Source organism: Siminovitchia sp. FSL H7-0308 (genome assembly GCF_037980985.1).
GTDB lineage: Bacteria > Bacillota > Bacilli > Bacillales > Bacillaceae_C > Siminovitchia > Siminovitchia thermophila.
The window spans coordinates 1,441,787-1,672,472 of sequence record NZ_CP150282.1; the positions used below are offsets into that span (position 1 = coordinate 1,441,787).

Annotated in this window: 236 protein-coding genes, 1 pseudogene and 2 riboswitches (2 of these 239 cut by a window edge); of the genes and pseudogenes, 199 read left to right on the plus strand and 38 right to left on the minus strand. The window is 42.8% G+C overall.

The window, feature by feature from the left end; genetic code table 11:
• The 18 genes from mnmA to MHB50_RS06820 form a co-directional block, all read left to right on the plus strand.
• On the plus strand, positions 1-11 hold the final stretch of the coding sequence (gene mnmA, locus MHB50_RS06735) for a tRNA 2-thiouridine(34) synthase MnmA (protein WP_077110558.1). It extends 1,105 nt beyond the left edge of the window; 11 of the gene's 1,116 nt are visible here — the last part of the coding sequence; its start codon lies beyond the left edge, outside the window; its stop codon occupies positions 9-11.
• A gap of 74 nt (positions 12-85) precedes the next feature.
• Positions 86-748: a tetratricopeptide repeat protein gene (locus MHB50_RS06740; RefSeq protein WP_077110560.1), complete on the plus strand. Its 663-nt coding sequence runs from the start codon at positions 86-88 to the stop codon at positions 746-748.
• A 29-nt stretch (positions 749-777) separates the two neighbouring features.
• The gene (locus MHB50_RS06745; RefSeq protein WP_077110562.1) at positions 778-3,174 is read left to right on the plus strand and encodes an ATP-dependent RecD-like DNA helicase; all 2,397 of its coding nucleotides are present in this window, start codon (positions 778-780) and stop codon (positions 3,172-3,174) included.
• Positions 3,175-3,213: 39 nt separating this feature from the next.
• The gene (locus MHB50_RS06750; RefSeq protein ID WP_077110564.1) at positions 3,214-3,744 is read left to right on the plus strand and encodes a PRC-barrel domain-containing protein; all 531 of its coding nucleotides are present in this window, start codon (positions 3,214-3,216) and stop codon (positions 3,742-3,744) included.
• The gene (locus MHB50_RS06755) at positions 3,704-3,892 is read left to right on the plus strand and encodes a hypothetical protein (RefSeq protein ID WP_077110566.1); all 189 of its coding nucleotides are present in this window, start codon (positions 3,704-3,706) and stop codon (positions 3,890-3,892) included. The genes MHB50_RS06750 and MHB50_RS06755 overlap by 41 nt, the downstream gene beginning before the upstream one ends.
• Positions 3,893-4,348: 456 nt before the next feature.
• Complete coding sequence (locus MHB50_RS06760) at positions 4,349-5,419, plus strand: AI-2E family transporter (protein WP_077110568.1); 1,071 nt, start codon at positions 4,349-4,351, stop codon at positions 5,417-5,419.
• Positions 5,420-5,747: 328 nt separating this feature from the next.
• Positions 5,748-8,375: an alanine--tRNA ligase gene (alaS, locus tag MHB50_RS06765; protein ID WP_077110570.1), complete on the plus strand. Its 2,628-nt coding sequence runs from the start codon at positions 5,748-5,750 to the stop codon at positions 8,373-8,375.
• 71 nt (positions 8,376-8,446) lie between these two features.
• Positions 8,447-8,716, plus strand: a complete 270-nt coding sequence (locus MHB50_RS06770) for an IreB family regulatory phosphoprotein (protein ID WP_077110572.1) — start codon at positions 8,447-8,449, stop codon at positions 8,714-8,716.
• Entirely contained in the window at positions 8,717-9,142 is a 426-nt protein-coding gene (gene ruvX, locus MHB50_RS06775) for a Holliday junction resolvase RuvX (RefSeq protein ID WP_077110573.1), read from the plus strand.
• A 5-nt stretch (positions 9,143-9,147) separates the two neighbouring features.
• On the plus strand, positions 9,148-9,432 hold the full coding sequence (locus MHB50_RS06780; protein ID WP_077110575.1) for a DUF1292 domain-containing protein: 285 nt from the start codon (positions 9,148-9,150) through the stop codon (positions 9,430-9,432).
• A 922-nt stretch (positions 9,433-10,354) separates the two neighbouring features.
• Complete coding sequence (mltG, locus tag MHB50_RS06785; RefSeq protein WP_340085304.1) at positions 10,355-11,461, plus strand: endolytic transglycosylase MltG; 1,107 nt, start codon at positions 10,355-10,357, stop codon at positions 11,459-11,461.
• A 12-nt stretch (positions 11,462-11,473) separates the two neighbouring features.
• Positions 11,474-12,109, plus strand: a complete 636-nt coding sequence (locus MHB50_RS06790; protein ID WP_340085055.1) for an O-methyltransferase — start codon at positions 11,474-11,476, stop codon at positions 12,107-12,109.
• A 181-nt stretch (positions 12,110-12,290) separates the two neighbouring features.
• Positions 12,291-12,767, plus strand: a complete 477-nt coding sequence (gene greA / locus MHB50_RS06795; RefSeq protein ID WP_077110579.1) for a transcription elongation factor GreA — start codon at positions 12,291-12,293, stop codon at positions 12,765-12,767.
• A 174-nt stretch (positions 12,768-12,941) separates the two neighbouring features.
• On the plus strand, positions 12,942-14,705 hold the full coding sequence (locus MHB50_RS06800; protein WP_340085056.1) for a penicillin-binding transpeptidase domain-containing protein: 1,764 nt from the start codon (positions 12,942-12,944) through the stop codon (positions 14,703-14,705).
• A gap of 62 nt (positions 14,706-14,767) precedes the next feature.
• Positions 14,768-15,403, plus strand: coding sequence for a YrrS family protein (locus MHB50_RS06805; RefSeq protein WP_077110583.1), 636 nt, complete (start codon positions 14,768-14,770; stop codon positions 15,401-15,403).
• 22 nt (positions 15,404-15,425) lie between these two features.
• Positions 15,426-16,118 (plus strand): 5'-methylthioadenosine/S-adenosylhomocysteine nucleosidase, encoded by a 693-nt coding sequence (mtnN, locus tag MHB50_RS06810; RefSeq protein ID WP_077110585.1) that lies wholly within the window; start codon positions 15,426-15,428, stop codon positions 16,116-16,118.
• Between the two features lie 768 nt (positions 16,119-16,886).
• Complete coding sequence (sigK, locus tag MHB50_RS06815; RefSeq protein WP_205179871.1) at positions 16,887-17,621, plus strand: RNA polymerase sporulation sigma factor SigK; 735 nt, start codon at positions 16,887-16,889, stop codon at positions 17,619-17,621.
• A 21-nt stretch (positions 17,622-17,642) separates the two neighbouring features.
• Positions 17,643-17,801: a hypothetical protein gene (locus MHB50_RS06820; RefSeq protein ID WP_171973849.1), complete on the plus strand. Its 159-nt coding sequence runs from the start codon at positions 17,643-17,645 to the stop codon at positions 17,799-17,801.
• Positions 17,802-17,847: 46 nt separating this feature from the next.
• Here the strand turns inward: MHB50_RS06820 and pssA are convergent, their stop codons facing one another.
• Positions 17,848-18,387 (minus strand): CDP-diacylglycerol--serine O-phosphatidyltransferase, encoded by a 540-nt coding sequence (pssA, locus tag MHB50_RS06825; RefSeq protein ID WP_077110589.1) that lies wholly within the window; start codon positions 18,385-18,387, stop codon positions 17,848-17,850.
• Positions 18,388-18,485: 98 nt separating this feature from the next.
• On the opposite strand from pssA, the gene MHB50_RS06830 reads away from it, so the two are divergent.
• Complete coding sequence (locus tag MHB50_RS06830; RefSeq protein ID WP_077110591.1) at positions 18,486-19,280, plus strand: phosphatidylserine decarboxylase; 795 nt, start codon at positions 18,486-18,488, stop codon at positions 19,278-19,280.
• A 36-nt stretch (positions 19,281-19,316) separates the two neighbouring features.
• Here MHB50_RS06830 and MHB50_RS06835 read toward each other — a convergent pair whose 3' ends face one another.
• Positions 19,317-19,457 carry a sporulation histidine kinase inhibitor Sda gene (locus MHB50_RS06835; RefSeq protein ID WP_077110593.1) on the minus strand — a complete coding sequence of 47 codons (141 nt, stop codon included), beginning with the start codon at positions 19,455-19,457 and terminating at the stop codon, positions 19,317-19,319.
• A gap of 335 nt (positions 19,458-19,792) precedes the next feature.
• Between MHB50_RS06835 and MHB50_RS06840 the strand changes: the two genes are divergently transcribed.
• The 8 genes from MHB50_RS06840 (at position 19,793) to MHB50_RS06875 (ending at position 24,975) form a co-directional block, all read left to right on the plus strand.
• The gene (locus tag MHB50_RS06840) at positions 19,793-20,314 is read left to right on the plus strand and encodes a YqeG family HAD IIIA-type phosphatase (RefSeq protein ID WP_077110595.1); all 522 of its coding nucleotides are present in this window, start codon (positions 19,793-19,795) and stop codon (positions 20,312-20,314) included.
• On the plus strand, positions 20,296-21,417 hold the full coding sequence (yqeH, locus tag MHB50_RS06845) for a ribosome biogenesis GTPase YqeH (protein ID WP_340085057.1): 1,122 nt from the start codon (positions 20,296-20,298) through the stop codon (positions 21,415-21,417). The genes MHB50_RS06840 and yqeH overlap by 19 nt, the downstream gene beginning before the upstream one ends.
• 23 nt (positions 21,418-21,440) lie before the next feature.
• Positions 21,441-22,274: a shikimate dehydrogenase gene (gene aroE, locus MHB50_RS06850; protein WP_340085305.1), complete on the plus strand. Its 834-nt coding sequence runs from the start codon at positions 21,441-21,443 to the stop codon at positions 22,272-22,274.
• A 1-nt stretch (position 22,275) separates the two neighbouring features.
• Entirely contained in the window at positions 22,276-22,569 is a 294-nt protein-coding gene (gene yhbY / locus MHB50_RS06855) for a ribosome assembly RNA-binding protein YhbY (protein WP_077110598.1), read from the plus strand.
• 18 nt (positions 22,570-22,587) lie between these two features.
• Entirely contained in the window at positions 22,588-23,160 is a 573-nt protein-coding gene (locus MHB50_RS06860) for a nicotinate-nucleotide adenylyltransferase (protein WP_077110600.1), read from the plus strand.
• Positions 23,150-23,704, plus strand: coding sequence for a bis(5'-nucleosyl)-tetraphosphatase (symmetrical) YqeK (gene yqeK, locus MHB50_RS06865; protein WP_339162802.1), 555 nt, complete (start codon positions 23,150-23,152; stop codon positions 23,702-23,704). Before MHB50_RS06860 ends, yqeK begins: the two co-directional genes overlap by 11 nt.
• Positions 23,705-23,875: 171 nt before the next feature.
• Positions 23,876-24,232 (plus strand): ribosome silencing factor, encoded by a 357-nt coding sequence (rsfS, locus tag MHB50_RS06870; RefSeq protein ID WP_077110604.1) that lies wholly within the window; start codon positions 23,876-23,878, stop codon positions 24,230-24,232.
• Positions 24,229-24,975, plus strand: coding sequence for a class I SAM-dependent methyltransferase (locus tag MHB50_RS06875; protein ID WP_340085058.1), 747 nt, complete (start codon positions 24,229-24,231; stop codon positions 24,973-24,975). Before rsfS ends, MHB50_RS06875 begins: the two co-directional genes overlap by 4 nt.
• Before the next feature lie 115 nt (positions 24,976-25,090).
• Here the strand turns inward: MHB50_RS06875 and comER are convergent, their stop codons facing one another.
• Positions 25,091-25,912: a late competence protein ComER gene (comER, locus tag MHB50_RS06880; protein ID WP_340085059.1), complete on the minus strand. Its 822-nt coding sequence runs from the start codon at positions 25,910-25,912 to the stop codon at positions 25,091-25,093.
• A gap of 85 nt (positions 25,913-25,997) precedes the next feature.
• On the opposite strand from comER, the gene MHB50_RS06885 reads away from it, so the two are divergent.
• From MHB50_RS06885 to MHB50_RS06895, 3 genes are all read left to right on the plus strand, one after another.
• Complete coding sequence (locus MHB50_RS06885; protein ID WP_340085060.1) at positions 25,998-26,633, plus strand: helix-hairpin-helix domain-containing protein; 636 nt, start codon at positions 25,998-26,000, stop codon at positions 26,631-26,633.
• Positions 26,634-26,705: 72 nt separating this feature from the next.
• Positions 26,706-27,176: a ComE operon protein 2 gene (locus MHB50_RS06890; RefSeq protein ID WP_077110611.1), complete on the plus strand. Its 471-nt coding sequence runs from the start codon at positions 26,706-26,708 to the stop codon at positions 27,174-27,176.
• 38 nt (positions 27,177-27,214) lie between these two features.
• On the plus strand, positions 27,215-29,545 hold the full coding sequence (locus MHB50_RS06895) for a DNA internalization-related competence protein ComEC/Rec2 (RefSeq protein WP_340085061.1): 2,331 nt from the start codon (positions 27,215-27,217) through the stop codon (positions 29,543-29,545).
• A gap of 595 nt (positions 29,546-30,140) precedes the next feature.
• Here MHB50_RS06895 and MHB50_RS06900 read toward each other — a convergent pair.
• Positions 30,141-30,281, minus strand: coding sequence for a YqzM family protein (locus tag MHB50_RS06900; RefSeq protein ID WP_077110616.1), 141 nt, complete (start codon positions 30,279-30,281; stop codon positions 30,141-30,143).
• A gap of 289 nt (positions 30,282-30,570) precedes the next feature.
• Between MHB50_RS06900 and holA the strand changes: the two genes are divergently transcribed.
• A complete protein-coding gene (gene holA, locus MHB50_RS06905; protein ID WP_340085062.1) occupies positions 30,571-31,590 on the plus strand; it encodes a DNA polymerase III subunit delta in 1,020 nt (339 codons plus the stop codon).
• A 45-nt stretch (positions 31,591-31,635) separates the two neighbouring features.
• Here holA and rpsT read toward each other — a convergent pair whose 3' ends face one another.
• Entirely contained in the window at positions 31,636-31,899 is a 264-nt protein-coding gene (rpsT, locus tag MHB50_RS06910) for a 30S ribosomal protein S20 (protein WP_077110620.1), read from the minus strand.
• Between the two features lie 186 nt (positions 31,900-32,085).
• On the opposite strand from rpsT, the gene gpr reads away from it, so the two are divergent.
• The 15 genes from gpr (at position 32,086) to deoC (ending at position 50,590) form a co-directional block, all read left to right on the plus strand.
• Complete coding sequence (gene gpr / locus MHB50_RS06915) at positions 32,086-33,213, plus strand: GPR endopeptidase (RefSeq protein WP_077110622.1); 1,128 nt, start codon at positions 32,086-32,088, stop codon at positions 33,211-33,213.
• Positions 33,214-33,301: 88 nt separating this feature from the next.
• Complete coding sequence (locus MHB50_RS06920; RefSeq protein ID WP_077110624.1) at positions 33,302-33,634, plus strand: YqxA family protein; 333 nt, start codon at positions 33,302-33,304, stop codon at positions 33,632-33,634.
• A gap of 126 nt (positions 33,635-33,760) precedes the next feature.
• Complete coding sequence (lepA, locus tag MHB50_RS06925; RefSeq protein ID WP_339165626.1) at positions 33,761-35,593, plus strand: translation elongation factor 4; 1,833 nt, start codon at positions 33,761-33,763, stop codon at positions 35,591-35,593.
• A gap of 311 nt (positions 35,594-35,904) precedes the next feature.
• Positions 35,905-37,035, plus strand: coding sequence for a radical SAM family heme chaperone HemW (gene hemW, locus MHB50_RS06930; RefSeq protein ID WP_340085063.1), 1,131 nt, complete (start codon positions 35,905-35,907; stop codon positions 37,033-37,035).
• A gap of 111 nt (positions 37,036-37,146) precedes the next feature.
• Positions 37,147-38,175: a heat-inducible transcriptional repressor HrcA gene (gene hrcA / locus MHB50_RS06935; protein ID WP_077110629.1), complete on the plus strand. Its 1,029-nt coding sequence runs from the start codon at positions 37,147-37,149 to the stop codon at positions 38,173-38,175.
• A gap of 96 nt (positions 38,176-38,271) precedes the next feature.
• Entirely contained in the window at positions 38,272-38,853 is a 582-nt protein-coding gene (gene grpE / locus MHB50_RS06940; RefSeq protein WP_077110631.1) for a nucleotide exchange factor GrpE, read from the plus strand.
• A 43-nt stretch (positions 38,854-38,896) separates the two neighbouring features.
• Positions 38,897-40,738, plus strand: coding sequence for a molecular chaperone DnaK (gene dnaK, locus MHB50_RS06945; protein ID WP_077110632.1), 1,842 nt, complete (start codon positions 38,897-38,899; stop codon positions 40,736-40,738).
• 144 nt (positions 40,739-40,882) lie between these two features.
• The gene (gene dnaJ / locus MHB50_RS06950) at positions 40,883-41,989 is read left to right on the plus strand and encodes a molecular chaperone DnaJ (protein WP_077110634.1); all 1,107 of its coding nucleotides are present in this window, start codon (positions 40,883-40,885) and stop codon (positions 41,987-41,989) included.
• 2 nt (positions 41,990-41,991) lie between these two features.
• A complete protein-coding gene (gene prmA / locus MHB50_RS06955) occupies positions 41,992-42,933 on the plus strand; it encodes a 50S ribosomal protein L11 methyltransferase (RefSeq protein WP_077110636.1) in 942 nt (313 codons plus the stop codon).
• Positions 42,934-42,945: 12 nt separating this feature from the next.
• Positions 42,946-43,698 carry a 16S rRNA (uracil(1498)-N(3))-methyltransferase gene (locus MHB50_RS06960; protein ID WP_339162823.1) on the plus strand — a complete coding sequence of 251 codons (753 nt, stop codon included), beginning with the start codon at positions 42,946-42,948 and terminating at the stop codon, positions 43,696-43,698.
• Between the two features lie 4 nt (positions 43,699-43,702).
• The gene (mtaB, locus tag MHB50_RS06965) at positions 43,703-45,052 is read left to right on the plus strand and encodes a tRNA (N(6)-L-threonylcarbamoyladenosine(37)-C(2))-methylthiotransferase MtaB (RefSeq protein ID WP_077110639.1); all 1,350 of its coding nucleotides are present in this window, start codon (positions 43,703-43,705) and stop codon (positions 45,050-45,052) included.
• Between the two features lie 926 nt (positions 45,053-45,978).
• On the plus strand, positions 45,979-47,076 hold the full coding sequence (locus tag MHB50_RS06970; protein WP_340085064.1) for an endospore germination permease: 1,098 nt from the start codon (positions 45,979-45,981) through the stop codon (positions 47,074-47,076).
• Complete coding sequence (locus MHB50_RS06975) at positions 47,073-48,566, plus strand: spore germination protein (protein ID WP_340085065.1); 1,494 nt, start codon at positions 47,073-47,075, stop codon at positions 48,564-48,566. Before MHB50_RS06970 ends, MHB50_RS06975 begins: the two co-directional genes overlap by 4 nt.
• A gap of 2 nt (positions 48,567-48,568) precedes the next feature.
• On the plus strand, positions 48,569-49,744 hold the full coding sequence (locus MHB50_RS06980) for a Ger(x)C family spore germination protein (RefSeq protein ID WP_340085066.1): 1,176 nt from the start codon (positions 48,569-48,571) through the stop codon (positions 49,742-49,744).
• 174 nt (positions 49,745-49,918) lie between these two features.
• Positions 49,919-50,590, plus strand: a complete 672-nt coding sequence (deoC, locus tag MHB50_RS06985; protein ID WP_340085067.1) for a deoxyribose-phosphate aldolase — start codon at positions 49,919-49,921, stop codon at positions 50,588-50,590.
• 2 nt (positions 50,591-50,592) lie between these two features.
• Here deoC and MHB50_RS06990 read toward each other — a convergent pair whose 3' ends face one another.
• The gene (locus MHB50_RS06990; protein ID WP_340085068.1) at positions 50,593-51,513 is read right to left on the minus strand and encodes a Na/Pi symporter; all 921 of its coding nucleotides are present in this window, start codon (positions 51,511-51,513) and stop codon (positions 50,593-50,595) included.
• A gap of 181 nt (positions 51,514-51,694) precedes the next feature.
• Between MHB50_RS06990 and rpsU the strand changes: the two genes are divergently transcribed.
• The 26 genes from rpsU to MHB50_RS07120 all read left to right on the plus strand — a co-directional run bounded on the left by rpsU (position 51,695) and on the right by MHB50_RS07120 (position 77,434).
• A complete protein-coding gene (gene rpsU / locus MHB50_RS06995; RefSeq protein WP_057983047.1) occupies positions 51,695-51,868 on the plus strand; it encodes a 30S ribosomal protein S21 in 174 nt (57 codons plus the stop codon).
• Between the two features lie 12 nt (positions 51,869-51,880).
• Entirely contained in the window at positions 51,881-52,333 is a 453-nt protein-coding gene (locus MHB50_RS07000) for a GatB/YqeY domain-containing protein (protein ID WP_340085069.1), read from the plus strand.
• An 848-nt stretch (positions 52,334-53,181) separates the two neighbouring features.
• Positions 53,182-54,486, plus strand: a complete 1,305-nt coding sequence (locus MHB50_RS07005) for a nodulation protein NfeD (RefSeq protein WP_339162844.1) — start codon at positions 53,182-53,184, stop codon at positions 54,484-54,486.
• 29 nt (positions 54,487-54,515) lie between these two features.
• Positions 54,516-55,508 (plus strand): flotillin-like protein FloA, encoded by a 993-nt coding sequence (gene floA, locus MHB50_RS07010; RefSeq protein WP_077110652.1) that lies wholly within the window; start codon positions 54,516-54,518, stop codon positions 55,506-55,508.
• Between the two features lie 33 nt (positions 55,509-55,541).
• Entirely contained in the window at positions 55,542-56,060 is a 519-nt protein-coding gene (locus MHB50_RS07015; protein ID WP_077110654.1) for a hypothetical protein, read from the plus strand.
• A 111-nt stretch (positions 56,061-56,171) separates the two neighbouring features.
• Positions 56,172-56,456 carry a sporulation protein YqfC gene (gene yqfC / locus MHB50_RS07020; RefSeq protein WP_077110656.1) on the plus strand — a complete coding sequence of 95 codons (285 nt, stop codon included), beginning with the start codon at positions 56,172-56,174 and terminating at the stop codon, positions 56,454-56,456.
• A 16-nt stretch (positions 56,457-56,472) separates the two neighbouring features.
• Entirely contained in the window at positions 56,473-57,660 is a 1,188-nt protein-coding gene (gene yqfD, locus MHB50_RS07025; RefSeq protein WP_340085070.1) for a sporulation protein YqfD, read from the plus strand.
• Between the two features lie 3 nt (positions 57,661-57,663).
• Positions 57,664-58,638: a PhoH family protein gene (locus MHB50_RS07030; RefSeq protein WP_077110660.1), complete on the plus strand. Its 975-nt coding sequence runs from the start codon at positions 57,664-57,666 to the stop codon at positions 58,636-58,638.
• A gap of 115 nt (positions 58,639-58,753) precedes the next feature.
• Complete coding sequence (locus tag MHB50_RS07035) at positions 58,754-60,922, plus strand: HD family phosphohydrolase (protein ID WP_077110662.1); 2,169 nt, start codon at positions 58,754-58,756, stop codon at positions 60,920-60,922.
• Positions 60,906-61,382 (plus strand): rRNA maturation RNase YbeY, encoded by a 477-nt coding sequence (gene ybeY, locus MHB50_RS07040; RefSeq protein ID WP_340085071.1) that lies wholly within the window; start codon positions 60,906-60,908, stop codon positions 61,380-61,382. The genes MHB50_RS07035 and ybeY overlap by 17 nt, the downstream gene beginning before the upstream one ends.
• On the plus strand, positions 61,366-61,746 hold the full coding sequence (locus MHB50_RS07045; RefSeq protein WP_077110666.1) for a diacylglycerol kinase family protein: 381 nt from the start codon (positions 61,366-61,368) through the stop codon (positions 61,744-61,746). The genes ybeY and MHB50_RS07045 overlap by 17 nt, the downstream gene beginning before the upstream one ends.
• A gap of 719 nt (positions 61,747-62,465) precedes the next feature.
• Positions 62,466-62,876, plus strand: a complete 411-nt coding sequence (locus tag MHB50_RS07050) for a cytidine deaminase (RefSeq protein WP_077110667.1) — start codon at positions 62,466-62,468, stop codon at positions 62,874-62,876.
• On the plus strand, positions 62,857-63,780 hold the full coding sequence (era, locus tag MHB50_RS07055) for a GTPase Era (RefSeq protein WP_213089084.1): 924 nt from the start codon (positions 62,857-62,859) through the stop codon (positions 63,778-63,780). Before MHB50_RS07050 ends, era begins: the two co-directional genes overlap by 20 nt.
• Before the next feature lie 105 nt (positions 63,781-63,885).
• Positions 63,886-64,026 carry a YqzL family protein gene (locus MHB50_RS07060; protein ID WP_077110669.1) on the plus strand — a complete coding sequence of 47 codons (141 nt, stop codon included), beginning with the start codon at positions 63,886-63,888 and terminating at the stop codon, positions 64,024-64,026.
• Positions 64,027-64,144: 118 nt separating this feature from the next.
• The gene (gene recO / locus MHB50_RS07065; protein WP_077110671.1) at positions 64,145-64,897 is read left to right on the plus strand and encodes a DNA repair protein RecO; all 753 of its coding nucleotides are present in this window, start codon (positions 64,145-64,147) and stop codon (positions 64,895-64,897) included.
• A gap of 373 nt (positions 64,898-65,270) precedes the next feature.
• Complete coding sequence (glyQ, locus tag MHB50_RS07070; RefSeq protein WP_077110673.1) at positions 65,271-66,164, plus strand: glycine--tRNA ligase subunit alpha; 894 nt, start codon at positions 65,271-65,273, stop codon at positions 66,162-66,164.
• Positions 66,157-68,223, plus strand: coding sequence for a glycine--tRNA ligase subunit beta (gene glyS / locus MHB50_RS07075; protein WP_077110675.1), 2,067 nt, complete (start codon positions 66,157-66,159; stop codon positions 68,221-68,223). Before glyQ ends, glyS begins: the two co-directional genes overlap by 8 nt.
• 109 nt (positions 68,224-68,332) lie before the next feature.
• Positions 68,333-68,980 carry a helix-turn-helix transcriptional regulator gene (locus MHB50_RS07080; RefSeq protein ID WP_077110677.1) on the plus strand — a complete coding sequence of 216 codons (648 nt, stop codon included), beginning with the start codon at positions 68,333-68,335 and terminating at the stop codon, positions 68,978-68,980.
• A gap of 17 nt (positions 68,981-68,997) precedes the next feature.
• Positions 68,998-69,804 (plus strand): pyruvate, water dikinase regulatory protein, encoded by an 807-nt coding sequence (locus tag MHB50_RS07085; RefSeq protein WP_077110727.1) that lies wholly within the window; start codon positions 68,998-69,000, stop codon positions 69,802-69,804.
• A gap of 247 nt (positions 69,805-70,051) precedes the next feature.
• Positions 70,052-70,489, plus strand: coding sequence for a DUF188 domain-containing protein (locus tag MHB50_RS07090; RefSeq protein WP_253191862.1), 438 nt, complete (start codon positions 70,052-70,054; stop codon positions 70,487-70,489).
• Between the two features lie 54 nt (positions 70,490-70,543).
• Positions 70,544-72,355: a DNA primase gene (dnaG, locus tag MHB50_RS07095; protein ID WP_077110729.1), complete on the plus strand. Its 1,812-nt coding sequence runs from the start codon at positions 70,544-70,546 to the stop codon at positions 72,353-72,355.
• 32 nt (positions 72,356-72,387) lie between these two features.
• Positions 72,388-73,515, plus strand: a complete 1,128-nt coding sequence (gene rpoD, locus MHB50_RS07100) for an RNA polymerase sigma factor RpoD (RefSeq protein WP_077110681.1) — start codon at positions 72,388-72,390, stop codon at positions 73,513-73,515.
• 280 nt (positions 73,516-73,795) lie between these two features.
• Positions 73,796-74,938 carry an acyl-CoA dehydrogenase gene (locus MHB50_RS07105; RefSeq protein ID WP_077110683.1) on the plus strand — a complete coding sequence of 381 codons (1,143 nt, stop codon included), beginning with the start codon at positions 73,796-73,798 and terminating at the stop codon, positions 74,936-74,938.
• A gap of 137 nt (positions 74,939-75,075) precedes the next feature.
• Positions 75,076-75,432, plus strand: a complete 357-nt coding sequence (gene cccA / locus MHB50_RS07110) for a cytochrome c550 (protein WP_077110685.1) — start codon at positions 75,076-75,078, stop codon at positions 75,430-75,432.
• Positions 75,433-75,614: 182 nt separating this feature from the next.
• Entirely contained in the window at positions 75,615-76,319 is a 705-nt protein-coding gene (locus MHB50_RS07115) for a tRNA (adenine(22)-N(1))-methyltransferase TrmK (RefSeq protein WP_340085072.1), read from the plus strand.
• Positions 76,316-77,434: a Nif3-like dinuclear metal center hexameric protein gene (locus MHB50_RS07120; protein ID WP_339162864.1), complete on the plus strand. Its 1,119-nt coding sequence runs from the start codon at positions 76,316-76,318 to the stop codon at positions 77,432-77,434. The genes MHB50_RS07115 and MHB50_RS07120 overlap by 4 nt, the downstream gene beginning before the upstream one ends.
• Before the next feature lie 80 nt (positions 77,435-77,514).
• Here MHB50_RS07120 and MHB50_RS07125 read toward each other — a convergent pair whose 3' ends face one another.
• Positions 77,515-78,471, minus strand: coding sequence for a 4-hydroxy-3-methylbut-2-enyl diphosphate reductase (locus MHB50_RS07125; protein ID WP_077110690.1), 957 nt, complete (start codon positions 78,469-78,471; stop codon positions 77,515-77,517).
• Positions 78,472-78,595: 124 nt separating this feature from the next.
• Positions 78,596-79,159, minus strand: coding sequence for a VrrA/YqfQ family protein (gene vrrA, locus MHB50_RS07130; RefSeq protein ID WP_077110692.1), 564 nt, complete (start codon positions 79,157-79,159; stop codon positions 78,596-78,598).
• A 167-nt stretch (positions 79,160-79,326) separates the two neighbouring features.
• Here vrrA and MHB50_RS07135 point away from each other — a divergent pair, with 167 nt between their 5' ends.
• On the plus strand, positions 79,327-80,643 hold the full coding sequence (locus tag MHB50_RS07135; protein ID WP_077110694.1) for a DEAD/DEAH box helicase: 1,317 nt from the start codon (positions 79,327-79,329) through the stop codon (positions 80,641-80,643).
• A gap of 28 nt (positions 80,644-80,671) precedes the next feature.
• Positions 80,672-81,577 (plus strand): deoxyribonuclease IV, encoded by a 906-nt coding sequence (locus tag MHB50_RS07140; RefSeq protein WP_077110695.1) that lies wholly within the window; start codon positions 80,672-80,674, stop codon positions 81,575-81,577.
• A gap of 43 nt (positions 81,578-81,620) precedes the next feature.
• Here the strand turns inward: MHB50_RS07140 and MHB50_RS07145 are convergent, their stop codons facing one another.
• The gene (locus tag MHB50_RS07145) at positions 81,621-81,878 is read right to left on the minus strand and encodes a DUF2624 domain-containing protein (RefSeq protein ID WP_077110697.1); all 258 of its coding nucleotides are present in this window, start codon (positions 81,876-81,878) and stop codon (positions 81,621-81,623) included.
• 151 nt (positions 81,879-82,029) lie between these two features.
• On the opposite strand from MHB50_RS07145, the gene MHB50_RS07150 reads away from it, so the two are divergent.
• Genes MHB50_RS07150 through MHB50_RS07160 form a run of 3 tightly spaced genes read left to right on the plus strand, consistent with a single transcriptional unit; the run spans position 82,030 to position 84,078 of the window.
• Complete coding sequence (locus MHB50_RS07150) at positions 82,030-82,761, plus strand: metal ABC transporter ATP-binding protein (protein ID WP_077110731.1); 732 nt, start codon at positions 82,030-82,032, stop codon at positions 82,759-82,761.
• Between the two features lie 29 nt (positions 82,762-82,790).
• Complete coding sequence (locus tag MHB50_RS07155; RefSeq protein ID WP_077110699.1) at positions 82,791-83,642, plus strand: metal ABC transporter permease; 852 nt, start codon at positions 82,791-82,793, stop codon at positions 83,640-83,642.
• Between the two features lie 10 nt (positions 83,643-83,652).
• Entirely contained in the window at positions 83,653-84,078 is a 426-nt protein-coding gene (locus tag MHB50_RS07160) for a Fur family transcriptional regulator (protein ID WP_077110701.1), read from the plus strand.
• Here the strand turns inward: MHB50_RS07160 and MHB50_RS07165 are convergent.
• Positions 84,075-84,668, minus strand: a complete 594-nt coding sequence (locus MHB50_RS07165) for a hypothetical protein (protein WP_077110703.1) — start codon at positions 84,666-84,668, stop codon at positions 84,075-84,077. The genes MHB50_RS07160 and MHB50_RS07165 overlap by 4 nt on opposite strands.
• Before the next feature lie 152 nt (positions 84,669-84,820).
• Between MHB50_RS07165 and MHB50_RS07170 the strand changes: the two genes are divergently transcribed.
• Entirely contained in the window at positions 84,821-85,162 is a 342-nt protein-coding gene (locus MHB50_RS07170) for a hypothetical protein (RefSeq protein WP_077110704.1), read from the plus strand.
• A 436-nt stretch (positions 85,163-85,598) separates the two neighbouring features.
• On the opposite strand, the gene ispG is transcribed toward MHB50_RS07170, so the two are convergent.
• The 3 genes from ispG to MHB50_RS07185 form a co-directional block, all read right to left on the minus strand.
• Positions 85,599-86,711: a flavodoxin-dependent (E)-4-hydroxy-3-methylbut-2-enyl-diphosphate synthase gene (gene ispG / locus MHB50_RS07175; protein WP_171973803.1), complete on the minus strand. Its 1,113-nt coding sequence runs from the start codon at positions 86,709-86,711 to the stop codon at positions 85,599-85,601.
• Positions 86,712-86,809: 98 nt separating this feature from the next.
• Complete coding sequence (locus MHB50_RS07180) at positions 86,810-87,136, minus strand: LysM domain-containing protein (protein WP_205180371.1); 327 nt, start codon at positions 87,134-87,136, stop codon at positions 86,810-86,812.
• A 140-nt stretch (positions 87,137-87,276) separates the two neighbouring features.
• Entirely contained in the window at positions 87,277-87,792 is a 516-nt protein-coding gene (locus MHB50_RS07185; protein ID WP_077109965.1) for a DUF1189 family protein, read from the minus strand.
• Positions 87,793-87,952: 160 nt separating this feature from the next.
• On the opposite strand from MHB50_RS07185, the gene MHB50_RS07190 reads away from it, so the two are divergent.
• The 4 genes from MHB50_RS07190 to MHB50_RS07205 all read left to right on the plus strand — a co-directional run bounded on the left by MHB50_RS07190 (position 87,953) and on the right by MHB50_RS07205 (position 92,763).
• Entirely contained in the window at positions 87,953-88,435 is a 483-nt protein-coding gene (locus tag MHB50_RS07190; RefSeq protein ID WP_077109975.1) for a DUF456 domain-containing protein, read from the plus strand.
• A 262-nt stretch (positions 88,436-88,697) separates the two neighbouring features.
• Positions 88,698-89,306, plus strand: coding sequence for a superoxide dismutase SodA (gene sodA, locus MHB50_RS07195; RefSeq protein ID WP_077109966.1), 609 nt, complete (start codon positions 88,698-88,700; stop codon positions 89,304-89,306).
• A gap of 103 nt (positions 89,307-89,409) precedes the next feature.
• The gene (locus MHB50_RS07200) at positions 89,410-90,630 is read left to right on the plus strand and encodes an MFS transporter (protein WP_339162877.1); all 1,221 of its coding nucleotides are present in this window, start codon (positions 89,410-89,412) and stop codon (positions 90,628-90,630) included.
• Positions 90,631-90,684: 54 nt separating this feature from the next.
• Positions 90,685-92,763: a penicillin-binding protein 2 gene (locus MHB50_RS07205; protein ID WP_340085074.1), complete on the plus strand. Its 2,079-nt coding sequence runs from the start codon at positions 90,685-90,687 to the stop codon at positions 92,761-92,763.
• Between the two features lie 47 nt (positions 92,764-92,810).
• Here the strand turns inward: MHB50_RS07205 and MHB50_RS07210 are convergent, their stop codons facing one another.
• Both MHB50_RS07210 and MHB50_RS07215 read right to left on the minus strand, forming a co-directional pair.
• Positions 92,811-93,266, minus strand: coding sequence for an endolytic transglycosylase MltG (locus MHB50_RS07210; RefSeq protein ID WP_077109969.1), 456 nt, complete (start codon positions 93,264-93,266; stop codon positions 92,811-92,813).
• Entirely contained in the window at positions 93,259-93,648 is a 390-nt protein-coding gene (locus MHB50_RS07215; RefSeq protein ID WP_077109970.1) for a helix-turn-helix domain-containing protein, read from the minus strand. Before MHB50_RS07215 ends, MHB50_RS07210 begins: the two co-directional genes overlap by 8 nt.
• A gap of 182 nt (positions 93,649-93,830) precedes the next feature.
• On the opposite strand from MHB50_RS07215, the gene rpmG reads away from it, so the two are divergent.
• The 6 genes from rpmG (at position 93,831) to MHB50_RS07245 (ending at position 98,928) form a co-directional block, all read left to right on the plus strand.
• Positions 93,831-93,980, plus strand: a complete 150-nt coding sequence (rpmG, locus tag MHB50_RS07220) for a 50S ribosomal protein L33 (protein ID WP_077109971.1) — start codon at positions 93,831-93,833, stop codon at positions 93,978-93,980.
• A 69-nt stretch (positions 93,981-94,049) separates the two neighbouring features.
• Positions 94,050-94,610, plus strand: coding sequence for a 5-formyltetrahydrofolate cyclo-ligase (locus MHB50_RS07225; protein WP_077109972.1), 561 nt, complete (start codon positions 94,050-94,052; stop codon positions 94,608-94,610).
• A gap of 59 nt (positions 94,611-94,669) precedes the next feature.
• Complete coding sequence (locus MHB50_RS07230; RefSeq protein WP_340085075.1) at positions 94,670-94,849, plus strand: hypothetical protein; 180 nt, start codon at positions 94,670-94,672, stop codon at positions 94,847-94,849.
• Between the two features lie 152 nt (positions 94,850-95,001).
• On the plus strand, positions 95,002-96,513 hold the full coding sequence (locus MHB50_RS07235) for a rhomboid family intramembrane serine protease (RefSeq protein ID WP_077111930.1): 1,512 nt from the start codon (positions 95,002-95,004) through the stop codon (positions 96,511-96,513).
• 9 nt (positions 96,514-96,522) lie between these two features.
• Positions 96,523-96,723 carry a YqgQ family protein gene (locus tag MHB50_RS07240; RefSeq protein WP_077111929.1) on the plus strand — a complete coding sequence of 67 codons (201 nt, stop codon included), beginning with the start codon at positions 96,523-96,525 and terminating at the stop codon, positions 96,721-96,723.
• A gap of 306 nt (positions 96,724-97,029) precedes the next feature.
• Complete coding sequence (locus MHB50_RS07245; RefSeq protein WP_077111928.1) at positions 97,030-98,928, plus strand: LTA synthase family protein; 1,899 nt, start codon at positions 97,030-97,032, stop codon at positions 98,926-98,928.
• A 1,125-nt stretch (positions 98,929-100,053) separates the two neighbouring features.
• Here the strand turns inward: MHB50_RS07245 and MHB50_RS07250 are convergent.
• Entirely contained in the window at positions 100,054-100,221 is a 168-nt protein-coding gene (locus tag MHB50_RS07250) for a DUF2759 domain-containing protein (protein WP_077111393.1), read from the minus strand.
• A 229-nt stretch (positions 100,222-100,450) separates the two neighbouring features.
• Here MHB50_RS07250 and MHB50_RS07255 point away from each other — a divergent pair, with 229 nt between their 5' ends.
• Positions 100,451-101,077 (plus strand): MBL fold metallo-hydrolase, encoded by a 627-nt coding sequence (locus MHB50_RS07255; RefSeq protein ID WP_077111391.1) that lies wholly within the window; start codon positions 100,451-100,453, stop codon positions 101,075-101,077.
• Between the two features lie 46 nt (positions 101,078-101,123).
• Here MHB50_RS07255 and MHB50_RS07260 read toward each other — a convergent pair whose 3' ends face one another.
• Positions 101,124-101,369 carry a DUF2626 domain-containing protein gene (locus MHB50_RS07260; protein WP_077111389.1) on the minus strand — a complete coding sequence of 82 codons (246 nt, stop codon included), beginning with the start codon at positions 101,367-101,369 and terminating at the stop codon, positions 101,124-101,126.
• A gap of 457 nt (positions 101,370-101,826) precedes the next feature.
• Between MHB50_RS07260 and comGA the strand changes: the two genes are divergently transcribed.
• The 8 genes from comGA (at position 101,827) to MHB50_RS07300 (ending at position 105,950) form a co-directional block, all read left to right on the plus strand.
• Entirely contained in the window at positions 101,827-102,939 is a 1,113-nt protein-coding gene (gene comGA / locus MHB50_RS07265) for a competence type IV pilus ATPase ComGA (RefSeq protein ID WP_077111387.1), read from the plus strand.
• Complete coding sequence (gene comGB, locus MHB50_RS07270; protein WP_139345616.1) at positions 102,839-103,909, plus strand: competence type IV pilus assembly protein ComGB; 1,071 nt, start codon at positions 102,839-102,841, stop codon at positions 103,907-103,909. The genes comGA and comGB overlap by 101 nt, the downstream gene beginning before the upstream one ends.
• A gap of 15 nt (positions 103,910-103,924) precedes the next feature.
• Positions 103,925-104,245: a competence type IV pilus major pilin ComGC gene (gene comGC / locus MHB50_RS07275; protein WP_340085076.1), complete on the plus strand. Its 321-nt coding sequence runs from the start codon at positions 103,925-103,927 to the stop codon at positions 104,243-104,245.
• Positions 104,246-104,297: 52 nt separating this feature from the next.
• On the plus strand, positions 104,298-104,690 hold the full coding sequence (comGD, locus tag MHB50_RS07280; RefSeq protein WP_236016962.1) for a competence type IV pilus minor pilin ComGD: 393 nt from the start codon (positions 104,298-104,300) through the stop codon (positions 104,688-104,690).
• On the plus strand, positions 104,677-104,985 hold the full coding sequence (locus MHB50_RS07285) for a type II secretion system GspH family protein (protein WP_205178673.1): 309 nt from the start codon (positions 104,677-104,679) through the stop codon (positions 104,983-104,985). The genes comGD and MHB50_RS07285 overlap by 14 nt, the downstream gene beginning before the upstream one ends.
• Entirely contained in the window at positions 104,954-105,409 is a 456-nt protein-coding gene (gene comGF, locus MHB50_RS07290; protein ID WP_077111379.1) for a competence type IV pilus minor pilin ComGF, read from the plus strand. The genes MHB50_RS07285 and comGF overlap by 32 nt, the downstream gene beginning before the upstream one ends.
• The gene (locus MHB50_RS07295; protein WP_340085077.1) at positions 105,409-105,594 is read left to right on the plus strand and encodes a hypothetical protein; all 186 of its coding nucleotides are present in this window, start codon (positions 105,409-105,411) and stop codon (positions 105,592-105,594) included. Before comGF ends, MHB50_RS07295 begins: the two co-directional genes overlap by 1 nt.
• 170 nt (positions 105,595-105,764) lie before the next feature.
• On the plus strand, positions 105,765-105,950 hold the full coding sequence (locus tag MHB50_RS07300; RefSeq protein WP_077111377.1) for a YqzE family protein: 186 nt from the start codon (positions 105,765-105,767) through the stop codon (positions 105,948-105,950).
• Between the two features lie 4 nt (positions 105,951-105,954).
• On the opposite strand, the gene MHB50_RS07305 is transcribed toward MHB50_RS07300, so the two are convergent.
• Complete coding sequence (locus MHB50_RS07305) at positions 105,955-106,746, minus strand: YqhG family protein (RefSeq protein ID WP_205178669.1); 792 nt, start codon at positions 106,744-106,746, stop codon at positions 105,955-105,957.
• Positions 106,715-108,415, minus strand: coding sequence for an SNF2-related protein (locus MHB50_RS07310; RefSeq protein ID WP_340085078.1), 1,701 nt, complete (start codon positions 108,413-108,415; stop codon positions 106,715-106,717). Before MHB50_RS07310 ends, MHB50_RS07305 begins: the two co-directional genes overlap by 32 nt.
• Before the next feature lie 133 nt (positions 108,416-108,548).
• Positions 108,549-108,643, plus strand: a riboswitch (glycine riboswitch).
• A gap of 166 nt (positions 108,644-108,809) precedes the next feature.
• Between MHB50_RS07310 and gcvT the strand changes: the two genes are divergently transcribed.
• The 3 genes from gcvT to gcvPB are packed head-to-tail and all read left to right on the plus strand — an operon-like array spanning position 108,810 to position 112,735.
• The gene (gene gcvT / locus MHB50_RS07315; RefSeq protein WP_340085079.1) at positions 108,810-109,916 is read left to right on the plus strand and encodes a glycine cleavage system aminomethyltransferase GcvT; all 1,107 of its coding nucleotides are present in this window, start codon (positions 108,810-108,812) and stop codon (positions 109,914-109,916) included.
• Between the two features lie 19 nt (positions 109,917-109,935).
• Positions 109,936-111,282 (plus strand): aminomethyl-transferring glycine dehydrogenase subunit GcvPA, encoded by a 1,347-nt coding sequence (gene gcvPA / locus MHB50_RS07320; RefSeq protein WP_340085308.1) that lies wholly within the window; start codon positions 109,936-109,938, stop codon positions 111,280-111,282.
• Complete coding sequence (gene gcvPB / locus MHB50_RS07325) at positions 111,275-112,735, plus strand: aminomethyl-transferring glycine dehydrogenase subunit GcvPB (protein WP_340085080.1); 1,461 nt, start codon at positions 111,275-111,277, stop codon at positions 112,733-112,735. The genes gcvPA and gcvPB overlap by 8 nt, the downstream gene beginning before the upstream one ends.
• Before the next feature lie 912 nt (positions 112,736-113,647).
• On the opposite strand, the gene nhaC is transcribed toward gcvPB, so the two are convergent.
• A complete protein-coding gene (gene nhaC, locus MHB50_RS07330) occupies positions 113,648-115,087 on the minus strand; it encodes a Na+/H+ antiporter NhaC (RefSeq protein WP_205178663.1) in 1,440 nt (479 codons plus the stop codon).
• A gap of 980 nt (positions 115,088-116,067) precedes the next feature.
• Complete coding sequence (locus MHB50_RS07335; protein ID WP_077111368.1) at positions 116,068-116,457, minus strand: rhodanese-like domain-containing protein; 390 nt, start codon at positions 116,455-116,457, stop codon at positions 116,068-116,070.
• Between the two features lie 358 nt (positions 116,458-116,815).
• On the opposite strand from MHB50_RS07335, the gene MHB50_RS07340 reads away from it, so the two are divergent.
• Both MHB50_RS07340 and MHB50_RS07345 read left to right on the plus strand, forming a co-directional pair.
• Entirely contained in the window at positions 116,816-119,371 is a 2,556-nt protein-coding gene (locus tag MHB50_RS07340; RefSeq protein ID WP_340085081.1) for a vitamin B12-dependent ribonucleotide reductase, read from the plus strand.
• 248 nt (positions 119,372-119,619) lie between these two features.
• Positions 119,620-120,504, plus strand: coding sequence for a patatin-like phospholipase family protein (locus MHB50_RS07345; protein ID WP_339162906.1), 885 nt, complete (start codon positions 119,620-119,622; stop codon positions 120,502-120,504).
• A gap of 21 nt (positions 120,505-120,525) precedes the next feature.
• Here MHB50_RS07345 and MHB50_RS07350 read toward each other — a convergent pair whose 3' ends face one another.
• A complete protein-coding gene (locus MHB50_RS07350) occupies positions 120,526-120,879 on the minus strand; it encodes an SA1362 family protein (RefSeq protein ID WP_083717470.1) in 354 nt (117 codons plus the stop codon).
• A gap of 569 nt (positions 120,880-121,448) precedes the next feature.
• Here MHB50_RS07350 and MHB50_RS07355 point away from each other — a divergent pair.
• From MHB50_RS07355 to aroD, 4 genes are all read left to right on the plus strand, one after another.
• The gene (locus MHB50_RS07355) at positions 121,449-121,931 is read left to right on the plus strand and encodes a YqhR family membrane protein (RefSeq protein ID WP_077111363.1); all 483 of its coding nucleotides are present in this window, start codon (positions 121,449-121,451) and stop codon (positions 121,929-121,931) included.
• 106 nt (positions 121,932-122,037) lie between these two features.
• A complete protein-coding gene (locus MHB50_RS07360) occupies positions 122,038-123,099 on the plus strand; it encodes a Xaa-Pro peptidase family protein (RefSeq protein ID WP_077111361.1) in 1,062 nt (353 codons plus the stop codon).
• Between the two features lie 21 nt (positions 123,100-123,120).
• Complete coding sequence (gene efp / locus MHB50_RS07365) at positions 123,121-123,678, plus strand: elongation factor P (protein WP_077111360.1); 558 nt, start codon at positions 123,121-123,123, stop codon at positions 123,676-123,678.
• A 1,407-nt stretch (positions 123,679-125,085) separates the two neighbouring features.
• Complete coding sequence (aroD, locus tag MHB50_RS07370) at positions 125,086-125,838, plus strand: type I 3-dehydroquinate dehydratase (RefSeq protein WP_340085082.1); 753 nt, start codon at positions 125,086-125,088, stop codon at positions 125,836-125,838.
• A gap of 389 nt (positions 125,839-126,227) precedes the next feature.
• Here the strand turns inward: aroD and MHB50_RS07375 are convergent, their stop codons facing one another.
• The gene (locus MHB50_RS07375) at positions 126,228-126,776 is read right to left on the minus strand and encodes a shikimate kinase (protein ID WP_077111357.1); all 549 of its coding nucleotides are present in this window, start codon (positions 126,774-126,776) and stop codon (positions 126,228-126,230) included.
• Positions 126,777-127,053: 277 nt separating this feature from the next.
• Between MHB50_RS07375 and spoIIIAA the strand changes: the two genes are divergently transcribed.
• The 24 genes from spoIIIAA (at position 127,054) to MHB50_RS07495 (ending at position 148,786) form a co-directional block, all read left to right on the plus strand.
• Complete coding sequence (gene spoIIIAA / locus MHB50_RS07380) at positions 127,054-127,968, plus strand: stage III sporulation protein AA (RefSeq protein WP_077111356.1); 915 nt, start codon at positions 127,054-127,056, stop codon at positions 127,966-127,968.
• Positions 127,961-128,476, plus strand: coding sequence for a stage III sporulation protein SpoIIIAB (gene spoIIIAB, locus MHB50_RS07385; protein ID WP_340085083.1), 516 nt, complete (start codon positions 127,961-127,963; stop codon positions 128,474-128,476). Before spoIIIAA ends, spoIIIAB begins: the two co-directional genes overlap by 8 nt.
• A 15-nt stretch (positions 128,477-128,491) precedes the next feature.
• On the plus strand, positions 128,492-128,695 hold the full coding sequence (spoIIIAC, locus tag MHB50_RS07390) for a stage III sporulation protein AC (RefSeq protein WP_057983258.1): 204 nt from the start codon (positions 128,492-128,494) through the stop codon (positions 128,693-128,695).
• A gap of 21 nt (positions 128,696-128,716) precedes the next feature.
• The gene (spoIIIAD, locus tag MHB50_RS07395) at positions 128,717-129,103 is read left to right on the plus strand and encodes a stage III sporulation protein AD (RefSeq protein ID WP_340085084.1); all 387 of its coding nucleotides are present in this window, start codon (positions 128,717-128,719) and stop codon (positions 129,101-129,103) included.
• Positions 129,104-129,130: 27 nt separating this feature from the next.
• Positions 129,131-130,318 carry a stage III sporulation protein AE gene (gene spoIIIAE, locus MHB50_RS07400; protein WP_077111353.1) on the plus strand — a complete coding sequence of 396 codons (1,188 nt, stop codon included), beginning with the start codon at positions 129,131-129,133 and terminating at the stop codon, positions 130,316-130,318.
• Positions 130,319-130,331: 13 nt separating this feature from the next.
• Positions 130,332-130,940: a stage III sporulation protein AF gene (gene spoIIIAF, locus MHB50_RS07405; RefSeq protein ID WP_077111352.1), complete on the plus strand. Its 609-nt coding sequence runs from the start codon at positions 130,332-130,334 to the stop codon at positions 130,938-130,940.
• 3 nt (positions 130,941-130,943) lie between these two features.
• Positions 130,944-131,600 (plus strand): stage III sporulation protein AG, encoded by a 657-nt coding sequence (spoIIIAG, locus tag MHB50_RS07410; RefSeq protein WP_077111351.1) that lies wholly within the window; start codon positions 130,944-130,946, stop codon positions 131,598-131,600.
• Entirely contained in the window at positions 131,601-132,128 is a 528-nt protein-coding gene (locus MHB50_RS07415) for a SpoIIIAH-like family protein (RefSeq protein WP_339162924.1), read from the plus strand.
• 163 nt (positions 132,129-132,291) lie between these two features.
• Complete coding sequence (gene accB, locus MHB50_RS07420; protein ID WP_077111349.1) at positions 132,292-132,810, plus strand: acetyl-CoA carboxylase biotin carboxyl carrier protein; 519 nt, start codon at positions 132,292-132,294, stop codon at positions 132,808-132,810.
• Between the two features lie 12 nt (positions 132,811-132,822).
• Complete coding sequence (gene accC / locus MHB50_RS07425; RefSeq protein WP_340085085.1) at positions 132,823-134,178, plus strand: acetyl-CoA carboxylase biotin carboxylase subunit; 1,356 nt, start codon at positions 132,823-132,825, stop codon at positions 134,176-134,178.
• Positions 134,179-134,193: 15 nt separating this feature from the next.
• Entirely contained in the window at positions 134,194-134,610 is a 417-nt protein-coding gene (locus tag MHB50_RS07430; protein WP_077111346.1) for an Asp23/Gls24 family envelope stress response protein, read from the plus strand.
• Between the two features lie 827 nt (positions 134,611-135,437).
• Positions 135,438-135,842, plus strand: a complete 405-nt coding sequence (gene nusB, locus MHB50_RS07435; protein ID WP_339162927.1) for a transcription antitermination factor NusB — start codon at positions 135,438-135,440, stop codon at positions 135,840-135,842.
• Positions 135,839-136,693, plus strand: a complete 855-nt coding sequence (folD, locus tag MHB50_RS07440) for a bifunctional methylenetetrahydrofolate dehydrogenase/methenyltetrahydrofolate cyclohydrolase FolD (protein WP_340085086.1) — start codon at positions 135,839-135,841, stop codon at positions 136,691-136,693. Before nusB ends, folD begins: the two co-directional genes overlap by 4 nt.
• Positions 136,694-136,791: 98 nt before the next feature.
• Entirely contained in the window at positions 136,792-138,144 is a 1,353-nt protein-coding gene (gene xseA, locus MHB50_RS07445; RefSeq protein WP_340085087.1) for an exodeoxyribonuclease VII large subunit, read from the plus strand.
• Entirely contained in the window at positions 138,141-138,371 is a 231-nt protein-coding gene (gene xseB / locus MHB50_RS07450; RefSeq protein WP_077111341.1) for an exodeoxyribonuclease VII small subunit, read from the plus strand. Before xseA ends, xseB begins: the two co-directional genes overlap by 4 nt.
• Positions 138,368-139,252: a polyprenyl synthetase family protein gene (locus tag MHB50_RS07455; RefSeq protein ID WP_340085088.1), complete on the plus strand. Its 885-nt coding sequence runs from the start codon at positions 138,368-138,370 to the stop codon at positions 139,250-139,252. Before xseB ends, MHB50_RS07455 begins: the two co-directional genes overlap by 4 nt.
• Before the next feature lie 676 nt (positions 139,253-139,928).
• Positions 139,929-140,534, plus strand: a complete 606-nt coding sequence (locus tag MHB50_RS07460; protein WP_340085089.1) for a hypothetical protein — start codon at positions 139,929-139,931, stop codon at positions 140,532-140,534.
• Positions 140,535-140,549: 15 nt separating this feature from the next.
• The gene (dxs, locus tag MHB50_RS07465; protein WP_340085090.1) at positions 140,550-142,442 is read left to right on the plus strand and encodes a 1-deoxy-D-xylulose-5-phosphate synthase; all 1,893 of its coding nucleotides are present in this window, start codon (positions 140,550-140,552) and stop codon (positions 142,440-142,442) included.
• A gap of 3 nt (positions 142,443-142,445) precedes the next feature.
• A complete protein-coding gene (locus MHB50_RS07470; protein ID WP_340085091.1) occupies positions 142,446-143,273 on the plus strand; it encodes a TlyA family RNA methyltransferase in 828 nt (275 codons plus the stop codon).
• A gap of 108 nt (positions 143,274-143,381) precedes the next feature.
• A complete protein-coding gene (argR, locus tag MHB50_RS07475) occupies positions 143,382-143,831 on the plus strand; it encodes a transcriptional regulator ArgR (RefSeq protein ID WP_077111335.1) in 450 nt (149 codons plus the stop codon).
• Between the two features lie 13 nt (positions 143,832-143,844).
• The gene (recN, locus tag MHB50_RS07480) at positions 143,845-145,518 is read left to right on the plus strand and encodes a DNA repair protein RecN (protein ID WP_077111334.1); all 1,674 of its coding nucleotides are present in this window, start codon (positions 143,845-143,847) and stop codon (positions 145,516-145,518) included.
• Between the two features lie 121 nt (positions 145,519-145,639).
• The gene (spoIVB, locus tag MHB50_RS07485) at positions 145,640-146,932 is read left to right on the plus strand and encodes a SpoIVB peptidase (RefSeq protein ID WP_077111394.1); all 1,293 of its coding nucleotides are present in this window, start codon (positions 145,640-145,642) and stop codon (positions 146,930-146,932) included.
• A gap of 269 nt (positions 146,933-147,201) precedes the next feature.
• Entirely contained in the window at positions 147,202-147,990 is a 789-nt protein-coding gene (gene spo0A, locus MHB50_RS07490) for a sporulation transcription factor Spo0A (protein WP_077111333.1), read from the plus strand.
• 64 nt (positions 147,991-148,054) lie between these two features.
• Positions 148,055-148,786 (plus strand): glycerophosphodiester phosphodiesterase, encoded by a 732-nt coding sequence (locus tag MHB50_RS07495; RefSeq protein ID WP_077111331.1) that lies wholly within the window; start codon positions 148,055-148,057, stop codon positions 148,784-148,786.
• Positions 148,787-148,840: 54 nt separating this feature from the next.
• Here MHB50_RS07495 and MHB50_RS07500 read toward each other — a convergent pair whose 3' ends face one another.
• The gene (locus tag MHB50_RS07500) at positions 148,841-149,077 is read right to left on the minus strand and encodes a DUF2627 domain-containing protein (RefSeq protein WP_077111330.1); all 237 of its coding nucleotides are present in this window, start codon (positions 149,075-149,077) and stop codon (positions 148,841-148,843) included.
• A 172-nt stretch (positions 149,078-149,249) separates the two neighbouring features.
• On the opposite strand from MHB50_RS07500, the gene MHB50_RS07505 reads away from it, so the two are divergent.
• The 15 genes from MHB50_RS07505 (at position 149,250) to MHB50_RS07575 (ending at position 167,523) form a co-directional block, all read left to right on the plus strand.
• Entirely contained in the window at positions 149,250-150,347 is a 1,098-nt protein-coding gene (locus tag MHB50_RS07505) for a Glu/Leu/Phe/Val dehydrogenase (protein WP_340085092.1), read from the plus strand.
• Positions 150,348-150,410: 63 nt separating this feature from the next.
• Complete coding sequence (gene lpdA, locus MHB50_RS07510; protein ID WP_077111328.1) at positions 150,411-151,835, plus strand: dihydrolipoyl dehydrogenase; 1,425 nt, start codon at positions 150,411-150,413, stop codon at positions 151,833-151,835.
• A 21-nt stretch (positions 151,836-151,856) separates the two neighbouring features.
• Positions 151,857-152,870, plus strand: a complete 1,014-nt coding sequence (locus tag MHB50_RS07515; RefSeq protein WP_077111326.1) for a thiamine pyrophosphate-dependent dehydrogenase E1 component subunit alpha — start codon at positions 151,857-151,859, stop codon at positions 152,868-152,870.
• Positions 152,867-153,850: an alpha-ketoacid dehydrogenase subunit beta gene (locus MHB50_RS07520; protein WP_077111324.1), complete on the plus strand. Its 984-nt coding sequence runs from the start codon at positions 152,867-152,869 to the stop codon at positions 153,848-153,850. Before MHB50_RS07515 ends, MHB50_RS07520 begins: the two co-directional genes overlap by 4 nt.
• A gap of 204 nt (positions 153,851-154,054) precedes the next feature.
• Positions 154,055-155,308, plus strand: coding sequence for a dihydrolipoamide acetyltransferase family protein (locus tag MHB50_RS07525; RefSeq protein ID WP_077111322.1), 1,254 nt, complete (start codon positions 154,055-154,057; stop codon positions 155,306-155,308).
• Between the two features lie 799 nt (positions 155,309-156,107).
• Positions 156,108-156,497: a MerR family transcriptional regulator gene (locus MHB50_RS07530; protein ID WP_340085093.1), complete on the plus strand. Its 390-nt coding sequence runs from the start codon at positions 156,108-156,110 to the stop codon at positions 156,495-156,497.
• Complete coding sequence (locus MHB50_RS07535) at positions 156,494-158,011, plus strand: long-chain-fatty-acid--CoA ligase (RefSeq protein WP_340085094.1); 1,518 nt, start codon at positions 156,494-156,496, stop codon at positions 158,009-158,011. The genes MHB50_RS07530 and MHB50_RS07535 overlap by 4 nt, the downstream gene beginning before the upstream one ends.
• A 27-nt stretch (positions 158,012-158,038) precedes the next feature.
• A complete protein-coding gene (locus tag MHB50_RS07540; RefSeq protein ID WP_340085095.1) occupies positions 158,039-159,709 on the plus strand; it encodes an acyl-CoA dehydrogenase family protein in 1,671 nt (556 codons plus the stop codon).
• Between the two features lie 276 nt (positions 159,710-159,985).
• Complete coding sequence (locus MHB50_RS07545; protein WP_340085096.1) at positions 159,986-160,141, plus strand: helix-turn-helix transcriptional regulator; 156 nt, start codon at positions 159,986-159,988, stop codon at positions 160,139-160,141.
• Positions 160,142-160,169: 28 nt separating this feature from the next.
• Positions 160,170-160,559 (plus strand): hypothetical protein, encoded by a 390-nt coding sequence (locus MHB50_RS07550; RefSeq protein ID WP_077111316.1) that lies wholly within the window; start codon positions 160,170-160,172, stop codon positions 160,557-160,559.
• A gap of 294 nt (positions 160,560-160,853) precedes the next feature.
• On the plus strand, positions 160,854-162,707 hold the full coding sequence (locus MHB50_RS07555; RefSeq protein WP_340085097.1) for a methylmalonyl-CoA mutase family protein: 1,854 nt from the start codon (positions 160,854-160,856) through the stop codon (positions 162,705-162,707).
• Entirely contained in the window at positions 162,700-164,871 is a 2,172-nt protein-coding gene (scpA, locus tag MHB50_RS07560; protein WP_340085098.1) for a methylmalonyl-CoA mutase, read from the plus strand. The genes MHB50_RS07555 and scpA overlap by 8 nt, the downstream gene beginning before the upstream one ends.
• Positions 164,843-165,886, plus strand: coding sequence for a methylmalonyl Co-A mutase-associated GTPase MeaB (gene meaB, locus MHB50_RS07565; RefSeq protein WP_340085099.1), 1,044 nt, complete (start codon positions 164,843-164,845; stop codon positions 165,884-165,886). Before scpA ends, meaB begins: the two co-directional genes overlap by 29 nt.
• 207 nt (positions 165,887-166,093) lie before the next feature.
• On the plus strand, positions 166,094-166,531 hold the full coding sequence (locus tag MHB50_RS07570; RefSeq protein ID WP_340085100.1) for a BrxA/BrxB family bacilliredoxin: 438 nt from the start codon (positions 166,094-166,096) through the stop codon (positions 166,529-166,531).
• Between the two features lie 506 nt (positions 166,532-167,037).
• On the plus strand, positions 167,038-167,523 hold the full coding sequence (locus MHB50_RS07575) for a L,D-transpeptidase (protein WP_339165633.1): 486 nt from the start codon (positions 167,038-167,040) through the stop codon (positions 167,521-167,523).
• A 37-nt stretch (positions 167,524-167,560) separates the two neighbouring features.
• Here the strand turns inward: MHB50_RS07575 and prli42 are convergent, their stop codons facing one another.
• The gene (gene prli42, locus MHB50_RS07580) at positions 167,561-167,656 is read right to left on the minus strand and encodes a stressosome-associated protein Prli42 (RefSeq protein WP_171973878.1); all 96 of its coding nucleotides are present in this window, start codon (positions 167,654-167,656) and stop codon (positions 167,561-167,563) included.
• A 119-nt stretch (positions 167,657-167,775) separates the two neighbouring features.
• On the opposite strand from prli42, the gene mce reads away from it, so the two are divergent.
• From mce to MHB50_RS07600, 4 genes are read left to right on the plus strand one after another with little or no spacing between them, the layout of a single operon-like run.
• Entirely contained in the window at positions 167,776-168,189 is a 414-nt protein-coding gene (gene mce / locus MHB50_RS07585) for a methylmalonyl-CoA epimerase (RefSeq protein WP_339162952.1), read from the plus strand.
• Complete coding sequence (locus MHB50_RS07590) at positions 168,190-169,740, plus strand: acyl-CoA carboxylase subunit beta (protein WP_340085101.1); 1,551 nt, start codon at positions 168,190-168,192, stop codon at positions 169,738-169,740.
• Positions 169,741-169,768: 28 nt separating this feature from the next.
• A complete protein-coding gene (locus tag MHB50_RS07595) occupies positions 169,769-170,899 on the plus strand; it encodes a M20/M25/M40 family metallo-hydrolase (protein WP_340085102.1) in 1,131 nt (376 codons plus the stop codon).
• A gap of 12 nt (positions 170,900-170,911) precedes the next feature.
• Complete coding sequence (locus MHB50_RS07600) at positions 170,912-172,114, plus strand: DNA polymerase IV (protein ID WP_340085103.1); 1,203 nt, start codon at positions 170,912-170,914, stop codon at positions 172,112-172,114.
• Here the strand turns inward: MHB50_RS07600 and MHB50_RS07605 are convergent.
• Positions 172,109-172,564: a YueI family protein gene (locus MHB50_RS07605; protein ID WP_339162960.1), complete on the minus strand. Its 456-nt coding sequence runs from the start codon at positions 172,562-172,564 to the stop codon at positions 172,109-172,111. The two genes, MHB50_RS07600 and MHB50_RS07605, sit on opposite strands and share 6 nt — an antisense overlap.
• Positions 172,565-172,676: 112 nt before the next feature.
• Between MHB50_RS07605 and rnz the strand changes: the two genes are divergently transcribed.
• Positions 172,677-173,612, plus strand: a complete 936-nt coding sequence (gene rnz / locus MHB50_RS07610) for a ribonuclease Z (RefSeq protein ID WP_340085104.1) — start codon at positions 172,677-172,679, stop codon at positions 173,610-173,612.
• Positions 173,613-173,617: 5 nt separating this feature from the next.
• Here rnz and namA read toward each other — a convergent pair whose 3' ends face one another.
• On the minus strand, positions 173,618-174,634 hold the full coding sequence (namA, locus tag MHB50_RS07615) for an NADPH dehydrogenase NamA (RefSeq protein ID WP_340085105.1): 1,017 nt from the start codon (positions 174,632-174,634) through the stop codon (positions 173,618-173,620).
• Between the two features lie 66 nt (positions 174,635-174,700).
• Positions 174,701-175,528: a pyrroline-5-carboxylate reductase gene (proC, locus tag MHB50_RS07620; protein WP_340085106.1), complete on the minus strand. Its 828-nt coding sequence runs from the start codon at positions 175,526-175,528 to the stop codon at positions 174,701-174,703.
• 412 nt (positions 175,529-175,940) lie between these two features.
• On the opposite strand from proC, the gene MHB50_RS07625 reads away from it, so the two are divergent.
• The 12 genes from MHB50_RS07625 to fba all read left to right on the plus strand — a co-directional run bounded on the left by MHB50_RS07625 (position 175,941) and on the right by fba (position 188,831).
• A complete protein-coding gene (locus tag MHB50_RS07625; RefSeq protein WP_340085108.1) occupies positions 175,941-176,900 on the plus strand; it encodes an MBL fold metallo-hydrolase in 960 nt (319 codons plus the stop codon).
• A 21-nt stretch (positions 176,901-176,921) separates the two neighbouring features.
• The gene (locus tag MHB50_RS07630) at positions 176,922-177,719 is read left to right on the plus strand and encodes an SDR family oxidoreductase (protein ID WP_340085109.1); all 798 of its coding nucleotides are present in this window, start codon (positions 176,922-176,924) and stop codon (positions 177,717-177,719) included.
• Positions 177,720-178,302: 583 nt separating this feature from the next.
• Positions 178,303-179,304: a LacI family DNA-binding transcriptional regulator gene (locus tag MHB50_RS07635; protein ID WP_205178633.1), complete on the plus strand. Its 1,002-nt coding sequence runs from the start codon at positions 178,303-178,305 to the stop codon at positions 179,302-179,304.
• Between the two features lie 64 nt (positions 179,305-179,368).
• Positions 179,369-180,574 (plus strand): diphosphate--fructose-6-phosphate 1-phosphotransferase, encoded by a 1,206-nt coding sequence (locus MHB50_RS07640; RefSeq protein ID WP_205178631.1) that lies wholly within the window; start codon positions 179,369-179,371, stop codon positions 180,572-180,574.
• 115 nt (positions 180,575-180,689) lie between these two features.
• Entirely contained in the window at positions 180,690-181,721 is a 1,032-nt protein-coding gene (locus tag MHB50_RS07645; RefSeq protein ID WP_077113234.1) for an alcohol dehydrogenase catalytic domain-containing protein, read from the plus strand.
• Positions 181,722-181,751: 30 nt separating this feature from the next.
• Complete coding sequence (locus MHB50_RS07650; RefSeq protein ID WP_077113235.1) at positions 181,752-182,846, plus strand: NAD(P)-dependent alcohol dehydrogenase; 1,095 nt, start codon at positions 181,752-181,754, stop codon at positions 182,844-182,846.
• A 22-nt stretch (positions 182,847-182,868) separates the two neighbouring features.
• The gene (locus MHB50_RS07655) at positions 182,869-183,873 is read left to right on the plus strand and encodes a TRAP transporter substrate-binding protein (RefSeq protein WP_339162979.1); all 1,005 of its coding nucleotides are present in this window, start codon (positions 182,869-182,871) and stop codon (positions 183,871-183,873) included.
• Positions 183,874-183,937: 64 nt separating this feature from the next.
• Positions 183,938-184,426 (plus strand): TRAP transporter small permease, encoded by a 489-nt coding sequence (locus MHB50_RS07660; protein WP_077113237.1) that lies wholly within the window; start codon positions 183,938-183,940, stop codon positions 184,424-184,426.
• Between the two features lie 3 nt (positions 184,427-184,429).
• Positions 184,430-185,707, plus strand: a complete 1,278-nt coding sequence (locus tag MHB50_RS07665) for a TRAP transporter large permease (protein WP_077113238.1) — start codon at positions 184,430-184,432, stop codon at positions 185,705-185,707.
• A 136-nt stretch (positions 185,708-185,843) separates the two neighbouring features.
• The gene (locus tag MHB50_RS07670; RefSeq protein WP_077113239.1) at positions 185,844-186,680 is read left to right on the plus strand and encodes a transketolase; all 837 of its coding nucleotides are present in this window, start codon (positions 185,844-185,846) and stop codon (positions 186,678-186,680) included.
• A 2-nt stretch (positions 186,681-186,682) separates the two neighbouring features.
• Positions 186,683-187,642, plus strand: coding sequence for a transketolase family protein (locus MHB50_RS07675; RefSeq protein WP_339162983.1), 960 nt, complete (start codon positions 186,683-186,685; stop codon positions 187,640-187,642).
• A 319-nt stretch (positions 187,643-187,961) separates the two neighbouring features.
• Positions 187,962-188,831: a class II fructose-1,6-bisphosphate aldolase gene (gene fba, locus MHB50_RS07680; protein WP_340085110.1), complete on the plus strand. Its 870-nt coding sequence runs from the start codon at positions 187,962-187,964 to the stop codon at positions 188,829-188,831.
• A gap of 451 nt (positions 188,832-189,282) precedes the next feature.
• On the opposite strand, the gene MHB50_RS07685 is transcribed toward fba, so the two are convergent.
• A complete protein-coding gene (locus MHB50_RS07685) occupies positions 189,283-190,638 on the minus strand; it encodes an aldehyde dehydrogenase (protein WP_077113242.1) in 1,356 nt (451 codons plus the stop codon).
• 347 nt (positions 190,639-190,985) lie between these two features.
• On the opposite strand from MHB50_RS07685, the gene MHB50_RS07690 reads away from it, so the two are divergent.
• From MHB50_RS07690 to MHB50_RS07710, 5 genes are all read left to right on the plus strand, one after another.
• Positions 190,986-192,248, plus strand: coding sequence for a UV damage repair protein UvrX (locus MHB50_RS07690; protein WP_077113244.1), 1,263 nt, complete (start codon positions 190,986-190,988; stop codon positions 192,246-192,248).
• A gap of 28 nt (positions 192,249-192,276) precedes the next feature.
• Complete coding sequence (locus tag MHB50_RS07695) at positions 192,277-192,609, plus strand: YolD-like family protein (protein WP_339162990.1); 333 nt, start codon at positions 192,277-192,279, stop codon at positions 192,607-192,609.
• Positions 192,610-192,664: 55 nt separating this feature from the next.
• Entirely contained in the window at positions 192,665-193,183 is a 519-nt protein-coding gene (locus MHB50_RS07700; RefSeq protein ID WP_077113245.1) for an RNA polymerase sigma factor, read from the plus strand.
• Positions 193,164-194,105: a hypothetical protein gene (locus MHB50_RS07705; RefSeq protein WP_339162991.1), complete on the plus strand. Its 942-nt coding sequence runs from the start codon at positions 193,164-193,166 to the stop codon at positions 194,103-194,105. Before MHB50_RS07700 ends, MHB50_RS07705 begins: the two co-directional genes overlap by 20 nt.
• A gap of 345 nt (positions 194,106-194,450) precedes the next feature.
• Complete coding sequence (locus MHB50_RS07710) at positions 194,451-194,771, plus strand: iron-sulfur cluster biosynthesis family protein (RefSeq protein WP_339162993.1); 321 nt, start codon at positions 194,451-194,453, stop codon at positions 194,769-194,771.
• Positions 194,772-194,773: 2 nt separating this feature from the next.
• Here MHB50_RS07710 and MHB50_RS07715 read toward each other — a convergent pair whose 3' ends face one another.
• The 3 genes from MHB50_RS07715 to MHB50_RS07725 form a co-directional block, all read right to left on the minus strand.
• Positions 194,774-195,676 (minus strand): hydroxymethylglutaryl-CoA lyase, encoded by a 903-nt coding sequence (locus MHB50_RS07715; protein ID WP_340085111.1) that lies wholly within the window; start codon positions 195,674-195,676, stop codon positions 194,774-194,776.
• Between the two features lie 61 nt (positions 195,677-195,737).
• Positions 195,738-196,916, minus strand: a complete 1,179-nt coding sequence (locus MHB50_RS07720) for a toxic anion resistance protein (protein ID WP_077113248.1) — start codon at positions 196,914-196,916, stop codon at positions 195,738-195,740.
• On the minus strand, positions 196,909-197,565 hold the full coding sequence (locus MHB50_RS07725) for a 5-bromo-4-chloroindolyl phosphate hydrolysis family protein (RefSeq protein ID WP_083717668.1): 657 nt from the start codon (positions 197,563-197,565) through the stop codon (positions 196,909-196,911). The genes MHB50_RS07720 and MHB50_RS07725 overlap by 8 nt, the downstream gene beginning before the upstream one ends.
• Before the next feature lie 216 nt (positions 197,566-197,781).
• Between MHB50_RS07725 and MHB50_RS07730 the strand changes: the two genes are divergently transcribed.
• Genes MHB50_RS07730 through MHB50_RS07740 form a run of 3 tightly spaced genes read left to right on the plus strand, consistent with a single transcriptional unit; the run spans position 197,782 to position 200,372 of the window.
• Positions 197,782-198,978 carry an acetyl-CoA C-acetyltransferase gene (locus MHB50_RS07730; RefSeq protein ID WP_339162999.1) on the plus strand — a complete coding sequence of 399 codons (1,197 nt, stop codon included), beginning with the start codon at positions 197,782-197,784 and terminating at the stop codon, positions 198,976-198,978.
• A 22-nt stretch (positions 198,979-199,000) separates the two neighbouring features.
• Positions 199,001-199,690: a CoA transferase subunit A gene (locus tag MHB50_RS07735; protein ID WP_077113508.1), complete on the plus strand. Its 690-nt coding sequence runs from the start codon at positions 199,001-199,003 to the stop codon at positions 199,688-199,690.
• Positions 199,691-199,709: 19 nt separating this feature from the next.
• The gene (locus MHB50_RS07740) at positions 199,710-200,372 is read left to right on the plus strand and encodes a CoA transferase subunit B (RefSeq protein WP_340085112.1); all 663 of its coding nucleotides are present in this window, start codon (positions 199,710-199,712) and stop codon (positions 200,370-200,372) included.
• A gap of 83 nt (positions 200,373-200,455) precedes the next feature.
• Here MHB50_RS07740 and MHB50_RS07745 read toward each other — a convergent pair whose 3' ends face one another.
• The 4 genes and pseudogenes from MHB50_RS07745 to mciZ all read right to left on the minus strand — a co-directional run bounded on the left by MHB50_RS07745 (position 200,456) and on the right by mciZ (position 202,500).
• Complete coding sequence (locus MHB50_RS07745) at positions 200,456-200,623, minus strand: anti-repressor SinI family protein (protein WP_083717669.1); 168 nt, start codon at positions 200,621-200,623, stop codon at positions 200,456-200,458.
• Positions 200,624-200,926: 303 nt separating this feature from the next.
• Positions 200,927-201,380, minus strand: a pseudogene (locus MHB50_RS07750) (GNAT family N-acetyltransferase).
• A gap of 8 nt (positions 201,381-201,388) precedes the next feature.
• Positions 201,389-202,315: an aldo/keto reductase gene (locus tag MHB50_RS07755; protein ID WP_077113253.1), complete on the minus strand. Its 927-nt coding sequence runs from the start codon at positions 202,313-202,315 to the stop codon at positions 201,389-201,391.
• A 50-nt stretch (positions 202,316-202,365) separates the two neighbouring features.
• Positions 202,366-202,500 carry a Z-ring formation inhibitor MciZ gene (gene mciZ, locus MHB50_RS07760; protein ID WP_077113254.1) on the minus strand — a complete coding sequence of 45 codons (135 nt, stop codon included), beginning with the start codon at positions 202,498-202,500 and terminating at the stop codon, positions 202,366-202,368.
• A 72-nt stretch (positions 202,501-202,572) separates the two neighbouring features.
• Between mciZ and MHB50_RS07765 the strand changes: the two genes are divergently transcribed.
• From MHB50_RS07765 to MHB50_RS07840, 16 genes are all read left to right on the plus strand, one after another.
• Complete coding sequence (locus MHB50_RS07765) at positions 202,573-203,121, plus strand: NUDIX hydrolase (protein ID WP_077113255.1); 549 nt, start codon at positions 202,573-202,575, stop codon at positions 203,119-203,121.
• Positions 203,121-204,281, plus strand: coding sequence for an endonuclease Q family protein (locus MHB50_RS07770; protein WP_340085309.1), 1,161 nt, complete (start codon positions 203,121-203,123; stop codon positions 204,279-204,281). The genes MHB50_RS07765 and MHB50_RS07770 overlap by 1 nt, the downstream gene beginning before the upstream one ends.
• A 101-nt stretch (positions 204,282-204,382) precedes the next feature.
• Entirely contained in the window at positions 204,383-205,030 is a 648-nt protein-coding gene (gene spoIIM / locus MHB50_RS07775; protein WP_077113256.1) for a stage II sporulation protein M, read from the plus strand.
• Between the two features lie 102 nt (positions 205,031-205,132).
• Complete coding sequence (locus MHB50_RS07780; RefSeq protein ID WP_077113257.1) at positions 205,133-205,612, plus strand: Fur family transcriptional regulator; 480 nt, start codon at positions 205,133-205,135, stop codon at positions 205,610-205,612.
• Positions 205,613-205,760: 148 nt separating this feature from the next.
• A complete protein-coding gene (locus MHB50_RS07785; RefSeq protein ID WP_339163008.1) occupies positions 205,761-205,988 on the plus strand; it encodes a YqzK family protein in 228 nt (75 codons plus the stop codon).
• Between the two features lie 5 nt (positions 205,989-205,993).
• Positions 205,994-206,884: a site-specific tyrosine recombinase XerD gene (xerD, locus tag MHB50_RS07790; protein ID WP_077113259.1), complete on the plus strand. Its 891-nt coding sequence runs from the start codon at positions 205,994-205,996 to the stop codon at positions 206,882-206,884.
• A gap of 95 nt (positions 206,885-206,979) precedes the next feature.
• The gene (gene deoB / locus MHB50_RS07795; RefSeq protein ID WP_340085113.1) at positions 206,980-208,167 is read left to right on the plus strand and encodes a phosphopentomutase; all 1,188 of its coding nucleotides are present in this window, start codon (positions 206,980-206,982) and stop codon (positions 208,165-208,167) included.
• Positions 208,168-208,646: 479 nt separating this feature from the next.
• Positions 208,647-209,813 (plus strand): D-alanyl-D-alanine carboxypeptidase family protein, encoded by a 1,167-nt coding sequence (locus MHB50_RS07800; protein WP_077113261.1) that lies wholly within the window; start codon positions 208,647-208,649, stop codon positions 209,811-209,813.
• Positions 209,814-209,922: 109 nt separating this feature from the next.
• The gene (gene spoIIAA / locus MHB50_RS07805) at positions 209,923-210,273 is read left to right on the plus strand and encodes an anti-sigma F factor antagonist (protein ID WP_077113262.1); all 351 of its coding nucleotides are present in this window, start codon (positions 209,923-209,925) and stop codon (positions 210,271-210,273) included.
• A 2-nt stretch (positions 210,274-210,275) separates the two neighbouring features.
• Positions 210,276-210,716, plus strand: a complete 441-nt coding sequence (gene spoIIAB / locus MHB50_RS07810; protein ID WP_077113263.1) for an anti-sigma F factor — start codon at positions 210,276-210,278, stop codon at positions 210,714-210,716.
• A gap of 12 nt (positions 210,717-210,728) precedes the next feature.
• Positions 210,729-211,490, plus strand: a complete 762-nt coding sequence (sigF, locus tag MHB50_RS07815) for an RNA polymerase sporulation sigma factor SigF (protein WP_077113264.1) — start codon at positions 210,729-210,731, stop codon at positions 211,488-211,490.
• 97 nt (positions 211,491-211,587) lie between these two features.
• Positions 211,588-212,208, plus strand: coding sequence for a stage V sporulation protein AA (locus MHB50_RS07820; protein WP_340085114.1), 621 nt, complete (start codon positions 211,588-211,590; stop codon positions 212,206-212,208).
• On the plus strand, positions 212,168-212,623 hold the full coding sequence (locus MHB50_RS07825; RefSeq protein WP_077113266.1) for a stage V sporulation protein AB: 456 nt from the start codon (positions 212,168-212,170) through the stop codon (positions 212,621-212,623). The genes MHB50_RS07820 and MHB50_RS07825 overlap by 41 nt, the downstream gene beginning before the upstream one ends.
• Positions 212,624-212,648: 25 nt before the next feature.
• A complete protein-coding gene (locus MHB50_RS07830; RefSeq protein ID WP_077113267.1) occupies positions 212,649-214,145 on the plus strand; it encodes a spore germination protein in 1,497 nt (498 codons plus the stop codon).
• Positions 214,146-214,278: 133 nt separating this feature from the next.
• Positions 214,279-215,598: a diaminopimelate decarboxylase gene (gene lysA, locus MHB50_RS07835; protein WP_340085115.1), complete on the plus strand. Its 1,320-nt coding sequence runs from the start codon at positions 214,279-214,281 to the stop codon at positions 215,596-215,598.
• 255 nt (positions 215,599-215,853) lie between these two features.
• Positions 215,854-216,219: a GNAT family N-acetyltransferase gene (locus MHB50_RS07840; protein ID WP_340085310.1), complete on the plus strand. Its 366-nt coding sequence runs from the start codon at positions 215,854-215,856 to the stop codon at positions 216,217-216,219.
• Between the two features lie 518 nt (positions 216,220-216,737).
• Here the strand turns inward: MHB50_RS07840 and MHB50_RS07845 are convergent.
• Positions 216,738-217,235, minus strand: a complete 498-nt coding sequence (locus MHB50_RS07845) for a DUF309 domain-containing protein (RefSeq protein WP_340085116.1) — start codon at positions 217,233-217,235, stop codon at positions 216,738-216,740.
• A gap of 433 nt (positions 217,236-217,668) precedes the next feature.
• On the opposite strand from MHB50_RS07845, the gene MHB50_RS07850 reads away from it, so the two are divergent.
• The 12 genes from MHB50_RS07850 to MHB50_RS07905 all read left to right on the plus strand — a co-directional run bounded on the left by MHB50_RS07850 (position 217,669) and on the right by MHB50_RS07905 (position 229,614).
• Positions 217,669-218,427 (plus strand): segregation/condensation protein A, encoded by a 759-nt coding sequence (locus tag MHB50_RS07850; RefSeq protein ID WP_077113511.1) that lies wholly within the window; start codon positions 217,669-217,671, stop codon positions 218,425-218,427.
• Complete coding sequence (gene scpB / locus MHB50_RS07855; RefSeq protein ID WP_339163019.1) at positions 218,414-218,998, plus strand: SMC-Scp complex subunit ScpB; 585 nt, start codon at positions 218,414-218,416, stop codon at positions 218,996-218,998. Before MHB50_RS07850 ends, scpB begins: the two co-directional genes overlap by 14 nt.
• 462 nt (positions 218,999-219,460) lie before the next feature.
• Positions 219,461-220,606: a D-alanyl-D-alanine carboxypeptidase family protein gene (locus MHB50_RS07860; protein WP_139345701.1), complete on the plus strand. Its 1,146-nt coding sequence runs from the start codon at positions 219,461-219,463 to the stop codon at positions 220,604-220,606.
• Positions 220,599-221,192: a nucleoside recognition domain-containing protein gene (locus MHB50_RS07865; RefSeq protein WP_077113272.1), complete on the plus strand. Its 594-nt coding sequence runs from the start codon at positions 220,599-220,601 to the stop codon at positions 221,190-221,192. The genes MHB50_RS07860 and MHB50_RS07865 overlap by 8 nt, the downstream gene beginning before the upstream one ends.
• A 2-nt stretch (positions 221,193-221,194) precedes the next feature.
• Entirely contained in the window at positions 221,195-221,728 is a 534-nt protein-coding gene (locus tag MHB50_RS07870) for a spore maturation protein (protein WP_077113273.1), read from the plus strand.
• A gap of 90 nt (positions 221,729-221,818) precedes the next feature.
• Positions 221,819-222,547 carry a pseudouridine synthase gene (locus MHB50_RS07875; RefSeq protein WP_077113274.1) on the plus strand — a complete coding sequence of 243 codons (729 nt, stop codon included), beginning with the start codon at positions 221,819-221,821 and terminating at the stop codon, positions 222,545-222,547.
• Positions 222,548-222,654: 107 nt separating this feature from the next.
• Positions 222,655-223,182: a thiol-disulfide oxidoreductase ResA gene (resA, locus tag MHB50_RS07880; protein WP_339163022.1), complete on the plus strand. Its 528-nt coding sequence runs from the start codon at positions 222,655-222,657 to the stop codon at positions 223,180-223,182.
• Between the two features lie 15 nt (positions 223,183-223,197).
• Complete coding sequence (locus MHB50_RS07885; RefSeq protein ID WP_077113276.1) at positions 223,198-224,871, plus strand: cytochrome c biogenesis protein ResB; 1,674 nt, start codon at positions 223,198-223,200, stop codon at positions 224,869-224,871.
• Complete coding sequence (ccsB, locus tag MHB50_RS07890) at positions 224,852-226,033, plus strand: c-type cytochrome biogenesis protein CcsB (protein WP_339165637.1); 1,182 nt, start codon at positions 224,852-224,854, stop codon at positions 226,031-226,033. The genes MHB50_RS07885 and ccsB overlap by 20 nt, the downstream gene beginning before the upstream one ends.
• 98 nt (positions 226,034-226,131) lie before the next feature.
• The gene (locus MHB50_RS07895) at positions 226,132-226,848 is read left to right on the plus strand and encodes a response regulator transcription factor (RefSeq protein WP_077113277.1); all 717 of its coding nucleotides are present in this window, start codon (positions 226,132-226,134) and stop codon (positions 226,846-226,848) included.
• Positions 226,845-228,620 carry an ATP-binding protein gene (locus tag MHB50_RS07900; protein ID WP_339163026.1) on the plus strand — a complete coding sequence of 592 codons (1,776 nt, stop codon included), beginning with the start codon at positions 226,845-226,847 and terminating at the stop codon, positions 228,618-228,620. Before MHB50_RS07895 ends, MHB50_RS07900 begins: the two co-directional genes overlap by 4 nt.
• A 124-nt stretch (positions 228,621-228,744) precedes the next feature.
• A riboswitch (FMN riboswitch) is annotated at positions 228,745-228,882 on the plus strand.
• A 150-nt stretch (positions 228,883-229,032) separates the two neighbouring features.
• Positions 229,033-229,614 carry an ECF transporter S component gene (locus MHB50_RS07905; RefSeq protein WP_328799766.1) on the plus strand — a complete coding sequence of 194 codons (582 nt, stop codon included), beginning with the start codon at positions 229,033-229,035 and terminating at the stop codon, positions 229,612-229,614.
• A gap of 125 nt (positions 229,615-229,739) precedes the next feature.
• On the opposite strand, the gene MHB50_RS07910 is transcribed toward MHB50_RS07905, so the two are convergent.
• Entirely contained in the window at positions 229,740-229,988 is a 249-nt protein-coding gene (locus MHB50_RS07910) for a ferredoxin (protein WP_077113280.1), read from the minus strand.
• 255 nt (positions 229,989-230,243) lie between these two features.
• Here MHB50_RS07910 and MHB50_RS07915 point away from each other — a divergent pair, with 255 nt between their 5' ends.
• Positions 230,244-230,686, plus strand: the 5' portion of a protein-coding gene (locus tag MHB50_RS07915; RefSeq protein WP_077113281.1) for a type II CAAX endopeptidase family protein. Its footprint extends 172 nt past the window's final position; only the first 443 of its 615 coding nucleotides appear in the window; it begins with the start codon at positions 230,244-230,246; its stop codon lies off the right edge, out of view.

The window sequence follows — 230,686 nt, forward strand, 5'->3', positions numbered from 1 at the left end:
ATGTGGGCTGATTGAAAAACCCCTGTCAGCAAAGTGACAGGGGTACATCACTTTATGAAGATTGTAAACGCTTGGAGTGTGACCTATGGATAAAAATATAAAGGGCATTGAGTACTTACAGGAAGGGAAGCTTGAAAAAGCGGTTCAAATGTTTACAGAAGCTATAGAGGAAAATCCCAAGAATGCTGTGGCTTACGTTAATTTTGCCAACGTTCTTCTATCGTTGAACGAGTTTGCGCGGGCAGAACAATTTTTAAAACGGGCTGTTGAACTCGATGAACAAGCATTTGCGGTGTATTACTGTTTTGGGAATTTATATTTTAAGCAGGAGAAATACCGGGAAGCTGCGAATATGTTTCAAAAAGCCATCTCTCTTGGACAAGAGTCCAACGATGTGCACTATATGCTCGGAATGTGCTTTGTGAATATGGGGAGAAGCGAGCTTTCACTTCCTTACTTGCAAAGAAGTGTGGAGTTGGACAGGAAAGATCCAGAGGCAATTTTTCAATATGGACTTGCTTTGGCCCGAGCGGGCGTACTGGAAGAAGCAATTAACCAGTTAAAAACTGTAATAGAACTTGATCCGAATCATGCCGATGCTTTTTATAATCTGGGTGTGGCCTATGCAGGACATTTGAATGATGCGGACAAGGCGATGGAATGTTTTGAACAGGCACTTTCCATTCAGCCGGATCACCTTCTTGCCGCGAACGCCAAAAAAGTCGTTCAGCAAGCCTTGGAACAATAAGAGTACCCTTGAACGAAAGGGAGATCGCCATGAACCAACAGAATTCTCTCGATTTAAGGACGGATGAAGAACATTTTATAAAGGGGCGCCATTTAGTCACTATTTTCCATAATGAGGCGAACTTTTATTCCGTTATCAGAATTCGGGTGGAAGAAACAAACGTCGCATATGAAGAAAAAGAAGCCGTTGTGACGGGTTATTTCCCTAAAATTCATGAACAGGAGACATATCTTTTTTACGGTAACCTAAAAGAACACCCTAAATTTGGTCTTCAGTTTCATGCAAAGCATTTTAAAAAGGAAATTCCGCAAACAAAGCAAGGACTTGTTGCCTATCTTTCAAGCGACCTTTTTAAAGGGATCGGTAAAAAAACGGCCGAACGTATCGTTGAAACACTTGGCGAAAACGCAATTAGCCGCATTTTGGCAGAACCGTCCGTACTGGAAACCATCCCGAGATTGGCTTCTGATACGGCTAAAGATTTGTACGACGCTCTCCTGGAACATCAAGAATTGGAACAAATTATGATCGGGCTCAATCAACATGGTTTTGGACCACAGTTGTCCATGAAAATTTACCAAGCATATAAAGAAAATGCACTGGACATTATTGAGACAAATCCGTATCAATTGATTGCAGATGTGGAGGGGATCGGGTTTGGCCGGGCGGATGAACTCGGGATGCAAATAGGCATTGATGGAGTCCACCCCGACCGGATTAAGGCCGCGTGTCTTTATGCGTTAGAGCAAGATTGTCTGCAAAACGGCCATGTTTATTTAGAGGCGGAAGAGCTTCTGATAAAGGTTAAGAAGCTATTGGAAGACAGCCAACCCGTGGAAATTCCATATGACATGATTAGCCAGTGCTTCATACAGCTTGAAGAAGAAGGGAAAATCATTGGTGAAGAAAAGCGGGTATATATTCCTTCCCTTTATTTTTCCGAAAGAGGGATCATAACAAATATCGAACGCTTGCTTGAGCAAAATCAGTATGCGGAACAATTTCCGGAGTCGGAATTTTTAATGGCGTTGGGCAAGTTGGAGGACAGACTGGGCATCCAGTATGCGCCATCTCAAAAAGAGGCTATTCAAACGGCGCTGACAAGTCCGCTTATGATATTAACCGGGGGACCTGGTACGGGAAAAACAACGGTCATAAAAGGGATTGTGGAATTATATGCCGAGCTTCATGGGTGTTCGCTTGATATACACGCTTATAAAGACCAACCCTTTCCGTTCGTATTAGCCGCCCCGACAGGACGAGCCGCCAAAAGAATGGCAGAATCAACCGGGCTTCCTGCCGTAACAATTCACCGTCTTCTCGGTATGACTGGGCAGGAAAATATGGATGCTGACGGGGATCGGGAAATAGAAGGAAAAATCGTCATCATTGATGAAATGTCCATGGTCGACACGTGGCTTGCCCATCAACTTTTTAAAGCACTTCCGGAAGATATTCAAGTCATCCTTGTGGGAGATGAGGATCAGCTTCCGTCCGTCGGGCCGGGACAAGTTCTTACGGACTTATTGAAGTCTAACATCATTCCGACAGTGGAGCTTACTGACATTTATCGGCAAGCCGACGGCTCCTCGATTATTGAACTGGCCCATACGATCAAAAAGGGAAACATTCCGGAGAAGATCACTGAACCGCAGGCAGACCGTTCTTTTATCAAATGCCAAGGAACTCAAATTAGTGAGGTTGTCGAAAAAGTTGTTCGGAGCGCAGTCAGAAAAGGTTATGCGGCCAAAGATATTCAAGTGCTCGCACCAATGTACCGCGGACCTGCTGGGATTGACCATTTGAACAAAATTTTGCAAAATGTCCTTAATCCGAAAGGAAGCGGCAATAAACGAAAAGAAGTCACATTTGGGGATGTTTCATACCGGATTGGCGACAAGGTGCTTCAACTTGTTAATCAACCGGAGAAAAATGTGTTTAACGGAGATATCGGGGAAATTATTTCGATTTTATACGCAAGAGAAAACGTAGAGAAGCAGGATATGATGATCGTTTCTTTTGAAGGAACAGAAGTCACGTATTATCGCCAGGACTTTAACCAAATCACCCATGCTTTTTGCTGTTCCATCCATAAATCGCAAGGAAGCGAATTTCCCATTGTCATCCTTCCTGTCGTCAAAAGTTATTATCGCATGTTGCGAAGGAATTTATTATATACAGCGATTACCCGAAGCAAAGAATTTCTGATTTTGTGCGGAGAGGAAGAAGCTTTTCGCATGGGCATTTCGAGGGTGGATGATCAGAAGAGACAAACGACTTTGTATGAAAAATTGGCGGCTTCCGCCAGCTTGCCGGTGGATAAAGATAAAACAATAGAACAAGCGGATTTGTCTTTTGAAGAGAAGCTTTTTATGGTTGATCCCATGATCGGCATGGAAAATGTTACGCCTTATGATTTTCTTTAATCGGCAGACAATATAAATGTTCGGAAAGGCGGGTTTACTTTGCGAACATTTTCTTTGTTAAAAGGAAAGCCGGTGTTTGACAATGGCGGGGAGCTGATTGGGGAAGTTTGCGACATTTGTATCGGAGAAGACGGATTGGTAACAGATCTTTTGCTGCTTGGCAAAGGTTTGATCGGAAAAAAGTACCGGCTTCCCATCCAATCTGTTACGTCGTTTGGCAATGACGGGGTCATGATCGACAGTAAAAACAGCCTGGTGAAATATTATGAGCTCCATGATGAATATACGATGCACCATAATCAGCCATTAGCCAAAAAAAATACCTTATCCCAGCAAGGTGACAAACTTGGTCTTCTGGATGATGTATATTTTATGGAAGAAGTGGGCACAATCGTTGGATACGAACTGACAGATGGCTTTTTTTCGGATATTACAGAGGGAAAGCGTGTCATTCGCACGTCACACCCTCCAAAAATCGGAAAGGACGCCATGATCGTGTCGGTAAAAAATCGACGAGGTGGAAAAGCCCATGATGAAATGTCCAAACTGCCAGAGCAAGGACCTGGGTAAAATTGGTGTGAACCAGTATTATTGCTGGAACTGTTTCATCGAGCTGTCCATTGGAAAGCAAATGATATATACTCACCAGGTGGAAGAAGACGGATCTTTAAGTTCTTTAGATGATTTGTTCGATGAACAGCAACGAAAGTTGATTTAGAGGCTGCCGAAAACGGCAGCCTTCTTTTCGTTACATAACTTATGGTGTTGTGAATGGGATCAGTGGCCAGGAGGTCGGAAAAGGGATATGGTATTGCCAAATCAGCTTGCCTACTAGCTAGGAGGGCTAAGTTGAGAGGGATTTTTAACACAAATAATTTTTTGCTATTTCGTATTTGTTTATGTCCCAGTCCCTGTTTCATCCACATGAAGAAAAACGGTGTAATGATTCTAGTGTGGACGGGCCACCAGCTTGAAGCATATTCTAAAGATAAAGTTGCTCCTTGACCATGCCGCAATGCTTTAAAAGAATGAAGGTGCCTGGGACGGCTCCTCGCAATAATCTTGTTCTTTTTTAAGTTTGTCCGCTCCGGCTTTCCTTATCCTTCCTCCTTTTTTCGACATGATGGTTAGAATTGGCCAAAGTCGAAAAACTATTATTAGGGAGGGACATTCGTTGAGGGAACCAAGAACTCGCTTATTATACCAATTCGGCATCATCTTGATCATCTTTGTTCTGCTTTATTTTTTCCTGCTCATCAAACCGCTGTGGAAGCCTTTGCTGACCGTGTTGTGTATTGGGATGCTCCCTTTTGTGGCCGGGGGATTTATTGCTTATTTGCTTTATCCGATAGTCGGGAAACTGGAGCTCCTTGGAATGAACCGGGCTGTGGCCATTAGCTTCATCTATATTTTATTTTTTGGGGGGATCGGCTATGGCCTTTATTTGGGAATTCCGGTATTAATAGGACAGATGCGACACTTTTCCGAACATGTGCCCGAGCTTGTGGATTACTATAAAAGCTTAATCAGAGAGTTGGATGCTTCAACCTCGCGTTGGCCTGACGGGATGAAAAGTGAATTAATGGAGCGGGTGGACAGCTTTGAAGTTTGGATTGGCCAATTTATGGAGAAGGCCATTTCCTCGGTTGTGGGCCTCGTCAACTACGTGATCGTTTTGGCTGTGATTCCTTTTATTTCGTTTTATTTTCTGAAAGATTTGGAACTTGTCAAAAAAGCGGCATGGTATATGACTCCTAAGAAGTGGCGGAATAATGCCCAGGTATTTTTGTCGGCGGTAAATGTGTCACTTGGAGGATATATACGCGGACAATTGCTTGTCTGTTTTATCCTTGGGATCATTTCCAGTCTCCTGTTTTGGTTGATAGGCCTTGATTATCCCATTATGCTCGGTTTAATCATTGCTTTTACAAACATTATTCCCTATTTTGGAGCAGTGATCGGAGCGGTGCCCGTCTTGGCCATTGCACTCATGTCATCAATCAAACAAGCGGCGTTTGCCTTGGGAATCGTCATGTTGCTGCAATTCTTGGAGGGGAATGTTTTATCGCCGTATATTGTTGGTAAATCAATCAATATTCATCCACTTTTTATTATTGCCGCGCTCATTATCGGCGGTGAAGCGGGCGGGCTATGGGGTATGCTTCTTGCTGTGCCGTTGTTGGCCGTGTTAAAAGTGGCGATCATTCATACCCGCGATTATCTTATCCATTCAAGATCAACTTAGAATTGACAAATCGATCTTCCATTCTCTATAATTTCTGTAACAATCAAAATGAAAAATCAATGAGGGATCCATTCTTGTTGCTGACCATCTGAGCAGGTTGAAATCTGCGTAAGAGAGGAATTTCCGAGGCTGAAAGAAATTCCAGATGAAGGGCGACAATGAGCCAATCCCGAGAGCAGCTAATCACTGCCGTAAACCGCGTTAAGGTACCAAGAGATGTCAAACAAGTGAATTGGTTTGATAATCAGGGTGGTACCGTGACGAAGCTTCGCCCCTGTATGGGGAGAAGTTTTTTTATTTTTTATGAAAATAATTTGGAGGTATTAACATGAAAACGTTGACCGGGTCGCAAATAAGACAAATGTTCCTTGATTTTTTCCAAGAGAAAGGACATAAAGTGGAGCCTAGCGCTTCACTTATCCCCCACGATGATCCTTCTTTACTGTGGATTAATAGTGGGGTAGCCACATTGAAAAAATATTTTGATGGCAGGGAAATCCCCGAAAATCCGCGAATTGTCAATGCCCAAAAGTCCATTCGAACGAATGATATTGAAAATGTCGGAAAAACAGCCAGACACCACACCTTTTTTGAAATGCTGGGCAACTTCTCGATTGGCGATTACTTTAAAAAAGAAGCGATCGAATGGGCCTGGGAATTTTTAACGAGTGAAAAATGGATCGGTTTTGAAGATGAAAAATTGTCAGTGACCATTCACCCGGAAGATGATGAGGCTTTTGAGATTTGGAACAAACATGTCGGACTTCCAAAGGAAAGGATCATTCGCTTGAAAGAAAACTTCTGGGATATTGGAGAAGGACCAAGCGGTCCGAACTCTGAGATTTTTTATGACCGTGGACCAGAATATGGAGATGATCCAAATGATCCTGAATTATATCCAGGAGGGGAGAATGAGCGCTATCTGGAGATTTGGAATTTGGTTTTTTCCCAATTCAACCACAACCCTGATGGCACCTATACACCGCTTCCGAAAAAAAATATTGATACGGGGATGGGCTTGGAGCGCATCGTGTCCGTTGTTCAAAATGTGCCGACCAACTTTGATACAGACTTATTTATCCCAATTATTCGGGAAACCGAAAAGCTATCCGGACAGGCGTATGGGAAGGAAAAAGATAAGGACACCGCTTTTAAAGTCATTTCGGACCATGTCAGAACAGTTGTTTTTGCTGTTTCCGATGGCGCGCTTCCTTCAAATGAGGGAAGGGGATATGTGTTGAGAAGGCTGCTCCGAAGGGCAGTCCGATACGGAAAGGAAATCAATATTGATAAGCCTTTTATGTACAAGCTCGTACCCATTGTCGGCGACATCATGAAAGATTATTATCCGGATGTGTTACAAAATACGGAGTTCATTCAACGCGTCATCCAGAACGAGGAGGAACGTTTCCACGAAACGTTAAACGAAGGATTGGAGATATTTTCCTCACTCATTCAAAGAGCAAAAGCGGAAGGAAAAGACACGATACCGGGAGAAGAAGTGTTTAGATTATATGACACTTACGGATTTCCAGTGGAACTAACGGAAGAGTATGCAGAAGAAGAGAAAATGAAGGTGGACCATGAAGGGTTTGAAAAGGCAATGGCTGAGCAAAGGGAAAGGGCCCGTTCAGCCCGGCAGGAAGCAGAATCCATGCAGGTTCAATCAGGAGTTCTTGGTGAACTGAAGGTAGCAAGCGAGTTTGTCGGCTACGATACGCTTCAAGTGAAAACGAACGTTGAAGCAATTGTAAAAGAAGGCGAACTTGTAGAGGAAGCTCGTGCGGGGGAAACTGTACAATTTATTTTAACAAAAACACCATTTTATGCGGAAAGCGGCGGACAAATTGCCGATGAAGGAATAGTCGTCGGAGAAGGCCTGAAAGTAAAAGTATCGGAGGTCAAAAAAGCGCCAAACGGACAACATCTTCATACCGGTGTCATAGAAGAAGGAACGCTTCAAAAAGGCTTGGAAGTGCTGGCTGTCATTGATGAGCAGATGAGACGGCAAGTGATTAAAAATCATACCGCCACCCATCTGTTGCATAAGGCATTGAAAGATGTCCTAGGCAAACATGTCAATCAGGCGGGATCTTATGTGGGACCTGACCGCCTACGCTTTGACTTCTCGCATTTTGGAGCCGTTACGGAAGAGGAACTTGAAAAAGTTGAAACGCTCGTGAATGAAAACATTTGGACAAATGACCCTGTTCATATTTCATATAAAAGTCTGGAAGAAGCGAAGAAGATGGGAGCAATGGCTCTTTTTGGAGAAAAATACGGAGATACGGTCCGGGTTGTGCAGGCGGGAGAAAGCCTGGAATTATGCGGTGGCTGTCACGTATCGAATACAGCCGAAATCGGGCTCTTTAAAATCGTTGTTGAAAGCGGCATTGGCGCAGGCATCAGGAGAATAGAAGCCGTTACAGGTGAACATGCCTACCGTTACATGAACGGGCAGATACAAAAGCTTCGGATGATTGCCGACATGCTGAAAACGAAGCCGGGCAATGCTGTCGAAAGAACCCAAATCCTGTTAAATGACCTTAAGGAGCTTCAGCGGGAAAATGAATCTCTTACAGATAAATTGGCCCATTTGGAAGCGGGAAGCTTGTTGGACAAGGCAGTCGAAGTGAATGGCATACAAGTGATCGCCAGCAAAGTTCAAGGCGCCGATATGAACGCGTTAAGAAGTATGGCAGACGATTTGAAACAACAGCTTGGTTCAGGTATTGTTGTACTCGGATCTGCACAAAATGATAAAGTAAATATCGTTGCCGCCGTTACAAAAGATTTGACAAAAAAATATCATGCGGGGAAACTTGTCAAAGAAGTCGCTTCACGTTGCGGCGGTGGAGGCGGCGGCCGTCCCGATATGGCTCAAGCTGGAGGCAAAAACCCCGGTCAATTGGATGAGGCCTTATCTTTTGTCACGGATTGGATAAAATCCATTTGATTCCAAGTCGAAATCATGTACAATGAAGACAGGTCATTTCATGAACGGCCGCATGAGAGAGGTGTTGTAAAATGGGCTCTTTTGACGAAACGATGAGGTTTAATTTTCAAGAGGATCCAATGGACCATGATGTCAAAGGTGTTTTGCTCCATGTGTACGGGGCGCTTCAGGAGAAAGGTTACAATCCAATTAACCAAATCGTCGGATACTTGCTTTCCGGGGATCCGGCCTATATCCCCAGGCATCAGGATGCTCGGAATATTATGAGAAAATTGGAACGTGACGAGATCATTGAAGAGCTGGTCAAGTCGTATTTAACACAACATCGTGAGGGAAAATAAATGCGAGTGATGGGCCTCGATGTTGGCTCCAAGACAGTTGGCGTGGCCATTAGTGACGAAATGGGATGGACTGCCCAGGGAGTTGAAACAATATCGATCAATGAAGAAAAAAACATGTTTGGATTTAAGCGGATTGGTGAAATTATTAAAGAATACGGTGTTGAGAAAATCATCGTGGGCCTGCCAAAAAATATGAATAACACAATTGGTCCTCGTGGTGAGGCAACCAAAGCCTATGCTGATCTTCTCGCCGAAAAATTTCAACTGCCTGTAATCCTTTGGGATGAGCGCCTGAGTACGATGGCCGCCGAAAGAGTTTTGCTTGAAGCGGACGTAAGCAGAAAGAAGAGGAAAAAAGTGATTGATAAAATGGCCGCAACCATGATCCTGCAAAATTTCTTGGACAGCCAACAAATAATGAGGTGAAAAAAATGGAAAATGATGAAAAATATTTTACTGTCGTAGATGAACAAGGAAATGAAGAATTGCATGAAATTCTATTTACATTTGACTCTGATGAATTTAACAAGTCATATGTGCTGTATTTTCCGGTAGATACTGAAGAGAACGAAACCGAGGAAATTGAAATTCATGCTTCCGCTTTTGTTCCCAATGAAGAAGGCGAAGAAGGAAGCCTGCAGCCCATTGAAACAGAAGAAGAATGGGATATGATCGAAGAAATGCTAAACACTTTTCTTGCTGAAGAGGAAGAGTGAGTGTTATCTATAACAAACCGATCCCGTTAACGGGATCGGTTTTATTCATTTTTATCATATAATGAGGCAATTAGGATGTGACGAAATCCAGCTTCGAAAGACAGTATACCCATATGTAGGTGAATCATCTGACCAGTAGGGCTTTAACAGTAAATGATCGTACAAAGAAAAGGTGCAAGCTTTTTCGAGAATGTCGCGGGTTGAGTCTGCCTCCGGAGAGTACGTCCCTATGGTGAATCATCTGACCAGTAGGGCTTTAACAGTAAATGATTGCACAAAGAAAAGGTGCAAGCTGTTCGAGAATGTCGCAGGTTGAGTCTGCCTCCGGAGAGTACGTCCCTATGGTGAATCATCTGACCAGTAGGGCTTTAACAGTAAATGATTGCACAAAGAAAAGGTGCAAGCTGTTCGAGAATGTCGCGGGTTGAGTCTGCCTCCGGAGAGTACGTCCCTATAGTGAATCGCCTGTCCAATGGGACCCCACAGTAAATGATCGGACAAAGGAGAGGCGCAAATTTTTTCAAGAACGTCGCTGTAAACCTGCATGGCAACCAGGAGATACTGTTCAATTGCTTTAGCACAATAAAAGAGTCCACATCGCAGGCAGGGAATAGGTAAAGCTATTAATGATTTTTTGCCCATCGGCTTAACTCACTATCAGGAACGCTCCGAGAAGTGCATGTAAAGATTGTGCTCACGATATGTGATGAGAGTCAAGCTGCTTTGCTGGATGTCTGAAAGCCGCCTTCGCCATTTGTTCATGTTTTGCCGGCTTGGCATTTTTTATCCAACTAGATGCTAAGAGTGAAAAATAACAAAGTTATTGTATAATAGAAAACGTATAAAAACAGAATACCGGGAGGGGATTCCCGTCGTGAGAAAAGAAGGAACCAAGCTCGATAAAGAAAAAAAGGCGGAATTGATGAGAGAAAATCTGCTAGAAAGAAAAAGTGAGGCGATTATTATTAGAAAAATAGTGGCTATTATCGCTCTTATTACCGTTATTTTGATGACAGTAACCATTCTGGGAGGCATCATTTATATAAAATCAGCCTTAAAACCGGTTGATCCGGAAAACAATAAAACGGTCAAAATTGAGGTTCCCATAGGATCGTCAACATCCACAATTGGACAGACGCTCAAGGAAAAAGGCATTATAAAAAATGCCACCGTCTTTAAATATTATGTCAAATTGAATAATGTTGCCGGTTTTCAAGCGGGTGTTTACGACATGGCGCCATCTATGACACTGAGTGAGATAGCTCAAACACTGCAAACAGGGACATTGGCCCGGGAGGCCATTTTTAAAATAGCTGTCCCGGAAGGGTACCAACTGGAGCAAATTGCCGAATCGATCGAAAAGCATACCGACTACACAAAGAAAGAGATCATGGAGAAACTGGATGATCAAGAAACGATTAAACAGTTACAGGAAAAGTATCCGGATCTTCTGACTGACAGTCTGTTGAATAAAAATATAAAACATCCGCTGGAAGGATATTTGTTTCCTGCGACCTATTCTTATTATGAAGAAAACCCGCCATTGGAATCTATCATTGATCCGATGATCCAAAAAACATACGAAGTAGTAACCAAATATGATGAACAAATGAAAGAAAAAAAGATGGACGTTCACAAATTGCTTACCCTGGCTTCTTTAATTGAAAAAGAGGCAACAGAAAAAGCCGATCGCCACCTTATTTCCAGCGTATTTTATAATCGCATTCAAAAGGATATGCCTCTGCAAACCGACCCGACTGTTTTATATGCATTGGGCGAGCATAAAGAAAGAACGATGTACAAAGATTTGGAGGTCGATTCTCCGTATAATACATACAAGGTGAAAGGCCTCCCACCCGGTCCGATCGCCAATGCGGGAGAAGCTTCCATTAAAGCGGCATTGAACCCCGCCGAAAGCCAATATCTTTATTTCTTGGCGGAATATGGCACAGGGGAAGTTCATTATTCCAAGACATTGGAGGAGCACAATAAGCTGAAGGCGAAGTATATTACGGAAAAAAGAAATTAAGGGGGTTTTTCCATGAATGAAGTCGTCCATCAATATGTGGAATCTTTTCTTCCGCCCAGAAATGAGCTTTTACGGAAAATGGAACGCATTGCAGAAAAAAACAATGTTCCGATCATGGAATTAATGTCTCTTCATGTGATGCTTCAATTTATGAGGATTCAAAATCCGGAACGAATTTTGGAAATAGGAACGGCCATCGGTTATTCCGCTTTAAGAATGGCTTACGCCCTGCCTGATACAAGTATTGTCACAATTGAACTCGATGAGCAGCGGGCAGAGGAAGCTCTAGCAAATATTCGTCTTGCTGGCATGGAAAATAGAATCACGTTGCTCAAGGGAAATGCGTTGGATTTGGTTGATGAGGTGGCGTCATATGCCCCTTTTGACGCCATTTTTATTGATGCGGCGAAGGGCCAATATATGAATTTTTTTAACATGTATAGCACGTTGCTGACGAATGACGGTTGTGTGTATTCAGACAACGTTTTATTCAAAGGACTCGTTGCAAATGACCATGTTGAAAATAAGCGACTAGAAGGAATCGTAAAAAAATTAAAGGAATATAATCAGTCGATAATGGATAAAACAGACTTTATAACGACCATTATTCCGATTGGCGACGGGGTTGCAGTCAGTAAAAAAATTTGAATCCAGGAAACAGGATGATATTTCCTTGAACAAAAATCATTTTTATATTACGATAGCATAGATAATATAATATAAATTGGCAGGAAACGAAGGCGCGCCATTCATTTGGCGCGCTGTCATGTATTAAAAGGACAATTTCCCGGTTATAAAAGGGAAATGAGAAGAATAAGGAGTGAGGGATATGGCAACGGAAAAAGTATTTCCAATGACAAAGGACGGAAAAGAGAAACTTGAAAAAGAACTTGAATATTTAAAATCTGTGAGACGAAAAGAAGTCGTTGAACGGATTAAGGTCGCCAGAAGTTTCGGGGATCTATCCGAAAACTCGGAGTATGATTCGGCAAAAGAAGAGCAAGCGTTTGTCGAGGGGCGGATTACCACGTTGGAGAACATGATCCGCAACGCGAAAATTATTGAAGATGATGAGTTGAATTCAGATCAAGTAACGCTTGGAAAAACGGTAACGTTTATTGAACTTCCCGATGGTGATGAAGAGACGTATACCATTGTGGGCAGCGCGGAAGCGGATCCATTTGAAGGGAAAATTTCCAATGACTCTCCGATTGCCAAGAGCTTAATCGGGCAAAAGGTCAATGATGAAGTAACCGTTCAAACACCGGGTGGTGAAATGCGGGTTCGAATCATCTCGATCAAATAATGGAATGCACGGCAGCTAAAAAAATGGCGGCCGTGTTTTTTTTCATTGAAATGCTTGGTGAACTTCTGGTCGGCAATCGCACCTTGTGTCTAAAGGGTTGGTACCTGCAAAGTTTTCAGATTCAACGGTTATCACATGGATTCCGCGGCAACAATGGGGATGAGGTGCTGTACCATGAAAAAGCGGATTCTAGTCATTGTGATGGCCATACTTTTTATGTTTGCGGTTTTACTGGGAAGGCTTATGCAAATACAATTATTTCAAACGGAACATTTTTCAAAGCATCGTGTTAACCTGATCAGGGAAAGCGTAAAACAGAGGACGTTGGAGCTTGTGCTTGATGATGGACGGGGGCAATTCTTGGATTCGGAAGGAAGCCCGCTCTCGTTTGAAAAGAAAACCGTTCTCGTACTATTCCCTTTCATTAAAACACTTGATTGGAAAAGCGGGGAATTGGCCCGAATTTTAAATATTCCCCAAGCAGAACTTCAAAAGCAGGTGGAATATGCCGAGGAGCCGTTTGTGGCCGGATTGGAACAGCCGTACATTCTGACGGGAAAGCAAACAGAAAAAATTGAGCATTTGGATGTGCCGGGTGTTTTTGCCGTAGAAAAAAAATTCCCTGCTGAAAAACCGCTGGCTGCCCAGTTGATTGGCATTTACGGTGAAAATGAGGAAATGTTCCAAGAACGTTACCCTAAAAAAGATAGATCGAATGTAAAGCTTGGTTTGACCGGCTTACAGAAACAGTTTGATGAATTTTTACTTCCCGAGCGTGAATCAAAACTTGTCTATCATGTGGACGGGATTGGCCACCCATTATTCGGTATTCAAGTAAAATATACGGGAGACGGAAACCCTTTTTACCCTTTGCAAGTGAAAACAACGATTCGTCGCCCTTATCAGGAAAAGATAGAAGACTTGCTTGATTTGCACCATATTAAAAAAGGCGGAGCCATTTTGCTCGATGTCCAGACGAATGAAGTTTTAGCGGCGGCTTCGCGGCCACATATTGATCGTAAAACCCCTTTTTCTGATGAAGGCTCGGTGAACTGGATGTTTAAGCAGCTTATCCCTGGATCAGTATTTAAAACAGTCGTAGCGGCCGCTGCGATAGAAGAGGGGCTTGTTAACAAGGAAGAACTATATAATTGCAATGCGGGACTCAGAGGGGAAGCCGCAAGCAGACAACTGGGCAACTTGAATTTTGAGGACAGTTTTGCTCAAAGCTGCAATATTACATTTGCGGAACTGGCATGGAAATTGGTTAAAGAAGATCCCGAAAAATTAGAGGAGTATGCCGAAAAAATGGGTGCCATTGGTTCTGTTTCTTGGGAAGACCAACTTTTTCAGATGGAACATTTTCGGCAATTTGACCATGACAATGGAAGAGTTTTCGCAAATGAGGAGAGTAGACGTGATCGCAATTATGTTTTTCAAACTGGAATTGGCCAGCAGGAGGTTCGCTTAACACCCGTTTCGGTGGCAAACATGATGGCGACAATCGCCCGTGGAGGTCAAAAAATGGCCGTTAAGACTGCTTCCGAAATCCAATACGGAAATGGAACGGTGATGGCCACATTTGCTGAAAAAAAATTAAAAGGTAGAGAACTGTCCCCTTATACTGCCATGCAATTACAACAGCTTTTAAGAAAGGTTGTAACAGCAAAAAGCGGAACGGGGAATGTATTCCAAACTCTTGCTTATGAGGTGGCGGGTAAAAGCGGAACCGCTGAAACTGCCAGGGAGAAAGATGGCGAGCAGTTGCATCACAAATGGTTTGCGGGCTATTTTCCATTTAATAACCCGAAATATGCCCTTGTGGTTGTCAATTTGGATGTCCCTTCAGATGAAGGGGGGATCAATATGCTATTTGGTGATATCGTTTCGATGGTTTACGAGGAGAATAAAGCTCACTCTAATCTTTCAACCCAATAAAAATAATTCACGTATAACTCCGGTCATGATATGATATTGTCAACGAGAAACGGAGGGATACCATGCCGGTTGACTTTAATCAACGTTCACGCTCTGAACTCAGGGCGAAGAGAAGAAAGACAAACATCATTTTAAATACGCTTATCGCGATCGTAATAATTCTTATTCTAATTGTGGGCGGGAGAATTTTTTTCGGCGGGGACAACCCGAATGAACCGGATGTTGCTTCTAATCCGCCAGACTCGAAAAATACAGCTAAGCAAAAGAACAGTGATAAAAAAAATGAACCTGCAGAAGAAAATGAAGCGACAGAAGAAGAACCCGAGGAAGATCCTGAAGAGGAATCCGAAGAAATAATTGAAAAAGAAAGTGATGAACCAAACGTAGAAAAGGTCATCGTTGACCCGAGTTGGGAACCGGTCGGGACAGAACAGGCCAATGGCCATCAGCCATCGTTTAACAAAGGTACAGTGGATTGGAACGAGAAGTTGAATGCAGTTTCCTACGCTGTTAACATTCCGCAAGACAACATGATTCTTTGGTGGATTGAAGGTGGAGCTGACAGGCAAAATCAGGCTATCGCCACAGTGTCAGCCAAGGGCAGTGCGGATACATACAGGGTCTTGATTGAGTGGGTTGATGGTGAAGGCTGGAAGCCGACTGAAGTAAAAAAATTAATACAAAACGATAAGAAATAAGGACAGACGGGAGTATATTTCCATGAAAATAGGAATCATCGGGGCAATGGAAGAGGAAGTTGCCTTATTGCGAAAAAAAGTGGACAATGCAAAAACGGATGTGATCGGCGGTTTCGAATTTACGGAAGGCCTGCTGGCGGGAAAAGAGGCCGTCTTGTTAAAGTCGGGAATTGGAAAAGTAAATGCAGCCATGTCAGCTGCCATTTTATTAGAAAAATATAAGCCTGATGCAGTCATTAATACAGGGTCTGCTGGAGGATACAATCCGAACTTAAACATCGGAGACCTGGTCATATCAAACGAAGTGCGCCACCATGATGTGGATGCTACCGCCTTCGGTTATGAGTATGGACAGGTGCCGCGAATGCCTGCTGCTTTTAAAGCTGATCCGGCTTTAATGGAAGCGGCCCTAAAAGCATCAAAAAAAATAACGGGAATAACTACGGAACAAGGGCTGGTCGCAACCGGAGACTCGTTCATGAGCGACCCGGAAAAGGTAGAATTTGTCCGGGGGAAATTCCCAAATCTGCAGGCGGTTGAAATGGAAGGCGCCGCCATAGCACAAGCGGCTTTCCTATTTAACACGCCGTTTGTAATCATCCGGTCACTGTCTGACATCGCTGGAAAAAAATCTGAAATATCTTTTGATCAATTCATTGAAAGAGCATCGGCCAATTCCGCTGCACTCGTCATTGAAATGATCAAGCTTTTGTAAAAAGGAAATGGGGTTTGATCCAAAGGGGTCGCCCCGTTTTTTATTTTCTCTTTCGGGAGAAACCAAATAAGTATAGCGGCCAAAATGGAAGGTTATTCAGATAACTCATGATACTTGCCGATTCGATAAATATTATCCAAGTTGGTGTTGGTGCCGAACCCGGGAAGAAAACCCGGTGAATGGCTCAATAAGCTTGGTATATGATGCCTTAATCTCGAAGGACTTTTTGAAGAAAAGATCATCAACATTTGAAATGCGGTGGTGAACATGGGAGAGAATCCGGTGTGGTGGTTGGCTCGATAAGCTTGATATATGATGCTTCATCCTCGAAAAGAGACCGTAGAACCGATCATCAACATTTGGAATACGATGGTGAACATGGAGAGAATCCGGTGTGGTGGTTGGCTCGATAAGCTTGATATATGATGCTTCATCCTCGAAAAGAGACCGTAGAACCGATCATCAATATTTGGAATACGATCGTGAACATGGGGAGAGAAGCCTTTAAATGCTGCAATCTCGAATGGCCCCATAGAAAGCCACCAAAGGGAGTTCATGATGCCTCAGAACCAGTTTAGCTTGCCAAATATCCCCAAAGGGTTGACGATTGCCCATCCCATCAAATCGTATTGTAATGAGTCAAATTTTTTGCATCTAATGTTGTAAATGGATTGAACCTTGCCTTCAATCCTATTTTGCAAAGACAAGCAAGTGTCCCCATTTTTACACATATACTTCATGTAAGGCTTAAAAAATGGGGGTGAGGAATTGTCGGGAATCTTGACGGCAATCGGTCTGTTATGGAAAGAACTTATCTTTTTAGTGTCGTACGTAAAAAATAATGCATTTCCTCAGCCGCTTTCTCCTGAAGAAGAAAAAAAATATTTAAAAAAAATGGCAGAAGGAGATGAAGAAGCGCGAAACATACTAATAGAGCATAATCTGCGGCTTGTCGCCCATATCGTCAAAAAATTTGAAAATACAGGGGAAGACTCTGAGGACTTGATCTCAATCGGTACAATTGGCTTAATCAAGGCAATTGAAAGCTATTCCACCGGTAAAGGAACAAAATTGGCAACCTATGCAGCGCGCTGTATTGAGAATGAGATTCTAATGCATCTACGGGCGTTGAAAAAAACAAGAAAAGATGTATCGCTCCATGACCCCATTGGCCAAGACAAAGAGGGAAATGAAATTTCCTTAATGGATGTGTTAAAGTCTGACGCTGAAGACATTTTTGAAACGATACAGTTAAATATGGAGCTTGAAAAGGTAAAAGCATATATCGATGTTTTGGATGACAGGGAGAGAGAAGTTATTATTGGGCGCTTTGGTTTAAATCTGGAGAAGGAGCGGACGCAAAGGGAGATAGCAAAAGAACTGGGGATATCCAGGAGTTATGTATCTCGGATAGAAAAAAGAGCATTGATGAAAATGTTTCACGAATTTTACCGGGCAGAAAAAGATAAAATGAATCGGAGTAAAAAGAAAGATGATTCATAAGTAATGACGAGAGAAAGGGTGATGATGATTACAAATCATCCCAATAACGATCATTGCAGCGAATATCAGTTGGAAGTGGAACGGATGATTTATGAAGGGGGAGGCGTATTTGAGGATTTGCATATAAGGACAGCTCCCTCGTCTAAAGGCGGGAAGCCGCCGGAGCAAAAAAACGGATAACGCATGCTAAAAAGCCAGTTGCGCCTTATTATGCGCAGCTGGCTTTTTAGATTTTTTTCCAAGTAAATGTACTGACCATAAGCAGAGATAGTAAAAGAGTGATAAACAAGAATGCCGAAGGCGGCAAGTAGGGAGCGGCTAAAAAGCTTAATGTCAACAGGCAGCCCGCAGCAGTAATGGGCAACCCCGTAAAGTAGCCGTTGTTCTCGGTTAAGTTAAATCTTGCAAGGCGGAATGCGCCGCATCCAATGTAAAGTACCGTAAAAAATACACCCGGAAAACCAAACAAATGTAAAATTCCTTGGTATAATAACAAGGCGGGAGCAACACCAAACGAAATAATATCACTCATTGAATCGAGTTGTTTTCCCAGCTCCGATTCAATTTGCAGCTTTCTGGCAGCCATTCCATCAAAACGGTCGGCTAAAGCGGCGATAAAGATGAATACAAGGCTTAAGTGGAGTTGGCCGTTTATGCCGGCGATAATGGCAAATCCCCCAAGTCCTAAGTTAACCAGGGAAAGTAAGTTGGCAGTTTGGGATTTTAACTTCTTTATGGTATGATCGAGGACTTCAAATAAAAACAAGTTGATTCCTCCTTTTTTCATAAGCCTTTTTATTATATCATTATATGATTTCTAGAACGGAAAGTTAAGGAGAATTTTTTTGTCTGGAGGTATTTTTGTTGCGTGCGCGACTTTATCGGTTTTTTATTGAGTTGTCAAACGGGCCGTTGACTTCTAATGCACTTAAAAAGTTTTCATGTTCCCGGTTAAGCCGGCCATTCATAAAATCATATGCGAGGGTTTACCGGATTAATCATGAAGAAATAGCAGGAGATATTGGCCAATACCCGAATTTGCATGCTTTTTTCACAAGGAAGCTTAAAGAGACTGTACGTCCAATTGACGAGAGGCGTGACATCGTAACAAGTCCCGTTGATGGTGTGTTGGAGGAAGTCGGACTTATTCATCCAACGAAGGAGATGGTGGTAAAGGATAAAACATATTCCGTTGCCGAAATACTTGGGAGCCAAGAGAAAGCAGAAAAGTTTACTGGCGGCACTTTCATGATCATTTACTTGAGTCCTTCCCACTATCACCGCATACACAGTCCGGTGAATGGCAAAGTGGAGTCCGTTTATTCGAGAGGAAGCAAATCTTATCCGGTAAACCGGCTTGGGTTAAAATACGGCAAGTCGGCATTATCGAAAAATTATCGGGTCATTACAGAAATGACGACGGAAGGTGGGACGGTCGCCATAATAAAAGTAGGCGCCATGTTTATCAATTCAGTGGTGGTTACAAATAACAACAAAATTTGGCAAAAGGGGGAGGAAGTAGCTTATTTTTCGTTTGGATCGACGGTTATCTTGCTGTTTGAAAAAAACCGCTTTACATTGAGTGATGACATCAAACCGGCATCCGAGCTGAAAATGGGGGCTCCGATTGGACAAATTTATTCGGCTCATAATAATTAAGCACCTGAAAACAGGTGCTTAAACCTTTGAAGGGTTTCAACATGATATTTTTATTTGCGAAGCCAAGGAGCGCCGCTTGATTTCTGTTTCCATCAGCGTAATAAAATCACGATTTAAGTTTAACTTTTTTGCTTTAAAATACGTTTCGATCAATAGTTCATCTGACAACTTTTTCACCACTCCACCTCCCAGAGGAATTCAAGTTCTAAAGTTGTTATTTATGGAATACGCTGGTAAATTGTATGTTATATTCACTTTAACAAATAAAAGACGCTGGAACAAGCGTTCCTTTATCCACAATCAGTGGTGGATAAGTTGTTGTTAATTTGTTTATAAAAGATCGTAACCTTGTCAAAGATGCTTTCATTCTGTTTATAAAGTTACCCACAGTTTGAAGGTTGTATCTATTTGTCGAAAAGTTTCATTACTATTTTTCCGTTTGTTAAATTTTGAAAGATACACAAAGATTATATATGATGAACATATGAAAAGATGTAACGAGGTGCACGGATTTGTTAAAACTATTTTTACCAAACGAATATTTAAAAAGTATATTTCATTTACAGCCAGAAAAGCTGAAAGAGCAAGGTATAAAAGGAATTATTACGGATCTTGATAATACGCTTGTTGAATGGGACCGCCCAAACGCAACAGCGAGGCTTGTGGACTGGCTGGAAGAGATGAAAAGGCATAACATGAAAATAACAATTGTCTCGAATAATAATCAGGATCGTGTGAGGGCTTTTTCGGAGCCGCTCGATATACCGTTTATACATAGAGCAAGAAAGCCATTGGGCTCGGGATTTAGAAAGGCTGCAAGAGAAATGGGGTTATCCAAAGAAGAAACAGTCATCGTGGGAGACCAGCTATTGACGGATGTATTCGGAGGAAACCGCGCGGGTTTTTATACGATTTTGGTCGTTCCGGTAGCCCAGTCTGATGGATTTTTTACCCGCTTCAACAGAATGATTGAAAGAAAAATCATGGCGAATCTTAAGCGAAAAGGGCTGATTCAATGGGAGGAAGAAATGTGAATCATAGCAGTGAATTACATTGCATAGGCTGCGGAGCAGCCATCCAGACGGCGGAACCCGGAAAATTGGGCTATACGCCCCGTTCCGCATTGGAAAAGGAAGAAATCATCTGTCAAAGATGTTTCAGGTTAAGGCATTATAACGAGGTCCAAGATGTTTCACTAAATGATGATGATTTTCTCCAAATATTGCACGAACTAGGCAGAACAGACAGTTTAATTGTAAACATTATAGACATTTTTGATGTAAATGGAAGCTGGCTGCCGGGGCTGCAGAGATTTGTCGGAAATAACCCGGTCATCCTTATCGGAAACAAAGTTGATTTGCTGCCGAAATCAACAAATAAAGGGAAGCTGGCATCATGGTTGAAAAAAGAGGCGAAGGAAATGGGGCTGAATCCGATTGATGTTCTGCTTGTCAGTTCGGAAAAAGGATATCAAGTCAGGGAAGCAATAGAACGAATAGAGCAATTGCGGAATGGGAAAGACGTATACGTTGTCGGATGTACCAATGTAGGAAAATCGACTTTTATTAACCGCATTATTCAAGAAACGGCAGGACAAGAAAACGTGATTACTACCTCGCCAATTCCTGGTACTACCTTGGACATGATCAAGATTCCACTGGACGACGGCAAGCATCTCGTCGATACACCGGGTATCATAAATGACCATCAAATGGCCCACTTTATCAGTAAAGAAGATTTAAAGACCATTACGCCCAAAAAAGAAATTAAGGCGCGTGTTTATCAATTAAATGAACAACAGACCCTTTTCTTTGGGGGACTTGCCCGCCTTGATTATTTGAAGGGCGGACGACGGCCAATTGTCTGTTATTTGGCGAACAGCATAGACATTCACCGCACAAAACTTGAAAAAGCGGATCATTTGCATAAGGTTCATGCTGGGGGAATGTTGCAGCCGCCGGGAAAGGAAACATTAGATAACTTTCCTGAGCTTATTCGTCATGAATATAAAATCAAAGAAGAAAAAATGGATATCGTGTTTTCGGGCCTTGGCTGGGTCACTGTCAACGAAGGAGCGTTTGTCGCCGCATACGCTCCAAAAGGCGTTGGCGTCATGCTTCGAAAAGCGCTCATTTAAGTCGGGAGAGGAAGGAATGGATGTTGAAGAAATTATATGGGATTATCGGAGATCCGGTTCATCAATCATTATCGCCGCAAATGCATAATCAGGAATTTGAGAAATTGCGGATCCATGCTTATTATCATCCTTTTCGGATTGCCAAAGAAGATTTGGCGGTGGCCATCAAGGGAATGAAAGTAATGGGTGTTCAAGGATTCAATGTAACAGTTCCCCATAAGTTGGCGGTCATGCCGTTGCTTGATGAAATAGACCCGCTCGCGCAAAAAATCGGGGCTGTTAATACGGTTGTGCGAAAAGGCGAGAAATTTGTCGGGTATAACACGGACGGCATGGGCTTTGTCAGAGCGTTGCAAATGGATTGGAAAGAAGATTTGGCTGGAGAATCGGCACTTGTGATCGGGGCCGGGGGAGCGGCACAGGCTATTTACTTTTCGCTGCTTTCGGTCGGTGTCAAGCATATTGATATATGCAACAGGACGGTTGAAAAAGCGGAAGCAATGATTGATTCGAGCTCAAGTGATACAAGATCCCGCGCGCTGACCTTGGCAGAAGCAGAAGAGGAAATGGGGAACTACTCTTTCGTTATTCAGACGACCTCGATCGGGATGGCTTCAACCGAAGGTAAAAGCCCTGTTTCGCTTGACAGGTTAAATGCGGGTGCATTTGTTTCCGACATTATTTATAACCCGGGCCAAACGGAATTTTTAAAACAGGCAGCCCTAAAAGGGGCAAAGACGCAAAATGGGGTTGGGATGCTCGTCCATCAAGGAGTGCTCGCTTTTGAAAAATGGACAGGCATCACACCGGATGTCCAGCGGATGACCGAAGTTGTAACGGCACATATAGGAGGATAATATGTTAACAGGAAAACAAAAGAGGTTTTTACGATCAAAGGCACACCACCTTCAGCCTATTTTCCAGGTTGGAAAAGGTGGCGTCAATGAGAATATGGTCAAACAAATAAGTGAAGCATTGGAAGCCCGCGAATTGCTTAAAGTCAGCGTTTTGCAAAATTGTGAAGAAAACAAAGAAACGGTGGCGGCAGCTATTGTCAAGGGAACCGATGCCACGCTTGTTCAAGTGATTGGAAATGTCATCATTTTATATAAAGAATCGAAAGAACATAAAACGATAGAACTACCGGTTTAATTGGCAAAGGTGGACAGTATGAGCAGAAAAGTAGGGATCTTGGGAGGAACATTTGATCCGCCGCATTTAGGGCATTTAATTATCGCCAATGAAGCGCTTGATCAACTCGGGCTCGATGAAATAAAATTTATGCCAAATCAAGAACCTCCCCACAAAAAAAGAAATACGGGAACGAGTGCGACGGATCGCCTGAAGATGGTGGAACTTGCTATTGCGGATCACCAAAAGTTTTCATTGGAAAAGATCGAATTGGAACGCCGCGGGCGTTCATATACGTACGATACGATTAAAGAATTAAAGGAAAGAACTCCTGACGCTGACTTTTATTTTATTATCGGTGCCGACATGGTGGAGTATTTGCCAAACTGGTATAAAATTGATGAACTCGTCAAACTTGTTCGATTCGTCGGTACGAACCGCCCGCGTTTTCAGTTAGAAACACCGTACCCCATTCAAATTGTTGAAGTACCCAAAGTGGATATATCGTCCACTCTTATTCGCAATCGGGTAAAGGCGGGGAAATCTGTAAAATATTTATTGCCAGACAGTGTAATCCGATATATAGAGGAGAATCGGTTGTATGGATCGTGAAGAAGCATTACAAATCGTGAAGCAAAGAATATCAGGGCCGAGATTTGATCACACGGTACGGGTTCTGAAAACCGCATTGGACTTGGCGGTACAATACGGAGCGGATGAGAAAAAGACGGAAATCGCCGCTATTTTTCATGACTATGCGAAGCTCCAACCGATCAGTGAGTTAAAAAAAGTCATTCTGGAAAAAAAGCTTGATTCCCGATTGTTGGATTACCATTCGGAGTTGTGGCATGGTCCGGTGGCTGCATCCATCGTTCAAGAAGAGATGGGGATCCATGATAAAGATGTGATCAACGCCATCCGCTATCATACAACTGGACGAGCCGGCATGTCACTATTGGAAAAAATCATCTATTTGGCAGATTATATTGAGCCTGGACGCCAGTTTCCCGGATTGGATGAAGTCAGGGCCCTTGCTAAAACGGATTTGGATTTGGCATTAACAAAAGCAATTGGAAACACAATGAAATTTTTGATCGACCAATCGGCTCAAATCTTTCCTGATACATTAGAGGCATATAATGACATGGTAAAATAAAGTGAAACTTCATTCAGTAGGCGTTTTCTTCCAACTCCTACTGGATGTTAGTTGAACCAATCGGGCATTTAGGTGCCGTTTTCTCCCATTTAGACCTTTTGTATCAACTTAGGTCTTGAAGTAGGAGTATTACGGCACCTTACATGCGGGATAAAAGGAGGAATTCCCATTTTGAATGCAAAATCAATATTGAAAGCAACATTTAGAGCGGCGGAGAACAAGAAAGCGGAAGATATTGTTGTTTTGAATATGCAAGGTGTTTCGTTGATTGCCGATTATTTTCTTATTTGTCATGGCAGCTCGGAAAAACAGGTTCAAGCCATCGCCAAGGAAGTAGTCCACTCTGTCGAAGAATTGGGGTTGGACGTCAAAAAAGTAGAGGGTTTGGATGAAGCCCGCTGGGTCCTTATTGATATGGGGGATGTGGTAGCCCACATTTTCCATAGAGAGGAAAGAAGTTATTATAACTTGGAGCGCCTTTGGGGTGATGCGCCAATGGAAAACCTTCAAAGGGAAATCGCCCCGTGAGTTATGAACAATTCTCTTATATTTATGACCGCTTAATGACTGATGCTCCATATGACAAATGGGTTGAATATGTCCTCGACGAAAAAAGCCGGTTTCATGTTTCGGGAAACCGGCTGCTCGATGTGGCCTGCGGTACAGGGGAGTTATCCATCAGGCTGGTTAGGGAAGGATTTCAAGTAACGGGCGTTGATCTGTCCGACAGCATGTTGGTTGTGACTGCCTCCAAGGTAGCTGATAAAGGGATTCACTTGCCGTTGTTTCAGCAGGATATGAGCCAGTTGGAAGGATTGCCCACTTATGATTTCATCACGATTTTTTGTGATTCTTTAAACTACTTGGCTTCCGAAGATCAAGTGAAAGAGACGTTCAGGCGCATGTATAGTCATTTGGGGGATGGCGGGCTTTTGCTGTTCGATGTCCACTCTCCCTTCCAAATGCTTCACGGGTTTGCAAACAGGACATTTACATTAAATGAGGAGGATATTGCCTATATATGGCAATCTTATCCCGGAACGGCCCGCTATTCTGTTGAACATGAGCTTACTTTTTTTGTTTTGGATGATATGACGGGGCAATTCAACCGGATCGATGAATGGCATTATCAGCGGACATATCTAGTGAAACAGTACACTACATGGCTAAAAGAGGCCGGTTTTGATGTTCTTCGGGTAACAGCCGACTTTTCCGAGGACCCCCCGATAAAAACGTCTAAGCGGATCTTTTTTACATGCAGAAAAAAATAAGCATTGCCGATTGTTAAGCGGTCGGCATGCTTATCATGCGCTAAGGTCATTGGCAACAAGTGAATCGTTGACAAGAAAGGATTGCAAGAATCTTAAAAAGAATGTAACATATGCTTTAAGAGTAAAACGCTTTCTCGATGGAATCCGCTTCATCCGCGAATTTTTTATGGGTTGCCTGAAACAACTTTTCGAACATATCCCCTGTTTCCCGCTTTAATACATCGATTCCTTCCCCGGTAATTCCGCCTTTTACACACACTTTTTCTTGCAGGGCCGGTAAAGAATAATATCCTTTTTTCAACAATTCGCCAAAGCCAATCAGCATACTTTCAGAAAGGATGGTCGCTGTTTTTTCATCAATACTTGTTTCTTTGACGGCTGCGTCAATCAGTCTTCTTGTTAAATAACAATAAAAAGCGGGCCCGCAGCTGACAATATCGGAAGCAACCCGAACAATACTTTCGTCGATTTCCACCGGAACAGACACCTTCGAAAACATTTCTTTCAAAAAGGATTTCCACCGATCTTCACAACTCTCTCCAAAAGTGACGAGCGAAACACCTGATAATGCCCGGTTTGTAATGCTTGGTATAATTCTGGCACAGGAGGATGCAACGCAGTTTTCCAGCCACTTCACCTCAATGGGGCTCGTGATCGAGACGAGACATTTTTCCTTGGTAAACAGCGCTTGCTGCTCTTTGACCATTTTGACGATATCAAATGGTTTTACACAAATAAAGATTAATTCTGATTCGTTTATGACATCATCAGGCTTTTGGGCCACGGTAATTTCTTCATAACGCTTTTGCAGGTCGTAAGCTTTTCCTAAAGTCCTATTTGTTACAGTTAATTCAGAAGGGGAAACCGCTCCGCCATTGATTAGAGCTTCTGTGAGAATGGTTCCCATATTGCCGGTTCCTATCATTCCAACCTTCATGCTGTTCCCTCCTTCACATTTACTATTCCTGACAATATATGCCCATACGTAAAAAAATATACTGGAAAGAAAGGCGGTAGATAAGATGGTTTTTTTTGAAAAATATAAATTCATTTTCATGGCAGCGGCGGCGATAGTCATCGGATTGTTTTTGTTTCTCAGCAAGCCTTGGGAGGAGCCGGTGGTGCAAAATGATATATCTTTTACTGCAGAAGCTGAACCTCCAGTTCAAGATGCTGCCCCTTCCGTTTCCGAGGAGCGAAAGGAGCCGATGTATGTAGATGTGAAAGGAGCCGTAAAAACGCCTGGATTGTATCGGGTGAAAGAAGGCGACCGTATTTTAGATGTCATCAGTCTGGCTGGAGGCTTAGCTGAAAAAGCGGATGAAAAACAACTCAATTTGGCACAAAAAGTACATGACGAAATGGTTCTTTATGTTCCAGAAATGGGAGAAGAGACTGAGGTTCATATGGTCAACTCCGATCAGCAGGGTGGCGGAAGCCAGGGAATTAGCGGACAAGAGGGGGATAAAATCAATATCAATAAAGCCGATGCCTCTCAGTTGGAAACATTGCCGGGTATAGGCCCTGCCAAGGCAAAAGCCATCATTGATTATCGGGAACAACAGGGCGGTTTTAAACAAGAGGAAGATTTAAAAAATGTTTCGGGGATCGGGGGAAAAACGTATGAAAAACTACAAGATTCCATCACGGTTCGTTGACTTGTCCAGTGGTGTGCAGATAAACTTAAGTAAAACATTGAATGAAAGATATGTGGGGAAAGGGAGAAAAAGATGGAAAGAATTTCTTGGAAACAATACTTTATGGCCCAAAGCCATTTGCTGTCTTATCGGAGCACTTGTACCAGGCTTACTGTAGGGGCCACGATAGTTCGTGATAATCGTATCATTGCCGGTGGTTACAATGGTTCAATTGCCGGTGGTGTCCACTGTATAGATGAGGGTTGTTACGTAATCGATGGGCATTGTGTACGGACAATTCATGCAGAAATGAATGCTATTATTCAATGTGCCAAGTTTGGGGTTGCTACTACAGATGCCGAAATATATGTGACACATTTTCCGTGTCTTCAGTGTACAAAAGCCATTATCCAGGCAGGCATCAAGTCAGTCTATTACGCTGAAAATTATCGGAACCACCCTTACGCGGTGGAACTTTTGGAGCATGCCGGTGTCCATGTTGAGCACGTACCCCTTGATAAAAAGATTTTTTTGGCATTTGCCAATGATGAAAGGGAGAGCTGAATAGCTTCTCCCCAATATATATAAGGAATGGGGAATATATGGCAGGTCAATGGATATTTCTCGCACTGTCAGCGCTGGCTGGCATCTTACATTCTTTGGAAAACCATTTTCTTGTTTGGTTATTTAGCATATTGCTCTTCGCCCGAGTTGTTTATACTCGAAAGCAGCGGATTCTGATTTCGGCCGCTGGATGCTTTCTCGCATTTTTTCTCGTAACTGAAAAAGCAAAACTTCTTCGCGTGACACATTTTCCTTCTCCGGGTTCTGCCCGCCTTTCTGTTACCTTCAAAGAAACTCCGCAAATAGATGGTGATCGGCTGAAGGCCATCGTGACAACATCCGAACAGGAAAAACTTATGCTTGTCTACCAAATGAAAAGTAAACAGGAGAAGCAACAAATACAGCTTCATATACAAGCCGGCAACATTTGTCACTTAGAAGGCATTCTTAGTCGCCCTCAACCAAAACGAAACATGCATGCTTTTCATTATGAACAATATTTAAAAAGGAAACAGATTTATTGGCTGTTCGAGCCGGATCACTTTTCACCGGCTGTCTGTCAAAAGCCTTCTTTTTCGGTATTACACTTCCTGAAAAATGCGAGAAGTGACACAATCAAGAGAATGAACGGCATGTTCCCGGAACGGGTGGCCGCTTACGGAGAAGCCCTTATATTTGGAGACAGGGACTCCATTTCGGAAGAGGCCAATGAGGGGTACCGAAGGCTAGGGGTCGTTCATTTGCTTGCCATCTCAGGCCTCCATGTGGGTTTGATTGTTGGGGCTTCCGTTTTTTTGCTTCTTCGTGCCGGCTGTACATGGGAAACAGTATATCGGGTAATGCTCGTTTGGCTTCCACTATATGGCTTTGTAAGTGGGGGAAATCCGCCGGTTGTGAGAGCGGTGCTTATGGCGTTATTGATTTTTTCTGCCAAAAGGTGGCGGCTGCCGTTGTCAACACTTGATGCTCTTTCCATCAGCTTTTTACTTTTTTTATTCGTTGACCCTTATGCGGTTTACCATATCGGGTTTCAACTCTCGTACGCCGTTAGCTTCGGAATTATTTTATCGGTTCCTCTTTTTCGGCATCTTCATTCTTTTTGGCAAATGATCCACATTTCAATGGTTTCGCTTCTCAGTTCACTTCCAATTCTTTCTTTCCATTTTCATGAATTTTCTATCATCAGTTTGTTTGCCAATCTTCTGTTTATCCCTTTTTATACGCTTTTTCTTCTTCCCGTCATTTTTGTATTGTTTTGTCTCAGTTTTGTTCTTCCGCCTTTCTCCGGGTATCTTGCCATTTTTTTGGACAAGGTATTGGCGGCATCAGAAAATGTTGCTATTTGGACAGGTTCTTTTCCGTTTGCGACTGTTGTGACAGGGAAGCCTTCTTTGGTCAGTATTATTTTCATGACTGTCGGTGTTTTCATCTACTTCCTGCTGGCCGAAAGAAAAAACCACCCTGTTTTGTCTGTTTTTCCTCTTGTATTAGTTCTTGTTATTCATTGTTTTGCCATCCGTTTTTCTCCATATGGCGAGGTTGTTTTTATTGATGTGGGTCAAGGGGATAGTATTTTGATTAAGCTGCCGTACAATCGGGGTACATACTTGATTGATTCTGGCGGCCAGCTCTTTTTTCCAAAGGAAGAATGGCAGGAAAGGAACAGGACATTTCAGGTAGGAACTGATATTTTGCTTCCGGTGTTAAGAAGTCATGGGATTAAACGAATCGATAAGCTGATTTTAACCCATAGCGATGTCGATCATATCGGTGCTACAAGGGAATTAATGGAGAAAATCTCAATTGGGAAAGTGTACATTACGCCAAATTCGTGGGAAAAACCGCTCATGTTGGAGACAGTTCGGCTGGCAAAGGAGAAAAAAATTACCGTAAGGGAAGTGAAGGCAGGATATGGCTGGAAAAATAAGTCAGGCACCTTTCAAATGATTTATCCGTTTGATGATCAATATGAAGGGAATAATGATTCACTCGTTTTATATGGAAAATTTGGCGGGATGACATGGTTGTTTATGGGGGACGTAGAAAAAGAAGGAGAGGAGGAATTGATAGCCGTTTATTCTAGGCTCCGAGCTGATGTCATTAAAGTCAGTCATCATGGAAGCAAAACATCGACCATTCCGTCTTTTGTGGAACAAATTAAACCGAAATACGCAGTTATTTCCGCCGGCCAAAACAATCGGTATGGCCATCCACATCCGGAAGTGTTGGAAACTCTTGAGAACAATGGCGTCCGGATATTTCGTACAGACCTTCAAGGTGCCGTCCATTTTACGTTTGGGCGCTCCAAAAAAGGAACCTTTCAGACCATTTTACAATATGATATTTCAGATGATGTCCGTCATAATTAGCAGCCTACAAAAGGGAAAACTTTAAGCAGGCCGCTGATTGTTAGTTGACATAATCGTTGTGTCCTTCAATACTACGCTTCATCTCGATTCTTAAAGCAGAAACCTACTGTCAGTTAAAGCGCGATAATGAAAGCAAAACTTCAAGCGCTTCAAGCAACGTTGTGTACTTGGGCCGCTAAAGTGGAACAAAAGCTAATATCGCAAGGATCTTGTTGGCGAGATCAGGCAGTGAAGTCCGTAAAGCTCGCGCTTTTTCGGCGTGTGTCATGTTTATGCATAGCTCGCGCTTTTTCGGCGTGTCATGTTTGATGCATGCTGTTCGATCTTTCCTGGTCCTGTCGCTTCGCTTGTCCTTGTACACCCTGTATGTCGCGGCGTTTTTGTGAACTTTGACTGAAATTTTGCGCCGAACTGAACAAGACCTCATCGAATAACATTGATGCAGAGCATATTTTGTTGTTATCGCAGGAAATTTGCCAGTCGTTGGAGGCTTTGTTGGACAAAGCAGTTTGCTTCGAGAGAATATATTTATATCATTTTCACCTTGTAAAAATAAAGAAGAAGCTTGCATGTGCAAACTTCTTCTTTATTCTCGCTATTTTCCGAGCACTTCAATAACTGTTCCAATCACAAAAATCGCTGTAAAGAATACAAATGACACTATAAAGCCAACTCCGGAATCTACGGCATCATTTCTTTTTGATTGAACATTTTGTTCAAATTCAAATTCTTTCACAACTACCCCTCCTGTTTCCACTTTAGTATAGTTGAATGCGCAAAAAAAATCCACTGTTCCATTACCACTCTTGACAAGACTTGACACATATACTTTGTTCACTTGCGGTCACACTATGTAATGAAGCGTTTTTCCGCTTATGAATACGTGTCCTAGGTCGTATTCATAAGCGTTCATATAGATTGGGGGACACTTGGCCTGCGGGCAAAGGAGTCCCCATTGCACTTGTCAAAATCCTCCTCTTTCCTTACGATGTAATTAAAAGATCAGGTAGAGAGAAGGATTGTCTATGGCTTTTTTGAAAAGCATCGAGGAAAAGAAATTTTCACCGCTTTACTTATTATATGGAACTGAACCGTTTTTAATCAATGAGGCGAGAGAGAAATTATTGGCGAATGTGTTAACGAAAGAGGAAGCGGAGTTTAATTTTTCAAGTTACGATCTGGAAGAAACTAGTGTCGATCTAGCGATTGATGATGCCGAAACTTTGCCTTTTATGGGTGAAAAAAAGTTGATCATTTTACATAATCCTGTTTTTTTAACGTCTTTAAAAACAAAAGAGAAAGTAACCCATGACTTAAAAAGATTGGAAGCATATGTGGAAAACCCCGCCCCTTTTACTGTGCTAGTCTTCACAGGCGAGTATGAAAAGCTGGATGAACGAAAAAAGCTGGTTAAGCTGTTGAAAAAAAACGCGGACGTCTTGGATGCGAAACCCCTTAATGAAAACAGCTTGAGAAAATGGGTGGAAAATAGAGCTACTTCCCTTCAAGTGTCCATGGAAGATCAGGCAATCGACATGTTGCTTGAGTTGGCAGGCAATGATTTAATGATTTTGAACGAAGAAATTGTGAAGCTGGCGCTTTATGCCGCGGACTCCAAACACATTACCGTGGAAGCGGTAGAGAAGCTGATTTCTCGGTCATTGGAGCAAAATATTTTTACGCTTGTTGATAAGGTTGTGAAACGGCATATTGGAGAAGCTTTACAAATATTTTATGATTTGGTTAAACAAAATGAAGAGCCGATTAAAATACTTGCCGTACTTTCAGGACAGTTTCGACTCATTTACCAAGTAAAAGAATTAACGGCAAGAGGTTATGGTCAAAAGCAAATTGCCGGAATGTTGAAGGTGCATCCTTATCGGGTCAAATTGGCGGCAGGACAGGCTCAATCTTTTTCTTCCGAGGAACTAATCCGGATTATGGAAATGCTCGCAGAGAGTGATTTGAAAATGAAATCAACAGGAATGGATAAAAAAGTCATCATTGAACTATTCCTGATGCAGCTCGTTCAGCCTAGTTCATGAAACAACATCAAAAAAACGACCGTTTCGGGTCGTTTTTTATGTTGGTTACGCACCAAGATTGTTTAATTTTTTGGCTAAGCGTGCTTTTTGGCGGTTGGCCGCATTTCTATGGATAAGTCCTTTTGTTACAGCTTTATCCAATTGCTTGATAGCATTTTTAAAAAGATCTTGTGCATTTTCCTCATTTTGCTCAGCAGCCACTTCAAACTTTTTCACAGCTGTGCGCATAGCTGATTTGAAAGCTGAATTTTGGGCATATTTATTTTCATTAATTTTCACGCGTTTAATGGCGGATTTAATGTTTGGCATTCTATTCACCTCCTGACACCATTGGCTACTCGATATACCTGTTCGTTATCTTATAGAACAAGAGTATTTTATCAAAGAGACTTTTATATTGCAATACAAATTGTCATCCCATCGTACCATGAATGAATTTCCGCCGGAAAGGAGAAAATGTGTTAGTAAGACATGGCATAAGGAGGCACAACAAATTTGAAAGATGAACAGTTGGATTTAAGCGCTTATTCAGTCAGGACGGACTTGGCAAAAGAGGCGTATGAAATGGCGATCGACCTCCATGCAAGAAAGAAAAAAGCCGACAGTGGCAAACAGGAGCTCGAGGGTGTCATTACTGAAGAAAGGGAGATTGATGAGGTCCACATTTCCCAAGTGACGATTACAGAGGAAGCCCAGGAGAAAATCGGGAAAAAAGCCGGGCATTATTTGACGATTGAGGTTCAAGGAATCCGCAGTCAGGATGCCACGCTTCAGCAAAAAGTGCAGAAGATTTTCGCCGCAGAGTTTAGCCGCTTTTTAAGGAATTTACATATTCCCAAAACGGCGAGCTGTTTAGTTGTCGGCCTCGGAAATTGGAATGTGACGCCTGACGCACTCGGTCCTATCGTTTGTGAGCGTCTAATTGTAACAAGACATTTATTTGAATTACAGCCTGAACATGTTGATGAAGGGTACCGGCCTGTCAGTGCGCTTGCTCCCGGGGTGATGGGGCTTACCGGCATTGAAACGAGTGATATTATTTTCGGCGTTGCTGAACAATCTAAGCCGGATTTTATTATCGCGATTGATTCTCTTGCTTCCCGGTCAATTGAAAGAGTCAATAGTACGATTCAAATTTCGGACACGGGTATACACCCCGGCTCCGGGATCGGCAATAAGCGGAAAGAATTGAGCAAAGAAACCCTCGGAGTCCCCGTGATTTCCATTGGAGTGCCCACTGTAGTCGATGCGGTAACGATTACGAGTGATACGATTGATTTTATTCTCAAACATTTCGGAAGGGAGATGGATGAATCGGGAAGACCTTCTCGTTCATTGTCCCCTGCGGGCCTATCATTTGGCGAAAAAAGAAAGCTGACGAATGAAGATTTGCCTGAAGAAGCGGGGCGAAAAACGTTTCTGGGGATTGTTGGCATGCTCGATGAAAATGAAAAGAGACGACTCATTCATGAGGTATTGGCTCCGCTCGGACATAATTTAATGGTGACGCCAAAAGAAGTGGATGTATTTATTGAAGACATGGGAAACTTGATCGCTTCTGGTTTAAATGCAGCCCTTCATACGAATGTTGACCAAGAGGATGTCGGTTTTAAAACTAGATAAAAGATAAAAGCAAGCTGTTTGTGTTTGTTCTAGCAACTCTATTGATACATATATATGAATAGAGAAGTGTCATGAAAGAGGTAATGATATGGGCAAGTTTTTCCTGAAGTGCGTTATTTCAGTGTTTCTGTTATTCATCGGTGTCTTGATCGGCATGGAAAAAGCAAATGAAGGAATGCGCTCGATGAAAGGATATGAAGACACCTCGCTTCCGTCGCCCGTTCACTTGAAAAAAGGAGATGACGGGAATATGGAAGCCGCTTTGCTTGGCAATGAGGTTCATTCTATGGAAACATTGGAAGACAAAAAGAAGAAGCTGGAGGAAATGGAATCCTTCAATTTTTTTTCTTCCTTGGGGAGAGCACTTGGCAACACTGTGACCAATGTGACCCAAAAATTGGTTGATCTGTTTGTCAGTTGAACGTATATCCATCTTCCATTTGGCGGATTGCCGGATAAAGCGCATATGCGCTTTTTTTGTTTATTGAATAATGGACTGATATAATTTATTCTAGTTTACATGCGCCGATTAACAGGAGTGAAGAACATAATGAATCAAAAAGAGAGAATAAAGAGACGGGAAAGGATACGAAATTTCTCGATTATTGCCCATATTGACCATGGAAAGTCTACTTTGGCAGACCGCATATTGGAGAAAACAGAAGCCCTTTCGTCGCGTGAGATGAAAAACCAGCTTCTTGATTCTATGGATTTAGAGCGTGAGCGGGGTATTACGATAAAGCTAAATGCTGTTCAATTGACTTACAAAGCGAAAGATGGAGAAGAGTATATTTTTCATCTAATCGACACGCCCGGACACGTCGATTTTACGTATGAAGTATCACGGAGTCTCGCGGCATGCGAAGGAGCCCTGCTTGTTGTGGATGCTGCACAGGGGATTGAAGCGCAAACATTGGCAAACGTCTATCTGGCGCTTGACAATGACCTGGAAATTCTTCCGGTTATTAATAAAATTGATTTGCCAGCAGCAGACCCGGAGAGAGTTAGACAGGAAATAGAAGATGTGATCGGTTTGGACGCATCCGAGGCTGTTCTTGCTTCGGCAAAAGCAGGAATCGGTATTGATGAAATTTTGGAACAAGTTGTTGAAAAGGTCCCGGCGCCAACAGGTGACCCGGAGGCCCCATTAAAAGCACTGATTTTTGACTCGCTTTATGATGCATACCGGGGTGTCATTGCCTATATCAGAATTGTGGAAGGTACGGTTAAAGCCGGTGACCGCATTAAGATGATGGCGAACGGGAAAGAGTTTGAAGTAGTTGAAGTAGGTGTTCATGCACCGAAACCAATGGTGGTAGACGAATTGACGGTAGGGGATGTCGGGTTTATTACGGCCTCTATTAAAAATGTCGGAGATACAAGAGTAGGGGACACGATTACAAGCGCCGCCAACCCCGCTCCGGAGCCTCTCCCCGGCTATCGGAAAATGAACCCGATGGTTTTTTGCGGTCTGTATCCGATTGATTCAGCGAAGTTCAATGATTTGAGAGAAGCTTTGGAGAAGCTCGAATTAAATGACTCATCATTGGAATATGAGGCAGAAACTTCGCAGGCGCTTGGCTTTGGATTTCGCTGTGGATTTCTGGGGCTTTTACACATGGAAATCATCCAGGAACGGATCGAAAGGGAATTTAAAATTGATTTGATTACGACCGCACCAAGTGTCGTTTATAAGGTGTATTTAAATGACGGCACCGAAATAAATGTTGATAACCCTGCCAATATGCCCGACGCTCAACAAATTGAGCGGGTGGAAGAGCCATATGTGAGGGCGTCTATGATGGTGCCGAACGATTATGTTGGGGCAGTCATGGAACTTTCGCAGGAAAAGCGCGGCAATTTCATTGACATGCAATACTTGGATGATATCCGGGTTAACGTCGTTTATGAAATTCCTCTTGCGGAGATTGTCTATGATTTCTTTGATATATTAAAATCCAGTACGAAAGGTTACGCGTCTTTTGATTATGAGCCTGTAGGCTATAAAGAATCCAAACTTGTCAAAATGGATATATTATTAAACAGTGAAAAAGTGGATGCGTTAAGCTTTATTGTACACCGGGATTTTGCATATGACCGTGGCAAATCGATCGTAGAAAAGCTGAAAGATATTATTCCCCGCCAGCAATTCGAAGTGCCGGTCCAGGCGGCCATTGGCAACAAAATCATTGCCAGATCAACAATCAAGGCGATACGCAAGAATGTTTTGGCCAAATGTTACGGAGGCGACGTCTCCCGTAAACGTAAATTGTTGGAGAAGCAAAAAGAAGGAAAAAAGCGGATGAAACAAGTGGGGTCCGTAGAGGTGCCTCAAGAAGCATTTATGGCTGTATTAAAAATGGATGATCCGGGAAAATAGAGCCAATTGTTTCCCGAGGCAGCTTTCCAGCCAAGCGGATTTGTCTTTGAAAATCATGTAACATTTTTGAAAAAGCTGCATCTTGCTTGGCGACGATGCAAATGCGACTGCCCCGGTTTAATACTTTCACAGGCTTGCGACCTTCAGATGCTAGGCGCAGCATTTTGGCAAAACAGCGATATAAGCTAAGAGTGAGTGAATGAGAGCATCCGGGAAATCAAATGCTGTATTTTTGAAGGAGGCGGAACTGGTTCCGTCTCTTTCCCTTTCCACTTCGGAGGAACTATTTAAAAAACAAGGTTGTGACCAAATTGAAGGCCGCTTATATCCATATACCATTTTGTGAGCATATTTGCCATTATTGTGATTTCAATAAATTTTATCTTCATACCCAGCCTGTAGATGAGTATTTGGACATGCTTGAAAAAGAGTTCTCAATCTATAGCGAACTGTATCCGTATGCCAGCTTGGAAACCGTATTTGTTGGCGGCGGAACCCCGACATCATTGAATGAACGGCAACTCGAGACACTTTGCAAAGCTATCAAGAGACATCTTCCATATAAAGAAGGAGAATTTACGTTTGAAGCAAATCCGGGGGATTTGTCTGAAGAGAAACTGAAAATCCTGAAAAGTTATGGGGTAAACCGATTAAGCATCGGTGTCCAATCTTTTAATGACGAGCTTTTAGAAAAGATCGGCCGCTCTCATCGTGCAGCAGATGTATACCGCTCCGTCGACCTTGCCCGTAAGGAAGGTTTTACAAATATAAGCATTGACTTAATTTATGCTTTGCCCGGGCAGACGGAAGAAGACTTTTTGATAACAATTCGGGAGGCGCTTGCGCTTGAACTTCCTCATTATTCCGGCTACTCCTTAATCGTGGAGCCAAAGACGGTGTTTTACAATTTATTGAGAAAGGGAAAGCTGAAACTGCCAGGTGAAGAATTAGAAGCTCGGATGTATGAGGACCTGATGGATAGCATGGAAAAAAACGGACTTTGTCAATATGAAATAAGCAATTTTTCCAAGCCGGGTTTTGAAAGCAAACATAACCTCGTTTATTGGAATAATGAGCCCTATTTTGGTTTTGGGGCTGGTGCGCACAGTTATGTGAATGCGAAAAGATATGCCAACTACGGTCCGTTAAAAAAATATATGGAACCGTTGGCTGCTGGAACATTGCCCATTTTCACGGAACATGAAGTGACGCCTAGGGAAGCAATGGAAGAAGAAATGTTTCTTGGGCTTCGGAAAAAGGACGGGGTAAATATGATCTGTTTTCAGGACAAATTTTCAGCTCATCCAAAAGAGGTTTTTGGCAGGGAAATTGCAAGGTTGATCTCCAAACAGTTGTTAACCGAAAAAGGTGATCGGCTCCAATTGACAAAGCAAGGGCTTTTTCTAGGAAATGAAGTGTTTCAGTCATTTTTGACCGGATGATCGTTTTGCTTCGTAATGAGTCAAATATCGTTGACATCAACACGCCATTTTGATACTTTTATATTAGATTTAGCACTCAAATAACGAGAGTGCTAACAGAGGTGATAAGTGATGCTGACTGATCGTCAACTTCGTATTTTACAAGTCATTATTGATGATTTTATCAGATCTGCTCAGCCAGTCGGCTCCAGAAGCCTGTCCAAAAAACAAGGAATCAATTTGAGCTCGGCAACAATTCGCAACGAAATGGCCGATTTGGAAGAGCTTGGCTTTCTTGAGAAAACTCATACGTCTTCCGGGAGGATTCCATCAGAAAAAGGATACAGATATTATGTCGACCATTTATTGGTTCCGCAAATATTGCTCAATCACGAAATAAAGATGATTCATTCCATTTTTGCGGAAAAAATTTATGAGCTGGAGGATGTTGTTCAAAAGTCAGCCAGCACTTTATCGGAATTGACCAACTACACGGCCATTCTTCTTGGGCCTGCAGTTAAAGAACATAAGCTGAAGCAATTGCAAATCGTGCCGCTTGCCAAAGATAAGGCAGTGGCCATCATCATAACCGATACCGGCCACGTGGAAAACCGCATGTTTACTTTGCCTGAACATTATGCGCCCGGTAATATCGAGAAGCTTGTCAATATTTTAAATGAGAAATTGGCGGGAGTGCCGATTGCTGAATTAAAAGAAAAAATCCAACATGAAGTGGCAGAAATCCTTCGAAAGAATGTACATCAGTATGATTTTATTTTAAGATCCATTTTGGAATCGATCGATATTCCGGCAAATGAAAAGATCTTTTTTGGCGGAAAAACAAATATGCTCAACCAGCCCGAGTTCCATAATATTCATAAAGTGAAATCTCTATTAAACTTAATAGAGCAGGAAGAAGGGTTTTATGAACTGTTTAGGCATATCCCGAACGGCATCCATGTCAAGATTGGCAAAGAAAATGAAATTACCGAGATGGAAGACTGCAGTTTGATCACGGCCACTTACTCGATTGCGAAAGAGCCGGTTGGAACAATTGCCATTTTAGGCCCGACAAGGATGGAGTATTCTCGCGTCATCAGCTTGCTTGACTACTTGAGTAAGGATATGAGTGATGCCTTGACAAAACTGTTTATGGAATGATAACAGTAAATGGTATGGTTCAAGGAAATCGGCAGATTTCTGCTGATTTCCACTTTTCCGTGTCAATTTTTTATGAAATTTTAAGGAGGTGAAGACATGCAAGAAGAACAGAAAGAACAATTGCAGTCAGAAGAAGAAATGAATGAAAGCGGCGTGGAAGCCGTAGAGGAACATGCGGAATCGAACGAAGAGCATGCAAAGGGCCCGGAGGGTGATTCCGAGGACCAGGCAAAGAAAATAGAAGAGCTTGAAGCAAAGCTACAAGAATACGAAAACCGCTATTTACGCCTTCTCGCCGATTTTGATAACTTCCGCCGGCGCGTTAAACTCGACAAGGAAGCGGATGAAAAATATAGAGCCCAGCATTTAATTACAAACTTGCTTCCGGCGTTAGACAACTTTGAGCGTGCCATGCAGATTGAGCCGGATAATGAGCAGACAAGAGCGCTGCTCGATGGGGTAAACATGGTATACAAGAGCATCATTGAGGCTTTGAAAAGTGAAGGGGCAGAACAAATCGAAGCTGTCGGCAAAGAGTTTGACCCCAATCTCCATCAAGCTGTTATGCAAACGGAAGACGATGAAGCAGGCGAAAACATCGTGGTTGAGGAATTTCAGAAGGGGTACATGTTAAAAGACCGCGTCATTCGCCCAGCGATGGTAAAAGTTAGCAAATAGTGTTGTTTAGCTCGTACATATTGTGAAGGAGGTTATTCGGAAAATGAGTAAAATTATCGGAATCGACTTGGGAACAACAAACTCGTGTGTATCCGTACTAGAAGGAGGAGAACCGAAAGTAATTCCCAATCCGGAAGGGAATCGGACGACACCTTCGGTGATCGCTTTTAAAAATGGTGAGATCCAAGTTGGTGAAGTGGCTAAAAGACAGGCGATTACAAATCCTAATACAGTCATTTCCATCAAGCGCCATATGGGAAGTGATCACAAAGAGGATATCGAAGGGAAAAGTTACACTCCTCAAGAACTGTCGGCGATCATTTTGCAACATTTAAAGTCTTATGCCGAAGATTATCTTGGAGAGAAAGTTGAAAAAGCGGTTATTACCGTACCAGCCTATTTTAACGACTCTCAGCGCCAGGCTACGAAAGATGCCGGAACGATCGCGGGTCTTCAAGTCGAAAGGATCATCAACGAACCAACCGCTGCCGCGCTTGCATATGGTTTGGAAAAGCTTGATGAAGATCAAACGATCCTCGTTTATGACCTTGGGGGAGGTACTTTCGACGTCTCCATTCTTGAGCTTGGCGATGGCGTCTTTGAAGTGTTGGCAACAGCCGGAGATAACAAATTGGGCGGAGACGACTTTGACCAGGTAATCATCGACTACCTTGTTGATGAATTTAAAAAAGAGCATGGGATTGACTTATCACAGGATAAGATGGCCCTCCAACGCTTGAAAGATGCAGCTGAAAAAGCGAAGAAAGATTTATCCGGTGTGACGCAAACGCAAATTTCCCTGCCTTTCATCACTGCGGGAGAAGCGGGACCATTGCACATGGAAATTTCCTTAACACGCGCGAAATTTGAAGAGCTGTCTTCTGAGCTCGTTGAAAGAACGATGGGTCCTACACGCCAGGCCATTAAAGACTCGGGAAAATCGGCTGCAGAAATTGATAAAGTCATTCTAGTAGGGGGATCTACCCGAATTCCGGCGGTTCAAGAAGCAATTCGAAAAGAGACAGGAAAAGATCCGCATAAAGGTGTAAACCCCGATGAAGTCGTAGCGATGGGTGCGGCGATCCAAGGCGGAGTATTGGCAGGCGATGTCAAAGATGTTGTCCTTCTTGATGTAACCCCGCTATCGCTTGGGATTGAAACAATGGGTGGTGTATTTACAAAACTAATTGAACGCAACACAACCATTCCGACATCCAAATCCCAAGTCTTTTCAACTGCTGCGGATAATCAGACTGCCGTGGATATACATGTACTCCAAGGTGAACGTCCTATGGCAGCGGATAATAAAACGTTGGGTCGTTTCCAGTTGACGGATATTCCTCCGGCACCTCGGGGCATCCCGCAAATAGAAGTCAAGTTTGACATTGATAAAAACGGCATCGTGAATGTAAGTGCCAAAGACCTCGGTACTGGAAAAGAGCAAAACATAACCATTAAATCTTCCTCCGGTTTATCTGAAGAGGAAGTTGAACGCATGATTAAAGAAGCCGAGGAAAATGCGGAAAAAGATAAACAGCGGAAAGAAGAAGTTGAACTGAGAAATGAAGCGGATCAACTCATTTTCACGACCGAAAAAACTTTGAAAGACCTCGAAGGCAAAGTGGATGAAGCGGAAGTGAAAAAAGCCGAAGAAGCAAAAGATGCCTTAAAAGCGGCGATTGAAAAAAATGACATGGAAGAAGTAAGGCAAAAGAAAGACGCTCTACAGGAGATCGTGCAAAACTTGTCCATGAAACTATATGAAGAAGCCGCAAAGCAAGCCGAGGCACAACAAGGGGCCGAGGGGCAAGATGCCGCCGGCGGGGACGACAATGTAGTCGATGCCGAGTTTGAAGAAGTGGACGACGACAAGTCTAAAAAATAACATGTTTGCAGATAGGAAAAGTCAAAGCCACGTTACAGGCTTTGACTTTTCTTCATGTGAGGATAAAAAGTTATTCTCCTTTTAATCAGTCCATCAATTATGGTAAAATGAAAGTTATGTGAAAAGATTCGGGAGTGTGGAGACATGAGTAAGCGTGATTACTATGAAGTGCTTGGTGTATCGGAAAACGCTACAAAAGATGAGATTAAAAAGGCTTATCGCCGTTTGTCCAAAAAATATCATCCTGATATTAATAAAGAGCCTGGCGCAGATGAAAAGTTTAAAGAAATCACCGAAGCATATGAAGTATTAAGCGACGATCAAAAACGAGCCCAGTACGACCAGTTCGGTCACGAAGGGCCGCAAGGTTTTGGAGGCGGCGATTTTGGCGGCTTCGGGGGATTTGAAGATATATTCAGCACCTTTTTTGGCGGTGGACGCAGAGATCCAAACGCACCGCGGCAAGGTGCTGATTTGCAGTATAATATGACATTGACATTTGAAGAAGCTGTTTTCGGGAAAGAAACGATCATTGAAATACCGCGTGAAGAATCATGCGATACATGTGGGGGCTCCGGAGCCAAACCCGGAACTTCATCCGACACATGCCATCATTGTCACGGAACAGGCCAGTTAAATATTGAACAAAATACGCCATTTGGAAGAATTGTGAACCGGCGTGTCTGTCAATACTGTCATGGAACGGGCAAGATTATCAAAGAAAAGTGCCGGACTTGCCATGGCGAAGGGAAAGTAAAGAAAAGGAAGAAAATCAGTGTCAAAATCCCCAAAGGCGTGGACGACGGTCAACAAATGCGTGTAGCAGGCCAAGGGGAGCCCGGAATCAATGGTGGTCCACCGGGAGACTTATTCGTTGTTTTCCGAGTAAGCCCGCATGAGTTTTTCGAAAGAGACGGTGATGACATCTATTGTGAGATGCCAATCACGTTTGTCCAGGCTGCCCTGGGGGATGAAATTGAAGTGCCGACACTTTACGGAAAGGTCAAGTTAAAAATACCTGCCGGCACCCAAACCGGAACGCGTTTCCGCCTTCGTGACAGAGGTGTACAAAACGTGCGCGGTTACGGCAGAGGAGACCAGCATGTTCTCGTTAAAATTGTAACGCCTACAAAGCTTTCCGATCAGCAAAAAGACTTGCTTCGCCAATTTGCCGAAATGAGCGGAGAGTCGCTTGATGAGCAGCATGAAGGCTTTTTCGATAAAATGAAGCGCGCTTTTAAAGGGGATTAACCATGAAATGGTCAGAAATCAGTGTTTATACGACAAATGAAGCGATTGAGCCCATCAGTCATATCATGCATGAAGCTGGCGCTGCAGGCATTGCAATAGAAGATAGGGAAGACCTGGATAAGAAGCGGGAAGATCAGTTTGGAGAAATATATGAATTGAATCCGGCGGATTTTCCCGATGAAGGTGTCATTATAAAAGCATATCTGCCTGTCAATGCCCAACATGCAGAAACAGTAAGTACCATTCAACAACAAATATCAAAACTTCCTCAATACCAAATTAATATTGGAAAAAATCTTGTCAAGGTTGCGGAAGTGAAGGAAGAAGACTGGGCTACAGCGTGGAAAAAATATTATCATCCTGTCAAAGTATCAGAGCGTGTGACAATTGTTCCTTCATGGGAAGAGTATGAAACTGGCAACAGTGACGAATTAATCATTAAATTGGACCCAGGAATGGCATTTGGGACCGGGACTCATCCCACCACTGCCATGTGTATTCGGGCTCTTGAAAAAACAGTCAAACCGGAAGACTTTGTCATTGATGTAGGGACCGGTTCAGGTGTATTAAGTATTGCGGCATCATTACTGGGGGCCGAACAAGTCACGGCCCTTGATCTAGATGAAGTGGCAGTGGAAGCTGCCCGGCAGAACATCGCTTTAAATGGTGTAGAAGACATCGTTTCAGCAAGACAAAACAATCTTCTTGAAGGCATTGAAAAAAGCGCTGATGTGATCGTGGCCAACATACTGGCTGAAGTGATCGTCCGCTTTTCCAAGGCGGCAGCTGAAGTTTGCAAACGCAATGGCTACTTTATTGTTTCCGGCATCATCCTGCAGAAGAAAGATTCAGTCGCTGATGCGCTGCATGAAGCAGGATTTCAAATAGAAGAAACAATGATCACGGAAGATTGGGTAGCGATGATTGCCAGAAGAGTGAATTAGAGGGTGTAAAACATGCAACGTTATTTTCTTGATGGTCAATATCAAGGCCAGGAAACCGTTCTTTTATCAGGAGACAATTATCATCATATCGTCAATGTCATGAGAATGAAGCCGGGAAATGATATTTGGGTTGTATTCAACGGTGGAGAGGCTGCAAAGGCAACGATTGCATCCCTGGAAGATCATACTGTGAAAGCGCGGATTATTGGATGGGAAGACAGGGCTACAGAACTCCCGGTTCATGTGACAATAGCGAGCGGCCTGCCCAAAGGGGATAAATGGGAATGGGTGATCCAAAAAGGAACCGAGCTGGGCACTTCACAGTTTGTCCCTTTCAATGCAGACCGCTCCGTAGTAAAATGGGATGAGAAAAAATCAGCCAGAAAACTGGAACGATGGAAAAAAATTGCAAAGGAAGCTGCGGAACAAAGCCACCGGCAAGCGGTTCCGGAAATGCACTCTCCATTGTCTATTGAACAACTCTTGGTTTTCAGCGAAGATTTTCATCATAAAATCGTAGCTTATGAAGAAACAGCAAAACAGGGTGACCGAAGCCAATTTGCCAGGAAGCTTTCCGGAGTGAACAAAGGTGAAAAAATCATCATTGTTTTCGGTCCGGAAGGTGGTTTGACCGAGCGGGAAGCAGAGCTGCTTACGGATAACGGCTTTGTATGCTGCGGATTGGGCCCCAGGATATTAAGAACGGAAACGGCGCCGCTATATGCCATGGCAGCCATTTCTTATCATTTTGAATTAATGGAGTGATAATATGTCTCTCGTAGCTTTTCATACATTGGGTTGTAAAGTAAACCATTACGAAACGGAAGCCATTTGGCAGCTGTTTAAACAGAATGGATATGAGCGCGTGGATTTTGAATCGACGGCTGATGTCTATGTCATCAATACATGTACGGTAACCAACACTGGTGATAAAAAAAGCAGGCAAGTGATCCGTCGCGCAATCCGGAAAAATCCGGAAGCTGTTATTTGTGTGACGGGGTGCTATGCGCAAACCTCTCCTGCTGAGATCATGGCCATTCCTGGTGTGGATATCGTTGTAGGAACGCAAGATCGTGTTAAAATGCTTGATTACATTGAGCAATATAAACAGGAACGCCAGCCAATCAATGGAGTTAAAAACATCATGAAGAACCGTGTGTATGAAGAGTTGGATGTCCCTGCTTTTACAGATCGTACACGTGCTTCCCTTAAAATCCAGGAAGGATGCAATAATTTTTGTACATTTTGCATTATTCCCTGGGCACGCGGTTTAATGCGCTCAAGAGATCCTCAAGAAGTCGTTCGCCAGGCACAACAGCTCGTTGATGCAGGCTATAAGGAAATTGTTCTTACAGGCATTCATACAGGCGGGTATGGAGAAGACATGAAAGACTATAATTTGGCCGCTTTGCTTCGTGATTTGGAGGCTAACGTAACTGGATTAAAAAGGCTGAGGATTTCTTCGATTGAGGCCAGCCAACTGACCGATGAAGTAATAGATGTGATCGACAAGTCCAACATTGTTGTCCGGCATTTGCATATTCCACTGCAGTCAGGTTCAAACACTGTATTAAAAAGAATGCGCAGAAAATATACGATGGAATTTTTTGCAGAGCGCCTTGAGCTCTTGAAAAAAGCTCTTCCAGATTTAGCCGTTACATCTGATGTGATAGTGGGCTTCCCTGGTGAAACGGAAGAGGAGTTTATGGAGACCTATGAGTTTATTAAGAAGCATCAATTCTCGGAGCTCCATGTATTCCCATATTCGATGAGAACCGGGACACCTGCGGCGAGAATGAAAGACCAAATCGCTGAATCCGTTAAAAATGAACGTGTACACCGGCTCATTGCCCTTTCCGATCAATTGGCAAAAGAATATGCTTCCCGCTTTGAAAATGAAGTGCTGGAAGTGATCCCGGAAGAGCCGTTTAAAGAAAACCCGGAAAGCGGCTTATATGAAGGATATACTGACAATTACTTGAAAGTAGTATTTCCTGCAAACGAAGAAATGGTCGGGAAACTCGTAAAAGTGAAAATTACAAAGGCGGGTTATCCATACTGTGAAGGAAAATTTGTACGTGTCCTTCACAGTGATTCGTCCGCTTCCATGGTTGGGTGAATGGTTGACTGCAGTGAGGACTGCAGTCTTTTTTTGTAAAGAAAGTTCCTCTCACTTGAAGTCGCAGGGGAATTTTTTATGTTAATGACGTTATTTGAACATTTTATGCGAATATTCGTATGAAGCAAACGGCGTGTCCAGTTTTAACGCCTAGCAACTAGGGTATTTCGCTCTCTTCTCCTTGAAAAAGCCCCGTTTTTTCTGAGTGGTTGTTTTTTCGCTGAGGAGATTTCGGATTACTGTGGCAAGTCAACAAAGTCTGCATCTGCGCCCTCTCGCAAACCCAAAGAATCCTTGTTCATCTGATCACAAAACAGCTTGAAAGTTTATTCAGATACAGACTAGCGCATCTCTTGCGCGCCCTCTCGTGAACCAAAGAATCCTTGTTCACCTCATCACAAAACTGCTTGAAAGTTTATTCAGATACAGACTAGCGCATCTCTTGCGCTCTCGCGAACCCAGAGAATCCTTGTTCATCTGATCACAAAACAGCTTGAAGTTTATTCAGATACAGACTAGCGCATCTCTTGCGCTATTTAGCCCGGCGCAAGCTGCGCGAAGTTTGTTTTAGAAGCAATCATGAGTGTTTGGAAGCAAGCTGTTCGGCTCGTAAGGGAAAGCTGAGTATTTCATGATGCTGTTTGCGATGTGAAGAAAGTAAATCTTAGTGTGACTGCTATAACTATCCCGCCTCGCCAATCGTCTTCTCACTAACGATTGCGCGCCAGGTGCTTTTTGTATGTCTGGGTTTATGAAAAATCCTCTGTATTTCCACTTACCATATTCCTAACGTTTAGAATGATTACTCATAATTTTTACCCCTAAAGGGAAATATGTGTCATATATTACTCTGTTCCAACTTGATAGTGATTTTAAAATCGGAATGTCATTTTTTCAGACGCTTCCATATGAAAGAGGAATCCTTGATGAAACAAAAAGACACTATCACAAATTTGCAATTCATTTTTCTTTGCATGACGGCCATTGGATTGCACAATCATGTCATCATGATTACGCCACTCATTCAGACAGCTGGAAGGGACTCTTGGATATCGGCGGTTGTTGCGGCCGCACTTACAATTATTTGGGGGTTCCTTCTTTTTTATATTATTAAGACTACGAATCAGGAGCATTTGTATACATGGTTAAAGAAGCGGATTGGTAAACCTTTTGCTGCTGCTCTCGGCGGAATTATATATCTTTATTTTATCTTTTTGGGGATGATCACCCTAAGGGAGACGATAACGTGGACAAAAATTACGTATTTACAAAATACCCCTTCATGGTCACTGACCATTTTAATTATAACCCTTTGCGTTCTGGCTGCCTGTACAAGTCTTAGAACCATTTCTATTGCGAATATCTTTATATTGGCGTTCGTTGTTGTTTTTGGATTCTTCGTCGCTTTCGCAAATATAAAAGTGAAAGATTACTCTCTCCTAAAGCCGTTGCTGGAACATGGGTTTGAACCGGTTGTAAAAGGCATGGTGTACCCGGGCTCCGGGTTTGCCGAAATCATCTTGCTCATTTTTTTGCAACATAAATTTGCCGAACAAGCCCGTTACCGAAATATTGTTTTGTTAGTGATCGTGCTTTTTTTTCTCACGGTTGGCCCGCTTATTGGCGGCATTATCGAATTTGGCCCCAAAGAAGCAGCGAATCAACGGTTTACGGCCTTCGAAGAATGGGGGCTCGTTTCGATTGGAAGATATGTGGAACATCTCGACTTTTTGTCCATTTATCAATGGTTGTCAGGCGCATTCATTCGTATAACACTCATGTTTGTGACAGCGATTGAAATTTTTCGGTTTAAAACCAAGAAATTGAAAGTCATTGTTTTGTTAGTCATTGCGGGGCTTACGACTATAGTATCTCTGATACCGGTCAGGGATGATTTGCATTATCAATTATTAAAAAGTGTATTCATGCCTTTATCGCTTTATTTTTATTTAACGATATCCATCATTATTTCACTCATTATTTTTTTCGTTAAAAGAAAGGAAAAAAGGAGGAAATCGTTTTGAAATGGAGGAAAAAGTACGATTTAAAGAATAAAAAATCAATCACTCAAAACACGTTTGAAGTAAACGAGGAAGAATTGCGACAGCTATTTGAAAAGTGCTCTGATATTCATTTTCAAAAAGTTTATGTTCATAACACGGAAGGATTGCTGTTGTTTTGTATTGGAATGATTGATTCTCCATACTTGAATGATCATGTGCTCCCTGCTTTCGAACAATTTTTCCAAAAAAATAATATCCCTTTGTTGTCACGTGATCGGGATATATTAGATAAGCTTCAATTACAGGACGCTACTATCATTTATACGAAAGAAGAGGTCATTAAGAAGATATTTTCCGGCTATGGGATTTTTTTCTTTGAGGACGAGGGCTTGCTTCTTGCTGTCAATATGGAGAGGAAGCCTCAGAGGGAGCCCGAAGAGTCAGGGATGGAAATTGCCATCAAAGGGTCCCGGGATAACTTTGTGGAGGATATCGCGATCAATATGGCCCTGATTCGCAAACGTCTGCCGACAAACTCTTTGCGTTCCGAAGAAATGACGGTTGGACGAAGGTCCAAGACAGCCATAAAAGTTCTTTATATAGATGATATAGTGGACCGTGAAATTTTGGATCAAATCATAAACAGCATTCAAAAAATAGATATTGATGCCATTTACAGCGGTCATCAATTCATGCAGCTTGTCGATAAGAAGTTATACTTGTTCCCTACACATGATTACAGTCCCCGGGCTGATTGGATTGTCAAAGCGCTCTTGAGCGGCCGCATCATCTTATTGATTGATAACATCCCTTATGCAGTGATCGTCCCCATTAATTTTATGTTATTGCTCAAGGGTGCGGAAGACTCCGAATATCCTTCCCTTTATGTTAGTTTTGGGCGGATTATCCGCTTGTTTGCGATCGGAATTGCGTCCTTTTTGCCTGGTTTTTGGGTGGCCATTACTTCATTCCATCAAAGTCAACTGCCCATTGCGATGCTCGCGACCGTCATTGAATCCAGGAAAGGGATCCCGTTGGCAGGGGCGGTAGAAGCCCTTATTATGCTTTTGCTTTTTGAGCTTTTTCGTGAAGCGGGGCTGCGGCTGCCAGTACAGGTGGGGCAAACATTAAGTGTTGTCGGCGGCTTGATTATTGGTGATGCGGCGATCAGAGCCGGATTAACGAGCCCGTCAATGCTGGTCGTCATCGCGGCTTCAAGTGTGGCAATCTTTACTTTGATTAATCAATCATTAGTGGGAATTGTGGGTCTCATTCGATTTTTTGTGTTGATCATCTCATCTTTTTTTGGGTTTTTTGGCTTTTTTCTATCGGTATTTTCCGTTACGTTATATTTGGCCAACATTCGAGTGTTTGGAGTACCCTATTTACAATTGGCAACAAGAATCAGTCTTGCCAATACGATAAAATCTTTTTTTCAGCTTCCTCCCACACTTGAAAGAAAGCGACCGAACATGTTTCATTCACGAGACACAACCAGAAGGGAGAAGTGAGTGTGGCAACCAAATACAAGCTTTGTTTTTTTTCTGCTCTGATGATCTTCGTTTTGGCGCTCGCGGGGTGCGGTGATTCCAATTCGCCGGAACAACTCGCCTATGCACATGGGCTTGGCTTAGATTACGAAGATGGAAAAGTCAAAGTCCATTTGCAGCTCCTAAACTTGGGGGCATTGGCAAAGACTGAGGGTGGCGGCGGAGATGTCAGTAGCCAGAGCACTTCGGAGTTGGCAACAGCATCAGGCAAAATTCTTGATGAAGCTATTTTCAATCTATATCGTTCTGCGCAACATGAAATTTTTTGGGGGAATTTGTCCCATATCGTCTTAACGGAACGATTTTTAAGTGAGTATGGATTGGGACCTGTTATTGATATGTGGAGCCGATTTCCGGAGGCCAGATACCAAATTAAATTTTACAGTACAAATGATAAGGTGGAGGAAATTTTGCTTACCGATCCCGTGATGGATGTGTCAAAATCGTTAAGCTTATTGGCTACCCCGGAAAGTGCTTCTAAGCAAAATACCCTTGTGTCGTTTGTGAATTTAAGGAAAATATTGATTGAATTGAAAGAGCCTAATTACTTGGCAAGAATTCCCTCCATATTCGTTGTTGGAGAGACCTGGAAAACACCTGAAAAAAAACGTCCTTTTGTAGCGTTAAACGGATTGACTTTATATGATAGAAAAAAAAGGTTCCTTGGCACTGTAGAAGGAAAGCATATTGAAGGATATCGTTGGACTATCGAGAAGTTTGATCGGGCCCCGGTTATTTTGGATACGGATGGTGAGGCGATAGGATCTATCGTCGTTCAAAAAAAGAAAGTAAAAATTACTCCCAAACTGAAATCGGACCATGTGAAATTTCATATGAAAATAAAAGCAGAAGGTCATATTGCCGAGATAGACAAAAAAGTAGCCATCCAGACAATTGAACGAAGAGCAGCCAAGAAGATCAAACAACAAGTGTTGCAAACCTATCGAGAAGCCCTTAAAGTCCATCCCGATGCTGATGTTTACCGCCTTTCTGAAACATTGTACAGAAATGATGTAAAAGCTTGGAAAAAACTCTCCAAAAAAGGAAAATTGGACTTACAGCAAGATTCGCTCCAAGTGGATGTAGAAGTCACTATTATGGACTCGTGGCGGGACCATATGTCCAGGTTCCTTGAATAATTCTTTGCAGTCTATTTTAACACGTGGATTGAAATAACAAGATGATCAAACGCTATGCATGGACCAATGGAGCGGACTCTGATATTACCTGACATGATCCAAAAGAAATAAAGCCTTTTATTGTTTCATCCATGATGGTAAACTCAGGAGGAACAAAAAGAGGAGGGGGATTATGTGGCTTTAAACATTGCGCCATTCATTGACCATACGTTATTAAAAGCTGATGCAACAAAAAAACAAATCAAAATATTGTGCGATGAGGCAAAAACATACCAGTTCGCCTCCGTATGTATTCATCCAACATGGGTGGCCTATGCCAGATCACTTTTACAAGGTACGGATATCAAGGTGTGCACTGTAATCGGCTTTCCAATAGGGGCCAATACACCGGAAACAAAGGCGTTTGAAACGAAAAATGCCATTGAAAACGGGGCCAGCGAGGTGGATATGGTAATGAATATCGGCGCCCTGAAAAGCGGGAACCACACTCTCGTTGAGCGCGACATTCAAGCGGTTACCGTTGCAGCAAAAAGCAAAGCGCTTGTCAAAGTCATTATCGAAACCTGTCTACTGACTAAAGAAGAAATAGAAATCGCCAGTAAAATGGTTAAAAGGGCAGGAGCAGATTTCGTAAAAACATCGACTGGTTTTTCGACAGGAGGAGCGACTGCCGAAGATGTGGCTTTGATTCGTAAAGTGGTCGGGGATGGACTCGGTATTAAAGCTTCAGGGGGAATCCGCAGCCTGGAAGATGCAAAAAAAATGATCGAAGCCGGTGCTACAAGACTTGGCGCGAGTTCAGGCGTACAAATTATTCAGGGGGCAATCGGAAAAAGCAGCTATTAAGTCTAACGCTGATGTATTTTAATGATCAATTGGCCAAATTGAGTGGAAAACGGCAATACAACGAGAGAGCAAACAACATTAAACAAGACACTGGCGTGTGCAAGTTGTGTCATGGGATCATGGCTCAAAAAGCGGCTCCACTCGGCTAATGTATCTATAAATGGGATGAACAGCAAACCTCCCAACACATTAAGCCATAAATGGGCATATGCTGTGAGTCTTGCTTCCCGGCCTGCTCCAATTCCGGCAAGCAGCGCTGTGGAACAGGTGCCAATATTGGAACCAATCATGATTAAAATCCCCGCTTCCAAGGAAATTGTATTTGTGCTAAGAAAACTCATGGCAATACCTGTCACAACCGTGCTGGATTGGATAATGGCTGTTAATATCATTCCACCGATTAAAGCAAAAGGGACACTTAACTCAATTTTCCGAATAATCCCTTGCGCTGCTTTCAGGTCGGAAAGGGGACCAGACAACCAGCCGAAACCTTCCATGGAAGCAAAAATAATGCCGATGCCCAATAAAATAAATCCGATACTTCTTTTTTTAGTACTTTTAAACAATTGACATAAACAGCCGCTCACTAAAAAAGGGATGATCAAACTCGTAACATCGAAGGACAACATTTCCAATGTCACAGTTGTCCCGATATTTGTCCCAAGAATAATTCCAATTGTTTGCGGAAAGGATAGTATTCGTGCGGAGACAAGTCCCACCGCAATAACTGTAACCGCGGAGCTGCTCTGGAGGACAACAGTCATGGCGATCCCGGCAAGCATGCTTCTAAGCGGTGTTGCTGTTACTTGTCTGAGCCAACGTTCCATCGCACTGCCGGACAAATGAAACAGCCCGATTCGCATCCACGTCATCCCCAGTAAAAAGCATCCTGCAAGTAATAAAAATAAACAGATGTACAGCATGTCCTCCCCCCTTATGAATCATATGGGATGGTTTCTGCGGACATGCACAAAAAATTGTTACCGCCTGTTTCGTACGGTAAATGGATTGACCTGAATTTCTCATTATAATATAATAACTTAGTACATGGTTTTTTCCATGCATGAACATGTAATTGCTATGTTCGGAGGGAGGGAAAGAGAGATGTCAAAAACAGTTGTTCGTAAAAACGAATCGCTCGAAGATGCTCTTCGCCGCTTTAAGCGAACAGTTTCCAAAACTGGAACTCTTCAGGAATACAGAAAGCGCGAGTTTTATGAAAAACCAAGTGTCCGGCGGAAGAAGAAGTCTGAAGCCGCAAGAAAGCGCAAATTTTAAGAGGGTGAATTCATGAATCTTCTGGCACGTTTGGATGAAGATATGAAACAGGCGATGAAAAGCAAGGAAAAAGAAAAGCTTTCTGTCATTCGAATGCTCAAAGCAGCGCTGCAAAATGAAGCGATCAAGCTTGGAAAAGGGCAATTGTCTGAAGACGAAGAATTGACAGTTCTTTCTCGCGAATTGAAACAACGCAAAGATTCCCTCCATGAGTTCGAAAAGGCGGGGCGTGAAGACCTTGCCGAAAAATTACGAAATGAAATTAATTATGTCAATGTATATATGCCTGAACAATTGACTGATGATGAATTGAGCGATATAATTCGAGAAACGATTCAACAAACAGGTGCTTCTTCTAAAGCTGATATGGGTAAAGTCATGGGAGCCATCATGCCCAAAGTAAAGGGAAAGGCGGACGGCGCCCTAATAAGCAAGCTTGTCCAAGAGCACCTTTCAAAATCATGACAAATCCGGGAAGCGCACGCTTTCCGGTTTTTCTATGCAGGGGTAAGAAATGATGATTTTTGTATGAAAATTCACACGATGTCAACTGAAGTTTTACTGCCCAGCAAATATCAGTCTCCTCTCCTCGAAAAAACTGTGTAGTTAGTTGTATTTTGAAAATTAAAGCATGAGGATACTCTACAAAATTTGCTCCTGCGCAATATATTCGAAGAGTTTTGTTCAGCTCGTCGTAAAGCTGTTTGAAGATTGAAGCAACATGATACTTTGAAGTAAATTGCTTGGATTTTTCGTTGCCGTGTTTCGCTTTATTCCGCTTTTCCCGGCAGTAAATTTCCCCTGTAAGAAGCGCAGCTATTAGGGGGACATTGCTTCCGGTAAAAGCCGGATTAGCTTGGGGCGACTGGACAAGTAAAACTTCGGCAGTGATACATCATGTTTTTCAAAAGGTGTTGATCACAAAGGCGTCGCAAAATGTACACGATGTACGACTGTAAGCAAAGCGACAAGACAAGGGCTTTGAAAGCATCGTCATCACACTCATACGCAGAAAAAGCGCTAGCTTCAAGGATATAGTTGCCTGAGGCTTGCCAATAGGAAGCTTTCAAGCTGCCATTTGCCAGTAAAAGCCATTGGTTTTCACTAATCATCAGATCAGCGTCGAAAATCCTCCGCACTTGAAATTTCCTTTATGTCATGTGCACCAGTTTATAGACGCTGAACGAGCGCTTGCGCTTTTTTGTGAATAGCGTTTTAATAAGGATTTTTTTCGATATAATAATGGCAAGAATGAAACTTTTTGAAAAGGCCTCCCGTAATACAAATAGGAGCTTTCGGAAGGGGGTGATATCATGAAAAGGATCATTGCCGCTGTTTTCCTTTTTGTTGCCGGTTTTTGCATGTTGCTGCCGGTAGGGGCATCTGCCAAAGAAAACAATGTGTATGTCATTCCGATTCAAAACGATGTGGAAAAAGGATTATATGCATTCTTGGATCGGGCGATCAGTGAGGCGGAAGAAAATAATGCCGATATGATTGTTTTTGATATGAATACGCCAGGAGGAGCGGTAGATGCCGCACGGGATATCGGAAACCGGATCGCAGAAATAAAAAACATCAAAACCGTCACCTTTGTTAATTCGTGGGCCATTTCCGCAGGATCTTATATTGCGCTTCATACAGAAGAAATTTATATGACGCCCAATGCTGTAATGGGAGCGGCAGCCGTTATTGACCAGTCGGGAAATACCGCCGGGGAAAAGGCTGAAAGTATGTGGCTTGCGGCTATGGAAGGAGCGGCAAAGAAGAGCGGACGTGACCCGAAAATTGCGAAGGCGATGGCAAGCGGAAAAGTCGATTTACCCGAGCTGAAAGAAAAAGGCAAGTTGTTGACTCTGGAAGCGGATCAGGCTGTGAAAGTGGGCTATTCAGAAGGAACCGTCAAGGATATCGATGAACTTTTGGCGAAAACCAACATGTCGAACGCAAAGGTTCATACGGTTGAAACCACTTTCGCGGAATCGCTTGCACGAATCATCACGAATCCGATTGTCGTCCCGATATTATTAACCATCGCCAGTTTGGGACTTGTTCTGGAATTGTATTCACCAGGTTTTGGAATTCCTGGTTTCATGGGGTTGTCTTCTTTACTCCTGTTCTTTTACGGCCATTATGTTGCCGGCCTTGCAGGGTATGAATCTTTGCTTCTTTTCATATTGGGACTCATTTTTATTGCAGCGGAATTTTTTGTTGCAGGCGGCATTTTAGGGATTCTTGGCACTGTTGCTGTTATAGGAAGCATGCTGCTTGCGGGAGAAAATGTGATTCATATGGCTGTTTCAATTGTTACTGCTCTGATTATGGCTATTCTTTTCATGATTATACTTGTAAAGGTGTTTGGAAAGCGGATGAACATTTTTAAAAGATTCATTTTAACTGATTCAACGAGCACTGAAAAGGGATACGTGTCAAACGTAAACCGGTTAGAGTTAGTTGGTAAAAAAGGTGTCACGATTACGCCGCTTCGGCCATCTGGAACCGTCCTGATTGATGATGAACGGATAGATGTCGTTGCAGAGGGAAATTTCATTGAAAACAATACCGGTGTTAAAGTGGTGAAAGTGGAAGGCTCCCGCATTGTCGTGCGCCCCGTGTAAAACATAAATAAAGAGGAGGCAATATATTGATGTTAGGTCCTGATACAATTTTCTTACTTGTGATGATCGTTTTAGGCATTATTGCACTAGCCATACTATTTACATTTGTACCGGTGGGGCTCTGGATTTCAGCCCTTGCAGCCGGGGTCAAAATTGGGATTTTTACACTGATTGGTATGAGGCTGAGAAGGGTCATTCCCGGAAGAGTTGTCAATCCGCTGATCAAAGCTCATAAAGCGGGACTTCCGGTTGCGACTAATCAATTGGAGAGCCACTACTTGGCAGGTGGTAATGTAGACAGGGTTGTCAATGCTCTGATTGCTGCGCAGCGCGCCAACATTGAACTTACATTTGAGCGTGCCGCAGCTATTGACCTTGCAGGCCGCGACGTATTAGAAGCGGTCCAAATGAGTGTAAATCCAAAAGTAATTGAAACACCGTTTATTGCTGGTGTGGCAATGGATGGAATTGAAGTAAAAGCAAAAGCAAGAATAACAGTGCGCGCTAATATTGACCGCCTCGTCGGGGGAGCAGGTGAAGAAACGGTTATCGCTCGTGTCGGGGAAGGTGTCGTTTCGACGATTGGTTCCAGTGATAACCATAAGAAAGTCCTGGAAAATCCTGATATGATCTCTCGTACCGTACTGGCAAAAGGACTTGATGCCGGAACCGCATTTGAAATTCTTTCGATTGACATTGCGGATGTTGATATTGGGAAAAACATTGGAGCTCAGCTTCAAACAGATCAGGCGGAAGCCGACAAGAAAATTGCCCAGGCAAAAGCGGAAGAAAGAAGGGCCATGGCTGTTGCAAGCGAGCAGGAGATGAAAGCCAGAGTAGAGGAAATGAGGGCAAAGGTGGTCGAAGCGGAAGCGGAAGTACCACTTGCTATGGCGGAAGCCCTGAAATCTGGAAATTTGGGTGTCATGGATTACATGTCTCTTCGCAACATTGACGCAGATACGGATATGCGTGATTCTATCGGAAAAATGTCGAAACCAGATGATGACAAACAGAAATAAGATGGGCAGCTCTTTTGAAAGGGGGGCACTCCTTTGGAACAATTTTTGCCAATCATTATCATAGCCATTATAAGCTTTTTGCTGAACAGTAAAAAGAAAAATCAGCCGCAAAGACAAAAAGCTGACCAACATCAGCCAATCCGTCCAGTCCAACAAAAGCCTGCCCGTCCAAACACTGATCTTGAAGAACGAAGCAATTCAAACGAAAGAATGGACGAAGAAAACAAACCTTTTCAAGTCGATATGCCCCGCAGCCTTCGAGAAGCTGCCGATATATTATTGACACAGATCGAAACCAATCCTGCTATTGAAGAGGAGAAAGCGCGGGCAGAAGGAGAATTGGAAAAGCTGAAAAAGCAAGCAGAGACCTACGAACAGAAAATTCGCGCTGCACAAAAACGGGCTGCTGATCATGCCGATACCTTCATACCTAAAAAAGCAAAACCAAGTGAACAAAGACCATTGTTTGGACATCAAAATGATATTGTCCGGGGGATGATCATGCACGAGATACTTGGTCCTCCAAAAGCATTGAAACGGCGAGTCCGTTAGCAGGACGTGAATCAATGGCGAGAAAAGGCAGGTTTTTCCGCCTAAATGTTGAAACGAGTGATGAAACCTCCCTTCATTTCATACATATGAGATGAAGGGGGGTTCTTTTTTATGCCCAAAAAAATGACAGATCGGCTCCGCAAATGGATGACTAATAAAATGGAACTTCCGCCTGATGTATTGATGGATCTCCCGCGTGTGACGATTATCGGACAAATTCATATATATATCGAAAATCACAAAGGTCTTCTCGCTTTTTCCGATCGTGAACTCCGTCTTCTGCTGAAACAAGGCCAGCTGTTGATTAAAGGAAAATCATTCGTGATAAAAACGATTCTTCCGGAAGAAATTTTGTTGGAAGGGCGCATTGAAGAAGTATTGTACCTGAAACAGTAAGTAAGGAGGGGCCCAGATGAAGAACCGGTGGGTTACGTTCGTAACAGGCAGGGTGCTCGTAAAAATAGAAGGAACAGGTTTGGAGCGCCTTATCAATATTTGCGCGCGCAAAAAAGTGTCATTATGGTCTATGCGGAAAATGAAAACAGGGGCGATATTTTTTTATATCTCACTTCTTGATTTACATAATTTCAGGCATATCGTCCGCGACTTTGACTGTACCGTTTCTTTTATTCGCGGAGAGGGAATACCGTTTCTTTGGAAGCGGCTGCTAAAAAACAGCGGCTTTCTTATTGGTGTATTTCTGTTCCTTGTCATTTTGACTGTATTATCCAATATCACATGGGGCATTCAAATCAACGGGGCAAACCCGGAAACGGAACATAATATTCGCAAAGAACTGAACAAGCTCGGCATAAAAGTCGGCACATTTCATTTTTTCAATCAAGATCTTGAAAAGCTTCAACAACAATTGACGGAGCGTGTGAATAATATTACATGGATTGGCGTGGAGTTAAAAGGGACAACCTTCCATTTTCAAGTTGTTGAAAAAAATAAACCGAAAAAGGCAAAGCCGCTGGGTCCTCAGCATCTTGTTGCCAAAAAGAAAGCGGTAATCGCCGAAATGTTTGTTGAAAAAGGCAAGCCGATTGTTAAGGTCAATCAATTTGTGAAAAAAGGCCAAATGCTTGTATCCGGAATGATCGGCGGAGAAGAAGGAGAGCAGCTTGTTCCGGCCAAAGGGGAGGTTTGGGGCAAAACATGGTATCAGTCCGAGGTTGAATACCCGCTGACAACCCCTTTTGAGGTGTTTACCGGGAAGGAAAAGCGGATACACGGTATCAAGATTGGTTCGGTCGCTTTTCCTGTTTGGGGCTTCGGGAAAGAGGAATTTAAAAGCTTTGAAACGGAAAAAACTGAACACCCGATCAGGTTTTTAGGGTGGGAACTTCCCATAGCGTATATCGATGAAACCATTCGAGAAAGCGAAAGCTTCAAGCGGGAACTGACAAAAGAAGAAGCGGTTCAGGCAGGTAAGGATTTGGCAAAAGATGATTTGCGGAAACATCTTCCTGAAGATGCAAGAATAGATAAGGAAATTGTTTTGCATGAGACTGTGGAGAATGGTAAAGTTAAGCTAATAGTATATTTCCAAGTAATTGAAAACATAGCAAAAGAAAAACCGATTACCCAAGGAGATTAGTATATGTCAGAGGAATTATTCCAGAAGAAAATTCAGCTTGATAATGATGATGAAGTTTTTATTCTTTTTGGAAGTGGAGACAACAATTTAAAAATACTGGAAGATGAATTTCAAATAAAAATCGTGACACGCGGGGAAACGATCAACATTTCCGGTGAGGAAGAAGCCGTCACCCAAGCTCAAGAGACAATCAGACAGCTTTTGGATGTGACGCGCAGCGGCATTCATATTGGCCCGCGGGATGTTGCCTATGCCGCAAAAATGTCTAAACAAGGCAAGGTTGACTATTTTTCTGAACTATTTCATGAAGAAATTGGCCGAAATGCCAAAAGTAAATCCATTCGGGCAAAAACCCTTGGACAACGGCATTACATAGATGCCATCAAAAAAAATGACCTCGTATTTGGCATCGGTCCCGCCGGGACGGGGAAAACTTATTTGGCTGTTGTCATGGCTGTAAATGCATTAAGGAGCGGAAAGGTCAACAAAATTATATTAACGCGTCCTGCGGTGGAGGCTGGAGAAAGTCTCGGTTTTTTGCCCGGAGATTTAAAAGAAAAAGTGGATCCGTATTTACGCCCGCTCTACGATGCCCTTCATGATGTGCTGGGTGCCGAACATACACAGCGTTTGGTTGAAAGGGATACGATCGAAGTGGCCCCGCTCGCCTATATGCGCGGGCGGACACTTGATGATGCGTTTGTCATTTTGGATGAGGCCCAAAACACAACCCACGCTCAAATGAAAATGTTTTTGACTAGGCTTGGCTTTGGTTCGAAAATGGTCATTACGGGCGACTCTACACAAGTGGATCTCCCTCAGGGGGCCAAATCCGGATTAATTGCGGCCGAAGTCATCTTGCGTGGTGTGAAGGGAATTACTTTTATTCATCTTGATCACAGCGATGTTGTCAGACATCCGCTTGTTGGCCGCATTATCACTGCCTATGCTCAAAATGAGACACCCCCGGGACGTTGATCATTCCGGGGTTTTTTTATTTCACAAAAATATTTCGTGTTTTTATTGTCTAAAACTGCTATCATTTGGAATATGAGCATCTGCTATAAAATGAAAAAAGTCTGTGGAGGATTTTATGGATTTTCAAAAATTAATTGGCAAAGTACGGACAATCCTTAGCTATAAGCTTTTCACGGCACTTATTTACATCGTCTTGAGTATGCTGATGTTCGCTGTGCTCTATACAAATGTTAAGCCTGAAACATATGACGTTGAGTTGTTCTCTGTAGCTGAAAAGACAATCCGCTCGCCAAAAACGATAGAGGATGAAGTGAAAACAGAGGAAGAACGTCAAAAAGCGGCAGATGAAGTTGAAAAAGTCTATGTTCATAAACAAGAAATTGCCCAAAATCGAATTTTACTCGTAAATTCCATCTTCGATTTTGTAAAAGAAGTGAATCAGGAAACAAAAGATTTGGAAAAAGAAAATCAGAAACAAGAAGGGAAAGCGCCGGACAAACTCGCCTTGTTGAAAGAAAAGCTTTCCACCGATGAAACGGAAAATGTGACTGAGACGATTTCCGATCAAACACTCATTCGTCTCCTCGATGCAAAAGAGGACGAATTGGATAAGGCGCGAAATTTGTTGGTCAGTCACATTGAAGCGATTATGAGTGATAAAATTCGGGAGGAACAAGTAACGGCCGCACAAGGGACGCTGGCCGGGCGCATCTCCTCGGCGGGACTGTCGCAAGAGATTGAACAGGCCGCTATAGAACTGGGTGAGTATGCGATTGTTCCCAACGAACTGTATGATGAGGATCTGACAGAAGAGAGAAAGCGGCAAGCGATGGAAGAAGTGGAGCCTTTTAAAATATTACAAGGCCAAATCATCGTGCAAGAAGGCCATTTGATTGACAGGGAGATATACCGCCATTTGGAACTGCTTGGTCTTTTGAAAAGTACGCCTACTGTTCTGCCTTTTGTTGGCCTTGCGATTTTTGTCTTTCTTTCTGTCGGGGCCTTTTATGTTTCCTTCGCGAAGTTAAACTTGGCTGACCTTCAAAAGCAAAATCTTTTGCTGTTGACCAGCATTATTTTTGTTGCATCCCTTCTCATTATGAAAATCGTCAGTCTGATGGAAGAGGTAGACCGCTTCGAAATCGGGTATATTTTTCCGGCGGCGATGGCACCTCTTTTGATCAGGATTTTGGTGAATGAGCGGTTCGCATTGTTTATGACGGTTATTTTGGCCGCCTGCGGCAGCATCGTATTTCGGGATGACATATCGGGAACGATAGATATGGAGATCGCCATCTACTTTTTATTCAGCGGTCTCGCGGCTAATTTATTTTTGTCGGATAAAAGTGAGAGGTTCAATGTTTTACGGGCAGGAGTACTCGTTTCGTCCATAAACATTTTGATCATTTCTTTTCTCCAATTTATTGGCGGCGGCCAGTTTGCCAAAATGGAATTCTTTTTCCATATTGTATACGGAGTCGCTTCGGGAATTCTTTCCTCTGTTTTAGCCATTGGTGTCCTGCCGTTTTTGGAAGCGGGATTTGGCATTTTATCAACGATTAAATTGATTGAGCTATCGAATCCGAATCATCCGTTGCTGAAAAAAATTCTTACGGAAGCTCCGGGCACATATCATCATAGTGTCATGGTTGCCAACTTGGCGGAATCTGCGTGTGAAGCAATCGGTGCAAACGGATTGCTTGCCAGAGTTGGCGCCTATTATCATGATGTCGGCAAAACAAGAAGGCCGCATTTCTTTATTGAAAACCAAATGAATATGGAAAACCCTCACGACAGGCTGCCCCCGTCAAGAAGCAAAGACATCATCATCGCTCATGTAACGGATGGAGTGGCAGAGTTAAAAAAACATAAAATGCCGCGGGAAATTGTCGACATAGCGGGGCAGCATCATGGAACGACTTTGTTAAAGTTTTTCTATTATAAGGAAAAAAAGCTGAATGAAGACGTCTCAGAATCAGATTTTCGGTACCCTGGGCCAAAACCAAGGTCAATGGAGGCGGCGGTGATCAGTATTGCCGATAGCGTGGAAGCTGCAGTGCGATCCATGAAAAATCCGACACAAGAGGAAATTAAAAAGCTTGTCCATCAGATTGCGCAAGACCGACTGCTTGACGGGCAATTAAGTGAGTGCGACTTAACATTAAAGCAACTTGAAATCATCAAAGAAACGTTTTGCAAAACATTAAGCGGTATTTTTCATTCGCGAATCGAGTATCCTGGCAATAAAGATCAGAAGGTGATGTTAGATGGGGCTAGAAATTGATTTTATAGAAGAGACAAATGAAGTTCAAACAAGCCAATTGGAGTTGGTAGAACGTCTGCTGAAGCATGCAGCTTCTTTGGAAATGAGTGAAAAGGATGATGGTGAAGTGTCCGTCATCTTCGTGTCCAACGAAGCAATACGGGAGCTGAACCATTCATACCGCGGCAAAAATGAACCTACGGATGTCCTGTCCTTTCCAATGGAGGAGCTGGGGGAAGGAGAGATGGAGATCGCATATGCCCACGGAACTCCAAGGATGCTCGGTGATATTGTGATATCCATTGACAAGGCCCGTGAACAGGCGCAGGAATATGGGCATTCACTCGAAAGGGAGCTGGGATTTTTGGCTGTCCATGGATTTTTACATTTGCTCGGATACGATCACATGACACCTGAAGAGGAACAAAAGATGTTTCAAAAACAAGAGGAAATACTGAAGAGCTATGGCCTCGAAAGATAAGGGAGTATTTTCACTGCACCGGCTTGCCCAAGCGTTTAAATGTGCTTTCCAGGGCATTGCACACGTCTATTTGCATGAGAAAAACTTCCGTTTTCACACCGCGGCAGCCATTGTAGTAACTGGCTGCGGCTTTATTTTTCAAATTAGTAAAGTCGAATGGATGTTTGTTCTATTTTGTATATTTGGGATGTTTGTCTTGGAAATGATCAATTCGGCGCTAGAACGGACGGTGGATTTGATTACGGACGAATACAGGAAGCTTGCCAAACAAGCAAAAGATCTGGCTGCGGGCGCGGTGCTTATGTTTGCGATTCTGACTGTACTGATCGGGCTCATCATTTTCTTGCCCAAAATATTCGATTGAAGAGGCTAGGACACAAGCAAAACCGAACAATTCATTTATAATTGTGCGGTCTATTTGTGTTAACAATATTCCTATCATCGCTACGTCAACCTATTTCGCTTTCCTGCGGGATCTTCAGCTTTTTCGGAAAGCAAAGGTCGCTTTCCGCAGGTCTCTTCAGCTCGAGCTATTCCCGCAGGAGTCTACATATGCTGACGACGCTAAAAGCTTGCGTATGATACACTGGGACCATTTATCCCGCATGTAAGGTGCCGTAAGGCTCCCACTTCAAAATCTTGAGTGAATACAAAAGGTCCAAGTGTGAGAAAACGGCACCTAAATGCCCGATTGGTTCAACTAACATTCCTTGGGAAAGGCATACCAAGAAATGAAGTTTCACTTTATCCCGCATGTAAGGTGCCGTAAAACTCCCCCTTCAAGACTTGAGTTGACACAAAAGGCCTAAGTGTGAGAAAACGGCACCTAAATGCCCGACTGGTAGAAACGCCTACTAGAATGAAGTGTCACTGTATTGTTCGTTTTTAATTAGCTGATTTAGTTGTATCTTAGCCTCTTTATATTTTCGGTCTCATTTGAAACATCGTTTGCAATACGATAAAATAATGACACAATTTCCCTTAACGGAAATTGATGAAATTATCTAAAAGCATTTGTGGTAAAAGATAACTTTTTTTATGAAAATGTAGTAAAATAAGGATGAGGATGTAAGGGAGATTTAGATGGATATTAACCAATTGATTCAAGAGGCGGAAAGAGCAAAGAAAAAAGCGTATGCACCCTATTCCAAATTCACCGTGGGTGCGGCCCTATTGACGAAAGATGGTACCGTCTATCACGGCTGCAATATTGAAAATGCTGCTTATAGCGTGACGGTCTGTGCGGAGAGAGTTGCAATATTTAAAGCGCTTTCAGAGGGGGTGAATGAGTTTTCCGCTCTTGCTGTGACGGCTAATACGGACCGCCCGATAGCCCCGTGCGGCGCATGCCGGCAAGTGATTACGGAACATTGCCATAAAGGGATGAAAGTCATCATGGCAAACAGCAAGCGGGAAACCCATGAGTGTACAGTAGGACAATTGCTGCCGTTTGCATTTTCTCGAGAGGATTTGAATGAACAACATGATGAATGAAAACACAACGTTTAAATCTGGTTTTGTTTCGATTATTGGAAGACCAAATGTTGGAAAATCAACTTTTTTAAACAAAGTGATTGGCCAAAAAATCGCCATCATGAGCGATAAACCACAAACGACAAGAAACAAAGTGCAGGGTGTGCTGACAACCGATCATACCCAGGTTATTTTTATCGATACGCCCGGTATTCATAAGCCGAAACATAAATTGGGCGACTTTATGATCAAAGTGGCCATGAATACATTTAATGAAGTGGATCTCATTTTGTTTATGATTAATGCAGAAGAAGGATATGGACGAGGGGACGAATATATCATTGAACAATTGAAAAATGTTCGGACACCCATTTTTCTCGTCATCAATAAAATCGATCAAATACATCCTGATCAACTGCTGACAATCATCGAACAATATAAAGATATGCTTCCATTTCAAGAAATTATTCCGATTTCAGCATTGGAAGGAAACAATGTGGAGAAGTTGCTCCAGCTCATAAACGATTATTTGCCGGAAGGGCCGCAATATTACCCTGCTGATCAAGTGACGGATCACCCGGAAAGGTTTATTGTATCTGAGCTGATTCGGGAAAAAGTGCTGCATTTAACGAGGGAAGAAGTTCCACACTCCATTGCTGTTGTTCTTGATCAGATGAAAACGGAGAAAAATAAAGACATCATTCATATTATGGCTACGATCATTGTGGAACGCAATTCACAAAAGGGAATCGTTATTGGAAAACAAGGAAAGATGCTGAAAGAGATTGGACAGCGTGCACGGATGGATATTGAAAACCTGCTTGGTTCAAAAGTATTTTTGGAATTATGGGTTAAGATCCAAAAAGACTGGAGAAATAAAGCTTCACACTTGAAAGATTTTGGATTTACAGACGACAATTATTAACATGATTGTAAAGGTCGTTTGTTATTTAACAAAATTTACGTGGAATCTTCCTGGTCTGCCTGGACAAACATATTCATATAACCACTTAAGAAAGGCGGGATTCAAATGTATGAGTTTACTTGGAAAGTTTTTAAGAAGACGGGAAGCATTGACACATACCTGCTTCTAAAGGAACTTGAGAAAGAGGAACATATGAATGCTCTGCCGATGGATGAACCAGACGAGGTGGATTATCCTGTATCTTAAATGAGCCATTACATCAGCATTAAATAATGTTTTTGAGTACAAAGCGCCTTGATTTCGTTTCCTTCTTCTTTTCTTTAGACCCGCTGTGCAGTATGATACCTGTAAAGGGGTTAAAAGCATGCTGCAAAAAATAGAAGGAATTGTGATTAGATCCACAGATTATGGAGAATCTCATAAGGTCGTCGCTATTTACAGCAGGGAAGCGGGGAAAATTTCCGGGATGGCGAGAGGTGCCAAAAAGCCAAATAGTCGCCTCTCGGCGATTTCCCAGATCTTTACATATGGTCATTTTTTACTGCAGGCTGGCCGGGGATTAGGTACTTTGCAGCAAGGAGAAATTATTACCACTTTTAGAGGGATAAAAGAAGACTTATTCAAAACGGCTTATACTACCTATATAGTAGAAATGGTGGATAAAAGCACACAAGACAAACAGCCCAACCCATATTTGTTTGAACTTCTTCTCCAGACGTTGCAATATATTGATGAAGGCTTGGATCCCGACATTTTGACATGCATATTTGAAATGAAGATGCTGTCTGTTCTCGGCTTGTATCCGGAGATGGAGAAATGTGCCGTATGCGGATCTACGGAAGGCACATTCTCATTTTCCATAAAGGAAAACGGATTGATTTGCCACCGCTGTATGGAGCATGATCCGCACCGTCTGCCATTATCACAGCAATCCATCAAGCTTCTCAGGCTCTTTTATTATTTTGATTTAAATCGTCTGGGATCTATTTCAGTCAAACCCGAAACTAAAAAAGAGCTTAAAATGGCCATTGATCTATATTATGAGGAGTATTCCGGTCTTTATTTAAAATCGAAAAAATTCCTGGACCAGCTTGATTCATTGCGTGGTAAGCTGTAATGATAGTTGACAACGAACTTGTTTTGATTTATTTTATGATTAGTAAAACATGAACTGCGAAGAAGGAAAGTAGTATTCAACCCAATTCCATAAAAGCGAACCCGGGATGGTGGGAGCCGGGAATGGAACGTTGAAGAAGGCAGTCCCGAGCAGGAACGAACGAAAGTGGCCGGCTTTTCGGCAAATAGGGTGGAACCGCGGGCGAACGCTCGTCCCTATGCTTAGATTGTAAGCATGGGACGGGCGTTTTTATTTTACGCTGGAAACGACGCCATGGAAGTTATTTGTCTTGAATCCGTTCAATCCGCTGAGGGTCTCCACTTGACCTAAAGGTTGACGCTGCCAATAGTTCTTTATGGAAAGGATGATATTCGTGAATATACAAGAAATGATTGTAACACTGCAAGAGCATTGGTCAGATTACGGCTGTATTTTAATGCAGGCTTATGATGTTGAAAAGGGCGCGGGAACGATGAGCCCATACACCTTTTTGCGCTCCATCGGCCCCGAGCCGTGGAATGTGGCATATGTAGAGCCATCAAGGCGCCCGGCTGATGGCCGTTACGGGGAAAATCCAAATCGGCTGTACCAGCACCATCAGTTTCAAGTGATCATGAAGCCATCACCTGAAAACATACAAGAAATGTATTTGGACTCTCTTAAAAAGCTGGGGATTAATCCGTTGGAGCATGATATCCGATTTGTGGAAGACAATTGGGAAAATCCTTCTTTGGGCTGCGCTGGGCTTGGCTGGGAAGTGTGGCTGGATGGGATGGAAATTACCCAATTTACGTATTTTCAACAAGTCGGCGGTTTGGAATGCAAGCCGGTCTCAGTGGAATTAACTTATGGCATCGAAAGGCTCGCGTCCTATATTCAAGAAAAAGACAACGTGTTTGAATTGGAATGGACGGAAGGATTTACAGTTCGCGACATCTTTTATCAGCCGGAATATGAACATTCCAAATATACGTTTGAAACTTCGGATCAAGAAATGCTGTTTACGCTTTTTAATATGTATGAGAAAGAAGCGAAGCGGCAAATGGAAGCCGGTCTCGTTCACCCGGCATACGATTATATTTTAAAATGCTCTCATGTCTTTAACTTGCTTGATGCCAAAGGAGCTATTTCTGTTACAGAAAGAACGGCGTATATAGCAAAAATGAGGAACATGGCACGCCATGTTGCAAAAACTTTTTATGAAGAAAGAGAAAAACTTGGCTTCCCGATTTTACAAACTGTGAAGGAGGAATGTGGGCATGAGTAAGAGAGATATACTACTTGAGATCGGAATGGAAGAAATGCCCGCAAGGTTTATTCGAGAAGCAATCCGCCAACTAGAAGAAAAAGTGATCAACTGGCTTGATGAACATCATATTAGCCACGGCGGAGCGCAATCCTTCTCCACACCTCGCAGGCTGGCAGTGATCATCCGGGAAGCAGCGGAAAAGCAAGATGACAGTGAAGAAGAGATGAAGGGGCCCGCCAAAAAAATTGCCTTGGATAAAGATGGGAACTGGTCCAAAGCTGCCATCGGCTTTAGCCGTTCCAACGGGATGACGACGGACGACATTTATTTTAAAGAAATAAAAGGAACGGAATATGCCCACGTGAAGCGATTTATTCAGGGAAAGAAAACGATAGATCTGCTTCCCGAGCTTGAACATATCGTTACGGGTCTGCACTTTCCAAACAACATGCGCTGGGCGAATCATTCCATTAAATATGTCAGGCCGATCCGCTGGCTTGTAGCCATGTTCGGAAAAGAAGCTGTTTCTTTTTCCGTAGCCGGAGTACAGACCGATGTGGTGACAAGGGGTCACCGTTTTCTTGGAAGCCAGGCAACTATTTCGACACCGGCTGATTATGAAAAAAGTTTGCTGGATCAGTATGTGATCGCAGATGACGAAAAAAGAAAGCAAATGATTCTCGAACAAATAAAACAATTGGAAGTTGAACGAAACTGGGTTGTTCCAACAGATGAAGATCTTCTTGAAGAGGTCACCAATCTTGTGGAATATCCGACTGTCTTTTTCGGCAGTTTTGAAGAGAGTTTTTTAAGCCTCCCTGAAGAGGTGCTCATCACTTCCATGAAATCGCATCAGCGGTATTTTCCGGTAAGGGATCGATCTGGTCAATTGCTCCCGTATTTCGTTTCCGTTCGTAACGGTGATTCCCGCTATATCGAAACAGTCATGAAAGGGAACGAAAAAGTGTTGCGCGCAAGACTCGCCGATGCCGAATTTTTCTTTGAAGAAGATAAAAAATTGGATATTGACGTTGCTCTTAACAAACTTGAGAACATTATTTACCATGAAAAAATCGGCACATTAGCCGGGAAGGTCAAACGAATCCGGAAGATCACGAAGGAAATTTGCCAAGATCTTCATCTCTCAAAAGAGGAACAGGAACTGGCGGACCGGGCTGCTTCCATATGCAAGTTTGATCTTATCACAAATATGGTCGATGAATTTCCGGAACTTCAAGGTATTATGGGGGAAAAATACGCTCTGCAAAAAGGTGAATCCGTTCAAGTGGCACAGGCCATCCGGGAACATTATATGCCGCGCCATGCCCATGATCGCATTCCCGAATTGACAATCGGCGGTGTTGTCGGCCTTGCTGATAAACTGGATACGATCGTCGCTTCATTTGCAATTGGTTTAATACCGACTGGCTCGCAAGACCCGTACGCTTTACGCAGAAGCGCTGCCGGGATCATCCATATTTTACTTGATAAAAACTGGAATCTCTCTATAACAAACCTGCTGAAACAAACCATCGCCATTATACAAGAAGATGCCATTGGCCAGAGCGAAGGGTTGCTTAAAAATCTGTTGGAGTTTTTCCAATTGCGCATGAAGTTTATGTTGCAGGAGCGCGGTATCCGTCATGATATCATCGACGCGGTACTCGGTGGAGAGATGAACGGAGCGCCAGATATTGTAGACAGGGCCAAAACGTTGAATGAACAAAAAGATAAACCTGATTTTAAAGAAACGATTGAATCATTGGCCCGCGTATTAAATATTGCTCGTAAAGCAGAACCGGCTGGCGAGATAGACCCTTCCTTATTTAAGAATGGGGAAGAACAAATTCTATATGACAAATATGAAGAATTGCGGGAAATATTCCAATCCCGACCGGATGCAAGGGCGCGATTTTCGGCTTTAAAGCAATTGCAACCCGCAATCACCGCATATTTTGATCATACGATGGTTATGGCGGAAGACTCTGCCATCAGAAATAATCGGCTGTCGCAAATGAAAAAGCTCGCTGACTTGATTGGCTCGTTTGCCCAAATAAATGAAATTCATGTGAAATAAATGGAAAAGGGGTCACTAAACCCCTTTTTCCTTTATAGAAGTGATTTTCTTTAAACACGATATAGTATATACTAAATAATAATCAGTATGTCATATTTCATGTCCATGGGTGGTGAGCAAAATCGAACTGAGCAAAAGGCAGGAACGCATATTGGAAATCGTCAAGGAAAACGGTCCGATTACAGGAGAACATATAGCGGATAAGCTGAATTTAACTCGGGCAACATTAAGGCCCGATTTAGCTATTTTGACAATGGCAGGATATTTGGACGCACGGCCGCGCGTCGGTTATTTTTATACGGGAAAAACGGGAATCCAGCTCCTGGCGGACAAATTGAAAAAGCTTGTTGTCAAGGATTACCAGTCCATGCCTGTCGTCGTACATGAAAACGTTTCAGTTTATGATGCCATCGTTACTATTTTCTTGGAAGATGTCGGCACATTATTTGTTACAGATGATAACCACCATTTAGCCGGAGTTCTCTCACGGAAAGACCTGTTAAGAGCGAGTCTTGGAAAGCAAGAGTTATCCACTTTGCCAGTGAACATTATCATGACACGGATGCCAAATATTACGATGTGCAAAAAAGAAGATTTACTTATTGACGTCGCAAAAAAATTAATCGATGTTCAAATAGACGCTGTTCCCGTAGTAAAAGAAACAGATTCAGGTTATGAAGTAATCGGGAGGCTGACAAAAACAAATATTACAAAAGCATTTGTAGCGCTTGGCGATCAGGGGGAAAAGCTTACATGACGAAAGAAGGTGACAGGATGACGGAACCAATTATTTATGTAGTATCGGATTCAGTGGGTGAAACGGCGGAGCTTGTCACAAAGGCGGCTATCAGCCAGTTTTCAGGCTCAAATGCCATCATTAAGCGGTTTCCGTATGTGGAAGTCAAAGAGAATATTGATGAAGTCATATCACTTGCAAAAATGAGCCGAAGCATCATTATTTATACACTGGTGAAACCGGAAATCAGAAAGTACTTGCATAAAAAGGCGGAACAGTCAGGAATTCATGCGGTTGATGTGCTTGGTCCGCTCATCGATATTTTTGAAACGATATTTGACAAAACGCCTTCATATGAGCCGGGGCTTGTTCGTAAGTTGGACGCAGACTATTTTAAAAGAATTGAGGCAATTGAATTTGCGGTGAAATATGATGACGGCCGCGATCCAAGAGGTCTGCTCAAGGCGGACATCGTGCTGGTAGGCGTTTCACGCACTTCCAAAACGCCTCTATCCCAATACCTTGCTCATAAGAGATTCAAAGTGGCGAACGTGCCTGTTGTGCCGGAGGTGGACCCGCCTGAAGAATTGTTCAAGATCGATTCCAGCAAGTGCATCGGCTTAAAAATCAGCGCTGAAAAGCTTTATGAAATTAGAAGGGAAAGACTGATCACACTAGGCTTGGATGATAATGCGATTTATGCCAACATAGAAAGAATCCGCAGAGAAATCGAGTATTTTGAACTGATCTCCGGCAAAATCGGCTGTCACATTATTGATGTAACAAATAAAGCCGTTGAAGAAACGGCCAATATCATTATAAATTATATACAGAATAAAAAATGAAATGAGCGCAACTCGAGTGCTCATTTTTTTTGGGAGATTCCCAAGGCTTTTATCTGGTCAAAGCAGCAATATTACGCTATAATAAAAAATTGTGTTTAATCAAATAAAAAAGGTTTAGATCCAGGAATGAAAGAATAGACTATTTATTGTGAATCAAATTCAAGTCATAATCATTCATGGAAAATAAAAAAATAAGAAGGAATCTGCGGAGGGATGCAGAATAAATAGTTATGCGGATAAAAAAAGAGTGATTTTTGTCGATGCCGATGCCTGCCCTGTTAAAAAAGAGATTTCTTCCATTGCTGCGGAAAAGAACGAAAAAGTGTTATTCGTTGCTTCGTATAACCATAAACCTGGCATTATCGCGGAGAATGAACAATGGACTTTTGCAGATCCTGTTGCAGAGGCAAGTGATATGTATATTCTGAACAATATTAAAACAAAGGATATCCTCAAGGATATCGGGTTGGCAAGCCTGGCTCTCCAAAAAGGGGTACTTGTCCTTTCTGCAAACGGCAAGATATACCGCGAGGATCAAATGGATACCGCCCTTCAATTTCGATACTGGGCCCGGAAGGAGCGTGAACGGGGAAATTTCGGAAAAGGGCCAAAAGCCTTTGGGAATGCAGATCGACATCACTTTTTAAGCTCCTTTCGTGAGATTTTGTCGAATTATGATGAATAAGGTTGAATTGTGGCCGATGGTTGTTAAAAATAAAGAGAGATGGAGATGTTTACCGTGGCTGCAAGAATTCCTGAGGAAAAAATCATTGAATTAAGGCAGTCTGTTGATATTGTCGAGATCATAAGCGATTATGTCCAGCTAAAAAAACATGGCCGAAACTATTTTGGACTATGTCCTTTCCATCAAGAAAACACACCATCTTTTTCTGTCACCGCCGAGAAGCAGATTTTTCATTGTTTTGGATGTGGCACTGGCGGAAATGTTTTTAATTTCATCATGGAGGCAGAGGGTGTATCGTTCCAGGAAGCGGCGGCCAGGATCGCTGAAAAAGGCAATATTCCGCTTGATATCAAGCCGCATGAATCAATAGCCCTCCAACATGTCCCGCCACATGAGCAACGAATGCTGAAAGCCCATGAATTGTTGGGAAAATTTTATCACCATTTGCTTATGAACACTAATGAAGGTGCCGGCGCATTGGATTATGTAACGTCAAGGGGCATGGCTGTTGAGAGTATACGAAAGTTCCAAATCGGATATTCTTTGCCTGAATGGGATATCGCTGTCAAATATTTAAAGCAGCATGGCTTTTCTGAAGGCGAAATGGAACAGGCTGGATTAATTATTAAAAGGGAGAACGGAGAAGGCTATTTCGATCGTTTTCGGAACAGGCTTATGTTTCCTCTCACGGATATGAAAGGGAACATCGTGGCTTTTTCAGCCCGTTCCTTGTCCGAGGATGATCACCCAAAATATTTAAACACGCCTGAAACTCCGATCTTCAATAAAAGTTCGTTGCTATATAACTATTACGCCGCAAGAAGCGAAGTGCGCAAACAAGGATTTGCCCTTCTATTTGAAGGCTTCGCCGATGTTATATCCGCCGACCATGCCGGTGTTAAAAATGGCACGGCTGTGATGGGTACATCTTTGACAGATAAACATATCCACTTGCTCAGGCGGCTCACTGATTCTGTCACTATTTGCTTTGATTCTGACCACGCAGGAATCGAAGCTGCTTACCGTGCAGGGTTGCTCTTGATACAACACGGAATGGAAACAAAGGTGGCCATGCTGCCCCAAGGACTTGATCCCGATGATTATATCCAAAAGTACGGGGCAGAAAAATTTCGTTCTGATGTGGTTGGGAATGCTTTGGCGTGGACAGCATTTAAGCTTCAATACCTTAGATTGGATAAAAATTTGCAAAATGAAGGAGAAAGGCTAAAGTACATCGAAGAAGTGATGAAGGAGCTGAGTACGCTCGGCAATCCGGTGGAAAGGGATCTATATACGCGGCAGGTAGCGGAAGAATTTTCCTTATCACTGGAAGTACTTCAAGACCAACTTGAAAAACTGGTGGCCAGCCAAAGGAAAAAATCAAAGCCCCGCCAGCAAGAGCCAAATCCTTTCATTGCGAAAAAAGCGAGAGTGCCCCAGGCCCATATACTTGCAGAAAGGCACCTCATTGCCAGGATGCTGCGTGATGAAGAGGTGGCATACCGGGTGATGGATATGCTTGACGGCCACAATTTTCACCTTGAGGAACACCAAGCAATTATCACGTATTTATTGGGTTATTTTGAGGAAGGAAATAAGCCGGATCCGTCTTTATTTTTACATTTTTTGCCAAATAAAAATTTGCGGGCCATCGTGACAGAAATAGAAATGATGACGGTGGATCATGAATATACTGAACAAGAATTAAAAGATTGCGTTAATCATGTGTTGAAACATGGGAAAATGTTAATGATAAAAGAAAAGCAACTTGAGCAAAAAGCGGCAGAACGAAATAAAAACATGGAAAAAGCAATGGAGATTGCGAAGGAAATCATTGAACTTCGCAAGTCATTATCATATATGTAGTCGTACTGAAATGTTTGGAAGGAGGGGGACGTATGGCTGAAAAAGCACGTTCCAATTTATCTGAAACAGAACTCACCTTAGAACAAGCAAAGGATCAACTGCTCGAGAAAGGAAAAAAACAGGGAACTTTAACATATGAAGGAATCGCCAGCAATCTGGCCCATTATGAATTGGATTCCGACCAAATGGATGAGTTTTATGAAGTGTTAAGTGATCATGGCGTTGAATTGCTCGAAGACAATGCCGATGAGGACGATGATCCTGAAATACATCAAATAGAAAAAGAAGAGGAAGAATTTGATCTTAATGATTTAAGTGTTCCTCCAGGTGTTAAGATCAATGATCCGGTCCGTATGTATTTAAAAGAAATTGGCCGGGTTGATCTTCTATCCGCTGAAGAAGAAGTCGAGCTGGCAGAGCGAATTGAACAGGGCGATGAAGTAGCCAAAAAGAGGCTTGCTGAAGCAAACTTAAGGCTTGTCGTCAGCATCGCAAAGCGCTATGTTGGCCGGGGCATGCTATTCCTTGATTTAATCCAGGAAGGAAATATGGGCCTCATCAAAGCCGTTGAAAAATTTGACCATAGAAAAGGTTTTAAATTCAGCACGTACGCGACATGGTGGATTCGCCAAGCGATTACTAGGGCGATTGCCGACCAGGCCAGAACGATTCGAATTCCGGTCCATATGGTTGAAACGATTAACAAATTGATCAGGGTCCAGCGCCAGTTGCTGCAAGATCTCGGGCGCGAACCGTCGCCTGAGGAAATCGCCGAAGAAATGGATTTGACACCTGATAAGGTTCGGGAAATTTTAAAAATAGCCCAAGAGCCTGTTTCACTCGAAACTCCGATTGGTGAAGAAGATGATTCACATCTGGGCGATTTCATTGAAGACCAGGAAGCGACCTCTCCTTCAGATCATGCTGCGTACGAATTATTAAAAGAGCAACTTGAAGATGTGCTGGACACGTTGACGGATCGCGAAGAAAATGTATTGCGTCTCCGTTTTGGACTTGATGACGGCCGTACCCGTACGCTCGAAGAGGTTGGAAAAGTCTTTGGTGTCACCCGGGAACGCATTCGGCAAATAGAAGCAAAAGCATTGCGAAAGCTGCGCCATCCGAGCCGGAGCAAGCGCCTAAAAGACTTTCTTGAATAATATTGTGATGAATACCCCCGCTATTTGGGGGTGTTTTTCTTTTGAGCGAAGCTGGCCTTCCAGCTAATTGCATTTATTGTACAGAATTCTCATCCTTTTTGCAAACCGGAATTTTGCCTGTTTTTGTCGATAAACATATTCTCCTCAAAAAGGCATAAATATGGAATGAATTTATTTTATTAGAAAAATGTTTTTACTGGTGATATTAGTTGAGAGAATGCTTTCATACAGATTATAATGAAAGGTGAAAGCGGATACAGAAGGCGGGAGGGGAAGAAACATGAATTTTGATTTAACTTCTGAGCAGATGATGATCAGACAGACAATCAGAGACTTTGCCCGAGAAGAGGTTGCTCCAGGTGCCGTGGAAAGAGATCGAAATCAACAGTTTCCTGATAAGATTTTTCAAAAACTTTCGGAATTGGGAATAATGGGACTGCCATTTCCCGAAGAATATGGGGGAGCCGGGGCTGATACGATCAGTTTTGCCATTGTTACGGAAGAGCTAAGTCGTGCATGTGCCTCTACAGGAATTACGTATTCCGCACATATTTCACTTGGAGGAGCCCCAATCAACATGTTTGGTACGCCTGAGCAAAAAGAAAAATATTTGGTGCCGATTTGTACCGGAGAATCTCTTGGTGCATTTGGGCTGACAGAACCAAATGCCGGGTCCGACGCCGGCGGAACAAAGACGACAGCGGTCTTGGACGGTGATGAATATGTCATCAATGGCAACAAGTGCTTTATTACCAATGCATCTTACGCCAAGTATTTGGCTTTGACAGCCGTTACGGGTGAGCGTAATGGAGAAAAGGAAATCAGTGCCATCATCGTCCCTACTGATGCCAAGGGCTTTACGATTATAAAGGATTATGAGAAAATGGGACTTCATGCGTCTGATACAACGGAACTTGTATTGGAAGATGTGAGAGTCGGCAAGGAGAACTTGCTTGGAGCAAAGGGGGAAGGTTTTAAGCAATTTTTACAAACGCTGGATGGAGGAAGAATCGGCATTGGGGCAATGGCTGTAGGGATCGCCCAGGCCGCATTTGATAAGTCGCTCCAATATGTGAAAGAACGAAGACAATTTGGAAAAACGTTATCACAATTTCAAGTGACTCAGTTTAAAATGGCAGATATGGCCATGAAGATTGAACTGGCTCGAAATATGGTATATAAAGCCGCATGGCTAAAAGACCAGGGACGGCCATTTTCCAAAGAAGCGTCCATGTGTAAACTGTTTGCCTCTGAAATCTGTATGGAAATTACCGATCAGGCTGTCCAACTGCATGGCGGCTATGGCTATATGCGGGAATATGAGGTAGAACGAATGATGCGGGACGCCAAGTTGTTGGAAATAGGAGAAGGTACATCTGAGGTGCAACGGATGGTTATTGCAAGAGAAGTGGGATGTTATTAACGGCTAATTTGTCCAAATATCGAAAAAAGCTGAAAGAAGTGCCCTAAGACTTTCCCTTCTCTTCATTTTCGAGTAAAATGAAGATGTTTGCATAATTTATATTTAATACATGCTTTATTACATAAGGAGGGTAAGTCATGAAACGAAATCCGCTCGTACCATATTATTTAATTATGGCTTTGGGTCTTGTACTTGTATTTTTTCTTGGAATCAAGGGGTTAGGCGATGCCAAGGAAATAGCGAAGGAAAAGGAAGGCGGCGGCAAGGAAGAAGTTGCAGCAGAGTTTGAACCCGAAGAATATGCCAACAAGGCATGTATTTCTTGTCACGGTGAAAACTTGGAAGGGGGAAGCGCTCCGACCCTTCATGGAACAGGGCTTTCAAAAGAAGAAGTGGCTGATATTTTAGCGAACGGCCGTGGAGCAATGCCTCCTGGATTAGTGCCGGCAGAAAATATTGAAGAAATGGCTGAATGGGTTGCCAACTTAAAATAATACAAGAGTTGCATAAAATGTCGCATATCGAATTTCTGCGACATTTTAGAAAAAAATCCAAAATTGCTATTTTATCATACCCTTTACAACAAGAAAAGTTCTTTGCTACATCGGCAAAGAACTTTTTTCAAATGGACGAGTAACATATTGCGAATGTTTTTGGAATAAGAGGTGCGGCTTTCATGAAAGAAGTTCAATTATCGAAACGGTTGCAAGCCGTTGTTGCTAACATTAACCACGGAATGCGGATTGCCGACATTGGGTCCGACCATGCCTATTTGCCTTGCCATGTCATAAAGCGCGGCATTGCCTCTTTTGCTATTGCAGGGGAAATTGCCGACGGCCCGTTTCAATCCGCCCAACAGCAGGTGGAAAAATCAGGAGTTGGGCATTATGTGGACGTGAGAAAAGGAGATGGCCTCGAAGTACTGCAAGTGGGCGAGGTGGATTGTATCATCATTGCCGGTATGGGCGGGCTATTGATTTCCCGGATTCTTGAAGCAGGGCGAGAGAAGCTGGCAGGGGTAACACGTCTCATCCTGCAGCCCAATATTGGAGCCATTCATATCAGGCAATGGCTTATGAACAATGGCTGGGAGTTAGTGTCGGAACAAATTTTGGAGGATGACGGAAAAATTTATGAAGTTCTCGTTGCCGAACGGGGAGATTCCATGAAGCATTATCGGGAAGTCGAAAAAGAATTATTGCTTGGTCCTTTTTTGTTAAAAGAAAAAAGTGGACCGTTCCGTAAAAAATGGTTGGGTGAATTACAGCGCTGGAAAAAAATAGTTGAAAATCTGGAGCAATCTCAATCAAGTGCGGATACTTTGGCTAAAAAAGAAGCGTTTTTAAGAAAAATTGCCATAGTGGAGGAGGCGTTAACATGAAGAAAGTAAATGGTTTTCAAATCATTGAGCTTTTTGAACAATATGCCCCCAAAAAGTATGCGATGGAAGGCGACCCTGTCGGATTGCAAGTTGGAACACTACATAAACCAGTTTCCCGAGTAATGGTTGCTCTTGATGTGCTCGAAAACGTTGTTGACGAAGCGATTGAACAAGGGATCGATCTTATTATTGCCCATCATCCACTCGTTTATCGTCCCTTGAAACGCGTGGTGGTCGATGAACCTGGAGGAAGAACCATTGCTAAGCTGATTAAACATGATATTGCTGTTTATGCCGCCCACACAAATTTAGATGTTGCAACAGGCGGTGTCAATGATTTGCTTGCTGAAGCCCTTGGACTCCAAAATACAGAGGTGCTTGTTCCAACTTATGAAGAAAAGCTCAGAAAGCTTGCCGTATTTGTACCATTAGATCATATGGATCAGGTTTTAAAAGCGTTGGGCGATGCAGGGGCAGGTTCGATTGGAGAATATAGCCATTGTACATTTTCCACTCCGGGTACCGGCCGCTTTTTGCCTGGAAGCGGCACAAACCCATTTATAGGCGAAGCTGGAAAATTAGAAGAAGTGTCTGAGGTCAAAATTGAAACAATATATCCAGAGCAACTGGAGAACAAAGTTGTTTCTGCGATGTTGAAAGCACATCCGTATGAAGAGCCGGCATACGATCTTTATCCGCTTGCGCTGGGTGGACGGAAATGGGGACTCGGAAGAATCGGCAAGCTTCAAGAAGAGATGACTTTACGGGAGTTTGCAGATCATGTTAAAACATCATTGGCTGCTTCTGGTGTGAGAGTTGTGGGGAATTTGAATGATCGTATCAAGAAGGTGGCAGTTCTTGGGGGCGACGGGAACAAATATTTCCAACACGCCAAAAGAAAAGGCGCCGACGTTTATGTGACTGGCGACTTTTATTACCATACCGCCCATGACGCTATGAACATCGGCCTCAATGTTGTGGATCCCGGACATCATGTGGAAAAAATCATGAAGGCTGGAGTGGCCGCCAGGATGGAGCAGCTTGCCGAAGAGCGAGGATACGAAGTGGCTTTTATTCCTTCAAAACAAAATACAGATCCCTTTACATTTTTATAGCACGTTTTTTGAATGAGACGAAAAAAGAGCAAGGCTCCCATACAAAAATGGTGATGCCTTGCTTTTTTGGCTTTGTCATGTTATTTTGCTTCCAGTTTCGGCTTTCTGACTTTCGGAAGGATCTTGTGTAATGGTACTTTATTTTCCCGGTCCCAAGTTGCGGGATTTTCGGGATCAAATTGCTCCAGAAATGAAATGACTTCCCTGACAATCGGTGTTGGTGTGGAAGCGCCGGCTGTGACCGCCACTTTTTCCGCGTTTTTTAGCCAATCAATCTGAATCTCGGTAACATCTCCGATCCGATACGCTTTCGTATAGGCAATTTCTTCTGAAACTTGTGCAAGCCGATTTGAATTATTGCTCATTGGATCACCGACAACGATTAAAACATCGGCTTCACCAGCCTGTTCTGCCACTGCTTCTTGGCGGACTTGCGTGGCCAGGCAAATCTCTTTATGTTTTTCCGCGTGAGGGTATTTTTCTTTCACTTTATCCATGACCGCGGCTACGTCCCATTGGCTCATCGTTGTTTGGTTGGTAACGATGATTTTATCATTGTTCACGTTCAATTCTTCGACGTCTTCAACAGTCTCTACCAAATGAACGATGTGTGGCGCTACACCAACGGCACCTTCCGGTTCAGGATGACCTTTCTTTCCAATATAAATGACATCATAACCTTCTTGTTCTTTTTGTTTGATCAGATCATGGGTCTTTGTTACATCTGGACAAGTTGCGTCAAGTGTCGTCAGCCCTTTTTTCTTTGCGAGCTCCCTTACTTCAGGAGACACGCCGTGGGCAGTAAAAATGACCGTGCCTTTATCCACTTTTTCCAAAATTTCTTTTCTGTTCGGGCCATCAAGCGTAATGATGCCATCTTCTGCAAAAGCATCTGTTACATGCTTGTTGTGAACGATCATGCCCAATATATAAATGGGCCGGGGAAGTGTTTTGTCTAATGCGGCATTTCGCGCAATAACCATCGCATCTACTACGCCATAGCAGTAGCCGCGCGGGGAAATTTTAATAATTTGCATTACATATCCTCCTGACTTAACCGGTCATCCCAATCTGCCGATCTTATAAACTCATTATATATAACATCGCAGGAAAAGCCAAATAACCGTTCGAAAAAGGCAAACGGTTATTAAGGAGGGAATGCTAGATATATAATTTTGGCACAGACTTTCCTCCAGTTCGGGAACGCTTTCTCTTGACGTATCTCTTCTCTTGTTCTTCGTCTCCTGTTTTTTGTTTTCCAGTTTTTCTCCGCTCTTTCTTTTCCAGTGTGCTGGTAGAACTTTCTTGACTGCTCTCAGCTGTACTTTCCGTTTCTTCACTAGAAGTGTCGGAATCGGATTTAAAGCTCTTATATAACTTCCACATTGCGGGCAAGTTTCTTACCAGGGGACCGTACTGTTGCACCAGGGGGCCGATTTGCTGGGCTGTTTTTAATACTTGCTGTGTATTGTTTAAAAAAGAATGAATCGATCCAGGGTTCATAAGGTTTTGTAAAAAGCCTCCGGTTTGGGGCGCTCTGGAAAATCCCGAAGCAATTCCACCCGAAGGAGGTTGGCGTTGAAACAATCCTTGGAGCAGACCGCCTCGACCGCCCATTCCTCCTCCCGGCGGAGTGGCACCTCTTCCAGGCCAACCGCCCATTCCTCCTCCTGGCCGGCCAAATAGCCCTTGCGGAGGCATTCTTCCAAAATTTCCAGGTTGCATGTATATCCTCCTTTCATACACTTTTTGCTGTTTTACTGTATGCAAGTTTTGTAAAAGCGACTGGACAAAAAGCCTATACCGTTTGCAGGTTTGTTGTCGTCAAAGCTGTTTTCATTTATAATAAACATTCAGCAAGGGAACTGTACCTATTTTAAGGAGTGAGCCAATTGGCTGAACATCAATTTAAACGCTATCGTTTTGATACATTTATTGATCAGGCGATTCAAGAACTGAAATTCCATAAACCGACAAAAATTCAGGAGAAGATGATCCCGCTTATTTTAAAAGGGGAGAGCGCCATTGGCCAATCTCAAACAGGGACAGGCAAGACACACGCGTATTTATTGCCCATTTTACAAAGGGTCAATCCGCTTGATGAGCATGTTCAGGCGGTGATTTTTACCCCGACAAGAGAATTGGCAAGCCAAATTTATCATGAAGCGCTGAAGATCGTCAAAAACCTTCCCGAGGGGACAATTGTCATTCGCAATTACACGGGAGGCACCGATAAACAACGAACGATTGAAAAACTCAAACGTCAACCTCACATTGTGATTGGAACACCTGGAAGAATTCATGATCTCGTCAGAGAGCAGGCTTTATTTGTCCACAAGGCCTCCATTCTTGTCATTGATGAAGCCGACTTAACGTTTGACATGGGCTTTATTCAAGATGTCGACCAAGTGGCGGGAAGAATGCCAAATGATTTGGAAATGTATGTTTTCTCCGCAACAATTCCGGAGAAATTAAAACCATTTCTAAAAAAGTATATGGAAAATCCCGTGTTTGAACAGGTGGATCCCAATCTTCCTACTGCCACTAATCTTCAACACATCTTAGTCCCGCTTAGGGGACGGGATAAAATAGACCTTCTTTCCTTGATGCTGCGGACGTTTAAACCTTTCCTGGCAATTGTTTTTGCCAATACAAAGCAGATGGCCGACAATGTGGCGGATCAATTAATTGAAAAAGGATTGAAAGTCGGAAGAATACATGGCGATTTACATCCACGTGAAAGAAAAAGAATGATGAAGCAAGTGCGTGACTTGGAATTTCAATATATCGTGGCAACCGATTTAGCCGCTAGAGGGATTGATATACCAGGGGTCAGCCATATTATTCATTATGAGTTGCCGCGGGATCTTGACTTTTATATTCACCGGTCAGGACGAACCGCCAGAGCAGGAAATGAAGGAATCTCTATTACAATATATGAATCGTCCGATGAAGATGCGATTAATCGGCTGGAAAAACTGGGAATCGAATTTGAATACCGGGACATCCAGGACGGTGAATGGGTTGAAGCGGCCGATCGAAAGCGTCGGGAGAAACGGAAAAGTTCGGGAAATACCGCAGTAACGAAAGCACATCAGATTGTAAGAAAACCGAAAAAAGTTAAACCGGGTTATAAGAAGAAGATGAAAGCGGAAATAGAGAAAATCATGAAGCGGGAACGGCGAATGCAAAAGCGAAAGAAAAAATAGCCTGAAAGAACAAAAGGGGATGAGGTAAATGTTGAAAATTGGCTCTCACGTATCGATGAGTGGGAAAAAAATGTTGCTGGGCTCAAGTGAAGAGGCGGCTTCTTATGGAGCCAACACAATGATGATTTATACAGGCGCGCCGCAAAATACGAGAAGAAAGAAAGTGGAGGAGTTAAATATTGAAGCGGGCATTGCCCATATGGAGGAAAACGGCATTACTGATTTAGTCGTTCACGCACCTTACATTATCAATATTGGAAATACGGTCAATCCCGCTACCTTTGAACTCGGTGTCCAATTTCTTCGGTCGGAAATCGAAAGAACGGCCGCGCTTGGAGCAACACAGATTGTTCTTCATCCCGGGGCCCATGTGGGGGAGGGGCCCGAAAAGGGAATCAAAAAAATCATCGAAGGGTTAAACGAAGTGCTCGTTAAAGAGCAAAACGTGCAAATTGCCTTGGAAACGATGGCCGGGAAAGGTTCCGAATGTGGCCGCACATTTGATGAGTTGGCTCAAATCATAGATGGAGTCACCCATAATGAGAAGCTGTCCGTATGCTTCGACACTTGTCATACACATGACGCCGGATATGATATCGTCCATGATTTTGAGGGTGTGCTGGAAGAATTCGATAAAATAATCGGAATCGACCGGATTAAGGTTGTACATGTCAATGACAGTAAAAATGAGCGGGGAGCCAGAAAAGACCGCCACGAAAATATTGGATTTGGCCACATTGGGTTTGATGCACTGGCTAAGGTGATTTACCATCCCGCTTTGGCTGATGTACCGAAAATTTTAGAAACGCCTTATGTGGGAACCGACAAGAAAAATAAAAAGCCGCCGTACAAACATGAAATTGCCATGATTAAAAACCGTTCATTTGATGAACAGATGAAAGACCAAATTATGGGCGAAGCGCTCGTAAAATAGCAGTTTAAAAGAAAGCCGCTCCTGCTGGCTTTCTTTTTTCTGCTTAGCCGGCCGTAAACTGGACCATTAATTTATTGATTTCTTTTGCCGTTTTAGGACCAGTGATTTTGGCCACTTCCCGAATGATTTTTGTGCGGATTCGTTCATCAAAAATATCGAAATTTTTCCCGCGCAAATAGGTAGCGATTTTTTCAGCTTCGGTCTTGGACAGTTGAATGTTGAATTGGTTGGCGTATTTGAGCAATTCATTACCTGTAATCATGTTCACCTTAAAATTCACCATGTTCTTTAATAAGTTCATAGCAATCAAACCTCCTAATCAAATACTTATGACGACATCACTGTACTTGTGACATCTATTTTTTTACAGAAGGATTTACAAAGAATGGATGTTCATGTATACTTATTTCATGCAAATCGGAATGATTCCTATTAAGAGGGATGGTTATGGAATGATGAATGATCCTGTTATTCAATTAAAAAACGTCCATTTTCGATATAATGAAGAGCTTGTACTGGACGGAATTAATTTGTCGGTGCCGGAAGGGGCCTTTGTGGGAATTGTCGGGCCAAACGGGTCCGGCAAATCTACACTGTTAAAATTGGTTTTGGGTTTGTTAAAGCCCGTTGAGGGAGAAATACTCTTGTTCGGGCAAAAGCAGGCGTTGTTTAAACGTCAAGAGCGAATCGGTTTTGTATCCCAGAAAGCCAATTCATTTAATTCGGGATTTCCAGCCACTGTTTTTGAAGTTGTGGCGAGCGGTTTAACGCGAAAAGTGGGGATGTTCCGTTTTTTAAAGAGAAAGGATAAATTGGATGTGCTTCAGGCGATCCGACAAGTTGGTTTAGAACCGTATGTAAACAGGAAAATAGGAGAACTTTCAGGGGGCCAGCAGCAGCGTGTGTTTATCGCAAGAGCGATTGTTGCCAAACCTGACGTTCTTATTTTGGATGAACCGACCGTTGGCGTCGATGCGAAAAACGTTCGTTTATTTTACAAGGTGCTTACATCATTACGTAAAGAAATGGGGATCACTTTGTTAATGGTGTCACACGATATCGAAGCGTTATTAAATGAAGCAACCCATGTGGCTTATTTAAATAAGGAATTGAAGTTTTTTGGAGATACAGCCGAGTATAAGAAAGTTAGGATGGAGAAGCAATTTTCCTATGCAGGTTTCTAGTATGTTTATCATAAAGGTTGGTGGTGGCGGTGCTGGCCGCAATATCTCAATATGAATTTTTACAAAATACGTTTTTGACAGGGCTTTTGATCGGGTTGATTGCACCGCTGCTTGGCACTTTTCTTGTTGTCCGCCGGCTGTCGCTGATTGCCGACGCGTTAAGCCACGTTACATTATCCGGAATTGCTGCGAGCTTGCTCCTCAGCAAGAAAACGTTGCTTTTTGCAGGAATGAATCCACTTTTTTTCGGAATGGGTTTTTCGGTTGTGGGGGCATTGGCGATTGAAAGGTTGCGTACCGTTTATTCGCATTATCAGGAACTAGCCATTCCGATTATTTTATCGGGCGGGATTGGCATAGGAGTGGTGTTTATTTCCCTTGCGGACGGATTTAATACGGAATTGTTAAATTATTTGTTTGGCAGTGTCAGTGCTGTCAGCCGAACCGATTTATGGGTCATTTCTTTGATCAGTGTGGGTGTCATTGCGATTGTTGTTGTGTTATATAAGGAATTGTTTTTACTTTCTTTTGATGAAGAGCATGCCAAAGCGTCAGGAATCCCGTCCAAAGGTATTCATATATTATTCATTCTTATGATCGCCCTTGTGATTGCCGCCTCCATGCGGATTGTCGGGATCTTGCTTGTTTCCGCATTAATGACTTTGCCGGTAGCCGCAAGCATGAGATTGGCCAATGGTTTCAAGCAAACCATTTTTATCTCTGTCATTTTTGGAGAAGCGTCTGTCATTGGCGGGTTAACGAGTGCATACTATCTTGATTTGGCACCAGGAGGAACAATTGTTGTCATTTCAATTGCCATTTTGCTTGTTGTTATTGCCTATCGGCATCTTAAGCATAAATTCCAGCTTAAAATAAGTTGAGGTGAACGTCATGCATATCGCCGAAGCGATTCAATCAGTAAAAAACAGTGGTTATAAATTGACTGATAAGAGAGAACGCATGCTAGAGATTTTCGCATCGCAAAACAAGTATTTAACAGCTAAAGAAATGTTGGAAATGATGCAGGAAGATTATCCCGGTGTCAGTTTTGACACGATATACAGAAATTTATCATTGTTTTTGGAACTGGGCATATTGGAAGTGACAGAGCTTGCAGGAGAAAAGCACTTTCGCTATACGTGCGGATCAGATGAAGGCCATCATCACCATTTTATTTGTCTAAAATGTGGATGGACGAAGGCGATCGGGGCATGTCCGATGAATTTTGTCACGGAAGATTTGCATGGTTTTGACATCTCTGATCATAAATTTGAAATATATGGGAAATGTCCCGCATGTAAAAAAGAAGCCGTTTAATGGGCTTCTTTTATTGTTTGGCTGGTCTTTCCAAACAAATTTTCTACCCATTGTTCGGCTTCCTTCCAATGATGGACGCGGATCACCTGTTTTGGTGCCGGCTTTCGATTGTAGGGAGTGTCAAACAGAATAACTGGAATGTCAAGCTCTTCTGAAATCGCCACGGCATTATCGTGTTTATCCTCAAAAAACATATCCACATTATGTTTTTTTGCCGTGGGAACTTTATCATGGGTACCGATTAATTCAATATGATGGTAATCCAATTCATGCCTCTGAAACCACTGTTTCGTCACATCCAGCAATGCGCTTTGCCTGGCACTGATAAAGTAAAGCTGATGTTGATCCACCCACTTTTTTAACACTTGTCTTGCTCCTTCAGCGATGGGCGATTCTTTATAAATCAAGGGCTCTGTTTGGACGAACCATTGATAAATCGCTTCTTCAGGAAGATCAAGACATCTCGTCAATTCATATTCGGTAAGATCTTCCAGCGTGATATTCAAATTAAACGACTTGTTAATAAATGGGATCAGGGATGTGGGGCATGTGACTGTACCGTCTATGTCAATTCCAAACCTTTTTTGCATAAGCATAAAATCTCCCTTACACTTTCCTTCTATATATCCTCATTGTAACACATTTCGCTGTAATGTATGAAATGCTTGGCAATCATTGTCAACATGAAAGGGCCATGCTCTGCGCACAATATACATAGTGAATAAAAAGAGGGGGAAAGTGTATGTCTGGGCATGGACCAGAAAAAGACAAACATGAGGAAAAAGAAACGAAATATGTAACGGATGAACACCAGGAAGAGATGGCTGGCGAGCTAGTACCTGATTTTACAATGGAGAGAACGAAAACTAGGGTAAATGAAGGATTTTCAGCCCGGGCAATTGCTTATGTATCCCTGGCTTTGGCGATTTTATCACTCTTTATCTTGCCAGGCATCCTTGGGATTGCGGGCACACTGCTTTCCATCCCTGCAATCATCAGGGGTGAAAAATTAATCGGGGGCTGGGCGCTTTCTATCGCTGTCTTTTCTTTGTCGCTTTATTATCTTTTTCTTCCTTATATATAAAGTTGGAAAAAAGAGGATGAACGGCCACAACTAAATCAGCTGATGAAAAAACGAACAATACAGTGAAATTTCATTCAATAGGCGTTTTTCCAGCTCCTACTAAATGTTAGTTGAACGAATCGGGCATTTAGGTGCCGTTATTTCCCACTTAGCCCTTTTGTATCAACTCAGGCCTTGAAGTAGTGTATATGGCACCTTACATGCGGGATAAATTGTCCCAGTGTATCATACGCAAGCTTTTAGCGTCATCAAACATATGTAGAATAGCCCGAGCTGAAGATCCCGCAGAAAGCGATCTTTGCTTTCCGAGGAAGCTGAAGAGACCTGCGGAAAGCGAAATATGTTGACGTAGCGATGATAGGGATTTTTTTAACACAAATAAACCGAACAATTATAAATGAATTGTTCGGTTTTTGCTATTTGTCTCAGCCTCTTGTTATACTTTTTGCGTTTCTTCCTTTTTGGCTTCTTCCGCTTGCTTTCTGAAGTATTCTTCCGCCATAATATCGATTTCTTTTTTCAACTCTTCAACCATCGTTTCCTCCGGTACTTTGCGCACGGTTTTTCCTTTTTTAAATAGCAAGCCTTCACCGCGAGCGCCGGCGATTCCGATATCAGCTTCGCGCGCTTCTCCAGGCCCGTTAACAGCGCAGCCCAGAACGGATATTTTCAGCGGGGCTTTTATTTTTTGAATGTATTCTTCGACTTCGTTGGCAATACTGATCAGATCAATTTCAATTCTTCCGCATGTTGGGCAGGAAACAAGCGTTGCCGCATTGGAAATAAGGCCGAATGCTTTCAGAAGTTCTCTCGCGACTTTTACTTCTTCAACCGGGTCTGCGCTTAAAGAGATACGCAGGGTATTTCCAATTCCTCTGCTTAAAATGGCTCCTAGTCCGGCAGAGCTTTTCACTGTTCCGGCAAACAAAGTGCCGCTTTCTGTAATCCCTAGATGTAATGGATAGTCAAATGCCATGGCGGCTTTTTCATAAGCTTCAATGGCCAAATTGACATCCGAAGCCTTTAAAGAAACGATAATATCGTGGAAGTCGAGATCCTCAAGAATTTTTATATGATGCAGGGCGCTTTCGACCATGCCATCGGCGGTAGGATAGCCGTATTTATTGAGTATATGTCTTTCCAGACTGCCGGCATTAACACCGATGCGGATCGGAATGCCTTTTTCTTTTGCAGCCTTGACAACAGCTTCCACTTTTTCTCTTTTTCCTATATTTCCCGGGTTGATCCGGATTTTGTCTGCTCCGCCTTCGATTGCTTTTAGGGCAAGGCGATAATCAAAATGGATATCTACGACAAGTGGAATATTGATTCGTTTTTTTATTTCCGAAATGGCATTGGCCGCTCTTTCGTCAGGGCAAGCGACTCTCACAATTTGGCATCCGGCTTCTTCAAGGCGGGCAATTTCTTTTACCGTGGCATCGACATCATGTGTTTTGGATGTCGTCATGCTTTGAATAATCAGTTCGTTGCTTCCGCCAATGGTTACATTGCCCACTTTTACCGGACGGGTCTTGGATCGATGTATAATTGTACCCAAAGGTATTCTCTCCTTTATAAAAATCCCTCGTGATGGTTACGTGAATATTGTATCAATGATTTGGTGAAGTTGACAACTTCCATGGCTGTTCATTTATATACTGGGAACTTGTATGTTTCGTTTATTTGAATGTGATTTGGTTCAATTTGGCCGTTTAATTCCCGAAAATCATCAACCATTTGCTCAATAGGCACCGGGAGGGGGCCATCATGTATATTCTCTGCAATGGAAAGAACCGTATCCCCGCGTTTCACTTTTTTGGTCGTATAAGGGATGGCCGGCTGGTCTTGTTTGCTCTTATGTTCTTCAATGCCAGCGGTTGCCATTGAAACCGGAAGTGTGCCTGTCGTTAAATCGTAATAGATACTATATAGAATGATCAGTGCCGCCACAAAAATCGCGATCTTTTTCAACAACGATCCCGCCTCTTCATATAAGTTGTCCCATATATATGAAGAGAGATCGGGAAATATTCTTGAATTATTTTGCTGTAGGGACGGCCAGTAAGATTTTACCCCCATTTCAAAGGGGAGATTCAATTGCCAGTAAAACAATCTCATGTTCTTTTTCGCGGTTTTGGAATGGAGCGGATACTTAACAATATCATGGCGATCGTGCCTGCAAAGGCCAATAACATGAAATATGGGCTTTGGATGTGAAAGACGTACAGCAGTCCGAACAGAAGAGCGGGTAACGTCATGCTAAACGCAGTCACCCTCCAGCTTTGTCTATAAGGAAGCTTTCTTTCCTGAAACCGCGCGGCTGGTTCTCCGACAGCGGCGATCAAAGTGATCGCTATAAAAAGAAGCGCTGCGTTAATGCCGAATGTTGCAAGTAAATATAAAGCCGCAAATATTCCTTTTGCTCCGGGATCCTTCATGACTTCACCGGCTTGGCCGGGAAGAAAACCGTTTTCGGTCATATTTTGAATGATGGATCCAAGAGAAAAAAGGAAGGCAATGATAAAAACATGTTGGATTGCTTTTCCAATCGGGAGGAACCGATACTTGGCAATTTCTTTTGGAGAGTATAAACTTTTATAGAAAATGGTCAGGAGAGAAATCTTTCTCACTGTATTCACTCCTTCATAGTAATGACACCCGAACCTTTATTTTGAGGTTTCCAGGGGGAAGAATCAAGATGTTACAAAAATATTGCTAAAAATGTCGAAAATATGTTTTAGTGAAAGTGTTGTACAAGAAGAAATTTTTTTTGGAAGGGAAGTTGTGCTTATGGAATGGTTATACTGGACAATCATAGTTTTGTCGATTTTATTGGCTTTTGCAGGCCTGATATACCCAATTATACCGGGTGTTGTTTTTTTGTTGGGTTCCTTTATTCTTTACGGATTGTTCTTTTCTTTTGAACCTTTCAATCCGCTGTTTTGGGTCATTCAATCTTTATTTGTTCTTCTTATCTTTATTGCGGATTATTTGGCCAACCTGTTTGGTGTTAAAAAATTTGGCGGATCAAAAGCGGGAGTATGGGGGAGTACTATCGGCTTACTGGTCGGACCGTTTGTCATTCCGGTAGCGGGAATCCTGCTGGGGCCTTTTATTGGAGCCATTTTAGGAGAGTTGATTGTTCACCGAACGGACGTGAAAACAGCTGTTAAAATCGGCATAGGCTCGGTAGCTGGATTTATTGGCAGTGTAGTTGTCAAATTAGTTATTCAATTGATTATGGTGGTTTATTTTCTCGTTCTTGTGTTATAGATAATATATACTGTACCGCCCTTTGCGCCCTTGCGGTATGCGCGGGCGCAAAGGATCAGACTTGCTGCAAGTTTTCTTGAGACAGCGGATGTGGAGCGTCATGTTTTTTGTTGGGGGATTGCCTTGCTTTTATTACGTTTCATCAAGGCGTTTCTTGCTTGGGACAAGCATAAAGTTTGAATGCGGTAACAGATTTTGTTAATCTTAGGTTGTAAAACAGGGATCGTCACCAGTCCCAATAATTACATAGGAGGAGATTCATATGGCATATGAATTGCCGCAATTACCTTATGCATACGACGCATTGGAGCCTCATATCGATAAGGAAACAATGAACATTCACCACACCAAGCACCATAACACATATGTTACCAATTTAAACAAAGCTGTAGAAGGTCACAGTGACTTGGCAAGTAAATCTGTTGAAGAACTAATCTCCAACCTGGATGCTGTTCCCGAGTCTATTAGAACAGCCGTACGCAATAACGGGGGAGGGCACGCAAACCACTCCTTATTCTGGAAATTGCTATCTCCTGAAGGAGGCGGCGAGCCAAGCGGAGAGCTAAAAAGTGCCATTGAAAGCAAATTTGGCAGCTTCGACAAGTTCAAAGAGCAATTTGAAGCAGCAGGAGCTGGACGATTCGGTTCCGGCTGGGCATGGCTTATTGTCAACAATGGAGAGTTGGAAATCACCAGCACGCCAAACCAGGATAGCCCGTTGATGGAAGGCAAAACGCCTATTTTGGGTCTTGATGTTTGGGAGCATGCCTACTACTTGAAATACCAAAACCGCCGTCCTGAATACATGAAAGCTTTCTGGAATGTGGTTAACTGGACCGAAGTTGAAAAACTTTACAGCGAAGCAAAATAAATATATAAACAAAAAACGAATTGCCTATTTTCCGGGTGATTCGTTTTTTTAGTATAAAACTTCCCTTTTCACAAAAAATACAAGTGAAAAGGGGAGTAATGTCATGATGAAGCTGAAAAACTTATTAGGCGATGTAGAGGTGCCGAAAGATTTAGCATTGCTTCTCTTTATTGGCGGTCTTTATTCTTTAAGCATTGCCCTGTCCAATACGTTCGTCAATATTTTTTTATGGAAGCAGTCAGGGAAGTTTTTGGATATTGGCATATATAACTTAGCCATTGTTGTTATGCAACCATTAACATTTATCTTGGCCGGAAGATGGGCCAAAAAAGTTGACAGAGTCATTGTCCTTCGAATCGGCGTCATTTTTTTGGCTCTTTTTTTTATGGTTGTTCTGTTTTTGGGCGCGGGGGCAGAACGCCACTTGGTGATGCTTGGGAGTCTCCTGGGGATCGGCTACGGCTTTTATTGGCTTGCTTATAATGTGTTAACTTTCGAAATTACGGAACCGGAAACGAGGGACTTGTTTAACGGTTTTCTCGGAACGCTTTCATCAGCGGGCGGAGTTATCGGTCCCATTTCGGCTGGGTTTATCATTACGCGATTCGAATCCAATGCGGGGTATACCCTCATTTTTGCTATATCGCTTGCGCTATTTGCGTTGGCTGTGATTTTCAGTTTTTTTATTAAACGCCGCCCGGCAAGAGGAGTCTATTGTTTTTTCAGAGTGCTGAAGGAAAGAAAAAACAACCCTAATTGGCGCTACATAACAAATGCCCACTTCCTTCAAGGGTTGCGGGACGGGACCTTTATTTTTATTATTTCGGTTTTTGTTTTTATCGCCACAGGCAGTGAATTGGCACTGGGAACATTCGGTTTCATTAATTCCGGAATAGCCTTCATTGCTTATACCCTTGCCGGTCGTTTTATTTATAATAGCCTCAGGAAAAAGGCGATGTTGATTGGCGGATTCATCTTATATGGAGCCATCTTTTTAATCGTTTTCAACTTTTCCTATCCGCGGCTGCTTTTATATGCCGCCGTCATAGCGATTGCTTATCCGCTTATGCTCGTTCCTTATTTTTCGATGACATATGATGTGATCGGGAAAAGCTGGAAAGCGGCTGAAATGAGAGTTGAATATGTCGTTGTCAAAGAGGTTTTTTTAAATTCCGGCCGAATTGTATCTGTCCTTTCTTTTATAGCAGCCGTTGTTTTCTTTCAGGATGAAAAAAGCATTCCCATATTGCTCATGTTAATCGGAACCGGCCATACCCTGGCTGCACTTCTTTTACAAAAAGTAAAGTTGCCACATTCTCCATAGAATCATGATTCATTGTAGCAATAAATCCATTTTTCTTTTACAATAAAGATATGGATGATGGGGAAAGGGCTGGAAGAATTGAATAGCAAAAAAGCAAAAAAGAAAAACCATGTATCATTCAGAATGAACATGTTGTTTTTTGTCGTATTTTTGTTATTTTCACTGTTAATACTGCGTCTTGGTGTCATCCAAATCGTATACGGTGAAGATGCCAAAAGGGAAATCGAGCGGACAGAAGACGTGACGGTCAGCACATCGGTTCCGCGGGGGAAAATATATGACCGGAATTATAATCTCGTTGTGGACAACGAGCCGCGCAGGGCGATTACATATATGATCCCGAACAAATTCGACCAGAAAGAAACGCTGAAAGTGGCCGAAAGGCTTGCACAATTGATTGACAAAGATACGGAAAAAATTACAGAACGCGACAAAGTGGACTTTTGGATCATGAAAAACCCGAAAGAAGCTTTGGCAAGAGTGACGAAGGAAGAACAGGAAAAGCTGAAAGGAAAAGATGACGAGTTATACAAGCTCCAAAGGGAGCGTGTCACGGAACAAGATTTGGCCTCACTTACGGCCGATGATTTGGAAGTATTGGCGATCTATCGTGAACTGACAAGCGGTTACGCGATGACACAGCAAATGATTAAAAATGAAGATGTTTCGTTGGAAGAGTTTGCGCGCGTTAGCGAAAATCTGCCTATGCTTCCGGGGATCGATACGACAACAGACTGGGAAAGAAAATACGCGTATGATGAAACGCTCCGTTCCATTTTGGGCGGGGTGACAGACGGACTGCCACTTGAAAAGCTCGATTATTATATATCCCGCGGCTACAGCAGAAACGACCGTGTCGGAAAAAGTTATATTGAGCTTCAATATGAAGATGTACTGCGGGGCCAAAAAGAAAAGGTTAAAAATGTGACGCGTCAAGGCAAGGTCCTGGAAACCAAAGTCCTTTCCGAAGGAGAGCGTGGCAAAGACCTCATATTGACACTAAATATGGACCTGCAGAAGGAAGTCGATAAAATTCTTGAGGAAGAAATCCGCAAGACGAAAGCCAGGGGCGGTACGGGTCTTTTGGATCGGGCCTTCGTCGTCTTGATGGATCCTCGCACTGGAGAAATACTGACAATGTCAGGCAAACAATATGCCTATGACGAAGAAGAAAAACGCTACAAATTTGTCGACTTTGCCGCTGGAAATTTCAATACCTCTTATGTAGTGGGCTCATCTGTAAAAGGCGCGACTATCTTAACTGGTTATATGACGGGTGTCAATCATCCTGGAAAGACAATGGTTGATGAACCTTTGCATATAAAAGGCACGCCGACAAAAAGTTCCCACTTTAACAGAAGCGGATATGTTTCCATTAATGATTACATGGCTTTGGTCCGTTCTTCGAACGTGTATATGTATAAAACGGCGATCGCCATCGGCGAAGGCCAATACCGCAGAGGACAGTCGTTGGCCATTAACAAAGAAAAAGCCTTCCGGGTAATGCGAGAGCATTTCAGCCAGTTCGGCTTGGGTATTCGGACCGGAATTGACTTGCCTGGCGAGCAAATTGGCTTCCGTGGCGATATCGAACAAGCGAATGCCGGTAATGTGCTCGACTTTGCGATTGGCCAATATGATTCTTATACGCCGCTGCAAATGGCTCAATACGTTTCAACGATCGCCAACGGCGGCTATCGGGTACAACCCCATGTTGTCAAGGAAATCAGAGACCCGGCAGACGGAAAGGAACCAGTTGGTCCCGTTGCAAAAGAGGTTGAACCAAAAGTGTTAAATAGAGTGAATGCTTCAGAAGAGTGGGTGAAGAGGGTTCAAAGAGGTTTCCGGGGCGTATTTACAGAACCGCGTGGAACCGGAAGGTCCTTCGCGGGGGAACCGTACAGCCCAGCCGGCAAAACAGGTACGGCGGAAACAGTGGACCGGGGCAGGAAAGTATGGAATTTGTCGCTTGTTGCATATGCACCATATGAAAATCCGGAAATCGCCATGGCGGTTGTCGTTCCTTCGGCCTATTATGTCGGGTCAACCCCAAATAACGTCAATATGGATATCGGAAAAAGAGTATTAAGAGCTTATTTCGATTTGAAATCGGGAAATAAGGAAGAAGAATAAGCAAAAAAGCAGATCATGCCGATCTGCTTTTTTTGCTTTACCCAATATCATTCCTCTTTTTGCCCAGTGATGATTTTTGCCATTGTTTCTATGTCCATTTGACTGTTGAGCTCATATTCTCCAATTTGGAGAAGACGCTGCATATTGTTCTTTGAAAGATATGTATTCAGGTCATCCGCTGTTTTGATAAGTCCGGCTTTTGCCAACTGTTCACTGACGTCTTTTGAAGTCATACCATCGCCAATATTCAAATACAGAACCTTTACACTTTCTTGCTTATTCGTGGAAGCTTTTTCAAGCTGGCCCTCATATTTTTTCTTCCAGTCCTCCGACTCTTTTATGAGTTTGTCATAATCCTCTTGTTTGATTTCCACATAGCCGGCTTTGGGTTGCGACTTTTTTTCTGCCTTCTTTTCTGCGTAAGTCATTTGTTTTATGACGAGTAATATGACGGCACAAATAAATAGAACGGCGGCCAGTTTTCTGAAAACGTTTCTAGCCATGATGAAATCCTCCGGATACTTTGCCAGCCTCAACAATTTGTTTCACTGTTTGGACAGAAAGGGATGATTGCCTGGCTATTTGCTCTAGGGTGAATCCCCGGTCGTGTAGGGCAAGCACCTGATTTTTCAAAATTTCATTGACATTGGGAAGAGTGGTAGTACTTGGCGTTTGGGAGGCAGACATGTCGGTGAAGCCTTTCTCCATCAGCAACTCTTCTTCCAATATACTGATTCTCTTTTTCATATTTTGGTTTTCCTTGAACAAGGTCATTGTCAGCTCTTCAACCTCTTTTTCCAATTCTTTCGTGTGGTTTTTTTGAAAAAATGACAAAATGAAAAATAGGGTTGATGCGCATAATAAAATAAGAATGGCAATATCCATAATTCACCTCTAAATTAGTACTTCTTCTATTTTATACCATACAAAACAATTCAGCCACATTTCTACAAATTTTGCATGATTCTCTTTTTAGATTAGAGACTGGAATTCCCTGATAAAAAGTGATATTATATAAAAGTCCTGTAATGGTGTATAATGTGAGAAGTTTGGAGGGAAAGACAGTCATGCGCGTTAATATTACATTAGCTTGCACAGAATGCAATGAGCGTAATTATATTTCTACAAAAAACAAACGCAATAATCCTGATCGCCTTGAGTTGAAAAAATACTGCCCAAGAGAAAAAAGGGTTACATTGCATCGTGAAACAAAATAACACGCGAAAGAGCCAGAGCACGGTGAACGCCGATGATACTGGCTTTTTCTATATTCAGGAGATGTTTGTATGGATAAGAAATCACTTAGAAAAATGATGGGAGAAAAACTGCAAACGCTTGACCGCTTCCGCTATGAACAGATGTCTTATGAGATAGGAAAATCATTGGTTGACACCGAGGAATGGAAAGAAGCGAAAACGGTTGCATTGACGGTTTCCAGATTTCCCGAAGTCGATACATGGCAGTTGATCCGGAAAGGGTGGGATCAGTCCAAAAGAGTAGTTGTGCCAAAATGTCATGCCGAAACAAAACAGATGACTTTTCGACAAATCCACTCATTTACCAACTTGGAACATTCTTTTTTTGGCTTGTTCGAGCCGAAAGAACATGAAACGGATGCCGTATCTAAAGAAGAAATTGATTTGGTGATTGTTCCTGGATTACTGTATAACAGGGCCGGATATCGAGTGGGTTTTGGCGGTGGCTATTATGACCGGTTTTTAAAGGATTACCGGGGTTATACCATTTCTCTCGCTTTCTCATTTCAGCTGATAGATCACTTACCACATGAAGAATATGATATTCCTATAGGAAAAATGATAACGGAAAAAGAAATCATTCGTACATAACAATGCCAAAATGAATAAACCCTCCCGATCGTAGCACAATAGGAACAGGAGGGATTGAGATGAAGAAAATGACAAACATTTTATTGCTTGTTGCCGCCGCTTTGCTGGCATACCAATGGCGCTACAAGATTTTGAATGCTTTTCTTGGCAATGAGTCCATCAGAAAGATGAGCGTAGGGATGGCGATGAATATCCTGGGAGTCAGGGATCGATTTACCGAAAGTGTATCCCGAAAGTAATCATCACGACCTGGACGCGGGTCTTTTTTTTTATTTTCATGGGCTTGAACTCCGGTGTATATGTGTGCATTGCTTTACAATCTCGTATCCATTTAGCTATATTATAGTGACAGGAAGCGGTATGAGCCGCAGAAAGCGGGGCAACAAAATTGATGGAACGTGAACAGTGGATGTTTTGGCGCCTGGCTCAACTTTTTATCCAGGAATTACATTATAGACTTGTGCGCTTAAATGAAGATGAAAATGAGATTTGGCTCGAAGCGGAGCGCAATAAACGCATCCATTTTATTCGTCTGATTTCCACGAACCTTGACTGGTCCAATTGGTTGAAGCGTGACATTGAAAAGACATGGGAACAGGCGGAAAGATTACGGAAGCATCTATTCAAAAAAGAGTTGAACGTGGTAAATATATATGTGACACAACACCCGCCGGTTGATGATTATGACTGGGTCATTGAAAGGCCTTTTATGGCGGGGAGTGGGAAAACAAAAGTAGAAACAGTCATTTTGGCGCGGGAAACTGCTGAAGATGCCTTTGTGCGGCTGGGAAAACATTTTGAGTTCGCTTTCCCGCTGTCCGAAATGAGCTTTCTTGAATCGGATCATATATCCCTTAAAGAACAAGTCATCCACCATACGCGGGAACAGGAGAGGGAAGAAAGAGCATTATTTGAGTTTGGCAAACCGTTTTTTACGTATCTGTTTATAGCTGTCCAAATTTTCATGTTTTTTCTTGTTGAAATAAAGGGTGGAAGTACGAATGTTCAAACACTCATTCGATTTGGGGCGAAATATAATCCCTTAATCCTTTCAGGTGAATGGTGGCGCTTTTTTACGCCGATCTTTCTACACATCGGGATTTTGCATTTGATCATGAACACTTTGGCGCTCTTTTATTTGGGCACGGCTGTTGAAAGAATTTTTGGGCGCCTGCGCTTTTTATGGATTTATCTTTTCTCCGGGTTTACCGGCTCTGTTGCCAGTTTCCTTTTTACGGATAACCTTTCTGCGGGAGCAAGCGGGGCCATATTCGGTTGTTTTGGCGCTCTTTTATATATTGGCGTGATGAATACACAGTTGTTTTTTAGAACAATTGGCACAAACGTCCTTTTTCTGATCGGAATCAACCTTGTGTTTGGATTTACGGTGCCTGGGATCGATAATGCGGGTCACATCGGCGGGCTGGTCGGCGGCTTTTTGGCAACGGGGGTCGTTCATTTTCCGAAGAAAAGAAAATGGGCAACGCAATTCCTGTTTTTGGTGATAGCTGCCATCGCAGTAACATTAGCCCTATACGGCGGGTACCATGCCGACCGTGCGGATGTGATCAATGCCCGGGCTAAGAAGCAAATCGAAAACAGAGAATTTGAATCAGCTTATGACATGTTGTCACAGTCTATTTCACAAGGGAAAGGGGACGCGGTGACTTATTTCCAACTCGCCTATACGGAAATTCAGTTCCACAAAATGGAAGATGCAAAAAAGCATTTGCAAAAGGCGATCGAATTGGAGCCGCACTTTTCTGAAGCACATTTTAATTTGGCCTTGCTTTATTATGATGAAGGAAATCTCGAACTTGCCAAAGAACATGCTGCGAAAGTGGAAAAAGTAGGAGATGAACAAAAGTTTCAGGACTTTATCGACAAATTAGAAGAGCAATAGGTGGTTTGAATGAAATCTGCATTCGATGTACAACAATTGTTAAAGAGGTTTGGCATTTTTGTCTATTTGGGTGACAGAGAAGCCGAATTGCAGTTGATGGAAGACGAGATCAAAGAAATATACTCTGCCGGACTTATAACACCGCAAGATTTTCAAAAAACAATGATCATATTAAAAAGCGAGATGAATAAATATAAGAGCGGCCATTAAATGGGTGGTTGGGAAAAAAAGTATTTCAAATCTCTTCCTTATATGATAAAATAGATCTTTGTTTACGGTATAAAAACTCGTAAATTTCTTTTTTTATGTTAAAAAATGAAACTTTTTATGCTTTAAACGTCTAATATTAAGGTGAAGAGCATACGTTGGCTTAATGAGCAAGTCTCTTTGCTAGGATATTGCAAGTTGATTTTTTAAAAGAATCATATTATGATAGACGGTAGTTTCTTTTTTGATATTCTATAAAATGGAAACAATCGCGAATTTGGTTTGAGGAAGCAAACAGGAGGTCATAAGATGAGCAGGCTAAAAATTCAAAAGCTCTCCATTCCGGTAGTAGCGGCCGTAATGCTCTGGCTAAAAACATACATCGTATATAAAACAAGTTTTGACATCAAGATCGAAAATATTATGCAGGAGCTTATATTATTCATCAATCCATTAAGCTTTTTGCTGTTTGCTTTTGGTATTGCATTCTTTTTTAATTCGGAGAAAATTAGAAACCGTTATGTAATGGCCACAAGCTTTATTCTGGGGTTTATATTATATGCCAATATTGCATTTTACAGGTTTTTTACAGATTTCATCACTTTGCCTGTTTTGTTCCAGACAAGCAACTTTGCCGACTTGGGGGACAGTGCACTAACCGAAATTCATTGGTATGACATCATTTACTTTGTGGATGTCATCATCCTTGCCATGTTCATGAAATATAAACGCAAGGTAGAAGAATTCGTGCCCGTTAAAAAAATGCACCAACGCGCTTATTTTCTTGTCGCCTTTGCGTTGCTCTTTTTAAATATCGGACTGGCAGAAACAGAGCGGCCCCAGCTTTTAACGAGAACATTTGACAGGGAAATGCTTGTTAAAAATTTAGGAACATACAATTACCATTTGTATGATGTTTTTCTTCAATCCAAATCATCTGCTCAAAGGGCAATGGCTGACGGCAGTGAGCTTGTCGATATTGACAACTACGTCCGGGCCAATTACGTTAAACCAAATGAGGATATGTTTGGCATTGCTGAAAACCGAAATTTGATTGTCGTTTCTTTGGAATCTGTTCAGTCATTTGTCTTAAACAACGATGTATATGGAGAAGAAGTTACACCGTTTTTAAACAGCTTCATTAAAGATAGCTATTACTTTGACAATTTTTATCATCAGACAGGGCAAGGGAAAACGTCCGATTCGGAGTTTTTACTTGAAAACTCATTATATCCGTTGAACCGCGGAGCTGTATTTTTTACGCATTCCGGAAACGAATATGATTCAATGGCCGAGAATTTAAGCAAGAAAGGCTACTATACATCAACGATGCACGCGAATAACAAAAGCTTCTGGAATCGCGACATCATGTACCAGGCACTTGGTTATGATTATTACTACTCGGCAACAGATTATGAAATTACCCCTGATATTTCTGTCGGCTGGGGTATGAAAGACATTCCTTTCTTCGAACAGTCAGTTGAAATGATGAAGGAAATGCAGAAGCCGTTTTATACAAAAATGATTACCTTAACAAACCACCATCCATTCAGATTGGATGAGGAAGATAAATTTATTGATGAATATGATTCAAAAAGCGGTACGCTAAACCGTTATTTCCAAACGGTCCGCTATACTGATGAAGCTGTAAAAGCATTCATTCAAAAATTGAAAGATGAAGGGTTGTATGACAATTCGATCATCGTCATGTATGGTGACCATTACGGCATTTCTGAAAATCATAACGAAGCAATGGCACAATATCTTGGAAAAGAAGTGACTCCGTTTGTCAGTGTGCAATTGCAGCGCGTTCCTTTTATCGTTCATATTCCAGGTGTTACGGATCAAGGAAAAGGGAAAACCATTTCCAAAGTGGGCGGTCAAATTGACTTGAAGCCAACACTGCTGCATTTACTCGGTGTGGACACGAAATCGAGCATTCAATTCGGTGAAGATCTGTTTTCCGATGACCACCGTGATTTTGCAGTATTTCGTGACGGGAGCTTTATCACCAAAGATTATGTTTATACGGATAATACATGCTATTCGAAGGAAACAGAACAGCCGGTTGAAGGCTCGTTATGTGAACCATATAAAGAGAAAGCTCGTGTGGAACTTGATTATTCGGATAAGATCATTTACGGGGACTTGCTCAGATTTTATGAATCAAGAGATTATCGAGGCAACTTAATGGAGCAGCAACAATAACAGAAACCGCAGTGAAAGCTGCGGTTTCTTTTTGATCTGTGAGCTTCCCGGTCTATAGTAAACTAGCGAAAGCAGAGGTAACAGCTATTAGAGCGAAGTGGAAATGGTGTGAAATCGGACCGGCGAACCTTCGGTTTAGTCCTGAATTACTTTTGGGCGAGTTTGCAGCATAAAAAAGACATTAATCATTCAATAAAGAAATGCGGGCAGACATATTTGTCAAAGAGAGCTTGTTCTTTCATTGGGGTCATTTTGCCCAGGCTGTCATTGAAACAAGCCTGATCTCAATAGACGAGACGCCTCGTAACTTCAGTTGCGATGAAAAGGCGGGATTGCATGCAAGCAGCCATATGAGCTCTCAGAGGCAAACACACAAGCGATAACAGATTATGCTCGGCGGCGAGATATGGAAAAGTGTTGAGCACGATAAAGGCTATGAAGAGCGCTTTAGCATTGCAAAGAACCGCGGGTGGGGCATTCGCTTTCAATTTGGCGCAAAATAAAAGAGGCTGTGGCACAACTAAATCAGCTGATGAAAAAACGAACCATAAAGTGAAACTTCATTCAGTAGGAGTTTTCTTCCATCTCCTACTGAATGTTAGTTGAACCAATCGGGCACCTTACATGCCGGATAAATTGTCCCAGTGTATCATACGCAAGCTTTTAGCGTAGCAAAATAGGTAGACTCCTGCGGGAGTAGCTCAAGCCCGCAGGAAAGCGATCTTTGCTTTCCGACGAAGCTGAAGAGACCTGCGTAAAGCGAAATATGTTGACGTAGCGAAGATAGGGATTTTTTTAACACAAATAAACCGAACAATTTTAAATGAATTGTTCGGTTTTTGCTATTTTGTATTTGCTTATGTTCCAGCCTCTTTTCTCAAGGTAAGAGTAAAATTGCGTCAGCGCTCAGCGACTGGGAAACTTCGTTCTCTTTTCCTCGAGAAAGTGAATTGAGGGCACTACGACGGTAACATCACGTGCTCCTGCGCCGCAGCTTATTCAGTGAAGCTTGTTCAGCTCGCACAATGCCTGCAGAAGCAAATACATGGTAATCTGCGTATGTGTTTCTTTTCAGATCGTATATCACTGAACAGGCGCTTGCGCTTTTCTTACAAGGTCACATTTTTATTCTGGATATCCTGAAAAAATAAATGTCATGACCGAAAAGAATCCGAATACCCCGACAGTTCCCAGGGAGAAAATGATACCTAATACGTTTCTGTTTTTTAAAGAGCTGACCAATGCAAACACTGCAAGTATCGAAACTAAGGAGAAAATAATTGCTGTACCCATTTATTTAAGAGCTCCCTTCTAAGTGATAATAAGGAAATATACTATGTATTAGTAAGATGCCGCTCCTCATATTTTAAAGCTTTTTATCCTGTTTGTCGAGCTTCAAAAGTGACACTTCCTTGAATCTTACTTATTTTGCCCGTTCCTTCCAGTCTTAAACGTTAACCTTTTATTTTTCATGATCGTTCATGGTAAACTTGAAAAAGAGAAACCAGAAAGGAGCTTGCAAATGAATCTTAAGCAAATACCCCTCGGCCCTCTTCAAGCAAATTGTTATTTGCTTTTTAATGAAAAAAAAGAGTGTGTCATTTTCGATCCGGGTTTTGATGGGGAACGGCTCATTGAATACATGAAGCAAGAAGGATTCAAACCCATTGCTGTTCTTTTGACACATGCGCATTTTGATCATATTGGCGCTGTGGAAGAAGTACGGAATCATTGGGGAATCCCAGTTTACATCCACGAATTGGAGAAGGACTGGTTAATGGACCCGTCATTAAACGGATCTGCCCGTTATCCAATGGAACCGATTTCCGGGAGACCGGCAGACCACCTATTTACCAAAGAGGAAAAGGTGGAGATCGGTCCATTTACCTTGGAGCTTTTGGAAACTCCCGGTCATTCCCCAGGAAGCCTTTCTTATTACATAAAGGAAATGGGCTCTGTTTTGTCCGGCGATGCCCTTTTTTCCGGCGGCATTGGAAGAACAGACTTACCCGGTGGAGACCATGCCACATTAATTGAAAGCATCCACCAAAAGCTGTTTACACTGCCTGATGATACGGTAGTTTTTCCCGGACACGGCCTTTCCACGACAATTGAGACAGAGAAAACAAGCAATCCGTATCTTGTTTAGAAATCAAAAGAAAGCTTCCGCCATCTTAGGAAGCTTTCTTTACGGATTAATTTAACCCTCCGCCAGGCGGCATTAAAAATAGGGTATAGTATGTAAAACCAGCGAAAAATACAGTCAGGTATGCGCCGAACACATACATATACATCCGTTCCGTCAGATTCAAATAGCCAAGCAATACAAAGAATCCTGTCTGGCCAAGAAAGAGTAGCGCGGTTTTATCCATTCCGCCAAGATAAAACATAATAGTAAAAATACCAGTCCAAAAACCTAATACTCTGTACATGCGATCCATAAAGAATCCCTCCTTTGCAGCATGTAGTCCATCAATTTCTTATTATAAATGAAAACGAATCAAAAAGTAAACATATTCGAAGCCTTGTTTGTGTCGAATGCGTGATAAAGTGAAACTTCAATCAGTGCGGCTTTTTGCCCAGTTATAAAAAATCCTGTCGGCAAGTTTAAGCAAAGACGCCCTCGAAAGCTTCGGGCGCATCCGATGTTTCCGCAACTTCCTTTTCCTGTCGACCTAAGCCAATCCCCAATCGAGCTATAGTGGCAGGTGATCGTCTTACCTCGAACTTTTAAAGCGGGGCTCATACTGCCAGTTCAATAAAGCGGGATAAACGTATTATTTAGTTAGTATGCCCGCTTTTCGGTTTTTGAAAAAGATTTTTCAAATTAAAGAAGGAGAAACGGATTTTATGTCGAATACATGTATTAAGCAAAATAAAGGTGGTGTTTTATGATTTATGTCCATTGAGCGTACAGCCGACGAGCTTATTTCACTGGCAGCCAGGCTGGGCGTGACGGATGTACACATTGTTCCCCGGAGGAAGGATTACTTGATCAAATTTCGCCTCCACGGTCATCTGATACCGCGTAAACCGATTCCCCCCATAGCCGGAGAACGGCTCATTTCCCATTTAAAGTTCATGGCTTCCATGGATATAAGCGAAAAACGAAAACCGCAAAGCGGCGCATGGCAGACTCACTGCCATGGGAAACAGATTTCGCTTCGCATTTCTACCCTTCCAACCGCCCTTTCAAAGGAAAGCTTGGTTATTCGTATCATCCCCCAAAAACAGTCATTTTCACTCGAAAAAATGTCATTGTTTCCAAAGAGCATTCAACAACTGTATTCAATGATGTCTTTGTCACACGGCATGATCATCTTTAGTGGACCGACAGGCAGTGGAAAGACCACGGCCATTTATAAGTTGGCGGAATATAGCTGCAAGAGAGTACAGAGAAATATGATTACTTTGGAAGATCCCGTAGAAAGTCAAAACGATCTTTTTCTTCAGGTTCAGGTAAATGAAAAAGCGGGAATTACTTATCACACCGGGCTGAAGGCTATTTTGCGCCATGATCCCGATATGATCTTTATCGGTGAGATTCGCGATGCGGAAACAGCCAAGATCGCCATTCGTGCTGCCATGACAGGCCATCTTGTCCTCACGAGCATGCATACAAGAAACGCAGAGGGCGCTGTTGATCGTCTATTGGAATTTGGTGTACATCCTTTGGAAATTGAACAGACGGTTATTGGGGTGGCGGCCCAAAGGCTTGTCTCTCTTTTATGCCCGTATTGTAAGGGGAGGTGCTCTGAATTTTGCAGGCGGGACGGATTCCCGAAAAGGACGGCCGTATTCGATGTAGTCAATGGCGAAATGCTGCAGACAATGATCAAAACGGCAAAAAAAGGGGGGAGGGTAAGACGGTCAAGAAACTTGGAAAGTATGATTAGAAAGGGGATTGCGCTTGGCTACATTTCTTGTGAGGAATATGATCGTTGGGTCGTTGAAGAGAAGCAAGAAGCTGCGTCTGAAAGAACAGGGAATCTTTTTAAATCGTATCTCTGAAATGACAGATAAAGGTTTTTCGCTGGCTGAATCGCTTGATTTTCTTGGACGGATGCATGAAAGGCATCTGCCAAAATTCCAAGCGATGATAGACGGTCTGCAAAGTGGAGAGGCTATTCACAGTGTATTTCATCAACAGGGGTTTGATCGTCAGGCATGCTCTCAACTTTATTTTGCTGAAAAGCATGGTTTTATCACAACAGCCATGAAAGAATCCGGAATGTATTTGCTCAGAAAAGATGAACAACGAAAAAAAATGTTGCAACTGCTGCAATATCCATTCATATTACTGCTCATTCTAGTGATCGTGGGATTCCTCCTCCATCATCTCTTGCTGCCTCGTTTCCAAATGTTTTATGATTCGATGGGCTATGAGCCCAATATGGCACTAAAATGGTTTCTCCATTTCATTCAAACGTTTCCCTATTATTTTACGTTTTCCTTAATGACAATAGGTTGTCTGTTTATCGTTTTATTACGCATACTCCACAGAAAGTCCGCACTTGACAGAGCCCTGTTTCTTTCAAAAACCCCGTTTATTCACTCCTACTATAAGCTGTACCGAACGATCTTCCTTGCCAGAGAATGGAGCTTTTTATTAAAAAGCGGCTTTTCGGTCAACGAAATCACTCAAATTATGTTGACACAGCCTTTTCAGCCTTTATTAAAAGAATCCGCCGGTGAGATTAAGAGCATGTTGAAAATTGGATATTCCTTTTCGGAGGCTCTTATTCACTTAGGATTTTTGGAAGAGGAATTGATTGAAATTGTTGCCCACGGCGAACAAAACGGAAAGCTGGACAGTGAGCTGCTTTTTTACAGTGAATTTTGTCTGCAGAGGCTGGAAGAAAAAACAAGGAAGATTTTTACCATGTTACAGCCTGTTATGTTTGTGTTAATCGGGATCATGGTGATTGCCATTTATATGTCGATCTTTTTGCCGATGTTTCAGATTATTGATTCCATTTAAAGAGGAGGATACACAATGTTGAAGTTTTTTCGGAAAAATCAGAAGGGATTTACATTGGTGGAAATGATGGTAGTTCTTTTGGTCATTACAGTGTTGATTCTTGTCGCGCTTCCGAATGTGACAAAACACAGCTCAAACATTAATAACAAAGGATGCGATGCGATCAGACACATGGTGCAGGGACAGGTTGAGGCCTATCGGTTGACACACCAACAAATTCCTTCTTTTACTGAGTTGCAAAGAGAAGGTTATGTAAAGGAAAAAGACAACACTTGTCCAAACGGTAAAACTTTGGTGATTGATTCTAACGGGGAGGTCAAAGTATCGTCAAATTGACATGAGAATCCTTCAACATATTCGGTCTGTAAAAGGCTTCACTTTGCTTGAAATGCTCATCGTATTAGCTGTTGTGTCGATAATGCTCGCAGTTGGAATAGCAGGGGTTAAACCTGTTATGGAATGGGTGCAAAAACAAATGTTCATCACTCAGCTTGAGTCCGATTTATATTATGCCCATTCATATGCCATTAACAGGAAAGAAACCATTGTGTTTCGATTTTCAAAGGAGCAAAACGTATATGAGGCAGCATCTGGCAGAAAAACCATTATCAAAAGAAAGTTTCCAGACTCCATCAAGATGACAGGCGGCAATTTATCTCGTTTCCATATTACACCGGAAGGAACGATTTCCTATTTTGGAACCGTTCAATTTCAGGTGAATGATACCGCCGTTAAACTAACAATTTATTTAGGGAGGGGAAGGTTTAATGTTAAAAAGTGAAGACGGTTTTACTCTTCTGGACGGACTGGTATCATTCAGTTTCTTACTGCTTGTCGCTTCTTTGCTTTTCCCCTTATTGTTTCGCATGATCGATGTACTAAGTGAGGGAAAAAAAGAATTAACAGCCTACCGATTGCTGTATGAGCAGGTAGAGGAGTCGATTTGGTTGAATGATTGGGAGAACAGGCGGCTCATTCGAGAGAATATAGAATATGTATTTTCTTTTCATGATGTTCAAGAGAAAAAGAAAGCGTGTGTAACCTATGAAAGTAAAACAGTCTGTATGGAACAATGAATGCGGCTTTACATTGCTGGAGGCGATTATGACAATGGTCATTTCCAGTTTAATCCTGTCTTTTATTCCGCTTATGTATCTTTCATATGCGGCGGTGGAACGCAGCATTTCAACGGAGAAAGATTACGAATGGAACATTTTCCTTATTCAATTTCGTCGAGAATTGTATAGCGCCGAAGATTGGACAGTGGGATCCGATGAGCGGATTCTCATAGAAAAAAACGACATACCCATTTCATATGAACGTTACGGGAGGGTCGTCCGAAGGAAGGTTCGTGATAAGGGGCACGAGATTGTATTGCAAAATGTAGCGGGATTTTCCTTCCGGAAGGAAAGGCCAGGGATATATATGATGGTGGAATTTGCCGATGGAACAACGAAAGAAGCTTCACTTTATCCGGTGTTTGGATGGGAGGATGAATAATGGGGAATGAGCGGGGCGCTGTTTTTCCTTTAACACTCATGATCGTTTTTATTGCCTTTTTGATAGCAAGCCAAACGGCTTTTATCTTTATATCCCAACATGGATATTTAAAAGAGATAAGCAATTATTATAAGCAGGAAGGTGAGCGTTTGTTGAATGAGACGCTTCGGGAAGAGGATGAGTGAACGAAAAGCAAATAGTTTTTTCAAACGCTTTTAATGCATTCATATGAAGGGGTGCAGTTTGGTGACTCCGAAGGGATTATCCAATATGTAACCCCCTCGCTTTCTAGTAAGGAGGCACTAAAAATCGGGTAAATGGGCATACTCTTTTAAAAAAGAAGGGTGGTCTGTTTATGTCGACTAACGACTATGTCAAATACATGACAGAAACGTTCATTAAGCATTTGGAGAAGCCGAGATCGGAACGAAAAGAGTCAAGGAAGAAGAGGAAAGAAGGAAAAGGCCCCTTCTTGTTAAACTGGTTTGGGCTGATTCCCGTTTCACTCGTCATGTTGTTTAAGAGGGAAGGACGCAACTAAATATTTAGATTGGCGAGGCAAGGTAAAAAAGACCACCATTTATGATTTCAATGTTGATTTTCGGTTCATATTGGTCAATCAGTGCTTTTTTCTCAATCTCGTACGTTTCCGGCTTGTCAACTTGATCGGCATAAAATTGGTCTAACAGATTCAAGTCTTCCTCCTGTCTCTTTTTGGCCAACACGGCCCATGAATGGTCACTGGCTGCAATTTCATTCTTTACAAATGCATCGATTCTTTTTAAACCGCTGCCGGGTTTGATGATGGGGGAAATTGTAAAACAATAATCCGGAATTTTTGGTACGAGCTGGCGGCTTTGCATTTTTTCATGAAAATGATCGACGAGCATGCCGTTTATTAAATGGAGCCCGAAGGATTTTAACACATCCCGTTTCCTGTCGGAACGATATGATATTTTCAAATTCACATTCAGCCAGGGATAAAGCGGAACGGATTGAAATGGAGGTGGGTTTGGCTGTTCGTACAACCGGATATAGGCTGCCATTTTTTTGGCTGAATGGAATAATTGGTGAAGACGGGGGGCGCCAAAATGTATATATTCGCCCTTTACATTTTCCGGAGCTTTTTCTTCATCTGTAATAAAAGTCAGTTTTCCCGGATTGGGTATTCCGCCCGTCTTTTCTAAATATGTCCAATAAAATGGCCGATTCATCAGTTCCTTATCCATTTCTATCGTTAATTGGACGGTTAAAAATCCGGGGCCGTTTTCCAAAATGGTGCATTGCGTCGCTTCAAAAAAGTTCTCAAGATATTGATGTATTTCTTGTTGAAGCATTTGTTTCACTTTCCTCTCTTATGGAATCAGCAAACTGGATGAAGGCGGAAAGGTTTGCCATCTTCACCTTCAGTTCCCCTTCCGACTTGGATTCCTTGAAAATATCATGCATATGTTCCTCGATACTGCCAAATTCCAGCTTTGCCAGAATATCATCCAATTCTCCGACTACACGCTCAAAGAGTTTAATTTTTTGCGTCAGCAAATTGACAATATGTTCTTCAATTGTATTTTTCACTGCGAAGTTATAAATATACACATCTTCCTTCTGGCCCAGTCGGTGCACCCGGCCAATTCTTTGCTCAAGGCGCATCGGATTCCATGGCAAGTCAAAGTTGATGACGTGGTTGCAAAACTGCAAATTTATCCCTTCGCCACCGGCTTCGGTTGCGATCAGTACTTGCACGTGATTTTTGAACAATTCTTTCATCCAATCTTTTTTCCCGCGCTTAAAACCTCCGCGAAACGGAACAGATTTAATCCCGTGCTGCTGCAAAAACCATTGCAAGTATAGTTGCGTAGCACGGTACTCTGTAAAAATAATCACTTTATCATTGATTTTTTTAATCAATTCGAGCGCTTTCAGTGCTTTTGAGTTTTGTGATACGGCATCTATCTTTGTTTGCAAAAATGTAAGCTTGTTCACATATTCATCTGAGGGGTTTTCATATTTTTGCAACATGTTTTTTAATGTAAAATAAACGGCTTCCCGGCTACTGCACGCTTCCCGCTGTAAAGTAATAATTGAAAAAGCATTTGCTGTATAAGATTCACAGGACTCCCTTAATATATCAATCCCATCATAAAGCTCGCGTTCCTCTTTGCTGAATTCAATCGGAATGGTTTCAACATGGCGCTTTGTCCATTCAATTTTGGTGTCAGCTCTTCTGTTCCGAATCATTACTTTATTAATCAGGCTTTTTAAATGTTCATTTTCTTGCTTTGATAATTTTTTATTTTTATATTTCTCCAAAAAGCTGCTTTGGCTCCCTAGGTGGCCTGGCTTTAACAAGGAGACGAGGTAGAAAATTTCCTCAATTTTATTTTGAATCGGTGTTGCCGTCAGCAACAGACAATACTTTTTGGGGAGAGATTGCACGAACTGGTAATTTTTCGTTTTATGATTTTTCAGCTTGTGGGCCTCATCAACAATGATACAATCAAAATCTTGTTCGGAAATGATGTCGCAGTGAGGGCTCCGTTTTGCTGTATCAATGGATGAAACGATACAGTCATACTGGCCCCATACATAACTTTTTGTTGCCGCAACGGCATGGATATGGAATTTGGAATTCAGCTCGTATGTCCACTGGGAAACGAGAGATGCGGGGACAAGGATCAATGCCCGTTTGACAAGGCCGCGAATCATATATTCTTTTAAGATCAATCCCGCTTCAATTGTTTTTCCCAGCCCCACCTCATCAGCTAAAATGGCTTTGCCGTTCATATTTTCCACAACGACAGTGGCCGTTTCCAGTTGATGGGGCAATAATGTTAGTTGAGGCAAATGGTTCGGTGCGACTAGACCCTCAAACTCAGGAACGAGTAGCTGTTTTTCCGCGGTTAATGCCAGCTTGAACAATTGTTGATTGGCCCAAGGGCCATCCTGTTCGATTCGCTCCAGGAAGCCCGGAAGCCATTGGGCATCAGATTGGATAGGTACCTTCATCGTGAACGCCTCTCCTTTTCTATGTATGATTGAGGAAAATGTTTGAACAATTGGCAAAAGAATGGTACGATGTGTGTAACTAGCAAGCTTCGCATGATAATAGTATAACCAGTCTCAAAAAGAATATAGGCGAATGATGACAAGAGGAGAGACCGATGAATTTTCGGCGCCGAAGGAGCAAGCGCGAACCCGTGCGAATCTCTCAGGCAAAAAGACTCTTGTTTGACGCAACTCTGGAGAGCGTTTTCTTCCTACGAGAAAACCACCAAAGAAGAAAGCCGATCTTAAAGCGGTCAAACTTTCAGGTCCCAAGACAGAGAAACCTTTTCATAGGGGTTTTTCTGTCTTTTTTTATTGCCTGATGTTACATAAAAGATAAAAAGGAGGAAGGACAATGTCAGAATTAAAACGAACCCCTTTGTATCCTTTGTATGAAAAGTACGGGGCAAAGACGATTGATTTTGGCGGCTGGGATCTTCCTGTCCAGTTTTCCAGCATAAAAGAGGAGCATGAAGCCGTCAGGGAAAGAGCAGGCATTTTTGATGTTTCCCACATGGGAGAAGTGTTGGTGACAGGGAAAGAGAGTGAAGCGTTTCTTCAAAAATTGATGACCAATGATGTATCCAAACTGAAGAAGGGCGGCGCTCAATATACGGCAATGTGCTATGAGAATGGCGGAGTCGTAGACGATTTGCTCATCTATCGGCTTGATGAAGAAGAATACTTGTTGATCGTGAATGCCGCCAATACGGAAAAAGATGTTGCCTGGTTAACACAATACGCGGATAAAGATGTCGAAGTGAAGAATGTTTCAGACCAATATGCCTTGATTGCGATTCAAGGACCGAAAGCGCAATTGATTTTGCAAAAAATTGTAAAAAATGTGGATTTGAGAGATGTCAAATTTTTCAAATTTCAACAGAATGTTGATGTAAACGGAGCGAAAGCTCTTGTTTCCCGAACTGGGTATACAGGTGAAGACGGGTTTGAAATTTACTGTAGCCCGAAAGACGCCACTCAAATATGGGAAGATCTGCTAAAAGCAGGCAAGGAAGAGGGGATTCAGCCTTGTGGCCTTGGTGCACGAGATACGTTGCGCTTCGAGGCGACTTTGCCGCTTTATGGACAGGAATTGTCCCCGGACATTTCTCCTTTAGAGGCAGGCATCGGATTTGCCGTAAAACTCAATAAAGAAGAGGACTTTATCGGAAAAGAAGCCCTGACAAAGCAAAAGGAAAACGGCGTTTCTAGAAGACTTGTAGGTATCGAAATGCTGGAGCGGGGCATCCCGAGGCATGGCTATTCCGTATATAAGAATGATGAAGAAATTGGGTTTGTCACGTCGGGAACACAATCTCCTACGCTGAAAAAAAACATCGGCCTTGCTCTCATTCAGTCTGAGTACAGTGAAGTAGGGAATGAGTTGGAAGTGGCTGTGCGCAAAAAACGTTTACAAGCAAAAATCATTAAAACGCCATTTTATACACGTCCAAAAAAATAGGATGGGGGAGAAAAATATGATCAAACATCGTTATTTGCCTATGACGGAAGAAGACAAGAAAGAAATGCTGCAAACGATCGGAGTAGATTCAATAGATGACTTATTTTCGGATATACCGGATAAAGTGCGATTCAAAAGGAAGTACAATATTAAAAAAGCCAAATCCGAATCCGCCTTATTAAAGGAGTTGTCTCGGCTTGCTGCCAAAAATGCCGATTTACAACAACATGTTTCGTTTTTGGGAGCGGGAGTGTACGACCATTATATCCCGACAATCGTTGACCATGTGATATCTCGATCAGAGTTTTACACCGCTTACACGCCTTATCAGCCGGAAATTTCTCAAGGTGAGCTCCAGGCCATTTTTCAATTTCAAACAATGATATGTGAATTAACAGGAATGGATGTTGCAAACTCTTCCATGTATGATGGCGGAACGGCGCTTGCAGAGGCGGCCATGCTCGCTGCCGGACATACAAGAAGAAAAAAAGTTCTCGTATCAAGGACGGTCCATCCCGAATCACGCGATGTATTAAAGACATATGCCAAAGGCCAGGCAGTTGAAGTGATAGAAATTCCCGATAAAGATGGTTTGACTGATTTGGAGGCTTTAAAGGCTGAAATCAACGAGGAGGTTGCTGCGGTAATTGTACAATACCCGAACTTCTTTGGCCAAATTGAGCCGCTTAAGAAAATTGAACCGCTCATCCATGACGTAAAAGGACTGTTGATCGTTTCCAGCAACCCGCTTTCTTTAGGTGTTTTAACACCTCCAGGCGCCATTGGTGCAGATATTGTGGTCGGAGATGCCCAGCCTTTCGGCATTCCCGCTTCCTTTGGCGGTCCGCATTGCGGCTATTTCGCCGTCACGAAAAAACTTATGCGAAAAGTTCCGGGAAGACTTGTTGGACAGACAACAGACGAAGACGGCAAGAGAGGTTTCGTTTTAACGCTGCAGGCGCGCGAGCAGCATATCCGGCGCGATAAAGCAACATCAAACATCTGTTCCAACCAAGCTTTGAACGCCCTGGCTGCATCTGTAGCCATGACGGCTTTGGGAAAACACGGTGTTAAAGAAATGGCTGTTCAAAATATCCAAAAAGCACATTATGCGAAAAACGCGTTGAAAGAAAGCGGATTTTCTATCGCGTTTGACGGGCCTCATTTCAACGAGTTTATTGTAAAGCTCCGTAAGCCTGTCGGGGAAATAAATGAAAAGCTGTTGGAAAAAGGATTCATTGGCGGATATGATGTAAGCCGTGAGTATCCGGAGCTGAAAAATCATATGTTGGTTGCCGTAACGGAGTTAAGAACAAAGGAAGAGATCGATCACTTCGTAAAAGAATTGGGGGATTGTCATGAGTAAAGAGAACTTGCCTCTTATTTTTGAAATGTCAACGCCGGGCCGTATCGGATACAGCCTTCCGGAATTAGATGTTCCAGAGGTTGATGTCCATCAATTTATCCCTTCGGATTATTTGCGGGAAGAAGAACCGGAACTTCCTGAAGTATCGGAATTGGATATTATGCGGCATTTTACGGAGCTTTCGAAGCACAATCACGGAGTAGACTCAGGTTTTTATCCACTCGGCTCTTGTACAATGAAATATAATCCTAAAATCAATGAACAGGTTGCCCGCTTCCCGGGCTTTGCCCATATTCATCCTTTGCAGCCGGAATCGTCCGTTCAAGGCGGGCTCGAACTAATGTATGATTTACAGGAGCATTTAAAAGAAATTACTGGAATGGATGAAGTGACCCTCCAGCCTGCCGCAGGCGCACATGGGGAATGGACCGGTTTAATGATGATCCGTGCTTACCATGAAGCAAATGGTGACACAAACCGGACGAAAGTCATCGTCCCGGATTCGGCACATGGGACCAACCCTGCTTCAGCGACAGTAGCGGGCTTGGAAACTGTTACTGTACGTTCCGGTGAAGACGGACTGGTTGATTTAGATCACTTAAAAGAGCTTGTTGGTCCAGATACAGCCGCACTGATGCTTACAAATCCTAATACACTTGGGCTATTTGAAGAACAAATTGTGGAGATGGCGGAAATTATCCATGGAGCAGGAGGCAAGCTGTACTATGATGGCGCAAACTTAAACGCTGTGATGTCCAAAGCCCGACCAGGCGATATGGGATTTGACGTCGTCCACTTGAATCTTCACAAAACGTTTACAGGCCCGCACGGAGGTGGCGGTCCCGGATCCGGACCTGTCGGTGTCAAAAAGGATTTAATTACGTATTTGCCAAAGCCTGTGATTACGAAACGCGATGATCAATTTGTCATTGATTACGACCGTCCCAATTCCATCGGCAGGGTAAAACCATTTTATGGAAACTTTGGAATCAACGTCAGGGCATACACATACATTCGTTCAATGGGGCCTGACGGCCTCAAGGCAGTGACGGAATACGCGGTTCTCAACGCCAATTATTTGATGAGAAAGCTCGCTCCGTATTTCGATTTGCCGTATGACAGGCACTGTAAACATGAATTTGTGTTAAGCGGAAAACGCCAAAAGAAATTGGGTGTCCGGACACTTGATATTGCCAAACGTCTCCTTGACTTTGGCTATCATCCGCCGACAATCTATTTTCCGCTCAACGTCGAAGAGTGTATGATGTTTGAACCGACTGAAACAGAGTCGAAAGAAACGCTTGACGGCTTTATTGATGCGATGATCCAAATTGCAAAGGAAGCGGAAGAAAATCCGGAGATTGTCCAAGAAGCACCTCATAATACTATTGTTAAAAGACTGGATGAAACCCAGGCTGCCAGAAAGCCGATTCTTCGGTATGAAAAAGCATAAAACATATCAGCCATAGTAAAGGCTGTATAAAAAAAGTACATTTGATAAGCTCCCCCTTAAGGGGAGCTTTTTATGTCCACCGCTTTTAGCGATCACAGCTTGTAAAGATACAGATTTTAACCAAAGATAAATAATTGGGCATGAGGGGGAAAACGACCCCATTTCTCTCCACTCTGCTTATGATAAATAGAAAAGCAAACATCTTCCAAAAGGAACTTACACATAAAGGAATAATCAAGGAAATGATCGTCCTTCATGAAAAGGTATTTACTGGTTATCATCGAATGACCCTCGTGAATTTAAAAAAGCCTTGGTCATAAAGAGCTAGTGGCGAGAATGATTCCTAAAACCAAACACACTCATGCACATGTGACGGATCACATTTTAAAGTGGGAATTTACAGCAGTAAAACAATGAAAGGACGTTCCTGAGTTTCAAGATGGTTTGGACAAAGAAGAAAGCCAATTTTAAAGCGCGATTTTTGATTTGCGTGATGATCCATTAAGGGTATTCCAAAACAAACAGAGTAGACAAAGCGAAAGATACATTCACTACGGTAAAACTTTCCCTTATCCAAAGCGACCGTGCTTATATTGCGTTGATACCGAGAACAGACACACATCAAGCATATGTATGAGTAACGAGCTATTGGGGAACAGTTTTGAAAGCTGTCCATAGCGATAAAGTAGATGCATATCAAGAAAAATGAAACGGCCTTAGTCCCTTTATATATAGAACTAAAACCGCTTATAGGTTTTTTATTATTTTCGCTGTTTACTTAGTGACAAGGGACAGTTCAAATTGATACGCCATTACCAAGTTTTAATAAGGTTCTTCAAAATGATGTGGTTCGCGATTTTTTCCAAGAAAAGAGTCCTTTTGAGTCAAAAAAATATGGCCGATGACGAGTAGTTAAGCTGTCGTATTTTTCTGGGCTTCTTTTATTTCCAACTCTTTCACTTTTGTCTCTGACAAGTACTCGACCTTAATTCCGAAAAGTGCCATCAAGATCGCAATGATTGGAACAGCATAGTTCATGACCGCGTATGGCGCATAATCAACAGGGTGGACTGCAAGAGTTGAAAAAATGAACACGCCACATGTATTCCATGGTACAAAGACCGAAGTGATGGTTCCGCCATCTTCTAGCGCTCGCGACAAGTTTTTGGAATGAAGTTTCTTATCTCTATATGCCTTTAAATACATTCTTCCAGGCAAAAGGATAGAAATATATTGTTCAGATGCTGTTGCATTTGTAAAGAAAGACGAGAAAATGGTTGTAACAATCAAGCTTTTACCTGTGCGAGCTAATTTCAGGATTTGAGCCACAATTGATTTCAGCATGCCTGTTTGTTCCATTACTCCGCCAAATGTCATTGCTACAATTGTCAATGATACAGTGTACATCATATCATCGATGCCACCACGGTTAAATAATTCATCCACCATCGCGTTTCCGGTTTTAATTGAATACCCGCCTTGAAGGGTATTGACAGCATCTGCAATTGAGCCGTCTTGTACAAAAATATAACAAATCCACCCCATAAAAACCCCAATAAAAAGGGCCGGAAGCGCTGGCATTTTTTTAGCCACCAAGATAATGACCAATACTGGGACGAGAAACAGCCAAGGAGAAATGACGAAATTCTCTTGTAATGCAGTTAAAATGTGACCGATTTCTCCGGCGTCCATAGAGGAAGAAGAGAATCCCCTTCCTAAAAAGATGTAGACGATAAAGGCGATGGCCAGTCCAGGGATTGTAGTGTAAATCATATGTTTAATATGATCGAATAAGTCAGTGCCCGTAATCCCCGCTGCCAAATTAGTCGTATCTGAAAGCGGTGACATTTTATCACCAAAATAGGATCCTGAAATAATCGCTCCGGCTACCATCGGTGCAGGGATGCCCATACTGATTCCGATCCCCATTCCGGCAACTCCGATCGTCCCCATTGTTGACCAAGAACTCCCGATGGCAAGCGTGACAACCGCACAGATTGCGCATATAGAAGCGAGAAATAATGAGGGTGTAATCATTTTCAGACCATAATAAATCATGGTTGCAATAATGCCACCGCCAATCCATGCCCCGATAATCATTCCAATAGTAATGATGATCAAAATGGCCGGCAGAGCCAGTCGAATCCCTTTGTATGCTCCTTCTTCGATAACATCCCATTTATAACCCAATCGCCAAGCGATGAAAGCGGACACAACTGTTCCCACAAGAAGCGGAATATGTGGACTTCCTTCAAACTTGATAATGGTAACTGCCATGACGGCTACCATCACGATTAACGGTATGATAGCCAGAAAGAAAGGAACATGTATTTCTGGCTTGTTTTCTTTCATGGATTTTCTCCTTTCAATTAAGTTTAACGTCAAAACTATAATAATATATAAAGGTGAATTGATAAATGCAAAATTTTTAAGCTCAGCGCAAAATTTTTTTGCGCTTTCGCAGTTGTTTCTATTATAATTCTGAAAAAAATAGGACACCTTAGTTGATCAGTTTAATAAAAATGAAATACCTGGCTCGCTTCGTTTGCTATGGCTTTAGATAGGAAAAGTTGAAATGCGTTTTATACCGACTTTCTGCAAGGTAAACCCACATTTGACCCGATGGAATTAAACAAGTTAATTCGACCTAACAAAGCAAGGGCAACATCTCAAAAGTTTCATCATTGAATGCAGCAAAAAGGGGACGTAACGGGAAAAGTATGTGTAAGAACGATCCGTTTCCTTTGTTTTCTGTACGAAATCGCTGTGGCCAACTCATGTACCATCATCTGCCTCCTGTTATTTTCCCATGAAAAACCCTCGTTATCCATAGATAAGAATAGTGAATATACCTACAAATCGATTCCCGCCATTCTTATCTTTTAGCAAAATAATGCTACACAATCTGTTGCCGAAGTTCCGTTATGCCAGTCCCTCCGCTTTCTTGAATAAGAATTCGTTTCTTAGAAATGATTGAATAAGGATTATTTTTTATTAGAACGTAAAAATGATTGCGCCATAATGAAAATGACACTTTGTTTTTCACAAGAGGTTTTGGTAAAAAAGATGGCAAGTTTTATTTGCTTGCCTAAGGATATGGAAGCCTGATAAATTTGATAGGCGAGGGTATGAATAAAGAGGGAAGACCTTTTATTTTTTGTGATTGGCAACATCGCCTTTATTTTATAAGATATAAAAGACGTTGATAGGCAGACTCACGTACGGTTATGTAAGAGGCCGGGGGATCCATTCCCCCTCCTGCTCAATGTCCATAAGTATTCTGGCGGTTTTTTTAATACCGCTCATTGCATACCGCTGTCCGGGCGCTTGTTTTATGATTTCTTTTTAATTTTTCCCGTCCAATTTTTGTAGCCGCCTTGCAGATGGTACAGCTGACGGTATCCTTTTTTGTAAAGAATTTGGGCGGCCCTTCCACTTCTCATCCCGCTTTGGCAATATAAGTAGACCGGTTTATCCGGACGAATTTCCTTCATTCTCATTTTTAACTGAGACATTGGAATACTTCTCGCGCCAAGGATATGGCCGCCGTCATATTCTTTCTGTTCACGCACATCGATGAGTTGTGCTTTGCGGTATCCGGCACGAAATTCATCTTCCGTCAGCGTTTTTAATATTTTCTTTTGTTGGAAATAGTTAAAAAGAGAAAAAGCAATAACTACCACCAACAAGCCAATTGTTGTATAAAGAAGTACCAACTCCATAGCCCCTTTCTAGTAATAACCCTATTCTCTATTATATTCTCCAAATGACGATGAATCAAAGTTTTTTCCTCTATTCCACTCCAACAAAAAGTAAAATGTTAAATTTGTTGAAAATCAACGATTTGTGCTGTGGTATCGGTTAATCTCTTCTTTTATCTCCCGGAATCTCTTAATTTTAAATTTGACAAATGACGATTGTTTAGCTCCGAAACACAATATATAGTAGAGTTGTTTCAAAATAAAATCAATATATTGTGTTTAAGGATTGATTTTCTGGATAAATATATGGTAACGTATCTATGACAGATACATAAGTAAGGTAACTTACCCGAAATGTTTTTGAGAAGGAGTTGGCAAAATGTCTGTTGCATTTACGAAAAAACCGAATCTAAATATTGAAAGGCTTAATGAAGACATTCAATTATTTAAGCATGTTCATCCTATCACACCTGATATGCGAATTACCCACAAAGGGGTCTCAAGACTTGTCATGATTGACAGGTATGCATATAAAGATACCGAAAAAATCACTTTGAGTGAAGGTGACTTCGTCGTGTTGACGATTAAAGAAGACCCGAAGTTTCCGGCAAGGGGATTGGGCTTCATCCAATCCATTGATTGGGAAGAAAAGACAGCCGAAGTGATTGTCGAAGAGGAGTACCGAAGTGCCTTGGAGGATGAGGTAGAGAGAGAAACAGGCATCATTGTCCGTCCTCTTGATATTATAGAAAAACCATTGGAAGTTTTTTACGAGCAAATTGCAAAAAGAAATGCAACAGGTCTTGCCTCCGTCGAAAAAACGGAAGAGAAAAGACAAGAATGGTTCGAAAAATTTTATGAAGAGCTGGTTAATTTGCATTTCGTCCCTGCCGGACGAGTCTTATATGGAGCGGGCTCCGGTACGGATGTCACTTATTTTAACTGTTATGTGATGCCATTTGTCGCTGATTCGCGCGAAGGTATTTCCGAACATAGAAAACAAGTAATGGAAATTATGAGCCGCGGTGGGGGCGTCGGAACAAATGGATCGACATTGAGACCGCGCAATACGTTGGCTCGCGGAGTAAACGGAAAATCTTCCGGCTCTGTTTCTTGGCTGGATGATATTGCCAAACTGACACATCTCGTCGAACAGGGAGGATCTCGTCGGGGCGCGCAAATGATCATGCTTGCCTCTTGGCATCCTGATATTGTGGAATTTATCATCTCCAAAATGCAAAATCCGCGTATTCTGCGCTTTTTAATTGAAAACACCACGGACCCGGTCATCAAAAAGCACGCAAAAGATAAATTGAAATTCACCCCGCTTACACAAGCGGAGGAAGCTATGTATCAAGGTGTCCTCAACTATCGAAATATACCCTGCCATGGCGGTTTCAACGAAGAAATATTCCAAAACGCCGAAGAAAAATTAAGGGAAGGCGGAACATATTCAGTTCATAATCCTGAATTTTTAACAGGAGCCAATATTTCGGTATGTATTACAAAGGAGTTTATGGAAGCTGTAGAAAAGGACACCGAATATGAACTTTGTTTCCCAGATGTCGAGAATTACGAAGAGGAAGAAATGACCATTTACAATGAACAGTGGCACAAGGTGGGAGATGTTCGCGAGTGGAAAAGACTTGGCCACAAAGTGCGTGTTTACCGTAAAATGAAAGCCCGCGAACTGTGGAACCTTATCAATATTTGTGCGACGTATTCTGCGGAACCAGGCATTTTCTTTATTGACAATGCAAACGAAATGACGAATGCGCAAGCATACGGACAAAAAGTGGTAGCGACCAATCCTTGCGGTGAGCAGCCATTGGCTCCTTACTCCGTATGTAATTTGGCGGCTGTGAACCTAGCGCAAATGGCTGATAAAAAGAAAAAGGATGTCGACTTTGAAAAATTAAGACAAACAGTAAAAGTCGGCGTGAGAATGCAGGATAACGTAATTGATGCAACACCATACTTCTTGGAAGAGAATAAAAAACAGGCACTTGGCGAGCGCCGGATCGGTCTTGGTGTCATGGGATTAGCAGATTTGCTCATCTATTGTGAAAAGGAATATGGCTCCAAGGAAGGAAATGAGCTTGTAGATCAAGTGTTTGAAGTCATTGCAACAACCGCCTATGAAGAGTCTATTGAATTGGCAAAAGAAAAGGGCAGCTTCCCGTTTTTAAGAGGAGAAACAGAGGCGGAGACAGCCAAGCTTCGCGAGGCATTTACCAACACCGGCTTTATGAAGGGAATGCCAGAAGAAATTCGTGAATCGATCAAAGAGCACGGCATTCGCAACTCGCACCTTCTGACTGTAGCTCCAACTGGCTCCACCGGAACAATGATTGGCTGCTCAACAGGGCTTGAACCATACTTCTCCTTTACGTATTACCGCAGCGGCCGCCTCGGAAAATTCATTGAAGTGAAGGCCGACATTGTGGAAGAGTATCTGAGGGAGCATCCGGAAGCAGATAAGGACAAATTGCCGCATTGGTTTATTACGGCAATGGATCTTTCCCCTGAAGCTCATGCGGATGTACAGTGCATCATCCAGCGTTGGATTGACAGCTCCATATCCAAAACGGTCAATGCGCCGAAAGGATATACCGTCGAGCAGGTCGAAAAAGTGTACGAGCGGTTGTATAAAGGCGGAGCCAAAGGTGGTACCGTATATGTTGATGGCAGCCGTGATTCACAGGTGCTCACATTAAAAGCAGAGGATAACAGCTTTGAGGAAAAGCAGGAAACCGAGCAGCCGGAACGCCCTGTCGTATTAGTTGATACCATTCAAGATGTCCGTTCGACGAGTGTGACGATCGGCTCCGAATTGGGGAATACATGTCCAGTCTGCCGCAAAGGACAGGTAAAAGAGATCGGCGGATGCAATACTTGTGATAATTGCAACGCTCAGTTAAAATGTGGACTATAACCAACATAGTCGGCTGACCCGTTTATTCGGGTCAGTTTTTTTTAGGGATTGTCATCAGTTTCCAACATTCCAACAATTTGTTCTAATTCCCGTTTTATCAAACATATATCAATATAAGTGAGACTTATGGGGCTTTTCGCACTGGTTGTTAGTTGAACCATCGGGCTTTTACAGCGGCTGATCTCCTTGTTGAAGTGGGCGGCTTCAGTTAAGGCGGATAAACAGCATTGAGAAAGGCGGGCAAAACAATGGAAATTGACGGGGTGTTTTCGGGAGGGGGCATAAAGGGTTTTGCTTTGCTTGGGGCACTTGAAATACTGGAGGAGAGGGGATTCACATTCAAGCGGCTTGCAGGAACAAGTGCGGGAGCGGTGATTTCCGCATTAGCGGCAGCCGGCTATTCCAGCAAGGAAATGATTGATTTGATGAAAAATGTAGATATGAAAATATTCCTTGATCGCAGAAAAACTCTCTTGCCTTTTCAAATGGCCAAGTGGCTGTTACTTTACTTTCGAATGGGTATTTACCGGGGCGATTTATTGGAGGACTGGCTCGGAAAAAAACTTGCACACAAAGGTGTCTATACGTTTAAAGATTTGCCTCCTGATTCATTGCGGGTCATTGCGTCTGATCTATCAGCGGGCAGATTGCTTGTCCTTCCGGATGACTTGGGAAAATATGGGGTTCCAAAAGAAACGTTTCCAGTGGCACGAGCCATTCGGATGAGCTGTGCGATCCCTTATTTTTTTGAACCCGTTAAACTCCGCTCATTATCCGGAACCAATATGATCGTGGATGGAGGCCTATTAAGCAATTTCCCCATTTGGCTGTTTCAAAAGGACGGGAAAAAACCAAAAAGACCGATCATCGGGGTAAAACTGAGCCATCATACAGAAGAACAGCCAGAAAGAAATATTCAAAACGGGCTGCAGCTCGTTGAAGCATTATTTACTACGATGAAAGATGCGCACGATGCAAAATATATTTCCCGGAAACATGAAAAAAACATTATTTTTATCCCCATGAACGAAACGTTTTCGATTGAATTTTCCATTGATAACCAAAAAAAAGAAGCCCTTATTGAAAAAGGGCGCGAGCGAGCCAGGATGTTTTTAACATCTTGGGTATACTAAGTATTCATCAGACAGCGTCGATTAAAAAATCGCTCTGTCTTTTTTCTTGCTTTTCTTTCCTTCAATAACGGTTAAATGGGCAGTAGATCTTCTACGCAACGGCCTGTTTCGCAAATGGCTTTTTGCCTTCATTTGGCTTTTACGCCGTTTTGCCCGTAATTTAGATTGCCTTGCCGCTTTGGCAAATGCATTTCTTTCTCTGCGGCTCGGTAACCGATTGCTCACAAGCCGAAAGATCAGCAAAACAATAGCAACCGTAATCGCGATAATGAACAGTTGCCTAAACAGACCTGCCGGGTTGGTGAATAAATAGGAACCGAGACCCACGACAGCCAAGAGAAAGATTCCTCCTATAATCCAATTCCGTACATTCAAGAGCGCCACCTCCTTGGGAGTAATGGACATCTTTCCCAAAAAGCAATGCATTTATACATAATGAACAACAATTTACACTCATACTTATCTCACTTTTCTTTTCCACATCGGCAAATCTTTAAACGAAGGACCGAGATGTTTATTTGACAAAATCCCGACATTTTTAAAAAAACGCCAAGGGTAAATGGTGAAAACTTACATCAATGACCTAGTTTATGGTAAAACTGAGAGTTCCTGCAGGATTGCTTGTATCAATTCTTTTCCGGTGCGGATGTTCAGGGTGATCTGTTCAGCCCGCGGGAATTCGGAGAGCTTGGATTAAAAGCCTGTGAGCCTTACGAATTCAGGGGCGTTATGGTTACAAAATTGACGACGCATATCTATTGTTGTTTTATGTTTCCGTAAAAGTAACGATGCTGGCAGATTGTGACATTTCTATTAAGAAAAGTGAGGCGTGACAACTTTGTTCTTTACATATATTTTACTAAATAAAAGAAAATATAACCAGATAAATGATCCGCGTGAAAAGAATTGAAAAGTCAGGACATGATAGTAGTGGAGGTGTTTTTATGGAAAACGAAACGTATTATAATATATCCCTTTTGACATTGGCGATTGTGACAGGATTGACGGCCGGCATATTCGGATGTTTAATGGGTTACGCCTTATATTATTTGAACTTTACGGAAATTCGTCCAAACATCATTTTGACTCCCGTAGCCGGAGGATGGAAAAGCAACTGGGCAGAGATTATCATTGTTTCTATGGTGTATGGGCTCATCTCCATTGTTCCCGCGCTTATTTATTATGCTTTATTGAGAAAAAAGAAATCATTTGCATGGGGAATTTTATATGGCGCAGTACTGTTTGTCGTCGTTTTTTTTGTACTGCATCCGTTATATCCAAATGCAAAGTTACTCATAACATATGAGTTAAATACGGTTTTGACTGGACTGACCTCCTTTCTTTTATATGGGGTTTTCATCGGCTATTCGATCTCCTATGAGTACGAAGAATCGATTTATGTAAAAAAACTAAAAGGACATTCTTGAACAATGTTTTTTCTGGATTTATATGTTAAACTGATCACATGCTGAATAGGTGAGACGAGACTTCATAAAAGATCCATTCCAAAAAATCGGGACGGGAGAGATCGGGATGGCAAGAGTAAAAAAAGTACAGCAATTATTACCGCAGTATGGAATTGACGGCATACTCATCATGAGTACATATAATCGCCGATACGTGACAAATTTTACCGGTTCGGCCGGTGCCGCGTTAATACTTTCAGACAGTGCCTATTTTATTACAGACTTTCGTTACGTAGAACAGGCAAAATCTGAGACAAGCGGGTACGACATTATCCAGCACAACAGATCGCTTATTGAGGAAGTAGCCAATATCGTAAATGAGTCGAAAATCGGAAAGCTCGGCTTTGAAAAGGACCATATTACTTATTCAACGTGGGAAAAGCTTGATCAATCAATAGAGGCTGAGACGGTTCCTGTATCTAACATGATTGAACAACTCCGCATGGTCAAATCTGAAGAGGAAATCAATACGATCAAAGAAGCCGCAAAAATTGCGGACAATGCTTTTACTCATATTCTTAACTACATGAAACCAGGCGTGGCAGAGTTGGATATAGCCAATGAGCTGGAATTTTTCATGCGAAAAAATGGGGCTGCTTCATCGTCATTTGATATTATTGTCGCCTCAGGCAAACGATCCGCCTTGCCGCATGGAGTGGCAAGCGACAAATTGATTGAGAGCGGAGATTTCGTCACGTTGGATTTCGGCGCATTGTATCAAGGGTATGTTTCCGACATTACCCGCACAGTTGCAGTCGGAAATCCGTCTGAAAAATTAACGGAGATATATGAGATTGTGCTGGAAGCCCAAGTTCAGGCCGTGGATCAAATCAAACCTGGCATGACAGGACGGGATGCCGATGCGATTGCCCGTGATTACATACGTGAAAAAGGATATGGAGACAATTTTGGGCACTCGCTCGGCCACGGTATTGGCCTTGAAGTACATGAAGGGCCTGGTTTGGGGAGCAGGTCTGAGACGACACTAGTTCCCGGGATGGTAGTAACGGTTGAGCCAGGCATCTACTTGCCGGAAATTGGCGGGGTCCGTATTGAGGATGACATAGTCATGACTCAATACGGGAATGAAACATTAACACATTCACCTAAAGAATTAATCATTTTATAACATGTATCAGGAGGAAGACATATGATTTCAGTAAACGACTTTCGAACAGGCTTGACAATTGAAGTAGATGGGGGAGTTTGGCGCGTCTTGGAATTTCAGCATGTTAAGCCGGGGAAAGGTGCTGCCTTTGTCCGTTCCAAATTAAGAAATTTACGGACAGGCGCAATTGCTGAAAAGACGTTTCGAGCCGGGGAAAAAGTCAACCGGGCCCAAATTGATAATAAAGCGATGCAATACTTGTATGCAAGCGGGGATCAGCATGTATTTATGGACCAGGAAACATATGAACAAATTGAATTATCGGCTGATCAAATCGAGCATGAATTAAATTTTCTGCTTGAAAATATGGAAGTTCACATCATCATGTATAACGGGGAAACACTCGGAGTCGATTTGCCAAATACTGTACAATTAAAAGTTGTTTCCACTGAACCCGGCATTAAAGGCGATACTGCTTCAGGGGGATCAAAACCGGCAACACTTGAAACCGGGCTCGTTGTTCAAGTTCCGTTTTTTATCAATGAAGGGGATACGTTAGTCATTAATACTTCAGATGGGTCATATGTTTCCAGGGCATAAATTTTCACAAAGAGACTGGGACATAAGCAAATACGACCGAACAATTCATTTATAATTGTTCGGTTTATTTGTGTGAAAAAATCCCTATCATGGCTACGTCAAAATATTCTTTCCGCAGGTCTCTTCAGCTTCCTCGGAAAGCAAAGGTCGCTTTCCTGCGGGATCTTCAGCTCGAACTATTCCCGCAGGAGTCTACATATGTTGACTACGCTAAAAGCTTGCGTATGATACACTGGGACCATTTATCCCGCATGTAAGGTGCCGTAAGCTCCCACTTCAAAATCTTGGGTGAATACAAAAGGTCTGAGTGGGAGAAAACGGCACCTAAATGCCCGATTGGTTCAACTAACGTTCAGCAGGAGCCCTACTGAATGAAGTTTCACTTTATCCCGCATGTAAGGTGCCGTAAGCTCCCACTTCAAAATCTTGGGTGAATACAAAAGGTCTAAGTGGGAGAAAACGGCACCTAAATGCCCGATTGGTTCAACTAACATTCAGCAGGAGCCCTACTGAATGAAGTTTCACTTTATCCCGCATGTAAGGTGCCGTAAGCTCCCACTTCAAAATCTTGGGTGAATACAAAAGGTCTAAGTGGGAGAAAACGGCACCTAAATGCCCGATTGGTTCAACTAACGTTCAGCAGGAGCCCTACTGAATGAAGTTTCACTTTATCCCGCATGTAAGGTGCCGTAAGCTCCCACTTCAAAATCTTGGGTGAATACAAAAGGTCTAAGTGGGAGAAAACGGCACCTAAATGCCCGATTGGTTCAACTAATATTCAGCAGGAGCCCTACTGAATGAAGTTTCACTTTATCCCGCATGTAAGGTGCCGTAAGCTCCCACTTCAAAATCTTGGGTGAATACAAAAGGTGTAAGTGGAAGGAAACGGCACCTAAATGCCCGATTGGTTCAACTAACATTTAGTAGGAGCCCTACTGAATGAAGTTTCACTTTATCCCGCATGTAAGGTGCCGTAAGCTCCCACTTCAAAATCTTGGGTGAATACAAAAGGTCTAAGTGGGAGAAAACGGCACCTAAATGCCCGATTGGTTCAACTAACATTCAGCAGGAGCCCTACTGAATGAAGTTTCACTTTATCCCGCATGTAAGGTGCCGTAACTCCCACTTCAAAATCTTGAGTGAATACAAAAGGCCCAAGTGGGAGAAAACGGCACCTAAATGCCCGATTGGTTCAACTAGCATTCAGCAGGAGCCCTCATGGAGAAAACCGCCTACACCGCTATGAATCCTCTTTACTCGCTTACATCTGATAACCATTCAAAGGTCATCCTACCTGCAGACGAAAGTTCATTCGTGCATGAAATAAATTTGGGAAGGAATTTCAGAGGAAAAGGTATATAATTGATGTATTATTGCAGAACATAGAATCATAGAGGTGGTCTTACGTTGAACTCGTTATTTCAAGGAAAAGATATACCCTATATATGTACGCCTCTGGTTGGACGTAATAGGGACGACATTATGGAAGAACTTGAAAAAATCATTCCCCAAAATCCTGATTTAATTGAATGGAGGGCAGATTTTCTGACAAATATTCATGACACTGAATATGTCATCTCCTTATTGAAAGAAATTAAATTCAAGGCGGGTCTTCCCATCTTGTTTACGATCCGTTCAGAAAAAGAGGGGGGAGAGCCCATTCCGTTATCTGAACATGACAAAGTGGCTTTGCTATGCCAAGTAAGTAAAAGCCGGAATGTTGATATCATTGACTATGAAGTGTCTAATGAACCTGCATTCATACAGAAAATAAGAAAACAGACCAAAGACAACAACAAAAAGCTTATACTTTCTTACCATAATTTCGACTGCACTCCGGGTAATCAAGAAATCATCAAAAAGCTCTTTTTATGTGAATTTTACGGAGCCGACATGGCAAAAGCAGCGGTTATGCCGAACAATAAAGATGACGTCCTGAGACTTTTACAAGCGACGAAAGATGCTGACGATGTATTAACCATTCCGGTTATAACCATGTCTATGGACGGCCTGGGGGCACTCAGCAGAGTAATTGGATGGGTGTACGGATCCGTTCTCACTTTTGGATTGGGCGTTCACAACTCCGCTCCCGGCCAGGTTCCAATTGAGCGTTTACAGCAAATGATCACAAAAATGAAAGAGTCAATGGGTTATCAATAACAATCTAACCCATTTGGAGTTCTTAGCTTGAGTAAAAATAGTTTTGGCAGTCGATAAATGGATTGCCCGTTTGCAACCCTGTATATTGGCCAAGGTGAAGGCAGCTTCATGTTTCCATCAGGAAGGAGAAAAGGACAACACAAAAATAAGGGACCGGGACAAAACCCTGTAAAAATGAAACAAACCGCATGGAATCAAGTTTCAAAACCTTGATTTCACGCGGTTTTATTCTCACATTTTTACGAATATCAATCAGCTTTCAACTTATGTCCATCAGCATGTTTAGTTATGGCCCAGCCCTTCGCTTTTTATTGTTGGGCAAGCGTACGATGTCAAATAGTTTTGATTTTAAGGCATGATAAACACACGAATTCCAGTCGAGTTCCAAATCATGGATGGATTTTCCAAGCCGATTGCAAACAATCAACGATATCATCCGCCACTTCTGCGGCTGATTTAGCATCTATTGTTACTTTTAAGTGGTGTGCCGCGTAAATTTTTTGGCGTTCGTCAAAAAGCTTTCGTATTTCGTCTAAGGTGCGACCTTGTAATACAGGCCGGGAGTCAATCAGCATGTGCAATCTTTTTTTCCACTCTTCCCACGGTATATCAAGATAAACAACAAGGCAGTTTGATAGGCACGCTTTCCTGACCTCCTCATTTAAAAAAGCGCCTCCTCCGACCGAGATGATTTTCCATTTTTGTTTGCAATAAGAAATGACAGTTTCTTTTTCATACTTTCGAAATGTTGATTCTCCGTATTTGTTGAAGATTTCAGTCGGGGGCATGGCGAAGTCGCTTTCAATCACCTGGTCAATATCAACTAAGCTCCTGTTTAGCTTTTGGGCAAGTAGCTGCCCAACGGTTGTTTTTCCAACACCCATAAAACCAATCAATACGATGCTTTTTTCCCTTATATCCATATCTCTATTTATCACGATTAAACACTCTTTTCAATTTGTTGTTAAAAATGTATTATATCAGGAATGATCGCGAACGTCTCCAATCCACATAGTCGAATATATAAAAAATTCCTGAGCGGAAGAGAACTTTAAACAGCATTTCCGAAAGAATCATATTTATAATCCATACACAAAAAAGCTCCCAAGCTATAAAAAAACGGGAGCTTTTTTGACGATTAATTATTGTCCAGTGTTCTATTCACTGCTTGGGCGAATACATATTAGTAGCGAAAGGCGGAGAAGGAGGATTGGGATGGATGCCATATTTCGTGTTTTGCCGACCCATATGAAAGATTTATTACAAGGGCTTTCCAAAAGTATTTTGGAAGAAACGGAAGAAATTCGGTTAAGAGTGAATCGGCCTATTGAAGTTTCATCCAGGGGAATCCCTCATTTTCTCCCATATCTATTTACCAAGAGTGATGCGGAACAACTCATTAGCAAACTGGCTAATCACTCTTTTTATACATTGGATGAAGAGCTCAAAAGAGGATATGTCACCATTGAAGGCGGACACCGGATCGGGCTTGCCGGGAAAACCATTTTGGAAAGCGGACACGTAAAAGCCTTGAGACATCTGTCTTCCTTTAACATTCGAATAGCGCGAGAAAAAATCGGTTCTGCAAATCCGTTGCTCCCTTTTTTATTTGATGGAAATTGGAAGCATACGATGATTATCGGGCCTCCGCAATCGGGAAAAACGACTTTATTGAGAGATATTGCCCGGATCATATCTGAAGGGTGTCCTGAAAAGGGGATACGGGCGATGAAGGCGGGGGTCGTGGATGAAAGATCGGAAATTGCAGGGTGTTTACAGGGAGTACCCCAGCTTCAGTTTGGCCCCCGAATTGATGTGCTGGATGCCTGTCCAAAAGCTGAAGGAATGATGATGATGATCAGGTCGCTCAGTCCCGATGTTTTGATCGTGGATGAAATTGGCAGACAGGAGGATAAAACAGCCATCATGGAAGCTGTGAATGCCGGTATTACTTTAATGATGACGACGCATGGCAATAACTTGGAAGATATAACAAAAAGACCGCTATTAAAAGACATTATTGATCAACAAGTGTTTGAAAGATTTCTTGAGTTATCTTCCAAAGGTGATCCCGGCAAGGTGTATTCAATCAAAGACATGCATGGACAGGCAGTGGGAGTCCATGTTTAAACTGATCGGGGCAGTGCTCATTATATGTGCGACAACTTGGGTGGGGATTGAATCTTCCAATCATTTTATCAGGCGCACGAAGCAGCTCCGGATGGTCAGGGAATCTTTGCAAGCACTTGATGCGGAGATCATGTACAATCATACGCCGCTTCTGGAAGCGAGCAGAAAACTGGGAGCACAGCTCCCCCACCCTATCGGCACTTTTTTTACAACCTTTTCCGATCAATTGAAGGAACCTGAGGTTATGGTAAAAAACGCCTGGCGGGAAAGCTTGGACAAAATATGGGAACAAACAGATCTGAAACAAAGTGAATATGAAATACTCGTCCAATTTGGGGAAAATCTCGGAAAACATGACCGGTTTACTCAGCAAAAACATATACTTCTTACTCTGACCCATCTGGAAAGGGAAGAGTCGGATGCTCGTGAAAAACAAAAGCAATATGAAAAATTAATGAAGAGTCTCGGTTTTTTGTCGGGCCTGCTATTCATTATTTTGCTTTTGTAAGTGGGAGGAGATGTAATGGGCATTGAGGTGGATGTTATTTTTAAAATAGCGGGCGTTGGCATTGTCGTTGCTTTTCTGCACACCATTCTGGATCAGGTAGGGAAAAAGGAGTATGCGCAATGGGTGACCTTATTCGGTTTCATCTACATTTTGTTTATGGTTGTAACGATTGTTGACGGGCTTTTTCAAAAAATAAGATCAGTGTTTTTATTTCAATGATGGGAGGGGAAAGCCATCGCAATGCTGCAAATAGCTGGCCTCGCCCTGATTGCTACTTTTCTTGCCTTGATTATTAAAGAACAGAAGCCCACTTTCGCTTTTCTGCTGATCCTGTTTACGGGCTGTTCTATCTTTTTATATTTGGCAGACCAAATCTACAACATTATTATGCTGATTGAACATTTGGCTGCCAGCGCAAACGTCAATACCGTTTATGTCAAAACAATCTTAAAAATTATCGGCATTGCGTATTTAGCCGAATTTGCCGCCCATATTAGCAAGGACGCCGGAATGGGAGCCATGGCAGCGAAGGTGGAACTTGCCGGAAAAATTCTCATATTGGCGATGGCCGTACCCATTTTGACTGTATTAATAGACACTGTGATCAACTTATTGTCAGTCAGATAAAAATCTGTTCCAATCGGGGTGAAAAGGATGCGGCGAACACTACTGATTTCTTTCTTTTGCATTTTTTTATTTTCGGGACCAGCCGTTTCCCAGGCCCAAGACGAGGATCCAGAAAGCAACGATATATTATCAAATATCGTAAGAGAACAAATGGAGACACTTGGGCTGGATGATTTGAAAAGCCACTGGGAACAGATTATGGACGAATATGGCGGATATTTGCCCGAAAGCCAGAGGGGAACCCTTATCGAGTTTTTGCAGGGGGACAAGTCCTTTTCGATCAAAGGGTGGTTCACGGGGATAGTTGCATTTGCGTTTCAAGAGCTGACGATGAATGGGAAGCTGCTTGGGACACTGTTATTGTTAACGATTTTTAGCGCGTTTCTCCAATCACTTCACCACGCATTTGAAAAAAGTGCTGTATCAAAAGTCGCCTACTCTGTTATTTTCATGGTGCTCATCATATTGGCCTTGAACAGCTTCCGGGTGGCAGTCGATTATGCCATTGGGGCGATAGATTCCATGACTCAATTTATTTTTGCGCTGATTCCACTTGTTCTTGGTTTAATTGCTTCGTCTGGAGGCGTCACTTCATCTGCTTTATTTCATCCATTATTGGTTTTTTTAATCAATACAAGCGGCTTGCTTGTCAAAAATATCGTTCTTCCGCTTTTATTGTTGGCGTTAATTCTGCAGATTGCCAGTTCGCTGAATGAGCAATATAAAGTTACACAACTGGCGGGATTGTTAAAAAAAATCAGCATCGGTCTCCTTGGAATTTTTATGACTGTACTGCTTGGGGTTATTTCCCTGCAAGGAACAGCTTCAGCGGTTGCAGACGGGGTCGCGATCAGGACGGCAAAATTTGTAACAGGGAACTTTATACCGGTTGTGGGCAGGATGTTTACAGATGCAGCCGACACTGTATTAACAGCAAGCCTGCTATTAAAAAATGCCGTGGGTCTTGCCGGAGTGGCCATTGTTTTGATCATAGCGGCATTTCCGGCAGTCAAAATTTTAATGATTGTCTTTATATATAAATTGGCCGCGGCGTTGCTGCAGCCAATTAGCAACGGGCCAGTCATCTCATGCCTTGACGCAATCAGCAAAAGCATGTTGTACGTGTTTGCCTCTCTGGCAATCATCTCCTTCATGTTTTTTTTGGGCATCACAATCGTTATCACTTCCGGCAACATTACAATGTTTATCCGGTAGAGGAGGGGCGGCATTGGCATTTTTAACAGAGTGGATCACCAATATCGTCATTTTTATCATGCTTGCTATGATCGTCGATATGCTTCTGCCTGACTCGAGCATGAGGAAATATGTCAAGCTCGTAACCGGGCTGTTGCTTATAACGATCGTCATAACTCCTGTTTTCAAACTATTTTCTGCTGATGTGGAAGACCTCATTGCCGCCTTTTTTGATCCTCATGATGAAACCGGGGCCATTCTTCAAGAAAAAACAGAAGAGAAAAAAAAAGAAATAGAATCATCAAACGATGCATATATATTAAAGCAAATGGCTGTCCAAATGAAAGAATTAGTAGAGAAGGAGATGATCAACCGATATGGAATGGTCATAACGAACATCAATATTAAAAGCAAACCCGGCGCGGAAGACATGCCAGAAAACATCCAAAAAATTACGGTTCATCTGGAACCGGAAACAAAGACGGGAGAAATCAAAAAGGTACAGGAAGTAACGGTTGACCTCGAACAACAGTCGACAGACCGGCTTCCGGAATCAGCAGAAGACATGATAGCCATGCTGTCACAGTATTGGGATGTACCAGCGGAAAAAATAGAAGTTGCAGGCGAGGGGAGGAACCAATAATTTATGAAAAACGGTCCTCTTGATTGGTTGAAAAACATATTTGACGGAAATAAAAAAGATGGCCGTAATAAAAATAATAAGTTTTATTATGCGGCCATACTGATTCTGGCCGGTGTGGCGCTGATGATCATTTCTGATCTCGCAAAACCTGATAAAAATCATGAGCCGGCAGCCGTGTTAAAAGAGGAAGAAGCAAATGAGAAATATACAGAAACTTTCGGCTCCACTAAAGATGCCGAGGAGACAATCAAATTACTGGAAAAACAGTATGAAGACGAAATGAAGGAAGTGTTGAACGAGATTGTCGGAGTCCATGACGTCATGGTCTTTGTCAATATAGAAGCTACAAAGAAAAATGTCTATGAAAAAAACATGACACTGAAAAATCAAACAACAGTAGAGGAAGATAAAGAGGGAGGAACAAGGAAAGTAGAAGACCAGTCAACCGAAGACGAACTTGTCCTCATTCGGGAAGGTGATAAAGAAGTGCCACTTATTTCGGAGACGAAAAAGCCTGAGATTAAGGGCGTTTTGATTGTGGCGGGAGGAGCTGAAAAGTTGCAAGTGAAAAAATGGATTGTAGAGGCGGTAACAAGGGGACTGGATGTCCCCAGCCATAAAGTGGCTGTCATGCCGAAAAAGTCAAAGGGGGATTCGTAAATGTTGTTGAAAAAACAAACAGTTTGGTTGTTGACGATGCTGAGCCTTGTAGTGGTATTGTCTGTTTATTATGTAACATCCGATCCGGCAAAGGAAGATATCGCCGCCACTAAAAATAGCACCGAGGAAAAAGGGGAAGCGAGTAAACAAGACATGAAAGTACTTACTGAAGCGGCGGGGGATGAAGCATTTGAAGCCGCCCGGCTTGACATCCAGGATAAAAGAGGCAAAGAAATAGCCGACTTGACAAACAAGGTGGCATCCCCTGATTTATCTGCAGATGAGAAAAATGAGCTGGTGACAAAAATGAACGAGCTGACCGCACTTGATACAAAAGAGAAAACCTTGGAAAGCTTAATCAAGACACTTGGTTATGAAGATGCCTTAGTCAGAGCGGAAAATGATCAATTTTTAATTACTGTAAAAGCGAAAGAACATTCCCGAGCCGATGCGGCCCGCATTTTACAAATGGTCAGAGAAGAGCTCGGAACGAACACGGTAGCCACAGTAGAATTTCAGACGAAATGATAGAAAGACGGAGGGAATCAATCCTGTCCGTCTTTTTATTTTCCATACATATTGGTTTGTCGCAGTAAAAAGTTCGCGGCTTCTTTCTGTCTTTCATTGAATTTATGGCACCTGTTATATTATGATATTAAGAGCTATCCATAACTTTGAAGGAGTGTCGTACATGTTGAAGGTACAGGAAATACGTGAAATCATTAAGTTAGTAAATCAATCGGATATTGACGAGTTTGTTTATGAACATGACGGTTCAAAAATCAAGTTGAAGAAAAAAGGCTATAAAACTGTACAAGAGGCACAATCCCAGGCACCAGTCCAACCGCTTCCAGAACAGCAGATTATTCCAAGTGAAGCGCCACCTGTGCAGCCTGCACCTGTACAGACACAAACAGAAGCCGACTCGGTGCAGCCAGCTACTGCTCAGGAAGCCGACGATGAGAGCAACTTACATAAAATTACTTCTCCAATGGTCGGAACGTTTTACCAGGCTCCTTCACCTGACAGTGAACCTTACGTAAAAGTGGGATCCAGTGTAAATGAAAATACCGTTGTCTGCATCGTTGAAGCGATGAAACTCTTCAACGAAATTGAAGCAGAAGTCGAAGGGGAAATTGTACAAATATTAGTGAAAGATGGTGAACTCGTAGAATACGGCCAACCATTGTTTTTAGTGAAGCCTAGGTAAGGAGCGAATGAAATGATAAAGAAAGTATTAATTGCCAACAGGGGAGAAATTGCTGTCCGTGTCATCCGTGCCTGTATGGAAATGGGGATAGAAACGGTAGCGGTTTACTCGGAAGCGGATAAAGAGGCATTGCATGTACAATTGGCGGATGAGGCTTATTGTATTGGTCCGAAGGCGTCCAAAGACAGTTACTTGAACTCGGCAAATGTGGTGAGTGTCGCTAAACTGACGGGCTGTGACGCCATTCATCCCGGTTACGGATTTCTGGCGGAAAACGCAGACTTCGCTGAACTATGCCGTGAATGCAATATCACTTTTATCGGCCCGAGCCCGGAAGCTATTTCAAAAATGGGAACAAAAGATGTGGCCCGCGCGACAATGAAAGAAGCAGGCGTCCCGATTGTTCCCGGATCTGAAGGTATTGTGGAAAGCACGGAAGAGGCGATCAAGATCGCAGAACAAATTGGCTACCCGGTTATCATTAAGGCTACAGCTGGCGGAGGCGGAAAAGGAATCAGGCCCGCGCACAGCGAAGAAGAATTGATCAAGGGAATGGAAGTCACCCAACGCGAGGCGTTAACTGCTTTTGGAAATCCAGGAGTCTATATTGAAAAATATATCACCGATTTCCGGCATGTAGAAATACAAATCATGGCTGATAATCATGGAAATGTGATCCATTTGGGAGAAAGGGATTGTACAATCCAGCGCAGGCTGCAAAAGCTGCTGGAAGAAACGCCGTCCCCCGCACTCAATCAGGAATTGAGGGAAAAGATGGGGCAGGCTGCCATCAATGCCGCAAAAGCAGTTGATTATTCCGGAGCGGGAACAGTGGAGTTTATTTTTGACCATAGGGAAAATACATTTTACTTTATGGAAATGAATACAAGAATACAGGTTGAGCATCCTGTCACGGAAATGGTAACGGGTGTTGATTTAATTAAGGAACAAATCAATGTGGCGGCCAATCATGAGCTGTCGCTTACCCAGGAAGAAGTGGCGTTGAAAGGGTGGTCGATAGAGTGCCGAATTAACGCGGAAAATCCGGAAAAAAACTTCATGCCCTCAGCAGGTAGAATTGACATGTATTTACCTCCAGGTGGTATGGGTGTCCGGGTGGATTCCGGAGTATATCCGGGCTATACGATCCCCCCTTACTACGATTCCATGATTGCAAAGGTGATCTCTTACGGAGCCACCCGGGAAGAAGCCATCGCGAGAATGAAAAGGGCGTTGGAAGAGTTTGTCATTGAAGGTGTTCATACGACCATTCCGTTCCATTTAAAGCTTTTGGAAAACGAAGCGTTTGTGAGCGGTGACTTCAATACGAAGTTTCTTGATCTGCATCCGATCATGAATGAAAAATAAACGGAGGTGTTACAAGTGGAAGAAAACGTAAATATGTTGGAAATGAATCAGGACGATGATCAGGCTCACGGAAAAATCGAAATTGCCCCTGAAGTAATAGAGGTAATTGCCGGGATTGCGGCTTCTGAAGTAGAAGGGGTCGCCCAAATGCGCGGCAGCTTTGCGACTGGTGTAGTGGAACGACTTGGCAAGAAAAACCACGGAAAAGGCATTCGTGTTGAACTGGCCGAAGATGGCATAAAGGTCGATGTGTATTGCTTGATGAAATTTGGCGTTTCCATCCCGACAGTAGCTCAAAAGGTTCAAGATAATATTAGGCAGGCACTTTTGAACATGACTGCTCTGGAAGTCGAAGAAGTGAACATTCACATCGTTGGAGTGACATTTGACAATCCTAAACAAGAGCCGGAACAAGATTATCAAAACCAATAAAAAGAGCCAGAGGTGAAATCCCTTTGGCTTTTTCGTTGTTGGGAAATAGAAAAAATAATTCGATATTTTCACGAGGCTAATGCTCGGTTTTGTCTGACATCACTTTTGAAAAACGTCGCATTTTTTACAGGAAATATGCATTGTTTATTGCCGCAATGAACATATTCATTACCCGTGTACAATTACAGCGAGCAACGGTTTCCTTAACACAAGCTTTTTTAACAAAAAAGGAAAGCTCCTCTGTTGTATGACTATGCCTACGAAAATGGGCGTTAAACCATTGTCAGCGTTTCGTCTTCTCTCCGCGAAAAAGCCCCCGCTTTTTTTGCGTGGTTTTCTTTTAAGAGGAAGTAAGTTCAGAGCATGACGATAAGCAATAAAAAAGTTCCTGCGACATCGCTTTTTTTCGTAGAAGCTTTGTTCAGCTTGGCGCAAAAGTCCCACAAAGCTTATTTTGAAGAGCAAATACAGACTATTTTGGCTCGTTCGTCCCCGCTTTAACTCAGTGGGCAAACATCACCCGCTGCTAGAAATTTTGCCTTATCCCGCTTTAACTGGCAGTAAGGCCTCCTTTCAAGGCATCGAGGTAAAACGAGAAAAGGAATCGGGCTCCAACTTCCAAGCGCCCGATTGGCTTAGCTAGCAACCAGCGGGCAAAAAACAGGAAAAACAGCCGCTATTAGAAGTTTCGTGGCGTGTCCCAGCTTTACGTTGTTAAACGAAAAGCTTGTGCTTTTTCTCATGGAAGACGGCTTGATTTTCGCCCGTTGTGGTAAAATAAAAATAAATAAAATGGCCATTCGTTGAAAAAGGAGTTTTAGAAAAAGATGAAAAGAAGATTGGCGCGTGAAAAGGCGCTGCAGGCACTCTTTCAGATCGACATGAGCGGTGCCGATACAAAGGAAGCATTAAATCATGTTCTTGATGAAAGTCCCTCAGATGCATTTTTAGAGGAGCTTATATTTGGTACCGTTAAAAACATCGGGAACATCGATAAAGAAATCAGCAGACACTTGGAACGCTGGTCGATTGAGAGGCTGGCAAAGGTGGATTTAAACATTCTCAGGATCGGAACGTACGAACTGAAGTACTCTAATGTTCCTCCAAATGTAGCGATTAATGAGGCCGTTGAAGTGGCGAAAAAATTTGGGGATGAAAAATCGGGGCAATTTATTAATGGAATTTTATCAAAAATAAAAGGAGAGAAACTGGGGCGGGAGGAATCAACATGAATAATAAGACAATAAATGGAAAAGACATATCGAAGAAAATAAGGAGCGAATTGGAAGAAGAAGTGGCAGCCCTTATCGAAAAGGGCGTAAAGCCAGGGTTGGCAGTCATTTTAGTGGGGGATGACCCTGCATCCAAAACATATGTCAAATCCAAGCAAAAAAGCTGTCGAGAAATTGGCATGGAGTCCCTCTTAATCGAATTGCCTTCTGATACACCTGAAGAAACATTGTTGGCTGAAATTACAAAACTGAACGAAAATGATGCGATTCACGGCATTTTGGTACAACTGCCGCTCCCATCTCATATTTCAGAAATGAAGGTAATCGAAAAAATTTCACCGGAAAAAGATGTCGATGGATTTCACCCCATAAATATTGGCAGAATGATGACTGGCCAGGACACTTTCCTGCCTTGTACACCGTTTGGGGTAATGGAAATGTTAAAGCACACGGGAATTGATCCGGAAGGCAAACATGCTGTCATTATCGGCCGGAGCAATATTGTCGGAAAACCGATGGGACAGCTTTTACTCCGGGAAAATGCCACCGTGACTTACTGCCATTCCAGAACGGCAGATATGAAATCATTGACAAATCAAGCCGATATTCTCGTCGCCGCGGTCGGGAAGCCTAAAATGATCACAGCGGATTATATCAAAGAAGGAGCTGTTGTCATTGATGTCGGGATTAACAGGGATGAAAATGGCAAGCTATGTGGTGATGTCGATTTTGACGATGTAAAAGAAAAAGCCGCTTTCATTACACCCGTACCCGGAGGCGTTGGACCGATGACGATTACCATGTTGCTGTACAATACCGTTAAATCAGCAAAAAGGACTTTAAATCGTTAGCAATCAACAAGCAGACATTGTAAAATGAACATATGGATTGCACGGAAAGCTGTCACATTCATAAGGACAGCTTTTTTGCTGAAATAGGGGTAGAAAAAATGGAAAAACCAACATATTTAACGATTAAAGCTCTAACGAAATATATAAAGCGCAAGTTTGATGCCGATCCGCATCTTAAGGACATTCTCGTCAAGGGAGAAATATCCAATTTTAAAAGGCATTCGAGCGGTCATATGTATTTTACGTTAAAAGATGAGCACGCCCGCATTAATGCCGTCATGTTTTCCAGATTTGCTTCCAGCTTGAAATTCACACCGGAAAACGGCATGCATGTCCTTGTCAAAGGGAGCGTTACTGTCTATGAAATGAGTGGGCAGTATCAAATGTATGTAGCTGAAATGCAGCCGGACGGAATAGGGGAACTATATCTTGCTTATGAACAATTAAAAGAAAAGCTTGAAAAAGAAGGACTGTTTCATGAGGAGAAGAAAAAAACACTTCCCGCTTTTCCCGAGACGATCGGGGTCATTACATCTCCAACTGGAGCCGCAATCAGAGATATTATCACAACTTTGAAACGCCGCTACCCAATCGGAAAAATCATCGTGATTCCGGCAATGGTCCAAGGCGTAAATGCCTCGGGCTCCATTGCTCACGCCATTAGAAAAGCAAATGATAAAAATATTGCCGATGTACTTATTGTCGGACGTGGCGGAGGCTCTATAGAGGAATTGTGGGCTTTCAATGAAGAAATTGTGGCTAGGGAAATCGCGGCCTCGCATATTCCCATCATTTCAGCAGTAGGCCATGAAACGGACTTTACGATCGCAGATTTTGCGGCCGATGTAAGGGCGGCTACTCCGACAGCGGCCGCAGAACTCGCTGTCCCTCACATGAATGATTTGCTGGATCAGTTAATGCAGCGCAAAACAAGGCTTTACCAAAGCATGTCGGCAATTGTTAAAACAGGAAAAAGCAAGCTGAATTATTTGGAACAATCATATTTGTTTAGAAATCCCGAAAGAATATATGAACAAAAATGGCTTCATTTGGACAGATTGACAGAGAAGCTACATCATGCCCAAAACCATATTCTCCTCAAAAAAAAGCATCGTTACGAAGATCTAAGCAACGGACTTTCCAGGTATCATCCACTGTCAATCGTGAAGTCTGGAAAGGAAAGAGTTTTGCTGGCCGAACGAAGGCTTGCATTGGAATCCAAAGCTGTTTTTAAATCCAAAGCTGGTGAGTTTTCTGGAAAAGTGGCCACATTGGAAGCTTTAAACCCGTTAAATATATTGAGAAGAGGGTTTAATATAGCTTATACAGAGGAAGGGAAGCTGCTCAAAAGCATCCACCAATCGGAAAAGGGGGACAACTTGGCGATCCAGCTTGTGGATGGCAAGCTGTTTTGTACGATAAATGAGAAGGAAAAGGGGGCAAAAGAATGAGTGAGAAACTGACGTTTGAACAAGCTCTCGAAGAGCTGGAGGCTATTATCGTCCGATTGGAAGAAGGGGATATTCCCCTTGAAGAAGCTCTCGAAATGTATCAAAAAGGGATGGCATTATCTAAAATATGCCATGACAAATTAAAATTCGCGGAAGAAAAATTGACGAAAGTGTTGACCGAAGAAGGCGAAAAAGAGTTTCACATTCATGAGGAGGAGCAAGATTGACCACAGATTTGAACCAATTTATGGCCACGCACAAGGAATTATTAAACGAACAGTTGTTATTGAAAATCTCGGAACTTGAAGCTCCTCCCAAACTGAAGGACGCGATGTCGTACTCTTTAAAAGCCGGGGGAAAAAGAATCAGGCCCCTTTTATTATTTGCTGTCATTAAGTCATTTGGCAAAGATCCGATACTTGGGCTTCCCGCCGCCTTGGCCCTGGAAATGATTCATACCTACTCTTTAATTCATGACGACCTTCCAAGCATGGATAACGATGATTTAAGGAGAGGGTTGCCAACCAATCATAAAGTGTATGGAGAGGCGATGGCCATTTTGGCCGGAGACGGTTTGCTTACATATGCTTTTGAATTGATCGCCGCTGATACTTCTTTAAATCCTGCCACACGGGTCAGCATGATTCACCTACTGGCCCAATGCGCAGGTCCCGAGGGAATGGTAGGCGGCCAAGTGGCTGATATGGAAGGTGAAAACAAATCCCTGACAATAAATGAACTTGAAAATATCCACCACCGTAAAACAGGAAAATTATTATCGTTCGCCATTTTGGCCGGGGCCACAATCGGCGGGGCCGTGGAAGATCAAATCAGATCATTCCAACAATTTTCATATCATCTTGGCCTAGGATTTCAAATAAGTGATGATATTTTGGATGTTGAAGGCGATGAAGACGTATTGGGGAAACCGGTGGGAAGTGACACCGGCAGACAAAAAAGCACTTATCCTTCTCTACTTACGATGGAAGGAGCCAAAAAGCAGCTTCAGTACCATATTCATGAAGCGAAAGCGGCGTTAAGGGAGACGAAGCTGTCGACTGGCTTGCTCGAACAAATGACTGACTTGATTGCGGTTCGCACTTATTAGAAATCAGTTGGATCATTTGATATGAAAAAGCGATTATGTTATAATTTCTTAAGATTATGGGATGGTGCAGTATTCTAGTCATCCTACCGGTTCTGAAGGTGAGCCTAAAAATTCACTAAAGGGCACATCGATGAAGTTCCTTGTTTCGGCTTGAGGCGCCCAGCCTTGGGTTGGAGCTGGGAGTAAAGGTTTAAGGGCGATCCACAAAGGCATGTGGGCGTGGACCCTTTGCCGCGGAGGCTCCGCAGTCACTATATGTGAGAAAAAGCGGAGTATAGACCTGCAATGTGATGTGGGGCATCACTAGCAGCGTAGCCTGCCTTGCGTGAAGTTTGAGGGGATTATGGTTATAAGAATACGGAACGGTTGGCCATCGTCCCGTTTTCTTCCGTCCATATGAAATCAGCTTTGCAAAAGAGGCTAAGAACTTGGTTAAAGGTTGTTGAGGAAATCTCCTAGACTGTTCCAAAGGATATGATAAGGGGATTACAGTGCGGACTGAGTGGCAATCCAGTCTGACAGCTGGCGACACTGTCAAAGCGGGCTTAAAGGGAAACCGCCGCCATGGCGACATGCGGTACCTGCTTGGGAAAACCTACTGGACCTAAGCCGTAAACTTTACTCTTATGATAACCATCCAAACTAATTCCTATAAACGGTGAATGACAAACATATTATGAATGATCTGATAAAAAATTCTATAAAATGGAGTATAAGCATTGCCGTTATCACTTTTGTGTTAGCGGCTATTTTTTCAATTGCTTCAAACGGCATTTTGATCGGAGTGCCTTGGACTTTGGGCCTTCTTGTTGTTCTTGTAATTGTATGCATAGGAATCCTTTTTGACATGATAGGGATTGCAGCGGCGGCTGCCAATGAAACGCCCTTTCATTCAATGGCGGCAAGAAAGGTGCACGGTGCAAAGCATTCCATTTTAATTGTAAGAAACGCGGACAGGGTGGCAAGCTTTTGCAATGACGTCATTGGAGATATTTCCGGCATTATAAGCGGAACAGCATCTGCCCTTGTCGTTATTCAAATTGCCCAGTCCATTCATCTTCAGGTTACATCGGTTGAATACGCAATCAATGTGGGATTAGCGAGTTTTATTGCCGCTATAACCGTTGGCGGAAAGGCGTTAGGAAAATCCTTTGCGATTACATACTCGCGTGATATTATTCTCCATGTGGGTAAAATTTTGCAGTTCCTTGAAGATAGATTCCATCTGACAATCATCAAAGATCATAAGAAGAAAAGGCCGAAGCAAAAATCCAAGAAATGAAAGTGAGTGATCCGTTTGGATCTCATGTCAATTAAAGATCCCTCTTTTCTAAAGGAACTTGATATATGGCAGCTAGATGAACTTAGCGAAGAAATCCGGCGTTTCCTGATAGAAACATTATCCAGGACAGGGGGCCATATCGGTCCCAATTTAGGTGTAGTAGAGCTGACGATTGCCCTTCATAAATGTTTTGACAGCCCCAAAGATAAAATTATTTGGGATGTCGGGCACCAATCATATGTACACAAGATTTTAACGGGGAGAGCGTGCCAATTTGACACCCTCCGCCAATATAAAGGGTTGTGCGGCTTTCCTAAAATGTCCGAAAGTGAACACGATGTTTGGGAAACAGGACACAGTTCAACATCTTTGTCGGCGGCGATGGGCATGGCCATTGCACGCGATGTCAAAAAGGCAAATAATTATGTGGTTCCCGTCATTGGCGACGGAGCTCTAACTGGCGGTATGGCCTTGGAAGCTTTAAACCATATCGGCCATGAACAAAAGGATATGATTGTTGTTCTCAATGATAACGAGATGTCCATTGCCCCCAATGTCGGCGCATTGCATAACGTGCTCGGAAGGCTAAGGACGGCAGGGAAGTACCATTGGGCAAAAGAAGAACTCGATTACTTGTTGAAAAAGATTCCGGCTGTTGGCGGAAAATTGGCGGCAACAGCGGAAAAGGTAAAAGATAGCCTGAAATATATGCTTGTTTCAGGTGTGTTTTTTGAAGAACTCGGGTTCACTTATCTCGGACCCGTTGATGGTCATGACTTCGACTCATTGTTTGAAAACATTTCATATGCCAAGAAAACAAAGGGTCCCGTTTTATTGCATGTGATTACAAAAAAAGGGAAAGGATATGAACCCGCTGAACATGACAGAATCGGAACTTGGCACGGAACAGGCCAATATAAAATAGATACGGGAGACTTAATCAAGCCAGTCAATGCTCCGCCATCGTGGAGCTCATTGGTAAGTGAAACCGTCAGAAAGCTTGCCCGCAAGGACGAGCGAATTGTGGCCATAACCCCGGCGATGCCGGTCGGATCCAAGCTGGAAGGTTTTGCGGAGGAATTCCCCGATCGAATGTTTGATGTGGGAATTGCCGAGCAGCATGCGACAACAATGGCTGCCGGTCTGGCAACGCAAAAAATGAAGCCGTACTTGGCGATCTACTCTACCTTCTTGCAAAGAGCGTATGATCAGGTCCTTCATGATATCAGCAGGCAAAATCTGAATGTTTTTATCGGGATCGACAGGGCCGGTCTGGTGGGGGCAGATGGAGAAACACACCAGGGCGTATTCGATATCGCTTTTTTAAGGCATCTGCCGAACATGGTCATTATGATGCCAAAAGACGAAAATGAAGGCCAGCATATGGTCAATACAGCCATTCAATATGATGATGGGCCGATCGCTCTCCGTTTTCCCCGGGGGAACGGATATGGCGTCTCAATGGACTCTGAGTTGAAACAAATACCAATCGGTTCGTGGGAAGTATTAAAACAGGGAACAGACGCAGCGATTCTGACATTCGGCACGACCATCCCGATGGCCCTTGACGCCGCAAACAGGCTTGAAAAACAAGGCATTTCCGTTCAGGTCGTCAACGCCCGTTTTATCAAACCGCTTGATGAACAACTTTTGCATGGACTGTTACGGAGAAATATGCCGATATTGACGATTGAAGAAGCCGTATTACAGGGTGGATTTGGCAGTGCGGTGCTTGAGTTTGCGAGTGAACACGAATACCGCCATGCTTTTATTGACAGAATTGGCGTGCCCGACCGCTTTGTAGAGCATGGCAATGTGAAGGAACTGCTAAAAGAAATCGGGATGACACCTGAAAATATTGTCATGAAAATAAAGGCGCTCATGCCAAAAAAACAAAAAAGGGCGTAAGACATGAAAGTGAAGAAGACAAGGCTTGATTTGCTCTTGGTAGAAAGAGGCTTGATTGAAACAAGGGAAAAAGCGAAAAGAGCGATTATGGCGGGAATTGTATTTACAAACGAAACGAGGCTGGACAAACCCGGTGAAAAGGTCGAGATTGACATTCCCCTCACTGTTAAGGGGAATGTCATTCCTTATGTGAGCCGAGGCGGCTTAAAGTTGGAAAAAGCTATACAGCAGTTTCAATTGAATTTGAAAGATAAAGTTTTGCTGGATATTGGCGCTTCGACGGGCGGCTTTACGGATTGTGCGCTTCAACACGGGGCAAGACTGTCTTATGCCTTGGATGTGGGTTATAATCAGTTGGCGTGGAAGTTAAGACAGGATGAACGTGTTGTTGTAATGGAAAGGACAAATTTTCGCTATGTAACGCCTGATGCATTTTCCATCAAGCCTGATATGGCAGTGATAGATGTCTCTTTTATATCATTAACCTTAATCTTGCCTGTTTTAAAAAACATACTTGTCCCCAAAAGCGATGTCATCGCATTGATCAAGCCTCAGTTTGAAGCAGGCAAAGACCAGGTTGGTAAAAAAGGCATTATACGAGACGCGAAAATCCATGAAGAGGTCATTATAAAAATAAAAGAGTTTGCCATATCCGAAGGCTACGATGTCAAAAACCTTGCTTTTTCTCCTATTACCGGCGGTGAAGGAAACATTGAGTTTCTCATTCATTTACGATATGAAGGTGAAAAGGAGACAGGCAGTGACGATACCAGCGAGGAAGCGGCGGATATTGTACAACAGGCGCATAGTCAATTGAACAAGCCACAATGATTGGGCAATCTGTTATAGATTGCCCTTTTTTCAATGAAAAATTATAATACTAAATAATGATGGATAGCATAAAAATGCGATTTCATGTAAAGGTAAGAGGTGGAAAATATGAGCAAGGCACGGCGCCATTTAAAAATCCGGGAAGTGATCGGAAAAAAGGAAATTGAAACGCAGGACGAGCTTGTCGATTACTTGAAAAATCAAGGCTTTAATGTCACGCAGGCAACCGTATCAAGGGATATAAAAGAATTGCATCTGGTGAAAGTTCCCCTTCCGGACGGCCGGTATAAATACAGTCTTCCAGCCGATCAGCGGTTTAATCCGTTGCAAAAATTAAAACGGTCTTTGACGGAGTCTTTTATCGGAATAGATTATACAGAAAACTTTATAGTATTAAAAACACTTCCGGGTAATGCCCAGGCCGTCGGCGCACTGATCGATAACCTTGATTGGGAAGAAATAATGGGGACGATTTGCGGAGATGACACATGTTTGATTATTTGCAGGACACCCGAATATGCCGAGACAATCAATGAAAAGTTTATCAACATGCTTTAAGGGGAGGAATTCTTTGTTACAGGAATTGTCGATTAGAAACTTTGCCATCATTGATAAAATATCGATTTCTTTTTCGGAAGGGTTAACTGTCTTAACCGGAGAAACGGGGGCAGGAAAATCGATTATTATTGATGCGGTCCATTTATTGGTTGGCGGGCGGGGATCAGCTGAGTTTGTGCGGCATGGTGAAAAAAAAGCGGAAATAGAAGGCTTGTTTTTTATACATGATGAACATTCCTGTATTAAAAAAGCGTCTGAATATGGAATTGATGTAGAAGAAGGAATGGTCGTTTTGCGCCGGGAGATTTCAAACACCGGTAAAAGCGTTTGCCGGGTGAATGGAAAGCTCGTCACGATCGCTACAATGCGTGAGATCGGCAGCTCGCTCATCGATATCCATGGACAGCATGAGCATCAGGAATTAATGAATGATGCCTTACATGTATTGCTTTTGGATCAATATGGAAAAAAAGAAATCGTTCCTGCCCGGGAGCGTTACACAAATGTTTATGAAAAATACTTGGAAGTACAAAATAAAATCAAAGAGCTAAGCAAAACGGAGCAGCAAATGGCCCATCGTCTCGATTTACTGCAATTTCAAATGCGGGAAATTGAAAAGGCAAACCTTAAAATGAATGAAGATGACCTGCTTGAAGAAGAAAGAAAGCGGCTCGTTAATTTCGAAAAATTGTTTGGCTCTTTAAAAGACGGATACGAACAGCTTCAGGGAGATCAACGCGGCCTTGACTCTATAGGCCGTGCTATGAGCATGCTGGAAACAGCGGCTGAAGTTGACAGCAAATACCAATCCATCAAAGAGTCAGTGTCGAACAGTTATTATATGTTGGAAGATGCTGTTTTAACCATTAGAACTGAGCTTGATATGCTTGAATACGATCCAATGCGATTAAATGAAATTGAGTCGCGCTTGAATGAAATCAACCAGTTAAAAAGGAAATACGGTTATACAGTAGAACAAATTTTGGATTATTATGAGAAGATTAAGGAAGAAACCGAATCGATTCTCAATAAGGAAAGCCGCCTCGAAGAGTTACAAAAGCAGCTGGACAAGTTGAAAAAACAACTGATGGATATAGGCAATCATTTGACTAAAATCCGGAAAAAATGGGCAAACAAATTAACAAATGCCATTCATCGAGAATTAAAAGAACTGTACATGGACAAGACCGTTTTTGAGGTTACTTTTAACGAACAGCTCCCAAGTGGAAACGGGTTGGACAACATTCAATTTTACATTTCAACCAACCCCGGAGAGCCGTTAAAGCCTTTGTCCAAAGTCGCTTCCGGTGGAGAACTGTCGCGCATTATGCTGGCGCTCAAGACGATATTTTCGACAAGAGTCACTTCCGTCATATTCGATGAAGTGGATACGGGTGTAAGTGGCCGGGTCGCGCAAGCAATGGCAGAGAAAATGTACAAAATATCCGTTAATTCCCAAGTCCTTTGTATTTCCCATTTACCGCAAGTTGCTGCAATGGCGGATCATCATATGCTTATTGCCAAAGAGATCATTCATAAAAGAACACGAACAACGATTAAAAACTTGACTGAAAAAGAAAAAATAAAAGAAATTGGCCGCATGATTTCTGGAACCGAGATAACTGACATTACAAAAAGGCATGCCAAAGAATTGCTTCAATCTGCCTATACCATTAAAAAGCCTTAAAAAAAATGAAAAGCTATCCTTCATTGGACATCTTTTTTTCTCGCCCCCAGTTATAAATGCACGTTCTGGAGGTCACATTATAACTGTGGACTAGAAGGCGAGGAGAGTGAAAAAGAAACTGATGAAAGAGCGCTTAAGAAAAATAACAGGTGTAATTCTCCTTGTATCTCTAATCATGATTGGCTTTTCCAAGCCGTTTCAACAATATGTTCACATACCTCTAAGTATCACGATGTTCGAAGGGGATAAGCAGGCATTTCCAAAGTCGGGTGCTGTTGCAGCTTCAGCTGATGCGGTAGACACGTTTACGCTTGAGGATCAAGATGAGGCTGTATCCCTAAAAGGGGAAAACAGCGGAAAAGATGAAATGATCCTTCAGCTTGCGGGTTTGCCCATGAAAAAGGTAAACGTGAATGTATTGAAACAGTTCAAAGTACTCCCGGGCGGGCAGTCCATTGGCGTCAAAATGAATACGCTGGGTGTCCTCGTTGTCGGACATCACCTTGTCACCAACAATGACGGGAAATTTTCTCCTGGGGAAGAGGCCGGCATCAAGGTAGGCGATATGATCACTGCGATTGACGGAAACAAAATTAAAAGCATGAACGAAGTGGCCCGTTATGTGGAAAATGCCGGCGAGAATGGAAAGCCGCTTAATATGACGATTCGCCGAGAACAGGAACAATTTGAGACAAAACTTGTCCCGATAAAAGACGAAAAGGAACAGGTCTTTAAATTGGGTTTGTATATCAGAGACTCCGCTGCAGGCATTGGAACAATGACTTTTTATGATCCAAATTCGAAAAAATACGGTGCCCTCGGCCATGTTATATCGGATATGGACACGAAAAAGCCCATTATTGTAGAAGACGGTCAAATTGTTGAATCAACGGTAACTTCCATTGAAAAAGGAAAACATGGAGATCCCGGAGAAAAACTGGCTCGTTTTTCCGGCAATAAAGAAATCATTGGAAACATCACCTTAAACAGTCCGTTCGGCATATTTGGAACGCTAAAAAAAGACATTAAAAACGGCGTCATGGACACGCCGCTCTCCATTGGGCTGGCCCATCAAGTACAGGAAGGACCGGCCAAGATTTTAACTGTTACAGACGGGAATGAAGTAAAAGCGTACGACATTGAAATTGTCAGTACGATTCCACAAAAATTCCCGGCAACAAAGGGAATGGTCATTAAAGTAACAGATAAAGATCTGCTGAATAAAACAGGTGGAATCGTTCAGGGGATGAGCGGGAGTCCGATCATCCAAAACAACAAGCTGATCGGCGCAGTAACTCATGTATTTGTAAATGATCCGACTTCCGGCTATGGTGTCCATATTGAATGGATGCTGCATGAAGCGGGCATTAACATTTATGAAGAAGGTCAAGAAAAAATGGAAAAAGCTGGTTAAGGGGGCATATGCATAGCCCCCATTTTTTTTGTATGTAAAAGGGCTATCACAGAAAATCAGTTTTCACTGACTTTCTGGACAGCCCTGTTTTTTATGCAAATAATGTTGGTTTATGACGAAATAGGTGGAAGAAAATAGCAAATATCAGCTTTCTTTGTCTTTTTCTCTTATTTTTGAAATATAAAAAGGATTTTACCTTTTCTTGGCGTAATTGTCTGTTAGAATAAATTTATAAATAAATCCGTTTGAGACTTAGGGAGGAACTAAAATTGAAGAAAATAAAAGTCGCACTTGTAGATGATAACCGCGAATTAATTTCTTTGCTTGTGGAGTACATGTCCACCCAAAGTGACATCGAGATTGTCGGAACTGCGCATAATGGGCAAGAATGCCTGAACTTGCTGGAGAAAGTTGATGTCGATGTGTTGATTTTGGATATTATTATGCCTCATTTGGATGGTCTTGGCGTATTGGAAAGAATTAGGGAGTCTGAAACAATTCCGTTTCCGAATGTTATTATGTTGACGGCATTTGGGCAGGAAGATGTAACAACAAAAGCAGTGGAACTCGGTGCATCTTACTTCATTTTAAAACCGTTTGATATGGAATATCTGGTGAACCATATACGCAATGTGAGCGGGAAAGGCACACGAGCCGTAAAATCCGCCACCACCCACACAAAGAAGCAAGGCGAGGATAAAGCGAAAAACCTTGAAGCAAGCATTACATCCGTTATTCATGAAATCGGTGTTCCCGCCCATATCAAAGGCTATTTGTATTTAAGGGAAGCAATATCAATGGTATATCATGATATTGAATTGCTTGGGGCCATTACAAAAGTGCTTTATCCAGATATCGCCAAAAAATACAATACGACAGCAAGCCGTGTTGAAAGAGCGATTCGCCATGCAATTGAAGTGGCATGGAGCCGCGGGAATATTGATGCCATTTCATCCCTGTTTGGCTATACGATCAGCATGTCCAAAGCCAAGCCTACCAATAGTGAATTTATCGCGATGGTTGCCGACAAGCTAAGGCTTGAACATAAGGCGTCATAATTATTTCTTCTTTATAACATTTTAAAAAATCATTAGGGTGTAGACCCTTTGAGGTGGTAAGCAGATGACATACATACTAGCACATCGAGGATCTGCGGGCACTCACCCGGAAAATACGATGGAAGCTTTTATTGCCGCGGAAAAGGCGGGAGCAGACGGGATTGAATTGGATGTCCAACTGGCGGCGGATGGAGAAATTGTCGTCATACATGATCTAACTGTCGACAGAACGACAAATGGCAGTGGCTATGTAAAAGATTTTACTTTTGAACAGCTCCGGAAATTAAAAGCGAATTTTCATTCTACCCATTTTTTTAAAAAAGCCGCACGCATTCCTTCTTTGCGGGAAGTGTTTGAATGGCTGGAAGGGAATGGCCTTATATGCAATGTGGAGTTGAAAAATAACGTAAAGGCTTATAAAGGTTTGGAAGAAAAGGTGATTAGTCTTATCAGGGAATTTTGCTTGGAAGGGCGGGTCATCATTTCTTCCTTTAACCACAATTCACTCGTTCATTGTATCCAATTGGCGCCTGATATCCAAACGGCTCCGCTGTATAAAGAAGTTCTTTTTCGACCGTGGGATTATGCCCGGACGCTCCAGGCAAGCGGCATTCATCCAAATTTCAAATGCATTTCCCCTGAAGACATAGAGGCAGCCATGGATTGCGGGATTGCGGTTCGGCCTTACACGGTCAATAAAGAAAAAGATATGAGAAAGCTATTTGCCATCAATTGTTCGGCCATTATAACAGATTATCCGAAAAAGGCATATCGAATCAGGAATCAATACCCATAAAAGGTCTGCATATACTGCAGATCTTTTATTAGGTAAAGTTGCCAGCTGTATAGGTTATCTTTTTTTGAAGCGTTCCTGTACCTTATTTCTTTTTCGGTCCCGATGTAAAATAAAACCTCCTATAAAACCTAAGCCGACAATAAAAAAAACAAGCCCGGCAAGAAATTGAATCCCCAAACTCGGAAAAGGAGACTGTAAAATTCCGAACAGCATATCCCTCATCAATTTGATGCCATAGCCAGCCAAAATCCCTGGGAGCAATAATATAATAAGTGCAATAATTCGTGCCATATACATCTCCTTGAAAAAATACTTCAAAAAAATCATATCCTATCGGTAACATTTGTCAAGCACCGAGCTTTTCGTTACAATCAATGATGATAAGTCTCATTCATATTTCCAGTACAGTCGGCAGACGGCTTCAATAAGCAACTTCATAAATAAGAAAGTGGGGGGTTGTCCGGTGAACATATTTCAAAACCTGGCAGAGCATGACTATGAACAATTGGTATTTTGCCATGATGAGCAGTCTGGGTTAAAGGCCATTATAGCTATTCATGACACTACTTTGGGTCCCGCCCTTGGCGGCACAAGAATGTGGACATACGATAGTGAAGAAGCGGCCATTCAGGATGCATTGCGGCTCGCAAGGGGAATGACTTATAAAAATGCAGCAGCCGGCTTAAGCCTGGGTGGCGGAAAAGCTGTGATCATGGGTGATCCGAAAAAAGACAAAAATGAAGAGATGTTCAGGGCTTTTGGGCGATACATACAAGGATTAAACGGGCGCTATATCACGGCAGAAGACGTTGGAACATCTGTCCAAGATATGGATCTCATCCATGAAGAAACGAATTTTGTTACCGGAATTTCTCCGGCATTCGGTTCGTCCGGAAATCCGTCCCCGGTCACCGCCTATGGCTGCTATGTCGGAATGAAAGCAGCTGCCAAAGAGGCATTTGGAACAGATTCGTTAGAGGGCCGAACAGTGGCTGTCCAAGGTGTCGGCAATGTTGCCTTTGAGCTATGCCGTTACTTGCACGAAGAAGGTGCCCGTCTTGTTGTGACGGATATTAATAAGGAGGCTGTAAATCGCGCAGTAGAAGCTTTTGACGCAAATACTGCTGATCCGAGTGATATCTATGGAGTAGAGGCAGACATTTTTTCTCCTTGTGCCCTTGGAGCCGTGATTAATGATGATACAATCCCGCAATTAAAGGTAAAAGTCATTGCTGGTTCCGCAAACAATCAGTTAAAAGAAAATAGGCACGGCGACATCATACATGAAAAGGGGATCGTTTACGCCCCTGATTATGTCATTAACGCCGGTGGGGTAATTAATGTGGCGGATGAACTTTACGGATATAATAAAGAGCGGGCGTTAAAGAAGGTGGAAACGATATACAACAATGTTGAGAAAGTGATCATGATCTCAAAACGGGATAACATCCCTACATATATGGCGGCTGATCGCATGGCAGAAGAAAGAATAGAAAAGCTAAAAATTTCCAGAAGTCAGTTTTTATTAAATGATAAGCACATTCTCCATCACCGGATTTAGACAAGTTTTTTTAGGAAAAGTTATGAGTGTCATGTCTGAAAATGGGGTATGAGGAGGTAAGAAATGGCAAAAGAGTATGACCTCGTTATTATCGGCGGGGGTACAGGGGGATATGTTGCTGCCATCCGCGCTTCACAGTTGGGTCTCAAAACGGCACTTGTGGAAAAAGACCGGATCGGCGGCACATGTTTGCATAAAGGTTGCATTCCGAGTAAAGCGCTGCTTCGCACCGCAGAAGTATATGCAACAGCTAAACGAAGTGAGGACTTTGGCGTAACTGCTGAAAGTGTCCATTTGAATTTTGCAAAAGCGCAAGAAAGAAAAAATGGTATTATCGCCACGCTGTACAAAGGTGTGCAGCATTTAATGAAAAAGGGAAAAATTGATGTTTATCATGGTATCGGCAGAATTTTGGGCCCTTCCATTTTTTCTCCACTGCCGGGCACTGTTTCAGTGGAAATGGACAGTGGTGAAGAAAATGAAATGCTTATTCCGAAAAATGTCATCATTGCCTCCGGGTCGCGACCAAAATCTTTGCCGGGGCTGGACATTGACGGTACATCTGTTTTAACGTCTGATGAAGCACTGGAATTAAAGCAGCTTCCAAAGTCTGTTTTAATTATTGGCGGAGGAGTGCTCGGCATCGAATGGGCTTCCATGCTATCGGATTTTGGGTTGGGAGTAACCATTATGGAATATGCAGACCGCATTTTGCCTAATGAGGATCGTGATATTTCCAAAGAAATGCAAAGAATTTTAAAGAAAAAGAAGGTCAAGGTAGTTGCCAATGCCAAGGTCCTTCCTGAAACAATACAAAAAATGAATGGTTCGATCGCCATTTCTGCCATTGTCAAGGGAGAGGAGCAGACTTTTGCGGCCGAAAAAATACTCGTTTCCGTAGGACGCCGGCCAAATACGGAAAATCTCGGTCTGCAAAATACAGATATCGAGCTTGACAACGGATTTATTAAAGTGAATAAAAACTACCAAACGAAGGAATCGCATATTTATGCGATTGGAGATGTGATTGGGGGGCTCCAGCTTGCTCATGTGGCTTCTTATGAGGGAATAAAGGCTGTCGAGCATATTACGCGCCAAGACCCATCACCTATTCAATATAAAGACGTGCCGAGATGTGTTTACAGCAATCCGGAAATAGCAAGTGTCGGCTTAACGGAAGAAGAGGCCAAGGAGCTGGGACATCAAGTCAAAACAGGAAATGTTTCATTTAAAGCAATTGGAAAGGCACTTGTGTATGGCGACACGGACGGATTTGTAAAAATAATCGCCGACGTAAAGACGAATGATATTTTGGGAATACATATCATTGGCCCTCATGCAACGGATATGATATCGGAAGCCGGGCTTGCGCGAATCCTGGATGCAACGCCATGGGAGGTCGCAAACTCCATCCATCCACACCCGTCATTAAGCGAAGCGATCGGAGAAGCCGCCCTTGCTGTTGACGGACAGGCTATCCATTCATAAATTACACGGGGGGGAAAATAAATGGCAAAAAATCGTCATAAAGAACTCGGATTAAGTGATCAGGAAGTATTGAACATGTATGAGGTAATGGTGCTCGCCCGGCGGATTGATGAGCGGATGTGGCTCTTGAATCGTTCCGGAAAGATTCCGTTCGTCATTTCATGCCAAGGCCAGGAAGCGGCTCAAGTGGGGGCGGCTTTCGCGCTTGATCGTCAGCAAGATTACATACTTCCTTACTATCGGGATCTTGCCGCCGTATTATCATTTGGCATGACACCAAAGGAAGTACTCCTTTCCGCTTTTGCCAAAGCGGAAGATCCCAATTCCGGAGGACGGCAAATGCCCGGACATTTTGGGCAAAAGAAAAACAGGATCGTGACAGGATCGTCGCCTGTTACAACACAAGTTCCCCACGCTGTTGGCGTGGCGCTTGCTGCGCGTATGGATAAAAAAGATCTTGTTGCTTTTGTTACGTTTGGAGAAGGCTCATCAAACCAAGGTGATTTCCATGAAGGAGCCAATTTCGCAGGGGTTCATAAACTCCCTGTTATTTTCATGTGTGAAAACAACAAATATGCCATTTCAGTTCCGGTTGAAAAACAGCTCGCTTGTGAAAAAGTATCGGATCGCGCAGTTGGATACGGCATGCCGGGAATCACAGTCGATGGCAATGACCCTCTTGAAGTGTACAAGGTTATCAAGGAAGCGAGAGAACGGTGCATGAGAGGAGAAGGCCCGACATTGATTGAAACGATGTGCAACAGGCTTACTGCACATTCATCAGATGATGATGATCGCTTTTATCGGTCTCCAGACGAGGTCGCAAAGGCGAAAAGCCAAGACCCGATTATTTTGTTTGGAGCTTACTTAAAAGAAAGTGGCGTCATGACAGATGAAATGGAAAAAGAAATCAACGATCGGGTCATGAAACAGGTGAACGAGGCGACGGATTATGCGGAAGAAGCTCCGTATGCAGCCCCGGAACACGCCTTGAAGTATGTGTATTACGAAGGGGAGCAGGGGGAACTTTTATGACGGTTATCTCTTATATTGAAGCAGTAACGATGGCGCTGAAAGAAGAGATGGAGCGGGACGATAAAGTATTCGTGCTTGGTGAAGATGTCGGGAGAAAGGGCGGGGTGTTTAAAGCAACCCAAGGGTTGTATGAGCAGTTCGGAGAAGAACGGGTCATTGATACGCCCCTTGCCGAATCAGCGATTGCCGGCGTCGGAATCGGTGCTGCCATGTACGGATACAGGCCGGTTGCCGAGATGCAGTTCGCTGATTTTATTATGCCTGCCATCAATCAAATTATATCCGAAGCCGCCCGTATCAGGTACAGATCGAACAATGATTGGAACTGTCCGATTGTCATTCGCGCTCCATACGGAGGGGGAGTGCACGGCGCGCTTTATCATTCCCAATCGGTGGAAGCCATTTTTGCGAATCAGCCTGGTTTGAAGATCGTCATGCCTTCAACCCCATATGATGTGAAAGGCTTGTTGAAGGCAGCCATCCGCGACGAGGATCCGGTGCTGTTTTTTGAACATAAACGGGCATACAGGCTCATTAAAGGGCATGTGCCGGAAGAGGAGTACATCGTGCCTATCGGAAAAGCAGATGTGAAACGTGAAGGAGATGACATTACGGTCATCACATACGGATTATGTGTCCATTTTGCGCTTCAGGCTGCCGAACGTTTGGCGCAAGACGGTATTGAAACTCATATTTTGGATTTGCGAACAGTTTATCCGCTAGATAAGCAAGCCATTATTGATGCTGCATCCAAAACGGGAAAAGTTCTGCTTGTAACGGAAGATAATAAAGAAGGCAGCATCATGAGCGAAGTGGCAGCGATTATCTCCGAGCATTGTCTTTTTGATCTGGATGCTCCAATAAAGAGGCTTGCTGGCCCGGATGTTCCAGCTATGCCTTACGCGCCGACAATGGAAAAGTATTTTATGGTCAACCCTGACAAAGTCGAAAAAGCGATGCGGGAGCTTGCAGATTTTTAAGTATTCAATATAGTAGCCCCTACCATTTTTAATGGGGGAGGGCCGCTACTTAGCAGAGAAATACTATTAAGCTTCCGGCGGATGTTGCACATTTTTCACCGGGCTTATTGTCAAACAAATTCAAAATCCGGACGGTAATGATGCCGATGCGGAAATTGGTTGGGGCTTGACTCGAAAATCAAGCATAAAGGGAGCTGGTTCATTTTGGCTTTGAAAAATATTACAATGCCGCAGTTGGGTGAAAGCGTCACTGAAGGAACAATCAGCAAATGGCTCGTCAAACCGGGGGATCACGTCAATAAATATGATCCGATTGCTGAAGTGTTGACAGATAAAGTGAATGCCGAAATCCCTTCTTCGTTTACAGGAACGATTAAAGAACTGATTGCCGAGGAAGATGAAACACTTGCTGTCGGGGAAGTTATATGCACAATTGAAACAGAAGGTGGAGGCGCTAAAAACAAGCCAGAGGCCGAAAGTGCCCCTTCTGTTGCCAAGCAAGACACTTCCTCTCCTCAAAACACTGCGGACGAAAAGAAACCGAAAAAGCAAAGAGCCAAAGCGCGTTATTCTCCTGCAGTTGTCCGGATGTCCCAGGAATATAACATTGATTTGTCCCAAGTGACAGGAAGCGGTAGAGACGGCAGGATTACCCGCAAGGACTTGCAAAGATTGATCGATTCCGGCAACATTCCAAAAAGCGGAGAAGCGACAAAAGAGCCTTTCTTGCAAAAAACCGCAATACCGCATTCCACTGGGGATGTTGACATTCCTGTTACCGGCATTAGAAAGGCGATTGCCGCAAATATGGTGCGCAGCAAGCAAGAAATTCCGCATGCCTGGATGATGATCGAGGCGGATGTAACAGATCTTGTCAAGTACAGGGACGCTATAAAAGAAGATTTTAAACGCCAGGAAGGATTCAACCTTACTTATTTTGCGTTTTTTGTCAAAGCTGTTGCCCAAGCGTTAAAAGAGTTTCCAATGATGAATTCCATGTGGGCCGGAGACAAAATCGTCCAGAAAAAAGACATCAATCTTTCCATTGCTGTCGCAAGTGAAGATTCGTTATTTGTCCCGGTCATAAAACATGCAGACGAACAATCAATTAAAGGAATTGCCAAAGAGATTCATGAGCTGGCTGTCAAAGCGAGAACCGGCGCCTTACAAAAAGAAGATGTGGAAGGCGGCACTTTTACAGTGAATAATACAGGGTCATTCGGCTCTGTCCAGTCTATGGGGATCATTAATTATCCGCAGGCAGCGATCTTGCAGATTGAATCGATTGTAAAGCGGCCGATTGTCATAAGCAACAATGCCATTGCTATCCGTGACATGGTCAATATGTGTTTGTCACTGGATCACCGGATTCTTGACGGGCTCGTTTGCGGCCGTTTTTTAAAGCGTGTTAAGGAAATTTTGGAAAATATGTCGAAAGAAAATACTTCAGTATATTAAAGATTTTTCGAGTTTGGGACATAAGCAAATACGAAATAGCAAAAGCCGAACAATTCATTTATAATTGTTCGGTTTATTTGTGTTGAGAAAAACTTGGCTTGTCGCCAATCTTTTAGCGAAAGCCATCGTTTTTCTTATACTATAATCCATAAACATTTTATACTCTCTTATAGTGTAAAAAAATCCCTATCATCGCTACGTCAACATATTTCGCTTTCCGCAGGTCTCTTCAACATCCTTGGAAAGCAAAGGTCGCTTTTCCTGCGGGATCTTCATCTCGAGCTATTCCCGTAGGAGTCTACCTATTTTGACGACGCTAAAAGCTTGCGCATTATACACAGGGACCATTGATCCGGCATGTAAGGTGCCATATACACTACTTCAAAATCTTGAGTGAATACAAAAGGTCTAAGTGTGAGAAAACGGCACCTAAATGCTCGATTGGTTCAACTAACATTCAGTAGGAGCCCTACTGAATGAAGTTTCACTTGATCCGGCATGTAAGGTGCCATATACACTACTTCAAAATCTTGAGTGAATACAAAAGGTCCAAGTGTGAGAAAACGGCACCTAAATGCCCGATTGGTTCAACTAACATTCAGTAGGAGATACAGATGGAAGAAAACGACTACTGAATGAAGTTTCACTTTATGGTTCGTTTTTTCATCAGCTGATTTAGTTGTGTCCTAGTCTCTTCTATTGAGCTTATTTTTTCGGAAAAAACAAAATATAGGTTGATGTTTACGTTAACGTCAATGCTACAATGTTACTATTAGAATTTCTTGCAAAGGTGGGGGATATGGAAACATATTCTATTTCGGAGCTTGCCAAACAATTTAATATTTCGACCAGAACGATACGTTACTATGAAGAGATCGGTTTGCTTGCACCAAAAAGAAGGGAGAACGGGCGGCGGATTTTTTCAAAAAGAGAGAAAATACGCCTGCAGCTTATATTTCGCGGGAAAAAATATGGCTTTCAACTGGAAGAAATTCGCGAAATGCTTGAATTATTCCAAATAGATCGAACTGGAAAAAAACAGTTGAAACGAACGATCGAGTATGGCGAGGAAAAAATCATGGAGGTGAATGAACGAATAGCAGAGCTGGAAGAAATTCGTGGGGAAATGGAGCAATTGCTTGTGATGTTTCAAAAAAAATTAAAAGAATTGGAGTGCAGCGAAAGATGAATATACCCAATTTGCTGGCGGTTATGTCAGGAAAGTATCCGAATCACGAAGGGATCGTAACACCTGAAGAACGAATTACATATTCGGAATGGAACCGCCAGGTGAATCAGCTCGCCCATAGTTTGCGAAATATCGGGGTTAAACCGGGCGATAAAGTCATCTTGCATTTGCCGAACGTGAAAGAGTTTTTATATGCATATTTTGCTGTCCAGCGAATTGGCGCGATTACCGTTCCCGTTCATCCAAAGCTTGTTCGCCGGGAAATCGATTATATATTGGGGCATTGCGAAGCGAGTGTTTTTATCACACATCATATGCTTTTTGAACAGGTAAGCGGGCTCCCGGAAACAGGCCTTTTATGCATAAAAACAGGTGAGACGGTTGGTGGCTGGCTATCTTTGGACTCGCTGATTGCCGAAGGGTCACCTGATGATATCGAATGCGGTTTGTCGGAAGATGATGAAGCATCCATACTGTATACATCTGGAACAACCGGGGAACCAAAAGGAGTGCTTTTTACTTATCGCAACATCTTGACGGTTGCTGTCACTATCAGTGTGGAAATGTGCTTAAAGCCAGAAAGCAGAATTCTTCACATGATGCCGTTAAGCCATTCAGCCCCGCTCCATTTATTTCTTATGGCGGGGACGTGTGTGGGTGCCACACATGTACTCGTTCCATCGTTTACACCGGAATTATTGCTGGAAACCGTTCAGCGTGAGCAGACAACGCATTTTTTTGGCGCACCTATTGCATATCTTGCCAGTTCAAGGCATCCAGAAATATATAAGTATGATCTTTCATCGATGCAATATTGGGTATACGGCGGAGCACCATTGTCCGAGAAAGAGATAGCCCGTGTCCAAGCTCAAATTGGCACGGAGAATTTCACTTGTGTATACGGTCTGACCGAGGCGGGGCCCAATGGGACAATTTTAGGATTTGATGATCATAAGAGAAAGTCGGGAAGCATTGGCAAAAGAGCTGCGTTACATTGTGAAATCCGTTTGGTGGATGATCAGGGGAAAGATGTTCAACGAGGTGAAGTTGGTGAAATCATTCTTCGCGGGGCAGGAACTATGAAGGGGTACTACGAAGATGAGGGAAAAACGAGAGAGGTTGTAAAGGATGGATGGCTCTATACGGGTGATATGGCAAAGCAGGATGATGACGGCTTTTATTGGGTGATCGACCGTAAAAAAGATATCATTATTTCTGGCGGTGTCAATATATATCCGCAGGAAATAGAAAAAATACTGATCATCCATCCGAAAGTGGCTGATGTCGCTGTCGTGGGGGTACCCAATCCAGACTGGGGCGAAACCGTTAAGGCATTCATTGTTGCCAAGGAACCTTTTGCCGATTTAGCCGCTGAGTGCACGGAATTTTTACAAGGAAAAATAGCCGACTATAAAATTCCAAAGCGATATGAATTGTTGGAAGCGCTACCAAGAAACGCTACTGGCAAGTTACTAAAGAAACAACTTCGGGAGACGTATGAAAAAAGCTTGTAATCAATAATTCACCATGGGGGTGGGCTAATGGAAAATTTTTACAAAGAAGATCCCATTTTAAAGAGGCTGTTAAAGAGTTTACTGCCACCTGATTTTTTTCATTGGGCAGACAAGGAATTAGAAGATTACGGTGCTTTATGTGCTGGAAGCATTGATATCCGGGCTATTCATTCCGACCGGGATGGGGCGCCAAAACTGATTAATTATGACAAAATGGGAAATGAAGCTTCAAAGGTTTGGCTGAATGAAGGATATAAAAAATCTGTTAAAGAGACGTATCGTACCGGCGTTGTCGGCTATATCCACAAAGAGATTCCGGAATTAGGAATAAAGGGAAATTACGGCTATTCCTATGCGCTGAAATACTTACTTTCACAAGCTGAACCGGGTTTGGCCTGCCCTGTGACTCTTACAAAAGCCACCGCATATTTGATCGACCATTATGCTTCGGAACCATTGAAATCAACCTATTTACCGCATGTCATTTCAACCGGCGAAGTGGAGTTGTATGAAGGGGCGACTTTTTTAACAGAGCGTCAAGGTGGGTCTGATGTGGGCGCAAACGAATTGAAAGCGGTGAAAGCTGGTGATTCTTATCTCATTACCGGAGAAAAGTATTTTGCAAGCAATGCCGGTGTGTGCGGAATTGCGATGGTGTTAGGCCGATTGGACGGTGCGCCGCCCGGAACGAAAGGATTAAGCCTGTTCCTTATTCCTTGGGAAGAAAATAGAGCCCAAGGGCGGCTAAGAATCCGCCGTTTAAAAGATAAGCTTGGGGTAAGGGCAGTCCCTTCGGGGGAGGTGGAATTTAATAAAGCGATCGGCTATTTAGTCGGGAAAGAAGATAAAGGGTTTTCTTATATGATCGAAGCCTTGAATCTTTCGAGGGTGTCCAACGCTGTTGCGTCTGTCGGAATCATGCGCCGGGCGTTGCGGGAAGCGAAAAATTATGCATACAGGCGGGAGGCGTTTGGCAACCGTTTAACCTCATATCCTATGATCCAATGTACGCTAAGTCAAATGACTGCTAAGCAAGAGATAGAATTACAGGCTATTTTTGAAGTAATCAAGCGTATGGATGTCGTGATGGGACTGGAAACAAAAGATCAGGCTTCGCAAAGAGACAAAATATTATTCCGATTATATGTGGCTATTATGAAACAGGAAACAGCTGAACAGGCGATCCGCTTTGCACATGAAGCCATTGAAATACACGGTGGAAATGGGTATATTGAAGACTTCGTAACACCGAGGCTGCTACGTGACGCACAGGTGTTGACTGTTTGGGAAGGTACTGCAAACATCCTTGGTCTTGAAGTGTTGCGTTTAATCATGAAATATGAGGCTGATCAAATATTTGCGGGAGAAATGAGAAGGAAGTTGTCGGACATTAAAAAGAAAATCGTCCACCCAATAGCCACTTGGATTCCGTTAATGGAAAGACAAATAGAAGACTTATTAAAAAAAGTTGAACAGGTAAGAGAGCTTAATAGCGATTTACAAACATTTTATTGCAAAGCATTGGCGGAAAGGATGGCTATTCTTTTTGAAAGTGTCATAGCCCTCGAATCCTGTGCTCAAGGAGATGAGCGGCAAGAAGCCATTTCAGAGATTTACTTGCGTTCCGTATGGAAGCAAGATGAATTTCAGCAAAACCCTGTTGAATTGGCAAAGTTTCAGGAAGTGATTGCTTTGTAGCGGCAGCAGGGGAATCCATTCAAAACGGAAATGAAGATATTTTAGACTCCCGTTGACCCTATTCTATAATGGAGAACAACTTCAAGCTTGCAAGTATCGGTAAAGCGTACGGCAATCCCATGAAAAGACCAAGTGAATGTAAAGGTATCTTTACACTGACTTGGTTTTTTGCTATTGCGAATGTAAAGATAACTTTACATTCCGATGGGGGATTGATCATGAGGGTGATGATAAATCATATTCGAGAAATTCGCCAAAAAAAAAGGCATCACTCAAATGAAAATGGCGGAAGATTTACAAGTGACACGTCAAACAATAAATGCTATTGAAAAAAACAAGTATAATCCCAGTTTAGGGTTAGCGTTAAAAATAATCGCCTATTTTAATATGCCCATTGAAGAAATCTTTATTTTGGAGGAGGATGACGAATGAATGTAAAAGATAGAAAAAATGGGGGGCGTTGTTAGAAAAGTGGACCCCATTTTTTATCATTGTTTGTACATTTACAGGTGCTGTTCTCAGCTCGTTTCTTGTTTATTATTTTCAGGGAGAATTTCCTTATGAAGTGTTTACAGGTGGTTTCATAGCAGCGATCATTTTAACAGTGATCCAAGTGGTGAAGCAAAGGAGCAAAAAAAATAACCTTCCTGAAGCAGATGAACGGGTTATTCACAATGTTTTCCGGTTTTTTTCATATGCGTCACACATTGCCCTAGCTATTATATTTATAGCTGTGGCAGTTCTCACCCTTTTAGGCAATGAATCGGTTTCCATTTTTTACTTATGGATCATATTCTTTTCATATATTTGGGTTACAGCGATTGGGGTTTTTTTCATCAAAAGATCGTAACTGGCAATAGGAAAGCATCATTAAAAACGGAAAAAGTTGACTGAAGCATAATTGAAGTCGAAGGCCTTTTCGAAAAGGCGAAATCATTTTAAATGAATTCGTGCATCCTTCCCCATATCATAAAATCTATCAAGCCACAGTATCATGTTTGGCAAACAATAACGTGATTGCTTCAAAAATCTGTTATATAACAAAATGAGCGAGTTGTCTGATTGTGTCAATTATACTAATATAGATAGTATACAACATGATTTTCTGGCGTAATCAATGATGGCATGGGAAAGGAAGAGCTGCATGAATACGGAACAGGCAAGAAATACGAGATTTCAAAAAGCCGGCCGGGAAGAATGGGTGGAAGCGGCCAAAAAATCACTTAAAAAAGATACGATCGGCCATCTTTACAAAAAAACGTATGAAGGCATTACATTGAATCCCTTGTACACCAAAGCAGATGCTGTATGCGTAGATCAATATCCGGGCGAAGGTTCTTATGTGCGGGGATTTCATGCCGCAGAGCGCCAAAGATGGCGCATCTCCCAAAGAATCGCTCATTCCGATTGGAATGAGTTGAAAAAACAAATCGGTTTGGCGCGTCAACGTGGACAGGATACGATTTCTTTCGATCCTGATCAATTAAACAATATGGAAGAACTCAGTTTTACAGCATTAAATGACATGATTGCTTTACATCAAGCACCTTTATTTGTTTTGTCAAAATCAAACTATCCTTTGATTGCCAGAAAGCTTTTGGAATATAAGGGGGGCGGGATTTTTGGGGCTGTAGCCACTGATATAATCAGTTCCCACCTTCAGGCAGGCCGATTAGTCAATATTCAGGGAGAAGAAATGGATAGCTGGCTGTCTGCTGTTCAAGAACTGGATGAACAATACCCTGAAATAAAAACGATCTTGGTTGATGTGGAACCATACAATGCGGGCGGCGGGAACGCGGTTCAGGAATTGGGGACTGCTTTGGCAACTGCTGTATTTTATCTAGAAAAGATGAAAGAGATTGGCTGGCCGCCGGAAAAAACAGCTAGTAAATTGCTCTTTAACTTTGTCATTGGCAGCCAATTTTTTATAGAAATCGCGAAACTCCGCGCATTTCGGATGTTATGGAAAACGCTTTCTGGTGCATATGGAATGTCAAATGATCAGAATAAGGTTCTTGTCAGCGCCGAAACCTCGGAGTTCACGAAGTCTGCCATTGATCCGTATGTGAATATGCTCCGGGCCGGTAGTGAAGCGTTTTCGGCGGTCGTTGGGGGCGTTGACTTTTTGCATGTCGCTCCTTTTGACTATGTGACAACCGAATGGAACAGCTTTTCGGAGAGAATAGCCAGAAATACGCAATTGCTGCTGAAACATGAATCATATCTGGATAAAGTGGCTGATCCTTCAGGAGGCTCCTATTATATCGAGTCGCTAACAAAGGGTTTGGTTGAAAAAGGCTGGGCTTTCTTTTTGGAGATTGATAAAAACGGAGGCATCACGGAGTCTCTACAATCAGGCTGGCTACAAAAACAAATAAAAGAAACGGCACATCAAAGACTAAAAGATTCGGAGACCCGGAAACAATCCATCATTGGCGTAAATGTATATGCCGTTAGTACTGAAAATGTGGAAGAACCGCTTTCGCGAAAAAATCTTGGAACGGATTGCGACTCCATGCGTGTGGAACCACTGCCAAGACTGCGGCTTTCCCAAAGCTTTGAAAATATAAGAAAAAGGACGAAAAATCTGGCCAACAAAGGCTTTTTACCTGAAGTGGGCCTTATAGGTCTGGGGCCATTAAAAGAATATAAGCCGCGTGCCGATTTTGCAGACGGGGTGCTTGCCGCAGCCGGCATCCGGGCGCAATGGAGCAATGACTGTCATTCGCTTGACGATATGAAGGCCTTTATTAAAAAGAAACAGTATAAATACTACTGTCTTTGTGGGTCGGACGCCATGTATCAGCGATTGGCCGCCCAAATAGCGCATTGGTTGAAGGAGCACATTCCGGGTGTCCATGTAGACATAGCAGGGCGTTATGCAAATGAAGAACTGGCAGCATTCGGATTGGACGGAACCCTTTATTCGGGCCAAAATATGTACGAAAAACTGTCCGGGCTCCTCAGCAGCTGGGAGGATGAGATCAATGGATAAAAAACCGGAATTCCAAACCATTCAGCCAACATTTCAATATGAAAATACTACGGCTGAAACATCTAGTATTGAAAATGCTTTTGAAACAAATGAGCATATTAAAGTGAAGCCTTTATATACAAAAGAAGATCTGGCCGGATTGCGATTTGTGGACACGATGCCCGGGATAGCTCCTTATACAAGAGGACCTTATCCAACCATGTACGTGAATCGCCCTTGGACGGTTAGGCAATATGCCGGATTTTCCACCGCCGAAGAAAGCAACGCCTTTTACCGGCGGAATTTAGCGATGGGTCAAAAAGGCTTGTCGGTGGCTTTTGATCTGGCGACGCACCGCGGATATGATTCAGACCATCCACGGGTGGAAGGCGATGTGGGAAAAGCGGGAGTTGCCATTGATTCCATTCTTGATATGAAAATATTGTTCGACGGAATTCCGCTCGATCAAATGTCGGTATCGATGACGATGAACGGTGCGGTTTTGCCGATCATGGCTTTTTATATCGTAACGGCGGAGGAGCAGGGGGTCAAAAAAGAGCAGCTTTCCGGAACGATCCAAAATGATATTTTAAAAGAATATATGGTGCGGAACACATATATTTATCCACCCGACATGTCCATGAGGATTATCGGAGATATTTTTGAGTATGCGTCCAAGCATATGCCCAAATTCAACAGCATCTCGATTTCCGGCTACCATATGCAGGAAGCCGGTGCTCCCGCGGACATTGAACTTGCCTATACGCTTGCAGATGGTTTGGAGTACGTAAGAACAGGCCTTCAAGCGGGCTTGGATATTGATTCCTTTGCACCGCGCCTTTCGTTTTTCTGGGGCATTGGGATGAATTATTTTATGGAAGTGGCAAAGTTGCGGGCCGCCAGAACGATGTGGGCCCAGCTTATGAGTCCGTTTCAACCGAAAAATCCGAAATCATTGGCGTTAAGGACACACAGTCAAACGTCCGGATGGAGTCTAACGGAGCAGGATCCTTTTAACAATGTCATCAGGACGTTAATTGAAGCTCACGCAGCAGTGATGGGGCATACCCAATCCCTCCATACAAATGCGCTTGATGAGGCAATCGCCTTGCCGACAGACTTTTCGGCGCGGATCGCCCGGAATACGCAATTGTTTTTGCAGGAGGAAACGGGTATTACAAATGTCATTGATCCTTGGGGCGGTTCTTATTATGTCGAATCTCTCACCCAGGAGCTTATGGATCGGGCGTGGCAACATATCAACGAGATAGAAGATTTGGGCGGCATGACGAAAGCAATCGAGACCGGTCTTCCGAAAATGAGAATTGAAGAAGCAGCAGCAAGAAGGCAAGCCTATATCGATTCAAAGAAAGAAACGATTATCGGTGTTAACCACTATCCAATCGACGAAGAAGAAGAAATTGACATATTGGACATTGATAATGAAGAAGTACGAAGAAGACAGCTTGAGCGCATTCAGCAGTTAAAACAAAATCGATCTGAAGAAAAAGTCCAAGCGGCTTTACGCATGTTAACCGAATGCGCGGAAAAAAACGATGCCAACTTGCTTGAGCTTGCCGTGGAAGCCGCCCGGGCAAGAGCAACCCTCGGTGAAATCTCTGGAGCCATTGAAAAAGCATGTGGCAGGCATAAAGCGGTGATCCGCTCGGTATCTGGCGTTTACAGCTCCCATTATTCTAATGAAGAAGAAATCAGGGTCGTCAAAAAGATGGCGGATGAATTCCTGGAAAATGAAGGGCGAAGACCACGCATACTAATCGCCAAAATGGGGCAGGACGGACATGACCGCGGAGCAAAAGTGATCGCGACCGCCTTTGCAGACCTTGGTTTTGATGTAGACATCGGACCATTGTTTCAAACACCGGAGGAAACAGCCAAGCAAGCGGCAGAAAACGACGTTCATGTGATTGGTGTCAGTTCATTGGCTGCCGGCCATAAAACACTTCTGCCCAAGCTGGTAGGGGAATTAAACAAGTTGGGGAGAGGGGATATCGTTGTTGTCATTGGCGGAGTCATTCCACCAGGGGATTACGAGTTTCTCAAAAAGCAGGGGGCATCCGCGATTTTTGGACCGGGTACGGTCATACCAGTGGCCGCTCAAAAAGTAATCGAGGAAATTTACAGGCGTCTTGGATATGAGGAAGTGGTCGAGATCGATGGATGAGCGGAAATATAGGAAATTTATCAAGCGAAGCCAACTGGAACCAAATGTGGATGAGTACTGCAACAAGGTACTTGACCGTGACCGGATGTTTCTTTCAAAGGCTATTACGTTAATTGAAAGCAATGCGCCCCGCCATGAAAGATCGGCTGGCGAACTGCTCCAGCGTCTGCTTCCCCATACTGGAAATTCGATCAGGATCGGGATTACGGGTGTGCCAGGGGCTGGTAAAAGCACTTTTATTGAAGCATTTGGTTTCATGCTGTGCGAGCTGGGCCATCGTGTAGCCGTGTTGGCGGTTGATCCCAGCTCAGCGATCCGGGGAGGAAGCATTCTGGGGGATAAAACAAGGATGGAACAACTGTCCAAACATCCCAACGCTTTTATTCGCCCCTCGCCTTCCGAAGGCACACTTGGCGGTGTACACCGTAAAACTCGGGAAACGATCCTTGTCTGTGAAGCGGCAGGGTATGATGTCATTCTGGTTGAGACGGTCGGTGTCGGGCAAAGTGAAGGAATTGTAAGGGGAATGGTTGATTTTTTCATGATGCTTGCGATTACCGGGGCGGGAGACGAGCTTCAAGGTATGAAAAAAGGCATCATGGAACTCGTTGATGCTATTATAGTCAATAAAGCGGACGGGGATAATGTGGAACTTGCCAAGAAAACAGCAAGAGAATTTAAGCAAATGTTGCACTTCGTTCAATCTCCAACCAACGGCTGGACTCCACGGGCGCTTCCGTGTTCTTCATTAAAGGGGACCGGAATGGAAGATGTATGGGAGATCATTCAACAATTTGCAAAAGAGACGAAGTCATCAGGTGTTTTTGAAAGCAGACGAAAAAAGCAGGCAAAAGACTGGTTGTACTCGCTCATTGATGCACGGCTGCAAAAGCTCTTCTTTGAGCATGCGGAGATAAAAAAACTATTGCCAAAAATGGAGCATCAAGTGATGAGTGAAGAAATAACGGTTAAAAAAGCCTGCGATCAACTTTTTACTGTTTTTAATGGAAAATAGGATAAGCTTCAACTGTTCGCTCCTTCAATAAAAAACGGACAGCGGCTTGCTGTCCAAAAGACATCTAGGGAGTTTAGGGGTATGGATCTAGATGTATTTATATCTTACCCGCTTTACAAAAAATTAAACCAAAAGTTTCAGCAGTTGAAAAAATATTGAACGAATTGTTATGATAGCAATAGAAACCCCCAAAAAGGAGCGACAAAAATGAGTATGGATTTTAATATATTTATGAATGATGTAGTTCAAAGAGCGCGTGAAGAAATGGAACAAGCAGGTTATGAGCAACTAAGAACCCCTGAAGATGTGGAAAAAGCGCTTGGCCGAAAAGGTACAACGTTGGTTATGATTAATTCCGTATGTGGTTGTGCGGGAGGAGTGGCTCGTCCGGCTGCTGCCCACGCCATTCATTACGATAAGCGCCCTAACCATCTTGTAACGGTTTTTGCAGGACAAGATAAAGAGGCTACTGCAAAAGCAAGAAGTTATTTTACCGATTATCCGCCTTCTTCTCCGTCTTTTGCATTGCTTAAGGACGGGAAAGTTTGCACGATGGTTGAGCGTCACGAAATTGAAGGCCACGACCCAATGTCTGTTGTCAACAAACTTCAAAGCTATTTTGATCAATATTGTGATGAAGTTTGATTTTAGTAAAGATGCATGAGTCTTCACCATCAGCGCAAACTAACAAAAAAGCGTGAGCTCCTCGTTCATCGGCGTCTATGCTGGCGCACCCCGAATTCGCGACAGGCGTTCTCGACCTGTTTGCGAAAGGGGAGGAACGTCTTTTGCCGATAATGAACTGTCCGTTGGCAGATTCAATCCAGTGGCGTCCATCCGCATCATTTGCACTGGGACGTCCTGTCCGTTGGCAGATTCAATCCAGTGGCGTCCATCCGCATCATTTGCACTGGGACGTCCTGTCCGTTGGCAGATTCAATCCAGCGGCGTCTACCGCATCATCTGCACTAGGACGTCCTGTCCGTCGGCAGGTTCCATCGGTGGCGTCCATCCCGATCACCTGCACTAGAACGTCCTGTTCGTCGGCAGGTTCAATCAGCGACGTCCTGTCGCATCACCTGCACTAGAACGTCCTGTTCGTCGGAGCTGGCAAAGAAAAAAGGTGAAGGCTTTTGCGTGCGGTTTTTGTTTTGTGTTTGCTGGCCGGGTCGATCTTTTGGCCTTTCGGGGCGGAAGTGTTACCCGGAGATACGCTCATAATTGTCAATAAAAGAACAAATGAACTGGCTTTAGTAGATCGTGGACAAATTGTTTTGGCTTCTAAAGTGGCAACAGGGGCAAGGAATGAGCTGACTCCTGAAGGGTTGTTTACGATTAAGGTAAAAGCGGTCAATCCATATTATCGTAAAAAGAATATTCCTGGGGGAGATCCGCGTAATCCGCTTGGTTCCCGCTGGATTGGATTTGATGCATGGGGTACGGACGGTAGAACCTATGGTTTGCATGGTACAAACGATCCTTCTTCAATCGGAAGGTATGTGTCCCAAGGCTGTATTCGTATGCGGCGTAAACCGCTTGAAGAGTTATACGAAAAGGTGCAAGCCGGAACAAAAATTTGGGTCGTTCATTCCGACAAATCAATGGAACAGCTTGCTCGCGAAAGCGGGGCAATATAAATCACAAGGCCTCCCCAGGTGCAGGCCTTGTTTTTCATTAGAGCATGAATGACAGCCCGGCCATAACAGTAGTGGTAAGCATGGCTAACAGCATGAGAAAAATAATGACACGCTGGACTTTTTTATTGGACAAGTGTTTTCACTCCTTGAAACCGATTCTAATATTATTTTATAACCTATGACTCATTGAGACAAGCATGGTTGATTTTTTTCAAAGTAAGTCCGGACAAAAAATGATGTGAGAGGTGCGAAATGAATAAAGTAGACCACATCGGAATAGCGGTCCAGTCGATTGAAGATGCCCTGCCTTTTTACACGGAACAACTCGGCCTCCAATGTATGGCCATCGAAGAAGTAGTGTCCCAGAAGGTGAAAGTTGCGTTTCTTGATGCCCATAATGTTAAGATTGAACTGTTGGAACCGCTTTATCAAGATGGTCCCATTGCCACATTTCTGAAAAAGCGCGGTGAAGGAATTCATCATATCGCATTTGGTGTAAGTTCGATTCAGGAGCGTATTAACGCTTTGAAGGAGAAGGGGATTCGGATGATAGACGAGTCGCCCAGAAGGGGAGCCGGCGGAGCGCTCGTTGCCTTTATGCACCCCAAGTCGGCGCATGGAGTGTTGTATGAACTTTGTGAAAAAGAGGATCAGGGGGAGAGGTAAATGGCTGATATATACGACAAAATAAATGAACTGTATGATCGGCGCATGGATGCGCAGCTTGGCGGGGGAGATGAACGGATCGCAAAGCAGCATCAGAAAGGAAAGTTGACCGCACGAGAAAGAATCGAGCTGTTATTGGATCCCGGGACATTCGTAGAGTTGAACCCCTTTACTGAACACCGTTCATCTGATTTTGGCCTGGAGAAAACAAAATATCCGGGAGATGGTGTTGTTACAGGATATGGTAAAGTCAATGGCCGTCCCGTGTACCTTTTTTCTCAGGATTTTACAGTTTTCGGCGGGGCTTTGGGCGAGATGCATGGTGAAAAAATCGCCAAGGCGATGGATCTTGCCGCCCAAAACGGGGCGCCATTTATCGGGTTAAATGATTCAGGAGGCGCCCGCATCCAAGAAGGAGTCGTCTCTCTGAATGGCTACGGGCATGTTTTTTATCGGAACGCCATTTATTCAGGGGTGATTCCGCAAATTTCCGTGATTATGGGTCCGTGTGCCGGTGGTGCTGTTTACTCACCAGCCATTACTGATTTTGTGTTTATGGTCGATAAAACGAGCCAAATGTTTATTACCGGCCCAAAAGTGATCGAAACGGTGACAGGTGAACAGATTTCATCCGAGGATTTAGGTGGATCAAAGGTACATAATACGATTAGCGGAAATGCCCATTTCCGCGGAAAAAGCGAAGAGGAAGTCTTGTCAATGGTGAGACAGCTTCTTTCCTACTTGCCTCAAAATAATGAAGAAGCACCTCTTCAAAGTGCTTGGGATGAATCGGATGATTATTGCCCGGACTTGGCTAATGCTGTTCCCTATGATGCCATCAGACCGTATGACGTCCGAAATGTGATCAGCCAGGTTGTGGATGAAGGGACTTTTTTTGAAGTGCAAAAGGAGTTTGCCAAAAATATTGTCATTGGCTTTGCCAGGATTCGGGGAAAAGTGGTGGGACTTGTTTGCAACCAGCCGAAATTTCTGGCCGGAGGGCTTGATATTGACTCATCGGACAAAGCGGCGCGGTTTATTCGCTTTTGCGACTCATTCAATATTCCGATCATCACATTTGAAGATGTGACTGGATTTTTCCCGGGGATAAAGCAGGAGCACGGCGGAATCATTAGGCACGGAGCCAAAATTTTATACGCCTACTCTGAGGCGACGGTTCCTAAAATTACTGTTATTTTAAGAAAGGCATATGGTGGTGCCTATGTGGCGCTCAACAGTAAATCGATAGGTGCCGATCTCGTATTTGCCTGGCCGAATGCGGAAATTGCGGTCATGGGCCCTCAAGGCGCAGCAAACATTATTTTTGCCCGGGAAATCGAGCAAAGTGATGATCCGGAAGAAACGAGAAACAAGAAGATTTCGGAATACAAGGAGAAGTTTGCCAATCCGTATGTGGCAGCGGCAAGGGGAATGGTCGACGATGTCATCGACCCGCGCGAAACACGTATCAAAATCGTTCAAGCATTGGAAATGCTCGGCAATAAACGGGAAGAAAGGCCAAAGAAAAAACACGGTAATATTCCTTTGTAATATAAACTAGTAAACGGAGGCCATATTAATGACAAAAGTGAATGAAAAACGGCTGCTGGATGAATTTATGGAGTTGGTCCAAATTGATTCGGAAACGAAAAATGAATCCGCGATCGCCCAAGCGCTCACTAAAAAGTTTCAAGATCTGGGCGTAGAGGTGTTTGAAGACGATGCGGCAAAGCTGACAGGCCATGGAGCCGGAAACTTGATTTGTACATTACGGGGAACAAAGGATGAAGCAGACCCGATATATTTTACTTCACATATGGATACAGTTGTGCCGGGCAATGGAGTAAAACCATCCGTTCAAGACGGGTATGTGGTCACTGATGGAACAACTATCCTTGGAGCGGACGATAAAGCCGGGCTTGCGGCAATGCTGGAATCCATTCGGATTTTAAAAGAAAACAACATTCCCCATGGGGATATTCAATTTATTATTACGGTTGGGGAAGAGTCCGGTCTCGTCGGCGCAAAAGTGTTGGATCCAACGCGTATCAAGGCAAAATACGGCTTTGCTTTGGACAGTGATGAAAAAGTCGGCAATATCATTGTTGCTGCGCCTACCCAGGCAAAAATAAAAGCCGTTATCCATGGAAAAACAGCCCATGCCGGAGTGGCGCCTGAAAAAGGGGTTTCAGCCATCACGATTGCCGCAAAAGCAATTGCCAAGATGCCTCTTGGCCGTATCGACAAAGAAACAACTGCCAATATCGGGCGATTTGAAGGAGGACAAGCGACGAATATTGTTGCGGACCGGGTAGATATTTTGGCTGAAGCCAGGTCGCTTGTGGAAGAAAAAATGCTTGCTCAAACGGAAAAAATGAAAAGCGCTTTTGAAACAACCGCTGAAAAAATGGGTGGAAAAGCGGAAGTTGACATTGAAATCATGTATCCCGGTTTTAAATATTCGGACGGAGACCATGTTGTAGAAGTGGCTAAAAAAGCGGCTGTAAGCATCGGCAGGGAGCCCAAACTGTTGACGAGCGGCGGTGGAAGTGATGCCAATGTGATTGCCGGATTTGGCATTCCCACTGTCAACTTGGCGGTTGGCTACGAGGAAATTCATACAACGAATGAGCGGATGCCCATAGCGGAGCTGGTAAAACTGACTGAAATGGTTGTGGCCATCGTTCAAGAAGCGGCTGAAACCTGTTAAAAGCTGATGGAGATGAGGGAGTTTTATCCGAAAAAAGGTCGCGTCATTTTACATGTCGACATGAACAGCTTTTATGCATCGGTTGAAATGGCATACGACCCATCCCTAAAAGGCAAGCCGCTTGCGATTGCCGGAGATGCAAAACAGCGGAAAGGCATTGTTGTAACATGTAGCTATGAGGCCCGAAAATATGGTGTCAAAGCGCCGATGCCAATCTGGGAGGCGAAAAAGCTGTGCCCGCAGTTGATTGTGAGAAAGCCGAACTTTGACAGGTACAGGCTTGTATCCAAAGCGATGTTTGATATTTTACGCACATTTAGCATGCTTGTGGAACCGGTATCGATAGATGAAGGCTATATCGACATTACTCATGGTCATGAGTTGGGAACCCCCGTGCAAATAGCCAAAAAAATTCAAACGAAGATCACGAATCAATTGGACTTGCCTTGCAGCATTGGTATTGCTCCCAATAAGTTTTTGGCCAAAATGGCATCAGGCATGAAAAAGCCGCTTGGCATAACGGTCCTCCGGAAAAGAGATATACCGAGTGTTCTTTGGCCTTTACCCGTCATCGAAATGCACGGAATCGGCGAAAAAACCGCGGAAAAACTGGCTTCCATTAAAGTTTTTACGATCAAAGATCTTGCACATGCACACGACATGCAATTGCAAGCAGCGATCGGCATCCGGGGCATCCAATTGAAAGAGCGGGCAAACGGTGAAGACACAAGAAAAGTGGATCCGGAGGCCATGTCCCTCCACAAAAGCGTCGGAAACTCGATGACGCTGCCCAGAGACATATCGAATCAAACGGAACTGTTAGGCGTTCTGAAGAAGCTTGCGAATAAAGTCGCTAGCCGGTTAAAAAGAAAAACATACGTGACGAACAATATAGCGATCATGATCCGCTATAACAATTGGGAAACGGTCACAAGAAGCTGTACATTGCCCAACCCGGTCTCTGCGGCCGGAGATGTTTACCAGGCGGCAAAAACACTGTTCATCAAACATTGGAATGGGAATCCGGTCAGGCTGTTGGGGATCACCGGCCAGGACGTCATAAAAGCAGATCAAGCATTCGAACAGCTTGATCTGTTTTCCTACGAAAGAGAAGCAAAAAAGGAGCCCCTCTATGACGTGATCGATGAAATAACGAAAAAGTATGGGCCCTCCAGTATAAAAATGGGGATAGATCAGGAAAAAGAGGAATCATGACCTTCTTCTTCCCAACCATTTTTTAATGAGTGAAAGGAAAAATCTTTTTTTCTTTTTTGGTTGTTTGGGAGCTTCTTTTGATTTTTTGGTAATATAAATATGTTCCTTGTCGATGGCATATGGATAGGCAAGCACCAGTCCGATATTTGTGCGGAACTCTTTGTTATTTACGATTGAATAGGAGATGTTTTGTGCGCGTGCCGCTTTCACATAATCAGAGAGAAAAGAATAATTAAGCTCCCCGTTTAGTAGTAAAATTGCACTTGGATGTTCTTTCATGCATTGTATCAGTTCCGGGTATACGCCCGGCTCCATGACTTGGCTTTTGGTGAGGGCGACGATTACCCTTTCCCTGAGTGTTCCGAGAAACTTCTTTCTTTCTTCCGGTTTTGTATCTTTCGGGCCATACATTCCTTTTTCTAAATAGTCCTCTACTGTTGCACGTTTCAAAGAGCAACACCTCCACGATAATATATTCAGGCAGGGAGCCCCAAGTGCCAATGTATGGCCTGCTGCTTCGTTTATGGTAAACTATAGAAAAAATGAAAAGGGGGGGCAGCCAATGGAACTGTTGTTTCTCGGTACAGGTGCGGGAGTGCCGGCGAAATTGCGAAATGTTTCATCGCTGGCTTTATTGTTGTTGGAAGAGAGAAATGCAATCTGGCTGTTTGACTGCGGGGAAGCGACCCAGCATCAAATTTTACATACTTCATTGAAACCAAGAAAAATAGAGAAAATATTCATTACCCACCTTCACGGGGATCATATTTTTGGATTGCCGGGCTTGCTTGGCAGCCGTTCCTTTCAAGGTGGTACCACCACCTTAACTGTGTACGGGCCCAAGGGTATCAAAGCATATTTAGAGGCTGCTCTCCAACTGAGCGGAACCCATTTAAAGTACCCTCTTACTATTGTGGAAATGGAAGAAGGAATCCTTTTCTCCGATGACCAATTTACAGTGGAGACGCTTTTGTTGGATCACAATATAGCAAGTTACGGATTTAGAATTACTGAAAAAGACAAAAAGGGAACGCTTGATGCCGAGCGCCTCAAGGCAGAAGGAGTCCCTCCAGGACCTCTTTTCAAGAAGTTAAAAGACGGAGAGACGGTAACGCTTGAAGACGGCAGAATAATCGCTGGAGGCGACTACGTGGGACCGCCGCAAAAAGGCCGCGTCATCGCCATATTGGGCGATACACGGCCATGTAACAATGCGGTTATTCTTGCGCAACATGCCGATTTGCTTGTACATGAAGCGACCTTTTCTGCGGACAGTGCCCAAATGGCCGGGGACTATTTCCACTCGACAACCGCTCAGGCGGCGGAGATCGCCCGAAGAGCAAAAGCCGAAGCACTCTGCCTGACTCATATTAGCTCACGCTATTCAAGGGAAGATTGGCAAGAGCTTGAAAAAGAGGCCCAATCCGTATTTCCGAATACGAAATTGGCTTCTGATTTTTTTAAAGTGAAAGTTGATACCCAAAAGACCACGCGGTGACAATTTTACCATCCGCGCTCATATGGGGTGGGTGGTGAAAGATCATAACCCAGTTCACGAGCTGCCGTCCGGGGCCAATATGGATCGCGCAGCAGGACGCGTCCTAAAAAAACGAGATCGGCTCTACCGTTTTGCAATATTTCCTCTGCCTGAATCCCGGCCGTGATCAAACCGACGGCCCCGGTTAAAATGTCCGCTTCCTTCTTAATTTGTTCGGCGAACGCAACTTGATATCCCGGGAACGGTTTTATTTTGGCCGGGACGACTGCGCCGGAACTGCAATCAATCACATCAACGCCTTCGTCTTTCATCCATCTGGCCATTGTGACATAATCTGAAACTTGAAGCCCATCTGGATGATAATCCGATGCGGAAATTCGGACGAAGAGCGGTCCGTCCCAAACTGATTTCACCGTTGCCATGACTTCACTTAAAAAGCGATAGCGGTTTGCAAAGGAGCCGCCATATTGATCCTGCCGTTTGTTTGTCAAAGGGGAAAGGAATTCATTTAATAAATAACCGTGTGCGCTGTGTATTTCGATGACATCAAATCCTGCTTCTTTTGCGCGTTCTGCCGCTTTTCCAAATGCCGAAATGATCGAATGAATATCTTCGCCATCCATTTCTTTGGGCGTTTTCATCCCTTCTTTGTAAGCAATGGCGGAAGGTGCGAGAATTTCTCCTTCCAGCATGGCTTTCCTGCCGGCATGTGCAAGTTGAATGCCGATGCTTGCGCCTTGTGCCTTTACCATTTCGACGAGTTTCTTCAATCCATCGATATGACTATCGTCCCAAATCCCCAGATCTCGGGGGCTGATCCTTCCTTCCGGAGAAACAGCAGTAGCTTCCACCATAATCAATCCGGCTTGCCCGACGGCCCGGCTTGTATAATGGACAAGGTGCCAGTCTTCGACTTTTCCATCCTCATGATGGCATGAATACATGCACATCGGTGACATGACAATCCGGTTTTTCAATGTGATGTTTTTTATCTCAAGCGGTTCAAACAATTTTATCGTCATTCAGGTAAACCCCTTTCATCACTTATCATCAGCCACTTTCATTATAGCAAACGATGATGAAAGAGCTTAAACAATCTGTTTGGATTCATGCATGCCGCCTAATTTTTTCGATTGCTCCATTGCAGCTTTCACGCATTTCATAAAAGCCGTCTGTACATTTTCTTTTTGCAACACTTCGATGCCCGCCTCTGTAGTCCCGCCCGGGCTTGTGACATCCCGCCTAAGTTCCGCTGCTTCTTTTCCGGAGGTAAGGAGCATTTCCGCCGCACCGACGAGTGTTTGCAGGATCATTTTTTTCGCTGTGTCCGCATCAAGCCCGATTTCCGCAGCCGATCTCTCCATTGCCTCCACAACATAGTAAATATAGGCAGGGCCGCTTCCGGAAAGGGCGGTGATAGCATCCAGCTTATTTTCTTCTATGACCGTTGTCACACCGATGGAAGAAAAAACAGTTGTTGCAAGCTGTTTTTGATGTTTGGATACAGAGCCATTAAACGCAATGGCCGTTGCCGACTTTCCAACACTGGCGGAAGTGTTTGGCATTGCCCGCGCAATTGGCTGTTGCACATTCAGGCGATTTTCCATATAGGAAAGTGAGATGCCAGCCATGACAGAGACGAACAATGTGTCCTCTTTTAGATACGGCTTGATTTTTTTCAGGGCGGCTGCAGCATCTTTCGGTTTTACCGCAAAAATGACCATATCGGTATCTTCCATTAACTCTTCCATCTGATATGTCGGTTTAATTCCGTACTTTTTTTTCAAATCAGCCAATTTGGTTTGGTCTTCCCGGTTTGTGACTAAAATGTTTTTTCGTTCAGCTATATTTTTTTCAATAAGACCGGCAATGATCGCTTCCGCCATGGAGCCGGCACCGATAAATGAAATGTTCATTTGTTATCCCTCCACACATTGAGTAAACAAAAAACCCCTTCATCCGTAAAAGGACGAAAGGGTTGACTTCCGCGGTACCACCTTTAATTAGTTGCATAAAGCAACTATCTCAAACCCTGTAACGCAGGGGGACGGTCAGTTTTGCTGACAGCTCGCTGGGCAGGTTCAACAAGAAAGCGGATGATGGAGTCTTTCAGCCGGTGGACTCCAATCTCTTGCATCATTTGCTTGCTTACTAATCCCGGTCATCGCCATTTTATATATGATTATGCTGTACAGCTCCGGCCGTTGTCAAGTGATCTTTTTCAAAAATGTTCAAATCACATGACTTTACATGAAAAAATCGCTACACTATACTTGTTTATTTATAGTTGTATCCCATTTATCAAAAAATAAAGTCGAGGGATTTGTGATGAAACACGGAGAAATTATAAAGTTCGTACTGCCGACGCCCTTTGCCGTTGGGGATGTCAATCTTTATCTTGTAAAGGAAGATGCTCTGACCCTGATCGATGGAGGGGTGAAAACGGAAAAAGCTTGGGATGCTTTTTTATTTCAGTTGAATGAAATAGGCATTAGACCTGGGGACATTGACCAAGTTGTATTAACACATCATCATCCTGACCATGTTGGATTGCTGGAGTGGCTTCCAAAGGATATTCCAGTTTATGGCCATCGCTATGTTCGTCCTTGGATTGAGAAAGATCAAGACTTTTTTTCTGTCCATGATGATTTTTATAAGCGGTTATTTGTAGAATTTGCCGTTGAAGGGGATTTTGATCATTTATTGGCTATGATGAAGTCTGCCCTGCGTTTTTCATGTGAGAGACCTCTTACATATGAGATTGAAGAAGGAGATGTTATCCCCGGATTTGAAAACTGGGTTGTGCTGGAAGCACCTGGCCATGCGCAAAGCCATCTTGTTTTTTATCGGGAGAAAGACGGTACCCTTTTGGCAGGAGATCATGTGTTGGCAACAATTTCTTCCAATCCGCTTTTGGAGCCGCCGCTCGTTTCTACCGCCAACAGACCGAAGCCGCAACTGCAATATAACGATTCGCTTCGAAAACTATTAGAGTTTGACATTCGAATCGCCTATACGGGTCACGGACCGGAAGTGAGAAAGTTACATGAGCTGATTGAACGGCGCCTGCTTAGACAACATGAACGGGCGCTGCAAGTGGCGGGGCTACTCGATAAAAAACCAATGACCACATTTCAGTTGACGAAAATGCTTTTTCCCGAAGTGTACGAAAAAGAGCTTGGTCTGACTTTATCAGAGACGACGGCACAGCTTGATTATTTATTATCGATTGATGCAATCAACAAACATGTTGATGAGCATGGCGTCGCTTATTTTTCGGCGCATTGAGGAACTTAAAAAGGGGGGCAGATGATGAATGAGCGGCTAAAAGGCAAAACAGTCGTCATCACCGGTGCATCTGGCGGTCTTGGTGAAAAAATAGCCCATCTATGTGCGGCAAGTGGTGCTCGCCCCGTGCTGCTTGCCCGCAATCAAGAAAAACTTGCCCAGGTTGCCCGGCAAATTGGTGATGGTCATCATGTCGATTGCTTGCCCATTGTGTGTGATCTTTCCCGGCAGGAAGAAATTCCATCTGTGTTTCAAGAGATTTTGCAAGAAACCGGGGGGATCGATATACTTGTCAATAATGCCGGCTATGGCGTTTTTGCCGAGGCTGGGGAAGTGTCGCTGGCTGATCTGCAAGGGATGTTTTCCGTCAACGTCGTTGGCCTGATTGCCTGCACAAAAGAAGTGATTCCAGTGATGAAGGAGAGAAGGTCCGGCCATATTATCAATATAGCTTCCCAGGCAGGAAAACTGGCAACTCCGAAATCAAGTGTTTATTCGGCAACAAAGCATGCAGTGCTTGGCTATACAAACAGCTTGCGGATGGAGCTTGCTGATTTTGACGTCTTCGTTACTGCTGTCAACCCGGGGCCGATGGCCACCAACTTTTTTGACATTGCCGATCCGGGCGGCTCCTATGTGGAAAATGTGGGGCGCTTTATTCTTTCAACAGATAAAGTGGCACAAAAAATTGTTGCCGCCATGATGACGAGGAGAAGGGAAATTAATTTGCCCGGTTGGATGAACGCCGGAAGCATTGCTTATACTTTGTTTCCGGGTCTTGTTGAGCGTCTCGGAAAGAAAGCTTTTTTTAAAAAATAAACTCATGCAATAAGGGCTATTCTTATTCTAAAAATGAAAGGCCTTGGGAGGCGGCCATAGAGCGTAAATGAAAGGTTCCCGAGACGGTTGACGGGCCATTTCAGTCGGGCCGCAACCGTTTCCTATATGGATGACTCATTCAACATTTTTGTATCTCGTCAATTGGTAATTTTCACATTCATTGACTGATCTTGGGAAAATAGTCTCCCGTCTGATTTCCCTTAATGCTTCGTGTGGCGGCCTGCGGATCGGCCAAATATTTCTCTTCACCGTAATTCCGTCGATAAGAGCGCCAGAGTTTTAAAATGGCTTTTTGAAGTAGCTCATACTCTTCCTGTTTGAAAAAATTTTCGAATTAAATTTCATTAAAAAAAGGTTGCACTTCTAAAAATATTCATATATAATTCCGTTATAAGGTAAGCGCTTTACTAAAAACTATAGTAAATTAGCATGATGGTGAAAATCTTCGATATACATTATCGGGTTCATTTGATCATCATCTATCTAAATATTTTTATAATGCGAAAAAAATTCCTAAGATCTTATCATATGCATAATACTTTGGAATCAGATGGTGAGAAATGTGAAGGTAACAATTTATGATGTTGCAAAGGAGGCTAATGTATCCATTGCAACCGTTTCAAAAGTACTAAACAATTCCGGAAGAATAAGTGAAAAAACGAGAAAAAAAGTAAAACAGATTATGAAAGAGCTAAATTATCAACCCAATATGTTGGCTTCAGCATTGATGGGAAAACAGACAAAAACAATCGGCTTACTGATTCCAGACCTGGCGAATCCATTTTTCTCTGAATTAGCCAGGAGTATTGAAGATCGGGGCAATGAACTGGATTATCATTTGGTAATTTGTAATACCGACTATAACAATGCGAAGGAAAACAGATATCTTTCATTATTGAAGCAAAAAAGAGTGGATGGCTTTATATTGGCGTCCGGTTTTGAAAAGCTTGATAAAGTTCAGGAGTTAATAAGCGAAGAGATACCGGTAGTCATTGTTGCTCGTGACTTCCCGATGTTTTCCGTCAATGCCGTTGCTTTAGATGATTTTACGGGAGGATATTTGGCGGCAAAACATTTAGTAGATTTGGGCCACAAAAATATCGGGGTGATCGCCAGGGATCTTTGGAGCAATCGGGAAAGATTGCGGGGCTTTCATCATGTTTTAGCAGAGAATCACTTAACACTAAATCCGAACTTCCAATTTGTAAATGAAGTAGATCATATTAAGGCAGGGAGGAACATGGCCGCCAAATACATTCATAGTGACAATAGGCCAACAGCCATCTTTGCTTGTAACGATTTACTGGCAGCCGGAGTGATTCAAATGGCCAAAGAGCTGGGGTTGGATATACCGCAAGATTTATCTGTAGTCGGTTTTGACAATACTTCAATTGTAAGTATCATAGAGCCGCCTTTGACAACAATTGCCCAGCCAATTCAAAACATGGGAAAAGAAGTAATGGATTTAATGGTTTCAATCATTAATGAGGAAAAGGACGCCAAAAGCCGGGTAACACTTTTACCTTCATTAGTCTTACGTAAATCAACCAAAAAAATAACATAAAGATTTTTTTTAAAAATAAATGAATAAAGCGCTTAACCTATCTGTTATGTGGAGGGCGAAAGGAATGAAAAGCAACGGTATCATTGTTCAATCAGGCGGACCAACAGCAGTCATTAATAATTCGGTGATTGGAATTATTGATGAAATGAAGTATTCCGGCTTTCAAGGGGAAATTTATGGTTCAGTCGGAGGAATCTTGGGTTTAATAAACGAGTCATTCATTGAACTGGGCAACTTATCTGTACGCGACCGCATCCGGCTTCGCTGGACTCCCGGGGCTGCATTAGGGACTTGCCGATATAAATTAACTTTTGACGAAGTGGAAGTCATCATTAAAAACTTAAAAAAGCACAGTATCCATTTTCTTTTTTATATTGGTGGAAACGGCTCCATGCAAGTAGCGAAAATGATTCATGATACAGCCGCTATAATGAAGTATGACTTGGCTGTTATCGGAATTCCAAAATCAATTGATAATGACTTACTGGGAACAGATCATAGTCCGGGTTATGGAAGTGCCGCAAAGTTTTTAGCCACTTCTATACTAGATATGAAGATGGACGTTGCAAGTTATCCGGAAACAAATCAACTTACCATCATAGAAACGATGGGCAGACATACGGGATGGTTGGCAGCAGCGTGTTCATTAACGGTCTCAGATAGAGAAGACAGCCAAACACTCATTTATATACCTGAAGTCCCTTTTTGTTTAACGAGTTGTATCGAAAAAGTTGTTAACGCCCATGAAAATAAAAGAAATACCTTTTTAATTACAGCTGAAGGACTTAAAAATAGTGCGGGGCAGTATATAAACCATGATGAATTGGAGTATGACACATTAAATCGGCCCAAGTTAGGCGGGGTATCTACTTATTTAAAGGAGATCATAGAAGCGAAAACAGGAATACGAACAAGGGCAATCGAAACAAGCATTTTGCAAAGAAGCAGTATTTTATTAGCGTCCAAGACGGATGTAGATGAAGCATATGAAATAGGTAGAGAATCATGGAAATACGCACTGAAAGGCTATTCAGGGGTCATGATAGCCATGGAACGGGCAAATCATCAAGATACCGACTATAAAATGATGTACCGTCCAAAACTATTGAAAGAAGTTGCGGGTAAGGAGAAATATTTTCCAGTTGAATGGTATGACAAGAAAAATAATATCATGACCGATGAATTTATTCGATATGTGGAACCACTAATACAAGGAGAAATGATGATTCCAATCGAAAACGGGCTGCCAGTTTATAAACAGGTCATTTAACATTTTTGGTTAAGCGCTATCCTAAATTTTTGAATGCGCTGTAACAAATAGATAATGCTTTTTCATAAACAATGAATTGTAAAGCTTTTCATTAAACAGCAGAAGAGGGATTTATATGCTAGCGGTGATGAAAACCAAACAAGGCTTTGGAAATGTGACTTGCACGAACATAGATGAACCGACTTGTTCAGCAGGCTCTGTAAAAGTAAAGGTTGCCTATTCAGGAATTTGCGGCACAGATTTACATGTTTTTCATGACACTTTTAAAAATAATCCTCCTGTCATATTAGGGCATGAATTCTCGGGAGTGGTTTCGCAAATCGGCGAAGGTGTAAGCTCTATCAGTGTCGGAGATCGTGTTGCTGTTCTTGGTTCCACTGCTGTCACCTGCGGCACATGCCATTATTGCAAAACAGGAAATTATATGTTCTGTAATGATCGCCGGGGAATGGGGCATGGTGTACATGGCAGTTTTACAAAATATGTTGTGGTAAGAGAAGACATGGTTTATAAGATTCCTGAAAATATCAGTTTGGAAGAGGCGGCTTTGTCAGAACCTTTAGCTTGTGCCGTACAAGCCATTGAAGAATTGACAAATATTCAATTGGGGGACACAGTCTTGCTTTCCGGTCCTGGCCCCATCGGGTTACTATGTCTGTCTTTGTTAGTGGAAAAAGGTTGTAAAGTGATTGTTGCCGGCACTTCCGCAGATGAATTTAGGTTACATCTAGCAAAAAAATTGGGTGCAGACATCGTTGTTAATGTAAATCATGAAGATGTAGAGTGTATGATCGCCAAAGAAACGAAGGGTTGTGGAGTGGATGTGGTAGTAGAGTGTGCAGGCGCGGTTTCCTCCATCAATAGTTGCCTTAAAAATGTAAAAAAATTGGGTAAATTTATACAAGTTGGTATTGTTGGTCATGACATAACGTTGGATTACGATACGGTTCTGTATAAACAAATTCAATTATTCGGTTCACTGGCTCATAGTATGAAAACTTGGGATAGAGTCATGCAAATTCTGGAACAGAAAAAAGTAAATTTGGCACCCATTATTACACATAAAATGTCATTATCCGAATGGGAAAAAGCCTTTGAATTATGTGAGAAAAAGAGTTGTGGAAAAGTGTTGTTGCATTATGAGTGAGAAAACATTGTAAATTTGAGGGTTGATTTCATGACAAAAACAAATCGTAAAGAAAATGAAACGAAGGAATATATCCTTCCAAAATATATGAATGCTGCCTTTTTAACGAAACAATCAACGGTGGAGATTTTTCAACAGGAGTTGCCGAAAATAGGAGATAGGGATGTTCTTGTAAAAGTCCAAGCGGTCGGTATTTGTGGTTCTGATATTCACTACTTTGCCCATGGTCATATTGGGGAGCGGGTTGTTCAATATCCGCATATTCAAGGACATGAATGCTCAGGACTTGTCGTTGCAGTTGGTGCAAATGTAACCCGTTTCAAGGTTGGGGATAGAGTAGCGATTGAACCGGGTGTTTCTTGTATGTCGTGTGAGTGGTGTAAAGAGGGAAGATATAATTTATGCCCAAGTGTACAATTTTTATCGACACCGCCTGTAAAGGGCGCATTTGTACAATATTTGAGTCATCGGGAAGATTTTCTATACCACATTCCTGATACGATGTCTTTTGAAGTGGCAACATTGGCGGAACCGTTATCAGTAGGCATTCATGCGATGAATAGAGGAAATGTAAAACCAAATTCCACTGTGCTCATCACCGGAATGGGTCCTGTCGGTTTGATGGCCATCGTTGCTGCCAAAGCCTATGGAGCCGGCAACATAATTGTTACTGATATGGAACCGCTGCGCCTTGATGCCGCCAAAAAACTGGGGGCTACTGAAGCAATTGATATTAGCAGCTCAGATGTGTCCCAGGAGGTAAACAGGTTAACAGAAGGGGCAGGCGTTGATATAGTCATTGAAACATCTGGAAATGAAAAAGCAATCGAATCAGCCATTGCCTTAACAAAACGAGGTGGAACTGTCGTGGCTATTGGTTTTCCGGCAAAAAACCAAATTCCACTGCATATAACGCAAATGCTTCAGAATGAAATCAACTTCATTTCAGTTTACCGTTATATCAATACATATCCAACCGCCATTGAAATCCTGAATCAGATGGGCAGGGATGTGGAGCATGTGATAACGGATACATTTCCAATGGATGACATTCAAGAAGCAATGAATAAAGCATATCAAAACAAAAAGGACAGCTTAAAAATAATGGTATATCCAAATCCATGAATACACACAAGGGGGAAAAATCATGAAATTTTCAAAAATCATATTATTTGGTCTCATCTTACTGTTAACGATTTCAGGTTGTGGCAACTCAGCGGGGAAGAGTGCAAAAGGAAAATCGGATAAAGTGGTATTAAGCCTAAGTATTCCGGAGCCAGAGGGAGCAAAATTTGACGTAGCCGCCAAAGCTTTTAAAGAAAAATTAGAAGAGCTAACTGATGGTGAAATGACCGTTACCATCCATTATAACAATGAACTCGGCGGGGAAAGAGAAGTATTTGAATTAATGGGAATGAACTCACTTGATATGTCTATTCAATCGTCTGGTCCAATGGGAAACTGGGTGAAGGAATTTAACATGTTTGACCTGCCATTTTTATTTGAGAACAGGGAGCATGTATATGCAACATTGGAAGGGGAAGTTGGTAAAGAATTGTCTCAAAAATTCGAAGAGGAAGCAAACGTGAAAATACTTGGGTGGGTTGAGAATGGCTTTGTAGCCACTTCGTCAAACAGCGCCATTAATAGTGTAGAAGATGTAAATGGATTAAAAATCCGTGTGCAAGAAAATGAATTGCAAATCGATACATGGAATGCATATGGAGCAGATGCGACACCTATGGCTTGGACAGAAGTATTTACCGGATTACAACAGCGTGTTATCGACGGACATTCCAATTCGCTCGCCACTATTCAAACATCTAAAATTTTTGAAGTACAAAGCCATGTCGCGCTTCTCGAAGACAGATTCTCTCCAGCCCCTATTTCGATAAGCAAAGCAAAATTTGACAGTCTTACAAAGGAACAGCAGGATGCAATTGTACAAGCTGCCGAACATACTGAGCCTATTGGCAGGAAAGCCAACGAAGACAAAATCAAGGAAGCCAGAGAGTTTTTAGAAGAAAATGGAATACAATTTACAGAACCAGATAAAGAACAATTTAAGAAAAAGACAGAATCCGTCTATAAAAAATGGGCACCTCAAATTGGGGAGGAGATCATTAAAAAGGTTCAAAACTTGGACTATTAAATTGGCATATATGGATGGAAAAGATCGAAACGGTCTTTTCCTCCATGTTTGAGGAGATGGTAATGTGAATACTTTCGCCAAAAAATATATAACACTTAGTTCTTATATAAACAAAGTATTTGGATATTTACTGGCGTTCATATTGGCTACAATGACCGCATTAATATTTTGGCAAGTGGTTGCACGATATGTGCTTGGCAGTTCATTATCGTGGTCAGAAGAGTTAGCGCGCTTTTTAATGATATTTCTGGTGTTTATCGGCGCCGGGCTGGCGCTTAGACAAGGAAAACTAATTGCGGTTGAAGTGATTTTGGAAAGATTAAATGACAAGGTTAGCTCCATTATAAAAATGTTGGTTCACCTCATTTCATCTGTTTTTTATGGAATATTGATCTATTTTGGATTTGAACTTGCGCAAGCCTTTGGCAATCAAATTGCACCAGGTATTAAAATATCAATGTTTTACGTTTATCTAAGCATTCCTTTGGGGGCGATTTTATTATTAGTAAATTCTATCGCTTGTGTGCTTGAAGAGTTCGTTGGAAAGGAGTAAACCATGTTTGCTATCGTTTTTATCATCATCTTGTTAGTTTTGTTATTTATTGGTGTACCAGTAGCCTTTTCATTAGGTTTAACTACAAGTATAGGCATATTTTTTCAAGGTACATTACCATTAAATGTTGTTCCTCAGAGAATATTTGTAGCACTGAACTCCTTTCCATTAATGGCGATTCCGTTTTTTATTTTGGCGGGAAATCTGATGGGGATAGCAGGCATATCCAAAAGATTAGTCCATTTTGCAGGTGCTTTAGTAGGTCACCTCACTGGTGGGCTGGCGATGGTAGCAATTGTTACTTCAATGTTTTTCGCGGCCATTTCGGGATCTGGAGCGGCTACCACGGCTGCCATAGGATCGATCCTCATACCGGCAATGGTGGCAAGAGGTTATAAGATTGAATATGCTGCGGCCAACCAAGCTGTTGCCGGAGCACTCGGGATCATTATTCCTCCAAGCATTGCCATGATTTTGTATGGGGTAGCTGCAGAAGTGTCCATTGGGGATTTATTCCTTGCCGGAATACTGCCAGGAATACTTATTACACTTTCACTTCTAGTGAGTGCTTTTATCATTTCAAAAAGAAATGGCATTCGCGGGGAAGAAAGAAAAAGCATTAAAGAGGTTTTCATCGCTTTTAAAAGCGCCATTTTAGCTTTATTAATGCCCATTATCGTCTTAGGTGGAATATATAGCGGCGTTTTTACACCTACGGAGGCTTCGGTAGTGGCGGTTGTATACTCCCTTATCGTCGGCATGTTTATTTATAGAGAAATTAATTTGATCAAGTTAATAGAAGCGCTGAAAAGTTCGGCCATTAGCAGTTCCATTATTATGATCATTATAGGTGTTGCGGGCTTGTTTGCTTATTATTTAGGCATGACCGGCGCCCCCGGAGAAGTATTTGATTTGATAAACGGGTTTATTGACAATAAATATGTGTTTTTAATTATTGTTAACATTATCCTGCTTTTAATAGGAATGTTTATGGATGGTGGCGCGGCCATTTTAATATTAGTCCCGCTTCTTTTAGGAACGGCGGTTGAATTTGGCATAGATCCTGTCCATTTTGGAGTGATCATGGTATGTAATCTTGCCATTGGGCTGGTTACTCCACCGGTTGGAATAGATTTATTTGTAGCCCAGCAGCTTACAAATGTTTCGATTGTACGAATTGGCCGGGCGGCGTTACCATTAATATTGATACTTGTGATCGATGTATTGGTAATATCCTTTTTCCCGCCCCTTTCAACATTTATACCAAATTTACTAGAATGATAAGCTCGGTATACTATCGCTCACAAGAAATTCAGTAACATGTGTTGCCTGGGAGGAATGAAGTTGATTAATTCCTCCCGCCTATTAGGTAAAGCGCTTAACCCAATTTTAAATAGATGAAAAGGAGAGTTTTCAAATGACTTTATCAACGAAAGAATTAATGAATCAGGCAAAACTTGCCAGACGCCATCTTCTTGAAACTGTTCATTACGCCGGAGCGGGGCATGTAGGAGGACCTTTATCCGCTATAGATGTATTAACTTATTTATATTTCAACGAAATGAAAATTGACCCATCCAATCCGAGAGATGAAGACCGGGACAGATTTGTTCTTTCCAAAGGACATTCAGCGATTGGTTTATATACTGTCATGGCATTGAGAGGATACATGCCCCTAGAAGAATTAAAAACGTTCGATTCATTGAATTCCAGATTGCAGGCCCATCCGGACATGAATGCTCTCCCTGGGTTGGATATGTCCACTGGTTCTTTGGGGCAAGGAATTTCGGGGGCAGTTGGAATTGCGCTGGGAGCAAAATTACAACATAAAGATTTCCGGACTTACTGCATGGTTGGAGATGGTGAATCACAAGAAGGGCAGGTATGGGAAGCGGCAGATGTCGCCTCTAAATATGGATTGGATAATTTAGTCGCGATTCTTGACTATAATAAACTGCAACAATTTGGCTGGAACGGAGAGGATGGCGCGCGGCAAGTTCCTGTCCATGAACCGGGCAATCGTTGGGAAGCTTTTGGTTGGCATGTAATTAACATTGATGGTCATGACTTTGAGGAGATTGCTTCCGCTTTTAATAAAGCAAAAGAAATAAAAGGCAAGCCCACCATCATTATTGCTCATACAGTGAAAGGAAAAGGGGTAAGTTTTATGGAAAATGCCTATCTTTGGCATTCAAGGGTTCCCACAGATGAAGAGTTGGAAACTGCGATACAAGAATTGAGTGTGGAGGGATAAAAATGGCAAGTTTATTGTCTGATAGAAAAGAAACAATGAGAGATATTTTTGGGGCAACAATATTAAAATTGTCCAAAGAAGATGAAAGAGTGTATGTTGTAGACGGCGATTTAGCAAATTCTACGAAGATAGACGGGGTAGCTTTACAAAACCCTGAAAAATTTCTACAAATGGGCATTGCAGAACAAAACATGTTAAGCGTATGTTCAGGTCTGGCTGCAACGGGCTTACAGCCTTGGGCGGTTACATTTGCTGCCTTTCTTTCGAAGCGGGCCATTGATCAAATCCAAGTGCAAATTGCTCAACCGAATTTAGATGTTAAAATGATTGGTGCTTATAGCGGTTTGTTAACGGGACTCACAGGGAAAACACATCAGTCTTTGGAGGATATCGCCATTTTCCGTTCGCTTGCAAATATGACCGTACTTGCGCCAGCAGACTGTGTAGAAGTGAAGAAGATGATGGAATTTGCCCATCAATATAATGGTCCTGTTTATATTCGTTTAGCTCGTGATCCGTACCCGATCATTTTTAATGATGATTACGAGTTTCAAGTGGGAAAAGCCGTTTCTTTAAAAGAAGGAAGCGATTTGACCATTATTTCAACCGGCACCCAAACAAGTCGTGCCATAAAAGCGGCGGAGTCATTACAAGCTGAAGGTTTGTCCATTGCTGTTTTACATATGCCAACGATTAAACCGTTAGATAAAGAGGCGATTGTAAAAGCGGCTGAGAAAACCGGTGTGATTGTTACGGCGGAGGAACATAGTATTTACGGCGGGCTTGGCAGCGCAGTTGCTGAAGTCCTCGTGGAAGAAAAGCCTGTTCCTATGTTGCGTGTGGGAGTGAATGATCGTAATTCTGAATCAGCGCCTAATCAAGAATTATTGGAAAAATATGGGATTTCAGAGAGTCATATTGCGGAAACGGTAAAAAGAGCATTAAAAAAAGCCCGTCAATAGCAGTTAAAAAGACGAAGGCTAAAAAAGGATTGTACTTGCGGAAAATCATAGGTTCGTAAGTACAATCTTTTACTATAGGGTATTTCATTTTGTGAATCCATTCAATTTATGGGCTTGTAAAGCAAAGGAATGGCAAAGTCGCTCCATTCTAAGGAGTTGCCCATCCCATTCCCACGCTTTTGGCTGCCAAGTTTCGGTTTTAAAAAAATCAAAACGGTTCTGGTTCTACCCCTGATCTTGGCGAAAAAGTAAAACACCAGAGGCAGGAGACCAGGTTGATGCACGATTAAAATAGACACTTATATAAAGGAGTGCTTGTATGCCATTAGTATCGATGAAAGCCATGCTTCATACGGCGAAAGCCGGTCATTACGCAGTTGGTCAATTTAATGTAAATAATTTGGAATATGCCCAAGCGATTTTACAGGCTGCCGAAGAAGAAAATTCACCAGTCATTCTCGGTGTTTCTGAAGGTGCGGCCAGATATATGGGCGGATTTAAAGTAGTAGTATCTATGGTAAAAGCTTTGATGGAAGAATATCGGACAACAGTGCCTGTCGCGATTCATTTAGATCACGGCTCAAATTTTGAAAAATGCGCCGAAGCCATCCACGCGGGATTTACTTCCGTTATGATTGACGGTTCTCATTTGCCGCTTGAGGAAAATATTTCCCTAACAAAAAAAGTGGTGGAGCTTGCCCATATACACGGTGTTTCGGTCGAAGCGGAACTGGGCCGCATTGGCGGGCAAGAAGATGATGTCCTTGTTGATGATGCCGAAGCCATGTACGCGATTCCGTCTGAATGCGAAAAGTTGGTAAAAGAGACGAAGGTGGACTGTTTTGCGCCCGCACTTGGATCTGTTCACGGGCCATACAAAGGAGAGCCGAACCTTGGCTTTAAGCGTATGGAAGAAGTAATGAACCTGACCGGCGTTCCGCTCGTTTTGCATGGTGGAACAGGCATTCCTTTGAAAGATATTCAAAAGGCGATATCGTTGGGAACAGCCAAAATCAATGTGAATACAGAAAACCAAATCATGCAGACGAAGAAAATACGTGACATATTAGAAAAGGACAAAGAGGTGTATGACCCGCGCAAATATATGGGCCCGGGACGGGAAGCCATAAAAGAAACAGTCATCGGAAAAATGCGTGACTTCGGGTCGTCGCAAACGGAGGCTGTCTAAAAATGCTCCTACCGAACATTTCATAAAGTGGCTTGTCAATCCTGAACCCGGTATTGTGCCGGGCTCAGGCTTAACTCGACAAGGGATGGGTGATCGCCTCACCACTGCTTCCCGATTCTGATCCAGCTTTTTCAGCTTCAACATTTGGTCTCAAATATTCGGCACCATCTTTCCTGCCATTCTCTTAAGTAAGAACGATATTTCTGCTTTTCCCGCCTATTGGGAAGCAACTGCGTATGCTGCATTAAATCGGGCATATCAGCCCGATTGTCCAGTTCATTTCCAGGATGTTATTCCAGCAAGTTTTTAACTTTTTGGTTCATGTGAACAAATGAAACCTCACTCTTATCCTTGATTCCATAGCCCATCTCGATACGGATGAGTCGTTACAGATAGACGCATTAATTTTTTTGACTTCCACCTTTATCTGGGCGTCTTTTTCAAATTCTATCTATTTTAGGAACATCTTTATTCGCTTTAACGCGTTTTTCATATGGGGATAGCGAAAAGGGATATCAAATAAATTCGTCTGCTTCAAGACACTTTTTTGATGGGAAAAAGCGTCGAAGCTGTTTTTTCCATGGTATGATCCAATCCCGCTTGTTCCGACTCCGCCAAAAGGCAGATGGGGATTGGCAAAGTGATAAATCGTATCATTGATGCAGCCGCCCCCGAAAGAAACGGAGTTCACTATTTCTTTTTTCGTTTCGGAACCTTTAGAAAACAGATACAGCGCAAGCGGATTCGGGTGCTGATGAATTCCTTCTATCACCTCGTTCAACTCCCCATATTCCAAAACAGGGAGGATGGGACCAAAAATTTCCTCTTTCATGATCGGATCTTCCCACGTAATGTTTGTCAGAATAGTCGGCTCCACGGACAGCTTTTCCCGATTTGCCTTTCCGCCTGTAAAAACACTTCCCTGATCAAGGAAGGAAACAAGACGGTTGAAATGCTTTTCGTTCACAATCCGTGTGATCATTTGCCCACTGTACATTTCATCAATAGCTTCTTTTAAAAGCCCTAAAAACTTGTCTTTGATTCGCTGATGGACGTATACATAATCAGGTGCGATACAGGTCTGTCCAGCATTCGTAAATTTCCCCCAAGCAATCCGTTTGGCAGCCAGTTTCAAATTGGCATCTTCATGAACAATACAAGGACTTTTTCCACCTAATTCCAGTGTTACCGGGGTAAGATGCCTGGCAGCAGCTTTCATGACCACTTTTCCAACAGACACACTTCCAGTGAAAAAAATCTTGTCAAACTTTTCCCGGAGCAGAGCTTCACTTGTTTCCACGCCGCCTTGCACTACCGCGATATATTTTCTTGGAAAAACGTCTTGGATCATTTTGGCAAAAACGGCTGATGTTCGCGGAGTCAGCTCCGATGGTTTGATAACAGCGCAGTTACCTGCCGCAATTGCTCCAATTAAAGGTGCGGCTGCAAGCAAGAACGGATAATTCCACGGAGAAATGATCAGCGCCGTCCCGTATGGTTCAGGATAAATATAGCTTGTGGAACCAATATGGGTGATGGGGGTTTTCACTTTAGTCGGTTTTGTCCAAGAGCGGAGTTGGCGCATCGTGAAACGGAGTTCTTTTAAGATCATCCCGATCTCTGTCGTATATGCTTCGAACTCGGATTTATTCAAGTCTGCTTTAAGTGCGGCCATAAGTTCCTTTTCGTACAGCTTGACGGCATTTCTGAATGTTTGAAGTGACTGGAGACGAAAAGGTATATCTTTTGTTTGCCCTGTACGGAAAAAATCCCGTTGACTGCTGATAAGCGCAAGAAATGAATCCATATGGCACTCTCCTTATATATTCTGGAGTAATTTGCTTTTTTTAAAATGATACGAAAAAACATGCTTCAAATTATATGCTTGATACCAATGATATAATATACGACTTGTTTTGCAAACAATAGTTTGGTTTTGGTTATCCGTAGCGGGCCCTTCCGAAGGAGTTTGCGGCATCCGCCCCCCGCACATGCAGGAATAAACTTTTGGAGCACTGGCCTCTGCTTTGCTGGAACTACACTGCTAAACAACGCCTTTTCGCTTCCTGGCAATAGATTCCATTGAAGAAGCGGGTCTATTGGTCTACAATGATGCGTATAATAGAACAAACGTTCCGTTTTGGAGGGTGAAGCATGGAAATCGACTATCGGATGCTGCCGCATCACAACATCTTGTGCATCGACATGAAGAGCTTTTATGCAAGCTGCGCCGCGGTTATGCATGGTCTTGACCCTCTTGAATGTTATTTGGCAGTTGTCGGGAATTTGCAACAGCCCGGAAGTGTGGTATTAGCGGCTTCCCCCCGCTTGAAAAAAGATTATGGCATTCAAACGGGCTCTCGTTTATTTGAAATTCCAACAGATAAAAATATCCGGCGAGTTGAGGCAAAAATGGCGCTTTATTTGCGAGTCTCTATGGAAATTACCCGTTTGTTGAACCGGTATGTCCCAAAAGAAGCGATTCATGTATATAGTGTGGATGAAAGTTTCCTCAAATTGGATGGAACGATGCAGTTATGGGGGGATGCCTGGACAGTCGCTCAAAAAATTCGGGATGAAATATTTCGGGAATTTCAGCTTACATGTTCAATCGGCATAGGGCCTAATATGCTTTTGTCCAAGCTTTGTCTTGATTTGGAAGCGAAAAAAACCGGTATCGCAAAATGGACATATGAAGATGTGCCGAAAAAATTGTGGACAGTGTCTCCTCTCAGAAAAATATGGGGGATTGGGAGAAGGATGGAGAGAACGTTGAACAACATGGGGATTTTTAACGTGGGCCAGCTTGCGGCTTATAATCCGGCCTTGCTTGAGAAAAAATTCGGGATCATGGGGACGCAGCTTTATTATCATGCATGGGGTGTTGATTTGTCCGAGCTTGGCGCTCCAATGATGGCGGGGCAAATCAGCTTTGGAAAAAGTCAAATACTGTTGCGTGATTATAAGAAAAAGCATGAGATTGCCGCGGTTATACTGGAAATGTGTGAAGAGGTGGCCCGGCGCGCCCGCGAGCACGGAAAGGCGGGGAGGACAATCAGCCTCGGGATCGGTTATAGTGAAAAAGAGTTCGGAGGAGGGTTTCTTCGTTCGAAATCGGTGGAGGACCCGACGAACGTCACAATGACTGTGTATAAGGTATGTCTTGACTTGTTTGAAGCCCATTATAATGGAAAGTCGGTCCGACAGATTTCTATCGCGCTTTCCAATATGACGGATCATGGCACATATCAGCTTAACTTGTTTGAACCGAATCAAATACGAAAGAGGGAGCTGGGATATGTGATGGATCATATTCGCCGCCGGCACGGGACTGCTTCGCTTCTTCGCGCAGTTTCTTACACAGAAGCAGGGACAACACGAATAAGAGCGGGTCTTGTTGGAGGGCACAAAGCATGACAATGGTGATGGAAATGGGGGCAGGAAAATGATTCGGGACCGGGGAAATATAAAGTGGAACTCTCTTATGCTTCCGGAGCATGTCAAAATGCTCCGAGAATGGGCAAAAGAAGATACGTGGGATGCAAAAAGGCAATTGGATGAACAGAAGCTGGAGCAACTGAATCTAGCGGCGGAAGAAGCGATGGAGTTTGCCAAAGAGGTCAACATTACCTATTTTTCACATCGCCAATCTAAACAGATTGCCGGGAAAATTCATTATTTTGATTCTGTAAAAAAAGAATTTCGGATCGTGGACCGATCTGGTCATGTACAGCGGATTTTATTGAAGCAAATCGAACATATAGAATTGATCGGATAAAGGCTGTAATGTTTTCGTCTTTTGGTCGTCTAATATAAAGAGGGGAGGGGGAAGCGTGAAAGAGGATTGCATAGAACAGTGGTTTGAAATGTATGAAAGGGATATTACAAGCTTTTTGATTTATTTGACAGGCTCCCGTGACGTGGAAGATTATGTCCAGGAGACATTTCTGATTGCCATGAAAAAAATGTCAAGATTTAAAGGAGAATCCCATCCAAAAACATGGCTCATTTCCATTGCCAGGAATATGGTCATTGACAAATATCGAAGAAACCAGGTTTGGAATAGAATTAAACAGTATGTAACCAATGAGCCGCATTCCTCGAATGGATCGGAAGAGCTCGTTATCAAAAATCAGGAGCATGAGCAACTTTACAAGTCGATACGGCAGCTTTCGCCGTTTTATAAAGAGGTCGTCATTTTACGGGGCATTTTGGAATTGTCTTCAAAGGAGACAAGCGACATTTTAAAATGCAGCGGAAATAAAGTGAACGTGACATATCACCGGGCATTGAAAAAGCTGAGAGATATTTTAGAAAAGGAGGGATTTTACTTTGAGAGAACAGCAGATTGAAGAGAAACTAAAGAACCTTCCTAAATATTCATTATCAACGGAACAAAGACGGGATATTTTACAAAAGTTGCGGAATCGGGAGCAGGTCCGGAAGCCGAAATTCAGACCGGGATTATCCATTGTTTTCGCGTCTGCCGTCATCATCGTCCTCGCTTTGGCACAATTTCAGTTGAATGGCCAACAACGGGACACGGTGACAAATAAGATCGAGGAAAGCCGGGAAATGACAATGGACAAGGCTGAGCAGGAGATTGGAATAGAGGTAGCGGAAGGAAAGCCCTTTCGATTTTCTGATGCATCTCAAGAGGCAATCGGCATTGAAGGAAGAGTCGGTATTTTGCAGTCGTTTGACCATTTTGTCGCAAAAGATGAAAGAAGAGTTGCCAAATTAATGCTGTATTTCTGGGACGATCAGGCTGATCTTCCGGGGAAAAAGTATGAAGTGACAGCGACAAACGGTCAACAGGAAATCATGTTGGCAAGGGGGGAACTCGTAGATGGCTTGTACGGAGAAGACGGTCACGCTTTAACCAGGTTTGAGCCATTCCCGACGAAGGGAACATGGAAACTGTCTTTTTTTATCGACGAAAAGCTGTTTGCAGAGTTCACTTTGGAAGTGCTGCCCCCATTTCCGGCAACGGAGCATTTTACACTTGTTGACTCTCCAAAAGAGCTGGCAATAGGCAAGAAAAACAATATAGTGATGGAGGGAACGGGAGAGAAGCAAGAAAAAGTGAGCGTACAGTTGTTGGATGATACTGGAACATTAGCAGATGAATCCCTGTTTGTTAACACGGGAAAGGGGATAGATGCTGTAACAAACAAGCCGATTTATTTGTATGAAGGAAACTTGGCGTTTCCCAAAAAAGGGACTTGGGTATTAAAAATCAACGGAGATAGCACACAGCCTTTTACAAATTGATACGGGCAGCTAAACGAGAAGCGAATATTCCCATACGTGCTTCTCGCTTTTTTGCTGTTATTTCAGCCATTTTTTCAGCCCGTACGCGGAACTCGAATGTCCTTACTGTGTTTCGTCACGATTCATAACATCGGCATAAAGAAAGTACTTGTATCGCTTCGAAACGTTTTTACCCACATCAATCAGTTCGAAATTTTCCGGGAACCCGGTACGGTTCATGAGCTATCACTTTGATTTGCGCTCGCTTTTTCCATCTCATAAACCGTCATCTAAAATGTCATAATATCTTATAGGGAACACATTAGAAGAATAACGAGCTACAAACTTATGAAAGGGCGGCATCGAATGATAACGGTTACAATTACTCAAAAAGCAGCAGAAAAAATCAAAGACAAACTCGGAGACAGGGACTTGGCATTAAAATTACTGTATGAAGCAGATGGCTGCACGATGAGCGGCATTCCCGCGCTCACATTTGAAAAATTGCGGGAAATGGTCCAAGATGAATTGGTTGTTGAGACGAATGAAATGCCGCTCGTGATTGAGAAGTCAAAACTTATTTATTTAGACTCAAACATGGAAATCGATTTTTCGGATGAAAGCCATACGTTCCAGCTGACAAGCCCAAATGAAATATTGAATGGCAGAATGAGCCTGTTAGATTAATCTCATCCCTGTTTGGAGAGACGGTAATAACCCGTGTCGATCTGTCTGGAAATCACTGGTGCAACCGTATCGACCGCATCCACGAGTTTATCAAGATCAATGGACGTTTCAATGCCCATTCGACCTAGCATATACACGACATCTTCCGTAGCCACATTGCCGGTTGCACCCGGTGCAAATGGACAGCCGCCAAGGCCACCGGCTGATGAATCAAAACGGTTTACTCCGGCTTCAAGCGCTGCGTATGTATTGGCCAGCGCCATTTTTCTTGTATCATGAAAGTGGGCTGCAAGCAAAACATCCGGCAACGCCTCTTTTAATCGAGAAAAGAGAGAATAGGACTCGTGTGGCGCAGCCATGCCAATTGTATCGGCTACACTCAGTTCATCAACGCCGGCTGCAACGAATTCCCGGCAAAGTGCAAGTGTGTCGTCATCTTGAATCTTTCCTTCATACGGGCAATAAAAAGCTGTGGAAATACATGCTCTGACAAAGAAGTTTTTTGCTTTTAGCTCCTCTATGAGCGGTTGTAATTCTGCCATACTTTCTCTTGTGGACTTGTTAATATTTTTCTTATTAAACGTATTGCTGACGCCGACAAAAACGGCGACTGATTTGCAAGATGTTTTCAGCACCCTCTCAATCCCTTTCCGATTGGGTGCAAGCACAATTCCGCGAACTCCTTCGGGAGCGGACTGGACAATTTCCCCGGCATCTTTCATTTGCGGCACCCATTTTGGAGAAACGAAGGAAGTAAGCTCCATTTCTTTGATCCCGGCCGCGGCCAGCTTTTGAATAAATGCTTTTTTGATCTCTGTATCAACAAACTGCGGTTCATTTTGCAGACCGTCACGAGGGCCTACTTCAATAATCACAACCTCTTTTGGAAAGTTCAATGATAACATCTCCTTTTAATATAAAAGCCGGACAATACTGATGATGTCCGGCGGTGTTGTTTGTTAAAAATTACTGTAGGCTGAGTAATTTTTGCTTTAATTCATTTTCCATTGTCAATAGTTCCTGCTCAGCTTGTGCCCGTTTTGACCGGCCTTCCTGCTGGATTTTGATCGTTTCTTCAAGCGTGGAAATTAAGCTTGCCTGTGTTTTCTTTAATGTTTCGATATCCACTAGGCCACGTTCATTTTCACGGGCGGTTTCAATCGTATTGGACTTCAGCATCTCTGCATTTTTTAATAACAGGTCGTTCGTCGTTTTCGAAACTTGTTTTTGAGCTTCCACTGCCTGGCGTTGGCGAATGAGCGACAACGCAATCGCAATCTGGTTTTTCCAAAGCGGGATGGCTGTCATGATGGAAGTCTGGATTTTTTCGGCAAGTGCCTGGTTTGTATTTTGAATCATGCGGATTTGCGGGGCGCTTTGAATCGTGATCTGCCTGCTTAGCTTGAGATCGTACAGTCTTTTTTCAAGACGGTCCGCAAATTGCATCATGTCGTTCACATCCTGAAAGGCCATTTGGTCTCCGGATGCCTCCGCCTTTTTCTTTAGTGCGGGAATCGTTTCCTTCCGGATTTCTTCAAGTTTCAGTTCGCCGGCGGCAATGAAGATGTTCAGCGCATGAAAATATTCTTTGTTTTTTTCATATAACTGTTCAAGCATTTTCAAATCATCGAGCAGTACCTCTTTCGATTGGTTGAGTTTAATCGAAATACGGTCTATTTGAGCCCCGGTTTTTTGATATTTTGACATAACCTCCTGAATCGAGTTGGAAATCTTGCCAAACATTTTCGAGAAAAAATTTTTCTTCTCAGGCGTCAACTCTTCCGGATTGACCGACTTTAATTTGCCCATCAGCTCATTCAAGATATCGCCGATGGGACCAATATCTTTATTTTGGACATGCTCTAGCATGGAGCTTGAAAAGTTTAACAACTGGGATTGTGCCTGTGTTCCGTAGGAAATGATCGCCTGGTGGTTGGCAGGATCAATCTGTTTGGCCAGATCAACGGCTCTTTTTTTGCTGTCTTCCGGAAGGGCTTCTATCAGCTTTGCAGGTTTCGCTGTTTCTTGTTCGGAAGCCTGGGGCTGTAAGGCAAGCTCTTGCTCGCCAAACGGGTTGGCGAGCAAGTCATCAAGCCCGTTTGTAAATTCATCTTTTAAGACTTTTTCTTTATTTACTTCACTCATTCTTAGTGCTCCTTTCATCATCGAGAGGGTGGTATTCGAGTTTTTTTAACGAATGGCGTGCTACATCCAGTTCAAACTGCAGATCATCCACATCCGAAGAAAGAACTTGGTAAATATCCTTTTTGATTGATTCGCTTAAATCTTCGAGGGTGCTTTGTGTTTCTTTTAAAGAAAGATATATTTGTTCATTTTTTACAGGCTGTGCAGCAAGCTGGGCGTAACGCTCAGATAGTTCCACAACAGAGTCAAGATGGTAAAAAAAGAATCTTTCCGATTGATAAAATCTGCGAGGATCTTTATGGACAATGGTATACATCCGTTTTACAAGCTTGCTCAATTCATACAGTTGTTTAAAGGCGCCCAAAGTTCTGACACTGAAAAACGCTTTTTGCAAACGGCCAACCTTCTTTTTCGCCTCATGCAGATTTTTCTGTATATATGCGTATTCTTTTCTCGTTAATCGGTTTTTCTTTAAAAAGCGATAGTCGGAAATCCATTTTATACTGAAAAATGTCAAGGCGCCAGCCAAGAGAGAAATGCCGGCGGACGGAAGAAAGGCAAAATCAAAGCCAAGAAATAAAATAAGCCAGATGAGAAAAGCTTCTCCGGCTGATAACATTCCTAGGAGAAAAGAATAAAAAGCTCTCAATTGTATCGACTCCTGTCCATTACTTGCTTAATATCTGTCATGTTATACGTATATTTGCGACAAAAGTTTCATTCCCTTCTATTATAAGGAATAACGTGCAGCATTGAAAGCGGGAAACATGTAGATTTTTAGATGGCCTTCCAAATAAAAAGAGGATTTTTTCAACCTTTCACGAAAAGGTAACATGATAGATCGCTTAAAAAGGAGGCTTTAAGCATGAACAACAAAGATGTCGTGATTGTCAGTGCCGTCCGCACGGCAATTGGAAGTTTTAACGGAGCGTTGAAAAATGTTTCGGCGCCTGAATTGGGGGCGGCAACAATTAAAGAAGCAATAAACAGAGCCGGAGTAAAACCAGAAGATGTTGATGAAGTCATTATGGGGAATGTACTGCAAGCGGGATTGGGGCAAAATCCGGCACGACAAGCTGCGATGAAGGCGGGCATTCCTGAAAATGTTTCTTCCATGACGATTAATAAAGTATGCGGCTCGGGCTTGAAAGCTATTCATTTGGCTGCCCAAGCGATCATAGCCGGTGAAGCGGATATTGTTGTGGCTGGCGGCATGGAGAACATGTCACAAGCTCCTTATTTACTAAAAAACGCAAGAGATGGATTCAAAATGGGGGATCAAAAGCTGATCGACAGCTTGACGAGCGATGGTTTGACCTGCGTGTTCAACAACTATCATATGGGGGTTACAGCCGAAAACTTATGCGACAAATATGACATTACACGTGAGGAACAAGATGAGTTTGCGGCATTAAGCCAGGAGAAAGCTTCAAGAGCCATTGAGGAAGGGAAGTTCAAAGAAGAGATTGTACCCGTTATGGTTCCGCAACGAAGAGGAGAGCCGGTCGCTTTTGATACGGACGAATATCCGCGAAAAGGAACAACCGTTGAAACGCTTGGCAAATTAAGGCCTGCTTTTAAGAAAGATGGAAGCGTTACCGCCGGGAATTCTTCCGGAATTAATGACGGAGCAGCTTCCGTTGTTGTCATGTCTAGGGAAAAAGCCGAGCAGCTTGGGATGGAGCCGCTAGTAACGATCAAGGCAAACGCCAATGCGGCCGTTGATCCGAGCATTATGGGGATTGGACCTGTATCGGCTGTGAAAAAAGCTTTGCAAAAAGCGGGGTTAGCCATGGAAGATATTCATTTGATCGAGGCGAATGAGGCATTTGCCGCCCAGTCGCTGGCTGTCGACAGGGAGCTGCGGTTTGATCGCTCTATCTTGAATGTTAACGGGGGAGCCATTGCCCTTGGCCATCCAATCGGAGCGAGCGGGGCAAGAATTCTTGTAACGTTGATCCATGAAATGAAAAGAAGGGGAGCCGAAAGAGGGCTGGCCACACTTTGCATTGGCGGCGGCCAAGGAGTAGCCACGGTTGTTGAATTGGAAGCACAAAAATAACAACAAAGGAGGACAGAATGACATGAAGAAGATTTTTACATCATTTCGGGACGCTGTGGACGAAATTACGGATGGTTCAACATTGATGGTTGGAGGGTTTGGCCTGTGCGGAATCCCCGAAAATCTTATTTTGGCCCTTGTGGAAAAAGGAGCGAAAGATTTAACGGTTATCTCCAATAACTGCGGAGTCGATGACTGGGGGCTTGGGCTTCTCTTGCAAAATAAACAAATAAAAAAAATTTTCGGCTCTTATGTGGGAGAGAATAAAGAATTTGAGCGCCAGGTGTTGGCTGGTGAAATTGAGGTGGAATTGACACCGCAGGGAACGCTTGCAGAAAAAATTCGTGCGGGTGGTGCGGGCATCCCGGCTTTTTATACGCCTGCAGGCGTCGGCACTCCGGTAGCGGAAGGAAAAGAAGTCAGGATATTTAATGGAAAGGAGTATGTATTGGAAGAAGCGTTAACGGCAGACTTCAGTCTCGTCAGTGCTTGGAAAGGAGACAAGATGGGAAATCTTGTTTACCGAAAAACAGCACGCAATTTCAATCCGATGATTGCCGCTGCGGGCAAAGTAACGATTGCTGAAGTCGAAACGCTCGTTGACATAGGCGATCTCGATCCCGATTGTATTCATACACCTGGCATTTACGTACAAGGCATTATCCAAGGAAGCCTTGAAAAGCGGATTGAACGAAGAACGATCAGAGCATAAGGAGAAGGAGGAATACGTGATGAGCAAAGCTGCCATTCGGGAGCAGATTGCCAAAAGGGCAGAAAAAGAGATTCAAAACGGTTTTTACGTGAATCTCGGCATCGGTATGCCTACGTTGGTTGCCAATTATATATCTGAAAATAAACAAGTCGTGTTGCAATCGGAAAATGGTTTGCTCGGAATTGGCCCTTATCCGACAGAAGATGAGGTGGATGCTGACCTAATCAATGCCGGGAAAGAAACAGTGACAGCCATTCCAGGTGCAGCTTATTTTGACAGTGCCGAATCATTTGCGATGATTCGGGGCGGACATGTGGATATTGCTATTTTGGGTGGAATGGAAGTGTCAAAAAATGGCGACTTGGCCAACTGGATGATCCCTGGAAAAATGATCAAAGGGATGGGCGGAGCCATGGACTTGGTTCATGGAGCCGGAAAAACGATTGTCATCATGGAGCATGTCAATAGAAACGGCGAACCGAAAATTTTAAATGAATGTTCCCTGCCTTTAACAGGCAAGCAGGTCGTCGACCGGATCATTACCGACCGGGCGGTGATCGATGTAACGAAATCAGGATTAGTACTTAAAGAAGTGGCCAAGGGATATTCAATAGAGGATGTAAAAGCATCAACCGAGCCGGAATTGCAAGTAGATCCGGGTGTTACGATGAATGCATATTAAAGATCAAAATAAAGACGGCTTGTTCCTCTCGCGGAAATCAAGCCGTCTCATGTTTAGGTCTATGGATCTTTCTCTCAGCGAAACTATGATTTTTTGTCGAAATCATCTTGCTGAAAGGTTTTGGATTTTTTATTAAGGAAGCGGCGAATTTCATCCGGGGTTATATTTAGTCGCTTTGCTTCCATCAGAAGCGTTACCCATTCGCTATCGAGCTTTTGGCTATTTTTCTGTCTGTTTTGTGCTTCTCTCATGAAAGACCCCCTATACAACTCTATTTCCCCATAACGTTCATTATAGGGAACGGAACGTTCTTTATAAAGTGACGAAATGGAGAGGAAAAGGACGTAATTGCTTAATAGAGAACGAAAATTAGACAAAACACGTCATATTTAGCATTTTTCCATGTTTTTAGTATGAAAAGTATTCGAGAAAAAAGGATATTTGGAGGAAAGCAGGAAATCCGGGCAGAGAGGAAGCTTTGGTCATCGACCATGCATGAGCGCCATTTTTCACGATGCAACGGAACTATTGGCGCGTCATCAAGATTTATATCCTTATATTACATGAACCTTCATAAGTGGGAGCTTACGGTCAGGAAAAACAGTAGATGTAGTTATCCCGATCTTTTTCGCTCCCATTTTTAAATAAAAGCCTTCTGCTTTAGGTTCACTATGAAGAGTAAATTCGCTTATCCCTAATGCTTTCGCTTTGTTTAATAAATCTTCCCACATAAACCTTCCCAATCCCTTACCTATATAAGCGGGATCAATGAATAACGCTTCTAATTTCCGGTCATGTATAGAGAAGCTATAAAATGCGACTAAATTGTTATCGTTTTCCAGTAAATAAACAGGATTTTTTTCTATATACTCTTTCGTAATAGTCAAATCATCTTTACATTTTTGTAGGAATTCTTCAGAATATCCCCAGTAAGCTTTTGATCTATAAGCTAAATGATAAATGACTTAATAAATTACTATCTTGGCATTTTGCTTTTCTAATGAACACCTTAGATATTAACGGTGGCTGGAATACCGATTCTTTTTCGTTAATATGGAGAGGATGCCCATTTCTTCATTTGATAAGGGACGTGCGTTTACAGCTCGGGCATTATCCCGTACTTGTTCAATGCTGCTGGCGCCGACTACAACAGCGGCTACTGATGAATTGGATAAGTTAAATTGAAGAGCCAATTCATTGAGCGTCCTGTCGGAACGACTTAACAGCTTCGCTTTTACACTTTCATAGAATTCATACAGCTCCTGCGCAGAATAGTTGAGGTATTCCAGTTCTTCGAATTGCTCTTCTCTTAATTCGAGCATTTTATCACTCAACATGCCTTTTGCGACAGATCCTCGTGTGACAACACTGACATCATTTTCTTTCAGAAACGGCATCAATTCTTCCGGACGCCGGTCTAAGAGATTGTATTGCATCATGATGCTGTCGATGGCGGAACGATTTACGTACTCTCGAATGACATTTGGCCGAATGGAGGAAATGCCGTAAAATCGGATGAGTCCTTCGGCTTTTAATTCCTCAAAAGCTTCGATTGTTTCATCAATGGGGTCTTCTATTGTTCCGCCATGCAATTGGTACAGGTCGATATAATCGGTTTTCAGACGCCGCAGGCTGTTTTTGACAGCCTCTTTTATATACTTTTTAGATGGATCCCAGCGCCAGCCGTCTTTTTGCTCGTTCCATCGATTACCGACTTTCGTGGCGATGATGACTTCGTCGCGGAAGGGAGCAAGTATTTTTCCGACCATTTCCTCATTGACGCCATAATCGTATAAATCGGCTGTATCGAAATAATTTACACCTTCCTCAATGGCGGCCTCAATGATCCCGGCTGCCTTCACTTCGTCTGTCCCGAGTGACATGCAGCCGAGGCCCATTTTTGACACCCATAAATTGGATTTTCCAAGTTTCCGTTTCTCCATACACATCCCGCCTTTCTATTCAGCATCTATTGTAACGAAATGCAGTATGCCTATTCAATCAATGTGCAGGAGTCCAGCCAATCCTTCAAAAACTGATGCTTCCTAGCGTATTTCTTCAAAAGAGCTTGAATTTCCCAAGCTTTTCCTGATAATACGATCCGTTTTTCTCCAATGATCACTCTCACGGCAATCCCTCCCTGGTGTATGGTAAAATATATGAGAATCCAGAAAAGAAATAGAACAGGGAGCTGAGAAAGTTGAAAAAATTTGAAGAAAAAACAATCCGTTCACAGCCAATTTTTCAAGGAAACATCATAAGTGTTCAGGTGGACGAGGTTGCGCTTCCTGATGGAAATACATCAACACGTGAAATAGTGCGCCACCCAGGTGCAGTAGGCGTTATAGCGGTGACGGAAGATAAAAAAATAGTCATGGTTGAACAATATCGGAAGGCGCTCGAAAGATCTCTTCTAGAAATACCGGCGGGAAAGTTGGAGCCGGGTGAAGATCCGGCTGTAACGGCTGAAAGGGAATTGGAAGAAGAAACGGGATACCGGGCAGGACAAATGAAATATATTACTTCATTTTATACATCACCTGGTTTTGCCGATGAAGTGATCCATCTTTATTATGCAGAGCACTTGGAGAAAGTGGAGAATCCTTTAAATGGGGACGATGATGAATTTGTAGAATTATTTGAAGTAACCTTGGATGAAGCTTTACAGTATATTCATGATAAGCGCATTTACGATGCCAAAACTGTTTTTGCTGTCCAATTCATGGAGCTTTTGGGACAAAAACAATGATGAAGGATTATTTTGCCGACCTGCATATACATATCGGAAGAACGTATACAGGCAAACCGGTGAAAATTACGGCAGCCAAAAACTTAACTTTGACCAACATTTTAAAGGCGGCCCGCTTTCCAAAAGGATTGGATATTGTAGGAGTCATAGATTGCCACTCACCCGAAGTAATAGAAGAAATGACCATGCTTTTGAACGCCAGTGAACTAGTAGAATTGAAAGAGGGCGGCTTTCGGTTTCAAGAAGATGTGACCCTGATCCCTGGTACTGAAATGGAACTGTTGGATGAAAAATGCAGCGGTCCGATTCATGTTCTTGCCTATTTTCCCACATTGCTGTCGTTGACGGACTTTTCTGCTTGGCTTTCCGAACGGGTAACAAATATTCAACTAAGCACACAACGCGTATATGAGAGTGCTGTGACCGTTCAAGAGACTGTGCGCTCCCTCGGCGGGCTGTTTATTCCCGCCCATGTGTTCACCCCATTCAAAAGCTTATATGGAAAAGGGGTGAAACAATCTTTAACAGAAGTATTTGCACCGGATCAAATTGATGCAATGGAACTCGGGCTAAGTTCCGATACCGCGATGGCTGATCAAATGAACGAACTGCATCACTATGTTTTCCTCTCCAATTCGGATGCCCATTCCCTCCCGAAAATGGCAAGAGAGTATCAAAAAGTGCGTTTGGCATCACCGACGTTCCGGTCCATTCAAAAAATGATGCATCGACTTGATGGGCATCATATTGTTGAAAATTACGGGCTAAATCCTTTTCTTGGCAAATATTATCGAACGGCATGTGCCAAATGCTTCACAGTAAAGGAAGGGGATACTTGCAGCGAATGCGGGTCGAAAAAGTTTACAAAAGGTGTTTCGGAAAGGATTGCTGAGTTGGCGAAAGGCGGTACGCCTCCAACACGCCCCCCTTATATTCATCAAGTGCCGCTTGACTTTTTACCGGGGCTTGGCCCAAAAACAAAGGAAACATTATATCATCACTTCGGCTCTGAAATGAACATATTGCATCGTGTGACAAGAGAAGATTTACAGGCAGTCATCAAGCCACAACTTTCAGATCTCATTCTACAAGCAAGAAAGGGCGGCCTTGAGCTCGAAGCAGGTGGTGGAGGTCGGTACGGAAAAGTTGCCAAGCGGTGATTTTCCAATCTTTTCACAAAGAGAAAACTGTTGCCATTGAGTCATATGCTGTGGTCCCCATTCATAAGATGTAACAATCGTAGAACGGGGGGAAGCAGCAAATGCGGAAACGGTTTTCTTCTAATTTTATCACGCGTCATGTACAATTCTACTTTTCTATTTACTGTTTTATTATGGTTTTGTTTGTGATGGGCATCATTTTCGGTGCCATCATCGTGAACAGTTTGTCCGTCGCGCAAAAAGAAGATTTGTTTTATTACTTGAATCAGTTTTTTGGACAAGTTGCCGATGGAAAGATCGGCAAGTCAGAAGAGCTGTTAAAAATCAGTTTTTTTCATAATGTGAAATTTGTCGGACTAATGTGGTTGCTCGGCATTTCTATCATCGGATTCCCTTTAATATTAATTTTGCTCTTTTTAAAAGGGGTGACTATCGGTTTTTCAGTAGGTTTTCTTGTCCATCAAATGGGTTGGAATGGACTATTGTTGGCTTTTGTAACACTGCTGCCGCAAAACTTGCTTATCATCCCTGTTTATATTTTTATCGGGGCGATATCAATCGCATTTTCAATTAAGTTAATCAGAAAAATATTTGTCAGGCAGGGATTTTCCTATCGGATCGTTCCTGAATTTGCCCGTTATTTTATGTCGTATATAGCTGTGGTTGCTGTTATCACAGTGGCTGCGAGCATCGAAGCCTATGCTGCACCGGTGTTGATGAAGTCCATTTTAGCCTCGCTTCAAGGATAGCATTCTCAATGAATCCGGCCTCCATTTTATAATGATTTTAATTTGATTATTAGCCTTTGTCTGCTATAATATAAAAGACAGTGGCGAGGGAGGATACATAAGATGGAAAGTCGGATCGAAAGAATAAAAAAACAACTACATTCCGCAAGCTATAAGCTTACTCCCCAGCGTGAAGCCACGGTAAGGGTGCTGCTTGAACATGAAGACGATCACTTGAGCGCGGAAGATGTTTATCTTCTGGTCAAAGAAAAATCGCCGGAAATAGGCCTTGCTACGGTATATAGGACGCTGGAGCTTCTTACGGAATTAAAAGTAGTGGATAAAATTAATTTTGGAGACGGGGTTTCCCGTTATGATTTACGGCAAGAGGGAGCTGATCACTTCCACCACCACCTCATCTGTATTGAGTGTGGGACAGTCGACGAAATCCAGGAAGATTTGCTTGGAGATGTGGAAAAAGTCGTCGAGCATGACTGGAATTTTAAAATTAAAGACCATCGCTTGACTTTTCACGGGATTTGCTGGCGCTGTCAAGGAAAACCAGATCCTAAAAAAGCCAATGATAAACGTGATAAAGAATAGTAACGCCTTTTTCCGGAACAGGAGGAAAAGGCGTTTTTTGTTGCCCATTGATGCTTTTCCCAACCGTGCAGGTATAAATGGGGACAAGATATGCATATCATGGTAATACGGAATAATTTGAATAAAAGATATAAAGGTTGGGTTTCAAATGGGGAACTTTTTCAAGATGATCTTTAGTACCATTAGAGTGTTTTTATTATTTGCCGCGTGCACGATTTTATTTTATTATGGTATGATTTTGATAAGCCAGGAATATGAGAATTACCGCCGTTATGACGAACCGGAGGGAACGGCCATCAAGGTGATTCAGCAAGGCGGGGAAGAAAAAAACGGCTGGTTTTCCCGTCTCATGCTTTTTTACTTAAATGGGGAGTAGGGAACATGAAAGATGAACTTCAAGATTTTATCCACTTTATGGTTGTAGAAAAGGGATTGGCAGACAATACGATAAAATCTTATGAACGTGATTTGGAAAGCTATCTTCATTATATTCAAAGTGTGTTAAGGCTGAAACAGTATAATGATATTACCAGAATGCATATTATCCAATTTCTGGGCCAACTAAAGGGAGAAGGAAAATCAACGCGAACATTGGCAAGGCATATCGCCTCCATTCGCTCCTTCCATCAATTTTTGCTTCGAGAACGGATTGCAGAGCGCGATCCTACTATTCATATCGAATCGCCGCAGCAGGAGAAAGTACTGCCGAAGGTTCTGTCCATCACTGAAGTGCAAACGATGTTGGAAGCACCGGATTCGACAACCGTATTTGGCATGCGTGACCGGGCCATGCTGGAGCTTTTGTATGGAACCGGTTTAAGGGTAACCGAGCTGCTGAACTTGGATTTGGATGATGTTCATTTGACGATTGGATTTGTTCGCTGCGTCGGGAAGGGCAATAAGGAAAGAATCATTCCGATCGGTTCCGCCGCGATTGAGGCAGTGGAAACATACTTGCGAAACGCGAGACCAAAGTTGCGGAAAAAATACAAAACGAACGCCTTATTTTTAAACCATCATGGAAAACGGATGTCAAGACAAGGATTTTGGAAAAACGTAAAAAAAATAGCCGCGGAGGCAAACATCAAAAAAGAACTCACTCCGCATACTTTCAGGCACTCCTTTGCCACTCACTTGCTGGAAAACGGCGCCGATCTAAGGGCTGTCCAAGAAATGCTTGGCCATGCGGACATATCCACTACTCAAATTTATACACATGTATCAAAAAAGAGATTAAAAGATATGTATGCAAAATACCACCCCCGCGCTTAAGTATGCTTATGCTATAGGCAAAAGTGGTTTTTTGATGTTCCTGAGCGGGTATAATACTGTTACATACAACATTTGAATTCAGGGAGGCCCAAGGAATGTCATATAAAAGAATTCATATTATTGTTTTAGATTCTGTAGGGATAGGAGAAGCACCGGATGCAAAAGAGTTCGGAGATATAGGAGCAGACACGCTCGGACATATCGCCGAAAGAATGAACGGTTTACATATGCCCAACATGGGCAGGCTTGGCCTCTCCAATATAAAGGAAATCAAAGGAATTGAGAAGGCTGATCCGCCCCTTGCCTACTATACGAAAATGCGGGAAGCTTCGATGGGAAAGGATACGATGACAGGGCATTGGGAATTAATGGGCTTAATTACGAGCCATCCGTTTAAAGTATTTCCTAACGGATTTCCTGAGCTATTAATAACCAAATTGGAGCAAGCGTCAGGCAGATCCATTATCGGCAATATTCCGGCAAGCGGAACAGAAATCATTGAAAGGCTTGGCCCGGAACATATGAAAACCGGGGCCTTGATCGTTTACACATCGGCTGATTCTGTTTTGCAAATTGCCGCCCATGAAGAGGTGGTCCCGCTTGAAGAGTTGTATGATATATGTAAAAAGGCGCGAGAAATCACTTTGGCGGACGAGTTTAAAGTAGGGCGTGTGATTGCCCGGCCCTTTATTGGAGCACCCGGTCATTTTCAAAGAACTGCCAACCGTCATGATTATGCTTTAAAGCCGTTCAAGCCAACTGTCTTGAATCACTTGCGTGATGCCGGATTCGACGTGATTGCCATTGGAAAAATACATGATATTTACGATGGGGAAGGAATAACCGAGTCATTCCGGTCAACTTCCAACATGGAAGGGGTCGACACGCTGATTCAAACAATGCAAAGAGACTTTAACGGGATCAGCTTTATCAATCTGGTTGACTTTGATGCCAAATACGGACACAGACGTGATCCACAAGGATACGCAAAAGCGCTCGAACAGTTTGATGAACGGCTTCCGGAAATCATTGAAAGATTAAAAGACGATGATTTATTGATCATTACAGCGGATCATGGTAATGACCCGACACATCATGGGACCGACCATACAAGAGAATATGTTCCGCTATTAGTGTATTCAAAAAGGTTTAAAAGAGGGGGAGAACTGCCAATCCGCAAATCTTTCGCTGATGTCGGCGCAACAGTTGCCGCCAATTTCCGGTTAAAATGGACCGGTGCCGGAGACAGTTTTTTAGACTTGTTAATCGAAGACCCTCTCTAATCACGAAATGATCTTATCATCAGGTGGAAGAAAACCTATCTCTTCCACCTGATTTTTTATTTATACGGTCCTTCCAGGCAGAACGATGGAAAACCGGTCACCGGGTTGTGAAAGCGTGACCGGAGACTGTAGCTGTATAAATTGGCGGATTTTTCGGCCTTTGGATTCTCTTCCTCTTCTATCGAAATGTAATGCCCCCCATAATGACAGCAATGTGCTTCTTTTCCTCCAATCATGGAAGTCTTCACAGCGCCAGATCGTTTCATTTTCCTAAACAAGATCTCGGGAATAAAGGTAAGCCGGGGGTCCTTGTACCTCATACAGTAGTCTGTGCACTATGCCAGTAGTTGAATGCTTCTTGGGTGATAAGTATACTTCATTCTTTTTTATAAAACATCGTATAAAAAAACTCTTCCAGGAGAGAATGGGGATAGTTGGTAAACTTTCCCGTTTTTAAAAGAATAATTGGAGGGGTTAGGATGAAGAGGTTCGCCGTTTTATTCTTATCTTTATTGCTACTTGCCACAGCTTTTATATTCAAGCCCGTATCGGCAGAAGAGAAAAAAACTGAACTCTCGGATGATTCGAAATCAGCCATTTTAATTGAGCGTGATACAGGAGCTGTTTTATATGAGAAAAATAGCAGAGAAAAACTGCCGCCCGCATCAATGACAAAGGTGATGACGATGCTGTTAGTCATGGAGGCGCTTGACAGCGGACAGCTCAAGCTTGACGAAAAAATCAGGACGAGCGAGTATGCTGCATCTATGGGGGGATCACAAATCTTTCTTGAGGCTGGTGAAGAGATGACAGTCAAGGAGCTGTTACTCGGTGTCGCCATTGCCTCCGCAAATGATGCCTCTGTCGCACTTGCCGAACGAATAGCGGGAAGTGAAGAAGCTTTCGTAGAGAAAATGAACAAGCGCGCAGCGGAATTGGGGTTGAAAGATACCAAATTTCAAAATACGACAGGATTGACAGCGAAAGATCATTACAGCACCGCACATGACATGGCCATCATGGCAAAAGAATTGTTAAAGCATGAAGAAATCACAGATTTTACGAAGTTGTATGAATCGTATTTACGGGAGGATACAGATAAAAAATTCTGGCTTGTCAATACGAATAAACTCGTCCGCTTTTATCCCGGTGTGGACGGATTAAAAACCGGCTTTACGAGCGACGCGAAGTATTGCCTTACAGCCACTGCGAAAAAAGACGGGATGCGTGTCATTGCTGTCGTATTTGGAGCACCGACATCCAAAAGCAGAAATACCCAGATTACAAAAATGCTTGACTATGCTTTTTCACAATATGCTTCCCACTCCCTTTATCCAAAGGATGAAGTGCTTGGAAAAGCAAAAATCAGCAAAGGTTCGTTGAAGGAAGTCAATGCCAAAACCGCAGAACCCATTTCCATTTTGACGAAAAAAGATGAGGAAGCTAAAGATTTTCAAACGAAAGTAAAACTGCATAAAAACCTCAAGGCTCCATTAAGAAAAGGTGACGAAGTCGGAGAAATCATTATTGAAAAAAACGGAAAGCAATTGCTGTCCGCTCCGCTTGTCGCTGAAAAAAACGTGGAAAAAGCAAATTGGTGGCAGTTATATAAACGGTCTTTCGGATTATTTACACAATCAAAATAACGATATTTGAGATACTTTAGCGAATTACTTCTAGTTTTGTCACGAGGAAGGAATCCGGAACATAAAGGTAGAATTGACTCACTATTGACATATAAGGAGGCTGTGCATAGTGGGTTTGACAATGGAAATGGAAGTAAAACAAGACGTCTTGTGCATTCGTCTATCCGGGGAGCTGGATCATCACACCGCGGAAATGCTGCGAGAAAAAATCAGTATGGAAATGGAAAAGAATGACATCTTACATCTCGTTTTAAACCTCGAAAAGCTTACTTTTATGGATAGTTCAGGGCTTGGGGTCATCCTGGGCCGATATAAGCAAATCAAATTAAAAAAAGGAGAAATGGTTGTTTGCTCTATTTCTCCGCCGGTAAAGAGATTGTTTGAATTGTCCGGTCTTTTTAAAATTGTCCGTTTTGAATCTTCAGAGCAATTTGCACTTGAAAGATTGGGGGTTGCTTAACAATGAGGAACGAGATGAAAATTCAGTTTAGTGCACTAAGCCAAAATGAATCATTTGCGAGAGTGACTGTCGCCGCCTTTATTGCTCAACTGGATCCGACAATGGATGAATTGACGGAGATCAAGACAGTCGTGTCAGAGGCTGTTACAAATGCCATCATCCATGGCTACGAACAAAACCCGGCGGGAATTGTTTATATTTCGGCAGCCATAGAGGATGGAAAGGTGGATTTGGTCATACGGGATAACGGTGTCGGCATTCGAGACATTGATGAAGCCAGACAGCCATTGTTTACAACGAAGCCGGAAATGGAAAGATCCGGAATGGGATTTACCATCATGGAGAATTTTGTGGATCACCTGGAAATTGAATCACACCCTGGTACAGGCACAACCATTCGCTTAATCAAGTATGTAACGAAAAATAAAGCGTTATGCAACTAAGGAGCCGCGCCTATGGATGTGGAGCTTAAAAAAAATGCAAATGCCCCTTTTTTAACTGACGAGGAAGTAAAAGAATATATTAAAAGAAGCCAGGCTGGCGACCAAGAAGCGAGAGAGTTGCTTGTTGAAAAAAACATGCGGCTTGTATGGTCAGTCGTCCAACGCTTTCTAAATCGAGGGTATGAACCGGATGATTTATTTCAAATTGGCAGCATCGGGCTTTTAAAATCAGTTGACAAATTCGACCTTTCTTATGATGTGAAATTTTCAACGTATGCTGTTCCAATGATTATCGGGGAAATTCAGCGCTTTATTCGCGATGACGGGACAGTGAAGGTAAGCAGGTCATTAAAAGAATTAAGCAATAAAATCAGAAAAACGAAAGATGAGCTTGCCAAGAAAAATGGAAAAGTCGCAACCGTATCCGAAATCGCAGATCATCTCGGTGTAACGGTCGAAGATATCATCATGGCGCAAGACGCCGGACGATCTCCCGCCTCTATCCATGAAACCGTTTATGAAAACGACGGCGACCCCATTACACTGATGGACCAGCTGTCTGACCAGGCTGATCATAAGTGGTTCGATAAAATTGCTCTTGAGGAAGCGATTCGAGGCCTAGATGAACGAGAACGACTGATTGTCTATTTAAGATACTATAAGGACCAAACCCAATCAGAAGTGGCCAAACGATTGGACATTTCCCAAGTGCAAGTTTCCCGTCTTGAAAAAAAAATATTGGAGCAAATGAAAGAGCGTATGGAGCCGACGTAATCCATGCGCTCTTTTTTTATTGTTCACTTCAAATGCATGAACATGTCAGTTTTGCAGATAATAAATGACACAATATGCAGTTTCGGGAAGTGGGAAAATGGAGGATACGATATACATTCAAATGAAGCACCGAGTGGAAATGGTAGAGGAACGGCCCATTAGGCTTTACGACATTGCCAACATCATTGCTCCGGAACAGATGCTGAAAGCGCTGTATGCGCTGGAGTTGTATGTGAAAACAGATAGGGAAGGCAAATTTGTTGTGATTGACGCTTTAATGATTATTGATAAGATCGGCGGCCACTTTCCACAGAGTAATATTCAAACAGTCGGACCCGAGGAAACGATTGTTGAATTTGTACAAAAGTCAAAGACAGCCAACTTTCTTTTATTCATCGTTGTTTGGCTGCTTTTGTTTGTCGGTTCGGGACTTACCATTATGAACTTCCATGAAGAAACAAGCATGCAGGAGATTCATCAAAAGCTGTATTGGATGTTGACCGGAATAGAAAATGACAGACCGTATTTACTGCAGGTTCCCTATTCAATTGGACTGGGAGTAGGAATGATCCTCTTTTTTAATCATTTATTCAAAAAGAGACTTAATGAGGAGCCGAGCCCGCTGGAAATCGAAATGTTTAACTATCAGCAAGATTTGGACAAGTACGTAATCGTTCATGAAAAGAAAGAAAGTGCAGAGCGGCTTGACGATCGTTAGTGCTTTATGCACCATTTTTGTCGGCCTGGCTGGCGGGCTTGCCGTGGGAATTGGTTTTGTTGCTTTTTTAACCGTGCTGGGGATTATTCCGAGGTTAACCCAACTGACAAAGACAGGACACCAAATTCAGGCTTATGAATGGGCAGTCATTATCAGTGTGGTCGTCTCCTCTTTGTTCGACTTGCGAAACGGGTCTATCAAGCTGTATTCAAGCCTGTTAATTCCAGTCGGCTTGGCGAATGGATTGTTTATTGGAATGCTTGCTGCCGCACTTACGGAAGTCTTAAATGTTCTGCCGATCTTGTCAAAACGGATCGGCATGAAAGGAAAGTTAATCTTATTATTAATGGCCCTTGTTTTTGGTAAAATGGCAGGCTCTTTGTTTCAATGGCTCTATTTTGTAGAGTTTGAATAATCGAGTTAAAAAAGGAGCTTATTGTATGGGTGAAAATAAAGCAGAAAAGCGATTTAGAGAAATTCCGGCTGATTTGAAACGATTGGAACAGTACTTTAAAGACAGGGTCGGTCTGGGAACAAGCTTCGACATTGGACACAGAAAACTCGTTATATTAAAAAGCGAAATCCATATCTATTATGTCAATGGGCTGTGTGACACTCAATTTATCGTTGAATTATTAAAAGAGCTCGTTAATTTGAATGAGAAGGAAAAACCGTCCGAAAGCTTGCCAGAAATCATTGAAAACCGGCTTGTCCACGAATCTGTCGAACATGTAAAAACGTTTGATGAATTGGTGGATCAAGTACTGTCAGGGTTGGTCGGGATTGTCATTGAAGGCGAAAAACAAGCGATGATTGTAGATGTTCGGAGCTATCCGGGAAGGGAGCCGGAGGAGCCTGACACGGAAAAAGTAGTACGGGGATCAAGAGATGGTTATGTAGAAAACATGATCGTTAACACGGCATTGACCCGCAGGAGAATCCGTGATGAAAGGCTCCGTTTTGAGATGATTAAAGTGGGGGAAAGATCCAAAACAGATGTTGCGATCGGGTATATAGACGGAGTCGCGAATCCCCAGCTTGTTGATACAGTGAAAAAGGAATTGAACAACATTCATATTGACGGAATATCGATGGCGGACAAAACGGTTGAAGAGTTTCTGCTGAAACAGGGTTATAATCCCTACCCACTCGTCCGCTATACGGAAAGGGCAGATGTCGGCTCCATTCATTTACTGGAGGGGCATGTCCTGATTTTCATTGATACATCTCCAAGTGTGATGATTGCGCCTGCGACATTTATTCATCATATGCAGCATGCAGAAGAGTACCGGCAATCGCCGGCTGTGGGGACATTTGTCAGGTGGACGAGGTTTCTTGGCATATGGGTATCCATTTTTTTGCTGCCACTATGGTTTTTATATGCCATGGAACCGTCCTTGTTGCCGGAAAAACTGGCTTATATTGGGCCGAACAAGGAGTCTGATATACCTCTGATCATTCAAATCCTCATTGCCGATCTCGGGATTGAGTTTTTGCGAATTGCGGCCATCCATACCCCGACACCATTATCCACCGCCATGGGGTTAATTGCGGCCGTTCTGATTGGGCAAATTGCCGTAGATGTTGGTTTATTTCATTCTGAAGTCATCTTATATGTATCCATAGCCGCCATAGGGACATTTTCTACTCCCAGCTATGAATTGAGCGTCGCCAATAAAATTTTCCGGATGCTATTGCTCATTTGCGTGGCAATTTTCAAAGCACCCGGATTTATCGTGGGGGTGACCATTTATTTACTTTTTTTAATATCGTTGCGACCTTTAAATGCTCCTTATTTATGGCCGATTTTGCCTTTTAATCCCATCGCTCTCTTCCAAATTTTCATGCGGCGTCCAGTACCCGGAAGCTTATTGCGACCAAGCATTGTTCGACCGAGAAACAGGGTGCGGCAAAGGCCGGGCGAATCCGAAAAATAAATTGCAGTATGCTCTATATTATGGTAAAGTAATGCTTACTTATAGTATATAAGTCAATGTTTGACTTGAGAAGCAATCGGAAATAGTACCGATTGCTTTGTTCTTATACATGCACTAGTGGGGGGAAGACATCATGCAATTAAGTGGAACGGCCACGATCAATCGTAAAGGGCATCTGGAAATCGGTGGTTGCGATACCGTAAAGCTTGCAGAAAAATATGGTACGCCATTATATGTGTACGACGTTGCTTTAATTAGAAAAAGGGCCAGAGCTTTTCAATATATGTTTGAAAAATTGGGCGTAAAACACCAAGTAGCATACGCAAGCAAAGCCTTCTCATCGGTAGCCATGCTGCAGCTCGTTCATGAAGAGGGCCTGTCACTGGATGTTGTTTCGGGCGGTGAACTATATACAGCGATCGTCGCGAATTTTCCGGCCGAAAAAATTCATTTTCACGGGAATAACAAAAGTGAAGAAGAACTGAAAATGGCGCTTGACCATCAGATCGGCTGCATTGTCGTTGACAACTTCCATGAACTTCATATGCTTCATCATCTTTGCCAACTGAAAAACCAGAAGGTAAATATTTTGTTGCGGGTTACACCGGGAATTGAAGCCCATACGCATGACTATATTTCAACAGGGCAAGAAGATTCGAAATTCGGATTCGATTTACAAAATGGGCAGTCTGAAACCGCTGTGGCCCTAGCGTTGGAAAGCAAATTCCTCAATTTGCTCGGTTTCCATTGCCACATCGGTTCACAAATTTTTGAAACAACAGGATTTTTATTGGCGGCAAGGAAAATTTTAGGAAAAGTCAGTGAATGGAAAGACATATACCAGTTTACTCCCGAAGTTCTCAATCTTGGCGGCGGCTTTGGGATTCGTTATACGGATGAGGATAAACCGCTGCCACCTGAACAGTATGTGGAAGAAATGATTCTGGAGGTTAAACGGGAAACGAAGAGATTGGCACTGCCAATGCCGGAAATTTGGATTGAGCCGGGACGTTCCCTCGTTGGAGATGCTGGAACAACACTTTATTCAATCGGCTCCCGCAAGGAAGTTCCTGACATTCGAAAATATGTGGCTGTTGATGGCGGGATGAACGACAATATCAGGCCGGCACTTTATGGCGCCAAATATGATGCCATTATGGCAAACCGTGCGGACGAAAAACCAAAAGAGGTCGTGTCCATTGCAGGCAAATGCTGTGAAACGGGAGACATGCTGATTTGGGATTTGCCGCTCCCAGAAGCGGAAACAAATGATTTATTGGCGGTTTTCTGTACCGGTGCGTACTGTTATTCGATGGCTAGCAACTATAATCGTATTCCAAGACCTCCCGTCGTGTTTGTTGAAAACGGAACAAGCCGCTTGATTATAAAGCGTGAGACTTATGACGATCTTGTCCGGTTGGATATTCCTTATAGCGAAAAAACGACGATCTAAATGATTCCCTCAAAAGGTAAAAGTTTGCGATAAATGGAAAAAGCCGCTACAATGAACTTTGTTGATTCTTATGCCGTTATCCATATTTATGAGTATGATGAAGGTAGGAGTGTCCGTTCATGCGCAAGCAAAATATAATCTTATTCCTTTTTATGTTCGGTTTGGCGTTTGCATGGGGATTGTTCTATTGGTTTGTAATTGTGCCGAACAAATGACAATATTCTGTATGGAAAAAAGACTAATGAGGGATTAATGATGTTAATTCGCTACAAAAAAGGTTATGAAAAAATAGCAATGGGCCTTCTTTCGTTTATGCCCAATGAAAAAGATTTAAAAAAGCTGCAGCAAACGATGAAACAATACGAAGGCGATGACAAATGGCAGCTTTATTTTTGGAAGGAAGAAGATATAACTGGACTCATCGGGGTTGTTATTGACGACGACATCATTGAAGTGCAGCACATTTCTGTTAACCCATCCCACCGATGTCAAGGAATTGGCAAAAATATGGTAAGGTCTTTAAAACAATTGCATGAACAGAAAAAGGTCGTTCCCAATGAGCATACATCCTCTTTTTTTGAAAAATGCGGTATCGCGGACGAAGAAGAGTCTGGGACATAAGCAAATACGAAATAGCATAAACCGAACAATTCATTTATAATTGTTCGGTTTATTTGTGTTAAAAAAATCTCTATCATTGCTACGTCAACATATTTCGCTTTCAGCGGGCACGGCTTCAGCTTCCTCGGAAAGCAAAGATCGCTTTCCTGCGGGATCTTCAGCTCGAGCTATTCCCGCAGGAGTCTACATATGTTGACTACGCTAAAAGCTTGCGTATTATACATTAGGACAACTTATCTCGCATGTAAGGCGCCGTAATACTCCCACTTCAAGATCTTGAGTGAATACAAAAGGTCCAAGTGGGAGAAAACGGCACCTAAATGCTCGATTGGTTCAACTAACATTCAGTAGGAGGTGGAAGAAAACGCCTACTGAATGAAGTTTCACTTTATTGTTCGTTTTTTCATCAGCTGATTTAGTTGTGTCACAGTCTCTTTGTTTATGGTAAGCTAGGGCTCCAAAAGCTTCTAGCGAGGCGGTAAAAAGCTAAATGGTTGGCTCGTTATTAAACTGTCCGTTTATTGCTTTGGTTGTATAACGGCCTTTTTTTCATGTTTTTTTTCCAGGTGTTTATGAACAATTTCTTCGTCCCAAACGTCATCCAAACGCCCCCAGCTAGAGCCGTGCCTTCGCACTCGCTCTTTGCAGATGACCAATAATTCCGCATCTTGTATCGGCAAGTCAATAGCGGTATATAATCGCGACTTTTTCATATGTTTCAAGCTTTTTTGCAGTATTTCCATCAGTTGAGAATAGTTTATCCCCAAAGCATGCAGCTCGCTCCTTTTTTTACTCAAGCTTTCCAGCGCCCTGGTCAACAATTTAACCGCACCCCGCATGTTCCCCCTGCGGTAGTGGTAAAGGCTGGCGGCAACTTGAATAAGACCGACCCAAATGGAACTTCGCTCCATCCCGCTTTTCTTCCAATGTTCCTCCAATACTTCATGGCATTCAAAATAATCTCTGTCACCATGAAAATGACATAAAAATTGTATATATGAGAAAGGATAAATCAATCTCAAAGCCCCTTTCGCTTTTTCGCGCATTTCAAGATAAGTATATCATATGTAAATTACCACCCGAATTTACTTACTTCTTAACCGAAAAATATTGTATGATTAAAGATAAAGTGAAACTTCATTTCTTGGTATGCCTTTCCCAAGAAATGTTAGTAGAACCAATCGGGCATTTACAGGCAGTTGACCCAGCACTTTCTACCTCACATTTAGATTTCTAAGCAAAGGGGCTTACTGCCAGTTAATGCGGGATAAAGTGAAACTTCATTTCTTGGTATGCCTTTCCCAAGAAATGTTAGTAGAACCAATCGGGCATTTAGGTGCCGTTTTCTCCCACTTAGACCTTTTGTATCAACTCAGGTCTCGAAGTAGGAGTATTACGGCACCTTACGTGCGGGATAAAGTACAATTTAACGACATATTTGGTGATTTTATGACATATCAAGTAAAAACAAATGTTTTTGAAGGACCGCTTGATCTGCTGCTTCATTTGATCAAACGGATGGAAATTGATATTTACGATATTCCCATGGCTGAGGTGACAGAGCAATATTTGGTCTACATACACACGCTTTCGGATCTGGAGTTGAATGAAGCAAGTGAATATCTGGTGATGTCAGCGACACTTCTGTCAATTAAAAGTAAGATGCTGCTCCCGAATAAAGCGGAGGAAGAAGAGGAAGACGTTTCAATTGAGGAGGAGGACCCACGAACAGAACTCGTCGAGCAGTTGATCGAATACAAGAGGTACAAAGAAGCCGCCGAACTTTTTAAACAAAAAGAACATGATCGCAGCCATATTTATACAAAACCGCCGAGCGACCTTTCCCAATTTGCCGCGGACGCCGATCCCATTTCTGAAGCGGACTCTGTCTCGGTTTTTGACATGCTGGCCGCCTATAACAAACTGTTAAAAAGAAAAAGACTGCGAAAGCCGGCGGCTGCCAAAGTGGAAATTCAAAAAATCACGATCGAGCAAAGGATGGAAGAGCTGCTGGAAATCGTTGAGAAGCATCGGACGCCCATTCATTTTTCGGACTTTTTCCACCATGATGACAAGAGTGTCATCATCGTGACGTTTTTGGCCATATTGGAGTTAATGAAAAGTAATGCCGTCTATGTGGAACAAACGGGCAATTTTGAAGAAATTTATATAAAGGCGAAAGAGGAGATTGTACGTGAAAGCAGCTAAGGAAAAAGGAATATTGGAAAGCTTATTGTTCGCTGCGGGGGACGAAGGCTTAAGCATCAAGCAAATATGCCATGTATTGGAAGTGACCGAAAAGGAAGCGTACGACCTGGTGGATGAATTAAAGAAGGAGTATGACGACAACGAGTGCAGGGGCATTACGATTGCAGTGCTTGCGGGGACATACCAGCTTGTGACGAAAAGAAGGCTTTCGAAATACTTGCAAAGGCTTGTGGAAAATACGCAGCATCCATCCATTTCCCAGGCCGCGCTTGAAACAGTCGCCATTATTGCCTATAAGCAACCCATTACAAGAGTTGAAATAGAAGAAATTCGCGGTGTAAAGACAGAGCGACCGATCAGATCGCTTCTTGCCAAAGGACTTATTAAAGAGGTGGGGAGGAAAGAAGGGATTGGAAGACCGATTTTATACGGGACAACGAGAGAATTTTTGGATTACTTCGGTCTCAAGGATTTGAAAGAACTCCCTCCGCTGCCCGACGCGGAAATGGATGGATCACAGGAAGAAGAAGCAGATTTATTCTATGATAAATTTCAGGAATCCATCAAATAAACAAATAAAGAAACGCAAGCGCCCGCTTATAACTACAAACTGAAGCACTCGCGATGAAATAAAGCGAAAGGGGCTCTTCCTGCCCCACATACAATCTTCCATTCTGCTTTGAATTGTTTAAAGTGGAGGTCTTAGCTTTTTTACAGGCGCTTTTCTTTTGCTTTTTTATGGACATGGCTCAAGCCCTCAGGCACATGCGCTTGCCTAAATTTATCTCTTTGACATTAACATCTTTTACTCCGTTACATCAACTGCGCGCAAAAACTTTAGCGGTGAAATGTGCTAAGATGGCAAACCAACTGCCACCCAAAATTTACAACATTCCTAAAACGCAACAAAGCTAAAAAGGGCTTCATTTCGGATGAATGTCCTTTTTTTTATGTTTAATAGCCCTTCTTTTTGTCATAACACTACAAGTGGCGCATAGACTTGTACAAATAAATGGGGGGCGAGGGGAAAAGGATGTTTGTTAAAATCAATGCGATTTTAATCAGTCTGTGCATACTTTTATGGCTCGCCGCCTTTTCGCCAAAAGACAGGGAAGAGCAGCCTGAGTTATCCTTGAGTGCATCTGGAGCCATCTTAATGGAGCAAGGGTCCGGGAGAGTCCTCTATGATCAAAACTCGGACGTGCCTGCCAGGATCGCTTCCATTACCAAAATTATGACAGCTATTGTGGCCATTGAATCAGGAAAACTGGATGAAACCGTTACGGTCAGTAAAACGGCGGTGATGACTGAAGGATCATCTATCTATTTAAAAGTCGGCGAAAAAATAAAACTGGAAGATCTGTTATACGGCCTCATGCTTCGCTCCGGGAACGATGCTGCCAATGCCATTGCGGAACACGTGGGGGGAAGTGTGGAAGGGTTTGTTTTCCTGATGAATCAAAAAGCGCAGGAAATTGGAATGCGCCAAACAGTTTTTTCCAATCCCACTGGTTTGGATGATCACGAAAATCATTATTCAACCCCTTACGATATGGCGCTTCTTACGCGATATGCCATGAACAATGACACGTTTAAAGAGATCGCGGGAACAAAAGCATATACGGTGGATCGAGAAGACGGTAAAGCCAGATGGAAAAACAAAAATCGCTTGCTCACTGAAAAATACCAACATACAACCGGCGGTAAAACCGGCTATACGAAAAGAGCCGGACGAACTCTTGTCACGACAGCTTCCAAAAATGGAATGGACTTGATTTCCGTTACGTTAAACGCGTCCGATGATTGGAATGACCATATTTCGATGTATGAATATGGCTTTGATCATTTCGAAATAAAACAATTGCTGCCAAAAGGCGAATTATTTAACGTTGAGGGGCTTCCAGATAATAAGCAATTATTTGTCAAGCACGACGTCCATTACCCGTTGCAGAATACAGAAGTGGACCATATTAAAATCAAGTATCGTTTGCTTTCTAGGGAAGATCTGAAAAAAATGAAGGAGGGGCAGGCTGGAGAAGCGGTTTTTTATTTTCAAAATGATGTCGTGCGGACGATTCCCATTTATGTAAAGGAATTGGATCATGACAAAGACAAAAGCTGGTGGCAAACTTTTAAAAATCTATTTTTCACTCAGACAGGTGTGAAGATAAATGATTAACTATATTTGGGTCGGGATGACCTTAATCGGCCTCGTGTTTGCTGGATTGAATGGCACGATGAAAGAAGTGAACGAAGCTATTTTTCAATCAGCTAACGAAGCCGTTACTTTGTGTATTGGTCTTATCAGCATTCTTGTGTTTTGGCTCGGAATGATGCGAATTGCCCAGGAAGCAGGCCTTTTGGAAAAACTGTCCAATCTATTTCGACCTGCCATTCTGAGGCTTTTTCCGGATGTTCCAAGCGATCACCCCGCCGTTGGTTATATTTTATCGAATATTATTGCAAACATGTTTGGACTTGGAAATGCCGCTACACCCCTCGGTATCAAAGCGATGGAGCAGTTAAAAGCATTAAATGGGGGAAAGCCCGTTGCAAGCCGCTCGATGATTACGTTTCTTGCCCTTAACACCTCAGGATTTACCCTAATTCCCACTACTGTTATCGCGATTCGAATGAATTATCAATCAGCCGGGCCGACAGACATCGTAGGCCCGACTTTAGTGGCCACCATATGTGCTACGTTGGGCGCCATTATTGTGGACCGGCTATTTTATTACCGAAGAATACGAAAAGGAGTAAAATAGCAATGCAATTTATATCGGCCATGTCCTTATGGATTGTTCCTGTCATCATCGCTGTTATTTTACTCTATGGTACGTGGAAAAAAGTCCCCACCTATGAGCATTTCGTTGAAGGGGGAAAAGAGGGAATCAAGATTGCGGTTTCCATTATTCCGTTTTTAGTAGGAATGCTTGTTGCTATTACAGTTTTCAGGTCTTCGGGTGCACTGGACTTCATGATTCAGCTGATCAAACCGGTTTTGGATTCGATTGGCGTTCCCGCGGAAATCGTCCCGCTCGCACTCATACGGCCGATATCCGGCACCGCGGCTTTAGGTGTTATGAGTGATCTCATTTCGGTTTATGGCCCTGACTCCTTTATTGGCAGATTGGCCTCAACCATTCAGGGAAGTACGGATACGACCTTTTACGTGTTAACGGTTTATTTTGGGGCAGTGGGAATCAAAAAAATGGGAGATGCTATAAAAGTCGGCCTTATAGCTGATGTAATCGGTATAGCGGCGGCAGTCATCATCGTGACTATTTTATTCGGTTCATAACCGGATTTTTTTATTTTGGATCAACATTCTTTGATTTTCTCTGTTCTTATGCAATAATTCATAAAGAAAATGCAGGCTTGAGGTGAAAAAATGGAACGCTTACAAAAAGTCATTGCCCATGCTGGAATTGCTTCTCGAAGAAAGGCGGAAAAGCTGATAGCAGAGGGCAAGGTAACAGTAAACGGAAAAGTAGTAACAGAACTCGGAACAAAAGTAACACCTTCGGATAAGATTCAGGTGAATGGCATTCCGTTGCAGCAAGAGGAACAGAAATACTATTTGTTTTATAAACCACGCGGCGTTATCAGTGCGGTTGAGGATGACAAGAACAGGAAAGTAGTTACTGATTTTTTTCCGCATGTAGAAGAGAGAATATATCCGGTTGGACGCCTGGATTATGATACATCCGGGCTTTTGCTTCTGTCCAATGATGGAGAATTCACCCATCTATTGACACATCCCAAACATGAAATCCCGAAAACGTATGTGGCAAAAGTTAAAGGGCTGCCATCAAGAGAATTGTTGAAAAAGCTGGAAAGAGGAATCCAATTGGAGGACGGAAAAACCGCTCCGGCGAAAACAAAGATGTTAACAGCCGATAAGAGAAAAGGCCATTCCATTGTGGAGATTACCATTCATGAAGGGAGAAACCGCCAAGTGCGCAAAATGTTTGACGCGATTGGCCATTCGGTGATGAAATTAAAAAGAGAAAGGTTTGCCTTTTTGACCCTTCATGGACTAAATGCGGGAGAATACCGGGAATTAACCCCGCATGAGGTAAAAAAATTGAAAGTTCTCGCCCGAACAGGGCAATGCTGAGAACAGGGAAGTTTTCACATAACCTTCATAACCACCGCAATGGCTCTATGAAGAAAATGATATAATGTAAACGGATATTCGCGTCTAATAAGGAGGCATGGTCTTTCATGTCAAAAAAAAATCGGCTGGTCATTCGGACAATCATTCTTGTTATTATGATCGCAGCAATTGCATACACACTTTACGCCAACTTTACGAAAGATTCACGCTCAAAAGTATCAGTTGGCGAACAAGCGCCTGATTTTGTTTTGGCGGATCTTGGAGACAAACAACATAAGTTATCCGACTACAGGGGGAAAGGCGTGTTCCTGAATTTTTGGGGCACGTGGTGCAAGCCGTGTGAGCGGGAAATGCCTTTTATGGATAATCAGTATAACGTTTATAAAGATCAAGGAGTTGAAATTTTAGCAGTAAATGTCGGAGAACCGGAGTTTTCAATCAAACGATTTGTAGAAAAGCATGATCTTTCGTTTCCGATTTTGAAAGACAAAAATCAGGATGTAATGAAAACGTACGGTGTCATTAACTTGCCTGCAACGTTTTTGATTGATCCGGAAGGAAATGTGGTAAAGGTGGAAGAAGGCGAGCTGACGGAAGCGAAAATACAGGCGATGATGGAGAGTATTAAACCGTAAGGGGAGCAGTTTTTTATGAATGATGTGAAATGTGTTTGCGGTCACGTCAATCCGCAAGGAACAATCCTTTGTGAAGCTTGCGGGCGGGCATTGACCGAAGAAGCGAAAAAAGAAAACCTGCATGATATGCGTTATGAGGGCAGTGCCAGAAGGTCTCAAACATACAATAAAACGTTGGTTGACAAAATATGGAACTTCTTTTCGTCTGTCAAGGTGGGAGTGTGGCTGATTGTCATTACACTAATCGCTTCCGCTCTTGGAACAATCCTTCCGCAAGTGATGTACATACCGCCGAATGCCGACCCTGCCGAATACTATTCAAGCCAATATGGAGCCTTCGGGACGATATATTATAATCTTGGTTTCCATGACTTATACAGTTCCTGGTGGTACCTGTTATTAATTGCCTCAATCGGCGTCTCGCTTGTCATTTGCAGCCTTGATCGGGTTATCCCGTTGCATCGGGCTTTAAAAAACCAGCGGGTTGACCGACATGAGGGTTTTTTAAAAAGGCAGCGATTGTTTAGGCGGTATGAAGGAGATGTGTCGCCAGAAGACATTGAAACGTTTAAAAAACGGTTAAAACAAAAAAAATACAAGATCAGGGAACAAGACGGAAGTATTCTTGCCGAAAAAGGAAGATTCTCACGTTGGGGTCCCTATGTTAATCATATCGGATTGATTATATTCCTAATCGGCGGCATGTTGCGATTCGTTCCGGGCATGTATGTGGACGAAGAGGTCTGGCTGCGTGAAGGGGAGAAAAAAACGATTCCGGGAACAAATAATGAATACGTTTTGGAAAGTAAAAAAAATACAGTAGAGTTTTATGACAAGGAAAAGGACAAAGAAGTATATAGCGAAGCCCTTGAACGAGTCGGTTCTGTTGTAAAAGAATTCCAATCCGATGTTGTTCTTTATAAAAGAGACAAAGAACAGGCGGTCGGTTCTGAAGAAAAACTGATTAAAGTGAAAGATGCCAAGATCCGTGTGAATGAACCATTGAAATTCGACAATTTTGCCGTATACCAAGTCAATTTCAAACAGGATGAATTTCAGACGATGACTTTTTCTTTAATTGACAAAAAAACAGAAACGGAACATGGAGAAGTAACCATTGATTTATTTGATCCGAAAACAAGTTACGACTTAAAAAATGGTTATAAAGTGGAGCTACTGGGGTATTACCCGGATTTTTCCGGTTTTGCGAAAAATGGCGAACCGCAAACGAATTCTCCTGTCCCGAATAATCCAGCTTTTTTATTTAACATGATTTCTCCCGAGAAACCCGACGGAGAAGTGAGTTTTACTGCGATTAGACAAACTGTGGAACCGCTTGGAGAAACAGAGTATAAAATGGCATTCAAAGGTATTGGAACAAGAAATGCTACAGGGCTTACTGTACGAAAAGATTTAACGCTGTGGGTTTTGGCCGTCGGGGGAACCATTTTTATGATCGGGGTTATCCAAGGCTCCTACTGGAACCACAGGCGTATTTGGCTGCAGCACAAGCAAGGCCAACTTCTTATAGCCGGCCATACAAATAAAAATTGGCACAGTCTGAGACGTGAAATTACCGGAATGGTTGAAGGCACAAGTATTCCTGAACCAATTGATCAGTCTCAAAAGGAAAAAAACGGTAAAGAAAGTAGGAATCATGATGCAGAATCTGGCAGAACTAAGCAGTAGTTTATTATACACTTCCTTTATTCTTTATCTTGTCGGGACATTTCTTTTTAGTGGTGCAATCCGTGATAAGAGAGGGAGAGAAAAGGAAAAAGGTGTAAATCGCTGGTCCAAGCTGGGGATTGTAGCAACCATCATCGGTTTTATTACACAGCTCGGTTATTTTGTTACCCGCTGGATTGCGGCGGGACATGCTCCTGTCAGTAATATGTTTGAATTCACAACCTTTTTTGGCATGATGCTCGTTGGGGCTTTCATTCTTCTTTATTTTATCTATCGCCTAAATGTGCTTGGATTATTCGCTTTGCCTGTTGCGATGATACTAATCGCATTTGCCAGCATGTTTCCAAGGGAAATCAGCCCGCTCATTCCATCGCTAAAAAGTGATTGGCTTCATATTCATGTTACGACTGTAGCGGCAGGACAGGCTATTTTAGCTGTCAGCTTCGTTGCAGGGCTCATTTATTTATTAAAAGCGGTTGATCCTACGGTGAAAGACAAAAGGTCTTTTTGGCTGGAAGTGATTATGTACTGCCTTGTGGCAACGATTGCCTTTATAATCACTTCATCAGCCTTTTCCTTGGCCGACTATAAAGCAGATTTTGCCTGGGTGGACAAAAATGATCAGGAAAAAGAGTTATCCTACCAACTTCCCGCACTTGTTGGCCCGCATGAAGGAGAACTGCTCACTGAGGGACGCTTCAATCCTTTAGTGGAAATGCCGGCACTCGTCAATGCGAAAAAATTAAATACTATATTATGGACTGTCATAACGGGAACCATATTGTATTTGCTTGTACGCTTAATCTTTCGGAAACGAATCAGCATGCTCTTGAAACCTCTTGTTCGCAGGGTGAATTTGGATCTCCTTGATGAAATCGGCTACCGCTCTGTATTGATCGGTTTTCCGGTTTTTACCCTTGGCGGTTTAATATTTGCCATGATCTGGGCCCAGATTGCCTGGACCAGATTTTGGGGGTGGGACCCGAAAGAAGTTTGGGCGCTTATTACGTTCTTATTTTATGCTGTTTTCCTTCACTTACGCTTATCAAGGGGATGGCACGGCGAACGTTCAGCCTGGCTTGCCGTTGTGGGAATAGCCATTATCATTTTCAATCTCGTGTTTGTTAACTTGATCATTGCCGGTTTGCACTCTTATGCATAGTTCCGGCGCAATATTTATCATGAAAGACCCCCGCGCTTTTAGTGCGGGTCTTTTTCGAATACAATAGGAATAGGACTATGAAGTTTGGAGGGATTAGGATGGAACGGGAAGTAAGTATATTAGTTGTTGATGATGAAGATCGGATTAGAAGGCTGCTGAAAATGTATCTAGAGCGCGAAAATTATGTGATCGAAGAGGCAGCCGATGGTGAAGAAGCGTTGGAAAAGGCGCTTAGCAAGGATTACGATTGCATTCTACTCGATTTAATGATGCCGAAAAAAGATGGCATTGAAGTATGTAAAGAATTGCGGGAAGAAAAGGCAACACCAGTCATCATGCTTACGGCGAAAGGAGAAGAAGCAAACAGGGTCCAGGGATTTGAAGTGGGAGCAGACGATTATATTGTCAAGCCTTTCAGTCCAAGGGAAGTGGTCCTGCGTGTCAAAGCTGTATTAAGAAGATCTTCGCAAACAAGCTATTTGCACACCGATCCGACTGCGCGGGATATTATTGTTTACCCACATTTATCTATTGACCATGATGCCCACCGGGTGACAGCTGATGGAAAAGAAGTGAATTTGACTCCCAAGGAGTATGAGCTTCTTCACTTCCTGGCCAAATCTCCGGATAAAGTGTTTGATCGCGAGCATTTGCTGAAAGAAGTTTGGCAATATGAGTTTTTTGGCGATTTAAGAACTGTTGATACCCATATCAAAAGGTTGCGGGAAAAATTAAACCGCGTATCCGAAAAAGCAGCAGGAATGATTGTAACTGTTTGGGGAGTAGGATACAAATTTGAGGCAGGCAATGAATGAGGCTTTGGCATAGCGTTGTTGGCAAGCTTTGGATGACCATCCTGCTGCTGGTTTCCTTTGTGTTGATTATTTTGACGATATTGCTGATCCAATTTTTTGAAAAATATTATGTGAATGAAATTGAACAAGATTTATCGGACACCGCCAAGAAGATGTCGAGTATTATCGAATCCCACCGTGATGACGGTCTCGGTGAAGAAATTGTGTTCGAGATTGTCGATGATCCCGTGGGTGTGGCCATTGCCTACAACAAGGACGAGTTTTTATATTCACCAAACATTGGGAAAGACAATAAAATACCGCCGAGCGTCTTTTTAAACGATGCAGATTTAAAAAAAGTTTTTACCAACAAGGCCGTCATTGAAAAGGAAATATCCTTGTCGGAGATGGAAGAAACCGGCGGACGATTTAAAAACTATATCATTGCCGGGGTGCCTTTCAGTTTGAATGAAGGTGAAAGTGGAGCCATTTTTATCTATCAGTCTCTCGGTGTGTTAAAGGAAACGACAAAACAAACAGCAAATTTGATTTTGCTTGCGGCCGGAATCGCGATCGTGTTGACGACTGTATTTGCTTTCTTCTTATCAACACGTATTACTGCACCTCTCAGAAAAATGAGAGAGGCCGCCTTCGAGCTTTCAAAAGGATACTTTGATACACGTGTTCCCTTTTTGACTCATGATGAAATCGGCGAACTGGCCAATGCTTTTAATCAAATGGGGAAACGGCTGAAGTTTAATATGAACGTACTTCGCCAGGAGAAAGAACAGCTTACGAGCATATTAAGCAGTATGGCGGACGGCGTTATGACATTCAGCCGCGACGGTACGATTTTAATTACAAATCCTCCGGCAGAGCGTTTTCTGCATCTATGGCCTTACGATGAAATGGATTCGGAACACCCTATGCCTTCTGAATTGGCTGCTTTGCTTGAGAAAGCGATTGCCGATGAGGCGGAGCAAACCGGGGAACTTTCTATTCAGGGGAGATATTATGTCGTGATTGTAAGTCCGCTCTATACCCATGACCAGAAAAACGTCCGGGGCGCGGTAGCCGTTATCAGGGACATGACAGAAGAGCGGCGCCTTGACAAGTTACGCATTGATTTCGTGGCCAATGTTTCCCATGAACTCCGGACGCCGATCGCCATGCTCCAAGGATACAGTGAAGCCATTATTGATGATATTGCCGGATCAGAAGAAGAAAAGCGGGAAATTATTAAAATCATCTATGACGAATCGCTGAGAATCGGCAGGCTTGTTAATGAGTTGCTCGATTTAGCCAGAATGGAAGCGGGCCATACAGCGCTTCATTATGAAAAAGTGGATGTTGGCAAATTTGTGCAAAGAATCACATCCAAATTTCAGGCCATTGCGCGGGAGAACAACATTGAACTCAAAAGCAGTGTCGAAGATAACGTATATTTTTCACTTGACTCTGATCGCATTGAACAAGTGTTGACCAATCTGATTGATAATGCCATTAGGCATACGCATGAAGGGGGAAATATACAGGTCAGCCAGACAACTGTCGACAATGGTATTATGATCACAGTTGAAGATGATGGAACCGGTATTCCCGAAGAGGACCTGCCTTTTGTGTTTGAAAGATTTTATAAGGCAGATAAAGCAAGGACAAGAGGAAAGTCCGGAACTGGCCTGGGGCTTGCCATTGCCAAAAATATCATCGACGCCCATAATGGCAGGATGACGGTGGCCAGCAAACTTGATGAAGGGACAACCTTTACGATTTTCCTGCCGACTGCTAAATAACAGATAGTGTTGAAGCTTGGCGTTAATTCTTGTTTCATGGGTAACATGATTGGTCATTGATCTAAATATTTCACTTCACATAAATCATTTTTTATTGTATAATGACACCTAACAACAATATATGATTCATCTTCGGGGCGTGGTGAAATTCCCGACCGGCGGTGATGAAGCCTTAGAGCTTCTAAGCCCGCGAGCCTCTTTAGGGGCAGGATTTGGTGTGAATCCAAAGCCGACAGTACAGTCTGGATGGGAGAAGATGAAGGTTGCCGTGCGTTCAAAATTGCAAAATTTGGACGTTTATTGCGCATGCCGATCATTCTCCCTCAAAGTCGATTCTTTGAGGGTTTTTATTTGGCGATGATGCCGGCAAACCTTTCTTCGAAATGAGATGAATCTCAAAGGAGAGAGGATCTTGAGAAAATTGAATACGAAATCATTTGTAGCTATTGGAATGCTGAGCAGCCTATCATTCATTTTAATGCTCATTAAATTTCCAATTCCGCCGTTTCCGGCATATTTGACGGTAGATTTCAGCGATATTCCCGCGTTAATCGCCGGGTTGATGTTTGGCCCGTTGGCGGCAGTTTTGGTCGAGTTGATCAAAAACATCATTGATTATCTCATGATCGGCAGTGAAGCAGGTATTCCTGTTGGAAATTTTGCCAACTTTATTGCGGGAATCGTTTTTGTTCTTCCGACTTACTATGTTTTTAAACGACTTAATAAAAAATGGGGCCTTGCTGTTTCACTTATTGTCGGAACGTTATTCATGTCGCTTTTTATGAGTTTTTTAAATTATGTCGCGATACTCCCTGCCTACATCATTTTGTTGGGATGGGACCCGATGTCCACCTCCGCGCTAAGGCAATTGGTCGTGGCAGCGATCTTGCCGTTTAATATCATCAAAGGACTGATTGTAACAGTTATTTTCTTATTGATTTATGCGCGTATGAAAAACTGGATCGAAAAGCAGGCCGTTTATAAAAATGCATAAACCAAAAAGCGCCGTTTTCGGCGCTTTTCTACTTGTTAAGCGAATCTGCAAGCTTTTGTTCGTTATGATTCTCCGCATTGACCAAGTAGGCTCTCAGCCTCTCGGCGATTTGCAGGAACGCAAGCTTATTCAAACTTTAAGGCATCTCCATCAAACGGTTCATCGGCAACTTTGATTGAATCCGTTGGGCAACCTTCAAACGCGTCCATCATGTCATCCTCCAATATATCAGGCACTTCCTCTGTACCTTGATTATGATCAAGGACGACGTAAGCAAGTCCATCATCATCATAGTCATATATGTCAGGTGCAGCGGCTCCGCATGCTCCACACGCTATGCAAGTATCCTGGTCAACAATCGTAAACTTTGCCACACAAAAAACCTCCATATGATTCAGAATATGTGAATCATAATATTTTCATTACTGAATATATATTAATGCTCCTCCTTAGACATTTCAACAATATAAACCGGGAAGTAAAAAATATTTTCATGAATCTTTTTTATTGTTGACGAAGGAGGGGGAACATAGTCGAAAAATTGAATTCATGATAAAATATAGTTGCAATGGGAATGTTATAAAGTTCATCATTGTGAAATATAAAAATGATTTAAAAGAGTGGACTTCATGAAAATAAAAAAACAGGCTGATCTCATCAGCAAAATGACCAGGAAAGAACTTTTGCTAGACTTATACATCACACAGCTGATTATATTGTTGATGGCCGTCATCTCTGGATCGTTTTTAGTGGAGAGCTTTTGGGATCCGGACCTTTTTTTTCGGTTTGAAGCAAAATGGATTGTGCTTGGTGCGGTCAATGGGGTAGCCGTTGTCCTCATTGATATCCTGCTCATGAATTTTTTACCTGACAAGTATTATGATGACGGCGGTATCAATACAAAACTATTTTCCGGCATGTCTTACTGGAATATAGCTGTTGTTGCAGGCGTTGTCGCTGTTTCAGAGGAATTATTGTTTAGGGGAATTCTTCAAACCAAGTTTGGCCTTATCATCGCCAGCATTATATTTGCTTTGATACATATACGTTATTGGACACATTGGTATCTAAT

Bases quoted from the DNA above. Each gene is read 5' to 3' on its own strand.
- grpE (WP_077110631.1), top strand. From the start codon at position 38,272: ATGCAAGAAGAACAGAAAGAACAATTGCAGTCAGAAGAAGAAATGAAT.
- MHB50_RS07545 (WP_340085096.1), top strand. From the start codon at position 159,986: ATGAAAATGGCGGAAGATTTACAAGTGACACGTCAAACAATAAATGCT.
- MHB50_RS07730 (WP_339162999.1), top strand. From the start codon at position 197,782: ATGAACAACAAAGATGTCGTGATTGTCAGTGCCGTCCGCACGGCAATT.
- resA (WP_339163022.1), top strand. From the start codon at position 222,655: ATGTCAAAAAAAAATCGGCTGGTCATTCGGACAATCATTCTTGTTATT.
- nusB (WP_339162927.1), top strand. From the start codon at position 135,438: ATGAAAAGAAGATTGGCGCGTGAAAAGGCGCTGCAGGCACTCTTTCAG.
- MHB50_RS07190 (WP_077109975.1), top strand. From the start codon at position 87,953: ATGGAATGGTTATACTGGACAATCATAGTTTTGTCGATTTTATTGGCT.
- folD (WP_340085086.1), top strand. From the start codon at position 135,839: ATGAATAATAAGACAATAAATGGAAAAGACATATCGAAGAAAATAAGG.
- MHB50_RS07285 (WP_205178673.1), top strand. From the start codon at position 104,677: ATGTTAAAAAGTGAAGACGGTTTTACTCTTCTGGACGGACTGGTATCA.
- alaS (WP_077110570.1), top strand. From the start codon at position 5,748: ATGAAAACGTTGACCGGGTCGCAAATAAGACAAATGTTCCTTGATTTT.
- MHB50_RS07785 (WP_339163008.1), top strand. From the start codon at position 205,761: ATGGGGAACTTTTTCAAGATGATCTTTAGTACCATTAGAGTGTTTTTA.
- MHB50_RS07715 (WP_340085111.1), bottom strand. From the start codon at position 195,676: ATGTTATCATTGAACTTTCCAAAAGAGGTTGTGATTATTGAAGTAGGC.
- MHB50_RS06860 (WP_077110600.1), top strand. From the start codon at position 22,588: ATGAGCAGAAAAGTAGGGATCTTGGGAGGAACATTTGATCCGCCGCAT.
- rpsT (WP_077110620.1), bottom strand. From the start codon at position 31,899: ATGCCAAACATTAAATCCGCCATTAAACGCGTGAAAATTAATGAAAAT.
- MHB50_RS07240 (WP_077111929.1), top strand. From the start codon at position 96,523: ATGAAATCTGCATTCGATGTACAACAATTGTTAAAGAGGTTTGGCATT.
- MHB50_RS06990 (WP_340085068.1), bottom strand. From the start codon at position 51,513: ATGCTGTACATCTGTTTATTTTTATTACTTGCAGGATGCTTTTTACTG.
- comER (WP_340085059.1), bottom strand. From the start codon at position 25,912: ATGAAGGTTGGAATGATAGGAACCGGCAATATGGGAACCATTCTCACA.
- MHB50_RS07735 (WP_077113508.1), top strand. From the start codon at position 199,001: ATGAAGAAGATTTTTACATCATTTCGGGACGCTGTGGACGAAATTACG.
- MHB50_RS07255 (WP_077111391.1), top strand. From the start codon at position 100,451: ATGAATCTTAAGCAAATACCCCTCGGCCCTCTTCAAGCAAATTGTTAT.
- dnaK (WP_077110632.1), top strand. From the start codon at position 38,897: ATGAGTAAAATTATCGGAATCGACTTGGGAACAACAAACTCGTGTGTA.
- MHB50_RS06895 (WP_340085061.1), top strand. From the start codon at position 27,215: ATGGCAGGTCAATGGATATTTCTCGCACTGTCAGCGCTGGCTGGCATC.
- yqfC (WP_077110656.1), top strand. From the start codon at position 56,172: ATGCCCAAAAAAATGACAGATCGGCTCCGCAAATGGATGACTAATAAA.
- gcvPB (WP_340085080.1), top strand. From the start codon at position 111,275: ATGAGTAAAGAGAACTTGCCTCTTATTTTTGAAATGTCAACGCCGGGC.
- MHB50_RS07780 (WP_077113257.1), top strand. From the start codon at position 205,133: ATGGAAAGTCGGATCGAAAGAATAAAAAAACAACTACATTCCGCAAGC.
- MHB50_RS07900 (WP_339163026.1), top strand. From the start codon at position 226,845: ATGAGGCTTTGGCATAGCGTTGTTGGCAAGCTTTGGATGACCATCCTG.
- comGA (WP_077111387.1), top strand. From the start codon at position 101,827: ATGTCCATTGAGCGTACAGCCGACGAGCTTATTTCACTGGCAGCCAGG.
- hrcA (WP_077110629.1), top strand. From the start codon at position 37,147: ATGCTGACTGATCGTCAACTTCGTATTTTACAAGTCATTATTGATGAT.
- MHB50_RS07335 (WP_077111368.1), bottom strand. From the start codon at position 116,457: ATGGAGTTGGTACTTCTTTATACAACAATTGGCTTGTTGGTGGTAGTT.
- MHB50_RS07710 (WP_339162993.1), top strand. From the start codon at position 194,451: ATGATAACGGTTACAATTACTCAAAAAGCAGCAGAAAAAATCAAAGAC.
- MHB50_RS07860 (WP_139345701.1), top strand. From the start codon at position 219,461: ATGTTTGTTAAAATCAATGCGATTTTAATCAGTCTGTGCATACTTTTA.
- MHB50_RS07120 (WP_339162864.1), top strand. From the start codon at position 76,316: ATGAAGAAAGTAAATGGTTTTCAAATCATTGAGCTTTTTGAACAATAT.
- MHB50_RS07515 (WP_077111326.1), top strand. From the start codon at position 151,857: ATGGCAAAAAATCGTCATAAAGAACTCGGATTAAGTGATCAGGAAGTA.
- MHB50_RS06890 (WP_077110611.1), top strand. From the start codon at position 26,706: ATGGAAAGAATTTCTTGGAAACAATACTTTATGGCCCAAAGCCATTTG.
- spoIIIAB (WP_340085083.1), top strand. From the start codon at position 127,961: ATGTTTAAACTGATCGGGGCAGTGCTCATTATATGTGCGACAACTTGG.
- MHB50_RS06960 (WP_339162823.1), top strand. From the start codon at position 42,946: ATGCAACGTTATTTTCTTGATGGTCAATATCAAGGCCAGGAAACCGTT.
- MHB50_RS07360 (WP_077111361.1), top strand. From the start codon at position 122,038: ATGGCAAGAGTAAAAAAAGTACAGCAATTATTACCGCAGTATGGAATT.
- spoIIIAC (WP_057983258.1), top strand. From the start codon at position 128,492: ATGGGCATTGAGGTGGATGTTATTTTTAAAATAGCGGGCGTTGGCATT.
- MHB50_RS07250 (WP_077111393.1), bottom strand. From the start codon at position 100,221: ATGGGTACAGCAATTATTTTCTCCTTAGTTTCGATACTTGCAGTGTTT.
- MHB50_RS06970 (WP_340085064.1), top strand. From the start codon at position 45,979: ATGAAACAAAAAGACACTATCACAAATTTGCAATTCATTTTTCTTTGC.
- argR (WP_077111335.1), top strand. From the start codon at position 143,382: ATGAGCAAGGCACGGCGCCATTTAAAAATCCGGGAAGTGATCGGAAAA.
- MHB50_RS07215 (WP_077109970.1), bottom strand. From the start codon at position 93,648: ATGGATATTGCCATTCTTATTTTATTATGCGCATCAACCCTATTTTTC.
- spoIIIAG (WP_077111351.1), top strand. From the start codon at position 130,944: ATGAAAAACGGTCCTCTTGATTGGTTGAAAAACATATTTGACGGAAAT.
- prmA (WP_077110636.1), top strand. From the start codon at position 41,992: ATGAAATGGTCAGAAATCAGTGTTTATACGACAAATGAAGCGATTGAG.
- MHB50_RS07630 (WP_340085109.1), top strand. From the start codon at position 176,922: ATGATGAATGAGCGGCTAAAAGGCAAAACAGTCGTCATCACCGGTGCA.
- rnz (WP_340085104.1), top strand. From the start codon at position 172,677: ATGGAACTGTTGTTTCTCGGTACAGGTGCGGGAGTGCCGGCGAAATTG.
- MHB50_RS07225 (WP_077109972.1), top strand. From the start codon at position 94,050: ATGGATAAGAAATCACTTAGAAAAATGATGGGAGAAAAACTGCAAACG.
- MHB50_RS07570 (WP_340085100.1), top strand. From the start codon at position 166,094: ATGAGTATGGATTTTAATATATTTATGAATGATGTAGTTCAAAGAGCG.
- MHB50_RS07105 (WP_077110683.1), top strand. From the start codon at position 73,796: ATGAATTTTGATTTAACTTCTGAGCAGATGATGATCAGACAGACAATC.
- MHB50_RS07235 (WP_077111930.1), top strand. From the start codon at position 95,002: ATGGAACGTGAACAGTGGATGTTTTGGCGCCTGGCTCAACTTTTTATC.
- lpdA (WP_077111328.1), top strand. From the start codon at position 150,411: ATGGCAAAAGAGTATGACCTCGTTATTATCGGCGGGGGTACAGGGGGA.
- floA (WP_077110652.1), top strand. From the start codon at position 54,516: ATGTTAGGTCCTGATACAATTTTCTTACTTGTGATGATCGTTTTAGGC.
- MHB50_RS07340 (WP_340085081.1), top strand. From the start codon at position 116,816: ATGTCTGTTGCATTTACGAAAAAACCGAATCTAAATATTGAAAGGCTT.
- comGC (WP_340085076.1), top strand. From the start codon at position 103,925: ATGTTGAAGTTTTTTCGGAAAAATCAGAAGGGATTTACATTGGTGGAA.
- sigF (WP_077113264.1), top strand. From the start codon at position 210,729: ATGGATGTGGAGCTTAAAAAAAATGCAAATGCCCCTTTTTTAACTGAC.
- MHB50_RS07745 (WP_083717669.1), bottom strand. From the start codon at position 200,623: ATGAGAGAAGCACAAAACAGACAGAAAAATAGCCAAAAGCTCGATAGC.
- MHB50_RS07140 (WP_077110695.1), top strand. From the start codon at position 80,672: ATGTTGAAAATTGGCTCTCACGTATCGATGAGTGGGAAAAAAATGTTG.
- lysA (WP_340085115.1), top strand. From the start codon at position 214,279: ATGCAATTAAGTGGAACGGCCACGATCAATCGTAAAGGGCATCTGGAA.
- MHB50_RS07540 (WP_340085095.1), top strand. From the start codon at position 158,039: ATGGAAAATTTTTACAAAGAAGATCCCATTTTAAAGAGGCTGTTAAAG.
- MHB50_RS07670 (WP_077113239.1), top strand. From the start codon at position 185,844: ATGACTTTATCAACGAAAGAATTAATGAATCAGGCAAAACTTGCCAGA.
- MHB50_RS07625 (WP_340085108.1), top strand. From the start codon at position 175,941: ATGAAACACGGAGAAATTATAAAGTTCGTACTGCCGACGCCCTTTGCC.
- MHB50_RS06755 (WP_077110566.1), top strand. From the start codon at position 3,704: ATGATGAAATGTCCAAACTGCCAGAGCAAGGACCTGGGTAAAATTGGT.
- MHB50_RS07820 (WP_340085114.1), top strand. From the start codon at position 211,588: ATGGAGGATACGATATACATTCAAATGAAGCACCGAGTGGAAATGGTA.
- MHB50_RS07600 (WP_340085103.1), top strand. From the start codon at position 170,912: ATGAGGGAGTTTTATCCGAAAAAAGGTCGCGTCATTTTACATGTCGAC.
- spoIIIAD (WP_340085084.1), top strand. From the start codon at position 128,717: ATGCTGCAAATAGCTGGCCTCGCCCTGATTGCTACTTTTCTTGCCTTG.
- MHB50_RS07770 (WP_340085309.1), top strand. From the start codon at position 203,121: ATGAAGGATTATTTTGCCGACCTGCATATACATATCGGAAGAACGTAT.
- MHB50_RS07000 (WP_340085069.1), top strand. From the start codon at position 51,881: ATGAATCTTCTGGCACGTTTGGATGAAGATATGAAACAGGCGATGAAA.
- ybeY (WP_340085071.1), top strand. From the start codon at position 60,906: ATGGGGCTAGAAATTGATTTTATAGAAGAGACAAATGAAGTTCAAACA.
- MHB50_RS07165 (WP_077110703.1), bottom strand. From the start codon at position 84,668: ATGCAAAAAAGGTTTGGAATTGACATAGACGGTACAGTCACATGCCCC.
- ruvX (WP_077110573.1), top strand. From the start codon at position 8,717: ATGCGAGTGATGGGCCTCGATGTTGGCTCCAAGACAGTTGGCGTGGCC.
- MHB50_RS07640 (WP_205178631.1), top strand. From the start codon at position 179,369: ATGAAAAGCAACGGTATCATTGTTCAATCAGGCGGACCAACAGCAGTC.
- MHB50_RS06920 (WP_077110624.1), top strand. From the start codon at position 33,302: ATGGGCAAGTTTTTCCTGAAGTGCGTTATTTCAGTGTTTCTGTTATTC.
- MHB50_RS07520 (WP_077111324.1), top strand. From the start codon at position 152,867: ATGACGGTTATCTCTTATATTGAAGCAGTAACGATGGCGCTGAAAGAA.
- MHB50_RS07830 (WP_077113267.1), top strand. From the start codon at position 212,649: ATGGGTGAAAATAAAGCAGAAAAGCGATTTAGAGAAATTCCGGCTGAT.
- greA (WP_077110579.1), top strand. From the start codon at position 12,291: ATGGCAACGGAAAAAGTATTTCCAATGACAAAGGACGGAAAAGAGAAA.
- MHB50_RS07305 (WP_205178669.1), bottom strand. From the start codon at position 106,746: ATGCTTCAACAAGAAATACATCAATATCTTGAGAACTTTTTTGAAGCG.
- spoIIM (WP_077113256.1), top strand. From the start codon at position 204,383: ATGCGGAAACGGTTTTCTTCTAATTTTATCACGCGTCATGTACAATTC.
- MHB50_RS06885 (WP_340085060.1), top strand. From the start codon at position 25,998: ATGGTTTTTTTTGAAAAATATAAATTCATTTTCATGGCAGCGGCGGCG.
- MHB50_RS07045 (WP_077110666.1), top strand. From the start codon at position 61,366: ATGGCCTCGAAAGATAAGGGAGTATTTTCACTGCACCGGCTTGCCCAA.
- MHB50_RS07865 (WP_077113272.1), top strand. From the start codon at position 220,599: ATGATTAACTATATTTGGGTCGGGATGACCTTAATCGGCCTCGTGTTT.
- MHB50_RS07145 (WP_077110697.1), bottom strand. From the start codon at position 81,878: ATGAACTTATTAAAGAACATGGTGAATTTTAAGGTGAACATGATTACA.
- MHB50_RS07755 (WP_077113253.1), bottom strand. From the start codon at position 202,315: ATGGAGAAACGGAAACTTGGAAAATCCAATTTATGGGTGTCAAAAATG.
- nhaC (WP_205178663.1), bottom strand. From the start codon at position 115,087: ATGAAAGAAAACAAGCCAGAAATACATGTTCCTTTCTTTCTGGCTATC.
- dnaJ (WP_077110634.1), top strand. From the start codon at position 40,883: ATGAGTAAGCGTGATTACTATGAAGTGCTTGGTGTATCGGAAAACGCT.
- comGD (WP_236016962.1), top strand. From the start codon at position 104,298: ATGCTCATCGTATTAGCTGTTGTGTCGATAATGCTCGCAGTTGGAATA.
- MHB50_RS07345 (WP_339162906.1), top strand. From the start codon at position 119,620: ATGGAAATTGACGGGGTGTTTTCGGGAGGGGGCATAAAGGGTTTTGCT.
- rpmG (WP_077109971.1), top strand. From the start codon at position 93,831: ATGCGCGTTAATATTACATTAGCTTGCACAGAATGCAATGAGCGTAAT.
- gcvT (WP_340085079.1), top strand. From the start codon at position 108,810: ATGTCAGAATTAAAACGAACCCCTTTGTATCCTTTGTATGAAAAGTAC.
- MHB50_RS07535 (WP_340085094.1), top strand. From the start codon at position 156,494: ATGAATATACCCAATTTGCTGGCGGTTATGTCAGGAAAGTATCCGAAT.
- MHB50_RS06820 (WP_171973849.1), top strand. From the start codon at position 17,643: ATGATGATTACAAATCATCCCAATAACGATCATTGCAGCGAATATCAG.
- mce (WP_339162952.1), top strand. From the start codon at position 167,776: ATGAATAAAGTAGACCACATCGGAATAGCGGTCCAGTCGATTGAAGAT.
- MHB50_RS07850 (WP_077113511.1), top strand. From the start codon at position 217,669: ATGACATATCAAGTAAAAACAAATGTTTTTGAAGGACCGCTTGATCTG.
- MHB50_RS07495 (WP_077111331.1), top strand. From the start codon at position 148,055: ATGACATACATACTAGCACATCGAGGATCTGCGGGCACTCACCCGGAA.
- MHB50_RS07160 (WP_077110701.1), top strand. From the start codon at position 83,653: ATGCATATCGCCGAAGCGATTCAATCAGTAAAAAACAGTGGTTATAAA.
- MHB50_RS06745 (WP_077110562.1), top strand. From the start codon at position 778: ATGAACCAACAGAATTCTCTCGATTTAAGGACGGATGAAGAACATTTT.
- xerD (WP_077113259.1), top strand. From the start codon at position 205,994: ATGAAAGATGAACTTCAAGATTTTATCCACTTTATGGTTGTAGAAAAG.
- accB (WP_077111349.1), top strand. From the start codon at position 132,292: ATGTTGAAGGTACAGGAAATACGTGAAATCATTAAGTTAGTAAATCAA.
- mltG (WP_340085304.1), top strand. From the start codon at position 10,355: ATGAGAGAAAATCTGCTAGAAAGAAAAAGTGAGGCGATTATTATTAGA.
- MHB50_RS07470 (WP_340085091.1), top strand. From the start codon at position 142,446: ATGAAAGTGAAGAAGACAAGGCTTGATTTGCTCTTGGTAGAAAGAGGC.
- MHB50_RS07200 (WP_339162877.1), top strand. From the start codon at position 89,410: ATGATGAAGCTGAAAAACTTATTAGGCGATGTAGAGGTGCCGAAAGAT.
- MHB50_RS07310 (WP_340085078.1), bottom strand. From the start codon at position 108,415: ATGAAGGTACCTATCCAATCTGATGCCCAATGGCTTCCGGGCTTCCTG.
- vrrA (WP_077110692.1), bottom strand. From the start codon at position 79,159: ATGCAACCTGGAAATTTTGGAAGAATGCCTCCGCAAGGGCTATTTGGC.
- MHB50_RS07650 (WP_077113235.1), top strand. From the start codon at position 181,752: ATGACAAAAACAAATCGTAAAGAAAATGAAACGAAGGAATATATCCTT.
- holA (WP_340085062.1), top strand. From the start codon at position 30,571: ATGGCTTTTTTGAAAAGCATCGAGGAAAAGAAATTTTCACCGCTTTAC.
- cccA (WP_077110685.1), top strand. From the start codon at position 75,076: ATGAAACGAAATCCGCTCGTACCATATTATTTAATTATGGCTTTGGGT.
- efp (WP_077111360.1), top strand. From the start codon at position 123,121: ATGATTTCAGTAAACGACTTTCGAACAGGCTTGACAATTGAAGTAGAT.
- spoIIIAE (WP_077111353.1), top strand. From the start codon at position 129,131: ATGCGGCGAACACTACTGATTTCTTTCTTTTGCATTTTTTTATTTTCG.
- MHB50_RS07170 (WP_077110704.1), top strand. From the start codon at position 84,821: ATGTCTGGGCATGGACCAGAAAAAGACAAACATGAGGAAAAAGAAACG.
- MHB50_RS07050 (WP_077110667.1), top strand. From the start codon at position 62,466: ATGGATATTAACCAATTGATTCAAGAGGCGGAAAGAGCAAAGAAAAAA.
- deoB (WP_340085113.1), top strand. From the start codon at position 206,980: ATGTCATATAAAAGAATTCATATTATTGTTTTAGATTCTGTAGGGATA.
- MHB50_RS07355 (WP_077111363.1), top strand. From the start codon at position 121,449: ATGGAAAACGAAACGTATTATAATATATCCCTTTTGACATTGGCGATT.
- MHB50_RS07720 (WP_077113248.1), bottom strand. From the start codon at position 196,916: ATGAGTGAAGTAAATAAAGAAAAAGTCTTAAAAGATGAATTTACAAAC.
- era (WP_213089084.1), top strand. From the start codon at position 62,857: ATGAACAACATGATGAATGAAAACACAACGTTTAAATCTGGTTTTGTT.
- MHB50_RS07825 (WP_077113266.1), top strand. From the start codon at position 212,168: ATGAAAAGAAAGAAAGTGCAGAGCGGCTTGACGATCGTTAGTGCTTTA.
- glyS (WP_077110675.1), top strand. From the start codon at position 66,157: ATGAGTAAGAGAGATATACTACTTGAGATCGGAATGGAAGAAATGCCC.
- MHB50_RS07060 (WP_077110669.1), top strand. From the start codon at position 63,886: ATGTATGAGTTTACTTGGAAAGTTTTTAAGAAGACGGGAAGCATTGAC.
- MHB50_RS07895 (WP_077113277.1), top strand. From the start codon at position 226,132: ATGGAACGGGAAGTAAGTATATTAGTTGTTGATGATGAAGATCGGATT.
- MHB50_RS06800 (WP_340085056.1), top strand. From the start codon at position 12,942: ATGAAAAAGCGGATTCTAGTCATTGTGATGGCCATACTTTTTATGTTT.
- MHB50_RS07595 (WP_340085102.1), top strand. From the start codon at position 169,769: ATGACAAAAGTGAATGAAAAACGGCTGCTGGATGAATTTATGGAGTTG.
- MHB50_RS07245 (WP_077111928.1), top strand. From the start codon at position 97,030: ATGAGCAGGCTAAAAATTCAAAAGCTCTCCATTCCGGTAGTAGCGGCC.
- MHB50_RS07675 (WP_339162983.1), top strand. From the start codon at position 186,683: ATGGCAAGTTTATTGTCTGATAGAAAAGAAACAATGAGAGATATTTTT.
- MHB50_RS06740 (WP_077110560.1), top strand. From the start codon at position 86: ATGGATAAAAATATAAAGGGCATTGAGTACTTACAGGAAGGGAAGCTT.
- MHB50_RS07035 (WP_077110662.1), top strand. From the start codon at position 58,754: ATGGATTTTCAAAAATTAATTGGCAAAGTACGGACAATCCTTAGCTAT.
- MHB50_RS07085 (WP_077110727.1), top strand. From the start codon at position 68,998: ATGACGGAACCAATTATTTATGTAGTATCGGATTCAGTGGGTGAAACG.
- MHB50_RS07205 (WP_340085074.1), top strand. From the start codon at position 90,685: ATGATGGGGAAAGGGCTGGAAGAATTGAATAGCAAAAAAGCAAAAAAG.
- accC (WP_340085085.1), top strand. From the start codon at position 132,823: ATGATAAAGAAAGTATTAATTGCCAACAGGGGAGAAATTGCTGTCCGT.
- xseA (WP_340085087.1), top strand. From the start codon at position 136,792: ATGGAAAAACCAACATATTTAACGATTAAAGCTCTAACGAAATATATA.
- MHB50_RS07300 (WP_077111377.1), top strand. From the start codon at position 105,765: ATGTCGACTAACGACTATGTCAAATACATGACAGAAACGTTCATTAAG.
- MHB50_RS07590 (WP_340085101.1), top strand. From the start codon at position 168,190: ATGGCTGATATATACGACAAAATAAATGAACTGTATGATCGGCGCATG.
- MHB50_RS07875 (WP_077113274.1), top strand. From the start codon at position 221,819: ATGGAACGCTTACAAAAAGTCATTGCCCATGCTGGAATTGCTTCTCGA.
- MHB50_RS07030 (WP_077110660.1), top strand. From the start codon at position 57,664: ATGTCAGAGGAATTATTCCAGAAGAAAATTCAGCTTGATAATGATGAT.
- mtnN (WP_077110585.1), top strand. From the start codon at position 15,426: ATGAAAATAGGAATCATCGGGGCAATGGAAGAGGAAGTTGCCTTATTG.
- xseB (WP_077111341.1), top strand. From the start codon at position 138,141: ATGAGTGAGAAACTGACGTTTGAACAAGCTCTCGAAGAGCTGGAGGCT.
- MHB50_RS07885 (WP_077113276.1), top strand. From the start codon at position 223,198: ATGAATGATGTGAAATGTGTTTGCGGTCACGTCAATCCGCAAGGAACA.
- MHB50_RS07210 (WP_077109969.1), bottom strand. From the start codon at position 93,266: ATGGCTAGAAACGTTTTCAGAAAACTGGCCGCCGTTCTATTTATTTGT.
- MHB50_RS07645 (WP_077113234.1), top strand. From the start codon at position 180,690: ATGCTAGCGGTGATGAAAACCAAACAAGGCTTTGGAAATGTGACTTGC.
- MHB50_RS07800 (WP_077113261.1), top strand. From the start codon at position 208,647: ATGAAGAGGTTCGCCGTTTTATTCTTATCTTTATTGCTACTTGCCACA.
- fba (WP_340085110.1), top strand. From the start codon at position 187,962: ATGCCATTAGTATCGATGAAAGCCATGCTTCATACGGCGAAAGCCGGT.
- MHB50_RS06780 (WP_077110575.1), top strand. From the start codon at position 9,148: ATGGAAAATGATGAAAAATATTTTACTGTCGTAGATGAACAAGGAAAT.
- MHB50_RS07870 (WP_077113273.1), top strand. From the start codon at position 221,195: ATGCAATTTATATCGGCCATGTCCTTATGGATTGTTCCTGTCATCATC.
- MHB50_RS07665 (WP_077113238.1), top strand. From the start codon at position 184,430: ATGTTTGCTATCGTTTTTATCATCATCTTGTTAGTTTTGTTATTTATT.
- MHB50_RS06805 (WP_077110583.1), top strand. From the start codon at position 14,768: ATGCCGGTTGACTTTAATCAACGTTCACGCTCTGAACTCAGGGCGAAG.
- spoIVB (WP_077111394.1), top strand. From the start codon at position 145,640: ATGAAAGAGCGCTTAAGAAAAATAACAGGTGTAATTCTCCTTGTATCT.
- MHB50_RS07295 (WP_340085077.1), top strand. From the start codon at position 105,409: ATGGGGAATGAGCGGGGCGCTGTTTTTCCTTTAACACTCATGATCGTT.
- yhbY (WP_077110598.1), top strand. From the start codon at position 22,276: ATGTTAACAGGAAAACAAAAGAGGTTTTTACGATCAAAGGCACACCAC.
- mtaB (WP_077110639.1), top strand. From the start codon at position 43,703: ATGTCTCTCGTAGCTTTTCATACATTGGGTTGTAAAGTAAACCATTAC.
- MHB50_RS07685 (WP_077113242.1), bottom strand. From the start codon at position 190,638: ATGGATTCATTTCTTGCGCTTATCAGCAGTCAACGGGATTTTTTCCGT.
- proC (WP_340085106.1), bottom strand. From the start codon at position 175,528: ATGAACATTTCATTTATCGGTGCCGGCTCCATGGCGGAAGCGATCATT.
- yqfD (WP_340085070.1), top strand. From the start codon at position 56,473: ATGAAGAACCGGTGGGTTACGTTCGTAACAGGCAGGGTGCTCGTAAAA.
- spoIIAB (WP_077113263.1), top strand. From the start codon at position 210,276: ATGAGGAACGAGATGAAAATTCAGTTTAGTGCACTAAGCCAAAATGAA.
- comGF (WP_077111379.1), top strand. From the start codon at position 104,954: ATGAAAGTAAAACAGTCTGTATGGAACAATGAATGCGGCTTTACATTG.
- MHB50_RS07005 (WP_339162844.1), top strand. From the start codon at position 53,182: ATGAAAAGGATCATTGCCGCTGTTTTCCTTTTTGTTGCCGGTTTTTGC.
- MHB50_RS07500 (WP_077111330.1), bottom strand. From the start codon at position 149,077: ATGGCACGAATTATTGCACTTATTATATTATTGCTCCCAGGGATTTTG.
- MHB50_RS07740 (WP_340085112.1), top strand. From the start codon at position 199,710: ATGAGCAAAGCTGCCATTCGGGAGCAGATTGCCAAAAGGGCAGAAAAA.
- rpoD (WP_077110681.1), top strand. From the start codon at position 72,388: ATGGCTGAAAAAGCACGTTCCAATTTATCTGAAACAGAACTCACCTTA.
- namA (WP_340085105.1), bottom strand. From the start codon at position 174,634: ATGACGATAAAATTGTTTGAACCGCTTGAGATAAAAAACATCACATTG.
- sodA (WP_077109966.1), top strand. From the start codon at position 88,698: ATGGCATATGAATTGCCGCAATTACCTTATGCATACGACGCATTGGAG.
- yqeK (WP_339162802.1), top strand. From the start codon at position 23,150: ATGGATCGTGAAGAAGCATTACAAATCGTGAAGCAAAGAATATCAGGG.
- MHB50_RS07415 (WP_339162924.1), top strand. From the start codon at position 131,601: ATGTTGTTGAAAAAACAAACAGTTTGGTTGTTGACGATGCTGAGCCTT.
- MHB50_RS07840 (WP_340085310.1), top strand. From the start codon at position 215,854: ATGTTAATTCGCTACAAAAAAGGTTATGAAAAAATAGCAATGGGCCTT.
- meaB (WP_340085099.1), top strand. From the start codon at position 164,843: ATGAGGAAGTGGTCGAGATCGATGGATGAGCGGAAATATAGGAAATTT.
- MHB50_RS06770 (WP_077110572.1), top strand. From the start codon at position 8,447: ATGGGCTCTTTTGACGAAACGATGAGGTTTAATTTTCAAGAGGATCCA.
- scpA (WP_340085098.1), top strand. From the start codon at position 162,700: ATGGATAAAAAACCGGAATTCCAAACCATTCAGCCAACATTTCAATAT.
- MHB50_RS07460 (WP_340085089.1), top strand. From the start codon at position 139,929: ATGAATGATCTGATAAAAAATTCTATAAAATGGAGTATAAGCATTGCC.
- MHB50_RS06790 (WP_340085055.1), top strand. From the start codon at position 11,474: ATGAATGAAGTCGTCCATCAATATGTGGAATCTTTTCTTCCGCCCAGA.
- MHB50_RS07690 (WP_077113244.1), top strand. From the start codon at position 190,986: ATGGAAATCGACTATCGGATGCTGCCGCATCACAACATCTTGTGCATC.
- recO (WP_077110671.1), top strand. From the start codon at position 64,145: ATGCTGCAAAAAATAGAAGGAATTGTGATTAGATCCACAGATTATGGA.
- rpsU (WP_057983047.1), top strand. From the start codon at position 51,695: ATGTCAAAAACAGTTGTTCGTAAAAACGAATCGCTCGAAGATGCTCTT.
- MHB50_RS07655 (WP_339162979.1), top strand. From the start codon at position 182,869: ATGAAATTTTCAAAAATCATATTATTTGGTCTCATCTTACTGTTAACG.
- MHB50_RS07555 (WP_340085097.1), top strand. From the start codon at position 160,854: ATGAATACGGAACAGGCAAGAAATACGAGATTTCAAAAAGCCGGCCGG.
- MHB50_RS07530 (WP_340085093.1), top strand. From the start codon at position 156,108: ATGGAAACATATTCTATTTCGGAGCTTGCCAAACAATTTAATATTTCG.
- MHB50_RS07260 (WP_077111389.1), bottom strand. From the start codon at position 101,369: ATGGATCGCATGTACAGAGTATTAGGTTTTTGGACTGGTATTTTTACT.
- MHB50_RS07150 (WP_077110731.1), top strand. From the start codon at position 82,030: ATGATGAATGATCCTGTTATTCAATTAAAAAACGTCCATTTTCGATAT.
- MHB50_RS07115 (WP_340085072.1), top strand. From the start codon at position 75,615: ATGAAAGAAGTTCAATTATCGAAACGGTTGCAAGCCGTTGTTGCTAAC.
- spoIIIAA (WP_077111356.1), top strand. From the start codon at position 127,054: ATGGATGCCATATTTCGTGTTTTGCCGACCCATATGAAAGATTTATTA.
- MHB50_RS07125 (WP_077110690.1), bottom strand. From the start codon at position 78,471: ATGCAAATTATTAAAATTTCCCCGCGCGGCTACTGCTATGGCGTAGTA.
- yqeH (WP_340085057.1), top strand. From the start codon at position 20,296: ATGGGAGGAAGAAATGTGAATCATAGCAGTGAATTACATTGCATAGGC.
- MHB50_RS07695 (WP_339162990.1), top strand. From the start codon at position 192,277: ATGATTCGGGACCGGGGAAATATAAAGTGGAACTCTCTTATGCTTCCG.
- MHB50_RS07230 (WP_340085075.1), top strand. From the start codon at position 94,670: ATGAAGAAAATGACAAACATTTTATTGCTTGTTGCCGCCGCTTTGCTG.